This is a genomic window from Cryptosporangium arvum DSM 44712, from assembly GCF_000585375.1.
Classification (GTDB): Bacteria; Actinomycetota; Actinomycetes; order Mycobacteriales; family Cryptosporangiaceae; genus Cryptosporangium; species Cryptosporangium arvum.
Window position 1 is genome coordinate 1883187 of record NZ_KK073874.1, and the last position, 227718, is coordinate 2110904.

The 227718-nt window shown below is 71.9% G+C and carries 205 protein-coding genes, 1 tRNA gene, 1 other RNA gene and 6 pseudogenes (2 of these 213 running past the window's edge); 121 read left to right on the forward strand and 92 right to left on the reverse strand.

The features are described from left to right. A protein-coding gene (locus tag CRYAR_RS08775) for an isocitrate lyase/PEP mutase family protein (RefSeq protein ID WP_035849725.1) crosses the window boundary here: on the reverse strand, nt 1-350 show its 5' end (the start). 481 nt of this gene lie to the left of the window's left edge; the window shows 350 of its 831 coding nt (coding positions 1-350); the start codon lies at nt 348-350; its stop codon lies off the left edge, out of view. Nucleotides 351-424: 74 nt separating this feature from the next. Here CRYAR_RS08775 and CRYAR_RS08780 point away from each other — a divergent pair, with 74 nt between their 5' ends. Continuing rightward, the gene (locus CRYAR_RS08780) at nt 425-1660 is read left to right on the forward strand and encodes an AGE family epimerase/isomerase (RefSeq protein WP_425389388.1); all 1236 of its coding nucleotides are present in this window, start codon (nt 425-427) and stop codon (nt 1658-1660) included. On the opposite strand, the gene CRYAR_RS08785 is transcribed toward CRYAR_RS08780, so the two are convergent. The 6 genes from CRYAR_RS08785 to CRYAR_RS08810 form a co-directional block, all read right to left on the reverse strand. Next, the gene (locus tag CRYAR_RS08785) at nt 1650-3641 is read right to left on the reverse strand and encodes a hypothetical protein (protein WP_035849727.1); all 1992 of its coding nucleotides are present in this window, start codon (nt 3639-3641) and stop codon (nt 1650-1652) included. The two genes, CRYAR_RS08780 and CRYAR_RS08785, sit on opposite strands and share 11 nt — an antisense overlap. Beyond that, nucleotides 3638-7552, reverse strand: coding sequence for a vWA domain-containing protein (locus CRYAR_RS08790; protein ID WP_211247346.1), 3915 nt, complete (start codon nt 7550-7552; stop codon nt 3638-3640). The genes CRYAR_RS08785 and CRYAR_RS08790 overlap by 4 nt, the downstream gene beginning before the upstream one ends. Nucleotides 7553-7703: 151 nt before the next feature. After that, a complete protein-coding gene (locus CRYAR_RS08795) occupies nt 7704-8837 on the reverse strand; it encodes an ATP-binding protein (protein WP_035849730.1) in 1134 nt (377 codons plus the stop codon). Next, nucleotides 8834-10921 (reverse strand): hypothetical protein, encoded by a 2088-nt coding sequence (locus tag CRYAR_RS08800; RefSeq protein WP_157017510.1) that lies wholly within the window; start codon nt 10919-10921, stop codon nt 8834-8836. Before CRYAR_RS08800 ends, CRYAR_RS08795 begins: the two co-directional genes overlap by 4 nt. Next, complete coding sequence (locus CRYAR_RS08805) at nt 10891-13665, reverse strand: hypothetical protein (protein WP_051569946.1); 2775 nt, start codon at nt 13663-13665, stop codon at nt 10891-10893. The genes CRYAR_RS08800 and CRYAR_RS08805 overlap by 31 nt, the downstream gene beginning before the upstream one ends. Then, entirely contained in the window at nt 13662-14513 is an 852-nt protein-coding gene (locus tag CRYAR_RS08810) for a DUF4132 domain-containing protein (RefSeq protein WP_035849734.1), read from the reverse strand. Before CRYAR_RS08810 ends, CRYAR_RS08805 begins: the two co-directional genes overlap by 4 nt. A gap of 233 nt (nt 14514-14746) precedes the next feature. Between CRYAR_RS08810 and CRYAR_RS08815 the strand changes: the two genes are divergently transcribed. Then, nucleotides 14747-15556, forward strand: a complete 810-nt coding sequence (locus tag CRYAR_RS08815; protein WP_035849736.1) for a helix-turn-helix transcriptional regulator — start codon at nt 14747-14749, stop codon at nt 15554-15556. 13 nt (nt 15557-15569) lie between these two features. Continuing rightward, the gene (locus CRYAR_RS08820) at nt 15570-16358 is read left to right on the forward strand and encodes an SAM-dependent methyltransferase (protein WP_035849739.1); all 789 of its coding nucleotides are present in this window, start codon (nt 15570-15572) and stop codon (nt 16356-16358) included. On the opposite strand, the gene CRYAR_RS08825 is transcribed toward CRYAR_RS08820, so the two are convergent. Further along, nucleotides 16346-17203, reverse strand: a complete 858-nt coding sequence (locus CRYAR_RS08825; RefSeq protein WP_035849740.1) for a 3-hydroxybutyryl-CoA dehydrogenase — start codon at nt 17201-17203, stop codon at nt 16346-16348. The two genes, CRYAR_RS08820 and CRYAR_RS08825, sit on opposite strands and share 13 nt — an antisense overlap. Before the next feature lie 168 nt (nt 17204-17371). Here CRYAR_RS08825 and CRYAR_RS08830 point away from each other — a divergent pair, with 168 nt between their 5' ends. Beyond that, a complete protein-coding gene (locus CRYAR_RS08830) occupies nt 17372-22798 on the forward strand; it encodes a protein kinase domain-containing protein (RefSeq protein ID WP_169745013.1) in 5427 nt (1808 codons plus the stop codon). An 18-nt stretch (nt 22799-22816) separates the two neighbouring features. On the opposite strand, the gene CRYAR_RS08835 is transcribed toward CRYAR_RS08830, so the two are convergent. Continuing rightward, complete coding sequence (locus CRYAR_RS08835; RefSeq protein ID WP_035849743.1) at nt 22817-23143, reverse strand: three-helix bundle dimerization domain-containing protein; 327 nt, start codon at nt 23141-23143, stop codon at nt 22817-22819. Nucleotides 23144-23186: 43 nt separating this feature from the next. Continuing rightward, nucleotides 23187-24629 (reverse strand): glycosyl hydrolase family 28 protein, encoded by a 1443-nt coding sequence (locus CRYAR_RS08840; RefSeq protein WP_035849744.1) that lies wholly within the window; start codon nt 24627-24629, stop codon nt 23187-23189. 439 nt (nt 24630-25068) lie between these two features. On the opposite strand from CRYAR_RS08840, the gene CRYAR_RS08845 reads away from it, so the two are divergent. The 14 genes from CRYAR_RS08845 (at nt 25069) to CRYAR_RS42880 (ending at nt 40945) form a co-directional block, all read left to right on the forward strand. Further along, complete coding sequence (locus CRYAR_RS08845) at nt 25069-25671, forward strand: hypothetical protein (protein WP_051569947.1); 603 nt, start codon at nt 25069-25071, stop codon at nt 25669-25671. Beyond that, entirely contained in the window at nt 25668-26333 is a 666-nt protein-coding gene (locus tag CRYAR_RS08850; protein ID WP_035849747.1) for an SAF domain-containing protein, read from the forward strand. The genes CRYAR_RS08845 and CRYAR_RS08850 overlap by 4 nt, the downstream gene beginning before the upstream one ends. Further along, on the forward strand, nt 26333-27151 hold the full coding sequence (locus CRYAR_RS08855; protein ID WP_035849749.1) for a CpaE/TadZ family protein: 819 nt from the start codon (nt 26333-26335) through the stop codon (nt 27149-27151). Before CRYAR_RS08850 ends, CRYAR_RS08855 begins: the two co-directional genes overlap by 1 nt. A gap of 1687 nt (nt 27152-28838) precedes the next feature. Beyond that, nucleotides 28839-30344: a TadA family conjugal transfer-associated ATPase gene (locus tag CRYAR_RS08865; protein ID WP_084700261.1), complete on the forward strand. Its 1506-nt coding sequence runs from the start codon at nt 28839-28841 to the stop codon at nt 30342-30344. Next, complete coding sequence (locus tag CRYAR_RS08870) at nt 30341-31237, forward strand: type II secretion system F family protein (protein WP_035849753.1); 897 nt, start codon at nt 30341-30343, stop codon at nt 31235-31237. The genes CRYAR_RS08865 and CRYAR_RS08870 overlap by 4 nt, the downstream gene beginning before the upstream one ends. Continuing rightward, entirely contained in the window at nt 31237-32091 is an 855-nt protein-coding gene (locus tag CRYAR_RS08875) for a type II secretion system F family protein (protein ID WP_425389389.1), read from the forward strand. Before CRYAR_RS08870 ends, CRYAR_RS08875 begins: the two co-directional genes overlap by 1 nt. A 9-nt stretch (nt 32092-32100) precedes the next feature. Then, the gene (locus CRYAR_RS47965; RefSeq protein ID WP_169745014.1) at nt 32101-32277 is read left to right on the forward strand and encodes a hypothetical protein; all 177 of its coding nucleotides are present in this window, start codon (nt 32101-32103) and stop codon (nt 32275-32277) included. A gap of 72 nt (nt 32278-32349) precedes the next feature. Beyond that, nucleotides 32350-32709: a TadE family protein gene (locus CRYAR_RS08880; protein ID WP_211247347.1), complete on the forward strand. Its 360-nt coding sequence runs from the start codon at nt 32350-32352 to the stop codon at nt 32707-32709. After that, a complete protein-coding gene (locus CRYAR_RS08885) occupies nt 32706-33137 on the forward strand; it encodes a TadE family protein (protein ID WP_035849759.1) in 432 nt (143 codons plus the stop codon). The genes CRYAR_RS08880 and CRYAR_RS08885 overlap by 4 nt, the downstream gene beginning before the upstream one ends. Further along, nucleotides 33134-33532: a hypothetical protein gene (locus CRYAR_RS08890; RefSeq protein ID WP_211247348.1), complete on the forward strand. Its 399-nt coding sequence runs from the start codon at nt 33134-33136 to the stop codon at nt 33530-33532. Before CRYAR_RS08885 ends, CRYAR_RS08890 begins: the two co-directional genes overlap by 4 nt. A 2509-nt stretch (nt 33533-36041) precedes the next feature. Next, on the forward strand, nt 36042-36845 hold the full coding sequence (locus CRYAR_RS49475; protein WP_035849762.1) for a hypothetical protein: 804 nt from the start codon (nt 36042-36044) through the stop codon (nt 36843-36845). Between the two features lie 34 nt (nt 36846-36879). Further along, on the forward strand, nt 36880-37269 hold the full coding sequence (locus CRYAR_RS08900) for a PPOX class F420-dependent oxidoreductase (RefSeq protein ID WP_035849764.1): 390 nt from the start codon (nt 36880-36882) through the stop codon (nt 37267-37269). Nucleotides 37270-37373: 104 nt separating this feature from the next. After that, a complete protein-coding gene (locus tag CRYAR_RS08905; protein ID WP_035849768.1) occupies nt 37374-38354 on the forward strand; it encodes an ROK family protein in 981 nt (326 codons plus the stop codon). Nucleotides 38355-38677: 323 nt separating this feature from the next. Beyond that, entirely contained in the window at nt 38678-40945 is a 2268-nt protein-coding gene (locus CRYAR_RS42880) for a bifunctional diguanylate cyclase/phosphohydrolase (protein ID WP_051569948.1), read from the forward strand. On the opposite strand, the gene CRYAR_RS08915 is transcribed toward CRYAR_RS42880, so the two are convergent. Beyond that, nucleotides 40934-41488: a VanZ family protein gene (locus CRYAR_RS08915; RefSeq protein WP_084700265.1), complete on the reverse strand. Its 555-nt coding sequence runs from the start codon at nt 41486-41488 to the stop codon at nt 40934-40936. The genes CRYAR_RS42880 and CRYAR_RS08915 overlap by 12 nt on opposite strands. Before the next feature lie 69 nt (nt 41489-41557). On the opposite strand from CRYAR_RS08915, the gene CRYAR_RS08920 reads away from it, so the two are divergent. Beyond that, nucleotides 41558-42538 carry a pirin family protein gene (locus CRYAR_RS08920; RefSeq protein WP_035849770.1) on the forward strand — a complete coding sequence of 327 codons (981 nt, stop codon included), beginning with the start codon at nt 41558-41560 and terminating at the stop codon, nt 42536-42538. Nucleotides 42539-42597: 59 nt separating this feature from the next. Here the strand turns inward: CRYAR_RS08920 and CRYAR_RS08925 are convergent, their stop codons facing one another. From CRYAR_RS08925 to CRYAR_RS08950, 6 genes are all read right to left on the reverse strand, one after another. Then, on the reverse strand, nt 42598-43851 hold the full coding sequence (locus CRYAR_RS08925) for a cation:proton antiporter (RefSeq protein WP_035849772.1): 1254 nt from the start codon (nt 43849-43851) through the stop codon (nt 42598-42600). Then, a complete protein-coding gene (gene secD, locus CRYAR_RS08930) occupies nt 43851-46316 on the reverse strand; it encodes a protein translocase subunit SecD (RefSeq protein WP_035849775.1) in 2466 nt (821 codons plus the stop codon). The genes CRYAR_RS08925 and secD overlap by 1 nt, the downstream gene beginning before the upstream one ends. A 66-nt stretch (nt 46317-46382) precedes the next feature. Continuing rightward, nucleotides 46383-46838 (reverse strand): hypothetical protein, encoded by a 456-nt coding sequence (locus CRYAR_RS08935; protein ID WP_035849778.1) that lies wholly within the window; start codon nt 46836-46838, stop codon nt 46383-46385. A gap of 56 nt (nt 46839-46894) precedes the next feature. After that, the gene (locus tag CRYAR_RS08940) at nt 46895-48865 is read right to left on the reverse strand and encodes a SpoIIE family protein phosphatase (RefSeq protein WP_035849779.1); all 1971 of its coding nucleotides are present in this window, start codon (nt 48863-48865) and stop codon (nt 46895-46897) included. A gap of 47 nt (nt 48866-48912) precedes the next feature. Beyond that, nucleotides 48913-50112, reverse strand: coding sequence for a phosphoglycerate dehydrogenase (serA, locus tag CRYAR_RS08945; protein WP_035849782.1), 1200 nt, complete (start codon nt 50110-50112; stop codon nt 48913-48915). 10 nt (nt 50113-50122) lie between these two features. Then, nucleotides 50123-50500 carry an STAS domain-containing protein gene (locus CRYAR_RS08950; protein ID WP_035849785.1) on the reverse strand — a complete coding sequence of 126 codons (378 nt, stop codon included), beginning with the start codon at nt 50498-50500 and terminating at the stop codon, nt 50123-50125. Nucleotides 50501-50742: 242 nt separating this feature from the next. On the opposite strand from CRYAR_RS08950, the gene CRYAR_RS08955 reads away from it, so the two are divergent. The 3 genes from CRYAR_RS08955 (at nt 50743) to CRYAR_RS08965 (ending at nt 53886) form a co-directional block, all read left to right on the forward strand. Then, nucleotides 50743-50997 carry a DUF6158 family protein gene (locus CRYAR_RS08955; protein WP_051569949.1) on the forward strand — a complete coding sequence of 85 codons (255 nt, stop codon included), beginning with the start codon at nt 50743-50745 and terminating at the stop codon, nt 50995-50997. A gap of 9 nt (nt 50998-51006) precedes the next feature. Next, a complete protein-coding gene (locus CRYAR_RS08960) occupies nt 51007-51954 on the forward strand; it encodes an aldo/keto reductase (RefSeq protein WP_035849788.1) in 948 nt (315 codons plus the stop codon). A gap of 123 nt (nt 51955-52077) precedes the next feature. Then, nucleotides 52078-53886: a bifunctional 3'-5' exonuclease/DNA polymerase gene (locus CRYAR_RS08965; protein ID WP_063725685.1), complete on the forward strand. Its 1809-nt coding sequence runs from the start codon at nt 52078-52080 to the stop codon at nt 53884-53886. A 46-nt stretch (nt 53887-53932) separates the two neighbouring features. Here CRYAR_RS08965 and CRYAR_RS08970 read toward each other — a convergent pair whose 3' ends face one another. From CRYAR_RS08970 to CRYAR_RS08995, 6 genes are all read right to left on the reverse strand, one after another. Then, nucleotides 53933-54274 (reverse strand): DUF3817 domain-containing protein, encoded by a 342-nt coding sequence (locus CRYAR_RS08970; RefSeq protein ID WP_211247350.1) that lies wholly within the window; start codon nt 54272-54274, stop codon nt 53933-53935. Further along, on the reverse strand, nt 54271-54450 hold the full coding sequence (locus CRYAR_RS08975) for a hypothetical protein (protein WP_035849794.1): 180 nt from the start codon (nt 54448-54450) through the stop codon (nt 54271-54273). The genes CRYAR_RS08970 and CRYAR_RS08975 overlap by 4 nt, the downstream gene beginning before the upstream one ends. A 1174-nt stretch (nt 54451-55624) precedes the next feature. Continuing rightward, nucleotides 55625-56044, reverse strand: a complete 420-nt coding sequence (locus CRYAR_RS08980; RefSeq protein ID WP_051569950.1) for an STAS domain-containing protein — start codon at nt 56042-56044, stop codon at nt 55625-55627. After that, the gene (locus CRYAR_RS08985) at nt 56031-56714 is read right to left on the reverse strand and encodes a lysophospholipid acyltransferase family protein (RefSeq protein WP_035849796.1); all 684 of its coding nucleotides are present in this window, start codon (nt 56712-56714) and stop codon (nt 56031-56033) included. The genes CRYAR_RS08980 and CRYAR_RS08985 overlap by 14 nt, the downstream gene beginning before the upstream one ends. Nucleotides 56715-56825: 111 nt before the next feature. Beyond that, nucleotides 56826-57998: an XdhC family protein gene (locus CRYAR_RS08990; RefSeq protein WP_035849799.1), complete on the reverse strand. Its 1173-nt coding sequence runs from the start codon at nt 57996-57998 to the stop codon at nt 56826-56828. A gap of 45 nt (nt 57999-58043) precedes the next feature. Further along, nucleotides 58044-58259, reverse strand: a complete 216-nt coding sequence (locus CRYAR_RS08995) for a hypothetical protein (protein ID WP_035849801.1) — start codon at nt 58257-58259, stop codon at nt 58044-58046. A 101-nt stretch (nt 58260-58360) separates the two neighbouring features. On the opposite strand from CRYAR_RS08995, the gene CRYAR_RS09000 reads away from it, so the two are divergent. Then, nucleotides 58361-58738, forward strand: a complete 378-nt coding sequence (locus CRYAR_RS09000) for a DoxX family protein (RefSeq protein ID WP_051569951.1) — start codon at nt 58361-58363, stop codon at nt 58736-58738. On the opposite strand, the gene CRYAR_RS09005 is transcribed toward CRYAR_RS09000, so the two are convergent. Then, nucleotides 58715-59755, reverse strand: a complete 1041-nt coding sequence (locus CRYAR_RS09005; RefSeq protein ID WP_035849805.1) for a PHP domain-containing protein — start codon at nt 59753-59755, stop codon at nt 58715-58717. The genes CRYAR_RS09000 and CRYAR_RS09005 overlap by 24 nt on opposite strands. A gap of 33 nt (nt 59756-59788) precedes the next feature. On the opposite strand from CRYAR_RS09005, the gene CRYAR_RS09010 reads away from it, so the two are divergent. Continuing rightward, nucleotides 59789-60568, forward strand: a complete 780-nt coding sequence (locus tag CRYAR_RS09010; RefSeq protein WP_035849806.1) for an HAD-IIA family hydrolase — start codon at nt 59789-59791, stop codon at nt 60566-60568. A gap of 21 nt (nt 60569-60589) precedes the next feature. Further along, nucleotides 60590-61384 (forward strand): TetR/AcrR family transcriptional regulator, encoded by a 795-nt coding sequence (locus CRYAR_RS49480; RefSeq protein WP_035849809.1) that lies wholly within the window; start codon nt 60590-60592, stop codon nt 61382-61384. 41 nt (nt 61385-61425) lie between these two features. Here the strand turns inward: CRYAR_RS49480 and CRYAR_RS44535 are convergent. Together CRYAR_RS44535 and CRYAR_RS09025 are read right to left on the reverse strand one after the other, a co-directional pair. Beyond that, nucleotides 61426-62478: pseudogene (locus CRYAR_RS44535) on the reverse strand (phosphatase PAP2 family protein); the annotation flags it as partial. 138 nt (nt 62479-62616) lie between these two features. Then, nucleotides 62617-63615 carry a LacI family DNA-binding transcriptional regulator gene (locus CRYAR_RS09025; protein ID WP_035849811.1) on the reverse strand — a complete coding sequence of 333 codons (999 nt, stop codon included), beginning with the start codon at nt 63613-63615 and terminating at the stop codon, nt 62617-62619. Between the two features lie 222 nt (nt 63616-63837). On the opposite strand from CRYAR_RS09025, the gene CRYAR_RS09030 reads away from it, so the two are divergent. From CRYAR_RS09030 to CRYAR_RS09070, 9 genes are all read left to right on the forward strand, one after another. Beyond that, nucleotides 63838-65355, forward strand: coding sequence for a sugar ABC transporter ATP-binding protein (locus CRYAR_RS09030; RefSeq protein WP_035849813.1), 1518 nt, complete (start codon nt 63838-63840; stop codon nt 65353-65355). After that, the gene (locus tag CRYAR_RS09035; protein WP_063725687.1) at nt 65352-66638 is read left to right on the forward strand and encodes an ABC transporter permease; all 1287 of its coding nucleotides are present in this window, start codon (nt 65352-65354) and stop codon (nt 66636-66638) included. Before CRYAR_RS09030 ends, CRYAR_RS09035 begins: the two co-directional genes overlap by 4 nt. Next, on the forward strand, nt 66635-67663 hold the full coding sequence (locus tag CRYAR_RS09040) for an ABC transporter permease (RefSeq protein ID WP_051569952.1): 1029 nt from the start codon (nt 66635-66637) through the stop codon (nt 67661-67663). Before CRYAR_RS09035 ends, CRYAR_RS09040 begins: the two co-directional genes overlap by 4 nt. 28 nt (nt 67664-67691) lie before the next feature. Beyond that, the gene (gene rhaS / locus CRYAR_RS09045) at nt 67692-68765 is read left to right on the forward strand and encodes a rhamnose ABC transporter substrate-binding protein (protein ID WP_035849816.1); all 1074 of its coding nucleotides are present in this window, start codon (nt 67692-67694) and stop codon (nt 68763-68765) included. Between the two features lie 75 nt (nt 68766-68840). Then, nucleotides 68841-69161, forward strand: a complete 321-nt coding sequence (locus CRYAR_RS09050; protein WP_035849819.1) for an L-rhamnose mutarotase — start codon at nt 68841-68843, stop codon at nt 69159-69161. 12 nt (nt 69162-69173) lie between these two features. Beyond that, nucleotides 69174-70343 carry an L-rhamnose isomerase gene (gene rhaI, locus CRYAR_RS09055; protein ID WP_035849822.1) on the forward strand — a complete coding sequence of 390 codons (1170 nt, stop codon included), beginning with the start codon at nt 69174-69176 and terminating at the stop codon, nt 70341-70343. Further along, the gene (locus tag CRYAR_RS09060; RefSeq protein ID WP_157017518.1) at nt 70331-72373 is read left to right on the forward strand and encodes a bifunctional aldolase/short-chain dehydrogenase; all 2043 of its coding nucleotides are present in this window, start codon (nt 70331-70333) and stop codon (nt 72371-72373) included. The genes rhaI and CRYAR_RS09060 overlap by 13 nt, the downstream gene beginning before the upstream one ends. An 11-nt stretch (nt 72374-72384) precedes the next feature. Continuing rightward, nucleotides 72385-73845 (forward strand): rhamnulokinase, encoded by a 1461-nt coding sequence (locus tag CRYAR_RS09065; RefSeq protein WP_211247351.1) that lies wholly within the window; start codon nt 72385-72387, stop codon nt 73843-73845. Continuing rightward, nucleotides 73842-74681: a metallophosphoesterase family protein gene (locus CRYAR_RS09070; protein WP_063725688.1), complete on the forward strand. Its 840-nt coding sequence runs from the start codon at nt 73842-73844 to the stop codon at nt 74679-74681. The genes CRYAR_RS09065 and CRYAR_RS09070 overlap by 4 nt, the downstream gene beginning before the upstream one ends. Here the strand turns inward: CRYAR_RS09070 and CRYAR_RS09075 are convergent. The 6 genes from CRYAR_RS09075 to CRYAR_RS47975 form a co-directional block, all read right to left on the reverse strand. Beyond that, nucleotides 74678-76645, reverse strand: a complete 1968-nt coding sequence (locus CRYAR_RS09075) for a glycoside hydrolase family 31 protein (RefSeq protein WP_035849829.1) — start codon at nt 76643-76645, stop codon at nt 74678-74680. The two genes, CRYAR_RS09070 and CRYAR_RS09075, sit on opposite strands and share 4 nt — an antisense overlap. Nucleotides 76646-76655: 10 nt before the next feature. After that, nucleotides 76656-77456 carry a carbohydrate ABC transporter permease gene (locus CRYAR_RS09080; protein ID WP_035849831.1) on the reverse strand — a complete coding sequence of 267 codons (801 nt, stop codon included), beginning with the start codon at nt 77454-77456 and terminating at the stop codon, nt 76656-76658. After that, nucleotides 77453-78322, reverse strand: coding sequence for a carbohydrate ABC transporter permease (locus tag CRYAR_RS09085; RefSeq protein ID WP_035849833.1), 870 nt, complete (start codon nt 78320-78322; stop codon nt 77453-77455). The genes CRYAR_RS09080 and CRYAR_RS09085 overlap by 4 nt, the downstream gene beginning before the upstream one ends. Then, a complete protein-coding gene (locus CRYAR_RS09090) occupies nt 78315-79520 on the reverse strand; it encodes a sugar ABC transporter substrate-binding protein (RefSeq protein WP_211247352.1) in 1206 nt (401 codons plus the stop codon). Before CRYAR_RS09090 ends, CRYAR_RS09085 begins: the two co-directional genes overlap by 8 nt. A gap of 101 nt (nt 79521-79621) precedes the next feature. Continuing rightward, nucleotides 79622-80638, reverse strand: a complete 1017-nt coding sequence (locus CRYAR_RS09095) for a LacI family DNA-binding transcriptional regulator (RefSeq protein WP_035849838.1) — start codon at nt 80636-80638, stop codon at nt 79622-79624. 80 nt (nt 80639-80718) lie between these two features. After that, nucleotides 80719-80901: a hypothetical protein gene (locus CRYAR_RS47975; protein WP_169745015.1), complete on the reverse strand. Its 183-nt coding sequence runs from the start codon at nt 80899-80901 to the stop codon at nt 80719-80721. A 330-nt stretch (nt 80902-81231) separates the two neighbouring features. On the opposite strand from CRYAR_RS47975, the gene CRYAR_RS09105 reads away from it, so the two are divergent. From CRYAR_RS09105 to CRYAR_RS09120, 4 genes are all read left to right on the forward strand, one after another. After that, complete coding sequence (locus CRYAR_RS09105) at nt 81232-81999, forward strand: hypothetical protein (protein ID WP_157017520.1); 768 nt, start codon at nt 81232-81234, stop codon at nt 81997-81999. A 32-nt stretch (nt 82000-82031) separates the two neighbouring features. After that, nucleotides 82032-82904, forward strand: a complete 873-nt coding sequence (locus tag CRYAR_RS09110; protein ID WP_051569953.1) for a potassium channel family protein — start codon at nt 82032-82034, stop codon at nt 82902-82904. Nucleotides 82905-83015: 111 nt separating this feature from the next. Continuing rightward, nucleotides 83016-83507: a DUF3145 domain-containing protein gene (locus CRYAR_RS09115; RefSeq protein ID WP_035849844.1), complete on the forward strand. Its 492-nt coding sequence runs from the start codon at nt 83016-83018 to the stop codon at nt 83505-83507. A 13-nt stretch (nt 83508-83520) separates the two neighbouring features. Further along, nucleotides 83521-85263, forward strand: coding sequence for a glycoside hydrolase family 3 protein (locus tag CRYAR_RS09120; protein WP_211247353.1), 1743 nt, complete (start codon nt 83521-83523; stop codon nt 85261-85263). A gap of 92 nt (nt 85264-85355) precedes the next feature. On the opposite strand, the gene CRYAR_RS09125 is transcribed toward CRYAR_RS09120, so the two are convergent. From CRYAR_RS09125 to CRYAR_RS09145, 5 genes and pseudogenes are all read right to left on the reverse strand, one after another. Next, complete coding sequence (locus tag CRYAR_RS09125) at nt 85356-86648, reverse strand: beta-ketoacyl-[acyl-carrier-protein] synthase family protein (RefSeq protein ID WP_084700273.1); 1293 nt, start codon at nt 86646-86648, stop codon at nt 85356-85358. 4 nt (nt 86649-86652) lie between these two features. Next, entirely contained in the window at nt 86653-86898 is a 246-nt protein-coding gene (locus CRYAR_RS09130) for an acyl carrier protein (RefSeq protein WP_035849846.1), read from the reverse strand. Nucleotides 86899-86930: 32 nt separating this feature from the next. Beyond that, the gene (locus CRYAR_RS09135) at nt 86931-87890 is read right to left on the reverse strand and encodes a beta-ketoacyl-ACP synthase III (RefSeq protein ID WP_035849847.1); all 960 of its coding nucleotides are present in this window, start codon (nt 87888-87890) and stop codon (nt 86931-86933) included. Nucleotides 87891-87895: 5 nt separating this feature from the next. Then, nucleotides 87896-88816, reverse strand: a pseudogene (locus CRYAR_RS09140) (ACP S-malonyltransferase); the annotation flags it as partial. A gap of 152 nt (nt 88817-88968) precedes the next feature. Continuing rightward, the gene (locus CRYAR_RS09145; RefSeq protein WP_035861456.1) at nt 88969-90135 is read right to left on the reverse strand and encodes a PucR family transcriptional regulator; all 1167 of its coding nucleotides are present in this window, start codon (nt 90133-90135) and stop codon (nt 88969-88971) included. A 76-nt stretch (nt 90136-90211) separates the two neighbouring features. On the opposite strand from CRYAR_RS09145, the gene CRYAR_RS09150 reads away from it, so the two are divergent. The 6 genes from CRYAR_RS09150 to CRYAR_RS09175 all read left to right on the forward strand — a co-directional run bounded on the left by CRYAR_RS09150 (nt 90212) and on the right by CRYAR_RS09175 (nt 94850). Then, the gene (locus tag CRYAR_RS09150; protein WP_035849851.1) at nt 90212-90619 is read left to right on the forward strand and encodes a MarR family winged helix-turn-helix transcriptional regulator; all 408 of its coding nucleotides are present in this window, start codon (nt 90212-90214) and stop codon (nt 90617-90619) included. A gap of 78 nt (nt 90620-90697) precedes the next feature. Next, a complete protein-coding gene (locus CRYAR_RS09155; RefSeq protein ID WP_035849853.1) occupies nt 90698-91945 on the forward strand; it encodes an MFS transporter in 1248 nt (415 codons plus the stop codon). A 52-nt stretch (nt 91946-91997) separates the two neighbouring features. Next, nucleotides 91998-92771 carry an alpha/beta hydrolase family protein gene (locus tag CRYAR_RS09160; RefSeq protein ID WP_063725689.1) on the forward strand — a complete coding sequence of 258 codons (774 nt, stop codon included), beginning with the start codon at nt 91998-92000 and terminating at the stop codon, nt 92769-92771. A gap of 93 nt (nt 92772-92864) precedes the next feature. Next, the gene (locus CRYAR_RS09165) at nt 92865-93368 is read left to right on the forward strand and encodes a PAS domain-containing protein (protein WP_342673858.1); all 504 of its coding nucleotides are present in this window, start codon (nt 92865-92867) and stop codon (nt 93366-93368) included. A 5-nt stretch (nt 93369-93373) separates the two neighbouring features. Continuing rightward, nucleotides 93374-94291: a methyl-accepting chemotaxis protein gene (locus CRYAR_RS09170; protein WP_211247355.1), complete on the forward strand. Its 918-nt coding sequence runs from the start codon at nt 93374-93376 to the stop codon at nt 94289-94291. A 115-nt stretch (nt 94292-94406) separates the two neighbouring features. Further along, the gene (locus CRYAR_RS09175) at nt 94407-94850 is read left to right on the forward strand and encodes a hypothetical protein (protein ID WP_035849856.1); all 444 of its coding nucleotides are present in this window, start codon (nt 94407-94409) and stop codon (nt 94848-94850) included. A 132-nt stretch (nt 94851-94982) separates the two neighbouring features. Here CRYAR_RS09175 and CRYAR_RS09180 read toward each other — a convergent pair whose 3' ends face one another. Genes CRYAR_RS09180 through CRYAR_RS09190 form a run of 3 tightly spaced genes read right to left on the reverse strand, consistent with a single transcriptional unit; the run spans nt 94983 to nt 97525 of the window. Further along, nucleotides 94983-95855, reverse strand: coding sequence for an LLM class F420-dependent oxidoreductase (locus CRYAR_RS09180; protein ID WP_035849859.1), 873 nt, complete (start codon nt 95853-95855; stop codon nt 94983-94985). Nucleotides 95856-95872: 17 nt separating this feature from the next. Then, nucleotides 95873-97174, reverse strand: coding sequence for a TIGR04013 family B12-binding domain/radical SAM domain-containing protein (locus CRYAR_RS09185; protein ID WP_035849861.1), 1302 nt, complete (start codon nt 97172-97174; stop codon nt 95873-95875). A gap of 39 nt (nt 97175-97213) precedes the next feature. After that, nucleotides 97214-97525 (reverse strand): hypothetical protein, encoded by a 312-nt coding sequence (locus CRYAR_RS09190; protein ID WP_035849864.1) that lies wholly within the window; start codon nt 97523-97525, stop codon nt 97214-97216. A gap of 170 nt (nt 97526-97695) precedes the next feature. On the opposite strand from CRYAR_RS09190, the gene CRYAR_RS09195 reads away from it, so the two are divergent. From CRYAR_RS09195 to CRYAR_RS42885, 3 genes are all read left to right on the forward strand, one after another. Continuing rightward, nucleotides 97696-98772, forward strand: a complete 1077-nt coding sequence (locus CRYAR_RS09195) for a sensor histidine kinase (RefSeq protein ID WP_051569956.1) — start codon at nt 97696-97698, stop codon at nt 98770-98772. Next, nucleotides 98765-99418 carry a response regulator gene (locus tag CRYAR_RS09200; protein WP_035849866.1) on the forward strand — a complete coding sequence of 218 codons (654 nt, stop codon included), beginning with the start codon at nt 98765-98767 and terminating at the stop codon, nt 99416-99418. The genes CRYAR_RS09195 and CRYAR_RS09200 overlap by 8 nt, the downstream gene beginning before the upstream one ends. 72 nt (nt 99419-99490) lie before the next feature. Continuing rightward, nucleotides 99491-100603 (forward strand): glycosyltransferase 87 family protein, encoded by a 1113-nt coding sequence (locus CRYAR_RS42885; protein WP_051569957.1) that lies wholly within the window; start codon nt 99491-99493, stop codon nt 100601-100603. Here CRYAR_RS42885 and aceE read toward each other — a convergent pair. Beyond that, entirely contained in the window at nt 100600-103341 is a 2742-nt protein-coding gene (gene aceE, locus CRYAR_RS09210) for a pyruvate dehydrogenase (acetyl-transferring), homodimeric type (protein WP_035849868.1), read from the reverse strand. The two genes, CRYAR_RS42885 and aceE, sit on opposite strands and share 4 nt — an antisense overlap. A gap of 221 nt (nt 103342-103562) precedes the next feature. Here aceE and CRYAR_RS09215 point away from each other — a divergent pair, with 221 nt between their 5' ends. The 6 genes from CRYAR_RS09215 (at nt 103563) to CRYAR_RS46910 (ending at nt 107079) form a co-directional block, all read left to right on the forward strand. Continuing rightward, on the forward strand, nt 103563-103967 hold the full coding sequence (locus CRYAR_RS09215; RefSeq protein ID WP_035849870.1) for a YjbQ family protein: 405 nt from the start codon (nt 103563-103565) through the stop codon (nt 103965-103967). A 149-nt stretch (nt 103968-104116) separates the two neighbouring features. Next, the gene (locus CRYAR_RS09220; protein ID WP_035849872.1) at nt 104117-104554 is read left to right on the forward strand and encodes a DUF3052 domain-containing protein; all 438 of its coding nucleotides are present in this window, start codon (nt 104117-104119) and stop codon (nt 104552-104554) included. 77 nt (nt 104555-104631) lie between these two features. Then, the gene (locus CRYAR_RS09225; protein ID WP_035849874.1) at nt 104632-105096 is read left to right on the forward strand and encodes a peroxiredoxin; all 465 of its coding nucleotides are present in this window, start codon (nt 104632-104634) and stop codon (nt 105094-105096) included. Between the two features lie 27 nt (nt 105097-105123). Beyond that, nucleotides 105124-105195: transfer RNA gene (locus tag CRYAR_RS09230), tRNA-Val, on the forward strand. Between the two features lie 713 nt (nt 105196-105908). Further along, nucleotides 105909-106943, forward strand: a complete 1035-nt coding sequence (locus tag CRYAR_RS09235) for a hypothetical protein (RefSeq protein ID WP_051569958.1) — start codon at nt 105909-105911, stop codon at nt 106941-106943. Beyond that, nucleotides 106936-107079 (forward strand): hypothetical protein, encoded by a 144-nt coding sequence (locus CRYAR_RS46910; protein ID WP_157017524.1) that lies wholly within the window; start codon nt 106936-106938, stop codon nt 107077-107079. Before CRYAR_RS09235 ends, CRYAR_RS46910 begins: the two co-directional genes overlap by 8 nt. A gap of 197 nt (nt 107080-107276) precedes the next feature. On the opposite strand, the gene CRYAR_RS09240 is transcribed toward CRYAR_RS46910, so the two are convergent. Continuing rightward, a complete protein-coding gene (locus CRYAR_RS09240) occupies nt 107277-108236 on the reverse strand; it encodes an Lrp/AsnC family transcriptional regulator (protein ID WP_035849876.1) in 960 nt (319 codons plus the stop codon). 83 nt (nt 108237-108319) lie between these two features. Here CRYAR_RS09240 and CRYAR_RS09245 point away from each other — a divergent pair, with 83 nt between their 5' ends. Genes CRYAR_RS09245 through CRYAR_RS09255 form a run of 3 tightly spaced genes read left to right on the forward strand, consistent with a single transcriptional unit; the run spans nt 108320 to nt 110663 of the window. Continuing rightward, complete coding sequence (locus CRYAR_RS09245) at nt 108320-109828, forward strand: MFS transporter (RefSeq protein ID WP_051569959.1); 1509 nt, start codon at nt 108320-108322, stop codon at nt 109826-109828. After that, a complete protein-coding gene (locus CRYAR_RS09250; RefSeq protein ID WP_035849878.1) occupies nt 109761-110150 on the forward strand; it encodes an NUDIX hydrolase in 390 nt (129 codons plus the stop codon). Before CRYAR_RS09245 ends, CRYAR_RS09250 begins: the two co-directional genes overlap by 68 nt. Nucleotides 110151-110210: 60 nt before the next feature. After that, nucleotides 110211-110663, forward strand: coding sequence for a transcriptional repressor (locus tag CRYAR_RS09255; protein ID WP_035861482.1), 453 nt, complete (start codon nt 110211-110213; stop codon nt 110661-110663). On the opposite strand, the gene CRYAR_RS09260 is transcribed toward CRYAR_RS09255, so the two are convergent. Further along, nucleotides 110622-111542, reverse strand: a complete 921-nt coding sequence (locus CRYAR_RS09260; RefSeq protein WP_035849880.1) for an NAD-dependent epimerase/dehydratase family protein — start codon at nt 111540-111542, stop codon at nt 110622-110624. The two genes, CRYAR_RS09255 and CRYAR_RS09260, sit on opposite strands and share 42 nt — an antisense overlap. Before the next feature lie 298 nt (nt 111543-111840). Between CRYAR_RS09260 and CRYAR_RS09265 the strand changes: the two genes are divergently transcribed. Genes CRYAR_RS09265 through CRYAR_RS09295 form a run of 7 tightly spaced genes read left to right on the forward strand, consistent with a single transcriptional unit; the run spans nt 111841 to nt 121969 of the window. Further along, the gene (locus CRYAR_RS09265; protein ID WP_211247357.1) at nt 111841-114420 is read left to right on the forward strand and encodes a carboxylate--amine ligase/circularly permuted type 2 ATP-grasp protein; all 2580 of its coding nucleotides are present in this window, start codon (nt 111841-111843) and stop codon (nt 114418-114420) included. A gap of 22 nt (nt 114421-114442) precedes the next feature. Further along, nucleotides 114443-116218 (forward strand): N-acetylglutaminylglutamine amidotransferase, encoded by a 1776-nt coding sequence (locus CRYAR_RS09270; RefSeq protein WP_035849881.1) that lies wholly within the window; start codon nt 114443-114445, stop codon nt 116216-116218. Further along, the gene (locus CRYAR_RS09275) at nt 116215-118026 is read left to right on the forward strand and encodes a S9 family peptidase (protein WP_035849882.1); all 1812 of its coding nucleotides are present in this window, start codon (nt 116215-116217) and stop codon (nt 118024-118026) included. Before CRYAR_RS09270 ends, CRYAR_RS09275 begins: the two co-directional genes overlap by 4 nt. 32 nt (nt 118027-118058) lie before the next feature. Continuing rightward, nucleotides 118059-119183 (forward strand): aminoglycoside phosphotransferase family protein, encoded by a 1125-nt coding sequence (locus tag CRYAR_RS09280; RefSeq protein ID WP_157017526.1) that lies wholly within the window; start codon nt 118059-118061, stop codon nt 119181-119183. 1 nt (nt 119184) lies between these two features. Next, nucleotides 119185-120021: a Nif3-like dinuclear metal center hexameric protein gene (locus tag CRYAR_RS09285; protein WP_051569961.1), complete on the forward strand. Its 837-nt coding sequence runs from the start codon at nt 119185-119187 to the stop codon at nt 120019-120021. Continuing rightward, the gene (locus CRYAR_RS09290) at nt 120018-120758 is read left to right on the forward strand and encodes a zinc ribbon domain-containing protein (protein WP_035849884.1); all 741 of its coding nucleotides are present in this window, start codon (nt 120018-120020) and stop codon (nt 120756-120758) included. The genes CRYAR_RS09285 and CRYAR_RS09290 overlap by 4 nt, the downstream gene beginning before the upstream one ends. Then, the gene (locus tag CRYAR_RS09295) at nt 120755-121969 is read left to right on the forward strand and encodes a bifunctional RNase H/acid phosphatase (protein ID WP_035849885.1); all 1215 of its coding nucleotides are present in this window, start codon (nt 120755-120757) and stop codon (nt 121967-121969) included. Before CRYAR_RS09290 ends, CRYAR_RS09295 begins: the two co-directional genes overlap by 4 nt. On the opposite strand, the gene CRYAR_RS46915 is transcribed toward CRYAR_RS09295, so the two are convergent. After that, complete coding sequence (locus CRYAR_RS46915) at nt 121966-122118, reverse strand: hypothetical protein (RefSeq protein WP_157017528.1); 153 nt, start codon at nt 122116-122118, stop codon at nt 121966-121968. The genes CRYAR_RS09295 and CRYAR_RS46915 overlap by 4 nt on opposite strands. Nucleotides 122119-122206: 88 nt before the next feature. On the opposite strand from CRYAR_RS46915, the gene CRYAR_RS09300 reads away from it, so the two are divergent. Beyond that, complete coding sequence (locus CRYAR_RS09300; protein ID WP_035849886.1) at nt 122207-122434, forward strand: DUF3311 domain-containing protein; 228 nt, start codon at nt 122207-122209, stop codon at nt 122432-122434. Between the two features lie 3 nt (nt 122435-122437). Next, the gene (gene mctP, locus CRYAR_RS09305; protein WP_035849888.1) at nt 122438-124081 is read left to right on the forward strand and encodes a monocarboxylate uptake permease MctP; all 1644 of its coding nucleotides are present in this window, start codon (nt 122438-122440) and stop codon (nt 124079-124081) included. A gap of 17 nt (nt 124082-124098) precedes the next feature. On the opposite strand, the gene CRYAR_RS09310 is transcribed toward mctP, so the two are convergent. Next, nucleotides 124099-124848: a sulfite exporter TauE/SafE family protein gene (locus tag CRYAR_RS09310; protein WP_035849890.1), complete on the reverse strand. Its 750-nt coding sequence runs from the start codon at nt 124846-124848 to the stop codon at nt 124099-124101. A 44-nt stretch (nt 124849-124892) separates the two neighbouring features. On the opposite strand from CRYAR_RS09310, the gene rnpB reads away from it, so the two are divergent. The 4 genes and pseudogenes from rnpB to CRYAR_RS09320 all read left to right on the forward strand — a co-directional run bounded on the left by rnpB (nt 124893) and on the right by CRYAR_RS09320 (nt 128897). Beyond that, an RNA gene (gene rnpB, locus CRYAR_RS44460) (RNase P RNA component class A) lies at nt 124893-125300 on the forward strand. Between the two features lie 1726 nt (nt 125301-127026). After that, nucleotides 127027-127431: pseudogene (locus CRYAR_RS50630) on the forward strand (replication initiator); the annotation flags it as partial. Between the two features lie 44 nt (nt 127432-127475). Then, nucleotides 127476-127668, forward strand: a pseudogene (locus tag CRYAR_RS50635) (helix-turn-helix transcriptional regulator). Continuing rightward, nucleotides 127665-128897 (forward strand): tyrosine-type recombinase/integrase, encoded by a 1233-nt coding sequence (locus CRYAR_RS09320; RefSeq protein WP_483778245.1) that lies wholly within the window; start codon nt 127665-127667, stop codon nt 128895-128897. Before CRYAR_RS50635 ends, CRYAR_RS09320 begins: the two are co-directional and overlap by 4 nt. Nucleotides 128898-130278: 1381 nt before the next feature. Here CRYAR_RS09320 and CRYAR_RS09330 read toward each other — a convergent pair. Next, the gene (locus CRYAR_RS09330) at nt 130279-130779 is read right to left on the reverse strand and encodes a hypothetical protein (RefSeq protein WP_035849898.1); all 501 of its coding nucleotides are present in this window, start codon (nt 130777-130779) and stop codon (nt 130279-130281) included. 16 nt (nt 130780-130795) lie between these two features. After that, on the reverse strand, nt 130796-131716 hold the full coding sequence (locus CRYAR_RS09335) for a hypothetical protein (RefSeq protein ID WP_157017532.1): 921 nt from the start codon (nt 131714-131716) through the stop codon (nt 130796-130798). 136 nt (nt 131717-131852) lie between these two features. Here CRYAR_RS09335 and CRYAR_RS09340 point away from each other — a divergent pair, with 136 nt between their 5' ends. The 4 genes from CRYAR_RS09340 (at nt 131853) to CRYAR_RS09355 (ending at nt 135328) form a co-directional block, all read left to right on the forward strand. Beyond that, a complete protein-coding gene (locus CRYAR_RS09340) occupies nt 131853-132845 on the forward strand; it encodes a sensor histidine kinase (RefSeq protein ID WP_035849899.1) in 993 nt (330 codons plus the stop codon). Beyond that, nucleotides 132842-133468, forward strand: coding sequence for a response regulator transcription factor (locus CRYAR_RS09345; protein WP_211247358.1), 627 nt, complete (start codon nt 132842-132844; stop codon nt 133466-133468). Before CRYAR_RS09340 ends, CRYAR_RS09345 begins: the two co-directional genes overlap by 4 nt. Nucleotides 133469-133545: 77 nt before the next feature. Further along, a complete protein-coding gene (locus CRYAR_RS09350; protein ID WP_035849901.1) occupies nt 133546-133932 on the forward strand; it encodes an ACT domain-containing protein in 387 nt (128 codons plus the stop codon). A gap of 16 nt (nt 133933-133948) precedes the next feature. Further along, nucleotides 133949-135328 carry a tetratricopeptide repeat protein gene (locus CRYAR_RS09355; protein ID WP_035849903.1) on the forward strand — a complete coding sequence of 460 codons (1380 nt, stop codon included), beginning with the start codon at nt 133949-133951 and terminating at the stop codon, nt 135326-135328. Here CRYAR_RS09355 and CRYAR_RS09360 read toward each other — a convergent pair. Beyond that, nucleotides 135310-135981, reverse strand: a complete 672-nt coding sequence (locus tag CRYAR_RS09360; protein ID WP_035849904.1) for an SDR family oxidoreductase — start codon at nt 135979-135981, stop codon at nt 135310-135312. The genes CRYAR_RS09355 and CRYAR_RS09360 overlap by 19 nt on opposite strands. Nucleotides 135982-136035: 54 nt before the next feature. On the opposite strand from CRYAR_RS09360, the gene CRYAR_RS09365 reads away from it, so the two are divergent. The 3 genes from CRYAR_RS09365 to CRYAR_RS09375 all read left to right on the forward strand — a co-directional run bounded on the left by CRYAR_RS09365 (nt 136036) and on the right by CRYAR_RS09375 (nt 137349). Continuing rightward, the gene (locus tag CRYAR_RS09365) at nt 136036-136635 is read left to right on the forward strand and encodes a TetR family transcriptional regulator (RefSeq protein WP_035849906.1); all 600 of its coding nucleotides are present in this window, start codon (nt 136036-136038) and stop codon (nt 136633-136635) included. A gap of 30 nt (nt 136636-136665) precedes the next feature. Further along, entirely contained in the window at nt 136666-136851 is a 186-nt protein-coding gene (locus CRYAR_RS09370) for a hypothetical protein (protein ID WP_035861493.1), read from the forward strand. A 93-nt stretch (nt 136852-136944) separates the two neighbouring features. Then, nucleotides 136945-137349 (forward strand): DUF1707 SHOCT-like domain-containing protein, encoded by a 405-nt coding sequence (locus CRYAR_RS09375; RefSeq protein ID WP_035849908.1) that lies wholly within the window; start codon nt 136945-136947, stop codon nt 137347-137349. Nucleotides 137350-137351: 2 nt separating this feature from the next. Here CRYAR_RS09375 and panB read toward each other — a convergent pair whose 3' ends face one another. Next, complete coding sequence (panB, locus tag CRYAR_RS09380; protein ID WP_211247945.1) at nt 137352-138185, reverse strand: 3-methyl-2-oxobutanoate hydroxymethyltransferase; 834 nt, start codon at nt 138183-138185, stop codon at nt 137352-137354. A gap of 253 nt (nt 138186-138438) precedes the next feature. On the opposite strand from panB, the gene CRYAR_RS09385 reads away from it, so the two are divergent. The 4 genes from CRYAR_RS09385 to CRYAR_RS09400 are packed head-to-tail and all read left to right on the forward strand — an operon-like array spanning nt 138439 to nt 145418. After that, nucleotides 138439-139791, forward strand: coding sequence for a glutamine synthetase family protein (locus tag CRYAR_RS09385; RefSeq protein ID WP_035849913.1), 1353 nt, complete (start codon nt 138439-138441; stop codon nt 139789-139791). Nucleotides 139792-139814: 23 nt separating this feature from the next. Continuing rightward, entirely contained in the window at nt 139815-140573 is a 759-nt protein-coding gene (locus tag CRYAR_RS09390; protein ID WP_211247359.1) for a type 1 glutamine amidotransferase, read from the forward strand. Further along, on the forward strand, nt 140570-143668 hold the full coding sequence (locus CRYAR_RS09395; RefSeq protein WP_035849916.1) for a bifunctional [glutamine synthetase] adenylyltransferase/[glutamine synthetase]-adenylyl-L-tyrosine phosphorylase: 3099 nt from the start codon (nt 140570-140572) through the stop codon (nt 143666-143668). The genes CRYAR_RS09390 and CRYAR_RS09395 overlap by 4 nt, the downstream gene beginning before the upstream one ends. Next, nucleotides 143661-145418, forward strand: a complete 1758-nt coding sequence (locus CRYAR_RS09400; RefSeq protein WP_157017534.1) for a hypothetical protein — start codon at nt 143661-143663, stop codon at nt 145416-145418. Before CRYAR_RS09395 ends, CRYAR_RS09400 begins: the two co-directional genes overlap by 8 nt. Here the strand turns inward: CRYAR_RS09400 and CRYAR_RS09405 are convergent. Beyond that, nucleotides 145407-146555 (reverse strand): helix-turn-helix domain-containing protein, encoded by a 1149-nt coding sequence (locus CRYAR_RS09405; RefSeq protein ID WP_035849918.1) that lies wholly within the window; start codon nt 146553-146555, stop codon nt 145407-145409. The two genes, CRYAR_RS09400 and CRYAR_RS09405, sit on opposite strands and share 12 nt — an antisense overlap. Before the next feature lie 202 nt (nt 146556-146757). On the opposite strand from CRYAR_RS09405, the gene CRYAR_RS09410 reads away from it, so the two are divergent. After that, a complete protein-coding gene (locus CRYAR_RS09410; RefSeq protein ID WP_035849921.1) occupies nt 146758-147039 on the forward strand; it encodes a hypothetical protein in 282 nt (93 codons plus the stop codon). A 180-nt stretch (nt 147040-147219) separates the two neighbouring features. Further along, nucleotides 147220-148008: a putative protein N(5)-glutamine methyltransferase gene (locus CRYAR_RS09415; RefSeq protein WP_035849924.1), complete on the forward strand. Its 789-nt coding sequence runs from the start codon at nt 147220-147222 to the stop codon at nt 148006-148008. A gap of 64 nt (nt 148009-148072) precedes the next feature. On the opposite strand, the gene glnA is transcribed toward CRYAR_RS09415, so the two are convergent. Then, on the reverse strand, nt 148073-149494 hold the full coding sequence (gene glnA, locus CRYAR_RS09420; protein WP_035849926.1) for a type I glutamate--ammonia ligase: 1422 nt from the start codon (nt 149492-149494) through the stop codon (nt 148073-148075). Between the two features lie 199 nt (nt 149495-149693). Here glnA and CRYAR_RS09425 point away from each other — a divergent pair, with 199 nt between their 5' ends. After that, on the forward strand, nt 149694-150071 hold the full coding sequence (locus CRYAR_RS09425; RefSeq protein ID WP_051569964.1) for an RDD family protein: 378 nt from the start codon (nt 149694-149696) through the stop codon (nt 150069-150071). Here CRYAR_RS09425 and CRYAR_RS09430 read toward each other — a convergent pair. From CRYAR_RS09430 to CRYAR_RS42890, 6 genes are all read right to left on the reverse strand, one after another. Then, on the reverse strand, nt 150068-150784 hold the full coding sequence (locus CRYAR_RS09430; RefSeq protein WP_035849929.1) for a DUF4191 domain-containing protein: 717 nt from the start codon (nt 150782-150784) through the stop codon (nt 150068-150070). The genes CRYAR_RS09425 and CRYAR_RS09430 overlap by 4 nt on opposite strands. A gap of 47 nt (nt 150785-150831) precedes the next feature. After that, nucleotides 150832-151029: a hypothetical protein gene (locus CRYAR_RS09435; protein WP_035849931.1), complete on the reverse strand. Its 198-nt coding sequence runs from the start codon at nt 151027-151029 to the stop codon at nt 150832-150834. A 94-nt stretch (nt 151030-151123) separates the two neighbouring features. Next, nucleotides 151124-152068: a lipoyl synthase gene (gene lipA / locus CRYAR_RS09440; protein ID WP_035849934.1), complete on the reverse strand. Its 945-nt coding sequence runs from the start codon at nt 152066-152068 to the stop codon at nt 151124-151126. 47 nt (nt 152069-152115) lie between these two features. Next, entirely contained in the window at nt 152116-152538 is a 423-nt protein-coding gene (locus tag CRYAR_RS09445) for a PPOX class F420-dependent oxidoreductase (protein WP_245620423.1), read from the reverse strand. Between the two features lie 89 nt (nt 152539-152627). Further along, nucleotides 152628-153284 (reverse strand): lipoyl(octanoyl) transferase LipB, encoded by a 657-nt coding sequence (lipB, locus tag CRYAR_RS09450; RefSeq protein WP_035849937.1) that lies wholly within the window; start codon nt 153282-153284, stop codon nt 152628-152630. A 9-nt stretch (nt 153285-153293) separates the two neighbouring features. After that, nucleotides 153294-154127: a HEAT repeat domain-containing protein gene (locus CRYAR_RS42890; RefSeq protein ID WP_051569966.1), complete on the reverse strand. Its 834-nt coding sequence runs from the start codon at nt 154125-154127 to the stop codon at nt 153294-153296. Between the two features lie 221 nt (nt 154128-154348). Between CRYAR_RS42890 and CRYAR_RS09460 the strand changes: the two genes are divergently transcribed. Then, nucleotides 154349-154858 (forward strand): hypothetical protein, encoded by a 510-nt coding sequence (locus tag CRYAR_RS09460; RefSeq protein WP_157017536.1) that lies wholly within the window; start codon nt 154349-154351, stop codon nt 154856-154858. Here the strand turns inward: CRYAR_RS09460 and CRYAR_RS09465 are convergent. The 3 genes from CRYAR_RS09465 to lpdA form a co-directional block, all read right to left on the reverse strand. After that, nucleotides 154843-155736: a TIGR01777 family oxidoreductase gene (locus tag CRYAR_RS09465; protein ID WP_035849941.1), complete on the reverse strand. Its 894-nt coding sequence runs from the start codon at nt 155734-155736 to the stop codon at nt 154843-154845. The two genes, CRYAR_RS09460 and CRYAR_RS09465, sit on opposite strands and share 16 nt — an antisense overlap. A gap of 301 nt (nt 155737-156037) precedes the next feature. Further along, nucleotides 156038-157867 carry a 2-oxoglutarate dehydrogenase, E2 component, dihydrolipoamide succinyltransferase gene (gene sucB / locus CRYAR_RS09470; protein WP_035849943.1) on the reverse strand — a complete coding sequence of 610 codons (1830 nt, stop codon included), beginning with the start codon at nt 157865-157867 and terminating at the stop codon, nt 156038-156040. A 45-nt stretch (nt 157868-157912) separates the two neighbouring features. After that, entirely contained in the window at nt 157913-159292 is a 1380-nt protein-coding gene (lpdA, locus tag CRYAR_RS09475; protein WP_035849945.1) for a dihydrolipoyl dehydrogenase, read from the reverse strand. Between the two features lie 133 nt (nt 159293-159425). Here lpdA and CRYAR_RS09480 point away from each other — a divergent pair, with 133 nt between their 5' ends. Then, nucleotides 159426-159749 carry a hypothetical protein gene (locus tag CRYAR_RS09480; RefSeq protein ID WP_035849948.1) on the forward strand — a complete coding sequence of 108 codons (324 nt, stop codon included), beginning with the start codon at nt 159426-159428 and terminating at the stop codon, nt 159747-159749. Between the two features lie 137 nt (nt 159750-159886). Here CRYAR_RS09480 and CRYAR_RS09485 read toward each other — a convergent pair whose 3' ends face one another. Beyond that, entirely contained in the window at nt 159887-161428 is a 1542-nt protein-coding gene (locus CRYAR_RS09485) for a leucyl aminopeptidase (protein WP_035849951.1), read from the reverse strand. A 91-nt stretch (nt 161429-161519) separates the two neighbouring features. Here CRYAR_RS09485 and gcvT point away from each other — a divergent pair, with 91 nt between their 5' ends. Beyond that, the gene (gene gcvT, locus CRYAR_RS09490) at nt 161520-162656 is read left to right on the forward strand and encodes a glycine cleavage system aminomethyltransferase GcvT (RefSeq protein ID WP_051569968.1); all 1137 of its coding nucleotides are present in this window, start codon (nt 161520-161522) and stop codon (nt 162654-162656) included. 304 nt (nt 162657-162960) lie between these two features. After that, entirely contained in the window at nt 162961-164643 is a 1683-nt protein-coding gene (locus CRYAR_RS42895) for a hypothetical protein (RefSeq protein ID WP_157017538.1), read from the forward strand. A gap of 38 nt (nt 164644-164681) precedes the next feature. Here the strand turns inward: CRYAR_RS42895 and CRYAR_RS09500 are convergent, their stop codons facing one another. From CRYAR_RS09500 to CRYAR_RS09510, 3 genes are read right to left on the reverse strand one after another with little or no spacing between them, the layout of a single operon-like run. Further along, entirely contained in the window at nt 164682-165416 is a 735-nt protein-coding gene (locus tag CRYAR_RS09500) for an adenosylcobinamide-GDP ribazoletransferase (protein ID WP_157017540.1), read from the reverse strand. 55 nt (nt 165417-165471) lie between these two features. Then, on the reverse strand, nt 165472-166623 hold the full coding sequence (locus CRYAR_RS09505; protein WP_084700283.1) for a nicotinate-nucleotide--dimethylbenzimidazole phosphoribosyltransferase: 1152 nt from the start codon (nt 166621-166623) through the stop codon (nt 165472-165474). Next, nucleotides 166620-167186: a bifunctional adenosylcobinamide kinase/adenosylcobinamide-phosphate guanylyltransferase gene (locus tag CRYAR_RS09510; RefSeq protein ID WP_035849955.1), complete on the reverse strand. Its 567-nt coding sequence runs from the start codon at nt 167184-167186 to the stop codon at nt 166620-166622. The genes CRYAR_RS09505 and CRYAR_RS09510 overlap by 4 nt, the downstream gene beginning before the upstream one ends. Nucleotides 167187-167211: 25 nt before the next feature. On the opposite strand from CRYAR_RS09510, the gene CRYAR_RS09515 reads away from it, so the two are divergent. After that, nucleotides 167212-167400, forward strand: coding sequence for a hypothetical protein (locus CRYAR_RS09515; RefSeq protein ID WP_035849958.1), 189 nt, complete (start codon nt 167212-167214; stop codon nt 167398-167400). Between the two features lie 3 nt (nt 167401-167403). On the opposite strand, the gene CRYAR_RS09520 is transcribed toward CRYAR_RS09515, so the two are convergent. Further along, on the reverse strand, nt 167404-168402 hold the full coding sequence (locus CRYAR_RS09520) for an aldo/keto reductase family protein (protein WP_035849960.1): 999 nt from the start codon (nt 168400-168402) through the stop codon (nt 167404-167406). A 110-nt stretch (nt 168403-168512) separates the two neighbouring features. Here CRYAR_RS09520 and CRYAR_RS09525 point away from each other — a divergent pair, with 110 nt between their 5' ends. The 3 genes from CRYAR_RS09525 to CRYAR_RS09535 are packed head-to-tail and all read left to right on the forward strand — an operon-like array spanning nt 168513 to nt 171029. Beyond that, nucleotides 168513-169292 (forward strand): ABC transporter permease, encoded by a 780-nt coding sequence (locus CRYAR_RS09525; protein ID WP_063725690.1) that lies wholly within the window; start codon nt 168513-168515, stop codon nt 169290-169292. After that, nucleotides 169285-170082 (forward strand): ABC transporter permease, encoded by a 798-nt coding sequence (locus CRYAR_RS09530; RefSeq protein WP_035849962.1) that lies wholly within the window; start codon nt 169285-169287, stop codon nt 170080-170082. The genes CRYAR_RS09525 and CRYAR_RS09530 overlap by 8 nt, the downstream gene beginning before the upstream one ends. Next, the gene (locus tag CRYAR_RS09535; protein WP_035849965.1) at nt 170079-171029 is read left to right on the forward strand and encodes an ABC transporter ATP-binding protein; all 951 of its coding nucleotides are present in this window, start codon (nt 170079-170081) and stop codon (nt 171027-171029) included. Before CRYAR_RS09530 ends, CRYAR_RS09535 begins: the two co-directional genes overlap by 4 nt. On the opposite strand, the gene CRYAR_RS09540 is transcribed toward CRYAR_RS09535, so the two are convergent. Together CRYAR_RS09540 and nadA are read right to left on the reverse strand one after the other, a co-directional pair. After that, a complete protein-coding gene (locus CRYAR_RS09540) occupies nt 171007-171612 on the reverse strand; it encodes a DUF3043 domain-containing protein (RefSeq protein ID WP_035849968.1) in 606 nt (201 codons plus the stop codon). The genes CRYAR_RS09535 and CRYAR_RS09540 overlap by 23 nt on opposite strands. A gap of 29 nt (nt 171613-171641) precedes the next feature. Continuing rightward, entirely contained in the window at nt 171642-172844 is a 1203-nt protein-coding gene (nadA, locus tag CRYAR_RS09545) for a quinolinate synthase NadA (RefSeq protein ID WP_211247361.1), read from the reverse strand. Between the two features lie 124 nt (nt 172845-172968). On the opposite strand from nadA, the gene CRYAR_RS09550 reads away from it, so the two are divergent. The 3 genes from CRYAR_RS09550 (at nt 172969) to CRYAR_RS09560 (ending at nt 175644) form a co-directional block, all read left to right on the forward strand. Further along, a complete protein-coding gene (locus tag CRYAR_RS09550) occupies nt 172969-174099 on the forward strand; it encodes a glycerate kinase family protein (RefSeq protein ID WP_035861523.1) in 1131 nt (376 codons plus the stop codon). Between the two features lie 80 nt (nt 174100-174179). After that, on the forward strand, nt 174180-174542 hold the full coding sequence (locus CRYAR_RS09555; RefSeq protein ID WP_035849970.1) for a HesB/IscA family protein: 363 nt from the start codon (nt 174180-174182) through the stop codon (nt 174540-174542). Nucleotides 174543-174672: 130 nt separating this feature from the next. Continuing rightward, complete coding sequence (locus CRYAR_RS09560; RefSeq protein ID WP_035849971.1) at nt 174673-175644, forward strand: carbohydrate kinase family protein; 972 nt, start codon at nt 174673-174675, stop codon at nt 175642-175644. 73 nt (nt 175645-175717) lie between these two features. On the opposite strand, the gene CRYAR_RS09565 is transcribed toward CRYAR_RS09560, so the two are convergent. Together CRYAR_RS09565 and CRYAR_RS09570 are read right to left on the reverse strand one after the other, a co-directional pair. Further along, on the reverse strand, nt 175718-175936 hold the full coding sequence (locus CRYAR_RS09565) for a sulfurtransferase TusA family protein (protein WP_035849973.1): 219 nt from the start codon (nt 175934-175936) through the stop codon (nt 175718-175720). Then, nucleotides 175933-177117, reverse strand: coding sequence for a cysteine desulfurase family protein (locus CRYAR_RS09570; protein ID WP_281174560.1), 1185 nt, complete (start codon nt 177115-177117; stop codon nt 175933-175935). The genes CRYAR_RS09565 and CRYAR_RS09570 overlap by 4 nt, the downstream gene beginning before the upstream one ends. A 135-nt stretch (nt 177118-177252) precedes the next feature. Here CRYAR_RS09570 and ctaC point away from each other — a divergent pair, with 135 nt between their 5' ends. Beyond that, nucleotides 177253-178152: an aa3-type cytochrome oxidase subunit II gene (gene ctaC, locus CRYAR_RS09575; protein WP_051569971.1), complete on the forward strand. Its 900-nt coding sequence runs from the start codon at nt 177253-177255 to the stop codon at nt 178150-178152. An 11-nt stretch (nt 178153-178163) separates the two neighbouring features. After that, nucleotides 178164-178580 (forward strand): cytochrome c oxidase subunit 4, encoded by a 417-nt coding sequence (locus tag CRYAR_RS09580; protein WP_035849974.1) that lies wholly within the window; start codon nt 178164-178166, stop codon nt 178578-178580. 172 nt (nt 178581-178752) lie between these two features. Here the strand turns inward: CRYAR_RS09580 and CRYAR_RS09585 are convergent, their stop codons facing one another. From CRYAR_RS09585 to CRYAR_RS09600, 4 genes are all read right to left on the reverse strand, one after another. Further along, nucleotides 178753-179520 carry a nucleotidyltransferase domain-containing protein gene (locus CRYAR_RS09585; protein WP_157017544.1) on the reverse strand — a complete coding sequence of 256 codons (768 nt, stop codon included), beginning with the start codon at nt 179518-179520 and terminating at the stop codon, nt 178753-178755. Between the two features lie 173 nt (nt 179521-179693). Then, entirely contained in the window at nt 179694-180725 is a 1032-nt protein-coding gene (gene trpD / locus CRYAR_RS09590) for an anthranilate phosphoribosyltransferase (protein ID WP_035849978.1), read from the reverse strand. After that, complete coding sequence (locus CRYAR_RS09595; protein ID WP_035849980.1) at nt 180722-181132, reverse strand: hypothetical protein; 411 nt, start codon at nt 181130-181132, stop codon at nt 180722-180724. Before CRYAR_RS09595 ends, trpD begins: the two co-directional genes overlap by 4 nt. Before the next feature lie 49 nt (nt 181133-181181). Further along, nucleotides 181182-182150, reverse strand: coding sequence for a cytochrome c oxidase assembly protein (locus tag CRYAR_RS09600; RefSeq protein WP_211247363.1), 969 nt, complete (start codon nt 182148-182150; stop codon nt 181182-181184). A gap of 83 nt (nt 182151-182233) precedes the next feature. Between CRYAR_RS09600 and ctaE the strand changes: the two genes are divergently transcribed. The 4 genes from ctaE to qcrB all read left to right on the forward strand — a co-directional run bounded on the left by ctaE (nt 182234) and on the right by qcrB (nt 186438). Continuing rightward, on the forward strand, nt 182234-182842 hold the full coding sequence (gene ctaE / locus CRYAR_RS09605) for an aa3-type cytochrome oxidase subunit III (RefSeq protein WP_084700287.1): 609 nt from the start codon (nt 182234-182236) through the stop codon (nt 182840-182842). Nucleotides 182843-182966: 124 nt separating this feature from the next. Next, entirely contained in the window at nt 182967-183761 is a 795-nt protein-coding gene (gene qcrC, locus CRYAR_RS09610; RefSeq protein WP_035849981.1) for a cytochrome bc1 complex diheme cytochrome c subunit, read from the forward strand. Further along, a complete protein-coding gene (qcrA, locus tag CRYAR_RS09615; RefSeq protein ID WP_035849983.1) occupies nt 183758-184822 on the forward strand; it encodes a cytochrome bc1 complex Rieske iron-sulfur subunit in 1065 nt (354 codons plus the stop codon). The genes qcrC and qcrA overlap by 4 nt, the downstream gene beginning before the upstream one ends. Continuing rightward, nucleotides 184822-186438 (forward strand): cytochrome bc1 complex cytochrome b subunit, encoded by a 1617-nt coding sequence (gene qcrB / locus CRYAR_RS09620; protein ID WP_035849985.1) that lies wholly within the window; start codon nt 184822-184824, stop codon nt 186436-186438. The genes qcrA and qcrB overlap by 1 nt, the downstream gene beginning before the upstream one ends. Nucleotides 186439-186525: 87 nt before the next feature. On the opposite strand, the gene CRYAR_RS09625 is transcribed toward qcrB, so the two are convergent. From CRYAR_RS09625 to CRYAR_RS09640, 4 genes are all read right to left on the reverse strand, one after another. Then, nucleotides 186526-186813 (reverse strand): Lrp/AsnC family transcriptional regulator, encoded by a 288-nt coding sequence (locus CRYAR_RS09625; protein WP_035849987.1) that lies wholly within the window; start codon nt 186811-186813, stop codon nt 186526-186528. 64 nt (nt 186814-186877) lie between these two features. After that, nucleotides 186878-187708 carry a sugar phosphate nucleotidyltransferase gene (locus tag CRYAR_RS09630; RefSeq protein WP_035849989.1) on the reverse strand — a complete coding sequence of 277 codons (831 nt, stop codon included), beginning with the start codon at nt 187706-187708 and terminating at the stop codon, nt 186878-186880. After that, entirely contained in the window at nt 187705-189318 is a 1614-nt protein-coding gene (locus CRYAR_RS47980; protein WP_169744967.1) for an NUDIX hydrolase, read from the reverse strand. Before CRYAR_RS47980 ends, CRYAR_RS09630 begins: the two co-directional genes overlap by 4 nt. Beyond that, on the reverse strand, nt 189296-191278 hold the full coding sequence (locus CRYAR_RS09640) for a DEDD exonuclease domain-containing protein (RefSeq protein ID WP_063725692.1): 1983 nt from the start codon (nt 191276-191278) through the stop codon (nt 189296-189298). Before CRYAR_RS09640 ends, CRYAR_RS47980 begins: the two co-directional genes overlap by 23 nt. A 130-nt stretch (nt 191279-191408) precedes the next feature. Here CRYAR_RS09640 and CRYAR_RS09645 point away from each other — a divergent pair, with 130 nt between their 5' ends. The 5 genes and pseudogenes from CRYAR_RS09645 (at nt 191409) to CRYAR_RS09660 (ending at nt 196270) form a co-directional block, all read left to right on the forward strand. Further along, nucleotides 191409-192797: an NYN domain-containing protein gene (locus CRYAR_RS09645; protein ID WP_035849991.1), complete on the forward strand. Its 1389-nt coding sequence runs from the start codon at nt 191409-191411 to the stop codon at nt 192795-192797. A gap of 71 nt (nt 192798-192868) precedes the next feature. Continuing rightward, a complete protein-coding gene (locus tag CRYAR_RS45100; RefSeq protein WP_211247364.1) occupies nt 192869-193144 on the forward strand; it encodes a hypothetical protein in 276 nt (91 codons plus the stop codon). Between the two features lie 926 nt (nt 193145-194070). Next, a pseudogene (locus CRYAR_RS51230) lies at nt 194071-194394 on the forward strand (M48 family peptidase); the annotation flags it as partial. Between the two features lie 165 nt (nt 194395-194559). After that, nucleotides 194560-195123, forward strand: a pseudogene (locus CRYAR_RS51235) (M48 family metalloprotease); the annotation flags it as partial. A gap of 28 nt (nt 195124-195151) precedes the next feature. After that, a complete protein-coding gene (locus CRYAR_RS09660) occupies nt 195152-196270 on the forward strand; it encodes a glycosyltransferase family 4 protein (protein WP_035849996.1) in 1119 nt (372 codons plus the stop codon). 51 nt (nt 196271-196321) lie between these two features. Here the strand turns inward: CRYAR_RS09660 and CRYAR_RS09665 are convergent, their stop codons facing one another. From CRYAR_RS09665 to CRYAR_RS09675, 3 genes are all read right to left on the reverse strand, one after another. After that, the gene (locus CRYAR_RS09665) at nt 196322-197017 is read right to left on the reverse strand and encodes a response regulator transcription factor (protein ID WP_051569974.1); all 696 of its coding nucleotides are present in this window, start codon (nt 197015-197017) and stop codon (nt 196322-196324) included. 158 nt (nt 197018-197175) lie between these two features. Next, on the reverse strand, nt 197176-198729 hold the full coding sequence (locus tag CRYAR_RS09670) for a sensor histidine kinase (RefSeq protein WP_211247365.1): 1554 nt from the start codon (nt 198727-198729) through the stop codon (nt 197176-197178). 130 nt (nt 198730-198859) lie between these two features. Next, nucleotides 198860-200647, reverse strand: coding sequence for an AMP-dependent synthetase/ligase (locus tag CRYAR_RS09675; protein WP_035861540.1), 1788 nt, complete (start codon nt 200645-200647; stop codon nt 198860-198862). Between the two features lie 97 nt (nt 200648-200744). On the opposite strand from CRYAR_RS09675, the gene CRYAR_RS09680 reads away from it, so the two are divergent. The 6 genes from CRYAR_RS09680 to CRYAR_RS09705 all read left to right on the forward strand — a co-directional run bounded on the left by CRYAR_RS09680 (nt 200745) and on the right by CRYAR_RS09705 (nt 205120). Beyond that, nucleotides 200745-201554 (forward strand): metallophosphoesterase family protein, encoded by an 810-nt coding sequence (locus tag CRYAR_RS09680; RefSeq protein ID WP_035850002.1) that lies wholly within the window; start codon nt 200745-200747, stop codon nt 201552-201554. 9 nt (nt 201555-201563) lie between these two features. Further along, nucleotides 201564-202007 (forward strand): SRPBCC family protein, encoded by a 444-nt coding sequence (locus tag CRYAR_RS09685; RefSeq protein ID WP_035850003.1) that lies wholly within the window; start codon nt 201564-201566, stop codon nt 202005-202007. After that, nucleotides 201998-203146 carry an ArsA family ATPase gene (locus CRYAR_RS09690; protein ID WP_035850005.1) on the forward strand — a complete coding sequence of 383 codons (1149 nt, stop codon included), beginning with the start codon at nt 201998-202000 and terminating at the stop codon, nt 203144-203146. Before CRYAR_RS09685 ends, CRYAR_RS09690 begins: the two co-directional genes overlap by 10 nt. After that, nucleotides 203143-203403 (forward strand): hypothetical protein, encoded by a 261-nt coding sequence (locus tag CRYAR_RS09695; RefSeq protein ID WP_035850006.1) that lies wholly within the window; start codon nt 203143-203145, stop codon nt 203401-203403. Before CRYAR_RS09690 ends, CRYAR_RS09695 begins: the two co-directional genes overlap by 4 nt. A gap of 107 nt (nt 203404-203510) precedes the next feature. After that, a complete protein-coding gene (locus CRYAR_RS09700) occupies nt 203511-204455 on the forward strand; it encodes an ROK family glucokinase (protein ID WP_035850007.1) in 945 nt (314 codons plus the stop codon). Further along, the gene (locus CRYAR_RS09705) at nt 204452-205120 is read left to right on the forward strand and encodes an endonuclease/exonuclease/phosphatase family protein (RefSeq protein WP_035850009.1); all 669 of its coding nucleotides are present in this window, start codon (nt 204452-204454) and stop codon (nt 205118-205120) included. The genes CRYAR_RS09700 and CRYAR_RS09705 overlap by 4 nt, the downstream gene beginning before the upstream one ends. Here the strand turns inward: CRYAR_RS09705 and CRYAR_RS09710 are convergent. The 3 genes from CRYAR_RS09710 to CRYAR_RS09725 form a co-directional block, all read right to left on the reverse strand. Next, nucleotides 205110-205331 carry a hypothetical protein gene (locus CRYAR_RS09710; protein WP_157017546.1) on the reverse strand — a complete coding sequence of 74 codons (222 nt, stop codon included), beginning with the start codon at nt 205329-205331 and terminating at the stop codon, nt 205110-205112. The genes CRYAR_RS09705 and CRYAR_RS09710 overlap by 11 nt on opposite strands. Nucleotides 205332-205413: 82 nt before the next feature. Continuing rightward, the gene (locus CRYAR_RS42905; RefSeq protein ID WP_051569976.1) at nt 205414-206487 is read right to left on the reverse strand and encodes a hypothetical protein; all 1074 of its coding nucleotides are present in this window, start codon (nt 206485-206487) and stop codon (nt 205414-205416) included. Next, a complete protein-coding gene (locus CRYAR_RS09725; protein ID WP_035850011.1) occupies nt 206484-207263 on the reverse strand; it encodes an alpha/beta hydrolase in 780 nt (259 codons plus the stop codon). Before CRYAR_RS09725 ends, CRYAR_RS42905 begins: the two co-directional genes overlap by 4 nt. A gap of 200 nt (nt 207264-207463) precedes the next feature. Here CRYAR_RS09725 and CRYAR_RS09730 point away from each other — a divergent pair, with 200 nt between their 5' ends. The 3 genes from CRYAR_RS09730 to CRYAR_RS09740 are packed head-to-tail and all read left to right on the forward strand — an operon-like array spanning nt 207464 to nt 209946. Then, on the forward strand, nt 207464-208174 hold the full coding sequence (locus CRYAR_RS09730) for a lysophospholipid acyltransferase family protein (RefSeq protein WP_035850013.1): 711 nt from the start codon (nt 207464-207466) through the stop codon (nt 208172-208174). After that, on the forward strand, nt 208164-209309 hold the full coding sequence (macS, locus tag CRYAR_RS09735) for a MacS family sensor histidine kinase (protein WP_051569977.1): 1146 nt from the start codon (nt 208164-208166) through the stop codon (nt 209307-209309). Before CRYAR_RS09730 ends, macS begins: the two co-directional genes overlap by 11 nt. Beyond that, a complete protein-coding gene (locus CRYAR_RS09740) occupies nt 209296-209946 on the forward strand; it encodes a response regulator transcription factor (RefSeq protein WP_035850014.1) in 651 nt (216 codons plus the stop codon). Before macS ends, CRYAR_RS09740 begins: the two co-directional genes overlap by 14 nt. On the opposite strand, the gene CRYAR_RS09745 is transcribed toward CRYAR_RS09740, so the two are convergent. Both CRYAR_RS09745 and CRYAR_RS09750 read right to left on the reverse strand, forming a co-directional pair. Then, nucleotides 209910-213590, reverse strand: a complete 3681-nt coding sequence (locus CRYAR_RS09745; RefSeq protein ID WP_342673860.1) for an AAA family ATPase — start codon at nt 213588-213590, stop codon at nt 209910-209912. The two genes, CRYAR_RS09740 and CRYAR_RS09745, sit on opposite strands and share 37 nt — an antisense overlap. 398 nt (nt 213591-213988) lie before the next feature. Next, a complete protein-coding gene (locus CRYAR_RS09750) occupies nt 213989-214678 on the reverse strand; it encodes a Crp/Fnr family transcriptional regulator (protein ID WP_035850016.1) in 690 nt (229 codons plus the stop codon). A gap of 246 nt (nt 214679-214924) precedes the next feature. On the opposite strand from CRYAR_RS09750, the gene uvrC reads away from it, so the two are divergent. From uvrC to whiA, 4 genes are all read left to right on the forward strand, one after another. Then, nucleotides 214925-217015, forward strand: a complete 2091-nt coding sequence (gene uvrC, locus CRYAR_RS09755; protein WP_084700293.1) for an excinuclease ABC subunit UvrC — start codon at nt 214925-214927, stop codon at nt 217013-217015. Next, entirely contained in the window at nt 217012-217938 is a 927-nt protein-coding gene (rapZ, locus tag CRYAR_RS09760) for an RNase adapter RapZ (RefSeq protein WP_035850018.1), read from the forward strand. Before uvrC ends, rapZ begins: the two co-directional genes overlap by 4 nt. A gap of 160 nt (nt 217939-218098) precedes the next feature. After that, entirely contained in the window at nt 218099-219040 is a 942-nt protein-coding gene (locus CRYAR_RS09765) for a gluconeogenesis factor YvcK family protein (protein WP_211247366.1), read from the forward strand. Nucleotides 219041-219106: 66 nt separating this feature from the next. Beyond that, nucleotides 219107-220087, forward strand: coding sequence for a DNA-binding protein WhiA (whiA, locus tag CRYAR_RS09770; RefSeq protein ID WP_035850020.1), 981 nt, complete (start codon nt 219107-219109; stop codon nt 220085-220087). 59 nt (nt 220088-220146) lie between these two features. On the opposite strand, the gene CRYAR_RS09775 is transcribed toward whiA, so the two are convergent. From CRYAR_RS09775 to CRYAR_RS09805, 7 genes are all read right to left on the reverse strand, one after another. Then, complete coding sequence (locus CRYAR_RS09775; RefSeq protein WP_035850022.1) at nt 220147-220455, reverse strand: SCO4225 family membrane protein; 309 nt, start codon at nt 220453-220455, stop codon at nt 220147-220149. Between the two features lie 47 nt (nt 220456-220502). Then, nucleotides 220503-221351, reverse strand: a complete 849-nt coding sequence (locus CRYAR_RS09780) for an STM4011 family radical SAM protein (RefSeq protein ID WP_035850024.1) — start codon at nt 221349-221351, stop codon at nt 220503-220505. Next, entirely contained in the window at nt 221351-222658 is a 1308-nt protein-coding gene (locus CRYAR_RS09785; protein WP_035850026.1) for an STM4012 family radical SAM protein, read from the reverse strand. The genes CRYAR_RS09780 and CRYAR_RS09785 overlap by 1 nt, the downstream gene beginning before the upstream one ends. After that, nucleotides 222655-223446, reverse strand: coding sequence for an STM4013/SEN3800 family hydrolase (locus tag CRYAR_RS09790; protein ID WP_035850028.1), 792 nt, complete (start codon nt 223444-223446; stop codon nt 222655-222657). The genes CRYAR_RS09785 and CRYAR_RS09790 overlap by 4 nt, the downstream gene beginning before the upstream one ends. Continuing rightward, entirely contained in the window at nt 223443-224528 is a 1086-nt protein-coding gene (locus tag CRYAR_RS09795; RefSeq protein WP_035850030.1) for an STM4014 family protein, read from the reverse strand. Before CRYAR_RS09795 ends, CRYAR_RS09790 begins: the two co-directional genes overlap by 4 nt. Next, nucleotides 224525-225031 (reverse strand): hypothetical protein, encoded by a 507-nt coding sequence (locus CRYAR_RS09800; protein WP_035850032.1) that lies wholly within the window; start codon nt 225029-225031, stop codon nt 224525-224527. Before CRYAR_RS09800 ends, CRYAR_RS09795 begins: the two co-directional genes overlap by 4 nt. An 80-nt stretch (nt 225032-225111) precedes the next feature. Then, nucleotides 225112-226014, reverse strand: a complete 903-nt coding sequence (locus tag CRYAR_RS09805) for an STM4015 family protein (RefSeq protein ID WP_035850034.1) — start codon at nt 226012-226014, stop codon at nt 225112-225114. Nucleotides 226015-226202: 188 nt separating this feature from the next. Between CRYAR_RS09805 and CRYAR_RS09810 the strand changes: the two genes are divergently transcribed. The 3 genes in view from CRYAR_RS09810 to CRYAR_RS42910 are tightly spaced (at most 51 nt apart) and all read left to right on the forward strand, a layout consistent with a single transcriptional unit that may run on beyond the window. Continuing rightward, nucleotides 226203-226703: an NADPH-dependent FMN reductase gene (locus CRYAR_RS09810; protein WP_035850036.1), complete on the forward strand. Its 501-nt coding sequence runs from the start codon at nt 226203-226205 to the stop codon at nt 226701-226703. Continuing rightward, nucleotides 226700-227188: a flavin reductase family protein gene (locus CRYAR_RS09815; protein ID WP_035850038.1), complete on the forward strand. Its 489-nt coding sequence runs from the start codon at nt 226700-226702 to the stop codon at nt 227186-227188. The genes CRYAR_RS09810 and CRYAR_RS09815 overlap by 4 nt, the downstream gene beginning before the upstream one ends. A 51-nt stretch (nt 227189-227239) precedes the next feature. Beyond that, nucleotides 227240-227718, forward strand: the start of a protein-coding gene (locus CRYAR_RS42910; protein WP_084700295.1) for an Hsp70 family protein. The gene runs 1831 nt beyond the window's last position; only the first 479 of its 2310 coding nucleotides appear in the window; the start codon lies at nt 227240-227242; the stop codon falls past the right edge of the window.

Sequence of the window (227718 nt, forward strand, 5' to 3'; positions counted from 1 at the left end):
GAGAGGCCGGCCAGCCCCGTGACGAGCGCCGCCGTCACCGCGTCGGCCACCGCGTCGGGTGCGTCGGCGAAGCCGTTCTCGAAGTCGGCCGCGACCGGCAGCTCGGTGGCCGCGGACAACGCGGCGGCGTGCGCGAGCGCTTCGTCGCGGGTGACCTCGCCGTCGAGCCGCCCGAGCGTGGCCGCGTGCCCGCTGCTCGTGGTCGCCAGCGCCTTGAACCCGAGCGACGTGAACAGGACCGCGGACCCGACGTCCCACGGATTCGGGAACAGCAACGGACGCTCGGCGCGGTGCAGTTCGAGGAAGTGCCGCGCCTTCGCGGCCTGGGTCGTCGGCGTCTGCTCAGTCATGCGAAGAACCTAGCGTCCGGACCGTGTGCGAGGCTTTCGGCGGAACGCTGACCTCGAAGAAGGGTGGTCCGGGAGTGGCCGAGCAGATTCGGGCGGCGCGGCCCGGTGGCGAGAGCGGTATCGACTCCGCTGAGCACCGTGCCTGGCTGGACGCCGAGCGCGACCGTTTGTTCGACTTCGCCGAGCGGTCGAAGCACCCGCTGGGCTTCGGGTGGCTCACCGACGACGGGGCGCTCGACGCGGACCACCCGCTCGAGCTGTGGATCACCTGCCGGATGACGCACGTGTTCGCCTTGGCGACGCTGCTCGGCCGGCCGGGAGCCGCGGAGCTCACCGATCACGGCGTCCGCGCTTTGACCGAGAACTTCCGCGACCGCGAGCACGACGGCTGGTTCGCGTCGATCTCGGCCGACGGCCCGGTGGACGACAGCAAGGCCGCGTATCCGCACTCGTTCGTGATCCTCGCCGCCTCGTCCGCGGCGGCGGCTGGACGGCCCGGTGCCGAGGCCCTGCTCACCGACGCGCTGGCCGTCAACGAGCAGTGGTTCTGGCGGGAGGACGACGGCATGGTCGTCGACTCCTGGAATCGGGACTTCTCGGCGCTCGACCCGTACCGCGGCGTCAACGCCAACATGCACACGGTCGAGGCCTACCTCGCGGCCGCCGACGTCACCGGTGACCTGGTGTGGCAGGCCCGGGCCGACCGGATCACCCGGCGCGTGCTGGAGTGGGCGTCCGGGAACGAGTGGCGTATCCCCGAGCACTTCGACGAGGCCTGGAACCCGCTGCTCGAATACCACCGCGACCAGCCCCGCCATCAGTTCCAGCCGTACGGCGCCACGATCGGGCACGGCCTGGAGTGGGCGCGTCTCGTGCTGCACCTGGCCGCCGCTTCCTCGGCCGACGATCTGCGCGCGGGCGCGGTCTCGTTGTTCGACCGTGCGGTCGCCGACGGATGGGCCACCGACGGGGCGGACGGGTTCGTCTACACCACCGACTGGTCGGGCCGGCCGGTCGTCCGTGACCGGTTGCACTGGGTGGTCAACGAGGCCACGAATGCCGCCGCCGCGCTGTGGATCGCCACCGGGGACACCCGGTACGCGGCGCCGTACCAGCAGTGGTGGGACTACGCCGAGCAGTACCTCATCGACCGGCGGAACGGCTCCTGGCGGCACGAGCTGGACGAGCACAACGCCCCGTCCACGTCGGTGTGGAGCGGGAAGCCGGACGCGTACCACGCGGTGCAGGCGACGGTGATCCCCCAGCTGCCGCTGGCACCGTCGATGGCGACGGCGTTGGCTAGGGGCTGAGTCTCTCCTCCTCGGGGGACCAGGCAGCTCGGCTGAGGGCCCAGGCCGCCGTCTGTTCGTAGACGGCGGCCGCGAGCCAGGCGAGGACGAAGCGCCGGCCGTCGTCGTCGGCGAGGCGGCCGAAGACGTCACGCCGGCCCGGACGGGCGGCGGCCTCGAGCGCGGCGAGGAGGTCCGCTCCGGTGTCCCAGCGGGCCCGGCGCAGCAATCGCTGGTCGGGCCGGGCGAACGCGTGGACCGCGCGCCCTCCGTCGACGGCGCGATCGAGGTGGCGGCGCAGGAGCTCGAGCGCGTGGTCGTGACGGGCCGGTGAGCGCTCGGTGGGTTCAATGCCCGGTGCGCTGCGGTCCCCGGTGATCATGCTGGAGTGGAGCCGGTCGTAGCCGAGGTCGGCGTGGCCGGCCCATTCCGGCGGCAGGCGTAGGGCGGGGGGCTGGTCTTCGGTCGGGTCGGGGGGCTGGTCGCCTCCGGTCGGGTCGGAAGGCTGGTCTCCGGTCGGGTCGGAAGGCTGGTCTCCGGTCCGGTCGGGGGCCAGGGCGAGGAGCTGGACGTGGCCGGGACGGGTGGGGTCGGGGCGGCCGATCACGAGGAGCGGGACGCCGGCGGCGGTGCCGAGAACGCGCAGGTTGTCGCGGTAGGCCAGGGCCGGGTGGTCGAGTGCCGCGACGAGGGTGACCAGCCGACCGTCGGCGGTCACCGCGACGACTCCGCCGTCGCCGGGAGCGACCGGTTCGACCCGGAGGAACAGCAGGTCGTCACCGGTGGGCCGGTCCTGCACGGGCAGCGGCAACGCGGCGAAGGCCCGGTCCAGCTGCGACTCGACCGGGACGTCCCAGAGCGGAGCGAGCGGACTCTCCGTCCAGGGGGCCCCGCCGGCCCGGACCGCACGCACGTCCCGGCCGGCGCCGAGTTGCCGTGACGCGCTGGCCGTCGCGCCGGTGACCATCAGCCCGGTGCGGGCGAGCTCCCGATGGCTCAGCACGCCCTCGCCCACCGGGATCGCGGCATCCACAGTGGTCGCCGCGCGCTCGGCGCCGCCGGGGTAGATGTCGGCGACCAGCCAGAGGGTGCCGTCGCGGTCGGCGGCGTAGGTGGCGGTTCCGGCGTGCCCCGAACGGGCCAGTACCGGCACCGTGCAGAGCCCGTGGAGGCGCAGGCTGCCCCGGGGCGTGTACTCGCGGCGGGCGGTGCCCAGCAGGGCGGGGAGCTCTCCGGCGGGGGTCGCCGGGTCACGCAGACGGTGGGCGAGGAGCAGCAGTTCGCGCAGGTCGTCGGCGAGGGTCGCCAGGCGGTAGTGCGGCGCGGCGGTGCGGGCGTCGTGCAGGTGCGCGGCCACCTGACGTGCTCCGGCGGCCAGGTGGTGGAGCCCGTGGGCGCGGGCCTCGTGGGCGGCTCGGAGCAGCGCGGCTCGGAGCACGGCGCCACTGCCCGTGGTCCCGGCCGCGAGCACCGCTCCGGCGGCCTCCCACACCCCGTACACCGCCATGGTCTGCGCCTCGGTCAGCGACCGGGCGTGCGTTCCAGGCGGCGCCGGGGCACTCGCATCGGACCGGGTCGGGCCGACGGCGCCGGTTCGGGCGGGATCGGGCGAGGTGTCGTCGGCGTGGAGGGTGGGTGAGCCCGTCGTCGTCGCGTCCGGACCGGCGCTGGGTTCGTTCGGAGCCGGGGATTCGGGCCGGGACTCGTCGTCGTCATCGGTGGCGGGGGCGGCGGCCAGGGTGGCGGCTCGGTGCAGGCAGGCGGGGGCCAGGAGACAACTGCAGCGGGCGTCGTCGGAAGCCCGGACGGCCCCGTCCACCGTGCGGAGCGTGACCACCGTCGCGTCGTCGATCCGCACCGTCCACTCCGGCCCGTCGACGCTGATCGCGTACCCCGCGACCTTCGCGACCGCGCCGTCGAGCCGCTTCCGGAGCCGCCCGGGCAGCGCGTCGACCGCGTCCGCGAGAACCACCCCGTCGACCGGCGGCAACACGACGCTCATCGCACGTGCTCCCCGACCCATCGCGCGAGCTCCACCGGGCTCAGCGCCGCGACCGGCATCCCCGCCGCGACCAGCCGCTGCGCGATCGGCACCGAGTACCGCGGCTTCCCGGCGTCGTCCAGACTGGCGCAGCCGAGCAACGTGCACCCGGACTCGGCGAGCGCGCGCACCTCGGCCAGCAGACCTCCCACGCCGTACCCCTCCTCGAAGTCGCTGACGACGGCGACGAGCGTGCGGCTGGGCACCGTGACCAGCGAGCGGGCGTGCCGCAGCCCGGCCGCGATGTGCGTACCGCCGCCGACACGCACCTCCAGCAGCAGTCCGAGCGGGTCGTCCACCCGATCGGACAAGTCGATGACCTCGGTGGAGAACGCCACGAAGTGCGTAGTCAGCGCGGGAACACCGGCCAGCACCGACGCGGTGAGCGCCGACCACACCACCGAGGCCTCCATCGACCCCGACACGTCGACGACAAGCACCAGACGCCAGTCGACGCTGCGCCGCGCGCGGGTGCGGAAGACCGGACGCTCCGGGACGAGCGTGACGCGACCGTCCGGCGAGCGGTGGGTGGTCGCGAGGTTGGCGCGCAGCGTCCGCGCCAGGTCGAGCGGGCCGCCGGGGCGGTAGGTGGGCCGCGGCGACGCCAGGCCGGTGAGCGCGGGGCGGATACGGGTGGCGAGCTGTGCGGTGAGCTCGGCCACCAGCCGGGCCACCAACGGCCGCAGCCGGGCGAGGGTGGCCTCAGGTACGCCGCCGACTAGCGAGAGCACGGTCTGCAGCAGCTCGACCGACGGCCGGGCGGACGCCGGGTCGAGTTCGAGCGCCGCGTCGGTGCGTCCCGCTTCGACGGCCCGGCCGAGCACCTCCTCGCGGACGCCCGGACCGAACAGGGCGGCGAGCTCGTCCGACCACTCCCGCGCGGTCGGATAGGACGCGCCCCGGCCGGCACGGGCGTCGGCGTCGTCCTGGGCACCTTCGCCGCGACCGGCTCCGTAGAGCTCGTCGAGCGCGGCCGCGTACCGCCGGCCCTGAGGGTTCTGCACGCCGGGCCGCCCGAGAATCAATCGCCACCGGTCGACGATCGCGAGCTCACCCGGCGCTCGCCCCGGCCGGGTGTCGTTGGTGGTCGTGGTGTCGTTGGTGGTCGCTGTGTTTCCGGTGGTCGCGGTGTCCCCGGTGGTCGCGGGGCCGGGGGTGGCAGCAGTCGGCAGGGGGAGGCCGAGGCGGATCAGGGCTTCCCGGGCGGACCGGTCGGCCAGCAGGTGGTGGAGGAGCGACCGAGGGTCGGCGACGTCGCCGATGTCGGCCCGGGGGTCGCCGAGGCGATCGGTGACGGTGGTGAGGAGGCGGTCGCGGGCGGCCGGGCTGAGCACCGTGAAACCGCCGCGCAGCGCCGGGAGACGCACCAGGAACTCCTGGTCGGCAAGGGATTCGACCCGTTCGAAGAGACCTTCGAACACCGCGCCGCCGGTCTCCAGCAACGGGCCGGACGCCGCCAGCAGCCCGGTGAGCCGACCCTGGAGCGCGCGCCGTCGGTCCGGGTCGGTGGCACCGTCGACCCAGGACGCCAGCCGCCGGCCGAGCCACTCGGGCGATTCGACGCCGAGCAGCACCCGGGTGGCGCTCGCCGCGGCGGCGATCAGCGGCGCACCGTCCGCGGACAGCCGCTCCAGCGCGTCGACCAGCCGGAGCCCGAAGTCGTTCCGCTGGGCCAGCGCGGCCAGCGCGTGGGCGTCCGCGACGTCGGTGGAGCCGGCCAGACCGTCGAGCTGCCGGACGGCGGCGGCCTCGATGTCGGCGGCCACCGCGACGAGGTCGCCGAGCTGCGGCCGGACCGCGTCGGGCAACCCCGGGACGTGCCCGAGCCGCACCCGGTCGAGGGCCGCCAGCGCGCTCAGCAGCTCCGGCAGCGTGCCGGTCGCCGGGGCGATCGCGGCCAGCGCGGTCAGGTACTGCGCCGCCGCGCGGACGAGCCCACACTCGGCCGCGACCACGAACAGCTCGACCGCTTCACCCGCGGTGGGTCCGCCCGCGTCGACGTGCCGACGTCGACGAGCGCGGAGCGCACCCTCGGCGGCTTGCGCCAGCGTGACGCCGTGGATGCCGGCCACGTCCAGGGCGGCCTCGGTGGAAGGGGTCCAGCCGACCTGCCAGCGAGTGGTCAGCCCATCGCCGCCGCCGACGCCGGTGACCTCGGTCGTCGAGGCGTACGACACGCGACAGACGCCGAGGCGCCGCAGCGTCACCTCGCGGCGACGGTCCAGATCGGAGCGCAACGGGTCCAGCCGGAGGTCGCGGGTGGGCTCGCCCGCGCCCGGCAGGCGGAGGGCGGCGAGGTCACGCTCGACCGCGGTGCGCAGACCGGACCGGGGGGCGGCCGGTGCGACGCGGCCTCGTCGGTCGCCGACCAGGACGTGCTCCATCGCGGCGGCGACGACGCGACCCCGGCCGAGAAGTTCGCCCTGGGACAGGACGCTCTGAACGGCCTCGACGAGTTCGCTGCGGCCCGGGGCGGGAAGGCCGCGGAGGTCGGCCAGCCCGGCGGCCAGGCGGACGGCCTCCCCGGCCTCACCCGGTCCGGCCGGGTGCCCGGACGCACGGATCTGCGCGGTGATGCCCACCAGCGCCGCGACGGCAGCGTCCCGTATCGCGTCGGCGTCTCCGCCTGCGGTGAGGACGCTCTGCTGCCACTGCGGGTCACGGATGCCGGCAGGGTAGCCGGACCGCTCGTCGAGCAGCGCGAACGTGTACGGCACGAGCGACGTGACGATCTCTGCCCGCCTACCCGATCCCGATCCCGGTGCAGTCGTGCCGGTGAGAGCACCCGCTTCTCCGCCTGCGGCGGTGGTGCCTGCGGCGGTGGTAGCCCCTCCGGCTCCGGCGGCCGTGTCCTCGGCTGCAGCGGTGCCTGCGGTGCCTGCGGTGCCTGTGGTGGCTGTGGTGGCTGCGGCGACTGTGTCTCCAGCGGTGGCGGTGGCGCCTTCAGATGCGGTAGTGCCCCCAGCGGTGGCAGGGCCTCCAGGCGCGGTGGTCCCTCCGAGTGCGGCGGTGGCCTCAGCTGCCGCAGATGTTCGCCCAGCTGCGCCGGTAGGGGCGGCCGTTCCTCCGGCGGGAACGGTGGGGTGTGTGGGAGCCTGCGCCGTCAGGGCGGGGGCGTGGAACGCGCCGATCACCGCGGCCACCCGGCCTTCGTGACCGTTGGCACGAGCGGCCGCTACGGCGTCGGTGACGTTCTGGCGCATGCAGGCTTCGCGTCGGAGGTCGACCGGGTCGATGCCGCCGTCGTGGAGCGCGTCGGTGCGGAGGGCCCAGCCCACCAGAAGGGCCGCACGCCGGACCGCCTCGGGAGTCGAGCCCGGGGCACGGGCCTCGACGGCTCGGTCCCACAGGTCGTCGTCGACGCGTCCGGTGTTCCCCGCCCGCAGCGCCTCCGCCATCGACGGCCACGCCACCCCACCCGCCGCAGGACCCCCACCGCCCGCGCCAGGCCCGGTCGCGCCAGGCCCGGCCGCGTCAGTCCTGCCCGCGCCAGGCCCGGCCGGACCCTCCGCGCCAAACCCCTCCAGCCCTTCCGCGTCGGGCTCGATCGCGCCGCGGCTGGTCCAGGCCCGGTCGGACAGGGGGAGGTCACACGGGACTACCGGGACACCACGCTCGGCTGCCCAGCGGATCGCGGCCAGCTCTGGGGAGAAGTCGGCGAACGGGTAGAAGGCCAGTGTGCCGTCCGCGCCGTCGCTGCCGGCCAGGGCGACGGGGGCGACGGTCTGCGGGTCGGCCAGCCACGGTAGCCACGGTGCGAACTCGGCCGGCAGTTCCACCAGCACGACATCCGGCTGTGCCTCGTCGAGCAGCGCGGGCACGACCGCGGCCAGCGCCGGTGAATGGTGCCGCACCCCGATGAGAAAAGGCACCCCCCGACCGGCAAGCTCCTCGACCACCACCGCCGGATCAACCACGCCAACCGAAGCCGCCGAAGCGGCCACCCCCGCCGAAGCGGCCACCCCCTCCGAAACGATGGGCCCCGGAGAGACAGCCGGCCCCGCCAGGGAAGGCGAGCCCTCCTCAGCTGATGGCATGCCGCAGTTCCCACAGTTGACGCCACAGGCGGGAGCCGTCCTCGGCCCGGCGGCGGACGGAGCCGTCCCAGTAGCCGAGCAGCGTGGCCGCGTCGGCCGGGTCGTCCTTCGCGGCCACGCCGCGCAGATGGCCCGGCAGGAGTGAGAGCACGTCCCGGTCGCCCGGGAAGTACGCCGCCGCGAGAGCCAGCGACGTCGCCACCGCCACCGCCTCCGCGGTGCTCATCACCGTCGACGGGCGCTGGACCTCCCAGCCCTCCACCGACTCGCCGTTGCGGAGGTCGCGGAACGCGGTGACCAGTGCTTCCAGTACCGCGTCGTCGACGGCGAACGCGGCGCCCGACCGCGCGACCGACGTCGTCGCCCGGCGCTTCACCAGAGCGATCTCGTCGGCGAGCGTCGGGATCGGGCCGACGGTCTCCACGTTGAAGCGCCGCTTGAGCGCGGCGGACATCTCCGAGACGCCCCGGTCGCGGATGTTCGCGGTGGCGATCACCGTGAAACCGGGCGCGGCCGGCGCGGTGGCGTACGGGGTGCCGGTCAGCTCCGGCACCGCGATCCGCCGGTCGGAGAGGATCGAGACCAGAGCGTCCTGCACTTCGGGCAGGCACCGGGTGAGCTCCTCGACCCGCCCGACGGCACCGGTGCGCATCGCCGAGAGCACGGGCGAGGGCACGAGCGCTTCCGGCGACGGCCCGTTGGCCAGCAGCAACGCGTAGTTCCAGCCGTACCGGAAGTGGTCCTCGGTGGTGCCGGCCGTGCCCTGGACGACCAGCTCGCTGGTGCCACTCACCGCCGCCGCGAGCAGCTCGGAGAGCATCGACTTGGCGGTGCCCGGCTCGCCGACGAGCAGCAGGCCGCGTTCACCGGCGAGCGTCACCACGCACCGCTCCACCAGCGCCCGGTCCCCGACGAACTTCGGGCTGACGACGAGCCGCTCCGTGCCCGCCCGGAGTTCCTGCCCGTCGCTGCCCAGCACGAACGTCACGACCGCGCGTGGTGTCAGCCGCCAGCCCGGCGGCCGGGGGCCGGTGTCGAAGCGCGCCAGGAACTCGAGTTCCCCGGCGTACGTCGCCTCGGCCGGATCGACCTGGCGGGTAGGGACGGTGTCGATGCTCATCGGCGCCTTCCGGTGCGTAGTTCGTCGAAGCGGGGCTCGTCGCCGCTGCGCACCCGCGCCCACGCGGCGGCGAACAGCTCGGGGATCGGCGTGAGCGGCACCAGGGTTCCTTGGCCCGGGTCGCTGTAGAGCGGCAGTTTCCACGTCTCCACCGGCGGCAGCGGAGCCTTCAGAGCCAGCCAGCCGCCGGGCAGGAACAGCGTGCGGCCCGCCCGTGCCCGTTTGGCCTCGGTGACCAGCGGCGTGGCCGCCAGCTCGGCCCTGGCCTTCTTCAACCGGGCCGGTTTCCACCCGGTCCACCGGGCGACGTTCTTGTCGGTCGGGTCGGGCAGCGCCAGCAGCTGGAGGTAGACGGTGGCCGCGTCGGCGCCCAGCGAGAGGACCGACGCCGCTTCGGCGATGAGCTCGGCCGGCGGCACGTGTGGCGCACCGGCGGCCGGGTCGACCGCCGCCGCGCCCTCCAGCAGCCGGGGCAGCCAGTCGGAGAGCAGGGCGCGGAGCGCACCGATCTCCACCGGCTCGCTCCCCACCGCTTCGAACGCCCGCAGCGCCGGATCGTCGGGCCCGGAGAGCAGCCCGGGACGAACCCGGACCCGCCGCCCGTCGGCCAGGTCGGGCGTCACGAACGGCCCGAGCTCGACCCGGTCCTCGGCCGGCGTGCTCTTGTCGACCGGTGTGGCGCCGAGGTGGTGGGCCAGAGCCGCCCACTCCTCCTCGTCGAGGTACCGCAGCGCCACCTCGTACTCCGGTTCGGCGAGCCGGGCCCGGTACGTCCGGAGCGCCCCCGGGAGCGCCTGCCGGAAGTCGTCGTCGGCCGGCAGGTGGTACGCCAGCCAGGGCAGGTACGACGCCAGCGCCCGGACGACGTCGTCGGGGTCGGGGTCACGGATGTCGAGCGCGCGGTAATCGATCCGCCCGGACGCGTCCCGCGGTGCCGGTGCCAGCCAGCGGCAGCTCCCGGCCGACCGGATCGCGTTGAGCATCGTCAGCGCGCGGGGCTGCCACGACAGTTTCGCCTGGTGGGCGGCGATGAGCACGGTGTCGGACACGGGTGCGCGCCGGCCCTGCGCCCGGTACCAGTCGGCGATCCCGTCGAAGGCGGGGCCGTCGTCGAAGATCCGCCGGGGATCGGCGGGCAGCAGGGTGCCCACCAGGGCCGCGCGTTGCTCGCGGCTCCCGTACTCCCAGCTGTCGTCGACGACATCGAGCGCGGCTGGGGGAACGCCGATCTCGGTGGCGGCGTCGCGCACCGGGACGCCGGGCTTGACCAGGCCGTAGAGCAGCAGCAGAGCCTCGGAGCGCCCGAGCCCCGCGGCCTGTGACAGCCGGTCGACCAGCTCCGGACGCCACTCGATCGGCCCCCGCTCCCGAGCCGCCGCGACGAAGGACCGCACCACCTCCTCGTCGAAGCCGGCCAGCAGCGGGAACCAGAGCGGGTCGGCCAGCCCCGGAATCGCCCCGAACTCACCGTCGGGCTGGAACTCCAGCAGGTCGAGGGTCCACACCGGAGGGGTGCCGTGCGCCTCGTCGTCGTTGAGGCGCAGGACGAAGCCGTTGCCGACCTTCCGCAGCCGCTCGGGGCCCGGATCGGTGTCGGACGCGCCGTGGATGCGGCGCAACGCGCTTCCGGGAGCCAGCAGACCGCTCCCGGCGAGGAGCTCGGCGAAGTCAAGCAACGCGTCGCGTTCGGCACGGGCCACCGACAACGAGAGCGACCGGTAGAGCGGTGACACCGACCGGTAGAGCGCGGCCGGGAACACCTGCAGGGCGTGGAACCAGTCGTGGTCGCCGCTGAGGCTGCCGGACGGGGGTTCGACCCCGCCGACGAGTGCGCGGGCCACCGTGGTGAAGAGGCGCGTGGCCTCGTCCCCGCGGTCGTAGCACCGCGGGATCAGCAGCGTCAGCCCGTCCATCAGCGGACCGCCGGCCGGCCCGGCCAGACGTTCCGGGGCGACCGGCGCCGCGACCACGACCGACGCGAGGCCCGCGCTCATCTCGGCCAGCAGCGCGGCCCGCTCCGCCGCCTTGGCGACCACACCCACCAGCCCGGCGATCAGCTCCGGATGCGTGACCTCGGGCAACACGGCCGCCACCGCCGCGCGGAGCTCCGACCCCGCGGCCCCGAAAGGCGCCGCCCCGGCCCCGGCCGCCCCATCCAGGCCGCCCCGGCCGCCCCGGCCGCCACCGCGCGCCGCGCGGAGCCGTCCTCACCCGCGTCCGCGGCCACCGCAGCGGCGTGGTCACGCGACGCGGCCGCCAGCAGCGTCGCGGCCTGCTCGTCGGTGACCGCACGCAGCGCCGCCGACCCGACGAGATCACGCGGACGCAGATGGTGCCAGCCGGCCGCCCGGGGCACCAGCGGAGTACCCGCCGCGAACGTGTCGCGCCGCGCGCCGACACCCACCTGCGACACCACGAACCCGTCCTCGCCGACGACCGTCAGCGTGTTCTCCCGCCACCGCTCCCGCCGGAGCAGGCCGAAGACCGCGTCGGAGCCCGGGAACCGGATCGCGTTGACGAGCGTGCCCTCGTCGCCGACCGCCAGCCTGACCGTGCGCCCGTCGATGCCGGTACCGACCGACACCCCGTCGGCCGCCGTCCGCACCCGCCAACCGACCAGCCCGTCCACCTGGCCCAGCGGCGAGGAGCCGCCGGCCGGGGCCAACGGCCCGCCGACCGGGGCCAACGGCCGCAGCATGCTGCTCGACACGTCGATCGGCTCCCCGTCGACCGCGCCGGCCTCGAAGAACGCCGGCATCGACGCGCGGCCCCGCTCACCGGTGGCCGGGTCGTACTCGACGAGGGTTTCCTCGTCGGCGGCCCAGTAGGACACGCCGTCGCTGAAGACCCGGTCGTAGCGGTGGTGCGACCGGTCGCCCACCCGCAACGGCCGGCCACCGCTGGTGCGGCCACCGCCGGGCAGCGGCAGCGACTGGTCGTTCTGGTGCCAGGCGTCGAACGGCAGCTCGGTCAGCACGTCCGACGGAGTGCCGCTCCAGTACGCCGAGCGGTTCGGCCCGGTGTCCCAGGAGACCAGCAACTGGCCGTCGACGTAGCGGAACGCCGTCAGCCACAGGTAGCCCCGCTCGTCCTTGGGGATGCGCAGGTGGTGGCTCGACACCACGCCGGAGCCGTCGAGCACCGCGGCCTGCAGACCGTGCCGCAGGATCAGGTGGGGCCACTGGACGACCTGGGTGACCTGCTGCTCCTCGTCGTCGGCGCGCGGGGCCGGCACCGAGGAGGCCACGTACTCCTCCAGCGCGGGCCAGCCGAACTCGTCGACCAGGCCCGACCGGAGCGTGCGGCCGAGCACCGGCGCCAAATCGTGCGCCCGGATCCGCTCGGCGGCGGCCGGGTTGAGCGCGAGCAGCCGGCCGTCCACGACCTTGTCGAGCCGCTCGAGCTGGGCCTCCAGCGTCGGCAGACCCTGGCGCACGATCTGCTCGGCGAGATCGTCGAGGAAGTGGGCGACCGCGACACGCAGACCCGACGCGGCGAGCACCGCCTCGACCCGCGCCGGGGACGGACGCCGGGGCAGCGCGCCCTCCACCGCCGTGACCAGCGCGGGCAGGAACCGCGGGTCGGCGGCGAACGCGGCCAGGTCGCGGCGGCCGTCGTTGTCGTCGTCGAGCCACTGGTCGACGCTGACCTGGAACTCGTCGCTCGGATCGGCCACCGCCAGCCCCAGCGCGAGCGCGGTGTCGTAGAGGTCCAGATCGGACTGCCAGTCGAGCTCGATGCGCAGCGCGACGCCGTCGGCACGCAGCCGCGACGCGGCCCGCTCGAGCAGCGCGCAGAGCGCGGTGGAGCGCCGGGAGGCCCGCCAGTAGCGTGAATCCCGGTGTTTGGCCGCGCGTTCGAACCAGCCGGCGACGCCGTCGGTGGGCTCGGCCGCCGCGTCGACGGTTCCGGCCGCGGCCGTCAGCGCCTCGGTGGCGCCGGCCGCCTCGAGCAGTTCCAGCCACTCCGTGGTGCCCAGGTTCTCGGGGAAGAACGTGAGCAGCCGGCCGCGGACCGCGGGCTCGCCGGCCCCGAGCCGGACCAGCGCCGCGCGATAGGCCTTCCAGAACGGCTCCGGGGCTTTCTGCAGCGTCGGTGCCGACAGGAGTTCACGCAGCACGTCGGCGTCGGCTTCGGCCTGGTCGAGACCGGCGGCCTTAGCGAGGCGACGCAGATCGGCGGCCATGCCGGCGTAGGGGGCCAGCCCGCCGAGCGTCCGCTCCACGCACAGACGCCGGAACCGCGAGTAGGCCTCGGCCGGCTCGCTGCGGGCCGCCAACGCCCGCGCGTGCGCGGTGAGCGCTTTGACGGTGAGCGCCCCGGCCAGCGCGAACTCCAGGAACACCGCGTGTTCGCGCTCCTCGTCGACGGCCAGCGCGTAGGTCTGCTCGGCCTCGCGGGCCTTGCCGAACATCATCGCGCCGTAGCTCGGGCTGTCGGCGGCGAGGAACGCCCGCCCGGCCTCCTCGTAGTACGTCGGCAGGAAGTGCGGAACGGCCGCGCCCAGCCGGCGCCCCAGTTCGTCGAAGCCTTCCTTCGCCGGCCCGACGCGTGATTTCGCCGTGCGCGCGAGCCGTTCGATCTCCTTCACCAGCGCGAGCGCGTGATGCCCGTTGGCGGGGTCGTTGACCAGGGCCCAGGCCGGGAAGCCGAGCGCCTGGCGCGCCACCGTGCCCACCTCGGCGGAGCGCAGCGGCGCGGAGAAGCCGAGGAACTCCATCGAGAGGTCTTCGGCCTCGGCCAGGGTGGCCGGCACGAGCCGGACGACCGTGCGCCCGCCGAGCACGGGGTGCTGGTACGAGCGGGCGAGCTGGACGTCGACGCTCACGCCGCCTCCTCCTTCTCCACGACGCGGCCGGCGTACAGGGTGGCGGCCATCCGGTGCCCCTCCGACCAGGCCACCGGGCCGACCTCGCCGAGCGGCAGCGCGACCCCGTCCGGCCGGGTGAAGATCAGGTCACCGGTTTCGGTCTCGTAGTAGGGGTCCTCGGCGCCGACCCACGAGCGGGCTTCGACCACCGAGTCGTTCTCGAACACGCGGCAGACCGCGTAGCCGCCGCGGACCCGAAAACCGGCCTGCGCGGCCCTGGCCGTGAGGTGGCGCAGCTCCGCGTACCGGCCGCCGGCGTAGGCGGAGATGCGGGTGGCCGCCGGATCGACCTCGGCCGGGCGGGCCCAGACCTCTCGGAACAGCTGGTCGATCGATTGCGTGAACTCGAGGTCGGCCGCGAACTCGCGCAGATCGTCGATGTCGTCGAGCAGGACGGGGTGGGGGATCAGCAGCTGATCGGCGTCGAGGCGGACGGTGTCACCGTCGAGGTCGACGATGCCGACGCCTTTCTCGCCCGCGTCGCGCAGGAAACCCACCTGGGCGCCGTCGGGGGTGGTGACGACGAGGTTGCGGGCGGCGGCCGCCCAGACGTCGTCGGCCCAGACCTCGGCCAGCAGCACGGCGGGAACCGGGAGCGAGCGGACCATCCACCGCTCGACGTCGGCCCGGCACTGGGCTTCGTGCCGTTTCAGCCACTCGGTCAGCTGCCGGAGACCGACCGTGACCGGATCCTCCCGGATCGCCTTCGGAACCGAGCGCAGCGTCTTGCCCGCCGCGTTCCGGCACACGAGCGTGTCGCCGTCGAGCGTCACCTCGTACCCGCCCGAGACCGCTAACCAGCCCATCCAGTCACCCCTCCACTCGGAATGCGCTGGAGGCTAGCGACGTGGTCCGACAGTTCTTGCGGCGACCACGACAACGTCCCAGAAAGGCCGGTTCCCCGACCCGTCGGGTGGTCGGGGAACCGGCGCTCGGCCGGGCCGACGAGCGTGCGCGCTCTGTCTACCCTGGACCGCGACGTTAGCCCGATCGAGGGCGTTCAGCCTGGTGGCGTTCCTGCTAGGCAACGGGGTGGGAGATGGACACACGCGGACTCGGCGCGTTCCTGCGGGCCCAGCGTGCCCGGCTGCAGCCGTCGGACGTCGGGCTGCCGGCCGGTGACGGCCGCCGACGGACACCGGGGCTGCGGCGGGAGGAGGTCGCGGAGCTCTCCGGCGTCTCCAGCACCTGGTACACGTGGCTCGAGCAGGGCCGCCCGATCGTGGCGTCCGGTCAGGTCATCGACGCGCTGGCCCGTGCGCTGCAGCTCGACCCCGACCGGCACCGCCACCTGCGCGCGCTGGCCGGGCTGGCCCCGCCCCGCACGTACACCTCCGGCCGGGAGGCCACGCCGCGGCTGCAGCACCTGGTCGACAACGCGGCCCCGAACCCGGCCGTCGTCTACGACCGGTACTTCGACTACGTCGTCTGGAACGACGTGTACGCGCGGGTCCGGCACGATCCGGCGACGCAGCCGCCGAACCGGCGCAACGCGGTGTGGATGATGTTCACCGACCCGGCCAACCGGGCCCGGCAGCAGTGCTGGGCGCCGGCCGCCCGCGCGCTCCTCAGCCGGTTCCGCACCTCGGCGGGGCAACGCCCGGAGGATCCGCGGTTCGCCGAACTCGTCGACGCGCTGCTCGAGGCGAGCCCGGAGTTCCGCGAGTGGTGGCCCGACTACCTGGTGCGCGACTTCCGGCCGACGGTTCTCGAACTCGACCACCCGGACGCGGGCCGGTTGGTGCTCGACCTGTACCAACTCCGCCCGGTGGAGTTCCCCGACCTGCTGCTCATCGTGCAGATTCCTGCCACTTCGGACGATCGGCAGCGAATCGAACGGTTGCTCTGAGAGCCTGGGACGCATGTCCGTTCCTGATGCGGCGCGGGCTCTCGGTGGTACCGAGCAGCCGAACGCGGCCCGGATGTACGACTACTTCCTCGGCGGTTCCCACAACTTCGCGGCCGACAGAGCCGCCGCCGACGGGCTTCTCTCGGTGGCCCCCGACGCCCGTGACAACGCCCGGGAGAACCGGGCCTTCCTGCGCCGCGTGATCGGCTACCTGCTCGACCAGGGTGTGCGCCAGTTCCTCGACCTCGGCTCCGGCATCCCGACCGCGGGCAACGTCCACGAGATCGCCCACGCGCGTGATCCGCGGGCCCGGGTGGTCTACGTCGACGTCGAGCCGATCGCCGTGGAGACCAGCCGCCGCCTGCTGGCCGACAACCCGAACGCGGAGATCGTCCACGCCGACCTGCGCGAGCCGGGAGCCGTGCGCGGCCGGGCGACGTTGCTCGACCCGGCCGAGCCGATCGCGGTGCTGGCGATCTCGGTGCTGCACTTCGTGCCGGACGCCGACGACCCGCGCACGATCCTCGGCGAGTACCTGGAGCCCCTCGCGTCCGGCAGCTACCTCGCGCTCTCGCACGTCGTCGTCGACGAGGCCCCGCCGCCGGAGTCGGAGGACGGGCTCGCGGTCTACGCCCGCACCGCCACCCCCGTCACCCTGCGGGACTCCAGACAGGTGACCGCGTTCTTCCACGGCCACCCGCTGGTCGAGCCCGGCCTGGTTCCGGTCTCCCACTGGCGGGCCGACGGCCCGGCGGAGCCCAGCGCCATCCACGGCGCGGCCGCGAAGGTTCAGTACGAGTAGAACCCGCGGCCGGACTTCTTGCCCAGCAGTCCGGCGTCGACCATGCGCAGCAGCAGCGGCGGCGGGGAGTACAGCGGCTCTTTGAACTCCTCGTACATCGACTCGGCGACCGACTTGGTGGTGTCCAGACCGATCAGGTCGATCAGGCGCAGCGGCCCCATCGGGTGGTTCGCGCCGAGCACCATGCCGTTGTCGATGTCGTCGGCCGACGCGAAGCCGGACTCGAACATCCGGATCGCCGAGAGGAGGTACGGGATGAGCAGCGCGTTCACCACGAACCCGGCTCGGTCCTGGGACCGGACGACGGTCTTGCCGAGCCGGTCGGTGGCCAGCTCCTCCACCCGCTCCCGCGTCTCGTCCGACGACAGCAGCGACGGGATGATCTCGACCAGTTTGAGCACCGGCGCCGGGTTGAAGAAGTGCACGCCGATGACCTGCGTCGGACGGGCGGTGGCCATCGCCAGCTTCATGATCGGGATCGACGAGGTGTTCGACGCGAAGATCGCGTCGGGCCGGGTCACGATCTTGTCGAGCTGGGCGAAGACGTCGAGCTTCAGCGCCTCGACCTCGGCGACGGCCTCGACCACGAGGTCGCGGTCGGCCAGGTCGTCGAGCGTGGTCGTGAACCGGATCCGCCCCACCGCGGCGTCCCGGTCCGCGGCCGAAATCTTGCCCGCTTTGACACCTCGATCGAATGAGTGCCCGATTCGGCGCTGTCCCGCCTCCAGTGCCCCGGCGTCGACCTCCACGACCGTGACGTCGAGGCCGGCGCGTGCGCTAACCTCCGCGATACCCGAACCCATCAGGCCGGCACCGACGACGCCCACCCGCTCGATCGTGCTCATGTCTGCTCCTTCGTGTTGTCTCAAGACCTATCACGGCTATGCGGTAACACCGTCATCAACTCGTTGGGCCGTGTACTCTCGTAACTCGCCGCTACTGATGCCGCACCGCTGCGGAATCGGGATCCTGCGGCACCGGCACGGCGACGAGTGGGGCCGATGGGTGGGTTCGTGAGCGTGCCCGACGTGATCGGTGATCGGTCCACGGGCTCGCGGGCGTCCGAAGGCGCACCGCGTATACCCGGCCTTGTCCTTCTCGGCGAAATCGGTCGGGGCAACGACACCGTCGTCTACCGCGCGCGACGCGACGGGCCGGACGTCGAATCGATCCAGCAGTACGCGGTCAAGGTCCTCGGCCTCGCCGCGAGCGTCGGCGACGAGGCGCGGCACAAGTTCCGCCGCGAAGCCGCCGTGCTGGCCTGCGTCGACCACCCGGGCGTCGTCCGGGTGCACGCCGTCGGCGAGGTCGACGGCCGCCCCTACCTGGTGATGGAGCTGGTCGAGGGCCGCTCGCTGGCCGAGGTGCTGCACGGAGGGCAGCTCGACCAGGCGTCCGCCGCGGTGCTGGGCGCCGCGGTCGCCGACGCGCTCGCCGCCGCGCACCGGGTCGGGCTGGTCCACCGGGACGTCAAGCCGCACAACATCATGGTGCGCTCCGACGGGCGCCCGATGCTCATCGACTTCGGCCTCATCGACTTCGGCCCCGCCGCGGCCGGCGGCGACGCGCCGGGCCTGGGCATCCGCCCGTCGGGGGCGATCGCCGGCACGCTCACCTACACCTCGCCGGAACAGTGCGGGCTGCTGCACCGCCCGGTCGACGGCCGGTCCGACCTGTACTCGCTCGGCGTCGTGCTCTACGAGTGCGTCACCGGCCGCCCGCCGTTCCTCGCCCCCGACATCGGCGAGCTGATGCACCTGCACGCCACCACGGCTCCGCCGGACCCGCGCATGTTCCGGACCGATCTGTCCGGCGGGTTCGTCTCCGTGCTCGGCCGCCTGCTGGCCAAGGACCCCGACGACCGTTACCCGGGTGCGCTCGCCGTCGCCGACGACCTGCGTCGCCTGCTGCCCGACGCGGCGCCCCCGTCGGCCGGCGTGGTGCCGTCCGGTATCGACGCGCGCTCGCCGCTGCCGCTCGTCGGCCGGGAGCGCGAACTCGCCGCCCTGCTCGGCTACTGGCGGCGGACGGCCGCAGGCACCGCGTCGCTCGTGGTGCTCGAAGGCGCGCCCGGCATCGGCAAGTCCCGGCTGGCCGAGCAGCTCGTCGTCGAGGTGCGGGCACGGGCCAGCGGCCGCCCGGGCCCGGTGATCCTCACCGCGAGGGCCACCGACGGCGCGGCGCCGCTCGCCGGGCTGCGCACCGCGATCGACCAGTACGTCCGCACCGTCGAGCGATTACCCGACGGTGCGCGGGCCGAGGCCCACCACTGGCTGACCACGGCGGCCGCCCCGGTGGCGACGCTGCTGCAGCCGCTGTCCCCGGCGCTGGCCGGGATGCTCGGGCTGCCCGCACCGGTGGCCGACGACTCCGGGCAGCACCAGTTCCCGGCGGCGGTCGCGACGTTCCTCAGCGAGCTCGCCCGGTGCGCCGGTGGGCTGCTCATCCGGGTCGAGGACGCCCACGTGCTGGACTCCGCCAGCGCCCGGGTGCTCGCCCAGATCCTCGCCGAGCGCGCGGGCAACCCGGTGATGGTCCTGGCGACCTCCCGCGGCGTGGCCAACGCGACCAGCCTGATCGCGTCGGCGGAGATGCAGACGCTCGTCGACGAACGCATCCTGCTCGGGCCGCTGCACCCCACCGCCGTCGCCGAACTCGTCGAGCGGCTGTCCGGCCGGATGGACCTCGGCCGGGAGTTCGCCGAGCGCATCGCCACCGCGACCGACGGCAACCCGCTGGCGGTACTGCAGTACTTCCGGGCCGCGGTCGAGGGCGGTCTGATCCGGCCGTCCTGGGGGCGCTGGATCGTCGATCTGGACGGTCTGGCCAGCGTTCGCCTGCCCACCGACGTCGTCGCGTTCCTGATCGGACGCCTCGAACAGCTCAGCGCGCCGGTCCGCGCGATCCTGGTCGTTGCCGCCGCGCTCGGGGTCCGGTTCGACCCCGGCATGCTCAGCGCGGTCAGCGGAGCGTCGGCCGAGGACGTGCGCGTCACGCTGGACGAGGCCGGGCGGCTGCGGGTCGTGGAACGGCGCGGCGGCGGCGACTACGGCTTCGTGCACTCCGGTATCCGGCGCGCGCTGCTGCGCGGCGGCGATCGGATGTACCTGCGCGCGGTGCACCAGGCCGCCGCCGAACTGCTCACCCCGCGGGACTTCACCGGCCCGGTCGACCCCGGCCGCATCTACGCGGTGGCCCGCCACCGGATGAACGGCCAGGTCGAACGCAACCCCGGCGCGGTGGTCCAGGCCTGTGCCGACGCGGCTCGCCAGGCGCTCGCCGACTACTCGCCGATCGACGCGGTGGGCTACGCCGACGAAGCCGAACGGGTCGCCACGACCTACCGCCTGCCGCTCCCGTACCGCTTCGACGAGCTGATCGGCCTCGCGCTGCACCAGAGCGGCCGGTACGCCGAGGCGCTGGACCGGCTCGGGTCGGCGATCGACCGCGCCGACGACCCGCTGGACCGCGGCCGCCTGCTCGTCGACGTCGGGCAGGTGCACCTGAGCCGGTGGGACCCGACCGCGGCCGACCACGCGTTCAGCTGGGCACTGTCGGTACTGGGCCACCCGCTGCCGCGCAACCGCACCTCGCTCGCGCTCTCCAGCGGCCTGTCGGCGCTCGTCGCCGTCACCCGGATGCGCGGCGGACGCACCACCGGCACCACCACCGGACCGGAGCGGGAACGCAACCGCCTGGTCGCCAAGGCGCTGGTCGGGCTCGCCCACAGCGCCCAGTTCGGGATGCGCCCGCGCCAGGTGCCCACCTACGCGCTGCGGGCACTGCTGCCGGTCGCCCGGATCGGGCCGACCCCGGAGTACGTCGGGGTGTTCGGGCTGCTCGGGATGGCGAGCGCCGCGACCGGACGCCGCCGCATCGCGCGCCGGCTGTTCGCTCGCGCCCACCAGGCCGCCGACGCGCTCGGCCAGCCGCAGCTGACCGCGCAGACCGCGCTGCAGGAGCAGGACGCCCGGTACCTGATCGGCGACAACGCGCCCGACCGCGCCGCCGCGCTGCTCGGCGAACGCGGCCAGTGGCTCGACCTGTTCCTCTACCTCAACGGCACCGCGGTGTTCTGCTGGCAACGCCTCGTCCGCGGCGACGTGGTGACCGCGCTCGCCGCCTACCGCGGCGGAGCCCAGCGCCTGACGCTCAGCGACGAGGACGACCCCGCGTTCGCGCTCGTCGGGGCGGCGGTCACCGCGGCGTGCGGCCGGCTGACCGACGCCCACGAGCAACTCGCCCAGCTCCGCGAGCTGGTCGCCGCCCGCGAAGGCGACGTGTCCGGACTGCGGGTCAACACCGCGATGACCGAGACCCAGGTCGCGGTGGAGTCCGGCGACCTCGGCGAACGCTTCGACGCGACGCTCGACTGGTTCGCGCGGATGGGGCTCGAGCCCGGCGCGCTCCTGCCGATCCAGCGGACGGTCTACGTGTACCAGGCGTACGGACGGCTCGAGCAGTGTCGGCGTGACCGGCACCGCCGCCGCGCCGAAGGTGGCGAGGCGCAGGGCGTCGGAATGCGCGACGAGAAGCTCGACGCGGCGCGGCGGGCCGTGGCGGACCTGGCCGCCGCCGCACGGGGGCGCAGTTTGCAGGCACACGCCCTGGTGGCCAAGGCCGAACTCATCCGGCTGGAGGGCAATCCGGCCGGCGCGCTGGAGGCCGCGCTGGCCGCGGCCGGTCCGATCCGGACGGCCTCCTCGGCGCTGGCCGAGTACGAGGCGGCGCGGGTGCGCGCGCGGGCGCTGCTGGCGCTCGGCGATCCTGGCGCGGCCCGGCGCGCCGCCCGCGACGCGATCGACCTGGCGACCGAACACGGCTGGCCGCACCGGTCGGACTGGGTGCGGCTCGAGTTCGAGCTGGTCGGCGAGTCGCCGGTGGGCACGTACGACCCCGACTGGGACATCTCGCGCTCGGCCGCCGACCGCGAGCGGCTGGCCGCGTTGGAGCAGGTCAGCAAAGCCGCCGCCGGTGAGCTGGACCTGCTGGGGCTGGCCCGGGTCGGTCTGGACGAGTCGATCAAGATCCTGCGGGCCGAACGGGGCCTGCTGTTCCTGATGGACGACGAGACCGGGCGGCTGGAGCTGTGGCTGGGGCGCAACGCGCGCAAGGAGGACCTGATCCAGCCGGGCGGGTACGCGACGACGCTCGTCGATCGGGTGCGGATGACCCGCCACGAACTCGTGATCACCGGCCCGGAGGACGGCGCGGCGCTGGGCTCCGGGAGCGTGCTCGAGTACGGGCTGCGCAGCGTGGTGGTGGCCCCGCTGGAACTCGACGGCCACCTGCTGGGTGTGGTGTACCTGGACAGCCGGGTCGCGACCGGGGTGTTCCGGCCGAAGGACGCGGCGATCCTGACCGCGATCTGTACGCACGTGGCGGCGGCGCTGGAGACGGCCAGGGCGGCCGAGTTCGCGGCCGGCGTCCGCGCCGTGCAGCAGGAACAGAAGACCGCTGACCTGCTGCGGATCGCGATGACGAGCGTGTCGGGCACGCTCGACCCGGCGATGGTGCTGATGCGCATCCACAACGCGCTGCGTGCGATGCTGCCCGGCGACGTGTCCTGGCTGGTGGAACGGGACGCCGACGGCACGCTGCGGCTCTCCGGCGAGGCCGGGTTCGAGCAGGTCAAGCCGGAGACGCTGAAGCTGCTGCTGACCGTCGACAGCCCGCTGGTCGTGCCGATCGACGGGCCGTCGAGCCTGCTCGTGGTGCCGTTGACGATCGCGGAGAACCCCCCGGCGCGGATCGGTGTGGTGCTGCTGGCCGCCGACGGCGAGGACGCGTTCCGCGACAGCCACCTCGGGCTGGCCGAGGCGCTGGCCACGCACGGCATGACCGCGTACCAGAACGCGCTGCTCTTCCAGGAGGTCACCCGGCTCGCGACGCTCGACGGGTTGACCGGCGTGGCCAACCGGCGCCACTTCTACGAGGAGGCCGGTGCGATCGTCGAGGCGGGCGGGCCCACCGCCGCGATCATGGTCGACATCGACCACTTCAAGCAGGTCAACGACGGGCACGGGCACGGCGTGGGCGACCAGGTGATCGCCGAGGTCGCGGCGCGGCTCAAGCGGGTGCTCGACTCCGGCGGCTGGCTCGGCACCGGCCTCGCGGAGAGTGGACCGGCCGGGACGGCGGCCGCGCTCGGCCGGTACGGCGGCGAGGAGTTCGCGGTGGTGCTGGGCGGCGCGGCGGCCGAGCGGGCGGCCCGGGTGGCGAGCGGTCTGCACGCCGCGGTCCGTGAGCAGCCGGTGGAGACCGACACCGGTCCGCTGCCGATCACGGTGAGCGTCGGGGTCTACAGCGCGGCGGGCACGGACCTGTCGGCGTTGCTCGGCTCCGCCGACGAGGCGTTGTACGCGGCCAAGCGGGGCGGACGGGACCGGGTGGTAGTCGGCAACCGCACGCTTCCGGCGGACGCCCAGGACAGCGCCTGAGCGTCCGCCTGCGCTCGGTCAGGTCGGGCCGACCGGACGGCCCAGATCGGTGTCCGTCTCCGGGTTCGAGGCGCCGGCGCGGAGCTGCGGTCCGCCCTCGCCGGGTTCGTCGACGAGCGGCGCGGGCCGGCCGACCTCCTCGGCCAGCCGGTCGCCGACCTCGTGCTCGGTGAGGGCAGGCAGCATCGTGTCGACCTTCGCGTCGGCGGCCAGTTCGGTGTAGGTCTCGTGGACCTCCTGCTCGATCTTCTCCCGGGGCACCTCCCCGTCGTAGCGCTCGTCGAACCGGTCGGTGATCCGGTCGAGAACGCGGTCGGTGTCGTCGAACGGATTTGGTGTCGTCATGGGTCTGCGCGTACCCGTGCCACGCGACGTCTCGGTGAACATCTCACGGCCGGAAGGTGACCCGGGTGGCGTACTGATTCGTGACGAAGGTCAGCTGGGAGGCTCGCGTGACCAGGGTCGACCCGCCGTTGAACCGCAAACCGCGGAAGGCGACGTCGTCGAGCGCGCCGTTCGGGTTGCCGGTGATCACCGTCGGGAGCGCCCGGGGCGCGCCCGCGAACGTCACGTCGGTGACGTCCACGCCGGTCAGTGACCCGGGCCCGGTGACCTCGAAGCCCAGGTACCGCTCCTGGCACTCCTCGACCCGGACGTCGGTGTAGTTGACGTCACGCACGTCGCCCTCGTCGCGCACGAAGATCGAGATCGCGTCCCGGGCGTACGGGTCGCTGCGCGCCAGCTTGTGGATGATGTCGACGTTCTCGTAGAAGACGCCGCTTATCGACGCGCCGCTCTCGCGTCCGATCTCCAGGCCGTTGCCGGCGCGTCCGTTGAACACCACCGAGTCGTGGACGTAGATCTGGCTGGTCGGGCCCATCCAGGTGTCGTCGGACATGCTGCTCTTGATCGCGATGCCGTCGTCGTAGCTGCGGACGAACGCCCCGTCGACCTCGACGTTGCTGGACGCGACGACGTCGATGCCGTCGGGCGTGCCGGTGTCGTCGTCGTCCCGCCAGTTGATCACCTTGATGTTGCGCAGCGTGACCTGCTGGGACTTGCGGGCCACGACGCCCCAGTGCTTCTGGCCGAGGAAGATCGGGCCGTCGATCGTCACCCCGGTGGAGTTGTTGATCCGCAGCGGCCGGCCGTGGTCGACGACGGCGGTGGAGTCGACGATGCCCCGGCCGGTGACCGCGGTGCCATCGGCGCCGGCGCCGCCCTCGCTGTCCGAGCCGATCCGGATCTTGCCGCGCAGGATCGCGCCACCGGCGAGGTAGAGACGGGTTCCGGGCGCCACCGAGTAGGTCCCGGCGACACCGGTGGAGCCGGGGACGATCTGCCCGGAGGAGTTGACCGTCCAGTAGCCGGGGCCGACGTACTTCGTGGTGGCCGTGTCGCCGGTCGGCGGATTGGTCTCCAGTGGGTTCGCGAACAGGAACAGCGGCGGGTACCCGTCGGTGTCCGGATCGATCTCGAAGCTGTAGGAGCCGGCCACCGGGATCGTGAAGCGGAACGTCCGCGCGGCCACCCGGGTGACCCCGACCGCGGCGTCCCGCGGGCGCAGGACCGGCGTCCGGGAATCCTTACTGGTCGTGACCGTCACGGTGACCGGCCCGCCGCCGAACGAGAAGTTCGTGAAGGCGCCCAGACCGGTGGGGTGGACGAAGGATGGCCGCCCCGCGACCTGGACCGAGTACTGGCCGGTCCCTGGGGCGCCGGATGGTGCGGGGTAGGTGACGACCGTGGCGGCGCTCGCCGGCAGGGGACCGATGGCCATCGCGCCGGCCAGCAGAGCCACCGCGACGATGATGCGTCGTAAGTAGTTCATGCCTCTGGGAAACGACGGGCGTGACGCGGGGTGATGGCGTTGCCGGTTCGGCCACTGAGGACTGGCCGGAGCGCCCATCTCGCGGGTGGGCCTGAGTATCCGGATGCGAACGGCGTCGCGGTCGCCGGGGGAGCCTGATCCACCGAAGGGTTTATCCGCGCGTCGCCTGTCCAGTTTGAGTCGCTGTATGTCTACTGCGCACTTCGTCGATCGGGTGCCAAGAATGTCATCGGCGGGGCTGAACCATCCTCCGCGTATTTCCGTGGTGACGATGCGCTATGAGTCACGCGGCGTACTTACCCGGGGTGAGAGGGGCGTTCCGATGCGTGCGGGTTTGGCTCTGGCCGTGCTCGTTGCGGCTTTGGCCTTCGGTGTACCCGCGGCGGCCGAGCCTCCTCCGTCCGGCGGGGCCACGTGCCCGCCGGGTGAGGACTGCTCGGTGAGCGCCGAGCGGCCCGGGGGGACACGTCCGCGGCCGCGCCCGCCGGCGCCGGAGAACCCGGGGCCGCGCGGCCCGGTCGAGCGTGCCTGCAACAACCCCGCGTTCTGCCCGCCCGCCGAAGGGCCGCCGCCCGAGGCCGAGACCGCCCAGCAGGTGGCGCTGCGCGAGTTCGCGAAGATCCCGATCAAGGGCCCGCAGATCGGGATCGCCCCGAACCCCGACGGCTCCGGCCTGGTGGGGCTGCCGGTCTGGCTCTGGACCGCGGTGACACCGCAGACGTGGGGCCCGTTCACCGCCACCGCCGCGGTACCCGGTCTGACGGTCACGGCCACCGCCGTCGCCACCCGCATCACCTGGAACATGGGCGACGGCAAACAGGTCGTCTGTGACAACCCGGGCACGCCGTACCTCGCGTCGTACGGCAACAAGGCCTCCCCGAACTGCGGCTACCGCTACTCGCGGGCCGGCACGTACCAGGTCACCGGAACGACCAACTGGGTCGTCGACTGGACCGGCGGCGGCCAGACCGGCCAGATCCCGCAGACCCGCCAGACCACGACCACGATCCGGATCGACGAACTACAGGTGGTGACGCAGTGAGCCACACCGCGACGCAGACTCCGGTCACGTCCGGGCCGGTGCCGGCGCCCCGGGTGGTGGGCCAGCGGCGGGTACGCACGGGGCACCTCGGGCTCGCCGTGGCGCTCGTCGCGATCGGCGGGTTGCTGGCGGCGTTCGCGTTCTACGCCGCCACCCGCACGGGCGACTTCCTGGCCGTCGCACGTCCGGTCGCGGCCGGCGCGACGATCACCGAGGCCGACCTCGCGGTCGTCCAGGTGAACAGCGCCGCCGGGCTGACTCCGCTGGCGGCGTCGCAGCGCGGGTCGGTCGTGGGCAAGCGGGCCAAGGTCTCGCTGGTGCCCGGCACGCTGCTCACCGCCGACCAGCTCACCGACACCGAGCTGGTCGGGCCGGGCCAGCAGCAGGTGGGCGTCGGGTTGAAACCGGAACAGATGCCGGCGTCGCAGCTGCGGCCCGGCGACAAGGTGCGGCTGGTGGCGCTGGCGGCGCCGAACTCCTCGTCGACCGAGGAATCGTCGTCGCCGGAGGTGTTCACGGCCACCGTCGTCGGTGCTTCGCCGCGGCGGGAGAACCAGGAGCGCACGGTCGTCTACGTCGCGGTGTCGGAGAGCGACGCCGCGCGGGTGGTCGAGTTGGCCGGGGCCGAGCGACTGGGCGTCGTGCTCACCGGGACGCGGTGATGGCGCTCATCGCGCTCGCCTCCGCGAAGGGCTCGCCGGGCGTCACGACGGCCGGGCTGGCCTGCGTGTTCTCCTGGGCCGCGCGGACGGTACTGGCCGAGTGCGATCCGTCCGGCGGATCGGTGCTGGCCGGTTACCTGCAGGGCCAGATCGACGGTGGCCGTGGCCTGATGCCGCTGGCCGTGGCCGATCTGCGTCACTCCGGGGCCAACGACCGGCTGGAGAGCGAATTCTGGGCCCAGCTCGTCGACCTCGCGCCGCCCGCGCGGCAGCGTCTGCTGCTGGCCGGGCTGACCGACCCGGCCCAGTCCGGCACGTTGGCGCCGCTGTGGAACCGGTTCGCCGGGTTCTTCGCCCGGTTGGAATTCAGTGACCCCTCGTTCGACGTGATCGTCGACTGCGGCCGGCTGGCCGCACCGGCCACGCCGTGGCCACTGCTCTGGGCCGCCGACGCCGTGCTGCTCGTCGTGCGCCCGACGCTGCCCTCGGTGTCGGCGGCGATGCCGACGCTGTCCGCGATCCGGGCCCAGCTCAACGAGCGGACGGCGAGCCTGTCGTCGCTCGGGCTGGTGGTGACCGGGGCCGGACCGTACTCGGCGTCGGAGGTGTCGAACCAGCTCGGCGCGCCCGTGGTGGCGACGTTGCCGGACGACCGGCGGACCGCCGACGTGCTCGCGTTCGGCGGGGACGTGCGTTTCTCGCGCCCGTTGCTGCGGGCGGCGGCCGGGGCGGAGACGCGGGTGCGCGCGTTGATCGCGGACCACCGCGAGCAGGTGCCACGCCGGGCGGTTCGGAGGGCGGTGGGGACGGGTGGCTGACGCCGATGAGGGTTCGTCGGGTGCGGCGCCGGTGGATCCGCTGGCGGTGCCGATAGGGGAGTACGACGCTCCGCCGCCGGCAACCGGCTTTCCCCGTCCGCCGGATTTCGGTCGTGGGTCGGAGTCTGGTCGTGGGTCGGAATTTGGTCGTGGGTCGGAGTCTGGTCGTGGGTCGGAATTTGGTCGTGGGTCGGACTCTTCTCGCGGGTCGGAGGGTAGGCCGGTCTCCGGTGGACCGGTGCGGGTATCGCCCGGCACCACGGTGTTCCCGCCGTCCTCGGAGAGGCCGCCGTTCGGTGGCTCGCAGTACCCGGATGCCGGTGTGTCCGGTGGTCTTCCGGGGTCTGGTGGTGCTCCGGGGTCCGGTGATGCTTCTGGGGGAGCGGCGGCGTTCGGCGGATCTATGCCGGGCCGCCCGCGTTCGGGTGGGCCGTTTTCAGGTGAGCCGTTCTTCGGTGGGCCGGTTTCGGGCGGGCCGGTTTCGGGCGGGCCGGTTTCGGGCGGGCCGGTTTCGGGTGGGCTGCGTTCAGGTGGGCTGCGTTCAGGTGGGCCGGGGTCGGGTGAGTCGCGTTCGAGTGGGCTGTTTTCAGGTGAGCCGGGGTTGGGCGAGCCAGGTGTAAGTGGGCCGGGTTCGGGTGTACGTGGGCCGGGTTCGGGTTGGTCGGGATTGGGTGGTCCGGGTGAAAGTGGGCCCGCTTTAGGTGGGCCGGGTTCGGGTGGGGCGGAGACCGGATCGCCGTTGAGTGCGCCGGGTTCAGGTGAGGCGGAGAGCGGGCCGCCGTTGGGTGGGCCTCCGTGGGACGGATCGTTGTTGGGTCGGCCACCGGCGGGAGGATCGCCGGTGAGTGGGCCGGTCGGGTATGCGGGGGCGGCTCGTGTGGGGTCGGTGGCTGCGGGGTTCCCGGCGCCGCCCTCACCACCCATGTCGCCTTCGCCACCCTCGTCACCGCTGTCGTCCTCGCCACCCTTGTCACCGCTGTCGTCCTCGTTACCTCTGTCGTCCTCGCCACCTCTATCGCCTTCGCCGCCCTCGTCGCCGGCGGGGCCTTCGGCAACGGGGATGCCTTCGAGTGCGTTGCGCTCGGCGCTGCCGCCGGTGCCTCGCCGTCCGTCCGAAGCCTTTCGGGTGGACCGCGACTCCGCCTCGCGCGGTGCGCCGGAAGCAGCCAACCCGGAAATCGCGCCGCCGCATGAGGGCGAGGTGCCCGGCACGCTCGCACCACACGCCGATGGGCTGCGCGGGGATGGGCTGCGCGGCGATGCGCCCCGCGGGGATGGGCTGCGCGGCGATGGGTCGCGCGCGGATGGGTCGCACCGGGATGGGCCGCACCGGGATGGGCCGCACCGGGATGGGCCGCACCGGGATGGGCCGCACCGGGATGGGTCGCACCGGGATGGGCCGCACCGGGATGGGCCGGACTGGGATGGGGCGGGCCGGGATGGGGCGCGGGGGGATTGGTTCGGCGGGGGCGGGACGCGGGTGGGTGGAGCGGTGGAGGCCGGGCCCGCTCGAGTCCCGGCGCGTGCGGCTGACGTCGGAGGCGGTCACGGGAGTGGAGGGGGACCGGGGTTCGGAGGCGCGCCGGCCGCTGGGAGCGCGCCGGGGTTGGGGAGCGGGCCGGGGTTGGGGAGCGGGACGGGGTTCGGGGGTGGGCCGGGGCTCGGAGGCGGGCCGGGGGAGTCCGAGGTGGTGTTCCTGCCGCCCTCGGTGATCGAACCCTCGCCGCGGCGGCTGCCGCCGCCCCCGGCTCACCTGCAAGGTGGCCCTCGCCACGCGGCCCCGATCAGCGCGGTCGACTACGCCGCGGTGCGGTTGCTGGGGCGTCAGATCAGCGAACGTCTCTCGACGTGGCTGCGTAACCACCCCGACGCCGCCGAGGACGACCGTCGTCGTGAGCGTGACCGGGTCGCCGGCCAGCAGGTCGTCGAGTGGGTCGACGCCCAGCGGCGCGCGGGGGTGCCCCTCGGAGCCGCCGACGAACGGGCCCTGCTCGACGCGGTGATCGCCGACCTCGTCGGCCTCGGGCGTCTGCAGGCCCTGCTCGCCGACCCGACGATCGAGGAAGTCCACATCCTCGGCTGCGACCGCGTCCGCATCACCCGCCGCTCCGGCGCGGTGGAGTCCGGCCACCCGATCGCCGAGTCCGACGACGAGATGGTCGAGATCCTGCAGACCGCGGCCCGCCGCGCCGGTTCGACCGAGCGCTCGCTCTCCACCTCCCGCCCGGTGCTGGACCTCCAGCTCCCCGACGGGTCCCGCCTCGCCGCCGTCTACCAGGTCTCGCACCGCCCCTACGCGGTGATCCGGCGCCACTCCACGTTGGACGTGACGCTGCCGGACCTGGCCGGCGGGCGCGGTGACCTCTCGGAGATGATCGACCCGCTGATGGGCGAGTTCCTGTCCGCGGCGATGCGCGCGGGCCTGAACATCATGGTCGCGGGCCTGGCCGGGGCGGGAAAGACGACGCTGCTGCGTGCGCTGGCGGCCGAGATCCCGCGGCAGGAGGCGTTCGTCGTCCTCGAGGAGTCGCGCGAACTGGGCCTGCACGCCTCTCCGCGGCATCCCTGGGCGATGAGTTTCGAGGCCCGCGAGGGCCACGGCGAGCGGGACTTCTCGGGGCGTCCGGCCGGTGAGGTGACGATCGCCGACCTGATCCCGCTGTCGCTGCGCCTGGGTGTGCTGCGGGTGATCGTCGGCGAGGTCCGTTCCCGCGAGATCGTGCCGATGCTGCAGGCGATGACCACCAGCCGCGGGTCGATGTGCACGATCCACGCCCGTACCCCACAGGCGGTCACCGAGCGGATCATCGAGCTCTCGCTCTCGCACGGCAAGGACATGACCGTCGAGCTGGCCCGGCGCATGGCCGGCAACGCGCTCGACCTCGTCGTCTACGTCACCGTGCAGGACGAGACGCCGATCGGTGGCCGCAAGCACCGGTTCGTCTCGCACATCGAGGAGATCGACGGCGTCTCCGGCGACCGTGTCGCGACCACGACCGTGTTCGGGCCGGGCGCGGACGGCCGGGGCGTCCCCAAACACCTGCCGGGCCGCACCCGCGATCAACTCCTGCGCGTCGGGTACGACGCCCGCGCGCTGGCCGGCTGGATCGAAGCCGGGCACGGCGCGTGGCGTCAGCCACTGGACAGCCTGCTCAACCGGGTTCCGACGACCACGGCGGGGGTGATGGTGTGAACCTGCGCCTGATCGCCGGTATCGGCGGCGCGCTCGTGGTCGGCGGGGTCGTGCTCGGCGTGTTCGCACTGATCGGCACCGCGAGGCCGGCGCGCCCGACGTCGGCATCGGTGTTGTGGTGGAGGCGGGTGTGGAACGGCGAGGGGCTGAACGCGCACGACCGGCGGATCCGCCGGGCCTTGCTGCTCGGCTCGCTGGCCGCGGGTGTGCTCGGGTGGCTGTTCACCCGGATGCCGATCGCCGGGTTGCTGGCAGCGGTGGCCGTGCCCGGCGTGCCGTGGCTGTTCACGGTGGGCAACAGCGAGAAGCGGGCGATCCAGCGGATCGAAGCGGTCGGCGAGTGGGCGCGGCGGCTCAAGGACATCTCCGCGACCGGCGTCGGGTTGCAGCAGGCGATCGTGTCGTCCACCGCGACCGCGCCCGCTGCCATCTCGACGGAGATCAGCACGCTCGCCGCTCGGCTGCAGGCCGGGTGGAACGGCCGGATCGCGATGCTCCGATTCGCCGACGAGATCGCCGACCCGGTGTGCGACCAGGTGGTGGCCGCGCTGATCCTGCACCTGTCCGACCGGGGCGAGCACCTCGGTGACGTCCTCAACTCGATCGCGTCCGCGGCGGCGGCCGAAGTGGCGACGCGTCGCGAGGTGGAGGCGAAGCGGACGCAGCCCCGGTTCGCGGTTCGCTTCCTCACCGGTCTGACCGTGCTCGTGCTGGTCTACGGGGCGAGCCGGCCGGACTACATGGCGCCTTACGGCACCACCACCGGGCAACTCGTGATGGCCGGGCTCGGCGGCGTCTTCATCGCGCTGCTGGCGTGGGTGCGTGCGATGAGCCTGCCGCCGCGGGCGCCCCGGTTCCTGTCGGTGCCCGCGTCCCCGGAGGTCGAGTCATGATCGCGGCCTGGCAGTTACCGGCCGCCGTGCTCGGCGGCGCGGCCATCGGGGGCGGCGCGTTCCTGCTGGTACGGGAGGCGCTGCCGGCCGTGCCCGCGCTCGGTCCCGCGCTGCGTCGGCTGCATGCCTCGCCGAGCGTCGCTCCGGTCTCGTCGCCGTCGTTGCTGTCGGGAGTGGCGCGCCGGATCCGCGTTCCCTCGCGTGACCTGGCGTTGCTCGGGCGGACACGGGAGCAGTACCTGCTGTCGCTGCTGCTCTCGGCGCTGATCGGGCTCGCGACGCCGCCCGTCGCCGGGTTCATCTTCGCCGCGGCGGGTATCCGGCTGCCGGTCGCGATCCCGGTGGCGGCGGGGCTGGTGTTCGCGGTCCTGTTCGTGGTGGTCGCCCACCGGGACGTGGTCGAAAAGGCCGCGAGCGCGCGCGCCGAGTTCGTCCGGGCCGTGTGCACCTATCTGGACCTGGTCGCGCTGCAGCTCGCGGCCGCCCACGGGCCGGTGCAGGCGCTGGAGCAGGCCGCCACGGTGTGCGACGGCTGGGTCTTCCAGCGGATCCGCGAGGCCCTGGTGCGGGCGCAGCTGCAGATGCGCTTCCCGTGGGCCGAGCTGCGCCTGATGAGCCAGGAGATCGGCGTCGCCGAGCTGGGCGACGTCGGCGCGATCATGCAGTCGTCCGGCACCGAAGGTGCCCAGGTGCAACACACACTGCGCGAGCAGGCCGACTCGCTGCGCGACCAGATCCGCACCACCGACCTGGCGCGAGCCGAGTCGATCACGTCCCGGCTCGACATCCCGGGCGCGGCGCTGGTGTTCGTGCTCGTCCTCTTCGTGCTCTATCCGTTCATGACCCGTATCTGAGGGAGTCGCATGATCAAGCTGTACGTGACGCTGTGTCTACGGGTGCAGGAGCTGACGCGCGACCGTGACCGCGGCGACGGGCCGGTGCCGACGTCGATCATCATCGCCGGGCTCGCGGTGCTGGCGGCCGCGGTGGTGGCGTGGGCCACGACGAAGGCCAACAACGCGATGAACTCGGCTCCGTAAATGGCCGGTCGCGTCCGGGGGCGTCTCCGGGTGGGACGGGGGCGGCCCCGGGGGGAGCGGGGGTCGTCGCCGGTGGAGCTGGCGATCCTGGCGCCGGCCGTGTTGCTGGCGTTGTTCGCGTCGATCCAGGTCGCGGCGGTGTTCATGGCGCGTTCGGTCGCGCTCTCCGCGGCGCAGGAGGCGGCGACCGCCGAACGCGTGGCCGGGGCTCCCGCGGGCGCCGGTGAGGACCGCGGTCAGCGTTTCCTGTCCCGGGCGGGTGACTGGCTCGACGCCGGTCAGGTCGACGTGCGCCGCGACGGCGAGCAGGTGACGACGACGGTCACCGGCGAGGCGATCTCGCTGATCCCGGGCTTCAGCTTCACGGTGACGGAGACGGCGCGCGGTGAGGTCGAGCGCTTCACGACCGACGACGGAGGTGCGGCGCCGTGAGTACCCGCCCGGAGGGCGAGCACGGATCGATCGCGGTGGAGTTCGCGATCCTGGTGCCGGCGTTCCTGCTGCTGATCGCGGTGGCGGCGGTGATCGGCCGGCAGACGGTCGCCCAGACCGCGATCGAAGGCGCGGCCCACGACGCGGCCCGCGCGGCGTCGATCTCGCGGACCGCGGACACCGCTCAGAACCGGGGGAACGACGCAGCGAAGAGCGTCCTCGACGCGCAGGGGCTGCACTGCGATCCGGTGACGATCACGGTCGACACCAGCCAGTTCGCCCGCCCGGTCGGGCAGGCGGCCGCCGTCACCGCGACCGTGTCCTGCTCGGTGGCGTTCTCCGACATCGCGATCCCCGGCATGCCCGGCAACCGGACTGTGTCGGCCACCTTCACCAGCCCGCTCGACGTGTACCGGAGCCGATCGTGAGCGACGACCGGGGGAGGGTGAGCGTCTTCCTGGCGATCGCGCTCGCCGGGGTGCTGATTCTGATCGGAATGGTCGCCGACGGCGGGGCACGGCTACGCGCGATGCAGCGTGCGGACAACGTCGCCGCCGAAGCGGCCCGCGCCGCCGGGCAGGGCATCGACGGTGGCACGGCGATCCCGGGCGGCGAGAAGCAGCTCGATCCCGAGCTGGCCGGCCAGGCCGCGCGGGAGTACCTCGCGGCCGCCGGTGTGCCGGGCACGGCCGTGGTGGGCGAGGACGGGAAGTCCGTCACCGTCGAAGTCACGATCACGCGGGACACCGCGATGCTCAGCCTGATCGGGATCAACACGATCCAGGTCACCGGCCGGGCCACGGCTGTCCTGCGCACCGAGTGAATCCCAGGAGGCGTCGATGAGCTCCACGTCCACGGCCCGGCGTCCTGGTCGGGCGAGCGGCCCCAGCCGGGCGCGGCAGGTGATGTCCGGGCTGGTGGCGCTGGCCGTGCTGGCCGGGGCACTCGTCGGCGTGCCGGTGTTGCTCGCGGTGCTCGGCGGGAACCCGCTGCCCGACCACGTGCCGTCGCTGACCGAGGCCGGTCAGGCACTGACGTCACCCGACGACGGGACGCTGTTCCTGCGCGCGCTGGCTGTGGTGGGCTGGGCGGGATGGGCCACGTTCGCACTGTCGGTGCTGGTGGAGGTGCCCGCGGCGGTACGGCGCCGGCCCGCGCCCCGGTTACCGGGACTGCGGACACAACAACGGATCGCGGCGACGCTGATCGCGGCGGTGGCGCTGATCGGGAGCTCGTCGGCGGTTGCCGGTGCGGCGACGGTGCCGATGTCGGCGGGGGCCGTGTCGGTGGCGACTGCTCCGGTCGGGGTCGCTCCGGTGGCCGCCGCGCCGGTGGGGGCCTCACCGGTGGGCGCCGCTCCGGTGGCGAGCCCTCCGGGCGGGGCCGCTCCGGTGGCGAGCAGTTACGCCGGGACCGCTCCTTGGTCATCGGCGGCTCCGCGCGACACGGGCGATGCATCGAGCGGAACCGGTCTCCGCGATGCCTCCCCACGGGACGTCGCCTCGGCTGACCGGAGCAGTGCTCCTCGGCCGGAGGAGAGGGCGTGGGGTGTCGCCGCACCCGTTGCCTCGGGGGAGTCGCCCGGAGGTGGAGAGGCGGTGCCACCGTTGCCAGTGCGAACCGTGGTGTTCGTGGGGGAGAACGGTGGAGGGCCGGGGAGTGCGGTTCGACCCGTTGCGGCCGGGGGGAGCACGTACGTCGTCGCGCCGGGGGACCGGCTGGCCGACGTGGCCGCTCGGTTCCTCGGCGATCCGGATCGGTACCCCGAACTGGCCGGTGCGAGTGGATTGTCGGATGCGGACCTGATCCGGCCGGGGCTGCGGATCGTGTTGCCGGCCGAGGCACGCGACCGGGGTGCGTCGCAGTACGCGGCCGGACCGGTGCAGAAGGCGGGGGACAGCTACGTGGTGGCGCCCGGCGATCAGTTGTCCGACGTGGCCGAGCGGTTCCTCGGCGATCCGGATCGGTATCCGGAGCTCGCTACCGGCAGTGGGCTCGCGGATCCGGACGAGATCCGTCCCGGACAGCGGGTCCAGCTACCTCCCGGCGTACACGACCGAGGCTCCGACGCCCACGCCACCGGCCGAGTCGAGGCCGCCGCCCCCGCGGACCCGGCTCCGGGTGCGCCGGCTCCGGGTGCGCCGGCTCCGGGCGTGCCGGCTCCGGGAAACCCGGCCCCGACCCCGGGCAAACCTGTCCCGGCCCCTTCGACTCCGGCCCCGCGTGGTCCGGGCCCGGCCAGCCCGGCTCCGTCTGCTCCCGCGCCGGGTAACTCTGCGCCGGGTAACTCTGCGCCGGGTAACTCTGCGCCGGGTAACTCTGCGCCGGGCGGCTCCGCGCCGACCGCGCCGGCACCGCGTACCCGGGCGCCGGGGCAGGGGGCACCGGGTACGGCTGCGCCGACCGCACCGTCTGCGCCTGCGCCCAGTGCAGGTGCGCCGTCCAGGCCTGCCCCCGGACCGGGTGCACCGGGTACGGCGGCGCCCAGTGCTCCCGCTCCGCGTACGCCTGCTCCCGGCACACCCGCGCCGTCCAGGCCTGCCCCCGGACCGGGTGCGCCGGGTACGGCGGCGCCCAGTGCCCCCGCTCCGCGTACACCTGCTCCCGGGACACCTGCGCCGTCCGCGCCCACGCCTGGACCCGGCGCGTCGAGCACAACCACGCCGAATCCGCAGCGGCCAGGTCTGCCCGGGCCCGGCGAGGGCGCACCAGGCACAGCCGCCCCGTCCAACCCCGCCCCGTCCAACCCCGCCCCGTCCAACCCCGCCCCGTCCAACCCCGCCCCGTCCAACCCCGCCCCGTCCAAACCGAGCGCGCCAGCCCCCCGCACACCAGCCGCGAGCACACCCGCCCCGGGCAAGTCGGCACCAGCCCAACCCGCCCCAACCAATCCAGCCCTCACCAATCCAGCCCCCACCAAACCCAGGCCCGACGCCAGCTCCCTCACCCCGGCACCCGGTGGTGTCCCCCAAGACGACGACGCCACTCGAACCCAACCCACCTCGCACAGCGAGGAGCTCTCCCCCCTCCTGCCCATCGGCGTCCCGCTCGCCGGAGCCGGCCTCCTCGCCGCGCTCCTCCTCGCCCGCACCCGACGCCAGGAAGCCGTCGTCGGCCGCCACCGCCGCCACCGCGGCACCAGAGCCACCACCACCCCCAAAGGAACCCCCAAGACCATCCCCACGATCGCCCGCGACGGGTTCGTCGCCGCGCCGCCCCGGCCGCGCACCTCGCTCGCACCTCCACCCGCCGCCGAGCCCGACGCCAACCAGCGCCTCGACGCCGCCCTCCGCGCCCTCTCCACGGCCCTGGCCGACCGCGACGCCGACGCGATGCCCGACGTCGTCGGCGCGTGGGTCGGGCGCGGTGTCGTCCGGCTCGTTCTCGACCGGCCGTGCCCGAACCCGCCCGCCCCCTGGACCGGCGGCGAGCTGTCCTGGGAACTCCCGGCCGACGCCGAACTCCCCGACCCCGCCGGCATCCCCGCGCCGCTCCCGATGCTCGTCACCGTCGGCAGCCGCGGGTCGAGCTCACTGCTGCTCGACGTCGAGCGGCTCGGGGTCGTCACGCTCACCGGCGACACCTGGCGCGCGGACGACCTGCTCCGGCACGTCGGTGCCGAGCTCGCGGGCAACCCGTGGAGCGACGACCTGGAGATCCTCGTCGCCGGCCTCGACCGGGAGCAGGCCGACAACCTCGCGATGATCGGCGACGGCCGGATCGAGCCGGTCGCCAGCATCGCCGACGGGATCAGTCGGATGCGTCGCCGGGTGTCGCAGGCGCTGGGGGTGGAGCCCGACGTTCCGGGTCGTCACGCCGCGAAAGACGACGCCGAGGACGACGAGTGGGTGCCGACCGTGCTGCTCGCGGCCGACCCCGACCTGGAGGAAACGATCGCACTCGGCGAGTTGGACGCCGAACTGGCCACCACCGGCCGGTGCGGGGTCGGTGTGGTCGCGTCGATCCGGGGTGATCTCGGGCGATGGCCACTCGACATCACCGGGGAGGGCGCGATGTCGGCGGCGTTCCTCGGCTTCCGCGAACCGGAGCTGCTCGCGGCGCGACTCTCGCCCTCGCGGCTGGGGAGCCTCGCCGAGCTGTTCGTCGACTCCGCGCTCGTCCCGAAGCACCCTTGACCTCAAGCGAGCTTCAGCATGCACGATCGTCGGCATGATCTTTGACGACGCGGAACGCGAGTACCTGGCCGGCCAACGACTCGGCCGGCTGGCGACGGTGGACGCCGACGGCCGGCCGCAGAACAACCCGGTCGCGTTCACGGTCGACGACGACACCGGTGCGATCGACATCAGCGGTTACGACATGGGTGCGAGCCGGAAGTTCCGGAACCTGCGGCACAACAGCGGGGTCGCGTTCGTGGTGGACGACATCGCGTCGGTGCACCCGTGGCGGGTCCGGGGCGTCGAGATCCGAGGCGACGCCGAGGCGCTCACCGGTCAGCCGCCCGCGAACTCGTACGTCAGCGGCGAGATCATCCGCATCCATCCGCGCTGGATCCTGAGTTGGGGCCTCGGCGAGCAGAGAGGGTCCCGCCGGGTCTGACGGGCCGCGCGTTCGGCATGCTGGAACCACCCCGGCGTGTCCGGGTGGCCGCCGCCGGGTGAACCCGTGAAGGTGGCGGGTGACGGCGCGAACGAGGGAGACGCATGGGTCTGGTCGTTGGAGTCGACGTCGGCGGAGCCCGCATCGCGGCCGGCCTGGTCGACCCCGAGGGCCGGGTGCTGATCCGCCAGACCGTGCCCACTCCGCCGCGCCCCGCCGATCTGGTGCCCTGCGTCCAGGCGTTGGTGAATGCCTTTCGGGGCGGTTACACGCTCACGGCGGTCGGCCTGGGAGTCGCGGGCTTCGTGGACCGGGACCGCTCGACGGTGCTGTTCTCGTCGCTGGCCGGCTGGGCCGACCTGCCGATCGGGGCCGAGCTCGAGCGGTCGCTCGCGATACCGGTCGCGGTCGAGAACTCCGGCAGCGCGGCGGCCTGGGCCGAGATCCGCTTCGGCGCCGGGGTGGGGGAGACCAGCCTGGTCAGCTGCGTGATCGGTACCGGGCTCGGCGGCGGGTTCGTGGTCGACGGGCGTCCGTACCGCGGCCGGTTCGGGGTCGCGGCGGAGTACGGGCACATTCCGGTCGTGCCCGGGGGCCTGCTCTGCGGCTGCGGGAACCGGGGGTGCTGGCAGATGTACGCGTCCGGGGCGGCGCTGGCGCGGGAGGCCCGGCAGCTCGCGAAGTCCGGGGCCGGTAGCGTCGAGCCGCTGCTGGCGAAGAGCGGCGGGGACGCCGACGAGATCGGCTACCGGGTAGTGGTGGCGGCGGCGCGGGAGGGCGATCCGACCGCCGTCGAGATGGTGGAGAAGCTGGGACGCTGGCTCGGGACCGGGATCGCCACGGTGGCCTCGGTGCTCGATCCGGGCCGCGTGGTGATCGGCGGGGGACTGGTCGCGGCGCTGGCCGGCGTGGCCGCACCGCCCGACAGCGAAAGCCTCGAACTGCTGCTCGAACCCGCGCGCGACGAGTTCCGGCGCAGCCTCCCGGGCCGTGGGTACCGGCAGGAGGCCAGCATCGAACCCGCACGCCTAGGCTCCGACGCCGGCTTGATCGGCGCCGCCGACCTCGCCCGCACCCGGCGCTGAGACGCCGCCGGTCTCGCCCGCACCCGGCGCTGAGACGCCGCCGGAGACAAGCCGCCCCACCGTCCGATTCGGTCCGACGACCGGCTTCCTAGTCCGCTCGGGTACGACCGAATGGTGCCTCCATGTCCCCCATTAGGCCCTCAGGTCGGGGGCACTTCGTCGCAGAGCGGATTTGGGGGCTCTACGGGGCGGTACGGATGCCCGCGCATCTGCCATGGTGTAGCCGTGTTCGGGTGCTCTCGCGGACGACAGTCCGTTCTCGACGGTCGCGTCGATGCGCGTCGCTGCCGTCAGGGCATTTCCGCCGTAACGCTCGGGAAGTCGTGACTTTCTCGCCAGGCTCCGGCAACAAACGTGCGGTCAACCATGACGGCGCGCTCCCCGGTGCTGCCGAGGATCGGGAAGAGGCCCGGCGGCGTGCCGCCGCGTTCTCCGCCCACCGCCGGGCGGTCTGCCGCGACGAGCTGTGCCGGGCGTCCGCCGCCTGCGGTTTGGTCTGGCTCGTCGTCTACCAGGTGCTTGCCGTGTTCGCCTCCGATTCGTGGGCCGCGCCGCTGGTCACCGACGCGCTCTACTTGTTACCGATCGGCGCGGCCGCGGTCGCCGGGGTGTTCGCCGTCCGGGCCAGCAGCGGCCGGCTGCGGAGGATCTGGGCCTGGCTCGCCGTCTCCCACGTCTGCTGGCTGATCGGTGAGGTGATCTGGAGCGTCTGGGGCGTGTGGCTCTCCGACGACCGGCTCGCCGCGGCCGTCGACACGGACAAGTCGATACCGCTGTCCGACGTCGCCTACACGGTTTCCTACGCCGCGCTGGTGCCGGCCGCGTGGATCGGTTTCGTGGAGACCAGGAGGCTCTGGCGCGCGCGAGCCCTTCTCGACGCGGCCCTGGTCGTCCTCGCCGTCGGTTCGATCGGGTGGCGTCTGCTCAGCGGCTCCGATCCGGTGAACCCCGACGTCCTCGTCGACCTCGCGTACCCCGCCGTCGGCCTGCTCTTCGTCCTCGCGCTGATCGGCGCCGGCCTGTCCGGGCACCGCGGTGTCCCGTGTTCGATCCTGCTCACGCTCGTCGGGTTCGGGATCGGCATCGTCGCCGACGCCGGCTACGCGTTCGCCGACGCCGGCAACTCGTTCAGCGACACGAGCCCGCTGAACCTCGGTTGGCAGGCGCAGGCCGTCTTCCTCACCCTCGGAGGTGTGGCCGCCATCCGGCATCCGGACGTGGAACCACCCGTCGAACGGTTCGACCACGATCGCGCCTTCGGTGCGGTCCTCATCTCCGGGCTCGTCGTCGCGCTGCTCGTCGGTGTGGACCAGATCCGCAACCAGAAGGTCGACACGGTCTGGCTCGGCGTCACCGCGTTGGTTCTCGCCGGTCTGCTCGCGCGGCAGGCGCTGACGACGCGCGAACGCACCCGCCTCGCCAAAGAACTCGACGAGGCGCTCCAGGAGCAGCGGCGCACCGCGGTCACCGACGGGCTCACCGGCCTCTACAACCGTCCGTTCTTCCAGGCGCTGCTGGGTGTGGAGGCGCGGCGGGCGCTGCACGGCAACGGGCGGGCCGCGCTGATCCTCGTCCGCCTCGACTCGTTCGCCGGCATCGGCGAGCAGCACGACTGGGCCGCCGGTGACACGGTGCTGGTGCAGGTCGCCGACCGGCTCCGGATCGCCGCCCGCCCCGGCGACGTGCTGGCCCGCTACGGCGTCGAAGAGTTCGCCTGTCTGTTGCCGCAGACCGACGAGGAAGCGGCGATGGAGGTCGCGGAGCGGTTCCGGCAGGCGCTGCGACGGACGTCGATCGTCGTCGGGAGCGGCGCGTCGGTGGCCGTGACCGCCTCGTTCGGCGTCGCCACCGCCACCGGGCAGACGGCGCTGGCCGAGGACGACGACGAGCCGATGCTCGACATGGACCGGCTGGTGCGCGACGCCGACCGGGCCCTCAACGACGCCAACGAACGGGGCGGTGACCGCGTCGTCGTGGCCGGGCGGGCCGATCGCCGGACGCTCGCCGACGACGTCGACGTCCCGCCCGAGCTGGCCTGGCTCGCCGACCGGGTCGATCGGGTGCTCAGCGACCACGAGCACAGCACCGCGGTGGCGCGCTGGTGCCTGCTGGTCGGCGGGTACCTCGCGCTCGACCACATCGAGTTGCGTCAGGTCGTCGCGGCCGGGCGGTTGCACGACATCGGGAAGTTCGGCGTCGGCGCGGCGATCCTGCGCAAGACCGATCCGCTCACCGACGCCGAATGGGGAGCGCTGCGCTGTCACCCCGAGGAAGGGGCGCGGCTGCTGCGCGGGGTCGGCGGGCACGCGGCGCTCGCCCCGCTGGTCGCGGCTCACCACGAGCGGTGGGACGGGCTCGGGTATCCGGAGGGCATCAAAGGTGAGGACATCCCGCTCGGCGCGCGGATCATCGCGGTCTGCGACAGCTGGGCGGCGATGCGCGTCGACCGTCCCTACGCACCGGCCCTGAACACCCGCGCGGCCCGCGACGAGATCGAACGCGCCCGCGGCACCCAGTTCGACCCGATAGTCGTCGACGCCTTCCTTGCCCTCCTGGACCAGGACCTGATCGACGACCCGCTACCTCTGTGAGCTCCAGGTCCGAGCAACTACGCGCGCCTGGCGGCGCTTCACAAGCACGAGCGCTACGCGGACGCCGAGAGCGGCGGAAGTGGCGCCGGCCGTATTGAGCAGGACGTCGTCGACGCTCGTCACGCGGCCGATCGACAGTGCGTACTGCGTGAGCTCCACCACCACCGAAGCCGCGCCGGCCAGGGCGGCCACCGTCCGCACCCGGAGCGGCCATCGCAAAGGCGCGCAGGCGCCGAACGCCGCGAACACCAGCAGGTTGCCGCCGATCTGCTCGACCGCGACCGCCGGCGCACCACCCAGCTGGTCGATCAGCCCGACCAGCGGCACGGCCTCGACCGACCGTCCCGAGCCGCGCGGCGTCAGGATCATCCACAGCCAGGGTGCGGTGCCCACCACCATCCCCACCTCGGCGAACGAGTGCTGCCACCGGTGCGGCCCGCCCCGCCACCGCGCGAGCGCGACGACCGCCCCGGCCGCCGGGATCAGCGCGAGGAGAGCCACGGCCACGACGCCACCCCAGGCCGACCCGATCACGCGTCGCATCGTGCCACAGCGGGAATGGTTGACACGTCATCTAGATTGAAGGTGGGAAACAACCGAGGGAGGCTCCCGATGCCCGCAGTCACCGTCGAGAACCCGCTGGTCCTGCCGAGGATCGCGCCGATCGACCCCGCCGCAGACCGCCCGCGACTCGTCACGAGCGTGACCACCGCACCGCAGGGCTACGAGGGTGAAGGTTTCCCGGTCCGGCGGGCCTTCGCCGGGGTGGACCTCCGCGCGCTCGACCCGTTCATCCACATGGACCAGATGGGTGAGGTCGAATACGGCGCCGGTGAGCCGAAAGGCACGCCGTGGCACCCGCACCGGGGGTTCGAGACCGTCACGTACATGATCGACGGCGAGATGGCCCACCAGGACTCGAACGGCGGCGGCGGGCTGATCACCAACGGCGACACGCAGTGGATGACCGCTGGTGGGGGCATCCTGCACATCGAAACGCCCCCGGAACACATCGTAGCCAGCGGGGGGTTGTTCCACGGGCTGCAGCTGTGGGTGAACCTGCCCCGCACGCTGAAGTTCGCGCCGCCGCGGTACCAGGACATTCGTGGTAACAAGGTCGCGCTGCTCAGCAGCGACGACGGCGGTGCGCTGCTGCGGGTGATCGCCGGTGAACTCGACGGGCACGCGGGGCCCGGCAGCACCCATACGCCGATCACGATCGTGCACGCGACGCTGAGCCCGGGTGCGGCGGTCACCGTGCCGTGGCGGCCGGACTTCAACGCGCTGGTGTACGTGCTCGGTGGCGACGGCACGGTCGGGGCCAAGCAGCGCCCGATCCGCACCGGGCAGCTCGCGGTGCTCGAGGACGGCGACTCGATCACCCTCACCGCCGACGCGAAGCAGGACTCGCGGCACCCGAACCTCGACGTCGTGCTGCTCGGCGGTCAGCCGATCCGGGAGCCGGTCGCGATGTCCGGGCCGTTCGTGATGAACACCAGGGCCGAGGTCGTGCAGGCCTTCGAGGACTTCCGCGCCGGTCGCCTCGGCAGCATCCCCGCCGCCCACGGCGACGTCTCCGGCGAGACGGAGTAACCCACCGCAGGCCACGGGGCCCGGATCGCACCAGGCGATCCGGGCCCCGCGCCGTCCACCTACCGAGAAGCGCTAGCCGCGTCCTCGGCCGCCGCGGTGGGATCGGCCCCGGCGCGATCGTCCGGAGCCGGTCCCTCCGCGGCCGGGAGGACTCGGACCGGGACGAGGCGCGACAACCACTCCGTCCGCACCACCGCCAGCGGCCCGATGATCGCCAGCACCAGCACGTACCCGGCCGCGAACGCCGCCACCCTGGCGTCGAGCCCCGCGCCGATCGCCAGCGTGCCCAGCACGATCGAGAACTCGCCCCGGGTCAGCACGGTGACGGCCACGTTCGTGCCGGCCCGCCGGTCGAACCCGTACAGCCGCGCCGCTCCGAGCCCGGCGATCGCGTTCAGCACGATCGTGAGCACCACCGCGATCGCGATCGGCCCCGCCACCGACACCACGTCGCCGGGATCGATCGTCAACCCGAACGTGAAGAAGAAGATCGCGGCGAACGCGTCACGCAACGGGTGCACCAGCGTGGTGACGCGCTCGGCGTGCGGCGTCGACCCGATCACCAGGCCGATCATGAACGCGCCGATCGCGTCGGACACACCGAGCTCCTCGGCGGCCCCCGCGACCACGACCGCGAGCCCCACGAACATCACGACGAGCAGCTCGTCGGCACGGACGTCGAGCAGACGCGAAACCAGCCGCGAGCCCCACCGGGCCAGCCCGAACAGCACGACGAGGAACACGAACGCGATCCCGAACTCCACGAACGCCGCGCCCAGGCTCGCGGCGTCGCCCAGAACGGGCTGCAGCGCCGCCAGGTAGAAAGCCAGAAACACGTCCTCGACCACGATGATGCCGAGGATCAGCCGCGACTCCGGATTGCGTAGCCGGCCGAGTTCGATGAGCAGTTTGGACACGATCGCCGACGACGAAATACCGACGACGCCGGCCAGCACGAACGCCTCACGCGTTCCCCAGCCCAGCGCGAACCCGAACGCCAGGCCGCCGCCGATGTTCAGCACCAGATACCCGATCCCGGCCGCGACGAGCCGGCGCCCGCCGTTGATCAGGTCGTCCAGGTGGAATTCCAGCCCCAGATAGAAGAGCAGGAACACCAGGCCGAGTTTGGACAGCAGCTCGAAATAACTCGGGTCGGAAACGAGCGCGAGCCCGGGTGTGTGCGGGCCGAGCAGAACCCCGGCCAGGATGAACAGCGGAATCGTCGGCAGGCCGATCTTGGCCCCGAGCCGGGCGAGGATCCCGGCGGCCAGGAACGCGCCGCCGAGCGCGAGCAGGATCTCTCCGATGTGCATCAGACCACCGCGCCGGACCCGGCCTTCACCGGCTGCTTCTTCGCGGACGAATTGTTTCCGCGAATGCGTCCCGGCCACCGCTTCTCCAGCACCACCGCGAGCGGCGTGGCGGTCACCGCCGACGACAGCGTGCCGACGACCACACCGGCCAGCAGCGCGATCGCGAAGTCGGTGAGCGAGTCACCACCCAGGAACGCCAGCGAGCCGAGAATGAACAGCGCACCGAGACCGGTGTTCACGGTGCGGGGCACGGTCTGCAGCACGGCCTCGTTGGCCACGTCCGCGAACGGCGTCTTGCGGTTGGCGCCGCGCCAGCGCTCCCGCACCCGGTCGAAAATGACCACGGAGTCGTTCACCGAATAGCCGATGACCGTGAGCAGCGCCGCGAGGAACACACCGTCCAGGCTCTTTCCGAGCCACGCGAACAAACCCACCACGATGACGACGTCGTGCAGCAGCGCGAGCACCGAGGAGATCGCGAACGTCCACCGGAATCGCAGCACGAGATACGCGGCTTGCGCGAGCAGTGCCACGGCCAGCCCGATCAGGGCCTTGGTCCGCAGTTCGTCGCCGAGTGACGGCCCGATCTGCTCGTCACGGATGCGCTCCACTGATCCGCCGGACGCGTCGGCGAGCGCGGTGCGGATCGACTGCTCCTCGTCGTCGGTGATCTTCTCGGTACGCACGCTGACGTCGGAATCGCCGGACTCGACGACCACCGCACGCGGGAAACCCGCTTCCGCGACGGCCTGACGCGCGTCGCCGATCGCTATCGACTGTGTCGTCGTGTACTCCATCAACCGGCCGCCGGTGAATTCGACGCCGAGGTTCAGCCCGCGAATCCCGATCCCCGCGAACGCGAGCACGACCAGGACGGCCGAGACCGACAGGAACACCTTCCGGTGCCGCATCAGGTTGAAATTGCGACTGGTGATCCACCGCTGCACCCGGCCCGGTCCGGACAGTCCCGTCCAGCTCGGGTGCTGCCTGACCCATTTCGACGAGACGAGCAGCTCCATCAGCACGCGGGTGAACAGCAGCGCGCTGACCATGGAGGCGAGCACACCGAGCGACAACGTCACGCCGAATCCACGGACCGGCCCCGACGCCAGGAAGAACAGCAGCCCGGCGGCGAGGAGCGTGGTGATGTTCGAGTCGGCGATCGCCGAGAACGCGTTCTTGAAGCCGCTGCTCACCGCGGCCGGCAGTCCCCGCTTGGACACTCCGCCGGCGAAATCCTCCCGTGAGCGCTCGAAGATCAGCACGCACCCGTCGATCGCCATCCCGATCGCGAGGACGAAGCCCGCGAGGCCCGGGAGCGTCAGCGTCGCGCCGAGCGCGGTGAGCGCGCCGTAGGAGAGCGCGCCGTAGCCGGCCAGCGCGATCGCGGCGACGAGCCCGGAGAGCCGGTAGACCAGCAGCAGGAAGCCGATGGTCAGCGCGACGCCGAGGACGGCGGCCTCGGCGCTCGCGCGGATCGCGGTGGCGCCGAGCGTCGGGCCGACCGTGCGCTGTTCGACGGTCTCGACCGGAACCGGGAGGGCGCCGGCCTTGACCAGCAGGGCCAGGTCGTTGGCCTCGGCCTTGGAGAACTGACCGGTGATCTGGGTGGAGCCGCCGGTGATGCCGACGTTGCAGCGCACGTCCTCGCCGACCTGGGGTGCGGAGACGATCTCCTGGTCGAGCACGATCGCGACGCGGCGGGTGGGGTCACCGGACGGCGAGCACGCGGCCTTGCCGGTGACGGTCTCCCAGGCCTGCTCGCCGGCGCCGCGGAAGTCGACGGTGACGAACCAGCCGAGGCCGCTCGTCGCGTCGAAGTTCGCCGCCGCGCTGGCGATGCCCTCGCCGGTCAGGGCAGCGGCGCCGAGCTTCAGCGGTACCCCGGAGTCGTCGGGGAGCGTGATCTCCTTCCCGGGATCGGCCGGGGGCGCCTTCACGTCCGGCGTCGCCGCCGGGGCACTCGGCGCGCCGGTGCCCGGGGTGGCCGGGCTCGGGGTGGGGCTGCCGCTGGGCGCGGCCGGCGAACTCGGCGCGGTGGTGCTGCCGGGGCTGGTGCTGCCGGGGCTGGGGGTGCCGGGCGTGGCGCCGGGCGTGGGGACGGCGGATTCGTCGAACCCGAGCACCGGGCGCACGGTGAGCTGGGCGGTACGGCCGATGACCGCGGCGGCCTCGGCCGGGTCCTGGACGCCCGGGAGTTCGACGATGATCCGGTTCTCGCCGGATCGGGTGATCGTGGGTTCGGTGACGCCGAGCGCGTCGATGCGTCGGCGCAGCACCTCCACCGTGCGGTCGGTGGCTTCGGCGTCGGCTTTCGTGGTCGAGGTGTCGCTGGTCTCCAGCACGATCTGGGTGCCGCCACGCAGGTCGAGCCCCAGCCGCGGGCTGGACGTGACGGTCAGGTAGATCGAGACGGCGACGATGGCGCACGCAAAAACCGCGCGCGCCAGGGTGGCGCGTGTCATGGATGGTCCTTCGGACGAGGGCGGGAACCGGCGCGCGCGCAGCTCAGGCGTCGCGGGCCGGACGGCTCAGAGTCGTCCGGAGAAGGGTGGGGCGCGGGTGTCGGGAAGGCCGGCCGGAGCCGGTGGGGCCCGGCTGGGTGCGCTGGTCAGAGTTCGACCGGCGAGGAGGGTCGGCTCGATCAGGCCGAGCCGGGTGTCGGTGATCGCGACCGGCAACACGTCGGTCTGGCCGCGGTGCACCGCCGCCTGGACGGGCTTCGAGTTCTCGGGCGGATTGTTCGGGCGGACCCGGTTCGCCGCCCCGCTGACCGCCCCGTGCCCCACGGCACGCGCGGTCGCGGGCGTCGGCGTCGCGCCGTACCCGACCGAACTGCCGCTGTTCGCCGCCCCGGGAGCCGCGCCGAACGCGGGTGCGGCCGCGCCGCCCAACCCGACCGCCGCGAGCACCGCCGCACACAGCGCCAGCGCGAACCGGGCTCCGGCCCGCCGCGCACGACGAAGCGGTCGCGGGGCGTGCGTCATCGGTCGAGGGCGTCCTCTCACAGCTGGCGGTGTCCCCACCTTACGTGAGGAATCGGTCAATCGGTGTCCACGTGACGCTGGAGCGCCAGCACGCACACGTCGTCCTCCAGGGTTTCCGCCGCCGTCATACCGACGGTGACCTGGTCGATCACCGTCTGGGCCGACACGGCGGCGCCGCCCGCGACGATCCGCGACAGCATTCCGATCAGCTTCTCCTGACCCCGGTCGAGGTCGGTGTTGCGCCGTTCGATCAGCCCGTCGGTGTACGACAGCAGCGTGCTGCCCTCGGGCATCATCACCGTGTGGGTGGAGTAGGTGCGGCCGACCGACGCGCCGAGGATGGGATCCGCGCTCTTCAACACGCTCACCTCGGGCACCGCCAGCAGCGGGAACGGGTGCCCGGCGTTGGACCAGTCGAGCTGGCCGGTGCCCGGGTCGTACAGGAAGACCACGGCGCTGACGAGCGTCCCGCTCGGGTACGCGACCACCATCAGCCGGTTGAGCCGGCTGAGCACCGAACCCGGGTCCGGGTGTTCGAGCATGTAACCGCGGTTGACCGCCCTGACCTGCCCCATGATCGCCGCGGCCTGCTGGTCGTGCCCGACGACGTCACCGATAGACAGCGCGATCCGGCCGTCGGGCAGCCCGAACGCGTCGTACCAGTCACCGCCGATGTCGATTCGGTCGGCCACCGCGAGGTAGTCGGCCTTCATGTCCCCGCCGGGCACGTCCGGCAGTTCGGCCGGCAGCATCGCGCGCTGGAACAGCTCCAGCAGCAGCCGCTCGGCCTCGATCTCCTCGCGGGCGTCGGCGACGTCCCGCTGGGCGGCGACCAGCTCGCCCTGGGTCGCCTCCAGCTCGTCCTCGGCGGCTTTGGCGTCGGTCACGTCCTGAGCGACCCCCCAGAGCCCGACGACGGCGGCGTCCGGATCGTCGTCGGCGCGGACGGCCTCGGCGTGCACGAGCACCTCACGGACCGCGCCGTCGGTGCGGACCATCCGGGTTTCGAGCGTGAACGGCCGACCCGTGGCCAGCGCCCGGCTCTGCACGGCGAGCACCCGCTCGAGCTCGTCGGGGTGGATGTGCGCGACGGCGTCCTCGTCGGTGGCCGGCGGTGCGTCCCGCCCCATCAGCGCGCACAGTTCCGCCGACCACACGTACCGGGGTTCGGAGAGGCTGATCTCGAAGCCGGCCAGCTGCGCGATGCGCTGCGACTCCAGCAGCCGGTGCGTGACCCTGGCGGTGACCTGGAGCTGTTCGGCCTCGCGTTCGAGCTGCTCGAGCCGATTGCGTTCGGTGACGTCGGTGAGCACCACCCCGACGCCGGTGATCACACCCTCGGCGTCGCCGGGCAGCCGGACCGGGAACGCGTCGACCATGAGTTGATGCGCCGGGCCCGACCGCGCCGTGGCCTCCAGCGGTTCGTGGCGTACCACCGCACCGGACGTGACCACCGCACGCAGCCGCGCGACCAGCTCGTCCGGCGCGTCACGCAGCACGTCGGTGAGCGACCGGCCGAGGTGCTCGGCGGCCGGACGCCCCGTCAGCCCGGCCAGGGCCGAGTTCGCCTGCACGAACCGCAGGTCCCGATCGAGCAGCGCGATGCCCGCCGGAGCCGCCTCCACCAGCGGGCCCAGGAGCGCGGTGGCGCGGCGGGCGGCGTCGCTCAACAGGTTGTCGACCCACGCCACCGCCGCGACGGTCAGCCCGAGGAAGACCACCGCCCACGCCCACCGGCCGTCCGGCTGCGGCGTCGCCTCCCGCACCACGAACGTGGTGGCGAGCGCGGCCGTGGCGACGACGGCCGCGAGCACGCCGGGCCCCCGGCCTCCGATCACCGTCGCGCCGATCACCGCGAACAGGAGCAGGAACGCCGGCATCACGTCGCCGGTGGGCGTGCCGAGGATGACCACACCGGCGGCGCACGGCAGCAGAGCAGCGACCGGCCACCGGCTGCGACCGGCGATCCAGATCCGTCGTCGGCCCTGCACCGTGCGCCGCAGCAGGGCCCGCCTAGCGCGCTTCACCCCTGTCGCTCCGTCCGCGAAGGCTCCCGTCCGTCGAGACCGGTGCGTCAGCCTAGCTGGCGCAGGCACACCGTTTCCGGCATCGACTCGAGCGCCGCGAGCACGTCGTCGGAGAGCACACCGGGGATGTCGGTGACGACGTAGCCCAGCTCGCCGCGCGTGTTCAGCAGCTGACCCTCGATGTTGACGCCGTGCTCGGCCAGGATCCGGTTGACGGTGGCCAGCACACCCGGCGTGTTGCGGTGCAGGTGCGCGAGCCGGTGGGTGCCCGGCGTCTGGTCGAGGTTGAGCGGCGGCAGGTTGACGCTCAGCGTCGTGCTGCCGGTCTCCAGGAAGCTGCGCAGCTTGCCGGCGACGAACCGGCCGATGTCCTCCTGCGCTTCCTCGGTGGAGCCGCCGATGTGCGGGGTCAGGATGACGTTCGGCAGGCCACGCAGCTCGGAGTGGAACTCGTCGCCGCGCTTCTTGGGCTCCTCCGGGAACACGTCGACGGCGGCGCCGGCCAGGTGCCCGCTGACCATGTGCGCACGCAGCGCCTCCATGTCGACGAGGAAGCCGCGGGACAGGTTGAGGAAGATCGCGCCCGGGCGCATCCGCGCGAACTGCGCCTCGCCGAACAGCCCGGCGTTGCCCGACCGGCCGTCCACGTGCAGCGTGACGACGTCGGCCCAGTCGAGCAGGTCGTCGAGGCTGGTGTAGCGGCGGGCGTTGCCCAGCGCGAGCTTGTCGGCGGTGTCGAAGAACCCGACCGACATGCCCAGCGCCTCGGCGACGACCGAGAGCTGGCTGCCGATGTTGCCGTAACCGACGATGCCCAGACGGCGTCCGCGCACCTCGTGGCTACCTTCGGCCGACTTGTCCCAGACGCCCTCGTGCAGCGAGTTGTTCTTCTCGGTCAGACGCCGGGTGAGGGCGATGATCTCGGCCAGCGCGAGCTCGACCACGCTACGGGTGTTGGAGAACGGAGCGTTGAAGACCGCGACACCGCGACCGGCCGCGGAGACCAGGTCGATCTGGTTGGTGCCGATGCAGAACGCGCCGATCGCCAGCAGGTCGGGTGCCTTCTCGAGAACCTGCTCGGTGACCTGCGTCTTCGAGCGGATACCGAGCAGGTGGACGCCGGACAGCGCGTCGATCAGCTCCGACTCGTCGAGGGCGCCGGACCGGACGTCGACCTCGACGCCGGCCGCACCGAGGATCGCCTCGGCGTGGGGGTGCAGGTTCTCCAGCAGCAGGGCCTTGAGCATGGCCCTATTGTCACTCGCCCGGGCGCTGACCCGAAATCCCGCCCTCTTCGAGCGCGAAGAGAAGGTCGAGACCGACGGTGACCATCGCCTTGCGCACCATCGGCGGAACGTTGTGCAACGTCGTCAAACGGCCTTGTTCGGCGGTCAGGTGGTGCAGCCGGACGAGAAAGCTCAGGGCCTGCGAGCCGATGAACGTCACACCGCCGAGGTCGACGACGGCGTCGGCGGGCTGGGCTTCACCGACGGTGGCGAGCGCCTGATCGAGCGACTCGATCACCAGGAGGTCGATCTCGCCGTTGAGCGTGATCGTGACGAGGCCGGGCGCGACCGCGCATCTGACCCGGGCCTCCGGGGCGTGCCAGCCGTTACGAGAAGTGCGATTGTCCATACGGGGGTCCTCCTGCGGCGGACGCGGTGACGTGGACACCGCGGACCGACGCGTCGCTCAACGCGTGGAGGCCGTCTGCTCGACCCTGGAGTCACACGGGGGCGTGACTCGCGGTCATCTTAGTGGCGGCCACGCTGCACGACGTGACCGGCCTCGCCACCGGGGGACTTTGTGCGAGATCACAACGCGTAGCCGCCGACGCCACGGGTACGTCGTCAGGCACTCGAGCTCGGGGAGAAACGATGACGATCAGCGGAGAAGCGCGAAGCGCGGGCGCCACCGGCGTAGGACCAGGTCAACTGGCCGACGAGGACCTGCTGCGTGAGTTGCTGCGCCTGCACGAGATGCGCCACGAGACGCTCCGTCACGGTTCGGACGACGCGCTCGACGCGCACACCGCGCGGACCGGGGAACTGGAGGCCGAGTACCTCCGCCGCTTCCCGCAGCGCGAGGTGGACCCCGGGCGACTCCGTTCGGGGGCGCGCTCGCGGACCTAGCATCCGGGTATGCGCTATCTACCGCTGGGGAATTCCGGCCTGCTGGTGTCCGCGGTCGGGCTCGGCTGCAACAACTTCGGCGGCCGGCTCGACGTCGACCGCACGCGCGCGGTGGTCGACGCGGCCCTCGACACCGGGATCACGCTGCTCGACACCGCGGACACCTACGGGGGTGGTGGAGCGTCGGAGTCGGTCCTGGGCGAGGTGCTCGCCGGCCGCCGCGACGAGGTCGTGCTCGCGACGAAGTTCGGCCACCGGCGCACCGACCTGGGGTACGGGGCCGCCGCCGGAGCCAAGGGTGGGCGCGCCTACGTCCGGCGTGCGGTCGAGGAGTCGCTGCGGCGGCTGCGCACCGACCACATCGACCTGCTGCAACTGCACACGCCCGACCCGGTGACGCCGATCAGCGAGACGCTCTCCGCTCTCGACGAGCTGGTGCGTGACGGGAAGGTCCGTTACCTCGGTCACTCGAACTTCGCCGGCTGGCAGCTGGCCGAGGCCGCGCACGTCGCCCGCGAACTGGGCACGGTGCCGTTCGTCTCGGCGCAGAACCACTGGTCGCTGCTGGAACGCGACGTCGAGCGCGAGCTGGTGCCGGCGGCCAGGCACTACGGCGTCGGCGTGCTGCCGTACTTCCCGCTGGCCAACGGGCTGCTGACCGGCAAGGTGCGCCGGGGGCAGCCGGTGCCGGAGAACTCGCGGCTGGCCGGGCGGGACGGGTACGTCACCGAGGAGAAGCTCGACCGGGTCGAGGCGCTCGTGAAGTGGGGCGACGAGGCCGGGCGGTCGCTGCTCGAGATCGCGATCGGTGGGCTCGCCGCACAGCCCGGCTGCGGCTCGGTGATCGCCGGCGCGACCAGCCCTGAGCAGGTACGGGCGAACGCGGCGGCGGGGGAGTGGGTCCCGTCGGCGGCGGAACTGACCGCCCTCGACGAGCTCGTGCCACCGCCGGCCTGAGCCTGGTTCCCGGCGGCCGGCGCGGGCCTGGTTCCTGGCGGCCGGCGTGGGCCTGGTTCCTGGCGGCCGGCGTGGGCCGCGACGGAATTGTCGGGGGGTCGGGGCATCATCGGCGCTGTGGTGATGGGGTTGGTTCCGGCGTGGGGCGGTGGCGGCTGGCTGGCGGAGATCGATGCCGCCGGCCAGGTCACCGGCCCCGTACGGTGGTGCGCCGACGGGGCCGCGCTGGCCCGGGCGGTCGCCGAACGAGAAGCCGCGGAGAAGCCGCGCTGGCTCTGGCCCACCGCCACGGCCGTCTACCCGGCGCTGCTGGCGGCCGGCGTCCGGGTCGAGCGGTGCCACGACGTCGAACTGGTCGAGTCGCTTCTGGTCGGCTACGAGGGGCACTGGGGGGAACCCCGGTCGCTGGCCGCCGCGCTGGCCCGGGCCCGGGGCCTGCCGGTGCCCCCCGACCGGCCGCCGCGCCCGCGCGACACCCAGCCGGTGCTGTTCGCCGCCGACGTCGAGGCGACCGTCGAGACCACCGAATCCCTCGACGTGCTGGCCGAGGTCTACCGCGCCCAGCTGCGCCGGATCGCCGCGGTGGAGCACCCCGACCGGTTCCGGCTCCTCGTCGCGGCCGAGTCCGCCGGTGCGCTGGCCGCGGCCGAGATGGGGCACGACGGCCTGCCCTGGTCGGCCGAGCGGCACGACGCGCTGCTGGAGTCGATGCTCGGGGCGCGGCCGCTCCCCGGTGATCTCCCGGCGCGCCTGCACGAGCTCGCGGCCGACGTGCGTGCCGCGTTCGGCGGGATGAAGGTCAACCCCGATGCCCCGGCCGACGTCGTGCGCGCGTTCGGGCGGGTCGGTATCCAGATCCCGTCGACCCGCTCCTGGGTGCTCAAGCGGGTCGAGCATCCGGCCGTCGCGCCGATCCTCGCGTACAAGGAACTGTCCCGGATCTTCGCCGCCCATGGCTGGAGCTGGCAGGACACCTGGGTATCGGGCGGGCGGATGCGGCCGGAGTACGTAGCCGGTGGCGTGGTCTCGGGGCGGTGGGCCACGCGCGGCGGCGCGGCGCTCCAGCTGCCGAAGGCCGTGCGTCAGGCCGTGGTGGCCGATCCGGGCCACGTGTTCGTCGCCGCCGACGCCTCGGCGCTGGAGCCGCGGGTGCTCGCGGCGATGTCCGGCGATCGGCGGCTGGCCGAGTTCGCCGCCGCCGGAGATCTATACACCGCGCTGGCCGCGGACGCGTTCGACAACGACAGGGCCAGGGCGAAACTCGGGATGCTCGGCGCGCTCTACGGGCAGACGAGCGGGGAGGGTGGCCGCTTGGCGCACGTGCTGCGCCGGCGTTTTCCCGACGCGCTGGCCGCGGTCGACTCCGCCGCCCGAGCCGGCGAGGAGGGTCGGCTGGTGCGTTCCCGGCTCGGGCGCACCTGCCCGCCGCCGGGCCGGTCCTGGCTCTCCGACCCCGGCGGCGAGGGTTCCCCCACCGGTGAGGCCCCGGCGCTCGACGCCATCGGTGGCCGGTCCGGCGGGGGCGGCACGGACGGAGCGGGAGGCGGGGCCGGGGGCCATGGCGACGGGGCGAGTGGTGACGGGGGCTTCGGAGACGCCGGGGAGGGTGAACCGGGGGCGGCGGATCAGGCGCGGCGCGCCGCTCGGGGGCGGTTCACGCGGAATTTCCTCGTGCAGGCCACAGCCGCGGAGTGGGCGCTGATCTGGCTGGTCGGGCTACGGCGGCGGCTGGGTCCGACCGAGGCCGCCGGCGCCCGGCTGGTGTTCTTCGTGCACGACGAGGTCGTCGTGCACTGCCCGGAGCCGATGGCCGACGAGGTCCGCACGGCCGTGCTGGCCGCCGCCGACGAGGCCCGCCGGCTGCTGTTCGGCGAGACGCCGGTGCGCTTCCCGCTCGACGTGGCGGTCGTCCGCTCCTACGCGGACGCGTGAACCGGCCGTGCGGTCCGGGGCGGAGGCGTGAATGGGCCGCGCGGTGCTAGGCGGAGGCGGGAACGCCGTCGCGTGGCTCGAGTCGGGCGACCGCCTGGCGGTGCACCCGGCGCTCGATGACGAACGAGAGGAACGGGATCGTGCCGGCGAGCATCACGCCGATGATCTTCAGCGCCGGCCAGCGCAGCCGCATCGCCAGATCGAGCGTCACGCCGAGGTACACCATGTAGAGGAAGCCGTGGATCGGGCTGACGATCGAGCTCACCTCGGGGGTGTCGCCGAAGTACTTCAGCGGCATCGCCACCAGCACGAGCACCAGCAGTCCCACACCCACGACGTACGCGGCGATCCGGAAGCGGGTCAGGGCCGCTTTCACTCCAGGATTCACGGAGAGGTCTCCTCGGTCTTCGGGGCACGGTTCGATGGGGGGTTCAGCGAAGCGAGATATGCGTTGTAGGCGGCCAGCTGCTCGTCCGCGGGGTCGGCGTTCTCCACCGCCGCCGGCCGGTAGTGCCGCCGCACCCGGACCATCCGCGGCGCTCCCTCGGTTCCGGAGCCGTCCACACCGGCACCCGCCCCAGGACCGCCCGCCCCCACAGCCACGCCCATGCCACCAAGATCCGCGCCGCTTCCGGTCGCGCTGTCCGTGCCGCTCAGGGTCGCACCGTCCGTGCCGCTCCCGGTCGCACCGTCCGTGCCGCTTCCGGTCGCACCGTCCGTGCCGCTTCCGGTCGCACCGTCCGTGCCGCTTCCGGTCGCGCCGTTCAGGGGCGCACCGGCCGCGCCACTCGCACGAACAGCGCTTTCGCCGCTCGTGGTGCCTTCGCCGCCCGCGTTAGCAGCACTCCTGGGGCTCGCGGTAGCAGCACTTTCGCTGCACGAGACAGGAGCGCTCGCGGCAGCATCGCTCTTGCTGCTCGCGGCCGCAGCGTTCGCGCCGCTCACATGATCAGCGCGCCCGCCGCTCCCGGTGACAGCGCCTCCGCCGGTGGCAGTAGCAGCGCCTCCGCCGGTGGCAGTAGCAGCGCCTTCGCCGCTCGCGGTGGCAGCGCCTCCGCCGGTCGCGATAGCAGTACTCCCAGGGGTCGCGGCAGCAGCGCTTTCGCTGTTGACGGGCCTAGCGCTCGCGGCGTTCACATGATCAGCGCCTTCACCGCTCGCGGTGGCAGCGCCTTCGCCGCTCGTGGCAGCGGTACTCCCAGGGCTCGCGGCAGCAGGACCTTCGCCGCTCGCGGGCGCAGCGCTCGTGCCGCTCACGTTCACCGCGCCAGCCCGTGCCGCGCCACCGTCCGTCGACCCACCGCCCACGTTCGCCGTTGTCGTGCCTGCGCCGCTTCGCTCCGTGCTGGACCCGTCGGCCGCGCGGGCGCCGACAGCACGGGCGCCGACAGCACGGGCGCCGACAGCACGGGAGTCGACCGCGCGAGCGCCACCAGCGCGGGCGCCACCGCTCCGGGCGCCACCGCGCCGGGCGCCGACCGCGCGGGGAGCCTCGGTCGGGGGGTGTAGTTCGAGGCGGAGCATGCGATACCACGCGTACCCGACAAAGGCCGCGAATGCCGGCCACTGCAGTGCGTATCCCAGGTTCTGGGCGGTGCCGCTGAGTGAATGCGCGCGCCCCCACTGCCACCAGGCGAGCCCGAGACAGATCCCGATCAGCACGATCGCCACGGCGTGGCGCACCAGCCACCGCCGGGAGAGAAGAAGCGACCGCACAACCCGAAGGCTACTCGAATGCCTACGCGAGGTCGAAGAGTGCGTCCACCCCGGTGATCTCCAGTATCCGGGTGGCCGTCGGCGACGGGCGCGACACCTGGAACTTGCCGCCGGCGTTGCGGGCCTCGTGCCACAGCGTCACCAGCACGCCCAGCCCGGTCGAGTCGAGGAACGTCACCTCGGCCAGGTCGACGGTGAGCGTGGGGGCGGAGTGCGCCTGCCGGAGCGCGGACGTCGCGGCCGAGCGGAGCCGACCGGCGGTGTCGAGATCGAGCGCGCCGCTCGCGCGCAGAACGGTCTCGCTCCCGACCTGTTCGATCGTGAGCGACCACGGCGTGCTGTCCAGCGTCGGCTCCTTCCGGACAGAGACGGCGACACCGACTCTAACGGCGTCCCTTCCGTGCCGGTCGTAGAGCGACCGCGGTCGGTCAGGTATCGGCATCGGGGTCCGCGTTCCGTTTCGGAGCGTAATGGGGGACGTACTCCTGGCCCGACAGCTCGCCGATGGCGGCCACGATCTGGTCGGTAACCGCCCGCCGGGCCCTCGCCTTCCCGGCCTGCCCCTTGAAGTCCTCGAACGTCATCGGCGGCCCGAACCGGATTCCGACCTTCACCGGCCGCGGAACCCGGCTGCCGGGCGGGAGCGCGCGCTCGGTGTTGAGCATCGCGACCGGCACGACCGGTACGTCGGCGGTCAGCGCGAGCCACGCCACCCCGGTGCGGCCCCGGTACAGCCGCGCGTCGGGGGAGCGCGTGCCCTCCGGGTAGATGCCGAACAGGCCACCGGCCTTCAGGACGCCGAGGCTCGCGTCCAGCGCTTCCTGCGCGGCCCGGTTGTTGCCCCGGTTCACCGGCAGCTGCCCGGAGTTGCGCATGAACCGGGCGGTCAGCCGGTCGATCGGGCGGGTGCCGGTGAAGTACTCCTGCTTCGCCACGAAAATGACGTCCCGGTCGAGGACGAGGGGCAGGAACACCGAGTCCATGATCGAGAGATGGTTCGAGGCGAGGATGGCCGCCCCGCTCTCCGGGACGTACTGCCGTCCTTCGACCCACGGACGAAACGCGAGGTGGAGGATGGGGCCACCGACCTTCTTACTCAGGTCGTACGCCATGGGGAGCTCCTCCTCTGGCACCGCAGTGATTCCGGGTAACCCTACGGCTCCGAGCTTGGGGGCATGGTGGCCGGGCGTCGCCCAACATCGGAAAATAGTGACCCTTGGCACTTAGAAAGTAACGGAGAGTTCCTCTTCGTCCCGGTGGAGAAGGTCCGTATCGCGGTGAATCGCCGCGTTCAACGTGGACAGCCGCGCCCCCGATCCGCCCCACCGGCCGGCGACGATCTCGGCCGCGATGCTCACCGCGGTCTCCTCGGGCGTGCGCGCTCCCAGATCGAGCCCGATCGGCGACGCCAGGCGAGCGGACTCCTCGGCGGTGAGCCCGGCCTCGCGGAGGCGCTGCAACCGGTCCTCGTGGGTACGTCGTGACCCCATCGCGCCGACGTAAGCGGCGGGTATCCGCAGTGCCACCTCGAGTACCGGGACGTCGAACTTCGGATCGTGGGTGAGCACGCACAGCACGGCCCGCTCGTCCACGCGCCCGGCGTCCGCCTCGGCCCGCAGGTACCGGTGCGGCCACTCGACGACCACCTCGTCGGCGTCCGGGAAGCGCTTGGCGGTGGCGAACACCGGCCGGGCGTCGCAGACCGTCACCCGGTAGCCGAGGAACGCGCCGATCCGGGCCAGCGCGGCGGCGAAGTCGATCGCCCCGAACACGATCATCCGGGGCCGCGGAGCGAACGAGGACACGAACAGGGTCAGATCGTCGCCGCGGCGCTCGCCGTCGTGACCGTAGTGGACGGTGGTGGTGCGACCGGTCGCGAGCAGGCCGCGGACGTCGTCGGTGACCGCCTCGTCGAGCCGGGCGGAGCCGAGCGAACCGGCGACCCGGTCGGGCCAGACCACCAGCCGGTGGCCCACCCGGTCGTCACCGGTCGGCGCCGCCGCGCTGGCGACGCACGTCACCACCGCGACCGGCGCACCGTCGCGGACCGAGGCCACCACGTCGCCGAACTCCGGGTACGACTCCCTGTCGATCCGCTCGACCCAGATGTCGAGGATGCCGCCGCAGGTCAGGCCGACCGCGAACGCGTCGTCGTCGGAGACGCCGTAGCGCTCCAGGCCGGGCGAGCCGGTGGCGATCGCCTCCTGGGCGCGCTCGTAGACCGCGCCCTCCACACAACCGCCGGAGACGCTGCCCACCGCGGTGCCGTCGGGGCCGACGAGCATCGACGCACCCGCCGGTCGGGGCGCGCTCTTCCAGGTGGCCACGACCGTGCCGACGCCTACCGACTTACCGGCGTCCCACCAGCCGAACAGATCGTCGAGTACCTCACGCATACGCCATCACCCCGACACCACTATTACCCGTTCCGGGGGCAGAAGCTACGCGGCGTTCACGTTGTAGACGAAGCCGTAGAACACGCCGCCGAGGATCAGCGCTCCGATGCCGATGAAAAACACCCGGTTCCGGAAGGACATCCCTTTCATCCACTTGCGCTGGAACCAGTTGAGCAGCAGCCCGGCGAGGATGACGAACACGATGATGACGATGGCGCGAGGGTTGTTCTCCAAGCCGCCGGCGTCCTGACCGAGCTGCACGCGACTCCTCCCAGTGACGAGATGCTTCCTCAAAGTTACTTCGGGATCGAGGGCCCCGGGTCCACTCGCGCAGGGTAGTGGGGATGAACGAACATGAGCCCATGGCATCCCGCTGGAAGAAGGCGTCCCCGGTCCTGCTCGCCGGTGGGCTCGCGACGATCGGCGTGCTCCACTTCGTCGCGCCGAAGCCGTTCACGCGCATCGTCCCGAGGGCCCTGCCCAACCCGGAGGCGCTGGTGGCCATCAGCGGCGCGGCCGAGCTGGCGTGCGCCGCGCTGGTGGCGATCCCCAGGACCCGGCGGTTCGGGGCGCTCGCGTCCGCCGCGTTGTTCGTCGGGGTCTACCCGGCCAACGTGCAGATGGCGGTCGACGCCAGCAGAACGTCGAACGCGACGTACAAGGCGATCGCCTACGGCCGCCTGCCGATGCAGTTCCCGCTCATCGCGTGGGCGCTCTCAGTGGCCCGTCCACGCGAGTAGGTCCTCGGCCGACCAGGTGTTGATCACCCGGGCGGGGTCGACGCCGCACTGGGCCGCCCGGGCGCACCCGTAGGGCTGCCAGTCGAGCTGGCCCGGTGCGTGCGCGTCGGTGTCGATCGCGAAGTGGCACCCGGCCTCGACGGCCAGCCGGAGCAGGCGCTTCGGCGGGTCGAGCCGTTCCGGCCGCGAGTTGATCTCCACCGCGACGCCGCGCTCGGCGCACGCGGCGAACACCGCGTCGGCGTCGAACTGGCTCTCGGGGCGTTTGCCCTGACCGGTGGATTCGCGGCCGGTCACCAGGCGCCCGGTGCAGTGCCCGAGCACGTCGGTGTGCGGGTTCCCGATCGCGGCCAGCATGCGCTTGGTCATCGTGTCGGCCGGGTCACGCAGCTTCGAGTGCACGCTGGCCACGACGACGTCGAGCCGGGCCAGCAGCTCGTCGGACTGGTCGAGCGACCCGTCGTCGAGGATGTCGACCTCGATGCCGGTGAGGATGCGGAACGGTGCGAGCTCCCGGTTCAGCTCGGCCACCACGTCGAGCTGCTCGCGCAGCCGCGCGGCCGACAGGCCGTTGGCGACGGTCAGCCGCGGCGAGTGATCGGTGAGGACGACGTACTGGTGGCCGATGCTGCGCGCCGCCTCGGCCATCTCCCGGATCGGCGAACCGCCGTCGGACCAGTCGGAGTGCGTGTGGCAGTCACCACGCAGCAGCGCGCGCAGCTCGGCCCCGGCCTCGTCGACCGAGGTGCCCGCGGTGGCCTCCAGCCGGCGCAGGTACACCGGCTCCTCGCCGGCCAGCGACTCGGCCACGCACCGCGCGGTGACGTCGCCGATGCCTGGCAGCTTCTTGAGCGTCCCGGCGGTGGCGCGCTCGCTCAACTCGTCCGCGTCGAGCTTCTCCACGGCCGCGGCGGCCGAGCGGAACGCCCGGACCCGGTAGGTGGCTTCGTGTGCGCGTTCCAGCAGGAACGCGATGCGCCGCAGGTCGGCGACCGGGTCACGAGTGGCGTCCGTCACGAGCTCACCGTACCTGTGTGAAACCCTTGCACCATGACCTCGCGCAAGAGCATCGACTGCTGGCTGATGGACATGGACGGCGTCCTGGTGCACGAGGGCGTCCCGGTGCCCGGTGCGCCGGAGTTCCTCGGGAAACTGGTCGAGAAGGGCCGTCCGCACCTGGTGCTGACGAACAACTCGATCTACACGCCGCGTGACCTCTCGGCGCGGCTGCAGCGGGCCGGTATCAACGTGCCGGCGGAGTCGATCTGGACCTCGGCGCTGGCCACCGCGAAGTTCCTGGAGGACCAGCGTCCGGGCGGCACGGCGCACGTGGTCGGAGAGGCCGGTCTCACGACCGCGCTGCACGAGATCGGGTACGTCCTCACCGACGCCGACCCCGACTACGTCGTGCTGGGGGAGACCCGGAACTACAGCTTCGAGGCGATCACGACCGCGATCCGGCTGATCGACCGGGGTGCGCGGTTCATCGCGACGAACCCCGACCCGACCGGACCGTCGCACGAGGGCGCGCTCCCGGCCACCGGGGCGGTCGCCGCGCTGATCAGCAAGGCCACCGGCGTCGAGCCGTACTTCGTCGGCAAGCCGAACCCGCTGATGATGCGCTCGGCGCTCAACGCGGTCGACGGGCACAGCGAGAGCACGGTGATGATCGGCGACCGGATGGACACCGACGTCATCGCCGGCATGGAGGCCGGGCTGGAGACCGTTCTCGTGCTGACCGGCGTCACCCGGGCCGAGGACGTGAACCGGTTCCCCTTCCGCCCCTCCCGCATCCTGAACTCGGTCGCGGATCTCGTCGACGAGGTCTGAGCCGAGCGCGCCCATGGCACCATGAGTGACGAGATGGAGCGGCGCGGCGAAGGCTCGGAACGGCGGCTGGCGACCCGTCCGGCCGGTGATCGTCGCGTCGCGCGGCGGCTGGCCAACCGCCAGGTCGTGGAGGACGCCGCGCTGCGACTGTTCGCGCGGAACGGGTTCGAGGCCACCACCGTCGACGAGATCGCCGCCGCGGCCGGCGTCAGCGTGCGATCGTTCCACCACCACTTCCCGACGAAGCGCGACGTGCTGGTGGGGGACCTGAGCGGGCCGTCGGAGCGGCTGGCCGCGGCGCTGGCCGAGCAGCCAGAGGGGGCGCATCCGCTGGTGGCGTTCCGGGCCGCGTTGCGCACGGTCGGGCTGCAGAAGGACGCCGGTCATCGCGAGCGGATTCTGCTGCGGGCCCGCATCCTGCGTGCCGAGCCGCACCTGGTGCCGATCGCGCACGAGTTGTTCCGCGGGTTCGGCCGGATCCTGGCCGAGGACGTCGCGCGGCGGTCCGGGCTCGACCCGGAGCGGGACGCGTACCCGCGGCTGGTCGCCGCGGTGGCGGTGGCCGCGCTCGGCGCGACGATGCTGTCGCTGGCGCCGGAGCGCTGCGATCAGGGTGCGCTCGAGGAGGCCATCGACAGCGCGTTCGACTGCGTCCTGGCCGGGCTGCCGGCCCCGTGCGCCGCGAGCACCGCCCCGCCCGTCCGGGTCGCCGACTCCGCGCCGCCCGAGCCTCCCGCGCCCGCCGCCTCGAGCGGGTCGCCGGCCGCGTCGGCCGCGGGTGCGGACGGGAAGATGTGCAGGCCCAGCAGTACGTAGCGGGCCAGGCCGGCCACCGCGGACGCGGCGAGCATCACGGTCAGTTCGAGGGTGGCGCTCGCGTGCGGCACGGTCAGGTCGAGGACGAGCAGCGATCCGGTCGTGGCCACGTAGGAGATCAGCACGGTGCCGGCCGCGGCCACCCGGGGCAGGAGGCCGCCGCGGTCGCTGCGGAACACCCAGGAGCGGTTCGCCTCGTTGGAGGCCAGCGTGGAGATGATCGCGGCCACGGTGTTCGCGGCGGCCGAGGGCATGAGTGCGAGCAGCGGCACGAAGATCACGACCGAGAGCAGCGTCGACGCCCCGCCGACGACGACGAACCGCATCATCGGCCACGCGTGCTCGCGTGCCACCGACACTGTCCGCGCCGCCGCCGCGGCCACCGCCCCCACCGGGACGGTGAAAGCCCGGGAGCGGGTGATCGCCAGCGCCAGGACCAGCAGGGCACACCCGACGACGGCGTCGAGCCAGTAGTGGTTCCCGGTCACGATCACGACGGCGACCGTGGTCACCGGGTGCAGCACCGCGAGCCACCGCCACGGGCCGCGCGCCACCCGGACGACCGCGAGCGCGACCAGCACCGCCCACGCCACGTGCAGCGACGGCATCGCGGCGAACTGGTTGGCCACCCCGGTGCCGACCGGCCCGTACACGGACTGCCCGTACACGTGCGCGGTGTCGACGATGCCGTGGCCGGCCAGCATCCGCGGCGGCGCCAGCGGGTAGAGGACGTGCCCGACCAGCGCGAACCCGGTCAGCCAGGCGAGCGTCCGGCGGAACCACGGGTACCGCTCGGGGTGCCAGACGAACAGCCACACCAGCGCGGCCACGGTCGCGGGGAAGTGCACCCCGGCGTAGTAGGAGTCGAAGAACTCGACGAGCGCCTGCCAGTGCAGCGCGGCCTGCTGGACGCTGTGCTCACTCGGTAGGTGCAGCCACCGCTCGAACGACCACACCGACTCGGCGTGGTCGAAGGCGGGGCCGGTGAGACGCGCGGCCACCACCCGCCCGCCCGCGTACGCGAGATAGAGCGCGGCGATCAACGGCACCTCGCGTAACGCGCGCTGCACCACGTCATTTCGCACCCGGCCCACCTCCTTCGCATGGGAGACTACTGCGCAATGCAAAGTAGTCTCCAGAGCGAAGCAGCTGGACCGGCATCATTGCTGGTCACAAAGTTACGGTCGCACTTATTTTCAGATTCTGCAAAGTTGCTTAGTACATGTTGTTCGTCACAGGGCCGGCTTGGGCGGCCCGCTCGACGCCCGAACCACGAGTTCGGGGGAGAACCGCACCTGGCGGTGCACGTGCGGCCCCGCCGCGTCGGCCTCCGCGACCAGCAGCTCCGCCGCCGTGCGCCCCAGCAGATGCCGGGGCTGACGCACCGAGCTGAGCGGCACCGCGGCCGCGGCGGCGAATTCGATGTCGTCGTAACCGACGATCGAGATGTCACCCGGGACCGACAGCCCACGGGCCACCATCACCTGCAGGACGCCCAGGGCCAGCAGGTCGTTGGCGCAGAACACCGCCGTCGGAGGGGTGCGCAGCCCGAGTAGCCGCTCGCCGGCGTCCCGGCCGGAGGCGACGTTCAACGCCGTCCCGGCGAGAATCTCCAGCTCGCCGCCCGCGATCGCGCCCCGGTACCGGTCGGCGCACTGCGCGAGGCTCATCGGCCCGCTCACGTAGGCGATGCGCTCGTGGCCGAGGTCGCGCAGGTGGGCCGCGGCCAGTTCGCCGCCGAGGACGTCGTCCACCGCGACCGAGCAGTAGTCGCCCTCGCCGGCGTGCCGATCGAGCAGCACCACCGGGACACCGCGCCGGCGCAGCCGGGACAGGCGGTCGCCGTCGACGTCGACCGGCGTGATCAGTACGCCCTGGACGCGCTGCTCCTCGAGCAGATCGAGGTAGGCCTGCTCCTTGTCGCGCCGCTCGTCGGAGTTGCAGAGGATGACCGCGAGCCCGGCGTCGTTCGCGGCGTCCTCCACGCCGCGGGCGACGTCGGTGAAGAACGGGTTGGTGACGTCGAGGACCACCAGGCCCAGCGTGCGGCTGCGCCCGGCGCGCAGATGGCGGGCCGACTCGTTCCGGACGAACCCGAGGTCGTCGATCGCCCGGCGGACGCGTTCGCGGGTCGCCGGGGCCACCGCGTCGGGGCGGTTGAGCACGTTGGAGACGGTCCCGACCGACACGCCGGCTCGCTCCGCGACCTCGCGGATGCTCGTCGTCCCCATCTGGCGCCTCCCGTGGTGATCTGCGCGAGCGTACTGGCTGCCAGGGGGTTTTTGAAACGTCTCAACCACTTTCTGCCACCGACGCCGGAAGCGGCGCCGAGTCACGGGAATGTCACGCAGGCGAAACCATTGACACGTGACGGCGCTCACTCATACGGTCATCGCCACCGCATTGAAACGATTCATTTCCGTGACGAAGAGACCTGCAACGGAGCGTGTCCCGTGACCAACAGCGAGCCCGCCCGGCCGCTGCTCTCCCTGGAGGGGGTGGGCAAGACGTTCGGGGCGTTGCGTGCGCTCGACGGCGTCTCGCTCGACCTCCACCCCGGCGAGGTGCACGCCCTCATGGGGGAGAACGGTGCCGGCAAGTCCACTCTGGTCCGCATCCTCGCGGGCGTGCACAAGCCCGACGCCGGCGTGGTCCGCCTCGACGGCGAGGACGTGACGTTCGCCGACCCGGCCGCCGCGCGTGACGCCGGCATCGCGGTGATCTACCAGGAGCCGACGCTCTTCGGCGATCTCTCGGTGACCGAGAACGTCTTCATGGGCCGCCAGCCGCTCGGCCGTTTCCGCGCGATCGACCGCAAGGCGATGCGCACCCAGGTGGAGGCGCTGTTCGCCCGCCTCGGGGTCGCGCTCGACCCGGACCGCCCGGCCAGCGGCCTCTCGATCGCCGACCAGCAGCTGGTCGAGATCGCGAAGGCGCTCTCGCTGAACGCGCGGGTCATCATCATGGACGAGCCGACCGCTGCGCTCTCGTCCCGCGAGGTCGAGCGGCTGTTCACGGTCGCGCGCACGCTCCGGGAGAGCGGCTCGGCGCTGGTCTTCATCTCGCACCGCCTCGACGAGGTCTACGCGCTCTGCGACCGGGTCACGGTGCTGCGTGACGGCAAGTTCGTCTCCTCCGACCCGCTGGCCGACGTCACCGAGGACGAGCTCGTCCGCCGGATGGTCGGGCGGGACCTGGACGCGCTGTTCCCGAAGCTCGACACGACGCCCGGCGAGGTCGCGCTCAAGGTCGAGCGCCTCACCCGTGAGGGCGTCTTCACCGACGTGTCGTTCGAGGTGCGCGCGGGCGAGATCGTCGCGCTGGCCGGGCTGGTCGGCTCCGGCCGCAGCGAGGTCGCCCGGTGCGTGTTCGGCATCGACGGCTACGACGCCGGCTCGGTCACGGTCCGGGGCAGCGCGCTCAAGCCCGGGCGGCCGGCCAAAGCCATCGACGCCGGCCTCGCGCTCGTCCCGGAGGACCGCCGCCAACAGGGCCTGGTCATGGAGCTCTCGATCGAGCGCAACGCCACGATGACGCAGCTGGGCGGGCTCGCGCGCTTCGGTCTGCTCGGCGGCCGCGCGGAGCGGGCCCGCGCCAAGGAGTGGGCCACCCGCCTCCAGCTCAAGTACCGCAGGCTCTCCGACGCCGTCGGGGTGCTCTCCGGCGGCAACCAGCAGAAGGTCGTCCTGGCCAAGTGGCTGGCGACCGCTCCGAAGGTGCTGATCGTCGACGAGCCCACCCGGGGCATCGACGTCGGCACCAAGGCGGAGGTCCACCGGCTGCTCTCCCAGCTGGCGTCCGAGGGGGTCGCGGTGCTGATGATCTCCTCCGAGCTCCCGGAGGTGCTCGGGATGGCCGACCGGGTGCTGGTCATGCGTGAAGGCCGGCTCGCCGCCGAGCTCGACCGCACCGAGGCCACCGAGGAGACCGTGCTCTCCGCCGCCGTCGGCCGTCCGGGGCGTGCGGCATGAGCGCGCCGATCGTGGCCGGTGGGCCGGGCGGCACCGGCGGCGCGGGCCCGGGCCTGCCCGCCGTCGCGGAGAAGCAACGGTCGGCGGCCGCGCTGCTGGGGCGGCTCGCTCGCGCTCGTGAGCTGGGCCTCGTCGTCGCGCTGTTCCTGCTCTTCGGCGTCACCGCGATCGTCAACCCGCGGTTCATCGGGGTGCAGAGCTTCAAGGACATCCTGCTCAACACCGCGATCGTCGGGTTACTGGCGGTGGGCCAGACGCTCGTCGTCGTCACCCGCAACATCGACCTGTCGGTCGGCTCGGTGCTGGGCCTCTCGGCGTTCGTCACCGGTCTGCTGTTCGCCGACCACCAGGTGCCGATCGTCGTCGCGTTCCTCGTCGGCACGCTGATCGGCGCGGTGTGCGGGGTCATCAACGGGGTGCTGGTGGCGGTCTGCCGGATCCCCGCGCTGGTGGTGACGCTCGGCACGATGTACGTGTTCCGCGGGGCCGACTACTGGCTCGCCGAGGGGCGGCAGGTCAACGCCGCCGACATGCCGTCGGCGTTCCTGAAGATCGGCAGCGGCTCGGTGCTCGGGATCCCGATCCTGCCGCTGATCGCGCTGGTGCTGCTCGCTCTCGCCGCCTGGGGAATGCGTAACCTGCGCTCCGGTCGCGAGCTGTACGCGATCGGGTCCAACCCGGACGCCGCCCGGCTGGCGGGCATTCCCGTCGGCCGGCGCCTGTTCGTCGCGTTCGTGCTGACCGGGACGCTGTCCGGCATCGCCGGTGTGCTCTGGGCCGCGCGGTACGGAACGGTCGACGCCACCGCGGCGACCGGGTTCGAGCTGAACGTCGTCGCGGCGGTCGTCGTCGGCGGGGTGGCGATCTTCGGTGGCAGCGGCACCGTCGTGGGTGCCGCGCTCGGTGCACTGCTGCTGTCGACGATCGGCAGCGCGCTCGTCGTGCTGAAGGTCGAGGCGCTCTGGGAGCGGGCCATCGACGGTGCGCTGCTGCTCCTCGCGATCACCCTCGACCGGGTGCTTGCCCTCCGCGCCGAACGCGCCCTCCGCGCGTCGGCCAGCCGCGGCGCGACGACGCTCCCGGCCGACGGCGCTACCGGTACACCTACCCGTGACGGCGCTGCCGCCGCGCCCAGCTCTGACGGCGCTGCCGCCGCGCCCAGCCCCGACGGCGCCGGTGGTGCGCCGCCTGGTGCGGGTGCGAAGGGGCCGGGCGCCACGCCCGCCGACGGGGCCCCCGCGGGCGAGGCCGCCGCTGACGTCGCCCAGGGAGGCACACGATGAGCACCACGGTTCTGCCTCCGCCGGAGACGAGTTCGCCGGCCTCCTTCGCGGAGCACTCGCCGCTGCGCCGGCTGCTCTCGTGGGAGGGCGCGATCACCGCGCTGCTGATCTTCGCGGTGCTGGTCGCCGGCTTCGGCGTGGACGGGTTCGCCGACTCGTTCAACCTCGCGAACGCGCAGCTCGACATCGTCGAGATCGCGATCCTGTCGTTGACCCTGACGCTGCTCGTCGTGATCGGGGAGATCGACCTCTCGATCGCCTCGAACCTCGGCATGTGCAGCGCGCTGATGGGCGTGCTCTGGAACGCCGGGCTGTCGATCGAGACGATCATCCCGCTGACGATCGTGGTCGGCGCGATCGCCGGTGCGCTCAACGGCTTCCTGGTGACGGTCGTCGGCCTGCCGAGCCTCGCGGTGACGATCGGCACGCTCGCGCTCTACCGCGGTATGGCCTACGTGCTGCTCGGCGACAAAGCCGTCGCGGACTTCCCGGTCAGCTACACGTCCTGGCCCGGCAAGACTTTCGCCGACCTGATCCCGTACCCGACGATCCTGGTGATCGTGCTGGCGATCGTCGTCGGCGTGATCCTGCACGCGACGCCGATCGGCCGCTCGCTCTACGCGATCGGCTCCAACAAGGAGGCGGCCCGCTTCGCCGGCATCCGGGTCAAGCGGATCACGTTCTGGCTGTTCGTGGCGTCGGGCGCGTTCGCCGGCCTGGCCGCGGTCATCTACACGTTCCGGTTCTCCAGCGCCCGCGCCGACAACGCGAACGGGCTGGAGCTCACGGTCGTCGCCGCCGTCCTGCTCGGTGGGGTCTCGATCTTCGGCGGACGCGGCACGCTGCCCGGCGTCCTCGTGGCGGTTCTGCTGGTGGGGGTGCTGCGCAACGCGCTGATCCTCGACGACGTCTCGACCGAGACGCTGATGCTCGTCACCGGTGGGCTGCTGATCTTCTCCGTGCTCGCGCCGAACGCCGTCACCTGGGCCCGCGAGCGCCTGCGACTGCGAAAACTTTCCTCCTAACCCCCCCACCACCCGAAAGGGACCGACAATGATGTTGCTCCGTGCACGGAGAAGCGTTGCGTTCTCCGCCGCGCTGGTCGCGGTGACGCTCGCCGCGGCCGCCTGCGGTGGCACCACCAAGGACTCCACCGACAACGCGTCGGCGGGCCCGGCCTCGTCCGCTTCGGCGAACCCGGACGCTCCTCTCAAGGAGGGGCTGAAGATCGCGTTCCTGCCCAAGCAGGTGAACAACCCCTACTTCACGGTGTCCGACAAGGGCGGCGAGAAGGCGGTCACCGAGTTCAAGGGCACGTACAAGGAGGTCGGTCCCTCCGACGCGAGCGCCTCCTCGCAGGTCCAGTACATCAACACGCTGACCCAGCAGGGCCAGGACGGCATCTGCGTCTCGGCCAACGACGCCAACGCGATCGTCCCGGCGCTGACCCAGGCCCGTCAGCGCGGGGTCAAGGTCGTCACGTTCGACTCGGACGCCGCGGTCGCCGGCCGGGACGCGTTCGTGAACCAGGCCGACCCGGAGGCGCTCGGCCGCACCGAGGTGCAGCTCCTGGCCAAGCAGATCGGCGAGAAGGGCAAGATCGCGATCCTGTCCGCCACGCCGAACGCCACGAACCAGAACGCCTGGATCGAGTTCATGAAGGACGAACTCAAGAAGTACCCGGGCATGCAGCTGGTGAAGGTCGCCTACGGCAACGACGACGACCAGAAGTCGTTCCAGGAGACGCAGGGTCTGCTCCAGGCGTACCCCGACCTCAAGGGCATCATCTCGCCGACCACGGTGGGCATCGCCGCGGCCGCTCGCTACCTGTCGAGCTCGCCGTACAAGGGCAAGGTGCAGCTGACCGGTCTCGGCACGCCGAACCAGATGCGTCAGTACGTCAAGGACGGCACGGTCAAGGAGTTCGAGCTCTGGGACCCGGCCAAGCTCGGCTACCTGTGCGCGTACACCGCGGCCGCGCTGGCCTCCGGGCAGATCACCGGCGCGGAAGGCGAGAAGTTCAAGGCCGGTGAGCTGGGCGAGTACACGCTCGGCAAGGACGGAGCCATCCTCCTCGGCCCGCCCCAGGTCTTCGACACCAAAAACATCGACCAGTTCAACTTCTAGTGGGCGGCCCGCTGAGGGCCACGCTGCCCGGCAGCGAGGCCCTCAGCGGGCTCCAGGTTCATACGAAGGACAAAAATGCAGCGGGTTTGTCTTTTGGGCCGGGTTGATCCGTCACGGCTCGATGAGTATCGGGAGCGGCACGCTGCGGTGTGGCCGGAGATGCTTGCCGCTTTGACCAGGCACGGCTGGACGAACTACTCGCTGTTCCTGAAGGACGACGGTCTTCTGATCGGCTACCTGGAGACCGAGGACTACGCCGCGGGCCTGGCCGGGATGGCCGGCGAAGAAGTGAACGCCCGCTGGCAGGCGGAAATGGGGCCGTTCTTCGTCGGCCTCGGCGATCGCCGCCCGGACGAGGGCTTCCTGATCGTCCCCGAAGTGTTCCACCTCGACTGAAAGAACGGCGCCATGTCCCGAGTGACCGACGTACTCAACCGCCAGCACATCGAGCTGCCCTCGTGGGCGTTCGCCAACTCCGGGACCCGGTTCAAGGTTTTTCCCCAGGCCGGCGTCCCGCGCGACCCGTACGAGAAGGTCGCCGACGCCGCCCAGGTGCACAAGTACACCGGCGCCGCTCCGACGGTCGCGCTGCACATCCCGTGGGACAAGACCGACGACTACGCCGACCTGGCCCGCTTCGCCCAGGAGCAGGGCGTCACGCTGGGCACGATCAACTCGAACGTGTTCCAGGACAACGACTACATGCTCGGCAGCGTGACCAACCCGGACGCCGGCGTTCGCCGGAAGGCCACCGACCACCTGCTCGAGTGCATCGACATCATGGACCGGACCGGGTCGCGCGACCTGAAGCTCTGGTTCTCCGACGGCATCAACTACCCGGGTCAGGACGACATCCGCGAGCGCCAGGACCGCTTGGCCGCGGCGCTGGCCGAGGTCTACGCCCGGCTCGGTGACCACCAGCGGATGCTGCTGGAGTACAAGCTGTTCGAGCCCGCGTTCTACGCCACCGACGTGCCGGACTGGGGCACCGCCTATGCGCACACGCTGACGCTCGGCGAGAAGGCCGTCGTCTGCGTCGACACCGGACACCACGCGCCGAGCACGAACATCGAGTTCATCGTCGCGGTGCTGCTGCGGGCCGGGAAGCTCGGCGCGTTCGACTTCAACTCCCGCTTCTACGCCGACGACGACCTGATGGTCGGTGCCGCGGACCCGTTCCAGCTGTTCCGCATCCTGTTCGAGGTGCTGCGCGGAGGCGGCTTCGACCGCGATCCCGGCGCGATGGACGAGATCGCTTTCATGCTCGACCAGTGCCACAACATCGAGCCGAAGATCCCCGGTCAGATCCGCTCGGTGATGAACGTGCAGGAAGCGACGGCCAAGGCGCTGCTCGTCGACCGCGAGGCGCTGGCCGCTGCGCAGGCCGAAGGCGACGTGCTCGGCGCGAACGCCGTGTTCATGGACGCCTACAACACCGACGTGCGCCCGCTGCTGGCCTCGCTGCGGGAGGAGAAGGGGCTCGACCCCGACCCGATGGGCGCCTACCGGCGCTCCGGGTACGCCGAGAAGATCGTCGCCGAGCGCATCGGCGGAACCCAAGCGGGATGGGGAGCATGAACGAGACAGTCGCGGCGCTGCTGGCACGGTCCAACCGGCTGGGCGCCGATCCGCGGAACACCAACTACGCCGGGGGGAACACGTCGGCCAAGGGCACCGACGTCGACCCGGTCACCGGTGGCCCGGTGGAGCTGCTGTGGGTGAAGGGCTCGGGCGGTGACCTGGGCACGCTGACGGAGTCGGGGCTGGCCGCGCTGCGCCTCGATCGGCTGAGGAGCCTGGTCGACGTCTACCCGGGCGTGGACCGCGAGGACGAGATGGTCGCCGCGTTCGACTACTGCCTGCACGGGCGGGGCGGGGCGGCGCCGTCGATCGACACCGCGATGCACGGCCTGGTCGACGCCGCGCACGTCGATCACCTGCACCCCGACTCGGGGATCGCGATCGCGACCGCGGCGGACGGGGAGAAGCTGACCGCGGAGATCTTCGGCGGGAAGGTCGCCTGGGTGCCGTGGCGGCGTCCGGGTTTCCAGCTGGGGTTGGACATCGCGGCGATCAAGGCCGGGAACCCCGGTGTGATCGGCACGGTCCTGGGTGGGCACGGCATCACCGCGTGGGGCGCCACCAGCGAAGAGGCCGAAGCCAACTCGCGGTGGATCATCGAGACCGCGGCGGCCTACATCGCCGCGCAGGGAGCGGCGGAGCCTTTCGGCCCGGTCGTCGCAGGCTTCGAGCCGCTCGACCCGGAAGAGCGCCACGCCAAGGCCGCCGCGCTCGCGCCGGTGGTCCGTGGCCTGGCGTCGACGGACAAGCCGCAGGTGGGGCACTACACCGACACCGACGTGGTGCTGGAGTTCCTGTCCCGGGAGAAGCTGGCGCCGCTGGCCGCGCTGGGCACGTCCTGCCCGGACCACTTCCTGCGCACGAAGGTCCGCCCACTGGTGGTCGACCTGCCCGCCAGTGCCACGGTCGAGGAGATCACGGCCCGGCTCACCGAGCTGCACGCCGAGTACCGCGCCGCCTACCAGGCCTACTACGACCGGTACCGGGTCGAGGACAGCCCGGCGATCCGCGGCGCCGACCCGGCGATCGTGCTGGTCCCCGGCGTGGGCATGTTCAGCTTCGGGGCGAACAAACAGACCGCGCGGGTGGCGGGGGAGTTCTACGTCAACGCGATCAACGTGATGCGTGGCGCCGAGGCGATCTCCACGTACGCCCCGATCGACGAGTCGGAGAAGTTCCGCATCGAGTACTGGCTGCTCGAGGAGGCCAAGCTCCGGCGGGCGCCGAAGCCCAAGGCGCTGGTCGGCCGGGTCGCGCTGGTCACCGGCGCGGCGTCGGGCATCGGCAAGGCGATCGCGGCCCGGTTCGCGGCCGAGGGTGCCTGCGTGGTCATCGCCGACCTGGACGCGACGAAGGCCGCCGCGGCCGCCGAGGAACTCGGCACCACCGATGTCGCGATCGGCGTCGCCGCGAACGTCACCGACGCGGCCGGCGTGCAGGCCGCCTTCGACGCGGCGGCGCTCGCGTTCGGCGGCGTCGACCTCGTCGTCAACAACGCCGGCCTCTCGATCTCCAAGCCGCTCGCCGAGACCACCGAGGCCGACTGGGACCTGCTCCACGACGTCCTGGCCAAGGGCTCGTTCCTGGTCGCTCAGCAGGCGGCCCGGGTGATGACGGCCCAGGGCATGGGCGGCGACATCATCTACATCTCGTCCAAGAACTCGGTGTTCGCCGGGCCGAACAACGTCGCGTACTCCGCGGCCAAGGCCGACCAGGCCCACCAGGTCCGGCTGCTGGCCGCCGAGCTCGGAGCGCACGGCATCCGCGTCAACGGCATCAACCCCGACGGGGTCGTCCGCGGCTCCGGCATCTTCGCCGGTGGCTGGGGGGCCAAGCGCGCCGCGGTCTACGGCGTGCCGGAGGAGGAGCTGGGCCAGTACTACGCCCAGCGCACGCTGCTCAAGCGCGAAGTCCTGCCCGAGCACGTCGCCAACGCGGCGTTCGCGCTCGTCGGCGGCGAGCTGACCCACACGACCGGGCTCCACGTCCCGGTCGACGCCGGCGTCGCGGCTGCCTTCTTGAGGTGACCGGGTCTGCGATGAACGTCGATGGCATTTCCTCGTTCGCTGCGGTCGACCTCGGCGCGTCCTCCGGGCGCGTCGTGGCCGGCCGGGTCGGCCCGGACACCCTGGAGCTCACCGAGGCGCACCGGTTCGTCAACGAGCCGGTGCGCCTGGCCGGCACGCTCCACTGGAACGTGACCGGCCTCTACGCCGAGATCCTGCGCGGTCTCCGCTTCCTCGGTCGCGACCACGCCGTGCCCCGGTCGATCGGCGTCGACTCCTGGGCGGTCGACTACGGTCTGCTCGACGCCGAGGGCGCGTTGCTCGGCGCGCCCGTGCACTACCGCGACGAGCGCACCGAGGGGGTGGCCGCCGCGGTCGCGGCCGAGATCGGGGCGGCGTCGCTCTACCGGCGGACCGGCCTGCAGACCCTGCCGTTCAACACCGTGTACCAGCTGGTCGCGGGTCGGAAGAGCGCGGCGTACCAGGCGGCGGGCGCGCTCCTGCTCATCCCGGACCTGATCGGCTACTGGCTCACCGGGGCGCAGGGCGCCGAGGTCACGAACGCCTCGACGACCCAGCTGCTCGACGTCCACCGCCGCAGTTGGGACGTGGAGCTGGCCACGGACCTGCGCCTGCGCCCGGAGCTGCTGCCGCCGCTGCGGCAGCCCGGCGACCGGCTCGGCGGGCTGCGCGAGGACGTCGCGGCCGAGGTCGGGTTCGACGCTCCGGTGGTGGCGGTCGCGTCGCACGACACCGCGTCGGCGGTGATCGGGGTGCCCGCGGTGGGGGACCGGTTCGCGTACATCTCGTGCGGCACCTGGGGCCTGGCCGGGCTGGAGCTCGACCGGCCGGTGCTCTCCGAGGCGAGCCGCGAAGCCAACTTCACCAACGAGGCCGGCATCGACGGCACGGTCCGCTACCTGCGCAACGTGATGGGGCTGTGGTTGCTGCAGGAGTCGGTGCGGTGGTGGGAACGCTCCGGATCGGGCTCCGACCTGCCGACACTCCTGGCCGACGCCGCCGAGGTGCCCGCCGGTCGCACGGTGATCGACGTCGACGACGCCCGGTTCCTGCCCCCGGGCGACATGCCGTCGCGGATCGCGGCCTTCGCGAGGGAGACGGGCCAGCCGGTCCCGGCGACGCGCGGCGAGGTCGTGCGGTGCATCCTCGACAGCTTGGCGCTGGCCTTCCGGCGCACCATCCACCAGGCGTCGTCGTTGGCGTCGCACGACGTGGACGTGGTGCACCTCGTGGGCGGGGGAGCGCGTAACGCGCTGCTGTGCCGGCTGACCGCGGACGCGACCGGGTTGCCGGTGGTCGCGGGCCCGGTGGAGGCCACCGCGCTGGGCAACGTGCTGGTGCAGGCGCGCGCCGCAGGCGTGGTGGGTGACCTCGGAGAGGCCCGCGCGCTCCTGGCCGCGACCCAGCCGACCGTGCGCTACGACCCTCGTCCCGGCATCGACTGGGACACCCTCGCCGCTCGGCTAGCCTGAAGAGGGTGGGCAACCTCCTCGCGGTCAGCGATCTGCACGTCGGGTACAAGGAAAATCGCGACGTGGTGCGGTCGCTCCGGCCGCTCGCGGAGGACGACTGGCTGATCGTGGCGGGTGACGTCGCGGAGCGGCTCGAGCACGTCGCCTGGACCCTGAAGGTGCTGACGCTCTCGTTCGCGAAAGTGATCTGGGTGCCGGGCAACCACGAGCTCTGGACGTCGCCGAAGGACCCGGGCTCCCCGCGCGGTGCCCTGAAGTACGACATGCTCGTCGAAGCGTGCCGCGCGCTGGGGGTGACCACCCCGGAAGACCCGTACCCGACGTTCGACGGCGGCGCCGAGCCGGTGACGATCGCCCCGTTGTTCACGTTCTACGACTACTCGTTCCGCCCGGAGGGTCAGACGCAGGAGCAGGCCCTCGCGCAGGCCTACGACGTCGGCGTCGTCTGCACCGACGAGGCGGTCCTGCACCCCGACCCGTACGGGACCCGGGGTGACTGGTGCCGGGCGCGGGTCGAGTCGACGGCCGCCCGGCTCGACGCCGAGCTGCCGCCCGACCAGCGGACCGTGCTGATCTCGCACTGGCCACTGCACCCGGCGCCGACCAAGCGCCTGCGCTACCCGGAGTTCGCCCAGTGGTGCGGGACGACGCTGACCTCGGACTGGCACCTGCGGTACCGGGCGGCGGTCGCGGTCTACGGCCACCTGCACATTCCGCTGAGCGACGTCGTCGACGGCGTTCCGTTCGAGGAGGTGTCCCTCGGCTACCCGCGCGAGTGGCGTCCCCGCTCGCGCCCCCACGGCCTGCCGAGGGTCGTCCTCCCCGCCGCCGGCTAGCCCGCCACCGGTACGTCGGCGCCGTCGCGCAGGTAGACCGGGATCTGCTCGAGCGGGGCGTCGGCCTCGATCGTCGTGCCGCCCTCGAACACCTCACCCGAGAACGCGTGGGTCCACCGGGCGCCGGCCGGCAGGTACACCGGCCGGGAGCGGGCGCCCGCCTCCAGCACCGGCGCGACGAGCACGTCCGGGCCGAACATCAGCTGGTCGTCGACCTCCCACGCCCGGGCGTCGTCGGGGAAGTCGACGAAGAGCGGACGCATTGCCGGAAGCCCCTCGGACGAGGCCCGATCCAGCTGGGCGTGCAGGTACGGGCGCAGCCGCTCCCGCATGAACATCACGTCCTTGATGATCGGGAAAGCGGTGTCCCCGAACTCCCACACCTCGTTCGGGCCGCCGGTCATGTCCCAGCCGGTCGACATCCGGGGTTCGCGGTTGCCGTGCAGCCGGAACAGCGGGCAGAACGCGCCGTACTGGAACCAGCGGACCATGAGCTCCCGGTACGCCTCGTCGGACGCGTCACCGCCGTGGAAACCGCCGATGTCGGTGGTCCACCACGGGATTCCGGCGATCGCGATCGACAGCCCGGCACGCACCTGGCGGCGCAGCGCGTCCCAGGTCGCGGGGATGTCACCCGACCACACCGCGGCGGCGTACTTCTGCGAGCCGGCCCAGGCCGAGCGGCAGAGCAGCACGGTCTCCGGGTCGTCGGTCGCGGCCATCCCGTCGTAGAACATCCGCGCGGTGTCCCGCGGATACACGTTCACCACCTCCGCGCCCGGGCCCGCGTGCAGCGAGAGGTTCGCCGGATGGCCCGGGTTCAGCTCCGGCTCGCACGCGTCCAGCCACCACACGCGGACGCCGAGGTCGAAGTAGTTCTTCTTCGCCACCGACCACAGGAACTCGCGGGTCGCCGGGTTCGTCGGGTCGTGGAACGTGATCGGCATCGGCACCGGCATGCCCTTGTCCCGGATCGTGGCGTGGAACTCCGCGCCCTGATCGGTGCCGATGAGCATTCCCTCGTCGCGCAGCTTCGGATAGTTCTCCGACAGCGGCGAGATCGTCGGCCAGATCGACACCATCAGCCGGACCCCGAGCTCGTCGAGTTCGGACATCATCGCCGCCGGGTCCGGGTACTCCTCCGGGTCGAACTTGTAGTCGCCCATCGCCGTCCAGTGGAAGAAGTCGCTGACGATCACCTCCAGCGGCAGCCCCCGGCGCTTGTGTTCGCGCGCGACCTCGAGGAGCTCTTCCTGGTTGCGGTAGCGCAGCTTGCACTGCCAGAACCCCGACGCCCACGACGGCAGCTTCGGCGCGTGGCCGGTGGCGTCGGCGTACCGGGACAGGATCGAGGCCGGGGAACCCACCGTGATCCAGTAGTCGATGGCCCGCGCCTGGGTCGCCGTCCACCGGGTCACGTTGTCGGCGAACTCCACCCGCCCGACCGCCGGGTTGTTCCAGAGGAAACCGTAGCCGCGGTTGCTCAGCACGAACGGGATCGACACCTCGGCGTTGCGCTGCACCAGGTCGAGCGCGAGTCCCTTGTGGTCGAGCCGGCCGTGGGTGCGCTGCCCCATCCCGTAGAGCCGCTCGCCGGGGTAGGCCTTGAACTGCTGGTGCAGCTCGCCGGCGCCCGACCGGTTGCCGTAGTGCACCCGCGCGCCCGGCCACCAGAAGTGTTCGCGCTCCTCGGCGAGCAGTTCCTCGCCGGTCGAGGTCCGCACGAAACGCACGAGCGGGAACGGGTACCCGTCGTCCTCCGGCAGCTCGACGAGGACGGTCAGCTCGCCGTTGACCAGCTTCCCGTCCTCGACGGTGACCGGGCCGGATTCCGGGCGGTCCTGCAGCGCCCCGACGTCGGACGCCGGGATCTGCTCGCGCGCGGACCGGACCCGCACGCTGTCGGTTCCCCATGGCTCGATCCGGAGTACTTCGTGTTGAAAGCGGACTTCCAAGGCGTCCATGGCTTATCTCCTACTTGAGCGAGCCGGCGGTGGTACCGGCGGCGACGTACCGCTGCGCGACCACGAGCAGCACGACCGCGGGGATCGACGCGAGGACCGCGGTGGCCATCACCGAACTCCAGTCCTTCACGAAACTTCCGACGTACGTGTACAGACCGAGCGTCACCGGCCGGACGTCCTCGGTCGTGGTGAGCGTGAGGGCGAACAGGAAGTCGCCCCAGGTGAACAGGAACGTGAAGAGCGCACCGGTGACCAGCGCGTTGCGGCTCATCGGCAGCACGATCGACCGGAACGTCCGCACCGGACCGGCGCCGTCGACCCACGCGGCCTCGATCACCTCGCGCGGCAGCGCGCCCATGAACGCGCGCAGGATGAGCATCGCGAACGGGATACCGGCGGTGGAGTCCGCGAGGATCAGGCCGAGGTACGAGTTCAGCAGGCCCAGGTCGTTGTACGCGGTGTAGAGCGCGTTGGCGACGACGATGCCCGGCACCATCTGGCTGAGCAGCACACCGAGCAGCACGACCCCGGCCCCGCGGACGCGGAAGTGGGCCAGCGCGTAGGCCGCCGGTGTCGCGATCAGCAGGCTGAGCACGACGCTGCCCACCGAGATGATCAGGCTGGTCATCAAGTGACCGCCCTGGTCACGGAACGCTTTGGTGTAGCCGGAGAAGTCGAGCTCCACCGGCACCCACGGTGTGAACGCCGCCCCGCTCGACGGCTGCAGCGAGACGTTGACCATCCAGTAGATCGGGAACAGCACCACGGCCAGGATGAGCACCCCGCCGGCCGTCCAGCCCCAGCCCTTCATGCTTCCCTCCGGGCCGAGCGCAGGTAGACGAACGCGAACACCAGCGAGATCACGATCAGGATGTTGCCCAGCGCCGCTCCCTGGCCGAAGTCGAACTCGACGAACGACAGCTGGTAGGACTGCGTGGCAAGCGTCTGGGTGGCGTTCGCCGGGCCACCCCGGGTGAGGCCGAGGATCAGGTCGAGCACCTTGATCGTGTAGACCAGCCCGAGCACCAGGACGACGTTCACCACCGGTCTCAGCAGCGGCCAGGTGACGTACCGGAACGCCCGCCAGCCGGTGGCCCCGTCGAGCGCCGCCGCCTCGTAGAGATCGGGCGGGATGTCCTGCAGCCCGCCGTACAGGATCGTCGTGTTGAACGGGATCCCGATCCAGATGTTGACGATGATGCACGCGATCAGCGCGAGCGACGTGCTCGTCAACCAGCCCGGGCTACCGGGGATCACCCGGTTCAGCGCCCCGTTGTCCTGATCGAGGATCCAGCGCCAGATGGCGCTCGCCACGATCAGCGGGATCAGCCAGGGCAGCAGGATCAGTGACCGCAGCAGCCCCGACAGCGGGAACCGCCGCCGGAAGTACAGCGCGATCCCCAGGCCGAGCACGAACTGCCCGGCGATCGAGGCCACCGTGAACACGGCGGTGTTGAGCAGCGCCTTGCCGAAGACCGACGAGCCGATCACCGCGCTGTAGTTCGCGAACCCCACCCACGGTGCCTCGCCGGTGTAGAACGTCGAGGTCGTGTACTCCTGGAAGCCCATCGTGAGGTTCTTGACGATCGGGTACCCGAAGAACAGCACGAGGTAGGCCACCGCCGGCACCAGGAACAGGATTTCCAGTGCCCGGTGCCGGCGACGTGAATCAACCATTCTGTGCGTCCTGCAGCGCCTTCTGCGGTGTCGCGCCGCCGGTCAGCGCGGCCTGGACGGCGGTGTAGATCTTCGTCGCGGCCTTCGGCCAGTCCGCGCCGAGCTCACCGGTGCGGGCGCGGGCGTCCTTCACCAGCGTGCTGAACGCCTTCATGCTCGGCACCTCGGTGACGAACTTGTCCTGCAGCGACGTCTTCGTCGGGACCGTCTGCCGCTCCTTGGCCAGCAGCAGCTGGTTCTCGTCGCTGTTGAGGCACTCGACGATCTTCGCGGCGTTCTTCTGCTTGTCCTTGTTGCCGGTGTTCGGGATCGTCCAGGTCTCGCCGCCGAGCGGGGCGACCGCGGTGCCACCGGCCTTCGGCGCCGGGATCGGCACCACGTCGTAGTGCAGCTTCGTGTCCTCGTTGAGCACCGGGAACTGCCAGGGGCCGTTGACCATCATCGCGGCGTTCCCGGCCTTGAACTGGTCGTTGACGTCGGCCTGGGTCCAGTTCAGCACCGACTTGGAGGCGGACCCGTCCTTGACCAGGTCGACCCAGAGCTGCAGGGCCGCCGCGGTCTCGGGCGTGGCGATGTTCTTCTCGTCCCCGCCGTTCGACCACATGAACGGCAGGAACTGCCAGGTGCCCTCGTAGTTGGCGGGCGCGGAGAACCCGATGCCGTACTGCTTGCCCTTGGTGAGCTTCTTGGCCGCGGCACGCAGCTCTTCCCAGGTCGTCGGCGGCTGCACGCCGGCCGCGGCCAGGATGTCCTTGTTGTAGAACAGCCCGATCGTGTTCGTGACCGGCTGCAGGCCGTAGAGCTTGTCCTTGTAGGTCGAGGCCGCGACGACGCCCGGCACGTAGCCGTCGGCCTTCAGGTCGTAGTCGCTGAGCGGGGAGAGCGCACCGGTCGCCGCGATCTGCTGCAGGTCGGGGTTGTCGAGCATCAGGACGTCCGGCAGCGTCCGGGAGGAGCTCTGCTGCAGCACCTTCTGGATGAGCGTGTCGCCGGGCACGGCCTCGCGCTGGATCGTCACCTTGTTCTCGGCGGCGCAGGCGTTCAGCACCTTGGTGTAAACGGCTTTGTCGGGTTCGTTGTTGTAGTAGTCGAGGACGCGTAACTTCGTCGGGTCTCCGCCCGAGTCGCTCCCTCCGCCGCCGCACCCGGCGAGTGCGAGCGGGAGCGCCAGAGCCAGTGCGGCTGCGGCGCGAACCATCGATCGACGCTGATCCATGAGCTGGGGTCCTTCCGAGATGGGGGTTGATCGTCGATACGTATCGATGAACGGCACGTGGAGTGCCCCGACCGGGGGAAGAGCTACGGGCCGGGCAGTACCGTCTGTCGTCGGGTGAGTTGCGGGGTGATCAAGTCGATCAGGGGCGGTGCGGTCCGGTCCTCGAGCAGGCGGAACAGTGTCTGCATCGCCCGCCGGGAGACGTCCCGCGGTTCCAGCGAGACGTTCGTGACCGGCGGCTCGCCCTCGGCGGCCGCGGCGTCGGTGAGCAGGCCGATCACCGACAGGTCCCGTCCGGGCACCAGACCGCGGGCGTTGAGCGCGTGCAGCAGCGGCTGAACGGTGTTCGACGCCGGCACGACGACGCCCAGCCGCCGGGCGTCGATCGCGGCCAGCCGTGCCGCGGCGTCCCCCGCGGCTTCCCGGCCCCATTCGACCGGCGCGATGATCTCCAGCGGCAGGCCGTGGCCCGCGGCCGCCGACCGGGCGGCGTCGGCGAAGCGCCGGACGTAGTTGAGGTCGCGGAGCACGATGTCGGCCGGGTGACCGATCAGCGCCAGCCGATCGTGGCCGGTCGCGGCGAGCTCGCCGACCGCGAGCCGGGCGGCTTCGGCGAAGTCGAGATCGACGCAGTGCATGCCGTGCGGGTCGGCCGGGACGCCGATCAGGATCACCGGCGTGCGGACGTTCGCCGCCACCGCGAGCCGGTCGTCGACGGTCTGCAGGTCCATCAGGATGATCGCGTCGCACAGCGACCGGCCGGCCAGCCGCCGGATGCCGGCCGAGCCCTCGTCCGCGGTCACGAGCAGCACGTCGTGGTCGCGGGCGCGGGCGGCACCCGCGATCGTCTCGATGAACGGCAGCAGGCCGGTGGTGTCGACGCCCACCCCGAACGGCACCACCAGCCCGACGACCTTCGTCCGCTGGCTGGCGAGGGCGCGGGCACCGGCGTTCGGCTCGTAGGTGAGGCGGTCGATCGCGTCGAGTACGCGGCGCCGGGTCTCCTCGGAGATCGGGCGCTTGCCGCTCATCACGTAGGAGACCGTGCTCTGCGAGACACCGGCGAGGCGGGCGACGTCCTTGCTCGTGAACGTGGCCACCGCGCCCTCCCACCTGTATCGATGCGTATCGATGGCGGCGAGGTTAAGCGCTCCCGCGGCGTCCGCGCAAGGGTCGAGTTTCAGGACCGCTCGTCCGGGCGCCCGACGATACGGACGACGCGGACGATCGGACCGACCTCCAAGGTGGCCACGTTGCCCCACTCGACGACCAGATCACCGTCGGCGGTGGAGTACTGGAGACGCCCGCCGCGGTGGAGATCCTGACCGAACCGGCGCAGCGCGTCCTGGGGCGAACGCGCCACCACTCGAACAATTCGGGCAGTACCGTCAATCGCGACCCGTACCCAGAATTCACGCGCCGGTTCCGGACTGTTTTCTGACGGGCGTTCGCGCTGCATAGGGGCACAGTATCGAACTCTCGTTCGAAAGTTCGTGCGGGTGGTACCGGCGCGCCCGCCGGGATGATCGAGGTGTCTGAGTAGGTCGGGACACCGAGTAATCAGACGGGGTCGCGAGCCGATTCACTCACGTTCCTTCGGGAGGTGATCCCTACTTACTTGGCGTCAGCCCGTGCTTTTCTGACAACTACTCTTCAGAATTGAATATGCACCCTCAGCGACGAGGGTCGGGGCGTGGAAGTTCTACTGGTCCGTGGCGACGGGATCGGAGACAAAGTCATGGGTCGTTACGTCAAGAAGCGCGGGGACGACGCGGAGACGCAGTACTGGTACCCGGGCGAGAAGGTCGACTGGATGCAGGGCGCGATCGCCATCGGCGGCGGCGTGATCGCGGGGGTGGCGATCCGGCTCGTCACCGACAGCACCATGTGGGGTGCCGCGGTCGGGTTCTCGGTGACCGCCGGGCTCGCCGGCATGTACCTCGGCCGACGCGACGCCCGGGCGCTCGCCGTGACCGACACGACCCGATTGTCGGGCTTGGTGCTGATCGGGATGGCGTTCCTCCGTGCCCTGGCCAAGGGGTCGGGTGCGGCGCTGGCCGCGATCGTCATCTCCAGGGCGGCGACGCCGGGGATCTGGACCGAGTGGCTCCTGCCGCTGGTGCCGGCGGTGATCGGCGCGGTGGCCCACCACCTCGGCATGTTCTACGAGAACCTGGAGAAGGCGTCGCAGGTCCAGGTCAAGGCGTCGGAGTCGGAGCTGGCGAAGTTCGCGGCCGAGATGCGCAAGGCCAAGGAGACCCAGGCCGCCGCTCCGCCGGTCGAGACCCCGACCGAGGCGCTGCCGCCGGTTCCCGAGCGTCAGGACATCCCGGCCGCGTCCCTGCCCGGCGAGGTCGACGACAAGCCGCGGTGGCCGCAGCGGGCCGGCACGGAGAGCACCGGGTTCCACTCGGAGAGCGGCGCGGTGTTTTCCCGGCGTCGGCCCGCCGACGCACGCTAGTTTTTGCTCGAAAGTTTTTGCACACTCGGTGAATGCGCTGGTGGGGTGCCCGTGACGGCTGGCTGACGAGAGCCCGCCGCGACGGCGCCTACCAGCGCTTCGTCGATCGCACCGACGACGTGATGCTCGGGCTCTCGGTGGTGTTCGTCGTCGTGCTGGTCTGGCCGGTGCTCGACCAAGGCCTCTCGGCGTCGGCGCGGGAGTGGTTCCACTGGGCCGACGTCACGATCTGGGTCATTTTTGTCGTCGAGTACACGACCCGCTTCGTCCTGGCGCCCGAACGCGCGCGATTCGTCCGGGATCATCTGCCTGACCTCGTCGTCGTCCTCATTCCGCCGCTGCGTGGTCTGCGCATCGTCGCGGTGCTGCCGCGGCTGCTGGGGCTCGTCAGCATGGTCGGGCGTCTCTCTCGGCAGAGCCTGGCCGTGCGGACCGGCACCTACACCGCGATCCTGGCGATCGGCGTGCTGTTCGCGGGGGCGGTGACCGTCTACGGCGCCGAGCGCGACCACCCCGACGCGAACATCCGCACGTTCCCGGACGCCGTCTGGTGGGCGATGACCACGATGACGACCGTCGGGTACGGGGACCGGTTCCCGGTGACCGCTCAGGGCCGGGCGATGGCCGCCGTCCTGATGCTGGCCGGCATCGCGATCCTCGGCATCGTGACTGCGAGCATCGCGGCCTGGTTCATCGGGCAGTTCACGGCGGTCGCCTCCGCGGTCGAGGAGGAGGTCGATCGGGACGTCGAGATCCTCTCCGCGGTGAGAGAACTGTCTCAGCGGTTGGAGCGTTTAGAGAGTCGACTTGACGACGTGGTGGGTCGGGTTGACGACACGCGACACGCCGAAAAGGGCAGAACCGGTACAGAACCGGCTCTGACACGCGATGATCTAGGCATCTGACCGGGCAGAACGGCTTGGCACGACACCCGCCCCGAGGGCATCATGAGTGTCGACCTATCGATGGACGAGAGCGTTGGGGAAGGCGTACCTCGTTCCTTCGGGAGGTCTCCGGTGTCAGCACGTGGCGTTTTGTACGTCCACTCCTGCCCGCCTGCGGTGTGCCCGCATGTGGAGTGGGCTGTCGCACGGGTCCTTGGCGTGCCCGTGAATCTCAAGTGGACGGCACAACACGCCGATCCTACGACCCTGCGTACCGAGTCCCAGTGGACCGGTAGCCCGGGGACGGCGGGTGAGATCGCCACGGCGCTGCGCGCTTGGCCGATGACTCGTTTCGAGATCACCGAGGAACCCAGCCCCGGCGTCGACGGGGAGCGCATCATGCACGTCCCCGGGCGGGGGGTGCACCGCAGCACGATGAGCGCCAACGGCGACATCATGGTGTCCGAGGACCGCCTGCGCAGCCTGCTGGCCACCGCGGCCGGCCCGGACGCGCTCGCGCACGGCCTGGAGAAGCTCCTGGCCGCCGAGTGGGACATCGAACTCGAGCCGTACCGGCACGCGGGAGACGGCGCCCCGGTCACCTGGCTGCACCGGACAGGCTGAGTACGGTGGGGCAGTGGCCCGTCACGCTCGGATTGCCCCCAGCCGGTTCGACCGTCCCGGGGGTGGATCCCGGCGACCGCTGTTCCTCGCGATCGCCGGGGTCGTCGTCATCGGGCTCGTGGTCGGCGGCGTGTGGGTGACGCGTGAGCGGCCGTCGTCGCCGTCACCGGACGGCACCTCGGCGCCCGCCCCGTCGGGAGACACCGCCGCCCAGGCGCGGGCCATCGCCTCGAAGCTCGAGGACGTCGACTTAGTCGGGCAGATGCTCATGCCGTTCGTCTACGGCGACGACCCGGACGAGGTCAGCGCCTCCACGCGCGAGCTGAACCAGGCCCGCACCGGAGCCGGGACACCCGCCGAGATCATCACGAAGTACCGGCTCGGCGGCGTGATCCTGGTCCGCAGGGCCTCCGACGACCCGACGGCGCCCACGAACCCCGCGTCGAACATCGGCTCGCCGGCCCAGGTACGCAAACTCACCGACGGGCTGCAGAAGACCGCCGCCGAGCTGCCCGCCGGCGTCCCGCTGATGATCGGCGTCGACCAGGAGCACGGCACCGTGACCCGGATCCGCGACGGGGTCACCCGGCTGCCCACCGCGATGGCGTTCGGCGCCGCCGACGACCCGGCGCTGACCGAGCAGGCCGCCGCCGTGTCCGGCTCGGAACTCGCGGCGCTCGGCATCGACGTCGACTTCGCGCCGGACGCGGACGTGATCGGCGGTCCGGGCAACACGGTGATCGGTTCCCGGTCGTTCGGCGCCGACCCGGGGCTGGTGAGCCGCCACGTCGTGGCCTCCGTTCGCGGGTACCAGAAGGCGGGCGTGGCCACCGCGCTCAAGCACTTCCCCGGCCACGGCCACACCGACGTCGACAGCCACGAGGCGATCCCGGTGCTGGGGCAGGACCGGTCCGCGCTCGACCAGGACGACCTGGCGCCGTTCAAGGCCGGTATCGACGCCGGGAGCCGGATCGTGATGTCCGGCCACCTGGACGTCGAGGCGATCGATCCCGGCACCCCCGCCTCGCTGAGCCACAAGGTGCTCACCGACCTGCTCCGCGGCGAACTGGGGTTCACCGGGATGGTGGTCACCGACGGGTTGGACATGAAGGCGCTCACCGACAGGTACCCGGCCGGTGAGGTGGCCGTGCGTGCGGTGCTGGCCGGCAACGACCTGCTGCTGCTCCCGCCCGACGTGAAGGGGGCCCAGCAGGCGCTGCTGGGGGCGCTGAAGTCCGGGCGGCTGCCCCGGGAGCGGGCGGTGGAGGCCGTGACGCGTGTCCTCACGGTCAAGCTCGCGTCGCGGCCGGCCGCGCCGGGGCTGGACTCGCTGAAGTCGGCCCAGCACGTGTCGGCGGTGGAGCGGGCCTCGGCGGCCGCGATCACCGTGCTGCGCGGCAAGTGCTCCGGGCCGCTGGTGCGAGGCCCGGTGACGATCACGGGCGGGTCGTCCGAGGCCCGGGCGTTCCTGACCGCGGCGTTGGACCGGGTCGGGGTGAAGATCGGCGCCGGTGGGGACTCGATCCACCTGGCGGGATACCTGGACACGGCCGCGGACCTCCGCCCCGCGTCGGTGACGGTGGCCACGGACACGCCGTACGTGCTGGCGTCGGCGAAGTCCCCGACGCTGCTGGCCACGTACGGGACCGTGGAGTCCTCGATGAAGGCGCTGGCGAACGTCCTGGTGGGCCGGGCCAAGGCTCCAGGAAAAGCACCCGTACCCGTGAGTGGCCTCCCCCGCTCGGCCTGCTCGTAAGACCGTCCTCGGCGCGGACCCGCCCCGCTGTGACCCCGGAAACACGTCGGGCCCGATCCCCACGAGGAGGACCGGGCCCGAGCGGGCAGAACTCAGAGCTCGCGGAACGCCAGCGCCACGTTGTGGCCGCCGAAGCCGAACGAGTCGTTGATCGCCGCGGTGATCTTCATCTTCCGCGCCGTGTTCGCGGCGATGTCCAGGCACACGCCGTCGTCCGGGTTCTCCAGGTTGATGGTCGGCGGTACGACGCCGTCCCGGATCGCCAGCACGGTCGCGATCGCCTCCACCGCTCCGGCCGCGCCGAGCAGGTGCCCGGTCATCGACTTGGTCGCGGTGACGACCGGGTGGTCGCCGATCGCCTTCTGCAGCGCGATCAGCTCACCCATGTCGCCGGCGGGCGTCGACGTGGAGTGGCCGTTGACGTGCTGGATGTCGGCGCCGGTGAGGCCACCGTCGGCCAGGGCCTCCGCGACGGCCCGGGCCTGACCCGACCCCGAGGGGTCCGGCTGCACGATGTCGTACCCGTCGGCCGTGATGCCGGCGCCGGCCAGTACCGCGTACCCGGAGCGGCCCCGGGCCCGGGCGTGTTCGGCCCGCTCGAGCACGACCATGCCGCCGCCCTCACCCAGGACGAACCCGTCCCGGGCCTTGTCGAACGGACGCGAGGCGCGCTCGGGTTCGTCGTTGCGCGTCGACATCGCGCGCATGGCGCCGAAGCCGGCCATCGGCAGCGGGTGGATGCAGGCTTCCGCGCCACCGGCCAGCACGACGTCCGCCTTGCCGGTGCGGATCAGCTCCAGGCCGATGGCGATCGCCTCGGCGCCGGTCGCACACGCGGAGACCGGTGCGCGCACGGCGGCCTTCGCGCCGACCTCGAGCCCGACCACAGCAGCGGGCCCGTTCGGCATCAGCATCGGGATGGTGAGCGGGGAGACCCGACGGGGGCCCTTTTCACGCAGCACGTCCCACTGGCCGAGCAGCGTCAGCGCGCCGCCGATACCGGAGCCGACCACGACGGCCAACCGCTCCGGGTCGACGTCGGGGGAACCCGCGTCGGACCAGGCCTCGCGCGCGGCCACGACGGCCACCTGCTGCACGCGGTCCATGCGGCGCGCCTTGACGCGCTCGATGATCTCGGTGGGCTCGACCGCCAGCTTGGCGGCGATCCGCACCGGTAGGTCGGTGGCCCAGTCGTCGGTCAGGGCCGCGACGCCGGACTTGCCGTCCAGCATCGCCTGCCAGGTGGTGGAGACGTCGCCACCGAGCGGGGTGGTGGCACCCAGCCCGGTGACGAGCACCTCGACGTTCGCCCCGGCGCCGGTGGGCGCCGAGGCGGCGGAAACCGCCTGAGCGGCGGAGACCTCAGCGGAGGGGCGCTCGGTCATTCGATCAGGCCTGCGCCTGGGAGATGTAAGCCACCGCGTCGCCGACGGTCTTCAGACCCTGGACGTCGTCGTCCGGGATCTTGACGCCGAACTTCTCCTCCGCGGCCACCACGACCTCGACCATGGACAGCGAGTCCACGTCCAGGTCGTCGGTGAACGACTTGTCGTCGGCGACGTCGTCCTTCTGGACGTCGGCGATCTCCTCGAGGATCTCAGCCAGACCGGCGCGGATCTCGTCGTTGCTGCTCACTGTTGACGCATTCCTCTCTGTGGTGAGACGGCTCAGGGGATGGTAATGACCTGGCCGGCGTACGTGAGACCCCCACCGAAGCCGAACAGCAGGGCCGGGCCGCCGGAGGGCAGCTCACCCCGCTCGACCAGCTTGGAGAGGGCCAGTGGGATCGAGGCCGACGACGTGTTGCCGGACTCGACGATGTCCCGGGCGATCACCGCGTTCGTCGCCCCGAGGCGCTTGGCGATGTGATCGATGATGCGGACGTTGGCCTGGTGCGGAACGAACGCTACCAACTCGGTCGGGTCGATGCCCGCGCGCTCGCAGGCCAGCCGGGCGAACGGGGCCAGCGCGGTGGTGGCCCAGCGGAAGACCGCCTGGCCCTCCTGCCGGATGTAACCCCCGTCGTCGATGTGGAGCACGTCACCGCGCGGACCGTCACTGCCCCAGTACACCGGGCCGATGCCGTTCTGCTCGGCCGCGGTGACCACCGCGGCCCCCGCGCCGTCGGCGAACAGGATGCACGTGGTGCGGTCGGCGAAGTCGATCACGTCGGTGAGCTTCTCGGCGCCGATCACCAGCGCGGTCTTCGCCGCACCGGAGACGATCGCGTGCTGCGCGGTGGCCAGCCCGTAGCTGAAGCCCGAGCAGGCCGTGTTGACGTCGAACGCGCCGGGCGCGTTGATGCCCAGCCGCGCGGCGACCTGGCTGGCGACGTTCGGCAGCATCGTCGGCGGGGAGAGCGTCGCGACGATGACGAGGTCGACGTCGCCGGCCTCGATGCCCGCGTTGGCCAGCGCCTTGCCGGCCGCGGCCACCGACATGTCGAGCGCGGTCTCGCCGTCGGCCGCGAACCGGCGGGCCTTGATGCCGACCCGGTCCTGGATCCAGGCGTCGTTGGTCTCGACGCCGAACTGGGTGGTCAGGTCGTCGTTGGTGACGATGCGGGCGGGTTGGTAGTGACCGAGGCCGACGATGCGAGCGCCGGATCCTTCGGTGTAGCGGCTCATCGGGAGGCCTCCGAACTGTGCGCGGCGATCAGCTCGGCGGCAGCCGGCAGGTCGTCGGGTGTGTTGACGGTGACGACCTGGACGCCCTTCATCGCGCGCTTGGCCAGCCCGGCGAGCGTACCGGCCGGGGCGAGTTCGATCGCCGCGGTGACCCCGAGCTCCAGCAGGGTGGCCTGGCAGGAGTCCCACCGCACCGGCGAGGTGACCTGCCGGACGATCCGGTCCCAGGCGTCCGCGCCGGAGTCGACGGCGGTGCCGTCGGAGTTCGAGAGAAGCGTGCGCTGCGGTTCGGCCACCGAGACGTCGAGCGCCCCGAGAGCGTCCCGCGCGGGGCCCATGAACGGCGTGTGGAACGCCCCCGCCACCTGGAGCGCGATCACGCGCGCCCGGGCCGGCGGGTCGTCGGACAGCTTCGCCAGGGCCGGCAGCGGCCCGGCGGCGACGATCTGACCGGCACCGTTGCGGTTCGCGGGGTACAGGCCGAGTGAGTCCAGGCGCTCCAGCACCTCGGCCTCGACGCCGCCGAGGACCGCGCTCATACCGGTGGGTTCCAGCGCGCACGCGGCGGCCATCTCCCGTCCGCGCGCGGCGGCCAGCGACACCGCGTCCGACGGCGTGAGCACACCGGCAAGCGCGGCGGCCGTCAGCTCACCGATGCTGTGACCGGCCACGACCGACGCGCGTTCGATCGGGAGGAAAGCCGCGACGGCGAGGCCGGCGGCGACCAGAAGGGGCTGGGTCTTGGACGTGTCCCGGATCTCGTCCGCATCAGCTTCGGTTCCGAGGCGCACCAGGTCCAGACCGGTGGCGGCCGAGTGGTCACCGAGCACAGCGGTGGCCCGGTCGGCGCCGTCCCAACCGGTGAGCCACGGGGTGAGGAAACCTGGCTTCTGCGAGCCCTGTCCGGGGGCGAGTAGGGCGAGCACGTAAGAAGCCTCGCAACTGAACCGGTTCTTTCGCGGTAGGGCGAGCGACTAACTCCTACGCAGGTTTTTGGAGGAAACCTCCAAAGGATGACCGGTACGCGCGACGCGCGTCACTCGCTGAGCTCTTTTCCACCCCAAGTCGGTCGAAGGACTCAGTGCCCGTGCATGCGTCCGATCGCGAGGGCGAGCCGCAGGCTGAACGCCTCGCGCGGGTTCGTCGGTGCCAGGCCGGTGATCTCGGAGATCCGACGCAGACGGTAACGCACGGTGTTGGGGTGGACGAACAACATCCGGGCAGTGCCTTCGAGGGTGCCGCCGCTGTCGAGGTACACCGAGAGCGTCTCGACGAGAGTCGGCCCGGCCGCGTCGAGCGGCTTGTAGACGTCGGACACCAACCGGCGCCGGGCCTCGGTGTCCCCGGCGAGCACCCGCTCGGGCAGCAGGTCGGCGGCGGCGACCGGGCGGGGTGCCGCCGGCCAGGCCGCGACGGCCCGCCAGCCCGCCTCCGCCGCGCGTGCCGATTCCGGCGCTCCGGAGAGCGTCGGCACCGCGTGGCCGACCACCACCGGCCCCGGCCCGAACTCCGCGAGCAGCATCTGGGTGGCCCGCACCGGGTCGTCGGCACCACCCAGCACCGCGACCAGCCGTTGCCCCTGGACGCCGGCCAGCACGTCCAGCCCGGCCCGGCGGCCGATGTGCACGAGGCTGTCGACGATCTGGTCGGAGTCGGCCACGGTGGCCGACCCGGGCGCGGTGCCGATCACCACCGAGACGGGGGAGAGGTCGGTCCAGCCCAGTGCGGCCGCCCGGCTGGCCAGCGCGTCGGCCGGGTCGCCGCGCAGCAGGGCGTCGACCAGGAGGGCCTGCAGGCGCAGGTCCCACGCCCCGCGGGTCTCGGCCGCCCTGGCGTAGACCTCGGCCGTCGCGAACGCGACCTCGCGCGAGTACCGCAGGATCGCTTCCCGCAGCTCGGACTCCTCGCCCGGCGCGGCCAGCTCGCCGGCCTGCTCCTCGGCCACCTCGACGGTGATCTTCACCATCGCCAGCGCCTGCTGCAGCGTCACCGAGCGGGCCATCTCGCGCGGTGCGGCGCCGAACACGTCGCCGGTGACCTTGGGCCGGCTGATCGGGCTGCGCATCCACTGCACCAGCGAGCCGATGCCGGCCTGTACGACGAGCGTCACCCAGGAGCGCTGGTCGGCCGGGAGTGCGCGGAACCAGGGGAGCGTGTCGTCCATGCGTGCCACGCTCCGCGTCGCCAGCGCACCGGAGGCCCGTTCGATCCGGCGGAGCGTCGCGGCGAGTGGAGCGGAGGTCACGGGCGAAGCGTCCCACGTCGACGCCGGGAGTGACATAACTAGTTATATAGCGCAACTATGTAGTAGTGTCGACGGCGTGCTAGGCGAAGAGCTGTACGTCCGGATCGCCCGGCTGCACCGGTTGATCGCCACCGACGTCGTCGCCGGGCCGAGCGTCGCCCAGGCGCGGACGCTCGGGCGGCTGCTGGCCGACGGTCCGCAGCGCGTCAGCGCGCTCGCGGCGGCCGAACGGACCGCGCAGCCGTCGATGACCGCGCTCGTCGACCGCATGGAGAAGGCCGGCTGGGTCACGCGCGCCCCCGACCCGACCGACGGCCGCGCGGTCACCGTGACCGTCACCGAACGCGGCGCCGCCGAGGTCGCCGCGGTGCGCGTGGCCTCCGGCCGGGCGCTGGACGAGCGCCTGGCCCTGCTCTCCGAGACCGACCGCACGGCCCTCCGGGCCGCACTACCCGCGCTCGACGTCCTGTTGGCGACCGACTGACCCTGACGACTTCGTCATCGACGCCGAGCGGCGAACCGCGGCGAGGCGGCTGACGTGACACGAACCGAGGGAGACGACATGACCGACCTCGCCCACCGGGAAGAGGCGCCGGCCGCCGCGCCGAGCATCCTCCGGCAGCCCATGGCGGTGTGGGCGGTGGCGTTCGCCTCGGTGATCGCGTTCATGGGGATCGGGCTGGTGGACCCGATCCTGCCGGCGATCGCCCGCGACCTGGACGCCACCCCGAGCCAGACCTCGCTGCTGTTCACCAGCTACATGGCCGTGACCGGCGTCGCGATGCTGATCACCGGCGTGGTCTCGAGCCGGATCGGGCCGCGATGGACGTTGCTCTCGGGGCTCGCGGTGATCGTCGTGTTCGCGGCGCTGGCCGGGGCGTCCGACTCGATCGGCGCGATCGTCGGGTTCCGGGCCGGTTGGGGCCTGGGTAACGCGCTGTTCATCGCGACCGCGCTCGCGACCGTCGTCGGGGCCGCGAGCGGTGGCGTGGCCAGCGCGATCATCCTCTACGAGGCCGCGCTCGGGCTCGGCATCGCGACCGGGCCGCTGCTCGGTGGTGTGCTCGGGGGCATCAGCTGGCGTGGGCCGTTCTACGGTGTCGCGGTGCTGATGGCGGTCGCGTTCGTCGCGATCCTGGCGCTGTTGCCGCCGATCCCGAAGGCCACCCGCACCACGTCGGTGCTCGACCCGTTCCGGGCGCTGCGCCACCGCGGCCTGCTGACCCTCGGGCTGACCGCGCTGCTCTACAACTTCGGGTTCTTCACGCTGCTGGCCTACACCCCGTTCCCGCTCGGCCTGGACGCGCACGGCCTCGGCCTGGTGTTCTTCGGCTGGGGCCTGTGCCTGGCGTTCACGTCGGTGTTCGTCGCGCCGCGGCTGCAGCGGGTCTTCGGCACGCTGCCGACGATGTACGTGAACCTCGCCGCGCTGTCGCTGCTGCTGGTCGTGATGGGGCTCGGGGTCTCCTCGCCCACCACGCTCGTCGTCTGCGTCGTCGCGGCCGGCCTGCTGCTCGGCATCAACAACACGCTGATCACCGAGTGCGTGATGGAGGCCGCGCCGGTCGAGCGCGGGGTGGCGTCGGCGGCGTACAGCTTCGTGCGGTTCATCGGCGGTGCGATCGCGCCGTACCTGGCGACGAAGCTCGCCGAGGAGGTCAACGCCCAGATCCCGTTCTACGTCGGGGCGCTCGGGGTGGGGCTGGCGGTCGTGGTGCTCCGGCTCGGCCGCGGGTACCTGCGTCACGTCGACCGCCACGAGCCCGCCCCGGCGTCCGCGGCGGTCGTGACCGCCGCCGACGCCGACTGATCCCCGGGCACCCGGTGGCCGGGCGCGGCCGGGGGCGGGTTACAAACGGGGCATGAGCGAACCGTTGCCGGAGGGTGGCCGCCCGGGTCGGCCGGTGGCCTACGGACCCGGGCCGGAGCAGGTGGCCGAGTTCTACGAGGTGCCCGACCCGGCCGCGGTGGTGCTGTTCCTGCACGGCGGCTACTGGCGTGCCCGGTACGACCGGTCGCACGCGCGTCCGCTCGCGACCGCGCTCGCCGACGCCGGTTACGCGGTCCTCCTGGCCGAGTACCGCCGCGTGGGGCAGCCGGGTGGCGGCTACCCCGGCACGCTGGAGGACGTCGCCACGCTCGTCGACACGCTCCCGGCCGCGGTCGCGCCGGGCCGGCCGCTGATCCTCGCCGGACACTCGGCCGGCGGCCAGCTGGCCCTCTGGGCCGCCGCCCGCCGGTCTCTTCCCCCGGGAGCCCCCGGCGCGCCACTCGCTCCGGTCGCGATCGCGGGGGTGGTGGCGCTGGCGCCGGTCGCCGATCTGCGCGTGGGGGCGGAGCTGGGGCTGGGGGACGGGGCGATCGAGGACTTTCTCGGCGGTTCGCCGGGTTCGGTGCCCGAACGGTACGCGATCGCGGACCCCACCGGCCTGCCCCGGCCGGCCGTCCCGGTGACGATCCTGCACGGCGAGGCCGACGACGTCGTCACCCCGGACGTCTCGCGCAACTACGCCGCCGACGGCCGGGCCGACCTGATCCTCATCCCCGGCGCGGACCACTTCGGCGTCATCACGCCGGGCTCGCGCGAATGGCCACGAGTGCTCACTGCGCTAAGTGCGCAGATATATCCCTTTTGATCCAGTAATATCCCCTCGCTGGCAAGGCCAAGGGGGATGGCAGTGGCGGAGCGAACACGCAAGGCGGTCGTACCGAGCGGGGTCGAGCGCACGATGGCCGAGGACGAGCTGATCGTGAGCAAGACCGACGCCAGAGGGATCATGACCTACGTCAACGACGTGTTCCTTCGGGTCTCGGCGTACCCGGAGAGCGAAGTGCTGGGGCAGCCGCACAACATGATCCGGCACCCCGACATGCCGCGCTGCGTCTTCAAGCTGCTCTGGGACACGATCAAGTCCGGGCAGGAGATCTTCGCCTACGTCGTGAACCTGGCCGGCGACGGCGCGCACTACTGGGTGCTCGCCCACGTCACGCCGTCGTTCGGGCCGGGCGGCCAGATCATCGGCTACCACTCCAACCGGCGGACGCCCGACCGCGCCGGCATGGACGTGATCCGCCCGCTCTACGGCCAGCTGGCCGCCGAGGAGCGCCGGCACGCCAAGTCGTCCGACGCGCTGGCGGCCTCCGCCGCGATGCTCGCCCGCAAAGCCGAGGAGCACGGCGGGTACGAGCGCTTCGTCTGGTCGCTCGAGTCGGCGCGGGCGGGTGCCCGGTGAAGAACGTGGACGGACAGTCGGAGGTCGAAATCTACCGCGGCGCGCTGCGTGCGCTGGCCGTCGCGTGCGAGGCCACCGGCAAGGGCGACTTCGAGGTGCGGGTGCCGCAGCTGCCGGGTGAGGACCGCTACCCGGACGTCGCCACGATCCGGCACAGCCTCAACCATCTGCTCGACATGACCGACGCGTTCATCCGCGAGGCCGCAGCCTCGCTCGCCTCGGCCACCGAGGGCCGGTTCCACCGGAAGTTCCTCGAGCGCGGCATGCAGGGCACGTTCCGCTCCGGGGCCCGGTCGATAAACGTGGCCCGCGAGGCCATGCAGGCCAGCGCTCGGCGGGTCGAGGAGGTGACGGAACACCAGCTCGCGCTCGCGGCCGATTTTGAGAACGCCGTGCTCTCGGTCTCCGAAACCGTGGCCGCGGCCTCCACCGAGCTCGGTGCGTCGGCGCAGACGCTGGCCGGCGCGACCAGCAAGGCCGTCGAGTCCACCGACCAGGCCACCGCCACGATCCAGACGATGAGCGAGGCGTCGGCGCAGATCGAGCAGATCGTCCAGATCATCACGAAGATCTCGGCGCAGACGCGGCTGCTGGCGCTCAACGCGACGATCGAGGCGGCCAGGGCCGGGGAGGCCGGCAAGGGCTTCGGCGTCGTCGCCACCGAGGTCAAGCAGCTCGCCGACGAGACCTCGCGCGCCAGCGAGCGCATTCTCGAGCAGGTCACGGATGCGAGCTCGCGCACCGACGACGCGGTCGCCGCGATCCGCAGCGTCACCGCGTCGGTCTCGGAGATGGACCAGATGGCCGCCGGTATCGCCGAGGCGGTCGAGGGCGGAGGCGTCGGGTCCGGCGGCTTGTCCCAGATGGCCGAGACGCTCAGCAGCGAGGTCACGAAGTTCCTGGGAGTGCTGCGCCAGGCGTGACACGACGCAATCACGGGTGTGTCACATTCGTGTAATTACGTCACCGAAGTTCTAATCTGTGCGCATGGCGAAGCATCGTGCGATTTGTCCGTCTCTGGTTACTGTCGCGTCTCTCTTGACCCTGTTGCTCGGGGCCGCGGTGATGGCCGAGGTCGCGGTCGCCGCGGTGCCGGGCGTGCTGATCTGGCAGCTGGCCGTGGCCTGGGTGGCCTGCTCCGTCGCCCTCGGCCTGCGTGAAGGTCGCTCCTGGGCGCTCTACGCCACCGCGATCCTGGCCGTGGCGAGTCCCGGCCTCGCGATCGCCGCCGCCGACGTGGTCGGCCCGGTTGCCGCGGCGCCGTTCCTCCTGGCGCCCGCCGCCGTCGCGCTGCTCGTTCCCGAGCGGTCGGCGCGCTGGCTGCGGCGCCGCCGGCCGGCCTCGGCTCCCACCGGGCGCATCATGGTCAGCACCCCGGTGACCGGGAGCACGACCCGGACGTCGGCGGCGCTGGCGGTGCAGAGCGACTACGCGCTCGTCGGTGCGGTGCCGGCCCAGGGTTCGGCCGGCGCCTCGGTGTAGGGCTCGCACCGGGTGGCCGTGCGAGCGGCCGACGTCCGGAGCGCAGGGGCTCCCTGGGGCTGAGGGCCGGTCGGTGACCGGTCGGGGAGCACGGGCCGGGCAGCGCGCCGCGCTGCCCGGCCGTTGGCGTCGTCAGATGTCGCGCAGCCGCGGGAGAACCCGCTCGCACACCTCGGTGGCCCAGCTCGGCGGGTCGTCGACACCCCGGTTGCCGACCCACACCTGCTCGACGCCGATCTTCGCGTACTGCTCCATCGTGCGCAGGAACGTGTCGGTGTCCCCGAGCGCGTCGAGGCCGGTGATTATCGTCTTCTCGATCTCCGCCGGGTCGCGGCCCACGTCCGCGCAGTGCTGGTTCAGCACCTCGATCTTGTGCGCCACGGTCTCGACGTCCGGCGCGAACAGGTTGCACAGATCGCCGTACTGCGCGACCAGCCGGAGCGTCTTCTTCTCGCCGGAACCGCCGATCATCACCGGCGGACCGGGCTGCTGGATGGGTCGCGGCACGCAGAGCGTCTCCGCGAGCCGGTAGTGCCTGCCCTCGAACGGGCCGTCGTCGTCGCTGAACATCTGCCGGGAGATCCGCACCGTCTCCTCCAGCCGCTCGAACCGCTCGGCCAGCGGCGGGAACGGGACGCCCAGCGCGTGGTGCTCCTTCTCGTACCAGGCGGCGCCGACTCCGAACATCGCCCGCCCCTCGGAGAGCACGTCGAGCGTCGCGACGGTCTTGGCCAGCAGGCCGGGATGGCGGTAGGTGACGCCGGTGACCAGCAGGCCGAGCTTGATCCGGCGGGTGATCCCGGCCAGGAAGCCCAGGCCCGTGTAGCCCTCGAGCATCGGCTCGGTGGCGGGCGCGACGGTCTCCATCTGGAACCAGTGGTCCATCAACGTGAAGGTGGTCGCGCCGCCCTCGTCGGCGGCACGAGCGGTCGCTGCGAGCAGCGGCGCGATCGCGGTGTTCCCGCCCGGAAAGGAGAAGTTCGGGTAGTGGATCGCAAGTTTCACCGACCAACCGTAAGACGTCAGCCGGTGGTGCGCCTGCGGGGCGCGCGGCGCGGATAGGCCTTCGCCGTCTCGGCCAGCCGCGACGCGTGCTCGGCCTGGCGCCGCCAGTGGCCGTAGAGCGCGCCGCTCGCCGCCAGCTGGTCGAACGTCGAGATCGTGTCGGCCGACACGAACGCCGGCTCGGCGTCGCGCCAGGGCGTGCCGGGCAGCGGCATGAACGTGTGGGCGTGCACGCGCCCGCCGAGGGCCGCCACGGCTTCGGCCAGCCGCAGCGAGGCCTCCGCGTCCTCGGCGTCCTCGCCCGGCATCCCGAACAGGAAGTCGACGTTGGGCCGGAAGCCCTCCGCGGCGGCGATCCGCACCGCGTCCAGCACCGGACCGGCGCCGTGGCCGCGCCGGGACGCCGCGAGCATCCGGTCGGAGCCCGACTGGGCGCCGATGATGATGTTGTCGTTCGACACGTACCTGCGCAGCATCCGCATCGCGCCCGGCGTGACGTGCTCGGGCCGCACCTCGGAGGGGAACGACCCGAAGAACAGCCGGCCGTGCGGCGGCAGCTCGGCCCGTACCGTGCCGAGCAGCTCCTCCACCGCGTCGAGGTCGGGCTCCTCGGTCTGGGTGCCGTAGGACAGCGACGTCGGCGTCGTGAAACGCACGTCCTTCAGGCCGTCGGCGACCATCGCACGCACGTGCCAGCGGACGTTCTCGACGCTGCGGTGCCGGAAGCGCGCGGAGAACATGAACGGGGTCTGGCAGAACTTGCAGGCGTAGATGCAGCCGCGGGTGAGCTCGATCGGACCGTACTTGTGGTACTTCAGCGAGAACGAGCCGAACGCGTCGAGCTCCCGGGTGATCGCCGGGCCGGTACGCAGGGCCACGCCGTCGGAGTCCCGGACGGCCAGCCCGCGGACGCCGGTCAGCGGAGCCCCCGTGCCGACCGCGTCGACGAGCCGGACGATCGTCGTCTCCCCCTCGCCGATCGCGGCGACGTCCCAGCCCGCGTCGAGCACCTGCTGCGGTTCGGCGGTGGCGTGCACCCCGCCGGCCACGTGCAGCACGCGCTCGTCGTCCACCAGGGCGCGGACGGCGGCGAGCTCGACGGCGAGCGCGTCGGCGTCGGGGGAGTAGAAGGACCAGAGCACCAGCACGCGGTCGGCTTCGTCCAGTGCGGAGCCGACCGCGGCCGCGGTCTGTTCCGGGGAGGTCGCGAACGCGACCGTGAACGGGGTCTCCGGAGGTTCGGCCTCCAGCGCCCCGAGCAGGGCGTGGTGGCCGTAGGTCACGGCCTTGCGGTACCGGAGGACGACGGCGACGCTCACGCCGCCATTCTGGCAGCGGCGGCGCCCGCGGGCCGTGCCCTACCGGATCGTGGGCGGGGCGGCTCCGGGCCGCTGGGTCGGGACGACGACGCCCGGCGGCGGGCCCGGGGGAGCGTCGGCGGCCGACGGCGGGCGTTCCGGGGCCACGTTCCACGACACGGTCACCGAGACCGGGGCGCGGGCGCCGACGGTCGGCGTGTCGTAGTGGACGTCGACCCGATCGGGCCGTCCCGGGGTGCCGTCGCAGATGCGCTCGGCCAGCCACGTCCCGGAGTAGGTCCGGTCGGGGCCGCCGGTCGGGGAGTGGATGACGACGGCGGTGCCGTCGGGGAGTCGGATTTCGGAGGGCATGGGGGAGGGTCTCCCTCAGTTGTACTGAATGGAGTAAGAAGGCTGATCAGGATTGTCACCGGGTGGTAGCTCATGGTTACCCGTTCGGTCGGGAGGCTGAAACGGATCAGCCCGGGGGCGTACGCCCGGAGGCCACTGTGCTGCCGGGCGGCCCTGGTTACCGTGAGCGGATGCGGCGGCTGCGCGTTCTTCCGGTGATCGTCGTCGTACTGCTCTGCGCGCTGTTCGTCGCCGCTTACGGCAACCGCGGCGGTCCCGGTGTAGTGGTGCCGCTGTTCGTCGTGCTGGCCTGGCCGGTCCTGTGGTCGGCCCGACCGGTCCTCGGGCTGGGGCTCGTGCTCCTGCTCACCGCGCTGCTCACCCCGCTCTACGACCCCGAGACGGTCGGGCCGGTCGGCTGCGCGGCGGTCCTCGTCGCGGTGGGCCGGCTGGCCACCGTCCGGCCGTGGCGGGTGTCGCTGCCGGGCGCCGGGGTCGCGTTCGCGGTGCTCGCGCTGCTCGGAGCGGCGTTCTACGTGGAGAGCGGCGGGGCGTTCACCACCGCGCTCGTGCTCGCGCTGGCGGTCGGGTGCGTGTGGGCGGTGGGCAACACGATCCGGCAGGGCCGGGAGAACGCGGGCGCGCGGCGTCGGGAGGAGACCGAGCTCGCGGTCGCGGCCGAGCGGTTGCGGATCGCGCGGGAGCTGCACGACCTGGTCGCGCACAGCATGGGCGTGATCGCGTTCCAGGCCGGCGCCGGGCGGCGGGTGATCGAGACCCAGCCGCGCGAGGCGCGCAACGCGCTGGACGCGATCGAGACGACGTCCCGCGAGGCGCTGGCCGAGCTGCGCCGGACGCTGGCCGCGCTCCGGCGCTCGGAACCGGCCGGCGCACCGACGATCCCGACGCCCCGGCTGGCCGACCTCGACCGGCTGGCCGCCTCCGTGCGCGTCGAGGTCACCCGCACCGGCGCGGTCCGGGAGCTCCCGGCCAACCTCGAACTCTCGGCGTACCGGATCGTGCAGGAGTCGGTGACGAACGTGGTTCGCCACGCCGGCACCGACGCCTGCTGGGTACGGCTGGACTACCGGGGCTCCGAACTGGGGGTCGAGGTGCTGGATTCCGGCTCCGGAACCGGCCCTCCGGGCACCGGGTACGGCATCGTCGGCATGCGCGAGCGGGTGACGCTGCTGAACGGGACGTTCGCCGCCGGACCTCGCCCGGAGGGTGGCTTCCGGGTGGCGGCGACAATCCCCCTTCATGATTAGTGTCGTCCTGGCTGACGATCAGCCGCTGATCCGGTCCGCGCTGCGTGTGCTGCTGGCCGAGACGGCCGACCTCGAGCTGGTGGGGGAGGCCTCGACCGGCACCGAGGCGGTCGCGCTCGCGCGCGAGCACCGGCCCGACGTCGTCGTGATGGACCTGCGGATGCCGGAGCTGGACGGGATCGCCGCCACCGCGAAGATCGCCGAGACGCTGCCGGACACCCGCGTCGTGGTGCTGACGACGTTCGACGACGACGAGTACCTCTACGGGGCGCTGCGTGCCGGGGCCAGCGGGTTCCTGGTCAAGGACATGGGACTCGACGACATCCTGGCCGCGATCCGGGTGGTCGCGGGCGGGGACGCGCTCATCGCGCCGAGCGTCACCCGGCGGCTCGTCGACACGCTGGCGGGACGCACGCCGGCGCCGGCGGCCCGTCCCTCGATCGCCGGGGTCACCGACCGGGAACGCGAGGTCCTGACGCTCGTCGGGCGCGGGCTGTCGAACGCCGAGATCGCGGCCGAGCTGTTCATCAGCATCGCCACGGCGAAGGCACACGTGGCCCGGTTGCTGACGAAACTGGACGCCCGGGACCGGGTGCAGCTGGTGATCCTGGCCTACCAGTTCGGGTTGGTCAGCCCGGAGGATTAGGCCTGCTGACCAGGTCGTCTGTCGTCCACGGACCGATGTGGACGACCGGGGTTCCGGGCGACCGTTCCGGGCATGAAGCTGCCCGATCGTTTCCGGTTACCCAGTGTGTTCGGGGTTCAGGTTCTGCTCGTCGTGGTGTTCGCGGTGCTGTGGAATCCGCTGGACTTCTTCATCTACCGGCTCGGTGGTCAGGTCGTCGGGGACGGTGCCCGGCTCTACCTGGAGCAGCAGGCCGCGCACTGGTTCACGTACACGCCGTTCGCAGCCGTGTTGTTCGAGCCGCTGTCGTGGGTGCCCCTGGTGCCGGCCCGGGTGCTCTGGGAGCTGGTGTCGGTCGGGGCGTTCGCCGTGGCCTGCCGTCAGTTCGTCCCGTGGCGGTGGGTGGTGCCCGGGCTGATGCTGGAACCGGTCTGGCACTCGCTGTTCCTGGGCCAGATCAACCTGCTCCTCCTCGCGCTGGTCGCGATCGACTTCCGGCGGGTCGCGGCGGGCAAGCCGGCGGGGATCGGCATCGGGATCGCGGCGGCGGTCAAGCTCACGCCGGGCATCTTCGTCGTGCTGCTGCTGGCCGCCGGGCGGGTGCGTGCGGCGGTCGTCGCCGGGGTCACGTTCGGGGCCGCGACGCTCGGCGCGTGGATCGTCGCGCCCGAGGCCTCGCTCGTGTACTGGCGCGACACGTTCTACGACAGCACCCGCGTCGGCGTCCCGTACGTCAGCAACCAGTCGCCGTACGGCGCGCTGACGCGTCTGCTGGGCGACGTCGGCAGCTGGTATCACGTCCTCCCGGCGGTGCTGTCGGCGGTGGGCATCGCGGTGGCGGTGCGGTACGCCCGGCGCGACGACTGGCTGGGGGCGTTCGCGGTGGCCGGGCTTACCGGCCTGCTGGTGTCGCCGATCTCGTGGAGCCACCACTGGGTGTGGGCGCTGCCGGCGCTGGCGGTGCTGTGGCGGGACGGCTACCGCCGGGCGTTCCTGGCCACCGGAGCGGTGCTGGCGCTCTCACCGATGTGGGCGACGCAGTTCGTCGACCACCCCAACGACGTCTGGGTGCTGCTGCCGGTCCGGAACGCCTACCTGCTGCTCGGGCTGGCCCTGCTGACCCACTTCGCGGTCCGGACAGCAAAACGCTCCGGCACCGCCGAAGCGGTACCGGAGCGTGTTCTGGCGACGCGGGACGCGCGTTAGGACGCCCCGCCCGTCTCGCCGGGCGGGGCCGCCGTGACGTCGTCGATGCGGTACTTCGCCAGCGCGTCCGACGCCACCGAGGCCTCGATCTCGCCCCGCTTGGCCAGCGCCCGCAGCGTCGCCACCGCGATCGACTCCGCGTCGACCTTGAAGTGGCGACGAAGCGCGTGCCGGGTGTCGGACGCACCGAAGCCGTCGGTGCCCAGCGAGGTGTAGTCGCCGGGAACCCAGCGCGAGATCTGGTCCGGTACCGCGCGCATCCAGTCGCTGGACGCCACGACCGGACCCTGCGCCTCGGCCAGCTGGGCGGTGACCCACGGGGTCCGCGCCTCGCCGTCGGGGTGCAGCAACGCCTCTTCCTCGGCCTCGACGGCGTCCCGGCGCAGCTCCGTCCAGGACGTGACCGACCACACGTCGGCCGCGACGTTCCAGTCCTCGGCGAGCAGCTGCTGGGCCTTGAGCGCCCACGGCAGCGCGACCCCGGAGGCGAGCAACTGCGCCTTCGGAGCGCCCTCGGTGGTCAGCGTGGCCGGCGCGTACCGGTACAGGCCGCGGAGGATGCCCTCCTCGTCCACGTGGTCCGGCATCGCCGGCATCACCATCGGCTCGTTGTAGACGGTGAAGTAGTAGAAGATGTTCTCCGGGTTCTCCCCGTACATCCGGCGCAGGCCGTCCTCGGTGATCACCGCGACCTCGTAGGCGTACGCCGGGTCGTACGCGACGACGGCCGGGTTCGTCGAGGCCAGCAGCAGCGAGTGGCCGTCCTCGTGCTGGAGGCCCTCACCGTTGAGCGTGGTGCGCCCGGCGGTGGCCCCGAGCACGAACCCGCGGCCCAGCTGGTCGGCGACGGCCCAGAAGCCGTCGCCGGTGCGCTGGAACCCGAACATCGAGTAGAAGATGTAGATCGGGATCATCGGCTCGCCCTGCGTGGCGTACGACGTCGCCACCGCGGTGAACGACGCCACCGATCCGGCCTCGTTGATGCCCTCGTGCAGGATCTGGCCCTGCTGGGACTCCTTGTAGGCCAGCATCAGCTCGCGGTCGACCGACGTGTACTGCTGGCCGTGCGGCGAGTAGATCTTCGCCGTCGGGAACAGCGAGTCCATGCCGAACGTCCGCGCTTCGTCGGGAATGATCGGCACGAAGCGGTCGCCGATGTTCTTGTCCTTCATCAGGTCTTTCAGCAACCGGACGAAGGCCATCGTGGTGGCGATCTTCTGCTTGCCGGAGCCCTTCTTCAGCTGGGCGTACATCTCCTTGCCCGGCAGGGCCAGCGGCTTGCTGCGGTCGACGCGCTTCGGGATCGCGCCACCGAGCTGGCGGCGACGCTCCATCAGGTACTGGTACTCGTCCGAGTCCTTACCGGGGTGGTAGTACGGCGGCAGGTACTTGTCGAGCTTCTCGTCCGGGATCTCCAGGAAGAGCCGGTCCCGGAACTCCTTCAGGTCGTCCTCGGTCAGCTTCTTCATCTGGTGGGTGGCGTTGCGGGCCTCGAAGTGGCTGCCCAGCGTCCAGCCCTTGATCGTCTTGGCGAGGATCACGGTCGGCTGCCCGGTGTGCTCGGTGGCCGACTTGTAGGCCGCGTAGAGCTTCCGGTAGTCGTGGCCACCGCGCTTGAGGTTCCAGATCTCGTCGTCGCTCAGGTGCTCGACCATCTTGCGGGTGCGCGGGTCGCGCCCGAAGAAGTGCTCGCGGACGAACGCGCCGGACTCGGCCTTGTAGGTCTGGTAGTCGCCGTCGGGCGTGGTGTTCATCAGGTTGACGAGCGCGCCGTCGGTGTCGGCGGCCAGCAGCGGGTCCCACTCGCGGCCCCAGACGACCTTGATCACGTTCCAGCCGGCGCCGCGGAAGAACGCCTCGAGCTCCTGCATGACCTTGCCGTTGCCGCGGACCGGCCCGTCGAGGCGCTGCAGGTTGCAGTTGATGACGAACGTCAGGTTGTCGAGCTCCTCGCGGGCGGCGACGCCGATCGCGCCGAGCGACTCGACCTCGTCCATCTCACCGTCGCCGAGGAACGCCCAGACGTGCTGCTGGCTGGTGTCCTTGATGCCGCGCGAGTGCAGGTACCGGTTGAACCGGGCCTGGTAGATCGCGTTGATCGGGCCCAGACCCATGGAGACGGTCGGGAACTCCCAGAAGTCAGGCATCAGGCGTGGGTGGGGGTAGCTGGAGAGACCCCCACCGGAGTGCGAGAACTCCTGGCGGAACCCGTCCATCTGGTGCTCGTTCAGCCGACCCTCGAGGAAGGCCCGCGCGTACATACCGGGGGAGGCGTGCCCCTGGAAGTAGATCTGGTCGCCGCCGCCCGGGTCGTCGTGGCCGCGGAAGAAGTGGTTGAAGCCCACCTCGTAGAGGCTCGCGCTCGACGCGTAGGTGGAGATGTGCCCGCCGACGCCGATGCCGGGGCGCTGGGCCCGGTGCACCATGATCGCGGCGTTCCAGCGCATGTAGGCCCGCAGCCGGCGCTCGATGTGCTCGTCACCGGGGAACCAGGGCTCGCGCTCCGGCGGGATCGTGTTGATGTAGTCGGTGCTGCGCAGCGCCGGGACACCGACCTGCTTTTCCCGAGCCCGCTCCAGCAGACGCAGCATGATGTACCGGGCACGCTGACGGCCCGCGTTGTCGATCACTGCGTCCAGCGATTCGAGCCACTCGGACGTCTCTCCGGGATCGATGTCCGGGAGCTGACTAGGTAGCCCGTCGCTGATCACCGGGAGCCGTTCGCGTGAGTTCGCCACGTCGATCCTTCACACTCGTCGGTGGGTGGGGTCCGGTCGATCACGGTCGGCGACCGCCCGAGGCCTCTTCGCTTTACCGATCCATCCTGCCCCGTAGGCGCGGAGATGGTTAGCTCCGGGGGACCGTTACCGGCCGGTAGTGTGTGCCCCACCCGTAGGGTGACATCTTCGCAGACCCACCCGATGCGCCAGGCGAGCACGCGACGGGCAGGATAGAACACGTGGACAGCGAGATCATCACCGTCCGTACCGGATCGTCACCGGTCGTTCAGGACCTGACCGACCGCGCCGCGGACTTCGTCCGCTCGCGCGGCGACGGGCTGCTGCACGCCTTCGTGCCGCACGCCACCGCCGGGCTGGCCGTGCTGGAGACCGGCGCGGGCAGCGACGACGACCTGCTGGCGGCGCTGGAGGACCTGTTGCCGGCCGACGACCGCTGGAGGCACCGCCACGGCAGCCCCGGGCACGGCCGCAGCCACGTCATGCCGGCCCTGATCCCCCCGTACGCCACGCTGCCGGTACTGGGGGGCCGGCTGGCGCTGGGAACGTGGCAGAGCCTGTGTCTGGTCGATCTCAATGTCGACAACCACGACCGGCAGGTACGGTTTTCGTTTCTCGGCGGTTGACCTGCGGGTAAGTACTGGTCCGTCAGGTACTGGTGGGTGCGACGCGCGCGGACTTATCGCTGGCAACACTTGCGCTGCGTTGGATGTATGTGTGGACTACCGAACTAGGCGGCGACGCGCCGCCATCAGCAGGAGGAGGGAACCGAAGAGTGAGCGCGACCGCGGGTCACGCCGACGGCGTCAAGAGCCCGGCCGACCGGCTCGGCATCCAGCCGGGGCAGGTGGTCATGGAGATCGGATTCGACGACGATTGCGCCGACGAACTGCGTGACGCCGTTGCCGAACGGGTGGGCGACGATCTGGTCGACGAAGACTCCGATGAGGTCGTCGACGTCGTGATGCTCTGGTGGCGGGAGGACGACGGTGACCTGTTCGATGCACTTGTCAACGCGTTGAGCCCGCTGACCGACAACGGCGTCGTCTGGCTGTTGACACCCAAGGCCGGCCGGCCCGGACACGTGGAGCCGAGCGACATCAGCGAGGTGGCCCCCACCGCGGGTCTGCAGCAGACGTCGAGCATCAGCGCCGCGCAGGACTGGTCCGGCGCGCGTCTGGTCGCGCCGAAGGCGGCGCGCTCCAAGCGCTGACCCCGACCATCCGCTGACACCGGCAGCGCGCTTTCCCGCGCTCCCGGTGCCGCTGCCGTGCTCTGGAAGGACTCACCATGCCGGTGGAAGTCGGCGACATCGCTCCGGAGTTCACGCTGCCGGACCAGAACCACCAGCTGGTGTCACTGGCCGACTTCCAGGGCTCCCGGAACGTGCTCGTCGTGTTCTACCCGCTGGCGTTCTCCCGGGTGTGCTCCGGCGAGCTCGCCGCGATCCGCGAGGACCTGCCGCGCCTCCAGAACGACACCGTGCAGGTGCTGACGATCAGCGTCGACTCGTTCTTCGTCCACAAGGTGTGGGCCGAGCAGGAGGGCTTCGATTTCCCGCTGCTCTCGGATTTCTGGCCCCACGGCGCGGTCGCGCAGAGCTACGGCGTCTTCGACGAGCAGAAGGGCACCGCGCGCCGCGGCACGTTCCTCGTCGACGCCGACGGCATCGTCCGCTGGAAGGTCGTCACCGGAATCGGCGTGGCCCGCTCGGCCGACGACTACGCCGGCGCCGTAGCGGCACTGGCCCCGTGAGCGGCCTCCGCTACCCTCGTTGATGCAGGGCGCATAGCTCAGTGGAAGAGCACTCGCCTTACAAGCGAGGGGTCGGGGGTTCGAAACCCTCTGCGCCCACTTGCACGGCCCGCTCAGAACGGCGCAGCGCCGCCCTGAGCGGGCTCCACCGCCGTTGTTTGGTTAAAGGCCAGTAGGGTTCCGGCTCCTTTGACGCGGCGGGCCAGGAGGCCGATCCGCCGCTGTCGGCGTCGCAGGCCGCACGGCCCGTTGGCTCGGCCGAGCCGAGCAGAACGCGACCTGGCTGGGCGCGTGGGCGCTCCCGGCCATCCGGCCCTCGACAGAGCTGACCTGAAGCCGTCGGACGGGCAGCCGCAGAGCGGGTACGCGCGGCCGGACGGGAGGACGGTTGGGCGTCCCGCGACTTGCGCGCAGGAACTCGTCGGCAATCCGGCAGCCGCCGACAAGCAGCGCCAGACCACGCGCTGATGCGCATCGACCGTTATGCCGAGCGTGCCCACGAGGACGGGGCCGCGCTCAGGAGGTAACCCGATCACCTCCTGGAGCGCCTGAGACTCGCGCAAAGAACCGCCGAGCGGCGGGCGGAGCCCGGGCGTCGCTCCCGCCGCTGCGCCGCCCGGCCGCCCTACTCGCTAGGTAACCTGGATCTCGTCTCGCATCGATCTCGCATGGTCTCGCACTCCGGCCTCGCATCGATTTCGTAGCGGAATAGCATTACCCCGCCTGAAGAAGCACTGATCGTCGACTTGTAGTCCCTCGTCGATCGCGGGTAGGGAACTAGTCACCGAACCAATCCGTGTAACGTCGCGCCCATGACCGACCCGTTCGCCGACCTCGAAAACGAGGTGGCACTCGACCGCGTGGGTACGCGCGGAGCGCTGCTGGACAGGGCACTCCGCGGGTACGTGCCACTCCGGAAGGAATTCGTCCAGCTCCACGACAAAGCCGACGACGGGACGCGCGGCTCGGTCCTCGGTCAGTTGCTCGCCGACCGACAGGAGCGGGCGCTCGACGCGCTCCTGTTGCTCCACGCGCTGTGGCCGGCCATCGACGGTGACGCCGAACCCCTCCCGATGTCGCAGTGGGCGTTGATGCTGACCACCGACCACGGAGGCGAGTGCACGCCCAACGCCGCGTCGAAAGCGTTCACCGAGTTGGAGAAGCGCGGGCTGGTGAGACGCGAGTCGGTCGGGCGGGGTACGAGGATCACGCCGTGTCGGGAAGACGGAAGTGGCGACGACTGGGAGAACCCCGGGACAAACCCCTCGGACCGGTACTTCACCGTGCCGCACCTCTACTGGATCGACCCGATCGTCGACGGCTCGACGCCCGCAGACGCGCTCCGGTTGCCGGGCAAGGCGATGTTGCTGATCGCGTTGAAGGAAACGCAAGATCCGGGCAAGCCCGGACGCTTCTCGGTAGCCGCCGCCCGCGGTGAGGAGTGGTACGGCATCTCTGAGCGGAGCGTCGAACGTGGATACGGCGAACTCCGTAAGGCCAAACTGCTGGCCGAGCGCACGCAACGGGTCCGGAACCCCAAAGCATCCAACGGAATCCAGACGATCTGCTGGCGCGCGCCCACGCAGGGCTTCTCCACCGACGACCGGGCAAAGCTCCAGGCCGAGGCCGTGAGCAAGGCCCGCGCGAAGATCACGGCCCGGGCCAAGAGCGGGCCGGTGAAGCCCACGCCCGAGCCCGATGCGAAGCCCAAGCCCAAGCCCAAGCCCACGCGCAAGGGGAAGCCCAACCTCCAGCGCATTCGACCGGTCAGGCGGTCACGCCGCACCGCTCCTGATCCGGGCACCGCCGCAGCGGCAAACCACCGAGAGGAGGAGGTGAATGGCTGATCCGGAAGGCCAGTGGAAAACAGTACGGGCCGCCATCCGAGGATGGGGCCCGACCCTGCGCCTGATCACGATCATGACAGCGCCAACTGTCGCGACCGTGGCGGTCCTGGTGCTCTACCAGGCTCTTTGGTTCTGACAACCACACTGTAGGCCGAGGTGCCGTCCGGCAACAAGAAGCTGGACGGCACCTCGCTGGTGCACGCGGACCGCGCCGCCTCCTGCCGGCGGGACCGAGACGCGATGCACCGCCACGGGGCACCCTGCTGAATGGCGCGACCGAGGAGCAAGTGACTCTGCTCGGTCGCATGGACGATGCGGCTACCGCGCCGACCATTACGGCACCAGGAGAGTTCCGGCTCCCTTGAGGCGGCGGACCACCGGGGCGGTTTCGGTGCGGTGGACGCCGGGGAGGGCGCCTATTCCGTCGGCCAGGTAGTCGTAGAGGCCGTCCAGGTCGCGGCAGACCACGGCGGCGGCGATGTTCGAGGGGCCGGTCACCGCGGCGGCGTAGGCGATCTGGGGGTGCTCGGCGAGGGCGCGGCCGACAGCGTTCAGGGCCGACGCGTCGACGGTGAGCCAGAGCGCCGCCTCGGCGGTGAAGCCGAGCGTTGCGGGCTCGACGTCGACGTCGAAGTAGAGGACTCCGCCGTGCTGCAGGGCCTCGAGGCGACGGCGGACCGTGGACTCCGACCAGCCGGTCGCGGCCGCGAGGGCGGGGAAGCTCGCGCGCCCGTCCTTGGCCAGCTCGGCGAGCAGCTGGTTGTCGGCCGTGGTGGCGCGCACCGGATCGCCGCCGGTGGCCGCCGGGGGAGTCAGGGCGGCGACCTGCGCCGCGTCCAGCGCCGCGGTGCGCCCCGGCCACCCGCTCGTGCCCGCCACCGACCGCAGCATGCAGTGCGCGGACACCGCCGCGACCCCCGACGTCCGGGGCAGCTTCTGCAGTAGGAGTTCGCCTTCGTCCTGCTGGCGGCGCGTCCGCGTGATGCAGTTGATCTCGGTGCCGCCGGACAGGATCAGTACCCACGAGGTGTCCGCCCGCTGGGCGAGCGCGGACGCCACCGGCATCGCGGCGTCCGGCGCGCACCGCATCCGGACCAGCCAGTCGACGTGCCCGAGCGCGGCCGCGTGCGGTAATCCGACCACGCGCAGCACCCCGTTCGAGCGCAGCCGTTCGTACCGCCGCGCGAGCGTGCGATCGGTGGTGCCGAGCACGGCCGCGATCCGGCTGAACGGCGCCCGCCCGTCGATCTGCAGTGCGTGCGCCAACTGGCGGTCCAGCTCGTCCAAATCCATCAACAGACCGTAGCAAGTGTCAGATACCGCCGGAATCAAAATCGCGAACGACAAGAACCGCCACTTGCCTCCACGCTCGGCCCATGCGCAAATGGCTACCGCTGACCGCGGTCTCCCTGAGCACGTTCATGCTCCTCGTCGACCTCACGATCGTCAGCGTGGCGGCGCCGGCCCTCGCCGACGAACTGCACTCCTCGTTCGCCGCGCTCCAGTGGACGGTGGACCTGTACGTCCTGGTGCTCGCCGCCTTCCTGATGGCGGCCGGTTCGCTCGCCGACCGGCTCGGCCACCGCCGGGTGTTCGTCACCGGCCTGATCGTCTTCGCGGTGGCCTCGCTGGCCTGCGGCGCGGCACCGAACATCGAGTTCCTGATCGCCGCCCGGGGCGTCCAGGGCCTCGGCGCGGCCGCGATGTACGGCACGAACGCCTCGATCCTCGGGCTGGCCTACTCCGGGCGGGACCGTTCGGTCGCGTTCGGGATCTGGGGCGCGGCCAACGGGGCGGCCGCGGCGGCCGGCCCGCTCCTCGGTGGGGTGCTCACCGAACACGTGGGCTGGCGGTCGATCTTCCTGGTGAACCTGCCGGTCGCCGTCGCGGCCCTGCTGCTGGCCCGCCGCAGCGTTCCGGGGGACCGGCAGGCCGCGGGCGCCCGCCTCGACCTGCCGGGCGTGTGCGCGTTCACCGCGGCCGCCGCGCTGCTCGTCTACGGCCTGATCCGCGCCGGCGACGCCGGCTGGACCGACGGCGGCACGATCGCCGTGCTCGCGGCGGCCGTGGTGGTGACGGTCGTGTTCCTCGTCCTGGAGAAGATCAACGACGACGCGATGCTGGACCTGACGCTCTTCCGGCGGCCCGCGTTCTCGGTGGCCGTGTTCGCGGCCGCCGGCCTCACCGCGTCGGCGTTCGCCAACCTGATCTTCGCGTCGATCTGGGCGCAGTCGGTGCTGGGACTCAGCGCGATGGACACCGGGCTGGTGCTCGCGCCGATGGCGGTCGTCGGGTTCGTCGTGGCCGGCGGCGGGGGACGGCTGCTCCACGGGGTGCCGGCCCGGTACTCGATCGGGATCGGGCTGCTGCTGGTCGGGGCGGGGAACGCGCTCTGCCTGCTGGTCGGGCCGTCCTCGAGTTGGGGCGCGCTGATCCCCGGGCTGGCCGTGACCGGTATCGGCGTCGGGCTGAGCACCCCCGTGCTGGCGTCGGCGGCGCTGGCCGCGGTGCCGCCGCAGCGGGCGGGGATGGCGAGCGGGGCGTCGAACACCGCCCGGCAGATCGGGTACGCGGTCGCCCTGCCGATCTTCGCGACGCTGGTGACCGGCGCGGCCGACGACGTCCTCGGCGACCGCGCGGCGGCGAAAGCGCTGACCGGCGGCGGGTACGCCGAACTCGTCGGCCGGATCCCGGAGGCGGTGCTGCGTACCGCCTACGCCGACGGCCTGGACCGCGTGTTCCTGACGAGCGCGATCGTCGCCGTGGTGAGTGGCGCGGCCGTACTGGTCCTCCTCGGGAGGCGCTACCCTCTCGGCGATGATCGACAAGATCGCGTGGATTCATCTCCGGGACGGCCGGATTCTGAGCACCCGGTCGCACGGTAAGGACGTCTGGTATCTCCCGGGCGGGAAGCGCGAGGCGGGCGAGTCCGACCTCGACACGCTCGTCCGGGAGATCGACGAGGAGCTCTCGGTGCGCATCGACCGGGCGAGCGCCCGGCACCTGGGCACGTTCGAGGCCCCGGCACACGGCCACCCCGTCGACGTCCGGATGACGTGCTACACGGCCGACCACTCCGGGGAGTTCGTCGCCGCGAACGAGATCGCCGAGATCGGCTGGCTCACGATGGCCGATCTCGGCCGCATCTCACCGGTCGACCGGCTGATCTTCGAGCACCTGCACGACGCCGGCCTGCTGGATCCGTAAAAAGTCGGGCCGGCGAGGAATGGACGAGTTCCAGGCAGGTATTCCGCGTCCGTGTCCAGGATCGACGAGAACCGCGAGCGCCTGCGTTCGGCGGGGCTGCGCGTCACCAACCCGCGGCTCGCCGTGCTCACGGAGCTGACCCGCGGTGGTCATCCCACCGTCGATTCCCTGGCCGACGCCGTGCGCGCCCGCCTCGGTGCGGTCTCGACCCAGGCGGTCTACGACGTGCTCGGAGTGCTCGTGGAGAGCGGGTTGGCCCGGGTGATCGAGCCCGCCGGGAGCGCGCGGCGCTACGAGGCCCGGGTGGCCGACAACCACCACCACCTGGTCTGCCGCGGGTGCGGGCAGGTCGAGGACGTCGACTGCGCGACCGGCGAGGCACCCTGCCTGGTCCCGGCGGACACCTACGGCTTCACCCTGGAGGAGGCCGAGGTCACCTGGTGGGGCACCTGCTCGGCCTGCGCGTCGCCGTCAGCACGGAGCCAGCGCGGAGTGCCACAGATCGTGGAGTGACGACTCCAGCGTGCGCCGCGGGGACCAGCCGAGATCCTCGACGGCCCGGGTGATGTCGGCGTGTTGCCACGGCAGTGCGGTCTCGCGGGAGGCGCCGCCACCGTCGGTGCGCAGGCCGCCGGTGAAGCCGGCCAGCGCGAGCAGAGCGCTCACCATGTCGCGGGTGGGCGTCGCGACGCCGCTGCCGACGTTGAGCACCGAGGGCAGCGCGGCGCGTCCCCGGGGCCGCAACGCCACCGCCACGACCGCCTCGGCCACGTCGCGGATGTCGACGAAGTCACGGACGTCGTCGAGCGGGCCGGTCGTGACCCCGCCCGCGCCCTCGGCCTCGATCTGACGTAGCTGCCCGACGAGCCGGCCGGCCAGCGTCGAGACCGGTGCGTCCGGTCCGATCGGGGTCGTCACGCGCAGCGTCACCGCGTCCACCCCGGCCGCGGCGGCCGTGCGGACGAGGTGCGTCGCGGCGAGTTTGGTGAGCCCGTACGGCGTCACCGGACGTTCCGGTGAGTCCTCCCGGGCGGCCGCACCGGCCGGGATCCGCCCGTACTCGGCCACCGACCCGAGGTGCACGAGACGCAGCGGACGGCCGGCCGTCAGCACGGCGTCGACCAGGTTGCCGACCGCGACCAGGTTGTTCGCGGCCAGCGACGACGCCTCCCCGGCCGTCGACCCGGCGCAGTTGACGACGACGTCCGGTGCGGCGTCGCGGAGCGTGTGCGCGACCGCGACGGGGCTCTCGGCGAGGTCGAGCCGCACGTCGGCGTCGACGTCACCGCGCCTGGTCACGGTGGTGACCTCGACCTCCGGCTCCGACGCGAGCCGCGCCCCGACGTGTGCACCGACAAAACCGTCCGCTCCCAGCAACATCACCCGTGTCATGAGCCCCACCCCCACGGACTTGAATGCCCCCAAAACAGAAAATCCACGCACGCGGAGAGTGACTCGTGCCGCAGCGGAACACGGTTCGCAGTGGTCCGCCGGGGGCACCATGAGACCTGGTTCTCGAAATGTGCGGGACGAAACGGGCGAGAGTGAGGGTCCATGTGTTGCGGGGAATTTACCGGCACCTCACGGCTCAGGTACGCAAGCCGGAAACCATCGGTTCTCGCAGATCCAGCCGCCGCACGGCGGCACGCGCGAAGGTGGTGGGTAGGTGAGCGGAGAACGTGACGCCGTGGTGACTCGTGACTTGGCGGACGCGGCGGCGGTCCCGGCACCGGAACTGCTGAACCTCGGCGTCGAGGAGGAGTTCCACGTCGTCGACCTGGACAGCCGCGAGCTCGTACCGCGCGCACCGGAGATCCTCGACCACCTCCCGGCCGCCTCGTTCTCGCCGGAGCTGCACCGCTCCGTGCTGGAGACCAACACCAAGGTGCACATCGGCCTCGAGCGCCTGCGCGACGAACTGATCGCGCTGCGGCGGCAGGCCTGCCAGGTCGCCGACGCGCTCGGCCTGGGCATCGTCGCGGCCGGCACGGTCCCGCTGGTGGACGTCGAGGAGCTCGCCGTCACCCCGAACGCGCGGTTCGAACGCATGCTCGACGACTACCAGCTCCTCGCGCGCGAACAGCTGATCTGCGGCGCCCAGGTGCACGTCGGCATCCCCGACCGGGACGTGGCGGTCGCGGTCGCCCAGCGCGTCTCCCAGTACCTGCCTGCGCTGCTGGCGATCTCCGCGAGCTCCCCGTTCTGGATGGGGGAGGACACCGGCTACTCGAGCATCCGGTCGCTGCTCTGGCAGCGGTGGCCGACGGCCGGGGCCAGCGGGCTGGTCGAGACGGCCGAGGACCACGACTCGCTGGTGGCCGAGCTGATCGCCTCCGGCACGATCACCGACCCCGGGATGATCTATTTCGACGTGCGGCCCTCGGCGCACGTGCCCACGATCGAGCTCCGGGTCACCGACGCCTGCCCGTCCGTCGACACCGTCGTGCTGCTGGCCGGGCTGTTCCGGGCCCTGGTGCGGCGCGAGCGCGACGCGGTGGCCAACCGCTATCCGCTGACGCGCATCCGCGGTCCGCTGCAGCGCGCGGCGATGTGGCGCGCGGCCCGCTCGGGTCTGGAGGGCGACCTCGTCGACCTCTCCGGCTTCGCGCGCCCGGTGCCGGCCGGTGAGGCGATCAGGAGCCTGGTCGGCTCGCTGCGCCCCCAGCTGGAAGCCGCCGGCGACTGGGAGTACGTGTCGGCGCTGGCCGGCCAGGCGCTCGCCCGCGGCAGCGCGGCCGACCGTCAGCGGCGCGTGTTCGCCCGCCGCGGCCGCCTCGCCGACGTCGTCGACATGCTGCTGGCCGAGACCCGCGCCGGTGGCGCGGTGACCGTGGGCGGGTTCGGGGGCCAGGAGGCACTGCTCGCCGGCTACCAGCAGGAACAGGCCCGCGGTGACGAGGTCATCGCGTCCGACGGAAGCGTGGTGCCGGTCTACGAACCGATGCTGCAGCTGCTCGAACGGCTCGGGGCAGGCGGCATCCGGGACCGGGAGAAGGAGCGCGACGCCGAGCAGCGTTCGCACCGGATGACGTTCCGGGTCGCCGGGGAGACCACCGCCCGGCTGTTCCCGCTCGACGTCATCCCGCGGATCGTGTCCGGCGAGGACTGGGAGGCGCTCGGCCGGGGCCTGGTGCAGCGGGCCCGGGCGCTCGACGCGTTCCTCAAGGACGTCTACGCCGACCGGGAGGTCGTCGAGGACGGCGTCATCCCGGCCTGGGTCGTCGACGGCGCCCCCGGGCTGCTGCCGCTGGCCGCGCTGATCCGGCAGCCGGTGCGCGCCCACATCGCCGGCATGGACCTGGTGCACGACGCCGCGGGCAACTGGAGCGTCCTGGAGGACAACCTCCGGGTGCCCTCCGGCCTGGGGTACTCGGTGGCCAACCGGCGCCTGACCGATCACATCTGGCCCGACCTGCCGCGCCCGGCCGGCCTGCACTCGGTGGAGACGCTCCCGGCGTTACTGCGCTCGACGCTGGAGGCGGCCGCGCCGCCGCGGACGTCCACCAGCCCGCAGATCGTCGTGCTGAGCCAGGGCCCGGTCGACTCGGCCTGGTTCGAGCACCAGCTCCTGGCCGAGGAGATGGGCGTGCCGGTCGTGCGCACCACCGACCTGGTCGTCGACGACCGCACGGTCTACCTGCACCGGCACGGCACCCGTCGCCGAGTCGACGTGATCTACCTGCGGCTGGACGAGGACACGCTGGTGCACGCGCCGGCCGGTGACGGGCGGCCGCTCGGACCGCCGCTGCTGTCCGCGGTCGGGGCCGGCACCGTGACGCTCGCGAACGCGCCCGGCAACGGGGTCGGCGACGACAAGGCGATCTACGCGTACGTGCCCGACTTCATCGAGTACTACCTCGGTGAGAAGCCGATCCTCGCGCACGTGCCCACGTACCTCTGCGGTGATGCGGAGCAGCGCGACGAGGTGCTCCGCCGGCTCGGCGAGCTGGTGGTGAAGCCGGTCGACGGGTACGGCGGCGAAGGGGTGCTGATCGGCCCGCGCGCGACCGAGGAGGAGCTCGACGCGGTCCGGCGACAGATCAAGGCCGCTCCGCACCGCTGGATCGCGCAGGAAACCATGCACCTGTCCACGCACCCCGTCTTCGACGGTAACCGGCTCACGCCCCGCCACGTCGACCTGCGGGCCTTCGTCTTCATGGGGGAGAACCCGACCGTGGCTCCGGCCGCGCTGACCCGGGTGGCCCCGGAAGGCAGCCTGGTCGTCAACTCCTCGCGCGGCGGCGGTGCCAAGGACACCTGGATTTTGTAGTCGAAGTTAAGGAGAGAACTCGATGTGCGGATTCGGCGGAGAGTTTCGTCTCGACGGGAGGGCCGCGGACGTCGACGCGGTCGCCCGGATGGTGCCGAGCCTGATCGACCGGGGGCCGGACAGCGGCGGGTACTGGTCCAAGGGGCCACTCGCCCTGGCACATCGCCGCCTGCAGATCATCGACCTGTCCGAAGCCGGCGCGCAGCCGATGGTCGACGAGGAACTCGGGCTGGTGCTCGTGTTCAACGGGATCATCTACAACTATCGCGAGCTGCGTGACGAGCTGAAGGCCGCCGGATACCGGTTCTTCTCGACGTCGGACACCGAGGTCGTCCTCAAGGCCTATCACCGCTGGGGCGAGCGCTGCGTCGAGAAGTTCCTCGGCATGTTCGCGTTCGTGATCAGCGACTGGGAGAGCGGCCGGCTGGTGATGGCCAGGGACCGGCTCGGCATCAAGCCGCTGTACCTGTCCGAGACCAACGGCCGGCTGCGCTTCGCGTCGACGTTACCGGCGCTGGTGGCGGCCGGTGACCTGGACACCTCGGTCGACCCGGTCGCGCTGCACCACTACCTGACGTTCCACTCGGTGGTGCCGGCGCCACGCACGATCCTCAACGGGGTGCGCAAGCTGCCGCCGGCGACGATCCGGGTGATCGAGCCGGACGGCACCACCGACGAGATCCTCTACTGGAAGCCCGAGCACACCCGGGGAACGGAGCTCACGGACGACGAGTGGCGCGAACGGACGCTCGCGGCGCTGCGGCTCGCGGTGGAGCGGCGCATGGTCGCCGACGTGCCGGTGGGCGTGCTGCTCTCCGGCGGGCTCGACTCCAGCTTCGTCGTCGCGCTGCTGGCCGAGTCGGGCCAGACCGGCCTGCAGACGTTCAGCATCGGGTTCGAGGACGCCGGCGGCGAGAGCGGCAACGAGTTCGTCTACTCCGATCTGATCGCCGAGCGGTTCGGCACCGACCACCACCAGATCCGGATCGAGACCCGGAACATGGTGCCGGCCGTCGACGCGGCGATCGGGGCCATGAGCGAGCCGATGGTCAGCCACGACTGCGTCGCGTTCTACCTGCTGTCCGAGCAGGTCGCCAAGCACGTGAAGGTGGTCCAGTCCGGCCAGGGCGCGGACGAGGTCTTCGCTGGTTACGACTGGTACCCGCCGCTCTCCGACGTGCCCCGCCGGGACGCGCTGGACGCGTACCGGAACGTGTTCTTCGACCGGGGCCACGACGCGCTCAACGATCTGCTCCAGCCCGACTGGCGCCTCGCGACCGACGTCAGCAAGGCGTTCGTGCAGGCGCATTTCGCAGTTCCGGGGGCGGAAGAGACGATTGATGCCGCGTTACGCCTCGACAGCCAGATCATGTTGGTGGACGATCCGGTCAAGCGGGTCGACAACATGACCATGGCGTGGGGGCTCGAGGCCCGGGTACCGTTCCTGGACCACGAGCTGGTGGAGTTGGCGGCGGCGTGTCCGCCCCGGCTCAAGCTCGCGTCCGGCGGCAAGGGCATCCTCAAGGCCGCGGCGCGAGGGGTAGTACCGGACGAAGTCATCGACCGGACCAAGGGGTATTTTCCCGTACCGGCGATCCGGCACCTGTCCGGGCCGCTGCTGGAGCAGGTCGCCGACGCTCTGACGTCGGACGCCGCCCGGCAGCGGGGAATTTTCGACCGCGGGCAGGTGAGCGCCCTGCTCGACAAACCGAACGAGACCCGGACGACGCTCGGGTCCAACGCGCTCTGGCAGCTGGGGTTGCTGGAGATGTGGTTGCAGACGAAGGGAGTTGGATGACCACTGGTATCGACGACGGGGCTCTTCCGGCTGCTGCGCCGTACGCTGCGGATCCCGCAGCCGCGCCGGCCAGCTGGGGGCCGTCGCTCTCCCCGTCCGGCGACACGATCGCGTACGTGTCGGACCGGAGCGGAGAGCCGAGGCTCTGGACGAGTCCCGTCGGCGGTGGGGATCCGGTCCTGATCGAGACCGGACCCGAGCCAGTGGAGCAGGTGCGGTGGTCACCGCGGGGCGACTGGATCGCCGTGCTGATCGCCCCCGGTGGGTCCGACCGGACGGAGATCTGGGTGATCCGTCCGGACGGCACCGACCTGCACCAGATCGGCGGGTTCGGCCGCACGAACGGGTGGTTCGGCCACTGGAGCCACGACGGTGCGTCGCTGGCCGTGGCCGAGGCCGACGCGATCGGCTGGAGTGCCGCGCACCTGATCGACCCGTCCACCGGGTGGCGGGTCACGGTCGGCGAGGCCGACCTCCGCGCCGCGGTCGACGTGAGCCGCGACGGCCGTTCCGCGCTGGTGCGCTGCGGGCCGCGGAGCGCACGCTGGCTCGAGATCGTCGACGTGGAGTCCGGTTCGTCGCACCGGCTGTACCCGGGAGAGGGTGAGGGCTCGACCGACGTCGGACATTTCGCTGCTGACCTGGTCTACGTGCGCACCGACGTCGGGCGCTCGCTGCCGGCGCTGGTAGCGGTGCCGCTGGGCACCGACGGCGTTCCCCGGGTGGTCGCGTCGCGTGACGACGCCGAGCTGGAGTACTTCACGCTCAGCGAGGACGGCACGCTGGCCGCGCTGCTCTGGAACGTGTTCGGGGGCCGCAGCGAGGTCTCGCTGCTCGACCTGCGTACCGGGGAGCAGCGGGCCGTCACCGACCTGCCCGGGGACGTGGTCGGCCACCTGTCGCTGTCCGGGGACGCCTCGACGCTCGCGCTCACCGCGGAGGGCCCGTCGCTGCCGCCGACGATCTGGACGGTCGAGGTGTCGTCCGGCGCGGCGAAGCCGGTGACGTATCCACCGCCGCTGCCGGCGGCGTCGATCGCGCCGGAGTTGCACCGGTTCGAGGCGCACGACGGTCTGGAGCTGACCGGGTGGCTGTACCCCGGTTCCGGGGCTCCCGGGCCCACCGTCATCCACTTCCACGGCGGTCCCGAGGCGCAGGAGCGGCCGGTCTACAACCCGCTCTTCCGCGAGCTGGTGTCGCGGGGGATCACCGTGTTCGCGCCGAACGTCCGCGGGTCGTCCGGGTTCGGGCGGGCGTTCGTGAACGCCGACAACGTCGAGAAGCGCCACGACGGCATCGAGGACGTCCGGTCCTGCGCGCGGTACCTGCTCGACGCCGGGATCGCCGCGCCGGGACGGCTGGGCGTGTTCGGGCGTTCCTACGGCGGCTACCTCACGCTGGTGGCGCTGACCTGGTTCCCCGACCTGTTCGCGGTCGGGGTCGACACCTGCGGGATGTCGGACCTGCAGACGTTCTACGAGCGCACCGAGCCGTGGGTGGCGGCCGCCGCGGTGAGCAAGTACGGCCATCCCGAGGACGACCGCGAGCTGCTCCGCGAGCTTTCGCCGATCCACCGCATCGACCGCCTCACCGCGCCGCTGCTGGTGGTGCACGGCACGAACGACACGAACGTGCCGCTCTACGAGGCCGAGCAGGCGGTGGCGGCCCTGGAGGCGCGGAACGCGCCGGTGCAGTACCTGCGCTTCGAGGACGAAGGCCACGTCCTGCTGAAGAAGCCGAACCGGGTGGTGTACGTGCACAAGGTCGCGGACTTCCTGAGTACGCACCTGACGCCTCGCCCGGCCTGAATTCGGTTGGGTCGGGCTGGGACCCTCGACCGGTGGCTCGGACATTCAGCGCGGTGGTGACGCTCGGGAGCGAGCGCCTCGGGGAAGTGGGGCCGTTCGCGGTCTCGCCGGAGTGGTGGGCCGAGGTGGGGCCGGTGGTGGCCGGCCTGGAGGAGGTCCTGGGCGTTCCGGTCACCGTGCTGCGCCTGCTCGACGTCGTCGGCGGGGACGGGGCCCGGGACGGGCACGTGCGCTACCAGGTGGAGGCCTCGGCCCGGCCGGCGATCGCGCTGCGGCCGACCGCGTTCCCCGTCGCCGACGAACCGCTGCGGCTCCCGTGGGCCACCGCGGCGGGGGTCGCGGAGCTACTCGGCTGGGCCTCCTCGCACGTGCGGCTGACCGGGCGGCCGGTCCAGCACAAGACATGGAACCTCGCCGGGCTGTGGCGGCTGCCGGTGGCCGGTGGCCACGCCTGGCTCAAGGCGACCCCGCCGTTCGCCGCCGACGAGGCCGCGGCGATCGCGGTGCTGGCCTCCGTGGACCCGGACCTGGTGCCCGGCGTGCTGGCCTCCGCCCCGGGCCGGGTGCTGCTCGCCGACGTCCCGGGTGAGGACCTGTGGCAGGCGACCGACGCCCAGGTGGAGACCACCGTCCGCCGGTTCGTGGCGGCCCAGGCCGCGGTCACCGTCCGCGGCGGGTTGCGCGTCCGCACGTCCGAGGTGCTCGCGGCGCAGGTGGAGGCCGTGCTCGGGCGGCTCGACCTCACCGACGAGGAGCGGAAGCGGGTACGGGCGCTGGCGCCCCGGTGGAGCGCGCTGGACGGGTGCGGGCTGCCCGACACGTTCGTGCACGGCGACTTCCACCCCGGGAACTGGCGCGGGACCCGGATCCTGGACTTCGCCGACGCGTGCTGGGGCAACCCGGTCCAGGACGGGCTGCGGGCGATCGACTACCTGCCGCCGGAGCGGCGGGACACCGCGCGGCGCGTCTGGGTCTCGGCCTGGGAGCAGGCCGCGCCGGGATCGCGGCCGGCCGAGGCGCTGCGCCTCGCCGAACCCCTGGCCCACCTCGCCTACGCGGTCCGGTACCAGGAGTTCCTCGACAACATCGAGCCCTCCGAGCGGATCTACCACGCCGGTGACCCCGAGGCGGTGATCCGGCACGCACTAGCCTGCTGACGTGGTCACCATCAGCGACGTCACGACCGTGTTCGACCGGCTCTACCCGCCGGAACTCGCCGAGAGCTGGGACGCGGTCGGGCTGGTGTGCGGTGACCCGTCGGCCGGTGTGCGCAAGGTCTACTTCTGCGTCGACGTCGTCGCGGCGACCGTCGACGAGGCGCTGGAGTGGGGCGCCGACCTGCTCGTCGCGCACCACCCGCTGCTGCTGCGCGGCGTCACCGCGATCCCGGCGTCGACGCCCAAGGGGCGCACGCTGCACCGCCTGATCCGGGCCGGTGCCGGCCTGTTCGTCGCCCACACGAACGCCGACTCCGCCGACCCCGGCGTCTCCGACGCGCTCGCCGCCCGCTTCGACCTGCGTGACCTGCGCCCGCTGCACCCGCGCCCGGACGCCGCGAACCTCGGTATCGGGCGGATCGGCACGCTACCGGAGCCGCTGACCGCCGCGGACCTCACCGCGCTGGCCGCGCGCGTGCTGCCGGCGACGCCGGGCGGGGTCCGCCTGGCCGGCGATCCCGGTCGCGTCGTGCGCACGGTGGCCGTCAGCGGCGGTGCCGGCGATTCCTACCTGGGCGACGCCACCGGTGCGGGCGTCGACGCGTTCCTCACCGCCGACCTGCGCCACCACCCGGCCTCCGAGCACGCCGAGTCCGGCGGTCCCGCGCTGCTCGACGCCGCCCACTGGGCCACCGAGCAGCCCTGGCTGGCCCAGGCGGCCGCCGCCCTCGTTTCGTCGGTCGGGCCCGCTACGGTGGAGACCTTCGTATCCGACCTCGTCACCGATCCGTGGACCCGTGCCGTGGTGCCGGATCACCCACGAGAAGGAGCATCGTGAAGGCCCCTGCCGCAGATCAGCTCCGCCTGCTCGACCTGCAGGCGGTCGACCTCTCGATCGACCAGCTCGCGCACAAGAAGCGCACGCTGCCCGAACACGCCGAGATCGAGAAGACCGCCGCGTCGCTGGCCGAGCTGCGCGACGAGCTGGCCGGTGCCGAGTCGGTGGTGGAAGGGCTCGACCGGAAGATCCGCGGGCTGGAGAACGAGGTCGAGCAGGTCCGCGCACGGGCCGAGCGCGACACGCAGCGGATGCAGTCGGGCGCGGTCGGGGCGAAGGAGCTGGAGCGGCTGCAGCACGAGGTCGATTCGCTGGGCGCCCGCCAGTCCGCTTTGGAGGACGACGAGTTGGTGCTGATGGAAGAGCGCGAGAACGCCGACTCGGTCCGCTCCGGCGTGCAGGACCGGTTCGACGCCGCGAACGAGGGTCTGGCCGCGCTGGAGGTCCGGCGCGACGCGATCGAGAACGAGATCGACGCCGACGTCGCCGCGCGCACCGCCGAGCGGGAGCCGATCGCCGCCTCGATCCCCGAGGACCTGCGTGCGCTCTACGAGAAGCTCCGCGCGTCCAGCGGGGGCATCGGCGCCGCCGCGCTGCGGGCCCGGCGCTGCGGCGGGTGCCGCATCGAGTTGTATGGCACGGCCCTGCAGGAAGCCCGCGCGGCCGACGAGGACGAGGTGCTGCGCTGCGAGGAGTGCCGCCGCATCCTGGTGCGGACGGGGGAGTCCGGGCTGTGAGTCCGCGCCACGTCGTCGTCGAGGCCGACGGGGGGTCCCGGGGCAACCCGGGGGTCGCCGGGTACGGCGCGGTCGTGCTCGACGCCGGCACCGGCGCGCTGCTGGCCGAGCGGGCCGCGGGGCTCGGCGTCACGACGAACAACGTCGCGGAGTACTCGGGGCTGATCGCCGGGCTCGAGGCCGCGCGGGAGCTCGGGGCGGAGCAGGTCGACGTCCGGATGGACTCCAAGCTGGTCATCGAGCAGTGCTCGGGGCGCTGGCAGGTCAAGCAGCCGCACCTGAAGCCGCTCGTCGCCCGGGCCACCGAGCTGCTGCGTTCGTTCCCGCAGACCACGCTCACCTGGATTCCCCGGGCGCAGAACGGTGCCGCCGACGCGTTGGCCAACGCCGCCATGGACGGCGAAATCATCGAGGCCAACTACACCGGTGACGACGTCGAGGCGGCGCCCGCGCTCGACGGCGAAACGGCGCCGGGTACCGGCTCGGTCGCGACCGCACCGGCGGAGGCGTCGGCGATCGGTGCCGCACCGGACATGCGAGCGGTGGCGACTCGGGCGGCGTCGGCAAAAGCGCCGGGATGGAGCCGGGGGCCGCAACGCACGGCCACCACGACGGTGCTGGTCCGGCACGCGTCCTCGGTGCTCTCGCCGGAGAAACGGTTCTCCGGGCGGGGCGACGTCGAGCTGTCGGAGGACGGGGTCGCGCAGGCGGAGCGGGTGGCGGCCAGACTCGGGGCGCGCGAAGGGCTCGACCTGGTGGTCAGCTCGCCGCTGCGCCGGGCGCGGCACACCGCCGAGCTGATCGCGAAGGCCGCCGGGCTCGACGTGATCGTCGACGAGGACCTGGTCGAGACGGACTTCGGAGCCTGGGAAGGCCTGACGTTCGCGGAGATCCACGCCGCCGATCCCGAGGCGTTGAGTGCGTGGCTGGGGTCCGACGGGGTCGCGCCGCCGGGCGGGGAGAGTTTCGCCGCGGTCGCCGAGCGGGTGACCAGGGCACGCGACCGTCTGCTCGCCGAGCACGAGGGCAAGACGCTCGTCGTGGTGTCGCACGTGACGCCGCTGAAGACGCTGCTGCGGTTCGCGCTCGAAGCGCCGCCGATCATGCTGTACCGCCTGCAACTCGACGTCACCGGCGTCTCCGAGGTGGACTGGTACGCCGACGGCCCGGCCAGCGTGCGCCTGGTGAACGACACCCACCACCTCACCTAGAACATGGCGACACCCGCCCCGCACTCGTCGTCGTGGTCCGGTGTCCCGCCGCTGGCCGCGACGGCGCCCCACACCTCAGCCTCGCGGCGCAGGAGCAGCGAACCGGCGCCGACCGCCGGGCGCGCCGCGTAGGCCGTTGAGCGCGGCATCGGTTCCTCGGGCGAGGTCTGCGGGCTAGTGTCTTGTGGCCTGTGTCACTTGCAGCTCGTCACAGCGCGCACGTGAGGAGACCGCCACATGTCCACTACAGAGGAACGGCCCCCGGAGCCACCGGCCCGGTCCGACCGTAACCACTGGTACTGGCTGTTGTTGATACCGATCATCGTTCCGCTGATCCCCATGCTCTACAACGGGACGGATCCCACCCTCTGGGGTATTCCGCGGTTCTATTGGTTGCAGCTGCTGTTCGTGGTGCTGAGCGTCATCGTGACGCTCGTCGTCTACCGCCAGACGCGGGGGCGGTGAACCATGGACGTCAAAGTCACCGAGCTGGTCATTTTCTGCATTCTGTTCGCGCTCGTCAGCGTGCTGGGCTTCGTCGCGTCACGCTGGCGCCGGCCCGAGAGCATGGAACACCTCGACGAGTGGGGGCTCGGCGGCCGCAACTTCGGCGGCTGGATCACCTGGTTCCTGCTCGGCGGTGACCTCTACACCGCGTACACGTTCGTGGCGGTGCCCGCGCTGATGTACGGCGCCGGCGCGCTGGGCTTCTACGCGCTGCCGTACACGGTCGTGCTGTACCCGATCGTGCTGTTGCCGCTGGTGCGGCTGTGGTCGGTGTCGCACGTCCACGGGTTCGTGACCCCGGCCGACTTCGTCCGCGCCCGGTTCGGCTCGTCCACGCTGGCGCTGCTGGTCGCGATCACCGGCTTCGTCGCGACGATGCCGTACATCGCGCTGCAGCTGGTCGGCATCGAGGCCGTGCTCAAGGCGATGGGCGTGGAAGGCAAGTGGCCGATCACGATCGCGTTCCTGATCCTGGCCATCTACACCTACAACTCGGGGCTGCGGGCACCGGCGCTCATCGCGTTCGTCAAGGACACGTTGATCTACCTGACGGTCATCGTCGCGGTGATCGTGATCCCGGCGAAGCTCGGCGGCTGGGACGCGATCTTCGAGGCCGCGGGGGCGAAATTCAGCGCGCCGGCCGCGCAGGCGGCGGGTTCCGGGCTGTTGCTCAACGCCAACAACCAGCTGAACTACATCACGCTGGCGTTCGGGTCGGCGTTGGCGCTGTTCCTGTACCCGCACTCGCTGACGGGGGTGCTGGCGGCCCGGTCACGGGACACGGTGAAGCGCAACATGGCGGCGCTGCCGGCGTACTCGTTCGTTCTGGGGCTCCTGGCGCTGCTCGGGTTGATGGCCATCGCGGCGAAGATCGTGCCGGTCGGGGCGGATCCCGAGGCCGGCGTCGCGGGTGACCGGAACACGGTCGTGCCGCTGCTGTTCGACTGGGCGTTCCCCTCGTGGTTCACCGGGATCGCGCACGCCGCGGTCGGGATCGGTGCGCTGGTGCCGGCGGCGGTCATGTCGATCGCGGCCGCGAACCTGTTCACGCGCAACATCTACACCGAGTACATCCGCCCGTCGGCCTCCCCGGCCGAGGAGGCGCGGGTGTCGAAGCTGGCGTCGCTCGCGGTGAAGTTCGTCGCCGTGATCCTGGTGCTCGGCCTGGACACCCAGTACTCGATCGACCTGCAGCTCATCGGCGGTGTGATCATCCTGCAGACGCTGCCCGCGGTGGCGCTGGGCGTGTTCACCCGCTGGTTCCACAAGTGGGGTCTGGTCGCGGGCTGGGCCGCCGGCATGGCGGCGGGCTTCTGGATGCTCTGGACGATCCCGAACCCGGCGACGAAGCGGGAACACTTCGGCGGCTCGGCGTTCAAGCTCTCCGAACTGGGCCTCGACACCAAGTGGACGATCTACACCGGGTTCCTCGCGGTGGCGGTGAACCTGATCGTCGCGATGCTGGTGACGTGGGGCCTGCGTGCGGGCAAGGTGCCGGACGGCGAGGACCTCACCAAGCCGTCGGACTACACCGCCGAGCAGGGTGACCCGAAGGTGCACGACATTCCGGAGCTGGTGGCGGACGGCAAGACGTCGTCCACCTGAGCTCGGCTCGTGCTGCTCTACCAGATCGCCCGGTAGAGCAGCACGAGGCCGATCACCGTGCCGAAGACGACGACCGTGATTTTCAGGGCCTGCGCCGAGAGTTTCTTGGCGAGCTTCGCACCGAGGTAGCCGCCGACGATGGTGGCGGGCGCGGTGACCGCGACCCCGAGCCAGCTCACCGGGCCGAACAGCGCGTAGACCGCGACGGTGACGAGCCCGACCGTCGCGCTGAGCACGTTCTTCAGCGCGTTCACCCGCTGCAGCGTCTCGTCGATCACGAGGGCCAGCACCGCGACCAGGACGACGCCGAGCGCCGCGCCGAAGTAGCCGCCGTACGCGGAGCCGACGAACGTGAGGCCCACCATCGTCGTGGTCCGGCCGCGCCGGGCCAGGCCTTTCAGCTGGTCCTGGAACGCGAGCACCGCGGTGGCCCCGAGTACCAGGAACGGGACGATGTACTCGAAAATGTCACCCGGTGTGATCAGCAACAGCACACAGCCGATACCGGCGCCGACGACCGCGATCGGGACGAGCGTCCACGCCCGCCGCTTCTGGCCGGCGAGTTCCCGCCGGCTGCCGTAGACGCTGGACAGGTACCCCGGCGCGACGCTCACCGAGTTCGTGACGTTCGCCGAGACCGGCGGCAGACCGGCCGCGAGCAGGGCCGGGAACGTCAGCAGGGACCCGCCCCCGGCGATTCCGTTGACGATCCCGGCCGCCAGACCGGCGACCACGAGCAGCCCGATGGCGGGCAGCGACAGGTGCATCACTGTGTTCTTTCCATGTTGCGTATCATCATGCGCGCGGCGGACGAGTCGGCCGGGCGGTCGCGTCAGCGTCTCTTCGGAGACACTGCCGAGGAACGTCCGGGCTCCACAGGGCAGGGTGGTTGTTAACGGCAACCCGGGGTGACCCGCGGGACAGTGCCACAGAAAACAAACCGCCGGTCGCTTCACGCGGTCGGTAAGGGTGAAACGGTGGTGTAAGAGACCACCAGCGCCCCGGGTGACCGGGGCGGCTCGGTAAACCCCACCCGGAGCAAGGTCAAGAGGAGCGACTCCGGTCGCTCTGCGTGAACGTTCGAGGGCGGCTCGCCCGAGTTCACGGGTAGACCGCTAGAGCCTGTCGGCAACGGCAGGCCGAGATGGATGACCGCCGGCCGGAGCAATGCCGCAAGGCGCTCCGGCCACAGGACCCGGCGTACAGGCCGACTCGTCCGCCGCCCCTCTGGTCGAGGGGCGGCTTGGGGCTCTGACCTCCCGGTTCGTTGGGTGGACGTCGGTCGACATTGGTCGGCTCCGGCCGTCATCTGACGCCCTGGGCGCGCCCTGACGCCCTGTAGACGCCCTGAGATTCGCCCTTCGTGCATCCCGTCTGCCGTCGACCCACCGCTCGCGGGAGCGGGCCGGCAGTGGGGCCGCCGCGTGCCTTCGCGTCGCCCGCTGTGCGTCGAGAGGATGGCGGCCCCGGTGACGGTCTGCTCGGCTTGCCCTGGGTCGACGGTAGGCGGGATGCCTCATCCCCGGAGCCTGAGCGCCTGCTTGTCGATTTGAGCGCGCCGGTACGGCGGGTGGATCGCCGGCGGTGGTCAGCCGTCGCACGTCGTGTGCGACGCCGTGGCGGCGCGGCCGGTGACCGGCCGGAGGCCGCATGCTCCGGCCGCGAAACGCCGACGGCGTCGACAGACGGAGAGGAGGCGCGCTGGCCGGGCCGCAGGCCCGGCCCTTGATCCTAAAGAGCACAATCCGGCAGTTAGGCATCGTCGAACTGGGCGCTCTAGGGATTGCAGTCGGCTAAGGTTCGGGACCGTGGGGGACGTGCTTGCGCTGGCTAAGCCGCTCAGCGACCTTACTTGGGTCGACTGGATAACCTTCGCGGGTTTGCCGTTGGCGCTGATTGGCCTCGCCATAACCTGGTGGCAGGCGAAGTCGGCAACTGACGCCTCCAAGGCGGCGACGAAGGCCGTCAGAAGTACAGAGAGACAGCTGAGAGCGAACCGACTAATGGGGGTAGCACCTCAGCTGAGGTGGATTTCAGCGGAACTTGAGATGGCGGTAGAGGCTGGCGACGGATTGCTGGTCCGTCGATTTTTGCGTAACTGGCGTCAGCAAGGGGCTAACGCTGCTGGCTTGCTACAGGCGAGCGACGACGTCCCAGAGGAAGTGGTGCAGCGGCTGCGGAAGAGCATAGGTCTCGCCTCGACAGCTGGCGAAAGTATCCTAGCGGGAAAGCAGCCGATCGCGGATTCGTGCAAAAGAGCGCGAGTCGCTATTGCGGACTGCTGTGACGCGATTGAGCTTTGGATCGGCGAATACGCCTCCCGTACTGCCGAATAAGGCGAAAGGCATAAGATGCGTGAAGAAGTTCGGGACAAGATGATTTCTCTCGCTCGAGCACTATTGTCTCAAACTAATAAAGGTGCGCTTAATTGGGAGGAAACGGATAACGAGGATACCTTTCTGTATCCGGGTGGCAATTCAAGTTTGACCATTAGTATGGTCCGAACTCGCCGAGACGAGGAGCGTTATCGCCTCACATTGAGCAATTCTAGGGGTACGCCGGTCGAGGCGCTAGAGTCCGCCTATGACAGTATAGGTATGCAGGAGCACCCTTATACTCCGATCCTGCGGGACCTATTCGACGCGGCGCGCGGCAATGCTTTGCAGGTGGAAACAGTCTTGGACGAGGCTCTTCGCGAAGTGCTAGGTGAAACTCCCTAAGCCTAATCGAGGCAACTATTTTGTCATTCTTTGGTAAAGTGGCGGCCTTCTGTCATAGTACTAATCAGGAGGTCGCCGCACCTCGACCCCTCGCCGGGTAGTGACGTGACTCTAAGAATCTCACGCAGCCTACGTGGAGTTAGATAGTCGACGCCACGTCGGGCGGCGGAGACCGACGCTCAGAAAGCGCACGTCGACCGGCTCGCCGCCGCGCTTCGCTACGAACCGTGCTCGGAACGGTGCGCGAACTGGCTGCTCTACGGCGTCCAGCCCCGGAACGCGAAAGCCGGTCTGGTTCCCGGTCGGTGTTCCGGCAAAGCCCACCGCCGGGAAACGCTCGGCTTCGTCGGCCGGCGGGTGCTGGTCTCCCGGAAGTGGTCCGGCAAGACGCTCACCGACCACCGCGCCGACCGCAAAGCCCACGTGCTCCGCGTCCTCGGCGCTGTCGGCAAACAGGTCGAGAACGCCGACGGCTACGTCTGGGAACGTGCCCGACCCACTGATGACGACTGCCCACCGGTCGCATCCCTGCTGATGCGCACGCTCACTGACCGCCTCCGCTGGAGACAGGAGTACGCCCACGCCCAAGAAGCCCTCGCCGACTTTTCGGCAATCGCCCACGCCGCCTGACCGGGGAGACGACGCCATGACGACGAAGGCCACTGTTTTCAGCCATCACCGATGCCCCGTCGCTCTCCGACCGGCTCTGGACCGTCCAGGACGTCTCCCCACTACCTTGGCGTACCGGTCGAGACGCTCTACCGCTGGCGCAAGCACCGGACCGGCCCACCGGCCGCGAGGGTCGGCCGGCACCTCCGCTACGAACCGGCGGACGTCCGTGCCTGGGTGAAAGCGCAGGTCGCCTGATGGCCCACATCGAAGATCGCTGGTTCACACCGCAACACGACGACGACGGCAAGCTCGTGCTGAACGCGCGAGGCAAACCGGTCATGGCGCGGACGACGCTGTACGGCACCGGGCTGCGGTATCGAGTTTGCTACATCGGTCCGGACGGGCGCGAGCGCAAGAAGTCGTTTCCCGACCGGGCCAAGCAGGCGGCCGAAGCGTTCATGGCCACCGTCGAAGCGGACAAGCACCGGGGAACGTTCATCGACCCGGCGGCCGGTTGCATGCTGTTCGGCGAGTTCGCCGAGACGTGGTTACGGACCCGGACCTACGACAAGTCGACGATGGAGAGCCTCGAAGTACGGGTGCGGAAGCACATCCTGCCGTTCTTCGGTTCCCGGCCGCTGTCGTCGATCAAGCCCAGCGCGGTCGCGGAGTGGGATAGCGAGCTGGCCGGCGTCCTCGCGCAAGACACGCGGTCGGTCGCGTTCGCCTACCTGCGCATGATCTTGACGGCGGCCGTCGACGACGAGCGGATCGCCAAGAATCCGTGCTCGGCGAAGTCCGTGAAGCAGCCTCGGCCGGTCGAGCGTCGGGTGATCCCGTGGACGTACGACGACGTTTCGGCAATCCGCGCGAACCTGCTTCCGCGCTACCGGCCGGTCGTCGACCTCGGCGGCGGGTGCGGCATGCGACAGGGCGAAATCTTCGGGCTCGGCGTCGACGACCTGGACCTCGTCGGCGGGTGGGTGCACGTCCGGCGACAGGTGAAGCGGGTCTACTCGCGGCTCGTGTTCGGGCTCCCGAAGAACGACAAGGATCGCCGGGTGCCGCTGCCCGCGTCGATCGCAGCGGCGCTCCGGGCGCATCTCGCCGAGTTCCCGACGGTGAGCGTCACGCTGCCGTGGGAGGACCCGTTCGGAGACGAGCGCGTGACCGTGCCGTTGGTCTTCGTCACGTCGCGGCGGGGTGCGATCAATCGGAGCCACTTCAACAGCAAGGTCTGGCATCCGGCGCTCGCGGCCGTCGGCATCCCGCATACCCGGGCGACCGGTGTGCACGCGCTGCGGCACTTCTACGCCTCGACGCTGCTCGACGCGGGGGAGAACGTCCGGGCACTGGCGACCTACCTCGGCCACGCCGACCCGGGCTTCACCCTCCGGATCTACACGCACCTCATGCCGTCGAGCGAGGAGCGGACCCGAACCGCGATCGATTCCCTGTTCGGCGTTCCGCTGCGGGCTGCGTGAGAATGCGCAGACACAGGAATCACTGTGGCCACGCCACTACTCGACCGTTTCGTTTTGCGTTGACGTCGGCCAAATTGTGGCGAGACCAGCTCATACTTGGCGCATGGCGCGCCCGTCGTGGAGTCCGCGCCGACCAAGAGGTCGGCGCCCCGTGTGGTGGGTGCTCATTCCTACGCTTGTTAGCTTGACGGCTTCACCGGCTAGCGGTTGGGACAGCCCGCCGAGCGCAGCGCAGGCAACGCTTCTTCTCGTCACCGCTGGCTCCGCCGCCATCGCCGCCTGGTTCGCCTTGCCTGCGTCGCATATTAAAAAAACGTGAACCCATTCATTCATGTTCGTCATTCGCTGGCCGCAGCGCGGTGAGGCCCGGCTCAGGGAGCCGGGTGCGGACGCCCTAGCGGCGCCCTGACGGATGAGGAGATGACGAAACGGCTGGTCAGGGCGTCGTCCCAGACAGACCCCGGTGTACAGGCCGACTCGTCCGCCGCCCTGGCCGGTCAGAAATGGTCGGAGCGGTCGGCCGTCCAGTGGTACTCCCCGTCGAGGTCGAGGCCCGACAGGTCGGGTTCGCGCTGGCCGACGACCGAGATTCCTCACTTCCTCGGTGATGTGGACCAGGAGCAGGCGCACGCCGCCCTCCTGGGTACCCACGGCGGTATACAGCGCTCGCGCGGCGGCGGCAGACGATCGCACGTAGCTGGCGACGGCATCAGCTGGGGCGACGATGACCACGGGGGGCTTCAGTGATCGGCTGTGAAGCGTGCCGAGGAAGATCTTTCCCGGCTGACGGACGAGAGCGGCCGACGAATGCACTACCTCCAACTCTGGTACGACTAGCCGCCGCCAAGCGTGTGCCTTGCCCCCCGTGCAGCGCCACTCGGCCGTGAACGATCCGCTTCGTGGCTGATCGGCCGATAGGGCGGTCATGCAGGTAGTCATTCGATGGATCGCACGTCATACCGTGCTGCTCGGGCTATTCTTTGCGATCGCCGTCATCGCCGGGTAGCGAGACGCCATCGGGCGTGTGGATGCCGGGACCGCTGTGCGTTGGGCGCGGACGGCATACGCCTCGTCCCTGCGCGCTGCTGGAACGCGACGACGACTGAGTCCCTGCAGCGAAGCTATCTAGGATTTTGAGGACGGCGCTCGACTTTCCTTCTTCGAAGGGAGCCGACGATCACCGCGTTGACTGTCGCTGCCAGGGCGAATATGCCAACTACTCCGACGCGTGTTGCCCATTCGTGAAGAAGAGGAGCGACTGGGCGCGAGTCCTGAACTGCACCAGCCGCTACCACCAGGGCGGCGACAACAACCACGTAGCCCGCGCCGACGAGGACGTACCTCTTGTCCCGGGACCGACCGCATGGCGTCACGATCGGGCCTACCAGCACCAACTCGTGAAGTCGGCGGTCAACCCACCCTCGTCGGCCATTCTGAGCACGCTGATGGCCACGATCAGGCCCGGCAGCCCCAGCGCGCCGCCGATCAGGCCGGCCAGGGCCAGCGACGAGCCGCGGCGCCGCCGGCGTTCGCAGCGCCGGAAGGCGATCGGGCCCAGCACCACCGCGGCTACCGAGCACGTCGCCAGGACGAGTCCCGGGGTCAGCCCGGGCTGGATGAACGCGAAGCCGATGCCGTACATGTCCAGGTACGGCAACCCGCCCAGGAACCCGAGCAGACCGAGGACGAAGGCCACCACCGCGAGACGCTCCCGCGGCGACGAAACCACACCCTCGGTCATCGGACCCCCCGCCGAACAGATCGGCGGGGGCGCGACGCGGTTGAGGACGACCCCGGAATCAACGAACGCCCCGGAATCAACGACCACCCCGCCCTCTTCCGGGCCACGATCGGCGAGCGCACCGGCCGGAGCGGCGATCACACCGGGTGAGGAGCGTTCAATCCGCGCGATTCGTCGAGACCGCGCCGACGGTCGTGCGATTCGTCGACGATTCCGAGTCTCGGCGGCGTTCCGCGTAGGCGTACGTCGCCACGCCCAGCGCCAACCCCCACGGCAGCCATAGCAAACCCGGCGCCGCGGTCGCCGACACCGAGCCGCCCTCCACCGCGAACCGGATGACCACCAACCCCGCGATCGTCACCGCAGCGGACACCACCGAGGCCGGGACCACCGCCAGCCACACCGGCACGCTCCGCCCGCCGCGCAACGGCACCCAGCGGGGAAACCTCTCGCCCCACCGCATGATCAGACCCAGGGTCAGCAGCACACCCACCACGTCGGGGATCACCAGCATCCAGGCCGCCGCCGCGGGGAGGCCTTTGGCGGCGACGTCAGCGGCCAGATCGTCGACGAACCGCTGGGACACCCCCAGGGGGAGGCCGAGGTTCCAGGCCGCGCGCTGCAGGGCGTAGGGGAGGGGTGCGAGCACCGCGACGAGCGTCGCCCAGCGGCCGATCGTCAGCCAGCGCCCCGCGTCGACGGCCGCCGGTCGTAGCAGCACGACCGCGGAGCGGGCGAGCAGACCCGCACCCAGCACGCACAGGGCCTGGTTGAGCACCGGCCGGTCGACCAGGCCGAAGAAGCCGCTGAAGCTGTACGCGAGGTTCTGCAGCAGGCGGACGTCCGGCACGACGGCGAGCAACGCCGCCGCGCACACCAGGAGTACGACCCCGGGTGCGCGGCCGGGGCGGCGCATCGCCCACACCGCGGTGGCCGCGGCGATCAGCGCGCCGCACCCCAGCGCCACGCCGGTCGGGACCGGGTGCGCGGAGGCGAGCAGACTGCCCATCTCGCGGCCCCGCGAATCGCCGTCGCCGAACGGGAAGCCCGGTGCGCCGAGCGCCCACGCGAGCGACATCAGACCATAAGCGACACACCAGACGGCGGTCGGAACGAGGATCACCATGCCCTCGACGGTGCGACTTCCCGGCCGTCCCCGCCCATCTCCCGATCGGCAGACGCGAACTGTCGGTGCCCCCCTCTATCGTGAATGGATGACCAGGTCACGGGCGATCGGCAGCGCGGTGGTGGCGCTCGCCGCACTGGCGCTGGCGCTCGTCGTCTCACCGGAGTTCCGCCCCGCGCGGGACACACCGACGGTCGTCGGTGTGGTCGTGCTCGCGGTGCTGGTGGGGGCGTGGCCGAACACCCGCTGGTGGATCGGCCCGGCGGCGGCGTCCGTGGTGGTCGCCACGGCGGCCGGGGTCGCGAGCTGGCTCCCGAACCCGACGATCGGCGGGGGCATCTGGTCGCTGGAACTCACCGCGGTGCTGATGGTCCTGCTCGCGTTGCTCTGCCGCTGGAGCCCTCCGGCCTGGGTGGTGGCCGTCGCGCCGGCGGGGGTCTTCGTCGAGTCCACGTTGATCCTGCAGACCACCGGCGCGCCGGTGATGACCGGCTGGGAAGCCGTCGGCGCGTGCGTGTTCTGGTCGTTGGCGGGCCTGGTCGGCACGGGTTCAGGCCTTTACCTGCGTCAGTTGGACGGCCGGCGAGCGGCCGCCGTCACGAACGCGCGGCGGGTCCAGCGGGTGCGGCTGGCCGCGGATCTGCACGACGGTGTCGCGCACGACGTGAGCGCGATGGTGCTCCAGGCGCAGGCGGCGAAGGTCCTGCTCGGGGAGCGAGCGGGCGACGTGGCGAGCGTCCTCGACCGGATCGAGGCCGACGGCACCCGGGCACTCGCCTCGATGCAGCGTTCGATCCACGTCTTACGGGAGGGCGAGGCCGACCGGCCGATTCCGCAGCCCGAGCTCCCGGTCGTGCAGCGGGTGATCGCCGAGGCGCTCCGCAACGCCGAGAAACACGGCGACGGCGGCGGCGTGACGCTCGTGATCACGAACCCGCTTCCGTCCACCCGAAGACCGCGCGGCCCGGGGCTCCGGTACGGCCTGGCCGGTCTCGCCGACGAGGTCGAAGCGGCCGGCGGCACGTTCAGCGCGGGCCCCGACGGCGACCGCTGGACCGTGCGCCTGGAGCTGCCGTCGTGATCCGGGTACTGATCGCCGACGACCAGGAAGCGGTTCGGTTCAGCTTCCGGACGATTCTGAACGCCGCGCCGGGCATGCGCGTCGTCGCGGAGGCGGAGAACGGCACGCGCGCGTTGGAGCTGGCCGACGAGTACAAGCCCGACGTCGCGCTGGTCGACATCCGCATGCCGGGCCTGGACGGGCTGGAGCTGACCAAGGTGCTCTCGCCGACGATCAAGGTGGTCGTGGTGACCACCTACGACCTGGACGCCTACGTGCACACGGCGCTGCGCAACGGGGCCTGCGGGTTCCTGCTGAAGCACTCCGGCGCCGCGCTGCTGGCCGCGGCGGTCCGGGCCGCGGCCGCGGGCGACGCGCTGATCAGTCCGGAGATCACCGTGCGGCTGCTGCGCGAGCTCAGCCCACGCACGGCGGACGCCAACCCGCTCACCGACCGGGAGCTCGACATCGTCGCGCTCGTCGCCGACGGCAAGACGAACGCCGAGATCGGCGCCGACCTCTACATCACCGCCGGCACCGTGAAGACCCACCTCGCGCACATCCAGCAGAAGCTCGACGTCCCGAACCGGGTGGGCATCGCCGCCTGGGCCTGGGAAACCGGCCACCGCCGCCCCACCCGCTGATCCCCGCCCCGGACACGGCGTGGTCACGGCCGTGGTGACGGCGGGCGCGGTCGACCCGGTCGTTCTACGCTCGACGAATGTCGACGTTCGTACCCCAGAAACTCCATCTTCGACCAGATCTGTTTGCCATCGAGCGTCACGACAGCGAGGACATCGTCGGTTCCGCCGACTGGGTCGCGCTGGTCCGCGCTCCGCAGGGTCTCACCGTGATCCGCACGGTCGCCGACGCCGCCGACGGCTGGCGTGCGTTCCAGGGCCAGTCGTCGCACGAGCTCGACGTGCCGGGGATGCTGCTCAGCATCCTCGCGCCGCTCGGGGAGGCCGGGCTCCCGGTGTTCGCCGCATCCACCTACGACGCCGACCTGGTGCTCGTCCCCGCGTCCCACGCCGAGAAGGCCGCCACCGTGCTGAGCACCGCCGGCCACGAAGTCCACGAAGACCGCGACCACCACGAGAGCCTCTAGGACACGGAGTACGACGATGGGCGTCGACCAGCACGGCCTGCCGACGACCGTGGCGAACCGCGCCGCGCTCGACCACTACGACCGTGCGGTCGACGAACTGCTGCACTTCCGCGCCGAGGTCGTCGCCGAGTCCGGCGCGGCGCTCGACGAGGACCCCACGTTCCCGATGGCGGTCGCGTTGCGGGCCTACCTCGGCCTGCTCACGACCGACCACGACGACGCCGTCGCGGCCCGTGCGTACCTCGCGACCTACCGACCGGGTGAAACGCACCCGAGAGAACGAGCCCACCTGCACGCGGCGAACCAGCTCGCGGGCGGTGACTTCCACGCCGCCGGCCGCACGCTCCGCGACCTCACGGTCGAGTACCCGCGGGACGCCCTCGCGCTCGCCGTCGGCCATCAGATCGATTTTTTCACCGGTGACGCCGTCAGCCTGCGTGACCGGATCGGCGGGGCGCTCTCCGCCTGGCATCCCGACGACCGCCACTACCCGAACGTGCTCGGCATGTACGCGTTCGGCCTCGAGGAAGCGGGGCACTACGACCGTTCCGAGGACGTCGGGCGGGAGGCCGTCGACCGCGACCCCCGGGACGTCTGGGGCATCCACGCGGTGGCGCACACCTACGAGATGCAGGGGCGCTTCGGCGACGGCCTCCGCTACCTCGACGACCGGCTCGACGACTGGTCGAAGGACACGTTCTTCAACGTCCACAACTGGTGGCACTACGGGCTGTACGCGCTGGAGAAAGGCGACAACGCCCGCGCGCTCGAGATCTACGACACCGTGCTGTACGACCCCGACGGCATCTCGCTGCAGCTGCTGGACGCCGCCGCGCTGCTCTGGCGCTTCGCGCTGGCCGGCGATCGGCAGACCGCACGGTTCGCCGCTCTCGTGGAACCGTGGCAGCGCCGGGCCGAGCACCCGTTCTACGCGTTCAACGACGCCCACGCCGTGATGGCTTACGTCGGCGCGGGGCGGTTCGACCTGGCCGAGGCGTTGATCCGCAGCCGCACGGAGTGGATCGACACCGAACAGCAAGGCTCGAACCACGCGATGACCGCCCGCGTCGGGCTACCCGTCTGCCGGGCGCTCCTCGCGTTCGGGCAGGCCCGCTACGAGCAGACCGTGGACCTGCTCTACCCGATCCGCGATCACGTCAACGAGTTCGGCGGCAGCCACGCGCAGCGGGACGCGGTCTACAAGACCCTGGTGGAGGCCGCGCTGCGCGCGAAGAAGCTGCCGCTGGCCCGCACGTTGATCAGCGAACGCCTGAACGTGCGCCCGTGCAGCCCGTACAACTGGCTCAAGCAGGCCGAACTGGCCCGCGCGCTCGGCGAGGACGCGGCCGCGACCGCCGCGCAGGCCCGGGCGAGCGCCTACCAGGGAACGACCTGATCGGTGTAGTCCACGAAGTGGAAGCCGCCGCTTCCGGCGCGCTTCTCGACCGTGTCGACGACCGGCGGCACCGCTTCGGCGACCGTGCGCACCGCGCCCGGCCCGCCCAGCTCGGTGCGCACGTGGCCGGGGTTGACCAGGAGCAGCGTGCGCCCGTCGCCCTCGTGTCGCACCGCGTAGCAGCGCATCAGCTGGTTCAGCGCGGACTTGCTCGCCCGGTAGACGTCGTACCCGGCGTTGTCGTTGAGCGTGATGCTGCCCTGCCGCGACGACATCACCGCGATCGTCCCGGTCGGCGGCACCAGGTCGCCGAGCGCCTCGATCGCGCGCATCGGGCTCAGCACGTTCGTCACCATCACGTCGACGAACTCCTCGGTGGAGACCGATGCGGCCGGTGCGTCGGTGCTCGCGACGCCGGCGTTGACGAACAGGAGGTCGATCGTCTGCCCGTCGAGTCGCCTGCGCAGGGCGTCGAGTTGGTCCGGGCTGGTGATGTCGAGGGTTTCCACGGTGACGTCGAGGTCGGCGAGGGCGTCGGGGGAGCCGTTGCGGACGGTTCCGATGACGTTCCAGCCGCGGGCCCGGAACTCGGCGGCCATCCCGAGGCCCAGGCCGCGGGACGCTCCGAGGATCAGCACGGTTGAGTTGCTCATGGCGCCAGTATAGCCAACGCCAACGTTGGAGTTGGGAGCGCTAAGCTGAGAGACATGCCCCGGGACGTCGAAGCCACCAAACGACGGATCCGCGACGCCGCGCTGCGGGAGTTCGCCGAGCACGGGCTGCACGGCACCACCGTCGAGCGCATCGCGGTGCGAGCCAAGGCCAACAAGGAGCGGATCTACAGCTACTTCGGCGACAAGAACGCGCTGTTCCTGAGCGTCATCGCCGAGGAGTTGGACAAGGTCGCCGCCGCGATCCCGGTCCGCGTCGAGCGCACCGAGGACTTCGGCGAGATGGCCGGTCGCACGTTCGACTACCTGCGTGAGGACCCGGGGCTGCAGCGGCTGATGCTCTGGGAAGGGCTGGCGGACACCGGAGCGGTCGCCGACGAGGCCAACCGCGGGCTCCACTACCGGGAGAAGACCGAGGCGATCCGGGTCGCCCAGCAACGCGGCCTGCTGGACGACACCCTCGAGCCGCACCACCTGATGTTCTTCCTGCTGGCGCTGGCGAACTGGTGGTTCGCGGCCCCGCAGATGGCGCGCATGCTCACCGGCGGCCCGATCGACGAGGACGAGTGGGCCGGCCGGCGCCGCGCGGTGGTCGCGGCGGCCAACCGTTTGTGCCGCCCCGACGTCGGGAAATAGGCGTTCGGACCGAGAGGACAGGTGATCGCGATGGCCGAGGAAACCCGGTACTGGTGGAACCTCAAGCACAAGCGCGTCGAAACCGACGACGACCGGGGCAAGGCGGCTGACCGCCTCGGCCCGTACTCGTCTCGGGAAGCCGCGGAGAAGGCCCTGGACACCGTCGCCGCACGGAACGCGGCCGCGGACGCCGAAGACCGGCGCTGGAACGACTGATCGCTCGAACTCCCGGGGTACCGTCGAGATGAACCGTTTCGACCGGCGGCGAGATCGCTCGGCGAGGGTTCGCCGAGTACCCCGGGAGGCAGCATGGACTTCGATCGTCCACCGGTTCGCGCTTCGGACAAAGACCGCGAGCGTGTCGTCGAACTGCTGCGGCAGCACACATCCGAGGGCCGGCTGACGATCGAGGAGTACGAGCAGCGCGTCGAGACGGCGTACGCGACCAAGACCGTCGCCGAACTGCGTCCGTTACTGGCGGACCTGCCGGTGCCGCTCGACGAGGTGCTCCCGGCGGCGGCCGTGGTGAAACCGGCCCGCGCGCCGGAGCACTCCGACGGTTGGGTGCGCTACGCGATGATCGCCGCGGCGGTCTTCCTGATGCTCGGTGCGCTGGTGGCCGCGAGCCGGGGAGTCTTCGCGGTCTGGCCGCTGCTCCTGATCGGCATCTTCGTGTTCGGTGGCGGCAGCGGAGGCCGCCGCCGCCACCACTGAACTCAGTGGAAAGTGTGTTCCTCGGCCGGGAACTTGCCTTCCCGGACGTCCTCGGCGAACCGGCGGGCCGCGTCGTCGAGGATCGCGTTCATGTCCGCGTACTGCTTGACGAACCGCGGCAGCTTGCCGGTGCGCAGGCCCGCCATGTCCTGCCAGACCAGCACCTGCGCGTCGGTGTAACCGCCGGCTCCGATGCCGACCGTCGGTACCCGGATCGCGTCGGTGACCCGCTTGGCGACGTCCGAGGTGACCATCTCCAGCACCACCGCGATCGCACCGGCCTCGGCGAGCGTGACCGCGTCCTCGACGATGCGGTCGGCGTCGTCACCGCGGCCCTGTACGCGGTAGCCCGACAGCAGGTTCTCGTGCTGCGGGGTGAAGCCGACGTGCGCGAACACCGGGATGCCGGCCCCGGTCAGCGCGTCGACCTGTGGCGCGACCCGCGCGCCACCCTCGAGCTTGACCGCGTGCGCGCGGCCTTCCTTCAGGAACCGGACGCCGGTCGCGAGCGCCTGCGCGGGCCCGGACTCGAACGACCCGAACGGGAAGTCGGCCACCACCATCGCCCGCGAAGCCGCGCCGCTCACGGCCCGGACCAGCGGAATCAATTCGTCGACGGTGACCGGCAGCGAAGTCTCGTTGCCGAACACGTTGTTCGACGCCGAGTCGCCGACCAGCAGGACCGGGATACCGGCCCGGTCGAACAGGGCGGCGGTGTACTGGTCGTAGGACGTGAGCATCGCCCACCGCTCACCGCGTTCCTTCGCGGCGACCAGGTCACGGGCACGGACTCGGCGGTGCGAGGGACCGCCGTACAACGACGTCTCTTCGGACATCATCGTCCCCTTTCCTCCTCGAGGCCCGCCTGCGCGGGTCCCCGGGTACGCCTTCATCGTCGCACCGGATCCGCCCGCACGCGCGTGGGGTTCGTCACGGTCGGAGTGCCCCCTTGTGATGTGATATCAGCGTCATCCAGGGCCAGATCCGGCGATTCCCCACAGGGTGCCCCAACCCCGTAACGTCGTCGTAACAAGGCCCCGGGAGACTCCGGGCAGCAGTCCGAGTGCACTGAAACGAGGGGAACGCGTCGTGGACCGTCAGCAGGATTTTGTGCTGCGCACGCTGGAAGAGCGAGACATTCGCTTCGTCCGGCTGTGGTTCACCGACGTGCTCGGGACGCTGAAGAGCGTCTCGGTCGCGCCGGCGGAGCTCGAGGCGGCGTTCGAAGAGGGCATCGGCTTCGACGGCTCGGCGATCGAGGGCTTCACCCGGGTCTACGAGGCCGACATGGTCGCGATGCCCGACCCGTCGACGTTCCAGGTCTTCCCGTTCGAGGGTGCCGGGTCCGGCGAGAGCGCCCGGATGTTCTGCGACATCCAGATGCCCGACGGGTCGCCGTCCTGGGCCGACCCGCGCCACGTGCTGCGTCGCGCCCTGCGCAAGGCCGCCGACAAGGGGTTCACGTTCTACACGCACCCCGAGATCGAGTTCTTCCTGCTGGCCGACCACCCCACCGACGGTCGCCGGCCCACGCCGGTCGACTCCGGCGGCTACTTCGACCACACCACGCACGCCACCGCGCGTGACTTCCGTCGGCAGGCCGTGCTGGCGCTGGAGCGCATCGGCATCTCGGTGGAGTTCAGCCACCACGAGACCGCGCCCGGTCAGCAGGAGATCGACCTGCGCTACGCCGACGCGCTGGCCACCGCCGACAACATCATGACGTTCCGGCACGTCATCAAGGAGGTCGCGCTCTTCCAGGGCGTCTCCGCGACGTTCATGCCCAAGCCGTTCACCGACCTGGCCGGCAACGGCATGCACACCCACCTGTCGCTGTTCGAGGGCGAGCGCAACGCGTTCCACGACCCGGGCGACCCGATGACGCTGTCGAAGACCGCCAAGGCGTTCATCGCCGGCATGCTCTTCCACGCGCGGGAGTACACCGCCGTCACCAACCAGTGGGTGAACTCGTACAAGCGGCTGTTCGGCGCTCCGCAGCACAACGTCGTCAACGAGGCGCCCAGCGCGATCAGCTGGGGGCACCTGAACCGGTCGGCGCTGGTGCGGGTGCCGCGCTACGGCAAGCCGCACTCGGCTCGCGTCGAGATCCGGTCGGTCGACGCGGCCTGCAACCCGTACCTGACGTTCGCGGTGCTGCTGGCGGCCGGTCTCAAGGGCATCGAAGAGGGCTACGAGCTGCCTCCGGGGGCCGAGGACGACGTGTGGTCGCTCTCGCCGGAGGAGCGGCGTGCGCTGGGGTACGAGGACCTGCCGCACAACCTCTCCGAGGCGCTCGGCTACATGGAGAAGAGCGAGCTGGTCGCCGAGACGCTCGGCGAGCAGATCTTCGACTTCTTCTTGAAGAACAAGCGCGCCGAGTGGGACGACTATCGCCGCCAGGTCACCGCGTACGAGCGGCGTCGGTACCTGCCATTCTTGTGAGCGGCAGTCGATAGCCTGCAGGGGTGAGCAACCCACGCCTGCTGGTCGTCCGGAACGATGCCGAGGACGACGCCCGTCGACTCGGGGACTGGTTGGTCGAGGCAGGCGCCGATCTGCACGTCGTCAACGCCGACGCCGGTGACGCGCTGCCGGCCGACCTGACCGGGTACGACGGTGTGGTCGTGCTGGGCGGCGCCCAGGCGGCCCACGGCGAACCGGCGTCGCCCTGGTTCCCGGCGTTGAAGGCGCTGCTGCGCGAAGCGGTGCACGAGCGGGTGGCCACCCTGGGCGTCTGCCTGGGTGGCCAGCTGCTCGCCGACGCGCTGGGCGGACGGGTGGAGCCGGCCGCCAACGGGCCGGAGATCGGGGCGTTCCTGGTGGCCAAGCGGGACGTCGCCGACACCGACCCGCTGTTCGCGATGCTGCCGTTCACGCCGGACGTGTACCAGTGGCACGTCGACGAGATCACGGTCCTTCCGCCCGGCGCGGTGCTGCTCGCGTCATCGCCCCGGGTGCCTCACCAGGCCTTCCGGATCGGTCCGAAGGCCTGGGGAATCCAGTTCCACATCGAGTGCGACCAGGCGATGCTGGCGTCGTGGGCGGCCGGGGACGACGGTTCGCTCGAACGCGCCGGGCTGGACGCGGCGACCGTACTGGCCCGGTGCGCGGCGGTGGAGACCGACGTCGAAGAGGTGTGGCGTCCGTTCGCGGCCCGGTTCGTGGCGGTCGCCGCCGGTCGCGGCGCCGGCCCCGGCGTACCCCTCCCGGTGGTGGAGGCATGACCCGTCCCGTTCCCGTCGGCACCAGCCGGCTGGCCCGCCTCGGGTTCCGCGATCCCAGCCGCGCCGCGGACCTCCTCGGGCCCGACGGGCTCGGCTGGTGGAGCCCGGAGGCGTCCGCCCCCGCCGGTCCCGACGGCGAACTGCTGATCACCGAGCTCGCCGCGGCGGCCGACCCCGACCTCGCGGTGCTCACGCTGCACCGGCTCAACGCCGCCCAGAAGGAACCGGCCGCGCTCGCCGCCTCGCTCCGCGAGGACGTCGGCTTCCGCCACCGGCTGTTCGGCGTCCTCGGCGCGTCGGCCGCGCTCGGGGATCACCTCTGTGCTTTTCCCGACGAGTGGCGCGCGCTGGTGACCGGCGTGTGGGAACCCTCGCCCCCGTCCCCGGAGCTGCTCCGCGAGATCCTGCTGGACGCGGTGGGCGCGCCGATCGACGCCGGGGAAACCTGGGGGAGCGCTGGGGTGAAAGCGCGGGGTTCCGGGCCCGACGTCGTCGCCGATCTGCGGCTGGTCTATCGCCGGTGCCTGCTGCGTACCGTGGCCCGCGACCTCAGCGACGCCGGGCCCACCGGCCGCTCCGACGTCGCGATGATCGCCACCGAGCTCGCCGACCTGGCCGAGGCCACGGTGCGGGCCGCGCTCGCGGTGTCCGCGGCCGCCCTGCCCGACGGCGCTCCGGCGGTGCGGCTGGGCGTCATCGGCATGGGTAAGTGCGGCGGCCGGGAACTCAACTACCTCAGCGACGTCGACGTGGTGTTCGTGGCCGAGCCGGGCGCGCCCGGCGAGGAGTTTCCCGGCACCGAGAACCCGGGTCCCGCGCTGCGTGCCGCGACGTCGCTGGCCAGCGGCATGATCCGGATCTGCCAGGAGGTCGCGTGGCAGGTCGACGCCGCGCTGCGTCCGGAGGGCAAGGACGGACCGCTGGTCCGGACGCTCGCGTCGCACGCCGCGTACTACAAGCAGTGGGCCCGCACCTGGGAGTTCCAGGCGCTGATCAAGGCCCGCCCGATCGCCGGCGACCTCGACCTCGGCATGGCCTGGATGGGTGAGGTCACGCCGCTGGTGTGGGGCACCACCACCGGTAAGTCACGCCGGGACGGCGCCGCCGGGCGCGAGGGCGCGGTCGCCGAGATCCGGGCGATGCGTCAGCGGGTCGAGCAGTCGCTGCCGGCCAAGGAGGCGGCCCGGGAGATCAAGCTCGGCCCCGGCGGCCTGCGTGACATCGAGTTCGCCGTGCAGCTGCTGCAGCTCGTCCACGGCCGGGGCGACGCGACACTGCGCAGCGGCAACACGCTCGACGCACTGCGGGCCCTGATCGACGGCGGGTACGTCGGCCGGCTCGACGGCGAGGCGTTCGACTCGTCCTACCGGTTCCTGCGCACGGTCGAGCACCGGCTGCAGCTGCAGCGGCTGCGCCGCACCCACAGCCTGCCCACCGACCACGACGAGCTGCGTTGGCTGGCCGCGATGCTGGGGCACCGGGGCGGCGGCGACCCGGTCGAGGCGTTCCACGCCGAGTGGGCCCGGCACTCCCGCGAGGTGCGTCGGCTGCACGAGAAGCTGTTCTACCGCCCGCTGCTCGAGGCGGTCGCCACCGTCTCCAACGAAGACCTGCGGATGCTGCCGGAGTCGGCCCAGGCGCGGTTGGAGGCGCTCGGCTTCACCGACCCGTCCGGAGCGCTGCGTCACGTCCAGGCGCTGACGCAGGGCGTCTCCCGGCGCGCGCACATCCAGCGGGCACTGCTCCCGGCGATGCTGGGGCTGTTCGCCGACGCGCCCGACCCCGACGCCGGCCTGCTCGCCTACCGGCAGGTGTCCGACCGGCTCGGCACCACGCCGTGGTTCCTCCGGCTGGTGCGCGACGAGGGGCTGGTCGCCGAACGGCTGCCGACGCTGCTCGGCACCAGCGTCTACGTCGCCGACCTGCTCACCCACGACCCGGAAGGGTTGCGGCTGCTCGCCGAGGACAGCGAGCTGCGGCCCCGCTCCCGGGAGGTGCTGCACGGCGCGCTGCGTGCGGCCGCCACCCGCCACGCGGACGCGGAGTCGTCGGTGGTGGCGGCCCGCGCGCTGCGCCGCCGGGAACTGCTGCGTACCGCGTTCGCGGACCTGCTCGGTTTCGACGACGTCGAGACCGTCGGCCGCGCGCTCACCGACGTGTGCGACGCCGTGCTGGTGGCCGCGCTGGGCGTCGCCGAGCGGGTGGTGAGCGAGCAGCGCCAGGGCGAGCTGCCGATGCGGATGGCGATCATCGGCATGGGCCGGCTCGGCGGGTCGGAGATGTCGTACTCCTCCGACGCCGACGTGATGTTCGTGCACGAACCGCTGGCCGGCGCGTCCGAGCACGACGCCACCGTGGCGGCGCGCGCGGTGGCCGAGGAACTGCGTCGGCTGCTGTCGATGCCGGCGCCCGACCCGCCGGTGGGCATCGACGCGAACCTGCGCCCCGAGGGCCGCCAGGGGCCGCTCGTGCGGTCGCTCGGGTCGTACGCGGAGTACTACCGGCGCTGGTCGAAGCCGTGGGAGTGGCAGGCGCTGCTCCGGGCCCGGCCGGTGGCCGGTGACGAGGACCTGGGTCGCCGGTTCGTCGAGCTGATCGACCCGCTGCGCTACCCGGCCGAGGGCCTGGACACGGCCGCGGTCACCGAGATCCGCCGGATCAAGGCCCGGGTCGACGTCGAGCGGCTGCCACGCGGCGCCGACCCGGCGACGCACACCAAGCTGGGACGCGGTGGCCTCGCGGACGTCGAGTGGACCGTGCAGCTGCTGCAGCTGCGCTCCGCGGCGCAGGTGCCGGGGCTGCGGACGACGCAGACGATCGCGGCGCTGGGCGCGGCCCGGGACGCGTCGCTGATCAGCGAGGTCGACCACGACGCGCTGGTCGCCGCGTGGGAGCTGGCCGCGCAGGTGCGCAACGGGCTGATGCTGGTGCGTGGCCGCCCGTCGGACCAGCTGCCGCGGCACGGCCGGGAGCTGACCGGGGTGGCCCGCGCGGTCGGCTGGTCGTCGGACGACGACACCGGCGAGTTCCTCGACGACTACCTGCGGACCATGCGGCACGGACGGCAGGCGGTGGAGCGAGTGTTCTATGCCTGACACGGTGTCGTCCCCGTCGAACACGGCGTCCTCCCCGTCGAAAGGGTCGACGACCGGCGGGGTGAGCGTGCGGCTGCCGGTGGGCTCGGAGCCGCCGCGCTCCGGACGACGCTGGGACGGGCTGCTCACGCGGCTCCTCCCGGAGTCGCACCGGATGCCGGTCACCGTCACGTTCCTGACCTCACTGCTGCTCGCGGTCGGGTTCCTCTCGCTGCCGCTGGCCGGCACCGATCTCTCCGCGCAGGTGGCCCGCGGCCACTTCTTCGACGAGCACGGCTGGGTACCGATCGACTTCCGCTGGTACGGCGGGGTCTATCCGTTCGGGTACAGCGCGTTCACCGGCCCGGCGAACGCCGTGTTCGGCTCGCGTGGCGTCGGCGCGATCTCGGTCGTGGTCTCCGCGGTGGCGTTCGCCTGGCTGCTGGCCCAGGTCGGGGCCCGCCGACCTCTCACCGCCGGTGTGCTCGGCGCGATCACCGGCGTGTTCAACCTGGTCAGCGGCCGGACGACGTTCGCGATGGGCATCGCGCTCGGCATGCTGGCGCTGTGCGTCGTCGCCGCGTCCGCGCACCGCTACCGCCCGCCGCTCGACGATTCGGCGCACTGGATGCGGGCGTTGCTCCAGCCCCGCGCCAGCTGGTGGGAGATGGTGCTGGCCGCGACGCTGGCGGCGCTGAGCACCGCGGCGAGCCCGGTGGCCGGCCTGTTCGTCGGGTTGTGCGGCACCGCGCTGCTCTTGTCCGGCGTGGTGGCCGAAGGGCTCGTGCTGGGCCTCGGCGCCGGTGTCGCGATGGTCGTACCGACGTTCATCTTCCACGACGGCGGCGTCCAGCCGTTCAGCGAAGAGTCGATGAAGGTGTGCGTGGCCGCGTGCCTCGCGGTCGTGCTGCTGGTGCCGCGCCGGGGATACCAGGCGGTGCGGATCGCCGCGGTGCTCTCCGCGGTGGGCGCCGCGCTCACGTACTACACGCACAACCCCGTCGGCAGCAACGTCGTCCGGCTCTCGATGCTGTTCGCGGCGCCGGTCGTGGTCGCGATCTCGACGTTCGACCGGCGGCTGCTCGTCGGCGTCGTCGCGCTGCTGTGCTGGTGGCAGCCGCCGCTGATCGGGGGTGACCTGGCCTACGCCGGGGCCCGGGAGGCGACGAAGCTCTACTACCAGCCGCTGATGGACCAGCTGGAACGCCGCGGGCCGGTCGGCCGGGTGGAGGTGGTCCCGCTCCGGGACCACTGGGAGTCGACGTACGTCGCGGACGTCGTCCCGATCGCGCGTGGCTGGGAGCGGCAGGTCGACGTCGACCGCAATCCGCTGTTCTACGACGACACGCTCGCGCCCGACACGTACCTCTCCTGGCTCTACGAGAACGCGGTCAGCTACGTCGCCGTGCCACGCGGCGACACCCGGCTCGACCCCGCCGGGCGGGAAGAGGCGGCGCTGATCGAGGCGAACCTCTCCTACCTGCGCAAGGAGTGGGAGAACACCGACTGGTCGCTCTACCGGGTGGTCGGCGGCCCGTCCGTGGTGGCGTACCCGGCCCAGCTGGAGTCCAGCGGCGCGACCGGGGTGCGCTTCAGCAGCCCGGTGGCGACCGACCTGACCGTGCGCGTGCGCTGGTCGCCGTGGCTGGTGCTGCGCGGCCCGGAGGGGTGCATCGAGCCCGACGGGACGTGGGTGAAGGTGCGGTTGACGCGGGCGGGCAGCTACTTCCTCACCGGGTCGTTCGACCAGCCGTGGCGTTCACGCTGCTGAGCTGACGCCGGCCGCGTCGGCCAGGGCCAGCACCGACGCGGACCCGGTGGCCTCTCCGATCGCGCGGCACTCGGTGGCCGCGCGCTGCGCCCCAGCGGCGTCGCCGAGGAGGGTGCGGGCCCGGACGAGCCGGCCCAGCACGAGGCCGCGGTCGCGGCGGTAGGCCGGCGCGAGGAGCGTCAGCGCCGTGCGGAGCGGGCGCACCGCGTCGGCGGGGGCGTGCAGCAGGAGCGCGCACTCGCCGCGCGCGGCCAGCACCCAGGCCCTGGTGCAGTGCCCGCCGTAGCCGGTGCGGCCGTCACCGGCGCTCTCCCGCGCGTCGGCGAGCAGCGTGGCCCGGGTGAGCAGCGCGTCGCACCCGGCCCGGTCACCGCGGAGCGCGACGACGCGGGCGCACTGCACGTGCAGCGCCGCGGCCAGCGGACGCTGGGCGTCGGTGCCCTGGCGGAGCGCGGCCCGGGCGAGCGCGAGGGCCCGGTGCGGGTCGTCGCGCTCGGCGAGCCGGCTCTGGCGGTGCAGCGCCCACGCCAGGGAGGCCCGGTCGCCGCTCTCGTGGGCGCGTTCGACGGCCCGGCCGGCCCACGTCGTCGCGTCGGCCGGGAGCCCGGTGTCCTGGTACAGCCAGGACGCGGTGATCGCGTACCGGGCGGACAGGCAGAGCCGCGCGGTGCGGGCCGGGCCGCCGGCCTCCAGCGCCGCCAGGACCCGCAGCGCCGCGCGGACGTCGGGCAGCGCGGCGCGGGGCCCGAACAGGTTGTCGGTGCGGACGAGCAGGTGCCACTGCCGCCGGAGGTGCTCGATCGTCTCCTGGGGAGGAACCCCGGCGAGCCGGTACTCGAGCGCCGGGACACGTGGGTCGGGGTGCGTGCCGGCCTGTGAGGCAGAGTGCGCGCCGGCCTGTGGGCCAGGGTGCGTGCCGATCGCGGCGCGGGCGGCGGTGATCGTGCCGGCGGCGGCGAGGACGTCGTCGCACCGGCGGTAGAAGTCGGCCGACCGGACGTCACCGGTCTCGGCGTTGGCGATCGTCGAGCGGCTGTAGCCCACCCGGTGAGCCAGTTCGCGCTGGGTGAGCCCGGCGCGGGTGCGGTGGTGCCGCAGCAGCGCGCCCAGCGACGTGGGGTGGTCGGTGCCAGTCACACGCGTACTCCTTCCGAACCGGACGCGAGCCCCGGACCGTGTCGGTGGGCGGCCCGGGGAGTGTCCGGACCGTGTCCGGCGATGTCCGGCCGTCCGTCCGGTGTCCGGCATCTTAGAAGCGCCGTCGGACATTTCGCCGGACCGACTTTGCTGCCCTCACGAACGCCGGAACCACTGGCGCGCGAGGGGGAGGAGATCTCCGATGTCCGCGCACGACCCCTGCTTCGACCCACCGTCCCGGCCGGGTGCCGCGGCCGGCGGCACCTCGCCGTGGCGCGTCTGGCCGCTCGGGCGCAACCGGTGGCTCCTGCTCCGCGAGGACGACCCGATCGCCGAACTCGGCGTGCTCGGCACCGCCGAGTGGTGGGTCCGCCCGATCGGTGACGACCTGCCCTGGGCCGAGACGTACGGCGGCCGGAGCGCCGCGAGCCGCGCGGTGATCGTGTGGTGGCTGCACACCCACCCGTTCGGGGCGGACGAGTGAGCGCCGAATCCCGCTCGCACGGCCACCGCGGCGCCGGTACGGTGGCGTCGTCCGGGTCCGGACCCATCCGAGGAGGTGAGACCGATTCACGTCAGGCGCGATCGGGCACTCCCCTCCGGTTGCCGGGCCGCTCATCCGCGGTAGGCGGCCCCGGGAGTGCCTTCACCGAAAGGCCTCCCCATGTCAGGTCCCTCTTCCCCGCTCTCCGAACGGGCCATCGCCGGCCGCTTACGTGCCGCCGGGTGCGTCTTCGCCGAGGACGAAGCCCAGCTGCTGATCGCCGCGTCGCCGTCCCCGGCGGAGCTCCTCACGATGGTCGACCGGCGTGTGGCCGGTCTGCCGCTCGAGCACGTCCTGGGCTGGGCCGAGTTCTGCGGTCTGCGGATCGCGGTCGACCCCGGGGTCTTCGTGCCCCGCCACCGCACCGAGCTGCTCGTCCGGCAGGCGGCCCGGCTGGCCCCACCGGCGCCGACCGTCGTCGACCTGTGTTGCGGGTCCGGCGCACTGGGCGCCGCCCTGGCCATCCGCCTGCCCGACGTCGACCTCCACGCCGTCGACATCGACCCGGCCGCCGTGCGTTCCGCCCGGCGCAACGTCCGTGGTCGGGTATACCAGGGCGACCTGTTCGCACCGCTGCCGACGACGCTCCGCGGCCGGGTCGACGTCGTGCTCGCCAACGCCCCGTACGTCCCCACCGAAGCGATCCGCCTGCTGCCACCGGAGGCCCGGATCCACGAGCCCCAGGTGGCCCTGGACGGGGGAGCGGACGGCTTGGACGTCCTGCGCCGTGTCGTCGCCGGGGCGCCCGGGTGGCTGGCCCCCTGCGGCCACCTCCTGATGGAGACGAGCGGCCACCAAGCGGAGGCGTTGGCGTCGTGCGGCGCGGCCGCGGGCCTGGAGTGCCGAGTGGTCTCCAGCGACGAGGTCACGATCGTCGTCGCCGAAACGCCGAAGGCCGCCTCCCGATAGGGGAGGCGGCCCGGCGACGGACTGACGGTGGTGCGCCGGCCGCTAGGAGCGGCACACCGATGGATCAGATGTCGTAGTACAGCGCGAACTCGTGCGGGGTCGGGCGCAGGCGCACCGGGTCGACCTCGTTGGCTCGCTTGTACTCGATCCAGGTCGAGATCAGGTCCGGGGTGAAGACGCCGCCCTCGAGCAGGTAGTCGTGGTCCACCTCGAGGCGGTCGAGCACCTCGGGGAGCGAACCGGGGACCTGCGAAACCTCGGCCAGCTCGTCCGGCGGGAGCTCGTAGAGGTCCTTGTCGACCGGCGTCGGCGGCTCGATCTTGTTCTTGATGCCGTCGAGGCCGGCCATCAGCATCGCGGAGAACGCGAGGTACGGGTTGGCCGACGGGTCGGGCACGCGGAACTCGATGCGCTTGGCCTTCGGGCTGCTCACGATCGGGATACGCGTGCAGGCCGAGCGGTTGCGCTGCGAGTACACCAGGTTGACCGGGGCCTCGTAGCCCGGCACGAGGCGCCGGTACGAGTTGACGGTGGGGTTGGTGAACGCGAGCAGCGACGGGGCGTGCTTGAGCAGACCACCGATGTACCAGCGCGCGGTGTCCGAGAGACCGGCGTAGCCGACCTCGTCGTACATGAGCGGGTTGCCGTCCTTCCACAGGCTCTGGTGGGTGTGCATACCCGAGCCGTTGTCACCGAAGAGCGGCTTCGGCATGAAGGTGACGGTCTTGCCGGCGGCCCACGCGGTGTTCTTGATGATGTACTTGAACAGCATCAGGTTGTCCGCGGAGTGCAGCAGCGTCGAGAACTTGTAGTTGATCTCGGCCTGACCGGCGGTGCCGACCTCGTGGTGGCCACGCTCGACGCTGATGCCAACCTGCTGGAGGTTGTTCACCATGCTGTCGCGCAGGTCCGCGAAGTGGTCGATCGGGGGAACCGGGAAGTACCCACCCTTGTAGTTGGTCTTGTAGCCCCGGTTGCCGCCCTCTTCCTCGCGGCCGCTGTTCCAGGCGCCCTCGACCGAGTCGACGTAGTAGTACGAGCTGTGCTGGTTGGTGTCGAAGCGGATCGAGTCGAAGATGTAGAACTCCGCCTCGGCACCGAAGTACGCGGTGTCGGCGATGCCGCTGCTGGCCAGGTACTGCTCGGCCTTCTTCGCGATGTTGCGCGGGTCGCGGGAGTAGGCCTCACGGGTGAACGGGTCGGCGATGAAGAAGTTCAGCGCGACGGTCTTGTTCACCCGGAACGGGTCGACGAATGCCGTCGACACGTCCGGAAGCAGCAGCATGTCCGACTCGTGGATCTGCTGGAAGCCTCGGATGGACGACCCGTCGAACGCCAGCCCCTCTTCGAGGATGTCGGTGTCGAACGACTCGACCGGGATCGTGAAGTGCTGCATCACACCCGGCAGGTCACAGAAACGGACGTCGACGAAGCGAACGCTCTCGTCCTGGATGAACCGGATCAGTTCGTCGGGCTGGGAAAACATCCATCCTCCGTCAGTGTGGGTCGCTGGCCACAACGTAGGAAGCGCCGGTTGCCTGCCAATGTCCCATCAGTTTCGCCGATGTTAACCAGGGTGACGAGACGAAGGCGGAGGCGCCCATTACCGGACAGCTTAGGACGAAGCCTACGGGCGGCGTAAGTCACGTTCCCGCCGGCCCACCCCGGGCCGTTAGGGTCGGCATGTGAGCTCTACCGCCGTCGGTCCTCCGTCAACCGCATCGTTCGGACGCCGCGCCGCGGCTTTCCTTGTGGACGGCGTCCTCTGCGCGATGGTGGCCGGGTTGTTCACCTACCCCGCCCCGCCCGGCGGCTGGAGCACGGCGGTGTTCCTGGTGGCCTACACGGCGTTCATCGGGCTGTTCGGTGAGTCTCCGGGCATGCGGCTGCTCAAGATCCACTGCCAGGGAATCGCCGACGGCCGCCCGATCGGGCTGGGCCGCGCTCTGCTCCGCACGGTCCTGATCATCCTGCTGATCCCGGCCCTGCTCATCACGAGCGACGGCCGCCGCTGGCACGACAAGGTGACCGGCTCCCTCGTCGTGCCGAACAACCGGGGTTAACGCCCCCGGTACATCTGCTGCTTGGCGCCCTTCATGGCGCGGGCCGACTTCGGCATCGGGCCCTTCGGGATGGGCGGGCGGGCGCCGCCGAGGCCCTGGAGGCGCTGCGCGATCTGACCGACCTGGCCCGGCGTCAGGCTCTTGGGCATCTTCTGCAGGTGCGACTGCAGCTTGCGGATCGAGACCTTGCCTTCGTCCTCACCGACCAGCACGTCGTGGATCGGCACGTCGGTGAGCACCCGGCTGACGCGCTTGCGCTCGGTGCTGACCAGCTGCTTCACCCGGTGGCTGGCGCCCTCGCCGAGCAGGATCACGCCGGGACGGCCGACCACCCGGTGGACGACGTCCTGCTGCTGGCTGACCTGCACGGCCGGCGTGAACTTCCAGTTGCGCTGGTTGCGGTTGCCCGGCATCGACTCCAGCACCGCCAGCGCGGCCCCGGGCTGCCCCTCGACCTGCGCGTACGTCGCCTTCTGCACCCGGCGGCTGAAGACGATGAGCGTCGCGAGAACGGCGATCAGGACCGCGAGCGGCACGATGACCCACAGCCCGGTGAGCCAGGCGACGCCGATACCGACGAGGAGCGGCACCAGGAACGCCGCGAGCATCAGCGGGACGATCAGACGATCGTGCCCCCGAACGAACTTGAACACCTGGAAGATCTGTCGGACCCGCTGGCGGAAGCCGACTTTTTCGGGGGTGGCGGAGGTCATGCTCCAAGTCTAGAGCGCGCTGTGACCGCGCAATATGGCGAGCCCGATCAGATGTGCTGGTTGGCCCGGCGGGCGATCGCGGGCGGGACCGCGAACGCGGCAGCCGCCTCCCGGCGGTCACGGGCCCGACGGTTGTCTTCGCTCATCGCTGCCCAGGCGTTACGACGCGCGGTGCGCTGGCCCCCCTCGGGGAGAAGCGCGATCGCCGACGTGACCAGCTGGCGCAGTGGCTGAACGGTGGTCACAGCAACCTCCTGCTTACTGAAAGTAACTTCACGTGTACGTTCGGCAGGACACATCATGCCGGACGCTCGTGTCCGACGTGTGTCCACCGCATATCTAGACCGCGGCGGTCGCCGTCGCGCGTGCTTCGATCGCCTGCTGGTAGAGCCGGCCGGCGCGGTACGACGAGCGCACCAGCGGCCCGGAGAGCACGCCCGCGAAGCCGATCTCCTCGGCCTGCTCCTGGAACGCGACGAACTCCTCCGGCTTGACCCAGCGCGAGACCGGGTGGTGGCGGGGCGACGGCCGCAGGTACTGCGTGATCGTCACCAGGTCGCAACCGGCGCCGTGCAGATCACGCAGCGCCTCGGTGACCTCCTCGGGCTCCTCGCCCATGCCGAGGATCAGGTTGGACTTGGTGACCAGGCCGGCCGCCCGCGCCTGGCGGATGACGTCCAGCGACCGCTCGTACCGGAACCCGGGACGGATCCGCTTGAAGATCCGCGGAACGGTCTCGATGTTGTGCGCGAACACCTCGGGCGCGGACGCGAAGACCTCGCCGAGCAGCTCCGGGACCGCGTTGAAGTCGGGAGCGAGCAGCTCGACGCCGGTTCCCGGGTTCAGCTCGTGGATCTGCCGGACGGTCTCGGCGTAGAGCCAGGCACCACCGTCGGGCAGGTCGTCGCGGGCGACGCCGGTGACGGTGGAGTAGCGCAGGCCCATCGCCTGGACGCTCTCGGCCACCCGGCGGGGCTCGTCCCGGTCGAGCGCCTTCGGCTTGCCGGTGTCGATCTGGCAGAAGTCACAGCGCCGGGTGCACTGGTCGCCACCGATCAGGAACGTGGCCTCGCGGTCTTCCCAGCACTCGTAGATGTTCGGACAGCCGGCCTCTTCGCAGACCGTGTGCAGGCCCTCGCGCTTCACCAGACCCTTGAGGTCGGTGTACTCGGGGCCCATCTTCGCCGTTACGCGGATCCATGGTGGCTTGCGCTCGATCGGGGTCTCCGCGTTGCGGGCCTCCAACCGGAGCAGTTTGCGTCCTTCGGGCTGCACCGTCGTCACAGCAGCAAAGCCTACGCCGGTTTGAGTACCGAACGACGTGGCGCCGCTCACGCCTGATCGAGCGTGATCTCCAGCCCGATCTGGCCGCGCCGCCCGACGCCGATCAGCCGCCCGATCGCGGCGCCGAGCGCGGAGATCCGGAACTGCCAGCCGTACTTCGCCTTCAACGCGGCGTCCAGGGTGCGCTTCTCGTCACGGCGCATGATGCGCACGTGCGCGGGCGCCGGGTCGCCGAGCAATGACCCTCCCTGGTCGCAGGGGGCGACCGTGGCCACGGGGGCGTTGCGCAGACGCTTGACCTTGCCGGACTCCGCGCCGGTCCACACCAGCAGCCGGCCGCCGAACGGTGCCGCCCACACCGTGGTGGGTACGGCGGTGCCGTCTCTGCGGAACGTGGTCAGGCTCACGTACGGCTCGGCCGCCAGCGCGGCGAACGTATCGGAAGCGGGTCTTTCGTCCGTGTGAGACACCAGGCCACCTCCGGTGAAACGGATACGGTCGGGTTTGCCTACCACGAAACCGGCGATGTCGTCCGGCCGCTACCCGGGAACCGGTGTGGTCAAACCCGGTCGGGGCCACCGGCGAGCGACGGGAGCCGCGGCTCCACGAGCGCGATCGCGTCCGCCACGGTCACGGTGCGGCCGAGCTCGGCCGAGAGCGACGTGACCCCGGCGTCCTGGATGCCGCAGGGCACGATGTTGCCGAACCCGCGCAGCTCGGAGTTGCAGTTCAGCGCGAACCCGTGCATCGCCACCCGGCGGCTGACCCGCACGCCGATCGCGGCGATCTTGCGTTCCGGCCCGCGGTCGTCGGCCGGGATCCAGACGCCGGTGCGCCCATCGACGCGGGTGGTGGCCAGGCCGAACTCCGCGCAGACCTCGATCAGCATCGCCTCGATGCGCCGCACGTACGCGACGACGTCGAGCGGGCGGGGCAGCTGGACGATCGGGTAGCCGACCAGCTGGCCGGGGCCGTGCCAGGTGATCTTGCCGCCGCGGTCGACGTCGACGACCGGGGTGCCGTCGAACGGGCGCTCGGAGGCCTCGGTGCGCCGCCCGGCGGTGTAGACGTCATAGTGCTCGAGCAGCAGCACGGTGTCGGGGATCTCGTCGGCGACGCGCAGCGCGTGCAGCCGGCGCTGCTCTTCCCAGACCTCGCGGTACTCGTTCAGACCCGGCAGAAGTCGCACGTCGGTGGGGGCCGTAGCGAGCGTCATGCTCGAAGCCTACGCCCGCAGCACCCCCGACCAGCCGTGCGTGCGGGCGAGCGCGCCGAGCGTGGAGTCGTCGAGCACGTCCAGCGCGTGCTGGTCGCTGCCGAGGCACCTGGCGACCGCCGACGCCAGCTCGGTGGCCCGGTACGGCGCCAGCTCCAGCAGATCGAGGGCGATGCGCCACCAGCCGGGATCGGCGTCGACCGCGAGCGGACCGCCGGAGCGGTACCAGGCGGCCAGCCCGTCGATCAGGTCGGCGCCGAGCCCGTCGGGGTCGGTGAGCCGGGCCACCGCGGCCACCGTGCGGGCCGCACCGCCGTCCCACCCGTCCAGGTGGCGGATCACGAGCGGGTGCAGCGACGAGTCGCCCAGGGCGCCGGCCGCCTCCACCTCGAGCAGCCACACGTCCGACCGGCACAGCGCCGCCCGGACCGCGGGCAGCGCGCGCGGATCACGCCGCCGTGCCAGCCCGATCAGCGCCTCGCGCCTGGCCTCACCGTGCCGGTCGGTGAGCCGGGCGGCCAGCGCCTCCCGCACCGTCGTGCCGTCGACCTCGTCCATCTGGGTGCCCAGCCCGAAACAGGCCCAGTTGCGGACGTCGCCGTGGGGGTCGGCCGTGAGGCTGATCAACGCGTCGACCGCGAACGGCGCGAACGGGACGTTGATCTCCATCGCCGCGAGGTGCGGCAACGCGCGGGCCACCGCCGTGCGCACAGCCGGCGCATCGTGCTCGACGAGCCCGAGAACGGGCCCGAACGCCGCGACCTCTCCGGCGGCGGCGTCGACGGCGCCCGCCAGATCGTCCGGCTCCGAGGTCGGGTCCCCGGCGAGTGTGGTGAGGTCCATGCGATCACCGTCCCCCGAACGCGAACGCCTTACACCGGAACGATCGCACCGCCCCGTCGAGAAGAGACTACGGCGCGCCGTCGAGGATTCGCCCGTGGTTGTGGACAACCGCGGGCCCGCTGCGACCGATGCGGCCGGTGGTGAAACAGTCCCTCACTGCCCGAAATATGCCTGTGGACGCCCAGCGCGGCGACGCCGCAACCGGCCTACCGTTCGGCGCCATGGACGCAACCCCACGATTACGGGTCGGCGAGGTAGTGGCGGTGTTCGCGCCCCTCGCCGAAGCCCTCGCGCCCGGGGAGCGGGCGGGTCAGCTCGCCGTTCTCGCCGTGCGCTCCCTGCTGGGCCTGCCCGCCGCGCCGCCGACCGATCGCCGGGCCGGGCCGGGGCCTGGCTTCACCGCCGGACTGGGGTCTGTCGCCGCCGCCGCCGGTCCGGGGCTTGGCTTCGCCGCCGCCGGGCTGGGGTCCGTCGCCGCCGCCGGAACTGGGTCTGGCCCCACCGCCGGGCCGGAGCCTGGTTTCGGCGCCGGGCCGGAGTCCGGTTTCAGCGCCGGGCCGGAGCCCGGTCTTCCCGTCGGGTGGCCGGAACGGCTGGTCGCGTACGGGGTGCCGGCCGGGCTGGTGGCGGTGCTGGCGGCGGCCGTCGCCGAGCGGATCCCCACCGCTCGTGAGGTCGCCGCCGCCCTCCGGGAGACGTGCGACCCGATCCCGATTCAGCTCAACGAGTAGCGCAGAGCGGAGGCCAGCGTGGCGTCGGTGAACTCGAAGCCGTGGTCGAGCAGCACGCCCGGGACGGCGCGTTTGCTCGACAGGATGCCGTTGTCGGCGAAGTCGCCGAGCGCGAGGCGCAGCGCGAACGGCGGCACCGGCGCCAGCGCCGGCCGGTGCACCTGCCGGGCGAACTCGGCCGTGAACTCGGCGTTCGTCACCAACTCCGGGCCGACCAGGTTCACCGGTCCGGCCACGGCGTCGGCGGTGAGCAGGAACCGGATCGCGGCCACCTCGTCGCGCAGCGAGATCCACGGCCACCACTGCCGCCCCGACCCGAGGCGCCCGCCGAGGCCGGCCTTGAACAGCGGCTTCAAGCGGCCCATCAGCCCGCCGGAGGGGCCCATGACGAGCCCGGAGCGCAGGTGCGTCACCCGGATACCGGCGTTCTCGGCCGGGCCGGTGGCGGCCTCCCAGACCCGGCACAGATCGGCGAGGAAACCCGTGCCGAACGGCTCGTCCTCGCGCACCTCGCGGTCGCCGGTGTCCCCGTACGCGTCGATGCCCGACGCGGAGATCAGCACCTTCGGCGGCTTCTCGGCCTGCGCGGCCGCGGTCGCGATCGTGCGGGTGCTGTCGACCCGGCTGTCGATGAGCGTCGCCTTGTACCGCGAGGTCCACCGCCGGTCGCCGACGCCGGCCCCGGAGAGGTGCACGATCGCGTCGGCGCCGGAGAGCGCCGCCGGGTCGAGGCGCCCGGCCGCCGGGTCCCATCGCAGCTGGTCGGGCCCGGTCGGCTCGCGGCGCACCAGCCGGATCACCTCGTGCCCGTCCCGGCGCAGGTCGTCGACCAGCGACGTCCCGATCAGCCCACTGGCTCCGCTCACCACGATCCTCATGCCGCGATCCTCTCGCGAGGCTCGGCCGGCCGCGACTCGACACGACCCACGCCGACCCGGCTGGCTCGGCGAGCCCGGCCCGTTCGGCTGGCTCGGTGCGTTCGGCTGGCTCGGTGCGTTCGGCTGGCTCGGTGCGTTCGGCTGGCTCGGTGCGCCCGGTCCGCCCGGCCTGCCCGACGCTCCCAGCCTGCCCGGCCTGCCCGGCGAGGGGGCCGTCGACGCGGACGGCCCGCCCCGGGCGGGGCGGGCCGTCGGAACGGAGCGGACCGGTTCAGGCGAGGCCGGGTCGGGCCAGGCTGGATCAGGCCAGGCCGAGTTCGCCTTCGAACGCACCGGCCTCGAGGCGCTGCTTGATCGCGCCCAGGAAGCGGGCGGCGTCGGCGCCGTCCACGATCCGGTGGTCGTAGGAGAGCGCCAGGTAGATCATCGACCGCGGCGCGATGACCTCGCCGAGGTTCGGGTCGTTGATCACCACGGCACGCTTCACGACCGCGCCCGTGCCGAGGATGCCGGAGTTGGGCTGGAAGATGATCGGGGTGTCGAACAGGGCACCCACGCTGCCGGTGTTGGTCAGCGTGAACGTCGCCCCGGCCAGCTCGTCCGGAGTCACCTTGTTGTTGCGGGTGCGGTCGGCCAGGTCGGCGATCTTCCGGGCCATGCCGGCCAGGTTCAGGTCACCGGCGTCACGCACGGTCGCCACCAGCAGGCCGCGCTCGGTGTCGACCGCGATGCCCAGGTGCTCGGCCGCCGGGTAGGTGACCGTGCCCTCCTCCATGTTGAGCACCGAGTTGAGCTGCGGGTACTGCTGCAGGGCTTCGACGGCCGCGACCGCGAAGAACGGCAGGAACGTGAGCTTCACGCCGTGCCGGGCCTGGAAGTCGGTCTTGGCCCGCTGGCGCAGCTGCGCGATCTTCGTGACGTCGACCTCGATGACCTGCGTGAGCTGGGCCGCGACCTGCAGCGACTCCACCATCCGCTGCGCGATGACCTTGCGCAGGCGGGTCAGCTTCTCGGTGCGGCCACGCAGCGGCGACGGCTGGGCCGGTGCCTTCGGAGCGGCCGCGGCGGCCGGGGCGGCGGCAGGTGCCGCGGCCGGAGCCGGAGCGGCGGCGGCGGCCTTCTTCGCCTCGGCCGCGTCCAGGACGTCCTGCTTACGGATCCGGCCACCAACCCCGGTGCCCTTGACGCTGCTCAGGTCGATGCTGTGCTCGGCGGCGAGCTTGCGCACCAGCGGCGTCACGTAGGCACCCTGGCCGTTGTCGGACGACGAGGCCTCGGTGGCCGGCGCCGGGGCGGAGGCGGGCGCGGCGTCCTGCGGCGGCGTCGACTCGACGGCGGCGCGGGCCGGCTCCTCGGACTCCTCGGCCGGCGGGTTCGGCGGCTGGGCGGCCTGGGGCTCGGGCTTCGGCTCCGACTTGGGTTCCTCGGCCTTCGGCTTGGGTTCCTCGGCCTTCGGCTTGGGCTGCGACGGCTCGGACTTCGCGGGCGCGGAGTCGGCCGAACCGATCACGCCGAGCTCGCCGCCGACCTCGACGGTGGCGTCCTCGTCCGCGGTGATCGAGAGCAGGGTTCCGGCGACGGGCGACGGGATCTCGGTGTCGACCTTGTCGGTGGAGACCTCGAGCAGCGGCTCGTCGACGGCGACCGAGTCACCGACCTGCTTGAGCCAACGGGTGACCGTGCCCTCGGTGACCGACTCGCCCAGCGCGGGCATCTTCACCGACGTGCCGTCGCCACCACTCGGCGCGGCCTCGGCCTGCGGAGCCGGAGCGTCCTCGGCGGCCTCGGTGGACGGGGCCTCGGCGACCGGAGCCTCCTCGGGCTCCTGCGCGGCGGGCTCCTCGGCGGCGGGCTCCTCGGCCGGGGCCGGCTCGCCGGAACCGGCGTCCTCACCGGCGTCACCGATGACGCCGAGCTCGCCGCCGACCTCGACGGTGGCGTCCTCGTCCGCGGTGATCGAGAGCAGGGTTCCGGCGACGGGCGACGGGATCTCGGTGTCGACCTTGTCGGTGGAGACCTCGAGCAGCGGCTCGTCGACGGCGACCGAGTCACCGACCTGCTTGAGCCAACGGGTCACGGTGCCCTCGGTGACCGACTCGCCGAGTGCGGGCATCGATACGGAAGTCGGCATGGTCTGTGCGGCTCCTCAAACTATTTGATCGTTGGCACGGGCGCGTCACCCGTGTACGTGCAATGGCTTCCCCGCAAGCGCGAGGTGAGCCTCACCGAGCGCTTCGGACTGAGTGGGATGTGGATGCAGGAGCGGCGCGACATCCTCGGGAAATGCCTCCCAGTTGTAGATCAGCTGGGCCTCGGCGACCAGTTCACCCATCCGGCTGCCGACCAGATGGACACCGAGAACCGGACCGTCCTTGGCGCGCAACACGGTTACCGCGCCGGAGGCCCGCAGAATCGTAGCCTTGCCGTTGCCGGCGAGGTCGTACTGGACTTCGTCGATGTCGTACCCCCGGGCGCGGGCTTCAGCCGTGGTCAAGCCGACCGAGGCCACCTCGGGCTCGGAGTACGTCACGCGGGGCACGCCCGCGTAGTCGATCGGCACCACCGGGAGTCCGGCCACCCGCTCGGCCACCAGAATGCCCTCGGCGAACCCGACGTGCGCGAGCTGCGGGGTGGCGATCAGGTCGCCGACCGCGGAGATCGTCGGCACGTTCGTCGAGCACAGCGGGTCGACGACGACGTGGCCACGCTCCAGCGCGACGCCGGCCTCCTCGTAGCCCAGACCGGCCGAGACCGGCGCGCGGCCGACCGCGACCAGCAGCACCTCGGCGTCGAGCACGGAGTCGTCGGACAGCCGCACCCGCACACCGGCGTCGGTGGGTTCGGCCGAGGCGAACCGCACCCCGGTGCGGAACCCGATGCCCCGGCGGCGGAACGCCCGCTCCAGCCGGGCCGACGAGGACTCCTCCTCGGCGGGCAGCAGCCGGGGGAGCGCCTCGACGATCGTCACGTCGACGCCGAGCGAGCGCCAGGCGCTGGCGAACTCCACCCCGATCACGCCCCCGCCGAGCACCACCGCGCTGGCCGGCAGCTGCTCGAGGCGGAGCGCGTGGTCGCTGGTGAGCACCCGGCGGCCGTCGACCTCGAGGCCGGGCAGCGTGCTCGGCGCGGAGCCGGTGGCCAGCACCACGTGCCGGCCCTCGTACGTCTCGCCGTCGACCTCGACCGTCGTCGGCGACGTCAGCCGGCCGCGCCCGTTCACCACCGTGACGCCGCGGCTCTTCACCAGGCCGGTGAGGCCCCGGAACATCTTGGTCACCACGCCGTCCTGGTAGGCCAGCACGGCGGGCAGATCGACACCGCGGAACTCGGCCCGGATGCCGAACCGCGCGGCCTCACGGGTGGTGTCGGCCACCTCGCCGGCGTGCAGCAGGGCCTTGGTGGGGATGCAGCCCCGATGCAGGCACGTTCCGCCGAGCTTGTCCTGCTCGATCAGCACCACCGACAGGCCCAGCTCAGCTGCCCGGAGCGCGCAGGAGTAACCGCCGCTGCCCCCGCCGAGGACGACGAGGTCGTGTGCTGGCCCTCCGCCCACCATTTCTCCCGTGGCTCCCGAGCTTTTGACTCTTGGCCCCAATCCTGTCACTACGCGATCGCGGGCCGCTCCTCGGGGCGCGTTACCTCCGCAGGTCGTGCCGGTTAACTACACTCGGGGGCAGGGAGGTGCCCCCGTGAGTTTCTTACGACGGAAGAAAACCCGGCCGGGGACGCCGCGCGGTGCGCAGCGTGAAGACATCGCGCATCTGGAGGAGTTCGCCAGGACCCGGCGCGGGGTAGAGGCGTACGTCGAACCGCAGACCAACGTGACCGCGATGACGGTCATCCTCATCGCGACCGACGGCGAATGGACCCGGCGGCGCATCGGAAGCCCCGACGACGCCCGCAAGCTGGGTCAACGCCTCGGCATGCCGGTCTACGACGTCGCCGCGGTCGGATATCCCAACCGCATGCGCGAATGGTCCCGCAAGAAAGCGGCCGGCCCAGACCAAACCTGACGCTGGAGGGCGGCCCGCCCAGAACAAGCCTGACGCTGGAGGGCGGCCCGTCCAGAACAAGCCTGACGCTGGAGGGCGGCCCGTCCAGAACAAGCCAGGCTTGCCCTGGACGGGCTCCAGGTTCAGGCAAAAGCCGCCTAGCCGTTCTTGGCGATGTCTTCGACGACCTCGACGAGCGTGCGGAGGGGTACGCCGGTGGCGCCCTTCGGGGTGTAGCCGTGGGGGGTCTTCGTGTTGTACGACGGGCCCGCGATGTCGATGTGGGCCCACTCGACCTCGTCCGGCACGAAGCGGGACAGGAACGAGCCACCCTGGAGCATGTGGCCGGCGCGGTCGAAGCCGGCGTTGATCTGCGTCACGTCGGCGATCGCCGAGTCCATGCCCGAGCGCACCTCGTCGGGCAGCGGCATCGGCCACATCGGCTCGCCGGTGCGCGTTCCGGCGTCCTTGATGCGTGCCAGCAGCTCGGTGGAGCCCATCAAGCCGGAGATCCGCTCGCCGAGCGAGACGACCTGGCCGCCGGTGAGCGTCGAGGTCTCCAGCAGGTAGTCCGGCTCGTCCTCGACGGCACGCACGATCGCGTCGGCCAGGATCATGCGGCCCTCGGCGTCGGTGTTGAGCACCTCGACCTTCTTGCCGCCGTACATCGTCACGACGTCACCGGGTCGGTAGGCCGAGCCGGACGGCATGTTCTCGGCCATCGGCACGTACGCGGTGACCTTCACCGCCGGCCGCAGCCGCGCGATCGCGGTCATCGCGGCGACCACGCAGGCCGCGCCGGACATGTCGCTCTTCATGTCCTGCATGTTCTGCGCCGGCTTGATCGAGATGCCGCCGGTGTCGAACGTGATGCCCTTGCCGACCAGCGCGACGTGCTTGTCGTACGCCGCGGGGGTGTAGGCGATGCGGACGAGCTGCGGACCGGCTTCCGACCCGAGCCCGACGGCGAGGATTCCGCCGTACCCGCCCGCCTTCAGCGCGTCGGTGTCGAGGACCTCCACCTCCAGGCCGGCGTCGGCCGCCGCTTCGGCCGCCTGCGCGGCGAACGCCGGCGGGCGCAGGTCGTTGGGTGGGGTGTTGATCCAGTTCCGGGCCGTGCGGACCGCGTCGGTGAGGGCTTTGACCCGGTCGGTCTCGCCCTGCAGCTCGATCTCGCCGCGGCCGGTCGCGTCCGCGAGCAGCACGATCTCCCGGACCGGCGGGCGGTAGCTCGGCGCGAGCTCGCTCTTGTAGCCGACGAAGTCGTACGCGCCGAGCGTGGCGCCCTCGAGCACCGGCCGGGTGAGCGACGGGTCGGCGTCGACGAGCGCGAGGCCGACCCGGTCGGTGCCGGTCAGCGCGCGGATCGCCGCGCCGGCGGCGCGCCGGTAGTTCTCGTGCGGGTCGGGGGCGCCGGGCTTGCGCTCGACCGGGCCGAGCCCGACCGCGGCCACGATCGGCGCTGTGGTGGCGCCGAGCGTCGCGACCTTCACGACCTCGCCGGCCACGCCGTTCGCGCCCAGGCGCGCGAGCACGTCGAGCAGGCGTCCCCCGAGCGCGGCGTCGACCGCCGCCGCCCCGGGGCCGAGACCCAGCTGCTCACCGTCGCGATGGACGCCGATGACCACGGCGTCGACCTCGGCGTCGACGGCGCTTGCGGCGGACACGGTCAGGACAGCTGCCTCGGTGGGTCGCGTCATTCTCGCTCCAGAGTCTGGTTAGGTGCCTCGGCGATGCTACGGCGCGACACCCGGGCCGACTGCGATCGACCCTGACGGTACGTTCGCCAGCATGACCAGCAGCGACCCGAGTAGCCATCTCGCCGCGCCCGAATCGCCCCTGCGCCGCTCGCCGTTGCACGACCGGCACGTCGCGCTCGGCGCCAAGTTTGCCGAGTTCGGCGGCTGGGAGATGCCGCTTCAGTACTCCGGCGTCATCGACGAGCACACGGCGGTACGCACCGGCGTGGGCGTGTTCGACGTCTCGCACCTCGGCAAGGCGCTCGTCGCCGGGCCGGGTGCCGCGGACTTCGTGAACGCGACCCTGAGCAACGACCTGGGACGGATCGGACCGGGCAAAGCGCAGTACACGCTCTGCTGCGACGAGTCCGGGGGTGTCGTCGACGACCTGATCGCGTACTACTTCGCCGAGGACCGGGTGTTCCTGGTACCGAACGCGTCGAACACCGCCGAGGTGGTGCGGCGCCTGGCCGCGGCGGCGCCGAGCACCGTGCAGGTCACCGACAAGCACACCGACTACGCCGTGCTCGCCGTGCAGGGCCCACGCTCGGCCGAGTTGCTGGCGGCGATCGGGCTGCCCGCCGACCACGACTACATGGGGTTCGTGGAGGCCGAGCACGAAGGCGTACCGGTGATCGTCTGCCGCACCGGCTACACCGGCGAACACGGGTACGAACTGTTGCCGAAGTCGGAGTTCGCCGAGCCGCTGTGGGACGCGCTGCTCGGCGCCGGAGAGGCGCTGGGGGTACGCCCCGCCGGGCTGGGCGCACGCGACACGCTGCGGACCGAGATGGGTTACCCGCTGCACGGGCAGGACCTGTCGCTGGAGATCAGCCCGCTGCAGGCCCGCAGCGGCTGGGCGGTCGGCTGGAAGAAGCCGGCGTTCTGGGGCCGCGACGCGCTGCTCGCGGAGAAGGAAGCCGGGCCGGCGCGTCGGCTGGCCGGCCTGGAGGCGCTCGACCGGGGGATCCCGCGGGTCGGGATGGCCGTCCTGGACGCCGACGGCGGTCGGATCGGCACCGTGACGAGCGGCACGTTCTCGCCCACCCGGAAGGTGGGGATCGGGCTCGCCCTGCTCGACACCGCCGCCGGGGTGGCGGTGGGCGACGAGGTGACGATCGACGTGCGCGGGCGGCGCTCGCGGGTACGGGTGGTGGATCCGCCGTTCGTGCCGTCGCACGTGAGGTGACGGGCACGTGAGGTGACGGGCACGTGAGGTGACGGGCACGTGAGGTGACGGGCACGTGAGGTGGCTCGCACGTGAGGTGAGTCGCACGTGAGGTGACCTGCGGTATTCGAATGCTCACGTCCGCGGGTGCCATGATGTGTGTTCGCGAGGGGATCATCGGGTAGGTCGTCTGGGGCCGCGTCGGACGTGTGTGCCGACGTAGCCTGGATCTCCGAGACCACCGACCTCGACCTGTCGAAGGCGCATGACTGAGCCGAACATTCCCGCCCGTCCCGATCCACTCAGCCGTGAGAAGGCTCCGGACGTGAGTTCCGCGTCCGCTTCGTCGGCCTCGTCGCCTCCCGGCGGGGCCAGACGCGGTGATGCGGAGCCGTCGACGGCGTCGGGCGTTCCGGCGCTCGAGGAGCCGACGACCCGGGGGATCGACTCGCTCGAGCTCCCGCCGTTGCCGCCGCTCGCGTCGTCGGACTCGGCGCCCGTCGGGCACTCGCTGAAGACGCCAGGCGCGGCGTCTCCGGCGGCGACCCCCACGGCCGACGAGCCGCTCCCGAGCGCCGCCCCGTCGGCAAAGCCCGTCTCCCCAGCAAGGCCGACGTCCGAAGCGAAGCCGACGACCGAAGCGAAGCCGACGTCCGAGCCGAAGCCGACGTCCGAGCCGGAGTCCGCGACCGAGGCGAAGCCCGCTACCGGGCCGAAGCCCACGTCCGAGGCGAAGCCGGCACCGGAGGCGAAGCCCGAACCGGCGGTGAACGGCGTGCGGAGCGCGGTTCCGCGACCGGCGTCGGGCGCTCCGGGCGTCGGGCACTCCCCGCGGCCGGGCGGGTCGGCGTCGGTACCGGCCTTCAACGACTCGGGCTTCCGGACCGCGGCGGCCGCCGCCACCGGCGGGGCGCTCTCGACCGGCTACCGCGGCTACGCGGCGCACGCCACCCCCACGAGCAGCCTCTCGACACCGGCTTCCCAGGTGCCCCCGGCGCTACGCGGCCCGGAGGCCCCCGAAGAAAAAGACGACAAGAAGAAGGGCTTCCTCGGCATCTCCGGGGGCCAGGTCCTCGCGGGCGCGATGGCCGCGTCCACCTCGGCGGTCGCGGCCTCGTACCTCGGCGTGGCCGGCACCGTGCTCGGCGCCGGTCTCGGCAGCGTGATCGCGACCGTGAGCACCGCCGTCTACCAGAAGTCGATCCAGCGCTCGGGCAAGGTGCTGCAGACCGTCGTCACGACGACGGTCGGCGGCCAGCAGGTGCCGGTCGACGAGGTCCTGCATGAGGGCCGGGACTCCTCGACGGTCGCGCCCGATCCGAGCCTGCCCGGCGTCGAACAGGTCGGGCGCGGACTACCGGACCCGAGCCTCACCCCCGCTCCGCACCACGCCGAAACGCACGTGATGAGCGCGGTGCCCGACGACGCCACCCGCCCGTTCGGAGTTCCGCCGGAGCCGCAGGGGCCGCTGTACGGGTCGGCTCCGGTGCCGCCGCCGTCCCGGCCGGACGACTCGGGCACCGTCTACGGCGGCGGCCCACCGTGGTACTCCGAGTTGCCGTGGAAACGCATCGCGCTGACCAGCGCCGCGCTGTTCGTCCTGGTGATGGGTGTGATCACCACGGTCGAGATGATCGAGGGCCGCTCGCTGGCCAACACGGTCAAGGGCGAGGAAGGCCGGGGCACCACGATCACCCAGCCCTTCCAGCAGAAGAACGACGAGCCGGACACCTCGCCCACCCCGTCGCCGAGCGAGAGCGGCTCGGAGAGCGCGACGCCGAGCGAGTCGCCGAGCGAGGACCTGTCGCCGTCGGACGAGGACAGCGAGTCGCCGAGCGGCGAGCCGACGGAGTCGACGGATTCGACCCCGAGCGACGCCCCGAACGACGAGTCGTCGCCGCAGCCGGACCCGATCCAGACCCAGGGCACCGACCTGACGTCGTCGGCGCCGGGCGCGCCGATGACCGACGCGGCCACCACGGTTCCGAGCGCCAGCCCCCTCGGCTGAGCGGACAGCGCCCGGCCCGGATCTCCGGGCCGGGCGTTTCAGCGCGTCAGGGGCAGCGAGACCGACCAGGGCTGGATGACCAGCACCACCAGCGCGGCGGTGGTGGCGACCTCACAGGCGGCGCCGAGAACGTCGCCGGTGACGCCCCCGAAGCGGCGGACGCAGTGGCGGACGAGCGCCCAGGCCACCACGAGCCCGGCCGCCACGGCGAGCGGGCCGCGCCAGAACGTGGGGCCACCGACGCCGGTGGCGACGGCCGCGACGACGACCATGGCCCCGGTGGTCAGCGCCAGCGCGACCGGGGAGACCGTGCCGGCGACGAGTGCCCCCAGCCCGTTCGGCCGGGCCGGCGGGGTGCCGACGCGGCAGGCCCAGGTCACCGCGGTGCGGCCGGTCGCCGAGGCCACCGCCGGCAGCAGGAGCAGCGGCAGCACTGCGCGGGTGCCGGTGACCGCGGCCAGGCACGCCACCTGGGCGACGGCGACGAGGATCAGCGTGATCACGCCGAACGGGCCGATGTCGGGGGCCTTCATGACCGCCAGCGCGCGCTGCGGTTCGCCGTAGGAGCCGAGTCCGTCGGCGGTGTCGGCGAGGCCGTCGAGGTGCAGCCCACGGGTGACGAGCGCCAGCGTGCCGACGCCGAGCACGCCCGCCGCCAGCGGCGGGATGCCGACGAGCGCCGCGATCAGCAGGACGACACCGGCGGCCAGGCCCACGCCGGCGCCGACGAGAGGGGCGAGGAGCATCGCGCCGCCCGCGGTCTCCCTGTCCATCCGGCCGGCGCGTACGGGAGCGACGGTGAGTAGCGAGACCGCGAGTCGTAGGGCGTCACCCACCGCTGGGCGCCGCCTGGTCGTCCACGACCTCGGGCGGGCGGGCACCGGCGTCGTAACCGCCGACGCCACCGATCTCGTCGCCGGGGTCGACGGTCACCTCGACCTCGTCCGGGCTCTCCACGACCGGGTGCGGTGCGGCCCGGACCAGCTCCATCGCGGCGGTGAGCACCGGCAGCGCGAGCAGTGCGCCGCTGCCGTCGCCGAGGCGGACGCCGAGATCCACCGCCGGTTCGAGCCCCAGCGAGGAGAACGCCTGCTTCTCCCCGGCGCGCCCGGAGGCGTGCGGGGCGCACCACCAGCGCGGCGCCTCGAACGCGAGTGCGCGCGCGACCAGGGCGGCGGCCGCGACGCCGACGCCGTCGAGCAGCGCCGGTGTGCGCCGGGCCGCGGTGCGGACCAGGAACCCGGCCGCGGCGGCCAGGTCGGCGCCACCGCCGGTCGCGAGCAGGCGCCGGGTGGCGAGGGTGGCCGCGGCCTGGGAGACGCGACGCATGCCGTCGCGGATCGCGGCGCACCGTTCGATCCAGAGCGCGTCGGGCATGTGCGCGTCGTACCCGAGCGCGCGGACCGGCTCGACCACGCAGAGCGAGCCGATGATGACGGTGGCCGGGACCAGGGCCGACGCGGTGAGCACGACCGGGATCACCAGGTCGGCGCCGGAGTCGACCTCCTCGTCGGCGACGCGGGCGCCGAGGTCGAGCGCGGCTTCGACCTCGTCGGGCGTCAGCGGGTCCTCGCGGTTGAGCGCCGGGCTGCCGGCCCGCACGCGCCGGGCCGAGACGTCCCCGGGCAGCGGATCGCCGGCCAGCCCGGCGTCGACGACCCGGATCGAGACGTCGGCGCGGTGCGCCAGCAGCGCCAGCGCACCCTCGCCGGCCAGCAACGCCGTGGCCTCGGCGGCGCCGTCGGTCACGCCGTGGTCGGCGGCGAACGCGATCAGGCGGACCCGGCGGAACGGCGTGTCCACCGACCGCACCGAACCGGCCCAGTGCGCCAGCCCGGTCAGCGCGCCGGTGGCCGTGCCCCAACCGGCCAGCCGCGCCTGGGCCGCCTCGCCGTCGGCCCACTCGGGCGCCACGGGCGTGAGGCTCTCCAGCAACGAAGATTCCGGCGGTGGCGCGCTCTCGGCGTCCGGATCAGTCACGTCAGGAGGCTATCCGCCCCGTCCGGCAACCGGACGGCCCGCCCGGCCACGATCAGCACCGCGTGTTCGCAGATCGCGGCCAGCCGCTGGTTCAGCGTGCCCTGCGCGTCGACGAAAACGCGCCCGGAGCGGGTGGCCGGCACGATCGTCCAGCCCACCTCCGGGCTGACCAGCACCAGGTCGGCCGGGCAGGCGACGACGGCGGAGAGCAGCGCGGACACGTCGGGCGCGATCGCGTCCCACGGGTCGTCCGCCTCCCACGCCGACGCCGCGTCGAACGCGCCGACCAGCCAGCTCCCGACGTCGTCCACCAGCGCCGCCGCGCCGGGCGGGAGCGTTCCCAGCGCGGACGGCAGCGCGGCCGGGCCGCCGCCCACCTCCACCGTCACCCACGAGCCCTGGCGCCGCTCCCGGTGCGCGCGGACCCGGGCCGCCCAGTCGGCGTCGCCGGGCCGGTCCGGGGCGGTCGCCAGGTAGCTCACCGGCCCGGAGCCGCGCGCGGCCAGGCGTTCGGCCCACGCGGACTTACCGGAGCGGATCCCTCCGAGTACCAACGTGTGCATCGTGGAGTCCTTGTAGGTTCGGAGGATGACATGGCAGTGGCGGTATGCGGGCAGCGGTGACCAGGGTCAGGCCTCGGAGGAGTTCCCGAGCCAGTCCGACGCCGAGAGCTGGCTCGGCGAACAGTGGCGTGAGCTCCTGGCCACCGGGATCGACGAGGTCACCCTCGAGGAGAACGGCCGCGTCGAGTACGCGATGCCGCTGACCGCCGAGTAGCGGTCAGGGCCGGGTACGGGGGGAGCGGGTCAGCGCGGGATCCCGCTCCACCACCGGTTCGAGCGCGGCGTCGATCGCCGCCAGGAGGTCGGCGTCGAGCTTCACCCCGGACGCCGCGACGTTCTCGGTGACCTGCTCGGGCCGGGACGCGCCGATGATCGCCGCCGACACGTTCGGGTTCTGGAGCACCCAGGCCACGGCCAGCTGGGCGAGCGTCAGCCCGGCCTGGTCGGCCAGCGGCGCCAGCAACTGCACCCGGGTCAGCACGTCCTCGCTCATCCACCGCTGGACGAAGTCCGCGCCGCCCTTCTCGTCGGTGGCGCGGGAGCCGGACGGGGCCGGCTGACCCGGCCGGTACTTGCCGGTGAGCACCCCCTGGGCGATCGGCGAGAAACAGATCTGGCCCAGCCCGGCCTCGACGCTGGCCGGCACGACCTCGGCCTCGATCACCCGCCAGAGCATGCTGTACTGCGGCTGGTTGGAGATCAGCGGGACGTGCAGCTCACGGGCCAGTTCGGCGGCGCGGGCGATCTCCTCCGCGCGCCACTCGGAGACACCGATGTAGAGCGCCTTGCCCGCGCGGACGACGTCGGCGAAGGCCAGCATCGTCTCCTCGAGCGGGGTCTCGTAGTCGTACCGGTGGGCCTGGTAGAGGTCCACGTAGTCGGTGTTCAGCCGACGCAGTGAGCCGTCGATGCCCTCGAGGATGTGCTTGCGGGAGAGCCCGCGTGCGTTCCGGCCCTTGCCGACCGCGAAGTAGACCTTCGTGAACAGCTCGTAGTCGGCGCGCCGGACGCCGTCCAGCGCCTTCGCCAGCACCGTCTCGGCGCGTGTACCCGCGTACACGTCCGCGGTGTCGAACGTCGTTATTCCTTGCTCGAGGGCGGTGCGGACGCACGCGATCGCGGCGTCCTCCTCGACCTGCGAACCGTGCGTGATCCAGTTGCCGTAGGCGATCTCGGAGATGTAGAGCCCGGAACGACCGAGTGTGCGGAATTCCATAACTCCGACCGTAGTACTACTCTGGACGATCGCCGGCCGGCGGCGGGCACCCGTTCGAGGTGCGCGGCGTGGTGGCTCATCCGAGCACATCACCCGAGGGGAGAGCCGCGGTGCCGGCGTTTGCCGCCCTGGTCAGGGCAGGTTTCCGACGTCATTCCACGTATCGGCGAGCCACGCTCGCGTCCGCGTTCACGAACTCGGTGTTCGGGTTCCTCAAGACCTACGTGCTGCTGGCCGTGGCCGCGAACGGTGCCGTCGCCGGGTACGACGCCGCGGCGCTCGCGATGTTCGCCTGGGCGGGGCAGGGGCTGATCGGTGTCGTCCAGGTGTTCCAGTGGAACGAGCTGGCCGACCGCATCCGCACCGGGGACATCGTCGCCGACCTGCTGCGGCCGGTGGATCCCCTGGTGTCGTTCCTCGCGGTCGACCTCGGCCGCGCGCTCCACGCGCTGGCGGTGCGGCTGACCGTGCCGCTCGCCGTCGGGGCGCTCTTCTTCCCGCTGCGCTGGCCCGAGCACCGCACCACCTGGCTCTGGGTGGTGCTCTCGGTCGTGCTCGCCACCGTGACCAGCTTCGCGACCCGGTACCTGATCAACCTGCTGGCGTTCTGGTGGCTGGACGCGCGCGGGCCGGGCACGTTGTGGCTGGTCGGCGGCACGTTGTTCACGGGTCTGGCGGTGCCGATCCCGTTCTTCCCGGGGTGGGCGCAGACGGTGCTGTGGTGCACGCCGTTCCCGTGGATGCTGCAGGCGCCGCTCGACGTGCTGCTGGAGCGGGGGAGCGCGGTCACGCTCGTCGCCGGTGGTGCGCTCGCCGCCGGGCTGACGCTCGCGGCGGCGGCGTCGGCCCAGCGGGTGGCCGTGCGCCGGTTGGTGGTGCAGGGTGGCTGAGAACCCGTACGTCCGGTTGTTCCTGGCCCAGATCCGCGGCCAGACGCAGTACCGGCTCTCGTTCGCCGTCGACCTGGTCCTCAACGCCGGGATCACGACGATCGACGTGCTGGTGCTGCTGACCGTGTTCCGGGTGACGCCGACGCTGGCCGGGTTCGGCATCGGCGCGGTGCTGCTGATGACCGGACTGGCCCAGCTGGCGTTCCAGCTCGCGGACGTCGCGGTCGGCAACCTCGAGCGCGTGCCGCAGTACCTGCGTACCGGGCTGCTCGACGCGGTGCTGCTGCGCCCGCTCTCGACGTTCGGGCAACTGATCGTGCTCGACTTCTCGATCCGGCGGGCCGGCCGGATCGTGCAGGGGCTCGCGACCTACGGGATCGCGCTCCGGGTGGCCGGCATCGAGTGGACGCCGGCGCGCGTGCTGCTCGCCGTCGTCGCCCCGCTCGCCGGAGCGGTCTGTTACGCAGCGATCTTCACGGCCGGTGCCGCGTCGATGTTCTGGCTGGTGGACGGAGGAGAAGTGGTGAACGCGGTGACGTACGGAGGTCGCGACTTCGCGAGTTATCCGACCGCGATGTACGGCGCGTGGTTCGGCAAGCTGTTCGGTTTCGGGCTGGGCCTGGCGTCGGTCGGTTACCTGCCCGCGCTCGCGCTACTCGGGCGCCCCGACCCGCTGGGCACCCCCGCCTGGTCGCACTGGGCCACGCCGGCCGTCAGCGTTCTGTGGGCGCTCGCGGCCGCCGGGATCTGGCGTGTCGGGGTACGCCGCTACCAGAGCACCGGCTCATGAGCGTCGTGGTGGTGGACGGGCTCCGCAAAGACTTCACGGTGTGGGCCAAGAAGGGCCGGCTGCGCCGCGAGCGTCGCTCGGTCCCGGCCGTGGACGGCGTCGATCTGCGGATCGAGCCCGGCGAGATGGTGGGCTACCTCGGGCCGAACGGCGCCGGGAAATCCACCACGCTCAAGATGTTCACCGGCATCCTGACGCCGTCGAGCGGAACCGTGCGGGTGTGCGGCCTCGACCCGGTACCCGAACGGGCCCGGTTGGCCCGCCGGATCGGGGCGGTGTTCGGGCAGCGCAGCCAGCTGTGGTGGGATCTGCCGCTGGCCGAGTCGTTCACGCTGCTCCGGTCGGTGTATCGCGTGGCCCCCACCGACCACGCGAAGCGGCTGGCCGAGTGCCGCGAACTGCTCGACCTCGACGAGTTCCTGGCTACCCCGGTCCGCCAGCTCTCCCTGGGCCAGCGGATGCGCGGCGAACTCACCGCGGCCCTGCTGCACGACCCGGAACTGCTCTTCCTCGACGAACCGACGATCGGCCTGGACGTCGTCAGCAAAGAAGCGGTGCGTGGTTTCCTGGCCGAGCTGAACCAGCGGTACGGCACCACGCTGGTGCTCACCACGCACGACCTGGCCGACATCGAGCGGCTCTGCGGGCGGCTCGTCGTCGTGGACCACGGCCGGATCGTGCACGACGGAACGCTCGCGGCCCTGCACGAGCGCTACGGCTCCCGCCGCCGGCTCGTCGTCGAACTCGACGAGCCGCACCAGCCCCTGGACGTGCCCGGGGCCACCACCGAGTCCGTCGAAGCCGACGGGCGACGCCAGACGCTCGCGCTGGACGGCCCGCTCCCGGCCGTGGTGGCCGCCGTCGCCGCGGCGGCCCCGCTGCGTGACCTGAGAGTGCTCGAGCCCGCGATCGAGGAGGTGGTTACTAGACTTTTTCGCCGATCTTGACCTGCGGCCCCGGCGTGCGCATGCGGCGGAACTGCACCGACCGCATCACGCCGTAGAACGTCAGGCCGCCCATCTTGTCGGGCGCGTTCGGGAACCGCTCCCGGACGTTCTTCCGGATCAGGCGCGAGATCAGGAACACGTCGGCCAGGATCGCGACGATCAGCAGCAGCCAGAGGATGTTGGCCCCGAACCGCACGGCCGAGGGCCACTGCGGCTGCGAGAACAGCAGCACGGCCAGCGCACCGACCAGGAAGTACGACCCGACGTTGCGGCGCGCGTCGACCAGGTCGCGCACGAGCCGCCGCACCGGTCCCTTGTCGCGGGGGCTGAGGTACTTCTCCTCGCCCCGGCGCATGCCCTCGTAGGCCTTGGAGCGCTCCTCGCGCATCTTGGCCCGCATGGCCTTCTTGTCGGTGGGCCCGGCGGCGGCCGTCACGTTGCGGGGCCGGCTGTTCGCGGTGCGCTTCGGCGTCGGCCGGCCCTTACCGGGGGTGTAAGCCTTACCCGAGGGCTCGGACACCGGCTCGACCGTCTCCGGAACTTCGTCGGAAACGGGGGTGGACTTGCGACGGAGAAGGCTCACCTGACCAGCGTATCGGCCCGGTCAGCCGATCACCCCGGCAGCGCCAGCATCTGATCGAGCGCAACTCGGGCGAAGTGGGCCGTTTCGGAATCCACGGTGATCCGGTTGACGACCTCGCCCCGCGCCAGCGACTCCAGCGACCACACCAGGTGCGGCAGATCGATGCGGTTCATCGTCGAGCAGAAGCACACCGTGCGGTCGAGGAACACGATCGTCTTGTCCGGGTGGGCGAGCGCGAGCCGGCGCACCAGGTTCAGCTCGGTGCCGATCGCCCACGACGAACCGGCGGGCGCGGCGTCGAGCATCTTGATGATGTACTCGGTCGAGCCGACGTAGTCGGCGGCGGTCACGACCTCGTGGCGGCACTCGGGGTGCACCAGAACGTTGACTCCCGGGATCCGGTCGCGGACGTCGAGCACCGAGTCGAGGCTGAAGCGCCCGTGCACCGAGCAGTGCCCGCGCCAGAGGATCATCGACGCGTCACGCAGCTGCTGCGGGGTGAGGCCGCCGCCGGGCTTGTGCGGGTCGAACAGCACGCAGTCGTCGAGGCTCTGGCCGAGCTCGAGTACCGCGGTGTTGCGGCCGAGGTGCTGGTCGGGCAGGAACAGCACCTTCTCGCCCTGGGTGAAAGCCCAGTCCAGGGCCTTCTTGGCGTTCGAAGACGTACAGATCGTGCCGCCGTGGCGTCCGGTGAACGCCTTGATCGCGGCCGAGGAGTTCATGTAGCTGACCGGCACCGTGGCGTCGGCGACGCCGGCGTCCTTCAGCACCTCCCAGGCCTCGTGGACCTGCTGGTCTCCTGCCATGTCGGCCATCGAGCACCCGGCCGCCAGGTCCGGCAGGATCACCTGCTGGTCGGGGCGGGTGAGGATGTCGGCCGACTCGGCCATGAAGTGCACACCGCAGAAGACGATGTACTCGGCGTCCGGACGCGCGGCGGCGTCCCGGGCGAGCTTGAACGAGTCGCCGGTGACGTCGGCGAACTGGATGACCTCGTCGCGCTGGTAGTGGTGGCCGAGGACGAACGCACGGTCGCCGAGCTGCTCCCGGGCCTTCGTCGCGCGTTCGACCAGTCCCGGGTCGGAGGCGGCCGGTAGGTCGCCCGGGCAGTCGACGCCCCGCTCGGAGTCGGGGTCGGTGCCCCGGCCGAGCAGGAGCAACGCGGCGGCGGTGGGGGAGGGCTCCGCGAAGCCCTGAGCGGTCAGGGCCGGTAGCCCGAGGTCGGTGCTCACGCTCACTCCGATCGACGCGTATTACCGCGGGGTTAATCATCGTGTCACGCGGTCGCGTTTCGGCCAGTGGTGCTGATCACTTCGAGCACAACTGGCCGGCCGCGCGGTACGGCACCATGTGCGCATGCGCGTACTCGTGGCTCCGGACAGTTTCGGCGGGACGTTGTCGGCCGGTGAGGCCGCGGCCGCGATCGCGGCCGGTTGGGCGCGGGAAGCGCCCGACGACACCGTGGTGACCCGCCCGCTGTCCGACGGCGGCCCGGGCCTGGTCGAGGTGATTCGCGCCACGCTCGGCGGCGAGCTGGTGCCGGTGGCGGCGCGCGGGCCGCGCCTGGAGCCGCTCGACGCCTCGTTCCTGCTGCTCGACGGCGTCGCCTACCTGGAGTGCGCGACGGTGGCCGGCCTTCAGCTGGTGCCCGAGCCGGAGCGCGACCCGAAGGTCACCACCACCTACGGCCTCGGGCTCCTGCTGGCCGCCGCGGTGGAGGCCGGTGCTCGCACCGCCGTGATCGGGCTCGGGGGGAGCGTCACCAACGACGGGGGAGCGGGGCTGCTGGCCGCGCTCGGGGCCGGTCCGGTGGGTGTCTCCGGTACCGCGCTGCCGCCCGGGGGCGCGGCGCTGCGGGTCTGCGAGGGCCTGGCCGGCGTCCCGGCGCTGCGCGGAGTGGAGATCGTCGCGGCGACCGACGTCGACAACCCGCTGACCGGCATTCACGGCGCGTCGGCGGTGTACGGGCCGCAGAAGGGAGCGTCGGACAACGACGTCCAGATCCTGGACGCGGCGCTGGAGCACTGGGCGACGGTCCTGGAGCGGGACCTCCCCGGCTGCCCACCGGGCGTCGGCCTTCTTCCGGGCGCGGGCGCGGCGGGTGGCCTCGGGGTGGCGTTGCTCGCGCTCGGCGGGCGGCGGGAGGCGGGGATCGGGCTGGTGCGGCGGCTGATCGGCTTCGACACCGCGGTCGCCGACGCCGACCTGGTCGTCACCGGTGAGGGCTCGTTCGACTACCAGTCGTTGCGCGGGAAGGTCGTCGCCGGGGTCGCGTCGGCCGCGGCGGAGCACGGCGCGCCGTGCGTCGTCCTGGCCGGGCGGGTGGCGGTCGGCCGGCAGGAGGCCGCGGCGGCCCACGTCGACGAGACGCGGTCGCTCGTCGACCACGCCGGCCTGGACCGCGCGATGAACGACGCGGCCGAGGTGTTGAGCGATTTGGCCGCGCGCACCGCCCGTGACTGGAGCCGGGCCCGGCCGGTTCGCTGAATCTTGTGCAACCATGGGAATGGACGCCGGGACCCCCTTGGTTGTCCCGGTAGTTGACCAGCGACACAACGGGAGCGATTGTGACCGTCTCCGACACCCACGAGCACGCCTCGACCACCGACGGGGTCGTCCTCACCGACGGCGCCGCCAGCAAGGTCAAGGCCCTGCTCGACCAGGAGGGCCGGGACGACCTGCGCCTGCGCATCGCCGTCCAGCCCGGCGGTTGTTCCGGCCTCCGGTACCAGCTTTTCTTCGACGAGCGCTCGCTCGACGGTGACACGATTCTCGACTTCAGTGGTGTCGAGGTCGCGGTGGACCGGATGAGCAAGCCCTACCTGGGCGGGGCGACGATCGACTTCGTCGACACGATCGAGAAGCAGGGCTTCACGATCGACAACCCCAACGCGACCGGGTCCTGCGCCTGCGGCGACTCGTTCCACTGAGTATCTAGCTTTTCGCGGCGGCGCTCACCAGTGGTGGGCGCCGTTTCGTGTGCATTAGGCTGTTCGCCGTTTGCGTTTTCCGGGTAATCCCGGTGCCCTCGCTGTTTACCCCGGATGGAGACAACCCCGGATGAAAATCGCCGTCACCGGGTCGATCGCGACCGATCATCTGATGCACTTCCCGGGTCGGTTCGCCACCCAGCTGATGCCCGATCAGCTCGACCGCGTCTCGCTGTCTTTCCTGGTCGACGACCTGGTCGTCCGGCGGGGCGGGGTGGCTGCCAACATCGCGTTCGGGATGGGGCAGCTCGGGCTGCGCGGCATCCTGGTCGGCGCGGTCGGCAACGACTTCGCCGACTACCGCTCCTGGCTGGAGCGCCACGGTGTCGACTGCGACTCCGTGCACGTCTCCGAGTACGCGCACACGTCTCGCTTCGTCTGCACCACCGACGACGACATGTGCCAGATCGCGTCGTTCTACGCGGGCGCGATGAGCGAGGCACGCAACATCGAGCTCGGGCCGATCGACGAGCGCGTCGGAGGGCTCGACCTGGTGCTGATCGGCGCCAACGACCCGGAGGCCATGGTCCGCCACACGGCCGAGTGCCGGCAGCGGGGGCTGCGCTTCGCCGCCGACCCGTCGCAGCAGCTCGCCCGCATGACCGGCGACCAGACGCGTCAGCTCATCGACGGCGCCGCGTTCCTGTTCACCAACGAGTACGAGAAGACGCTCCTGGAGAACAAGACCGGTTACTCCGAGGACGAGCTGCTCGACCGGGTCGAGATCCGGGTCACCACGCTCGGCAAGGACGGCGTCGAGATCGTCGGCCGGGGCATCGAGCGGATCCACGTGGAGTGCGCCACCGAGGCGGCGAAGGCCGACCCGACCGGCGTCGGCGACGGGTTCCGCGCCGGGTTCCTCACCGCGCTGTCGTGGGGGCTGGAGCTGCGGCGGGCGGCCGAGGTGGGCAACCTGCTCGCCACCTACGTGCTCGAGACCGTCGGTACGCAGGAGTACTCGGTCGACACGACCGAGTTCGTTAAGCGCCTCGGCGGCGACTACGGCGACCTCGCCGCCGAGCAGGTCGCCTCGTACCTCTAGTCGGCGGCCCGCTGAGAACGACGCTGCCGAGCGGGCAGCGTCGCCCTCAGCGGGCTCCAGGTCAGAGCAACAACTACTGCACCCGGCGGACGTCGTGAGCCGTGCCGTCGGAGCCCAGGTACTCGTGCGACTTCAAGCGGCACCAGGCCGGGACGTCGTTCCGGGCGGCCGGATCGTCGGCGAGGACACGGACGACCCCGCCGACCTCCACCTCGCCGATGCGCCTGGCCAGGTGGATCACCGGGAGCGGGCAGCGCAGGCCCAGGCAGTCGAGAATGAGATCCGGCGTCACAGCCCGGTCACCCCCGCGGTGGCGCGCAGCTCGGCGACGATCGCCGGCAGTTCGGTGAGGAACCGCTCCACCTCGGCCCCGGTGGTGCCGGAGTGCAGCGACACCCGCACGTTGCCGTGGCTGAGCACGCCCATCGCCTCGAGCACGTGCGACGGGGAGAGCGTCGAGGACGTGCACGACGACCCGGACGACACCGCGAACCCCCGCGCGTCCAGCGCGTGCAGCAGCGCCTCACCGTCCACGTAGAGGCACGAGAACGTGACCAGGTTCGGCAGCCGGTCGACCGGGTCACCCACCACCTCGACGTCCGGCACGGTGGCCGCCACCCGTTCCCGGATGCGATCGACGAGCGGGCCGAGCCGTGCGGCCTCGGCGGCGGCGTCGGCGTGGACCGCGCGCAGCGAGGCGGCGGCCGCGACGATCGCCGGCAGGTTCGACGCCCCCGCGAAACGGCCGCGCTCCCGTTCGTCGGCGGGGTACGGCGTGGTCCAGCGCGTGCCGGTACGCACGACGAGGACGCCCACCCCGGCCGGGCCGCCCCACTTCCGCGCGCTCCCGGACATCAACGACCAGCCGCCCGGCACCGGCGCCCGGCCCAGCGTCTGAGCGGCGTCCACGAAGAGGGGAACGCCCGCCGAGGCGCACGCCGCCGCGACCTCGGAGACCGGTTGCGCGGTGCCGACCTCGTGGTTCGCGCTCATCAGCGCGGCCAGCGCGACCCCGGGCGCGCGGACCGCTTCGGCGAAGGCCGACGTGGACACTCGGCCCGCGCGGTCCACTCCCACCGGTACGGACGTACCGGTCGTTCCCGCGGCCTGCTGGGCCGCGTCGTGCTGTTCGGCCGCGTGGAGCACGGCCGAGTGCTCGACCGCCGAGTGGACGAACACCGAGCCGGCCCGGCGCCGCCCGGCCAGCCCGCCGAGCACGGCGAGGTGAGCGGCCACCGTGCCGTTCGCGCAGAACGTGACCTCGTCCGGGCGCGCGCCGATCACCTCGGCGACCACGGCCCTGGCGGCGTCGAGCAGTTGCCCGGCCCGCCTGGCCTCGGTGTACAGGCGGGCCGGATCGGCCCAGCCGTCCTCGAGCGCGGCCGCGAGCGCCTGTTTGGCCACCGGGTGGAGAGGCACGGCCGTGGCAGCGTCGAAGTACGTCCGTATTGGTGGTACCGGCTGGTCGGACACGGATCGAAACGCTACCCCCGGCGCGTCGGCGACCCCTGCGGGTCCGCGTCTCGGGGGTCCAGTAGTCTACGTTCGGTCGAAGGGATTGAGACCCGACTCAAGCAGGTCGTCGGGCGCCGATGAGGAGGGCGACTGGTGGGGGCAAACCCGTCAGCGAGTGCCGAGCGTCGTAGTCGGCGTTCTCGGGCCGGGCGCATCGTCGCTGTCACCGGCATTGCCGGGGCGTCGGCGCTGCTGCTGTCCGGCTGCTCCACCGAGGAAGTGCTCCGGTTCGGGTGGCCCAAGGGCATCACCCCACAGGCCGAGCAGATGATGGACCTCTGGACCGGCTCGGTCATCGCCGCGCTCGCCGTCGGAGTGTTCGTCTGGGGCCTGATCTTCTGGGCGGTCATCCGCTACCGCAAGAAGAGCGACGAACTGCCGGTGCAGACGCGGTTCAACCTGCCGATCGAGATCCTGTACACGGCGGTCCCGTTCCTGATCATCGCGGTGCTCTTCTACTACACCGCGATCGTCCAGACGTACGTGGACAAGCAGAAGGCCAACCCGGACGTCACGGTCTCGGTCGTCGCTTTCAAGTGGAACTGGCAGTTCCTCTACCCGGAGGAGCTCGACACCGATCGGCAGCCGATCGGCACCGTCGGGTCCACCGAGGAGATCCCGGTGCTGGTCGTGCCGACCGGCCAGCGGATCCGGTTCGTCGAGACGTCGAACGACGTCATCCACTCCTTCTGGGTGCCGGCGCTGCTGTTCAAGCGCGACGTGGTCCCGGGGCGGACGAACTCGTTCGAAGCGACGATCAACTCCGGTGAAGAGGGTGCGTACGTCGGCCGGTGCGCCGAGCTGTGCGGCACCTACCACGCCAACATGAACTTCGAGCTCCGGGCGGTCACGCCGGAGAAGTTCGACCAGTTCATCGAAGCGAAGAAGACCGGGGCGTCGACCCACGACGCGTTGCAGCAGATCGGTGAGTCGCCCGTCGCCACCACGACGACGCCGTTCAACACCGACCGCACCGCGCGTCAGCCGAGCTAGGAGAAGCGGCAATGAAGAGCGAATCCAGGATCTTCAACCTGCTCGCCCTGTTCCTGTTCGCGATGGCGGCGGTGTACGGCGTCTGGACGTCGAAGATCGACGAGGGCACCGAGTGGGTCGGCGTGGTCGCGCTGATCCTGTCGGGTCTGCTGTGCGGCATGTGTGGTCAGTTCTTCTCGCTCGTCGCCCGGCGCATCGAGCCCCGGCCGGAGGACCGGTCGGACGCGGAGATCTCCGAGGGCGCCGGTGACCTGGGCTTCTTCAGCCCGGGCAGCTACTGGCCGTTCGGCATCGCGGTGGCCGCGAGCATCGCCGGCCTGGGTGTCGCGTACTGGTTCCCGTGGCTGATCGCCCTCGGCGTCATCGCGGTCCTGTTCGCCGTGACGGGCCTGCTTTTCGAGTACTACACCCGCACGGGCGAGCACTGATCGAGCGCTAGCGAGAAAGCCGGCCCCCCCGCAGGGGGGCCGGCTTTTTTTGTTCGAACGTGGAGCCCGCTCAGGGCGACGCGGGCAGCCGAGCGCGCCGACGACGTGACCTTTGGCCTGCTGTCCGGCGTCGGCGCGCTCGCCTGTCAGCGTCGTCCTGAGCGGGCCGCCCTCAGGCAGCGTGTTGGGCGGCCCAGGCGAGTTCGGCGGCGGAGCGGACGACCGCTTGCTGGTCGGGGGTGAGGTAGGGCTCGACGACCGGAGCGAGCTGGGCGTAGAGGCCCAGTGCGGCTCGGCAGGAGTCGGGGAGCTGCTCGCCCCGCAGCCCCAGGGCGGCGTCCTGCGAGCGGCGCCACGACGGCCCCATGGCGTCGGCGACCAGGTCGAACAGCCGGTGCTCGCTGTCGTACAGGATCCGGTGGTGCACGGCGGCGACCACGGGTAAGCGGGTGGCCAGGCGGTTGCGCGTCACGGCGGCGGACGTGCGCCGCCCCGCGGCCAGCGAACCCACCAGGCGTTGCACGACCTCGGCCCGCCCGGTCATCTGCCCGGCGATCCAGGCCCGGCGGGGCCCCTCGATGTCCGACCAGCGCCACGCCCCGGCCTCGGCGACGAGTTCGTTCGCGGTGCCCTCGGCGTCGTGCAGGATCACCGCGCCGCGCCAGCCGGGAACCGTGCTCCCGGCGAGCTTGGGATCGGCGAACGAGACCCGCACCGCATCTCCGGTACGCCAGGACACCGACATGAGCAGGCCACCGAGCTGCCGGTGGGTGTACTCCGGCCCGCTCCCCAGCGCCACCAGATCGACGTCGCTGTGCTCGTGGGCATCGCCGCGGCTCTGGCTACCGAGCAGCACGACGCCGGAGGTTCCGGCAGCAACGAGCTCTGCGACGGTCGCCGCCACCGCGGCGGCAACCCGCGGGGGGAGAGGGGGCGGCACGGGCTAAGTGTCCCATCGGGTCCGGTCTGACGGAACGTTTCGTCAGCATTTCTTCACGCACTGTTGTCTCGTGGCCGTGTGCTGTTCGCACGCGGCTCACCTGCGGCAACGGTAAACCGAGCCGGTTGCCGCAGCGAGCGCGTGCAAACGTTGTGTTGGTCACGCGAGGGCGCTCAGCCCTGGGTGGCGACGGCGATCCAGCGGTCCAGCGCGGTGCCGGCGGAGCCGGAGTCGATCGACGTGGCGGCCTTCTCCAGACCGGCCCGCAGCGAGGCCTCCAGGCCCCCGGAGAAGCCGTCGTAGGCCGCGATACCGGCGGCGGCGTTGAGGACGACAGCGTCGCGTACCGGGCCGCGGTCGCCGGCCAGGACGGATCGGGCGACCTTCGCGTTGAACGCCGCGTCGGCGCCCCGGAGGTCCTCCCGGGCGGCCCGTGGGATCCCGAGGTCGGCGGCGTCCAGCACGGTCTCGGTGACCGAACCGTCGGCGACGACCCAGAGCCGGGTCGGCGCGGTGGTGGTGAACTCGTCCAGGCCGTCCTCGCCCCGCATCACCACGGCGGAGGCGCCCCGCTGCGCGAAGACCTCGGCCATCACCGGAGCCATCCGCAGGTTCGCGCAGCCCACCGCGCTGGCCCGGACCCGGCCGGGGTTGGTGAGCGGCCCGAGGAAGTTGAAGAACGTCGGGACGCCCATCTCTTTCCGCGGGACGCCGGCGTGGCGCATCCCGGGGTGGTAGATCGGCGCGAAGCAGAACGCGATCCCGGCCTCGCGGACGCACACCGACGCCAGCTCAGGCGTCATCGAGATCGGGACGCCGAGGTACTCCAGCAGGTCGGCGGCGCCGGTGCTGCTGGAAGCGGCCCGGTTGCCGTGCTTCACGACGGGAATGCCGGCGCCGGCCACCACGATCGCGGCCATCGTCGAGATGTTGACGGTGTGGGCCTGGTCCCCGCCGGTACCGACGATGTCGACCGCGTCCGGCGAGACGTCGATCGGCGTCGCGGCCGCGAGCATTCCCGCGACCAGCCCGCTGATCTCCGCCGCGGTCTCACCCTTCGAGCGCAGCGCCATCGCGAACGCGGCGATCTGGACCGGGGTGGCGTCGCCGGCCATGATCCTGGACATCGCCCAGCTGGTCTGCTCGGGCGCCAGCGCCTCGCGGGCCAGCAGCGTGTTGAGCAGCGAAGGCCAGGTGTGGTTCATCGTGCGACGACGCCCAGCTGTGTGCGCAACACGTCGGCGACGGTGGTGGCCGCGGAGACCGGGTCGAGCGGGTGGGAGAGCACCGCGTCGGCCTCCGACCAGGTCGCGAGCCAGCGGTCGACCTTGCGCGCCAGCACGATACCCACCGGCGGGCAGTCGTCGATCTCGTGCTTGAGCTGGCGGGAGATGCCCATGCCCCCGGTCGGCCACGCCTCGGCGTCGAGCAGGAGGAGGTCGAGCCCACCGGCGTCGGCCAGGCGGACGACCTCGTCGCCCCTGCTCGCCTCGACCCAGGTGATCGGACCGATGTCGGCCGCGGGCCGGCGCCCGACGGCCATCCGGATCCGCTCCCGGACGGCCGCGTCGTCGCTGTAGACGAGAACGGTGGCGGGCGAGGCGTTCGTCATGGTGGGGCTCCCGACGGGCGACGGCTGCGGGGGACGTTGTGAGCGGATCCTAGCGCTGGTCGGTGACCGGCCTGCCCGCCAGCCGGGCGAGGTGCGCGTTGTACGCCTCCAGCGCGTTGTCCTCACCCGTGGTGCGGTCGAGCTGGCGGTCGATGCGTGCCGCGGTGCGCTCGTCCGAGCGGATCCACTGGGTGACGAACGCGGCCAGCATGAGCAGGCTGATCAGGTCGCCGGAGGCCCACAGCAGGCCACCGCCGACCTGCTGATCCATCTCGGGGGAGATCCAGCTCAGGTTCAGGCCCTCGTAGTACGCGGTGGCGATCCGGCCGGCCATCTGCATGATGATCACGCCGAGCACCGCGTGCAGCGGCATCGAGATGATCATCATCAGCGCCCGCGCGGGGTAGGGCCACCGGCCGGGCAGCGGGTCCAGGCCGATCAGCGGCCAGAAGAACAGCGAACCGACGACCATGAAGTGCACGTGCGTGAACTCGTGCAGCCAGGTGCTGGTCAGCGTCGCCGGGTACCAGCCGGAGAGGTACAGCGCGTACGGCGTCGCGATGAAGAACGTGAACGCGATCAGCGGGTGGCTGATGAGCCGGAAGTAGCGGCTGTGGAGGAACTTGAGCAGCCAGCTCTTCGGCTTCGCCGGGAGCGTGCGCAGGGCCAGCGTCACCGGCGCGCCGAGCGCCATCAGGATCGGCCCCACCATGCTCAGCAGCATGTGCTGGATCATGTGCGCGCTGAACAGCGTGTCGTCGTAGGTGCCGAGCCCGGAGAGCGTCGCGACCGCGACGATGCCCAGCCCGCCGGGGACGAACGCGAGTGTTCGTCCGATCGGCCAGCGGTCGCCGCGGGCCCGCAACTTGTGGACGCCGTAGAGGTACAGGCCGGCGGCGGCGACGAGCGCGATCGCCATCCACTGGTCGAGGTTGGCGGCAGTGAACAGCGTTGCCGGAGTAAACGGCGCTAGCTCGGAGCTGGCCGAAATGCTGGTCAGAGCAGTGGGGGCCGACACGTCATCCACCTTAGGCCGGAATCTACGACACGACGTAGGCACCCGGTGCGTGCGCTGGGATTCGTGCGGGACATAATGCTCCCGTGACGACGGCCACGACCAGTATCGAGAAGAGCCAGATCCACTCGCTGACGCGCCCGAACATGGTCAGCGTCGGAACGATCGTGTGGCTCTCCAGCGAGCTCATGTTCTTCGCGGCTTTGTTCGCGATGTACTTCTCGATCCGAGCTTCCGGCCCGGGTCAGCGTCTCTGGGCTGAGGAGACGGAGCACCTCAACGTCCCGTACGCCTTGGTGTTCACGACGATCCTGGTGCTGTCCTCCGTGACGTGCCAGATCGGTGTGTTCCGCGCCGAGGTCGGCGACGTCTACGGGCTTCGGCGCTGGTTCGCGCTGACGTTCGTGATGGGGCTGATCTTCGTTCTCGGCCAGGCCTACGAGTACCAGCACCTGGTGCACGAGGGCGTGACGATCCCCGCCAACGGCTACGGGACGATGTTCTACCTGACCACCGGGTTCCACGGTCTGCACGTGATCGGTGGCCTGATCGCCTTCCTGCTGATGATGGGCCGCAGCACGCTCGGCCCGTTCACGCCGGCCCAGGCGACCAGCGCGATCGTCGTCTCCTACTACTGGCACTTCGTCGACGTGGTGTGGATCGGTCTGTTCGCGACGATCTACTTCGTCAAATGACCCCGTCAGTCACGACTGGTTCCCCGAACGACAAGGTGGATTCAATGACCGAGCGCTTGCGCGAGGTCCGGTCAGCAGAGTCGCCGTGCGGTCATGGCGGCTCCGAGCGCAGCGAGGTGCTGGCATGACCGCCTCCGATGCCGCCCGTCGTGGTGGCCGGAACCGCAATCGAGCGGGGCGCCTGGGTCGCGCCGTCATGCTCGTGGTGGCGCTCGGTCTGATCGGCGGGGCGTACGCCACGTTCGCGCCGACCGGGCAGGCCGACGAGACCTCCAGTTCGATCGCGGTCCGCGAAGGGCAGAAGCTCTACAACGAGAGCTGCATCACCTGCCACGGACAGAACGCCCAGGGTGTCAAGGACCGTGGCCCCAGCCTGATCGGCGTCGGTTCCGCCTCGGTCGATTTCCAGGTCTCCACCGGACGCATGCCGGCCGCGCGCCAGGAGGCGCAGGTCGCCCGCAAGCAGCCGGCCTTCAACGACGAGCAGACCGACCAGCTCGCCGCGTACATCCAGTCGATCGGTGGCGGTCCGGAGATCCCGGACGGCAACCTGCGCGGCGACGAGGCGCTCGGTGGCGAGCTGTTCCGGGTGAACTGCTCCTCCTGCCACGCGTTCTCGTCGAACGGTGGCGCTCTCTCCTCCGGCAAGTACGCGCCGTCGCTGGAGCCCTCGAGTGACCGGGACATCTACGCGGCCATGCTGACCGGCCCGCAGAACATGCCGGTCTTCGGCGACAACCAGCTCACGCCGGACGAGAAGAAGGCGATCATCGCCTACGTCCAGACGCAGAAGACGGACGCCGACCCGGGTGGCTGGGGAATCGGCCGCACCGGCCCCGTGCCGGAGATGGTCGTGATTTTCGCGATTGGCATCGTGGTGTGTCTCTTCGGGGCGCTGTGGATTGCGGGTAAGTCATGAGTGAGTCTCACGGGAGCGGCACCGAGGTCGAGTTCGACCCGACCGACCCGAAGCACAGCCAGTTCGACCTGGTGCGTGAAGGTGCCCGGCGGGACGGCGTCGAGATCGTCCACTACCAGCCGCGGTTCGCGGTCGCCGGCACCAAGCGCGAGAAGCGCGTCGAGCGGACGATCGCGTTCCTGCTCGCGCTGACCGGCCTCTCCGCGCTGGCGTTCGTCGTCATCTACGTGGCCTGGCCGTACGAGTACGAGCAGGGCTACCACGCCGACAAGCTGTACACGCCGCTGCTGGGCTTCACGATGGGCGTCGCGCTGTTCTCGCTGGGCGCCGCGATCATCGTGTGGGTCAAGAAACTGATGCCGGAAGAGGTCTCGGTCCAGGACCGGCACGACAACAACCCGAATCTCGACGAGCGGGCGCTGACCGCCGCGACGATCATGAACATGGTCGACGAGACCGGCATCAAGCGTCGTCCGCTGCTCAAGGGCGCGCTCGCCCTCGGGGCGGCGCCGCTGGGCATCATGGCGATCATGCCGCTCGGCGCCCTGATCAAGGACCCGCACCCGGACGGCGAGACCTCGCCGCTCTGGACCACCGGGTTCAAGGAGGGCGTCCGGCTGGTCCGTGACGACGGCACCCCGATCCGTCCGGGCGAGGTCTCGGCCGGCGGTCTGGAGACGGTGTTCCCGGGCATCCCGCACGGCACCGGCCTCCAGTACGCCGACTCGCCGACGCTGCTCATCCACCTCCGGGAGGAGGACGCGGCGGAGTTCAAGCCGCGTAAGGGCTACGAGAACGCGCACTACGGCAACTACTTCGCCTACTCGAAGATCTGCACCCACGCCGGTTGCCCGGCGAGCCTCTTCGAGCAGCAGACGAACCGGCTGCTGTGCCCGTGCCACCAGTCGCAGTTCGACGTCAAGGACAGCTGCCGGCCGATTTTCGGTCCCGCCACCAGGCGGTTGCCGCAGCTTCCGATTACCGTGGATGAAGAGGGCTACTTCGTCGCGCAGAGCGACTTCAAGGAAGCCATCGGACCGGCCTTCTGGGAGCGTCCGTAATGCCTTTGCTGCCGAAGATCAAACCTGCGGCCGTCGGAACTTGGGCTGACGACCGGCTCGAAGCGTCGACGCCGATGCGTCGCGTGTTCAACAAGGTCTTCCCGGACCACTGGTCGTTCATGCTGGGCGAGATCGCGCTCTACTCGTTCATCGTCCTGCTGCTGAGCGGCACGTTCCTGACGCTGTTCTTCACCCCGTCGCCGACCGAGGTCGTCTACGACGGCGTGTACACGCGGCTGCAGGGCGTCGAGATGTCGAAGGCGTACGACTCGGCGCTGAACATCTCGTTCGAGGTCCGTGGCGGTCTGGTCATGCGCCAGATCCACCACTGGTCCGCGCTGATGTTCGTCGCCGCGATGCTCGTCCACATGTTCCGCACGTTCTTCACCGGTGCGTTCCGCCGCCCGCGTGAGCTGAACTGGGTCATCGGCGTGACGCTGTTCGTCCTGGGCATGTTCGAGGGCTTCCTCGGCTACTCGCTCCCGGACGACGCGCTCTCCGGCACCGGCCTGCGGATCGCGTCGGCGATCATCTACTCGATCCCGGTCGTCGGTACGTGGGTGTCGTTCGCGCTGTTCGGCGGCGAGTTCCCGGGTGAGTTCATCCTGGAGCGCTTCTACATCATCCACGTGCTGCTCCTGCCGGCGGCGATCCTCGGTCTGATCGCCGCGCACATGGGCCTGCTCGTCAAGCAGAAGCACACCCAGTTCCCCGGCCCGGGCCGTACCGAGCAGAACGTGGTCGGTCACCGGATGTTCCCCGGGTTCGCGGCGAAGGCCGGCGGCTTCTTCATGCTGGTGTTCGGCGTCATCGCCGGGCTCGGCGGCCTGGTGCAGATCAACCCGATCTGGCTGTTCGGCCCCTACGAGGCGGCGGTGGTCTCGGCCGGTTCGCAGCCCGACTTCTACATGATGTGGCTCGACGGCGCGGTGCGGTTGATGCCGGCCTGGGAGTTCCGCAGCTTCGGCTACACGATTCCCGCGATGTTCTGGCCATCCGTGGTGCTGGCCGGCGTGATGTTCACGCTCGCCGGCGCCTATCCCTGGCTGGAACAGAAGTACGGCAAGGACCGATCCCATCACAACCTGCTCCAGCGGCCGCGGGACGCGCCTGCCCGCACCGGCCTGGGCATGATGGCGATCAGCTTCTTCATCGTGCTGCTGCTCTCGGGCGGCAACGACATCATCGCCGACAAGTTCGACATCAGCCTCAACGCGACGACCTGGGCGGGCCGGATCGGTCTGTTCATCGTCCCGCCGCTGGCCTACTTCTTCACCTACCGCATCTGCCTCGGTCTGCAGCAGCACGACCGTGAGGTGCTGGCGCACGGTGTGGAGAGCGGCATGATCCGGCGCCTGCCGTCGGGCCAGTTCATCGAGGTGCACCAGCCGCTCGGCGAGGCCGACGAGCACGGCCACACGCACCTGGAGTACGTCGGCGCCGCGGTGCCGAAGAAGATGAACAAGCTGGGTGCCGGTGGGCGCGCGGTCCGGGGCTTCTTCATCCCGGTCGAGCGGCCGCAGGAGGTCGAGAAGACCGCGGTCGGCACGGGCACCGACGGCAAGAAGCCGTCGGAGCTGAGCGGAGCCTCGGCCTCGGACTCCGGGAACTACTGACCGGTCAGCACGAAGGCCCCGCCGATCCGAGGATCGGCGGGGCCTTCGTCGTCTGTGCCTTCGGCTTCGGCTTTTCGGCCGGTGGGGTCAGTCGGCGTCCTCGAGGCCGATCGAGAACGCGGCGTCGAGGTCGTGGCGCGAGTAGGCGCGGAACGCGATGTGCGTCTCGGTGTCGACGATGCCGGGCACCTTGTTGATGCGACCGGCGATGACCTCGGCGATGTCGTCGAACTGATGCACCCGCACGATGGCGATCAGGTCCACGTTCCCGGCGGTGGAGTACACCTCACTGACGCCGGGGAGATCGGCGAGGGTCTGGGCGACCTCGGGGATCGAGTCGGTCTCGCAGCTGATCATCACGATCGACGTGATCACGGTGGACGCTCCTCGGACTCCTCCGCGGTCCGTCCCGCGGTGCGGCCAGCCTAACCACCGTGGTTCAGGCGGGAACGGTGAGCCCGTCTCCGGCGCGAACGACGTCGGTGAGCGTTTCGTGCTTTTCGACGCGCGCACCGGGCCAGACCACGCACCGGGTGATCCGCCCCTCGACGACGGCTCCGGCACCGACGACCGAGTCGGTGACCTCACCGGTGACGACAGCGCTCGGATCGATGCCGGCGGGATCGCTCGCGTCGGCGGTGCGGGCGTGCAGGTTGGCAGTCAGGTAATCGGTGGGCGTGCCGCAGTCGACGAACGTGCCCACGAACGGGGTGAGTTCGAGGTGGCCCTCGGCCCGGGCGGCGCGCCAGACGACCTCGTAGAGGCCGGTCGGCTCCGGACGCAGGCGGGCCGCCTCCGTGGCGGGAAGCAGCGAGATCCCGGCGAACCGCCACTCGTCGAAGTCGCGCCGCCGCTCGCCGGCCTCGACGACGAGCAGCCGGGGCCGCTCACCCGACCAGCCGCCGAGAAACTCCCCGGGAAGCGGCCCGGCCAGATAGGCATCGGCGTTGATCACCAGGACGTCGCGCCCGCTCACCCAGTCGCGCAACGCGGCGATCGCCCCGGCGGTGCCGAGCGCCTCGGGCTGCTCGACCGAACCGGTCGCCCGCCCGGCCACCGCGGCGACCACCTGGTCAGCGTGATGATGGGCGTTCACGGCGACGAGATCGGGCCCGCTGAGCCCGAGGGTCTCGAGTTGGTTGAGTGCCCGGTCGAGCAGGGTGACGTTGCCGACCGGACACAGCGCCTTGGGCAGCAGGTCGGTGAGCGGCCTGAGCCGAGTACCCGCCCCAGCGGCCAGCACGACCGCACAGAGCCCGCGCGCGGTCACGCCGGTTCTTCGTCGTAGGGGGCAGCGTGTTGGCCGGGGCTGGCGTGTTGGTCGGGGCTGGCGTGTTGGTCGGCGTCGGTGTGCTTCTTGGGGCCGGTGTGTGTGCCGGGGGCAGCGTGTTTGTGGAGGGCAGCGTTTTTGTTGGGGGCAGCGTGCGGGGCGGCTTCGGGGTCGCCGAAGACCTCACCGGGCTCAGCCAGGACAGCATCTGTGCGCTCAGCACCGCCGTCGAGCACCGCACCCATGACCGTGGCCGGCGCCGAGGTGGCCCCCGGAGCTGCCACGTCGGCGGCGGACCCGTCCGCGGTCCCGGTGTCGGTGCTCGTCCAGCTGTCCTGCGCCGCGTTGTTCGGGGTCGGGGTGTTTGGGGTCAGAGTGTTCAGGGTCGAGGTGTCCGGGGCCGGGGTGTCCGGAGTTGAGGTGTCCGGAGTTGAGGTGTCCGGAGTTGAGGTGTCCGGAGTTGAGGTGTCCGGAGTTGAGGTGTCCGGAGTTGAGGTGTCCGGGGCCCGGGTGTCCGGGGTCGCTCGTTCCGGCGTGCCAGCCGCCGGAGCGGTAGCGATTCCCGTCTCGCTGGGCGGCACCAGTGTGGCCGTGGCGGCGGTCGAGGCGCTGAGTTCCGCGGCCTCCGAGGCTGGGACCGTTGCCTCGGTGCGGGTGCCCATCTCGCTGGCCTGTGCCGACGTGGTCGAACCGCTGGCCGAGGTGCTGCGTTCCGCGGCGGTCGGAGCGGCGGTCGGAGCGGCGGTCGGAGCGGCGGTCGGAGCGGCGGTCGGAGCGGCGGCTTCGGTGTCAGAGTCCGTGTCGCTGCGTCGCTCAGGGGTGGCAGGGGCGGTCAGTGTGCTGCTCGCGGTTGCCGCCGCCGCTGCCTTGCTGCTGCCTTCTGTCTCGCTGGCCCGCACCAGCTCAGTCGGGGCGGCGTCCGGGGTGCCGCCCTCCGCCGGGTACGCCTCCGAGTCGCTGCGTGCGTCTCCTTCGCCGTCCCCCGCCGAGGAGGCAGCATCGGTGGCCGAGGGAGTGGACTCCACCGGAAGATTCGCCGTGTCAGCGGTGGTGCTCGTGCCAGCGGTGGCGCTCATCCCAGCCGTGGTGCTTGTGTCAGCGGTGGGGCTCATCCCAGCCGTGGTGCTGGCGATGGAACCCCTGGCCTTATCGGTGCTGGGACTGGCGCCGGAACTCGTGCTGGAGCCGGAGCCGGGGAGTGCTTCGGGCGCCGGGGCGGGAGCGCCGGGGGTCGCGTCGGGGGAGACCAGGCCGGCTCGGCCCAGCAGGCGGAACGTCGGCCCGGTCAGCGGAGGCAGGGCGTCGAGCGCGTACCAGCGGGCCTCGCCGATCTCGACCTCGTCGACGGTCAGCACGACGTCGTCCGCGTCGACGGTGGCGGTGAAGATCAGGTCGACCTGCTGGACCCACGGGTTGACGTGGGCGTTCGGCACGATCGGCGTCACCGTGTCGGGGTCGAGCGACACCCCGATCTCCTCACGCACCTCACGGACCGCGGCGTCCCGCGGATGTTCACGCCGGTCGAGGAGGCCACCCGGCAACGACCAGCCGGTCGCGGGGGGCTGGCGGACCAGCAGCAGGCGGTCGTCATGGTCGCGGAGGAGCACCACCGAGCCGAGGGTGTAGTTCGGTGTCGCCAGCCGGACCACGTTGCGGCGCACTCGCAGCGGGAGGCGCCGGAACACCCCGATCGCCGTGCGGTGTGCCGCCGCCCGGACCGTGCGGAATCGACTCGGGTTCGCGGGCGCCATGAGTGGACAGGTTAGAGCTCCCCGGTGCGGCCAGCGTGACGGGCACCGCCGGACGCGATTCCGGGCGCAGACGGCGCCGGTCGCCGAACGGATCGGCGCCGTGCCGCCCGGCCTCCATGCGGCCGACCAACTGGGCCCAGCGCCCGGCCCCCCGCGCCGGCGAGGACCAGACCGTGTCGACCTTCACCAACCTCGTCTCCGGACGTTCCACCCAGGCCAGCACCCGCTCGATCTCCTCCAGATGGAGACCTTCGGAGGCCGGATCGCGCTCCACGGTCTCGGCTGCGGCGACGAGCTGATCGACGACCGGCATCGGCGGCACACCACGCGCGGCCACCCCGGCCGCGGCCAGCCGGCCGTGCCGCACCACGGAGATCTCCCAGCCGCCGGCCCCGTCGGCGCGCGCGGCGACCAACTCGGGCACGACGCTTATCGCCCGGGTGCGTTGCGACCGGATGACAGCGCGCAGGAGCGCCGACAACCGGTTCCTGGCTACCGCGGCCTCCTCGTAGCGCTGCCGGTCCGCCAGCGACTCGATGCGGCTCAGCAATCGCTCGACCAGTCGCGACGGATCGCCCTGGACCGCCTCCCGGAACGCGGCGGCGTGGCGTCCGTACGCCTCCACCGAGACGCGGTGCTCGCAGGGCGCCTCGCACTTGCGGATCTCGGCCAGCGCGCAGGCCGGGCTGGTCTTGCGCGTGGACAGCACGCCACCGCACTGACGCAGCGGCAGGACGTCGTACACCGCGGTGGCCGCGGCCTCCGCCGAACGCCGGGACGAGAACGGCCCGAGGTACGCCGTGCCGTCGTCACGGGCCTGACGCACCACCGACAGGCGGGGGTAGGCGTCGGTCGTCAGACGCAGCCACAGACGCCGCTCGGGATGCTTGGACCGCCGGTTGTACGGCGGCTTGTGCGCCGCGATCAGACGTAGTTCGCGCACTTCGGCCTCGAGCGAGTGCGCGCAGACGATGGCCTCGATGCGTTCGGCTGCATTGATCATCTCGGCCATCCGCGACCGCTGCTCGGACGAGACGAAGTACTGGCGCACCCGCGACCGCAGATCTTTGCTGGTGCCGACGTAGAGCGGCCGGTCGCGCGCGTCGCGGAACAGGTACACGCCCGGCGCGTTGGGCACGCCGACCGCCAGATGTCGCTTGCGACGCTGGGCCTCGGACACCTGCGTCGTGAACGTCTCGAGCTCTTCGAGGGTCTGGATGCCGAGGTTGCCGAGCCGCTCCATCAGGCTGTGCAGAACGTGCACAGTGGCCTGCGCGTCGGCCAGCGCGCGGTGGACCGGTGTGGTGGGGGAGCGGAAGAACGCCGCGAGCGTGCTGAGCTTGCAGTTGCGTACCTCGTCGCGGCTGAGTGCCCGGCGCGCCAGCACGGCGGTGTCGACCTTCCGGAAACCCGGCCACACCATGCCGTGGGCCTCGCAGGCGGCCTTCAGATGGCTCAGGTCGAAGGGTGCGTTGTGCGCGACCAGCACGGTGCCGCGCGCGAACTCCAGAAAGGCCGGCAGTACCTCCGGGATCGGTGGCGCCGCGGCCACCATCGCGTCGGTGATGCCGGTGAGCACCGTGATGAACGGCGGAATGCCGATCCCCGGGTCGACGAGCGTCTGGAACTCGCCGAGCACCTCACCGCCGCGGACCTTGACCGCACCGATCTCGGTGATGGCCGAACCGCCGGGAGCGCCGCCGGTGGTCTCGAGGTCCACCACGACGAACGTGGTGTCCCGCAGCGGCTGGCCGAGTTCGTCGAACGTCGACTGAACCCAGCCCTTGGGGGTTGTGGTCGACGAGCCGTGCTGTTGCATGGGCTGACCGTAGGGGGAGGGTGGGACAAAAACTCGAACGAGCCGGGTTCACCTGGTCAGACGTGGTCCGTCGTGCGGCCGACGGCGATCAGGAGTGGAAGACTGGAACCATGTCCACCTTGCGGCCACTGTGACCGGCGATCACCACAGAGAGGACGGCGTCACCGACGCCGCGATCGGCGCTGCCCAAACCGGCGTCGAGCCGACTCAGCCCGACGTCGAGCCCACTCTGCCGGATGCGGTCCGCGCCCGCGTGACGGCGCTCGCCGTCGACCTCTTTCCCTCCCTCGGCCCCGACGTCCTGCCCGCGGCGCTGCGCCGGTTCGCGCAGTTCACCCCGGCTCGGCGGGCCCGGCTGGCCGGTCCGACCGTGGTCGCGCAGCTCGCGGCCGACGCCGAGTTCCGCCAGCGGCTGGCGGAGCGGGCCGTCGAGGCGGCCGGGCCGCTGGGAGCCGCCGTAGCCGCAGGCACCCCGCCCGGCGCCGCCGACCCCGTCGAGGTCGCCGCACTGGCCTACCTGGCCCGCCCACCGCACTGGACGACGCTCGTCGAGTCGGCGTCGGCGACCGTCGTGGCCGCGGCCGAATCCGAGCAGGTGCTGGCCGCGTCCCGGCAGGTCGAACGCCTCACCGAGCAGCTCGAGCGGGCCCGGGCCAACGCCAAGGCCGACGCCGAGAAGCTGCGCTCGGACCTGGCGACCGTCCGCGGCGAGGCCGACGAGCTGCGGGTACGCGTGCGCGAGCTCACCAAGGCCCTGCGCGACTCCGAGCAGGACGTCCGCCGCCTCACCGACGCGGTGTCCACCGAGAAAGGCCGGGTCGCCGCCGCGTCCAGCGCCTCCGACGCCGAGATCCGGCGGCTCCGCGGGCGGCTCGCCGACGCCGAGCGCGAGCTGGAGGCGGCCAAGTCGTCCAGCCGCGCCGGCCGGGTCACCGACGACATGCGGCTCTGGCTGCTGCTGGAGACGCTCGGCAACGCCGCTCAGGGGCTCCGTCGCGAGCTCGCGCTCGGTCCCCCTGGCGTGCTGCCCGGTGACGTCGTCGCGGCCGACGTGGAGGCCACGGCCGGTACGAAGACGAAGGCCGGCAGCCAGCTCTGGGCCGCCGACGACCCGGCCCGGCTCGACCAGCTGCTCGCGCTGCCCCGCGTCCACCTGGTGATCGACGGCTACAACGTGACGAAGACCGGGTTCCCGGAGGCCGCGCTCGAGCAGCAACGCACGCGCCTGGTAGCGAGCCTGGCCGGGCTCGCCGCGCAAACGAACGCCGAGATCACGGTCGTGTTCGACGGGGCGGGCCGGCTCGCGATCGCGCCCGGGAGCCCGCGCGGGGTGCGGGTCATCTTCAGCCCGGCGGGGGAGACCGCCGACGAGGTGATCCGGCGGCTGGTGCGCACCGAACCGCAGGGACGGCCGGTCGTCGTCGTGTCGTCGGACAAAGAAGTGGCCGACGGTATCCGCCGGGCCGGTGCCTATGCGGTGCCGTCCGTAGTCCTGGTGAAGCGTCTCGACCGGGCTTGACTCAGTTTTGTCGTACCCCCTGCCTACCGTGCGTGGTGGAAGGAACAGATGCACGGAAGGAGGCGACGACGATGCTCATCGATTGCGACGCGTGTGGCGTCCGTGGCTCAGGCTGCGCCGACTGCGTGATCACCGCGCTGGTCGGGGCCCCGCCGCCCGGTGTCGAACTGACCGAGATGCCGAACGGCGTCGAACTGGACGACGTGGAGGAGAACGCACTGCGGGCCCTGGTCTCCGCGGGCCTCGACCCCGAGTTCGTGTCGATCACCGCGACCGAGCCCGCCCACGACCTGCGCCACCACACCGACTGGCTCGGAGGCAGCCACACCGACCGCCAGGCCGGCTGACGCCGGAGCCCCACCGGCGGCCGGGCGCGCACGCCCATAGGCCGGCCGGACCACAGCGGGAGGCCCGCTGACCCTCGGGCACCAGGCCGACCAGGCCTTCGCCAGAGGCCGGCCAGGCCTTCGCCAGAGGCCGGCCAGGCCGTTGCCGGGAGGCCAGCGAGGGCTCCCGGAGGGCCAGCGAGGGCTTCCGGAAGGTCGGCCGGGCCGTTGCCGGGAGGCCAGCGAGAGCTCCTGGAAGGCCAGTGAGGGCTCCCGGAAAGGCCAGCCGGACTGTTGCCGGGAGGCGAGGCGGGCTGTCGGTAGGAGCCAGCCGGGCTGTTGCCGGGAGGCGAGGCGGGCTGTCGGTAGGAGCCAGCCGGACTGTTGCCGGGAGGCCGGCCGGGAACTGGTGGAGGCCAGCTCGGGACTGCCAGGGGCCGGGAGGCCAGCCGGGACTCGGGCGGGAGACCAACCGCACCGCCGCCGGGAAACCAACACAACCGCCGGCAGAAACACAGCACAACCGCCGGCAGAAACACAGCACAACCCCCGGCCGTCCAGCAGCGGGCGGCTGGGATGATCGACGAGTGTCCAGCCGAACCGTCGCCCTGATCGCGTTCCTGGTCCTCGGCGCCGCCGTGGTGCTGGCAGCGGGCCTACTCACGCCCTGGCGCACCACCCCCGCCGAAAGAACCCCCGCCGAAAAGAGCCCCGCCGAAAAGGCCCCCGGAAAAACCACCCCCGCCGGAGAAACCAGCGGCAAGGCCGACCCCGCCCGAAAAACCACCCCTGCCGGGAAAGCCACAGAAGCCACAGACCCCGCCCCGCCCCGCCCCGACGCGGCCACCGACTTCACCGAAGCCGAAATCAGCCGCGGTAGCGCCTTCCGCGCCGCGTTGCGGCCCTGGTCCCTGGCCCGGCTCGCGCTCGGGCTCGTCATCGCGCTGGTGCTCGGCCTCACCCCGCTCGGTGCCCGGCTGATCGGTGCGGTCGCTCGTCCGCTCGGTGGCTCCTGGTGGAGCGAGGCCCTGCTCGGCGGCGTCGTGCTCGGTCTGGTGGCGACCGTGATCACGCTGCCGCTCGCGGCCCGGTCGGAGGTGCTGCTGCGCCGGTACGGCCTGTCCACGCAGAACTGGGGCGGTTGGCTCGCCGACCAGGCCAAGGGCTGGGCGATCTCCGCGGTGCTCACGGCCGTGCTCACGCTGATGCTGTTCGCGCTCGTGCGGGCCACGCCGAACTGGTGGTGGACGTGGGCCGCGGCCGGTGCGGCGGCGTTCGTGTTCGCGGCCTCGTTCGCGTTCCCGGTGCTCATCGAGCCGTTGTTCAACAAGTTCACGCCGATGCCCGATTCGCCGCTGCGCACGAGCCTCGTGCAGCTCGCCGAGCGCGATCACGAACCGGTGAAGGACGTCCTCGTCGCGGACGCGTCGCGCCGCACGACCGCGCTCAACGCGTACGTGTCGGGGTACGGGGCGAGCCGCCGGATCGTCGTCTACGACACGCTGCTCGAGCAGGCTCCGCCCGAGCAGGTCGAGTCGGTCGTGGCGCACGAGCTCGGCCACGCGGTCGACGGCGACGTGGTCACCGGCACGGTGCTGGGGGCGCTCGGCGCGGCGGCGGCGGTGTGCGGGCTGGCCGTGCTCGGCGGCTCCACGGCCCTGTTGCGCCGCGCCGGGGTCGAGAGCCTCACCGATCCGCGTTCGATCGCGCTGCTGCTGGCGATCGCCGCGCTGGCCGGCGTGTTCGCCACCCCGGTGCAGGGCCTGGTGTCACGCAAGATCGAAGCGCGCGCCGACGAGCACGCGCTGGCCCTCACCCGGGATCCGGAGGCGTTCGTGGCGATGCAACGCGGGCTGGCCCTGCAGAACCGGGCCGACCTGCGTCCGAACCGGTTCTTCCAGGTCTGGTTCGGCACCCATCCGACCACTGTGGAACGCATCGCCGCCGCCCGGGCGTTCGCCGCCCGCGAGAACCTCCCCATCCCGGCGCCGTCCCGATGAGAGACCCGATGACAGCGGAAACACCCCGATGAAGACCTTGCTCGTCACGAACGACTTCCCGCCGCGCCCCGGCGGCATCCAGACCTTCGTGCACCAGCTCGCCGTGCGTCAGCCGCCCGGCGAACTCGTCGTCTACGCCTCGCGCTGGAAGGGCGCCGAGGAGTTCGACGCCGAGCAACCGTTCCCGGTCGTGCGCCACCCCACGTCGTTGCTGGTGCCGACGCCGGCGGCCGCGCGCCGCGTCGTCCGCACCGCGAAGGAGCACGGCTGCGAGACGGTCTGGTACGGCGCCGCCGCCCCGCTCGGCCTGCTCGCGCACACGCTCAGGAAGAACGCCGGCGTCACCCGCCAGGTCGCCCAGACCCACGGCCACGAAGCCGGCTGGGCGCAGTTGCCCGCCGCCCGTCAGCTGCTCACCCGAATCGCCGACGGCGTCGACGTCATCACGTATCTCGGCGCGTACACCCGGGGCAAGCTCGAGGGCCCGGTCAGGAACAAGGCCGAGCTCGTGCACCTGCCGCCGGGCGTCGACACGAGCATGTTCCACCCCGGCGTGGACGGTTCGGCGGTCCGGGAACGCTACGGGCTCACCGACCGGCCGACGATCGTCTGCGTCTCCCGTCTCGTCCCGCGCAAGGGCCAGGACCAGCTGATCCGGGCGCTCCCCGCGATCCGCGCGACGATCCCGGACGCGGCGCTCCTGCTCGTCAGCGGCGGCCCGTACCGGGAGACGCTGGAGAAGCTCGTCCGGGAGCGCGACCTGGAGAACGACGTGAAGTTCACCGGCTCGGTGCCGTGGGAGGAGCTCCCGGCGCACTACGCCGCCGGCGACGTGTTCGCGATGCCGTGCCGCACCCGGCGCCGGGGGCTCGACGTCGAAGGGCTCGGCATCGTGTACCTGGAGGCATCGGCCACCGGTCTGCCGGTCGTCGCCGGTGACTCCGGGGGAGCGCCGGACGCCGTGCTCGAAGGCGAGACCGGCTACGTGGTCGGCGGCCGGGACCTCGACGCCTTGGTGGCACGCACGACCGAGTTGCTCGGAGACGCGGCGAGGGCGCAGGCCATGGGCAAGGCCGGCCGGGAATGGGTCGAGCGCGACTGGCAGTGGGACGACCTCGCGGCCCGGATGACCACCCTGCTCAACTGAAAGAACCGTTCTCCCCGCCGGAACGCCGCAGCGGGGAGAACGGTTGACTACTCAGAGACCAGGGGTGTTCGGAGCTTCCAGCAGGCCGAGACGCAACGCCGTCATCAGCGCCTGCGCGCGGTTTCCCGCTCCGAGCTTCTCGTAGAGCTTCGAAATGTGGGTCTTCGCGGTGGACTCGCTGACGTAGAGCTGCTTCGCGATACCCGCGACGCTCATCCCGTCGGCCAGCAGCCGCAGCACTTGGCTCTCGCGCGGCGACAGGTGCGGACCGCTCGGCGTGAGCCGCCGCTTCATCGCGCTGGCCAGGTCGGACGCGGTGAACGCGTTGGGCGAAGAGGCGGCGTGCCGCGCGGACGCGACCACCTCGTCGGCGGGGGCGTTCTTCGGGACGAACGCCGAAGCGCCGGCCTCGAGCGCGCCGAACAGCTGGTCGTCACCGGCGTACATGGTGAGGACCACGATGCCGATGTCGGCCCGGGACGAACGGAGTGCCTTGGTGGCCTCCAGCCCGCTGCCGTCGGGCAGTCGCAGATCCATGATCACGACGTCGGGCTTGAGCTCGGCGGCTTTGCGGAGCGCGTCGGCGACCGACCCCGCCTCCCCGACGACCTCGAAACCCGGGTCGCGCTCGAACGCGTGGCGGAGCCCTTGCCGAATCAAGTCGTGGTCGTCGACGAGGAGAACAGTCGTTACCCCGCCGCTGGCCTCGCCCCCCGGCGGGCTGGGGAAGGACCTGTTGTCAGTCACTGTCTGGCCGCACCTCCTGCAGCGTCACGTTATACGATCCGTCGCCTAAAGTTCTCATATCAGGGTCTCTGTAGGTGATGGCCAGCAAGAATGCATTCCGTCCCGCCACAGTGGACGGCGGAGCCCGGGAAAACGGTCGTTGATGTGAATTATGCCATTTAGCTGGCCGTTCCTTGTCGGGATTTCCCGCCCAAGACAACACGCACCGTGGTCCCTTTGGGGGCACGGGGCACGATTTCCAACTCGGCCCGGACGCGATTGGCGCGTTCGGCCATGATCGTCATTCCGTAGCGGCCCTCCGGCCGGTCCCGGCCGAGCCCCTTTCCGTCGTCGCTCACCTCGACCTGGGCGAACGGCGGATCCACCTCGCACGTGACCCACAGGTTGGCCGCACCGGCGTGCTTGCGTGCGTTCGTCACCGCCTCCTGTGCGATACGCAGCAGCTCGGATTCGACCGCGGCCGGCAGCCGGGCCGTCGACTCGTCGAGCGAGAGGTGCACCCGCAGGCCGGCGGACGACCCGATCGTCCGGGCGTAGTCGGCGATCGCGCTGCCCAGGCCGCCGTGCCGGTCGACGTCGCTGCGCAGCTCGAAGAGGCTCAGCCGCAGCTCGGTGATGACCCGGGTGACCTCGGCCCGCAGCAGCCGCAGCGTGCTCTCCGCCGCCTCGCTCTCCGCGGGCAGGTCGGCGATCGCGTTGTCGATCCCGTAGCCCACCATCACGAGTTCCTGAGCGACGCCGTCGTGGATCTCCCGGGCCAGGCGCTGCCGCTCCTCGACCGTCGCCAGCCCGCGCACCTCGTCGAAGAGCAGCGCGGTCTCCAGCCGCAGCGCGGCGTTGCCGACGACCTCGACGGCCTCGGCGACCGCGGCCGGCGGGTAGGCGCCGGTGCGGTCGGACTCCAGCACGACCAGCCCCACCGTGCGCACCCCGGTGATCATCGGCAGCACCAGCACCGACACCGGCGTGCCCGGCCCCGCCCGGTCCAGCGTGCGGTTGGACACCTGCGGCTGCTGGCTCGCCCAGGTGTCGGCGAGCGGGGTCTCGGCGTCGAACGACGTCTCCCAGGCGACGCGCCCGGGCGCACGCTGGGTCAGCACCTCGAGCCGGCCGCCGCCGCTGCCGGTCAGCACCGCGCTGCGATCCGTGGCGGCGACCTGGTTGAGCTCCTCGAGGAGCCGGTCGCCGAGGCTGCCGGGGTCGAGACCGCCCGGCAGTTGTCGCGCGATCGTGCGGAGCTGGGTGAGCAGCCGGGCGGCCTGGACGAACTCGGGCTCGACGGCGTCGCTGCGGCTGCGGACCAGGCGCTGCACGGCGAGGCCGAGGACACCGGCGACCCCGGCCAGCACGGTCCACTCGAGGGCCGCCAGCCCGTACGAGGACGAACCCAGCTGGTCCTGCAGTGCGCCGGCCACCACGAGCGCCACCGCGGTCACACCGACGAGCGCGCCGAGTTCGGCCCGGCCCGCGACCGCCCCGACCGCGAACGCCGGCGCGGCCAGGTAGGCCAGCACGAACGCCGGGTGGACGAAGGCCTCCTCGGCCGGCGGCGTGGCGGCCGCCATCGCGACCACGATCACCTCGGCCAGCCAGCCGATCCGCGCCGGCCAGGCCCGCTCGGGGGCCACCAGGCCGGGCGCGGCGGCGAGCGCGAACAACGCGCACCAGAGCAGCGTCGGCGCGATCGAGCCGGTGCTCGCCAGCGACAGCACGATCACCAGCGTCAGCAGGCAACCGCGGATCAGACGGGTCAGCGCGACGGTCTCCAGCAGGGCCGACGCCGGGGGCAGCCCGCGCAGCCAGGCCGGCCCGCTGCGTACCGGGGTGCCCCGGACGACCCGGTCAGGTGTAGATAGCGGCGATCTCGTCGGCGTACTCCTTCTCCACGACGGAGCGCTTCAGCTTCATGCTCGGCGTCAGCTCGCCCGTCTCTTCGGTGAAGTCGCGAGGCAGAATACGGAAAACCTTGACCTGCTCGGCGCGCGACACGGCCTGGTTGGCGTCGTCCACCGCGGCCTGGATCTCCGCCCGCAGTTCGGGGTCCTCCGCGAGATCGCCCACGGTAGCGTCCGCGGGCTTTCCCTGCTTGTCCTTCCACGGCCCGAACGCGTCCGGGTCGACGGTCACGACCGCGCCGATGAACGGCTTGCCGTCGCCGACGACCATCGCCTGGCTGACCAGCGCGTGCGCCCGGATGCGGTCCTCGAGCACGGCCGGGGCGACGTTCTTGCCGGCGGCGGTGACGATCAGCTCCTTCTTGCGCCCGGTGATCGTGAGGAAGCCCTCGTCGTCCAGGGTGCCGAGGTCGCCGGTGTGGAAGAAGCCGTTCTTGAGCGCTTCCGCGGTGGCGTCGGGGTTGTGCCAGTACTCGGAGAACACGTGGTCGCCGGCGATCAGCACCTCGCCGTCGTCGGCGATGCGCACGGTCATGCCGGGCAGCGGGCGCCCGACGGTGCCGAGCTTCACCGCGTCGTCGACGTTGGCCGCGGTGGCCGGCGAGGTCTCGGTGAGCCCGTACCCCTCGGAGACCCAGAGCCCGATGCCCCGGAAGAAGTGCGCGAGCCGGGGCCCGAGGGGCGCGCCGCCGGAGATCGCGTGGGTGCAGGAACCTCCGAGCGCGGCGCGCAGCTTCGCGTAGACGAGCTTGTCGAAGACCGCGTGCTGGGCGCGCAGCAACAGGCCGGGACCGCCGGAGTCCAGCGCTTCGCTGTACGCCACCGCCACCCGGTCGGCCCGGTCGAAGATCGCGCCCTTGCCTTCCTTGTGCGCCTTCTGCTTCGCGCCGTTGTAGACCTTCTCGAACACCCGCGGGACCGCCAGGACGAACGTCGGGCGGAACGTCTGCAGGTCGTTCATCAGGTTCTTGATGTCGGGCGCGTGGCCGAGCGTCGCCCGCGACTGCACCGCGCCCAGCTGGATCAGCCGCGCGAACGCGTGCGCCAGCGGGAGGAACAGCAGCGTGGACGCGCCCTCGTTGAACATGCTCGGCAGCATCGGCAGCGCGTTGCCGACCTCGAACAGCAGGTTCTTGTGGGTGAGCACGCAGCCTTTGGGGCGGCCGGTGGTGCCCGAGGTGTAGATGATCGTCGCGGTGTCGGCGGGGCCGAGGGCGGCCCGCCGCTCGTCGACGTCGGCAGAAGGAACGGACGCTCCACCGGACGTCAGCAGCTCCACCGCCGACGCGTCGATCTGCCAGACCTGGCGCAGGGAGGGCAGCGACCCGCGGACGGCCTCGACCTGCGACTGGTGGTCGGAGGACTCGACGAAGACGCCGACCGCGCCCGAGTCGCCGAGGATCCACTGCACCTGCTCGGCCGACGACGTCTCGTAGATCGGGACGGTGACGGCGCCCGCGGCCCAGATCGCGTAGTCGACGAGCGTCCACTCGTAGCGGGTGCGTGCCATCAGGCCGATCCGGTCACCCGGCTGGATACCCGAGGCGATCAGCCCCTTCGCGACGCCGACGACCTCGTCCCGGAACGTGGCGGCGGTGACATCCGTCCAGCCGCCCCCGGAGGGCCTACGGAACGTGACCTTGTCCGGCACCTCCTCGGCGGCACTCCAGACCGGATCGGTCAGATTTGCCCCGTCCGGGACGGTGTAGACGGCGGGCTGAGCGAACTCACGCACCACGGCCTCCCCTTCCTGTGTCGCGTTCCCATCAACGGTATCCGACCGTGGTACGGGTCACGGTGGTCCCCTTCGCGTCCGGTGGCATGCTTCGGGAGTGCCCCGCCTCCACGTGGTCTCCGACGTCCACGGCCGCGCCGACGCGCTGGCTACCGCCGGTGACGGCGCCGACGGACTCCTCGTTCTCGGCGACCTGCTGCTCTACCTCGACTACGCCGACCCGTCCCAGGGCATCCTCGCCGACCTGCTCGGCGCGCAGGCCGGGGCCGAGTTCGCGGCGTTGCGCAAGGAGCACCGCTTCGGCGACCTGCGCTCGATCGGCGCGCAGCTGTCCCAGGTCGACGACCTGCCGGGCGCGGTGACCGAGGCGGCCCGCCAGCAGTACGCCGAGCTGTTCGGGATCATGCCGACGCCCGCGTACTGCACGTACGGCAACGTCGACATGCCGGCGCTCTGGCCGGAGTTCGTCGACGACAAGCACCGCATGTTCGACGCCGAGGTGGTGGAGATCGGCGGCTGGCGTTTCGGTTTCGTGGGTGGATGGCCCCGCAAGCTCCTGCCGGCGGCGCAACCGGTGACCCGCGCACCGCGGATCCCGCCGATTCCGTTCGGCGCCGACTTCTCCCCGGAGGAGTTCGCCGCGAAAGTGGAATCGCTCGGCCCGGTCGACGTCCTCTGCTCGCACGTGCCACCGGCCGTCCCGGAACTGCGCTGGGACACCGTCACCCGGCGGCCGGAGGTGGCCTCCGAAGCACTGCTCGAGGCGATCCACACCCACCAGCCGCGGTACGCGCTCTTCGGCCACGTCCACCAGCCGCTCCAGCGGCGGCTGCGGATCGGGCGCACGGAGTGCGTCAACGTGGGTCACTTCCGGGCGACCGGACAACCGTTCGTGCTGGAGTGGTAAGCAGAACACATGGCGGACTCCTCCCAGCAGTCGATCACGATCCCCGCGCCGGTCGGCACGATCGCGGCGGTCATCAGTGACTTCGCGTCCTACCCCGAGTGGGTCGACGCGGTGAAGAGCGTGGAGATCGTCAGCGAGTACGAGGACGGCTACACCCACCAGGCGAAATTCGTTCTCGACGCGGGACCGGTCAAAGACGAGTACACGCTGGAATACGCGTACGCCGAGGACCTCACCCGGATCGAGTGGACGCTCGTCGAAAGCACGATGATGAAAGTCCAGGACGGTAGCTACGACCTGGTCGACAACGGCGACGGCACCACGGAAGTCACCTACACGCTGACCGTGGACATCAACCTGCCGATGCTCGGGATGTTCAAGCGCAAAGCCGAGAAGATGATCATGGACACCGCGCTCAAGGATTTGAAGAAGCGCGTGGAATCGTGCGCGTAGTTCTTTTCACCGGTAAGGGCGGAGTCGGGAAGACCACCTCCGCGGCCGCCACCGCCGTGCTGGCGGCCCGGGCCGGTGCCACGCTCGTCGTCTCCACCGATCCCGCGCACTCGCTGGCCGACGCGCTCGGGCTCCCGGTCGGCGCCGAGCCGACGCCGGTCGCCGACGGTCTGCACGCCCAGCAGGTCGACCCGCAGGCACGCTACGAGCAGTACTGGGGCACGCTGCGCGGCTACCTCACCACGGTGCTCCGCCACGGGGGCCTGTCCGGCGTCGCCGCCGAGGAGATCGTCGTCCCGCCCGGGCTGGACGACCTGTTCGCGCTGTTCGCCGTGCGCGACGAGGCCCGGTCCGGGCGGTGGGACACGGTCGTCGTCGACTGTGCCCCGACCGCGGAGACGCTCCGGCTGCTCACGCTGCCCGACGTGCTCGGCTGGTACACCGATCGGCTGGCGCCGCTGCACCGCCGGTTGTCCGGCGTCGCGCGTCCGGTGCTCGGCCGGGAACTGCAGAACCTCCTTCCCGACGACGCCGTGGTGAGCGCCGTCCAGAAGCTGCGGACGGCGCTCGCGGACGTCCGTGACCTGCTCACCGACCCGCAGACGAGCGCGGTGCGGCTCGTCCTCACGCCGGAGGCCGTGGTGCTCGCCGAAGCGCGACGCACGTTCACGGCGCTGGCGCTCCACGGGTTCGTGGTGGACGGCGCCGTGGTGAACCGGGTGATCCCCGACGGTGACGACCCCTGGCGGGCCGGGTGGGCCGCCGCGCAGCGTGCCCAGCTGGCCGAAGCGCGGGAGAGCTTCGCCGGTGTGCCGCTCCGGACCGCGCCCTACCTGCCGGGCGAGCCGGTGGGGGTGCCCGCGCTGACCGAGCTCGCGGAAGCGCTGTACGGCGACGACGACCCGGTGGCCGCGGTGCCGGTCGAACCACCGCTGCGGCTCGACGGCGACGCCGTGCTCTCGGTGGCGCTGCCGCTCGCCGACCGGTCCGAGATCGCCCTGTCCCGCGTCGCCGACGACCTGATCCTCACGGTCGCCGGGCGGCGCCGGCTGCTGGCGCTGCCGACCGTGCTGCGCCACCGCGCGGTGGCCGGGGCCCGGCTGCAGGACGGCCGGCTGGAAGTGAGGTTCGAAGGATGACTACTCCTCCGCCCGGCCCGCTGGTCGACGAAGCGGTCAGGTTCGCCGAGGCGCTGCTGCACCGCGTGCGCGGGGACGGCGCCCCCGACCTGCCGCCGGAACTCGTCGCCCGGTTCAGCGGCGCGGTCGCCGACGTGGCCGTCGCCGGCGCCGGATTGTTGCAGGTCGTCGCGGAGGTCGCGCGGGAGTGGGGCGCGTCGGCCGGGGCCGAGGAGCCCGACGAAGAACCCCCGGTGGAACGAATCGACATCAGCTGAAGTTTGGGACGCCACGGCGGAGCGATGATTACCCGTCGAGCGGCGTGCCATACGCTGCGCAGAAGCGTGACGCTGACCGGAAGGTGCGTAGGTGTGGTGAGGGGCGCGTGAGCCTGACCGTCGGAGTCGACGTCGGAGGAACCAAGGTATTGGCCGGAGTGGTGACTCCGGATGGGGAAGTGCTCGCCACGGTGCGGCGGCCCACCCCGAGCCAGGACGTCAACGACACGGCCCGGGTCATCGCCGAGGTCGTGCGTGAGCTCGACGAGGACTTCTCGATCGAGGCGGTCGGCGTCGGCGCGGCGGGCTGGATCGATGCATCCCGTTCGGTCGTGCTGCACGCACCGAACCTCGCCTGGCGTCGGGAGCCGCTGCGCGACCGGATCCAGGAGCGGGTCGACCTGCCGGTCGTCGTCGAGAACGACGCGAACGCGGCGGCCTGGGCCGAGTACCGGTTCGGCGCCGGCCAGGACCAGCACCATCTGATCCTGATCACGGTCGGCACCGGGATCGGCGGTGGCGCGGTCGTCAACGGTGAGATTTACCGTGGGCACTTCGGGATGGCGGCCGAGTACGGGCACACCCGCGCCGTGCCGGACGGGCACCCGTGCGGCTGCGGCGCGAGCGGGTGCTGGGAGCAGTACGCGAGCGGCAAGGCGCTGGTGCGGTTCGCCAAGCAGCGGGCCCGCGAGGACGCCTCGGCGGCGCGCGTGCTGCTGGAGATGGCCGGTGGCCACGCCGACCACATCGACGGACCGATGGTGACCAGGGCCGCGCAGGCCGGCGACGCCGCGGCGCTGGCGTCGTTCACCGAGCTCGGCGACTGGCTCGGCTGGGGCATGGCCGACCTGGTGTCCGGCTGGGACCCGCAGTGCATCATCCTCGGCGGCGGTGTCGCCGAGGCCGGTGACCTGCTGTCGGTGCCGGCCCGGGAGACCTACGCCAAGGTGACGGCTCTGCGCGGACGCACCGAGGTGGCCGAGGTGCGCATCGCCGGGCTCGGCAACAAGGCCGGTCTGATCGGTGCGGCGGATCTCGCTCGCATCCGGTGACGACCTGGCTGCGGCTGCTCGACTGGAACGTCCGCGGCCTGCGTGACGACGTCGACGCCCTGGTGCGTACCGTCCGGGGCGTCGCGCCGCACGTCGTGGTGCTGCAGGAAGCGCCCAGGGTGGTGCGCTGGCGGGCCCGGGCGGCGTCGCTGGCCCGCCGCTGCGGCCTGGTCGTCGTCCAGGGTGGGGCGTCCGGCAACCTGGTGTTGTCCTCGCTGGCGGTGACCGTGCGCGACGCCGGGGTCCTGCGGCTGCCGCTCACCCGGTTCCAGCACCCGCGGGCGGCCGTGGTCGTGCGTGGCTCCCTGGCCGGAGCGCCGTTCACGGTGGCCGGAGTCCACCTCGGACTCACCGAGCCCGAGCGGGTCGGGCACGTGCCGGTCCTGCTGGGTGCGCTGGCCGGGAACGAACCGGTGGTGCTCGCGGGCGACGTCAACGAGACCGGCGACGGACCGGCCTGGAGTGCGTTGGCCGAGCGGCTGACCGACGCCGGGGCCGCCGATCCGACGCCGACCTTCAGCACCCGGTCGCCGCGGCGCCGGATCGACGGCATCTTCGTCTCGCCCGGCGTCCCGGTGCGCGACTACCGGGTACTGACCACGCCGGACGTCGCGCTGGCCAGCGACCACCGCCCGGTGATGGCCGAGATCGGGCTCACGCGCTGAGACGTGCGGCGGCGAGCCACCGCTCGAGCGGCAACGAGGTGCCGCGGCACACCGACCGACCGGCGTAGAGCAGAACGGCGTCGGTCGCCTCGGCGAGCTTGGCGATCTCCGTGCGTGCCAGCAGCGCCTCGCGCTCGGGCTCCTCGAACCACTCCGGGTCGTGCCCGGTCAGCGCGCACCAGAGGGCGAGCACCTGTTCGTGACGGGCCATCGTCACCACCTCCCACCGCACACGGTGGGGGATGCGCGCTACGCGCTGTGGACCACCGTGTGACCGTGCGGGAAATTCGTGATCACACCACGGCTCCGTCGTCCGGGTCGTCGTCGTTCCACCCGTCACGCAGACGCCAGACCAGCGCACCGGCCCCACCGAGGATGCCGCAGAGCGAGAGCAGCAGCCGGACGTGTTCGCTGAGTCCGAGGGTGTCGGAGCGGAACAGCAGCACCAGGCCGGCCGCGATCGCCAGGAGCGCGCCGATGACCGGCGCGGACATCCGGGGGAGCGGCGGCGGTGGCGGCGGCTCGTACCCTTCGTCCTCGTCGACCGGGAAGTCGCTCGGCGGAGCGTCGGTGCCGGTCAGGCGGTCGCGCCCGAGCGGGCGCCCGGCGACGTCACCGGACGCCGGCCTCTCGGGGCCGGGTCGTTCGGTGGACGGCGTGTCGGTGGACGGCGCACCCGTGGCGGGGGCGTCGGTGGACGGGGTGTCGGTGGACGGGGCGTCGTCGGTCGGCCCGGCCGGCTCGTCCGGGCGGACCGGCTGGTCGGCCGTGCCCGGCGTCCGCACCGGCAGCGGGTCGGCGGTGGGGTCGGTGAGCGCCGGAACGGCCGCGGTGCCGTCGACGATGGCCCCGCCGCTGGAGGCGCCGCTCCCGGAGTTCCCGCTGCCCGGAGTCGGGCTCTCGGCGGTGCCGTCGGCGGCTCCGCTCTCGGGGGGCTCGATCAGCGCACGGCGGCGCGGCCGGTCGGGTGCGGCCGTCGCGTCGTACCCGGCGATGATCCGTTCCCACTCGACGTCGACGTCGATCTCGATCGGGCGGGAAGCGCCGGTCTCCGGAGCGCCGGAGCGGGCGCTCTCCTCGGACTGGAGTGCGTCCTCCTGCACGGCTTCGAGCAGGCCGCGGGCCTCCTCGAGCCGGTCGCGGTCGACCCACAGCCGGTCGGTGGGCCTGGCCGGCAGCGACGTCGACCGGACGACCGGGTTCAGATCGGCGCTCGGCGCCAGGTACGCGGCGATCCCGATGACGCCGAGGACGTCGAGCAGGTGTTCGCCGATCCGCGGATCGACGTCGGCGAGCGCGACGAACTCGGTCGCGTCCAGGCCGTTGTCCCGCCGTCCCCGGTACGGGCGCCCCGAGGTTCCGGTCATCGGTGGCCCGCCGGGGACAGCAGTGACGCGACGAACTCCGCACTTCCCGCGAAGATCGTCGGTGCATCGTTGTCGAGCGTCGCCACGTGGTAACTCTCCCGCAATACGACTTCGGACTTCACGGCGGACGAGACGCCCGCCAGCAACGCCTCGCCGCTCGCGGGCTCGACGACGTGGTCCTCCGCGCTGCGGTACAGCCGGACCGGCACCGTCACGCGCCCCAGATCGGCCCGGACGACCTTCCAGAGCTGCGACAACGACGCGGCGGCCTTGAGCGGCAGCCGGTCGTAGGCGAGTTCGTGCGCGCCGGGCTTCTTGATGTCGTCGCTGATCCCCGGGAACGAACCCAGCACCCGGCTGACGACCGGCAGGAGCGCGGCGTCCTTGCGCAGGGTGAGGTAGGAGGGGTTGACGAGCAGCAGGCCGGCCGGTTCGGTGGCCTTCCCGGCGTGGACCTCGGCCAGCCGGGTCACCAGCGTGCCGCCCATCGACAGGCCGCCGGCGACGACCGGCACGCCCCGGCTGTGCAGCGACAGGTACTCGTCCTCGACCGCTTTGTACCAGTCGTGCCAGGTGGTGCGGTTCATGTCCGGCCAGCGGGTGCCGTGGCCGGGCAGTAGCGGGCAGCTCACGGTGTAACCGGCGGCGTGCAGCGCCTCGCCCCACGGGCGGATCGACTGCGGGGTCCCGGTGAAGCCGTGGCTCAGCAGGACGGCCGCGGGTGCATCGGGCCCAGCGTCGAGGAGGAATGGTTCTGCACCGGGCAGCACGGACATTCCCACCTCCCCAGGGACTCAGCTCGGCAGCCCCGTGCGGAGGGCGCGAGCGTCGGCTCCATCGTGACACGAGGCGGCGTCATCGGCCCCGCGTTCGGAGCACCTCGGCCAGATCGAGCGTGGTGAACGCCACTGTCGGGTAGACCGACGACGAGGGCGGTGAGGGTACGCTCGACCGGCACGGGCCACGAGGAGGAACGGTGTTTTACTGGGTGTGCAAATACATCCTGATTGGTCCGTTTCTCCGGCTGTTTTTCCGGCCGGTGCTGGAGGGTGTCGAGAACATCCCCGCTTCCGGGCCGGTCATTCTCGCGAGCAACCATCTTTCGTTCAGCGACTCGTTCTTTCTTCCGCTGATGTGTCCGCGCCGAATCGTCTTCCTGGCGAAATCGGAATACTTCACCGGTAAGGGGCCCAAAGGCCTGTTCTCCCGGCTGTTCTTCAGCGCGGCCGGCTGCGTCCCGATCGACCGCACCTCCGGGTCGGCGGCCGAGGCCGCGCTCGTCACCGGAGCGCGCGTGCTCGGTGAGGGGCAGCCGCTGGGCATCTACCCGGAGGGCACCCGTTCCCCCGACGGCAAGCTGTACCGGGGCAAGACCGGCGTGGCCCGGCTCGCGCTGCAGACCGGGGTGCCGGTGGTGCCGGTCGCGATGCTCAACACCCACCACGTGCAGCCGATCGGCCGGCTCGTGCCGAAGGTGATGCGGGTCCGGATGCGCGTCGGCAAGCCGCTGGACTTCTCCCGCTACGCGGGGATGGCCGGGAACCGGTTCGTCGAACGGTCGGTGACCGACCAGATCATGTACGACCTGATGCAGCTGTCCGGCCAGCAGTACAGCGACGTCTACGCCGCGTCGGTGAAGAACGGCTCGGACGCGACGCGCCGGGCACAAGAGCCCGTTGCCGCCTAGTCCGACCACGGGTGACCGGCGGCCGGCCGGGTTCACCGTCGAGGTCACCGGCTGGCGGGCGCTGGCCGCGTTCCGATTCCTGACGCTCGTCTACGCAGTCGCGTTGAACCTGGACGACCTGGGCCGGGTCGACAGCCCCGCCTGGTGCGTGGCCACGCTCGCGGTGATGGGGGCGTGGAGCGTCGCCTCCTCGTACTGCTACGCCCGTCCGCGCCTGCGTACACCGGTGCTGTTCGTCGTCGACCTGGCCGTCACGCTCGCCACCGTGCTGGCGACCCGGCTGGTCGAGACGCCGGAGCGGATCGCCGGCGGCGAGTTCACCGTGCCGACGGTGTGGGCCTCGACCGCGGTGATGGCCTGGGCGCTGCGCTGGGAGATCGTCGGGGGCCTGCTGGCGACGCTGGGTCTGGGGGCCGCGAACGTCGTGGTGGTCAGCGGCCAGCCCACCCGCGGGACCGTGCACAACATGATCCTGGTGCTGCTGGCCGCGATCGTCATCGGCTACGTCGCCGAGGTGCTCCGCCAGGTCGACCGGCTCATGGTCGACGCCTGGCAGGAGCAGGGCGCGGTCGCCGAGCGGGATCGGCTGGCCCGGCAGATCCACGACGGTGTGCTGCAGGTGCTGGCGCTGGTGAAGCGGCGCGGATCCACGCTCGACGGCGAGGGCCGGGAGCTGGCCGAACTCGCCGGGGAGCAGGAGTCCGCCCTCCGCGCGTTGATGACGAGCGGCTCGGCCGCCCCGTCCGACGGGGTGGTGGACCTGTCCGCGCTGCTGGCGCCACTCGCGGCGTCGCCGGGAATCGAACTGGTGGCGCCGGCCGAGCCGGTGCTGCTCCCGGCGGGCGCGGGCGCGGAGGTCGCGGCCGCGGTCGCCGCGGCCCTGCACAACGTGTCCGAACACGCGCCCGGCGCGCACGCCTGGGTCGTGGTCGAGGAGGAGCGGGACGCGGTGCTGGTCACGGTCCGGGACGACGGTCCGGGCATCCCGCCGGAGCGGCTGGCCGAGGCGGCGGCCGAGGGCCGGCTCGGTGTGGTTCAGTCGATCCGCGGCCGGATCCGGGAGCTCGGCGGCACGGTCGTGATCACCAGCGCGCCCGACGAGGGAACCGAGGTGGAGCTGAATGTCCCCCGTTAGGGTCATGGTCGTCGACGACCACCCGATGTGGCGCGACGCGGTGGCGCGCGACCTCGGCGACGCCGGGTTCGACGTGGTCGCGACCGCGGGGGACGGCGCGGCGGCGGTGCGGATCGCGGCGGCGAGCCGGCCCCAGGTCGTCGTCATGGATCTGCAGTTGCCCGAGCTCTCCGGGGTCGAGGCCACCGCGCGCATCCTGGCCGCCGACCCGTCCTGCCGGGTGCTCGTCCTCTCGGCCAGCGCGGAGCGGCCGGACGTGCTGGACGCGATCCGGGCCGGCGCCACCGGCTACCTGGTGAAGTCGGCCGGGGCCACCGAGCTGATCGAGGCCGTCACCCGCACCTCACGGGGCGAGGCGGCGTTCACCGCCGGGCTGGCCGGGCTGGTGCTCGGGGAGTACCGGCGGCTCGCCGCGGGGCCCGAGCCCGCCGACGGGCCGGCGCTGACGACCCGGGAGACCGAGGTGTTGCGGCTGGTGGCCCGGGGGCTCACCGCCAAGCAGGTCGCGACAAGGCTGAGCCTGTCGATCCGGACGGTGCAGAACCACCTGCAGAACGTCATGGACAAACTGCAGGTGCACAACCGGGCCGGGCTGGTGCGCTACGCGATCGAGGCCGGGCTGGACGAGGAATCCTGACCGGCCAGCGGCCCGGGGTCGTCCGGCACGTCGGTGGTGTCTAACGGATCCGTGGTGGCGAACCTCAGCAGCAGACGGGCCCGGTTACGCAGCCCGAACGTGGTCAGGCGGGTGGTGAGCTCCGGTACCGGTGCGACCTCGCCGGCCCGGGCCGCGCGCAGCGACCAGGCCGTGGCCAGCGCCGCGTCGGTGGCGTCGCCCATCCGTTCGTAGACCGACGCCGCGACCGCGTGGTGCAGGGCCGCAGTGCCGTGGTCGCCGTTGCGGGCCGCCTGGGCGCCGTTGACGACCGAGCGGGCGGCCCGGACCCAGAGCGTCTCGCGCGGCGCGCCGTCGAGCACACCCTTCAGCCATCCGGCGGACTCCTCGCCCTGCAGACCGCACCTGACGCCGGTGAGCACCGCGGCGTGCGCGGCGGCGGCCAGCCACTCGCGCGGCGCCAGCGCCTCGGCCGAGTGCTCGGCCTCCAACCGGCGCAGCGCGACCGTCGCCTGCTCGGCCGAGCCGTTGACCGCGCGGTAGAGCGCGGCGTGGGCGAGCGCGTTGGCCATGGCCAGGCGGCTCCCGTGCCGGGCGGCGGTGACGACGATCGCCTCGGGGTTGAAGCCGGTGTCCTCGCCGCGCAGCGCACGCAGCCAGGCCGCGAGCGTGCGCAGGTGCGACCATTCGGCGTCGAGGGCCTCGTCGCCGGTGAACGCGGCATCGGCCGAGGCCAGCGTGGCGTCCCAGTCGCCGTCGAAGTAGGCACGCATCGGCGTGTGGCCGGGGTGCGGAGCGCCGCGGAAGTTCAGCGTCGTGGCCGCGGCCTCGTCCAGCAGCGCGAAGCTGCGGGCGATCTCGCCCTCCTCCTGCAGCGCGCTGGCCAGGTTCTCCGACGCCCGGCGCAGCGAGCGCAGGTGGTCGGTGCGGCTGCGGTCGACCGCGCGCTCGAGCAGCGTCAGACCGGACAGGTCGCCGGCCAGGTATCGGGCGGCGCCCTCGGTGATCTGCGCGTTGACCTCGAGCTCGGGCAGGCCGAGACGGCGGGCCAGGTCACCGGCGGTCTTGGCCGCGGTGGTGGCCTCGTCGACCTCGTAGCTCATCATCCGCAGCCGGGCCAGTTCGGCGTGGGCGGCCGCGCGCACAGGGCTCTCGTCGCCGGCGCCGTAGGGTGCCAGCGCCCGGTCGAGGTGGGCCAGCGCGGCGGTGCGGTCACCGCGGGCCCAGGCGACCTGGCTGAGCAGCGTCCGCGCGCTCGCGGCGGCGTCGCGGGCCCCGAGCACCTCGAGCTGGCTGGCGCACCGGGCGACGTCGGCGGCGCCGTGGAATTCGTCGGGGGACGCGGTGAACCGCAGCCTCCACCGCAGTACCAGCGCGGACAGCCGGGACACCTCGTCGTCCCTGGCGGCCGGGTGCTCCAAAGCCGCCAGCTCCTCGAGCGTCAGCGTGTTCTGGTCGTCCCAGAGCGCGAGCGCCTTGTCGAGCAGGTCGACGGCGGTGGGCGCGGCGTGCAGGCTGGCCGCGCGTTCGGCCGCCGCCACCAGCGCGGTGCGGGCCGGCGGCAGGAACGGACGGACGTCCATGTGCAGCGTGCGGGCCAGTTCCAGCGCGGCGACCCGGTGGTGCGCGACCGCGTCGACGGCCTCGGTGGTGCGGCCGGTGACGTGCGACTGCAGCCAGCGGGCGGCTCGCTGGTGACGCACGACGCGCAGCGCGCGGGGCTGACGGCGGTAGGCCATGTCGCGCACGACCGCGTGCGAGAACGCCAGCGCGGGCTCGCCGGCCAGCACGTGCCCGGTGGCCGGCCGGATGAACGCCTTCGCGCGCAGCTCGGCCAGCAGCGCCTCGACCTCGTCGCGGGCCAGCTCGGCGACCGTGGCCACCGCACCGGGCCAGAACACCTCGCCGATGACCGCCGCGGCCTGCAGCGCGCGCTGGCTGCGGGGCCCGAGCAGGTCGACGCGGCTGGCGACCACCGACAGCACGGAGTCGGGCAGCGGGAGCGCCCCCTCGGCGTCGTCGCTCTGCTGGTCGGCGAGCATCCGGACGTACTCGTGGGCGTAGAGCGGGGTGCCCGCGGCGAGCACGGTGAGGTGCTCGAGAGCCTCCTCGGGGATCGGCGAGTCGACCGACAGCGCGCGGAAGAGCGTCAGCGTGTCGTGCGCGTCGAGCGGCGGGAGCTCCACCAGCGCGTGCCGGGGGTGCGTCGCGTCGTACCAGGGCACGTGGCGGGAGGCGAGCAGCTCGGGCCGGGCCGTGCCGAGCACCAGCAGCGGCCCGTCGACGGTGTCGACGAGCTGCCGGAGGAAGTCGAGCAGGGGTGGTTCGGCGAGCGCGAGGTCCTCGATGACGATGACCAGCGGGCGGCGCGCGGCGAGCCGGGCGAAGAACATGCGCCAGGCGGCCTGGGCCTCGTCGGCCTCGACCGGGGGAGCGGCGTAGCCGACGAGCGGGGCGAGCGCGTCGACCACGCTGCTGCGCTCGGCCGTGGTGAGCAGGCCGTGCAGCGAGTCGACGACCTTGCGGCGGGCGGTGTCGGCGCTGTCGGACTCGAGTACCCCCGCGTACGCGGTGACGACCTCGGCGACGGCCGCGAACGGGCCGCCCTCGCCGCCGGCCAGGCAGCGCCCGCCGACCCAGCGGACCCCGACGGGCATGGCCTGCTCGGCGTGGCGGTTGAGTTCGCGCACCAGGCGGCTCTTGCCGACGCCGGCCGGCCCGACGACGGTGACCAGGCGAGGCGCCCGGTCGTCGACGGTGGCGCGCAGCAGCCCGGCGAGGTGGTCGAGGTAGGGGCCGCGGCCGACGAACGGGCCGTGGTCGCGGTGACGGTCCCAGCGGCGCTGGACCAGGCGCAGCGGACGCCAGACCGGGACCGGCCCGGCCTTGCCCTTGACCATCACCGGGGGCATCTCGGTGTACTCGACGTACTCGCGGCTGGCGCGCCAGGTGGCCGAGGAGACGACGATGCCACCGACCGGGGCGTGCGACTGCAGCCGGGAGGCGAGGTTGACCACGTCGCCGGCGACCAGGGCCTGACCGCCGTCCCGGATCGCGTCCAGATCGACGACGACCTCGCCGGTGGCGATGCCGACGCGGGCGCGCAGCGGGCCGGACGGGCCGATGATCCGCCCGTCCAGGTCGGCCTGCAGTTCCAGGCCGACGCGGACCGCGCGGACGGCGTCGTCCTCCTGGGTGACCGGTGCGCCGAACACGGCCATCACCGCGTCGCCGATGTACTTCTCCACGACGCCGGCGCGGCGGCGGATCGCGCGCGCGACGGTGTCGAAGTAGCGTTGCTGGAGCGCGCGCAGGTCCTCGGGGTCGAGCCGTTCGCCGAGGTTGGTGAAGCCGGTGAGGTCGACGAAGAGGATCGTGACGACCCGCCGCTCCTCCCGGGACGCGACGCCGGGCACGGGCAGGCCGCGGGCGGCCGGGTCGAGATCGGCGGCGCAGTGCGGGCAGGTCTCGGCGGTCAGCTCGACGCCGGCGGTGCAACTGGGGCACTTGCGGAGCAGGGCGGAGCCGCAGCGGCCGCAGAAACGGTCGCCGGGCCGGCCCACGGCGGCGCAGCGTGCGCAGTGCGTGTCGATGGGTCCTTCACCCCCGCGTGCAAGGTCTTCCAGTACACCAAATCTGTCAGCGGTCGTGTATTTGCTGTGAATCGTCTCAGTGGCCTCGTCCGGGGACCACCCATCCGGACAAGAATCATCCGGTCGGAGCCTTTCTCAGTCGTCTTCCGGACGCTCCGCTGACACGTCGGGGTGGGGCGCGACTACCGTGTGTCGCGACTTGAGCGGTGGGGTCCGGTGCGTCCGGCGAACCATGCCGGATGGAGGGGAATTCCCGCAATGCCCGGAATGTCGAGTATGGTCACCGTGACGCTGAAGACGCCATGGACCGACTCCGCGGGAATCGGTCACCCCGAGGGTTCGACGGTCCGGGTTCCCGAGACGGTGCTCGACGAGTTGGTGTCCACGGGGGTCATCGTCACAGATGCCACTGAGACATGGGTCACCTGCGACTAAATAAGTCACTCAACGTGACATTTTGACGTCGAGACTCACGTCATGCCGGCGCGGCGGCGCAGTGCGGGGATGTCGGTGACGACGATCTTGCGACCCTCGGTGTGCAGCCAACCCCGCGTCGCGAACGTACCGAGGGCCTGGTTGACGCTCTGCCGGGAGCCGCCGGCCATCTCCGCCAGCTGGGTCTGGTTCAGGTCGATCGTCACGACCGGTGACCGGTTGTCGCCGACCAGGCGGATCAGCGTCTTCGCGACCCGGCCCGGCAGGTCCAGGAAGATGTGGTCGGACGTCTGATCGGTCAGCCGCCGGATGAGCCCGCCGAACGAGCGCATCACCCCGTCGAGGATCGGCGGCTGGGTGCGCACGAGCTCCAGGAACGCACCGCGGGAGAGCGCGAGGACGTGCGTCTCCTCCAACGCTTCCGCCGACGCCGAGCGACTGCCGCCGTCGAGCAGCGCCAACTCGCCCAGCACGCCGGGCGGGCGCACCACGTAGAGCAGCGCGCGGTCACCGGTGGGAGCGGTGCGGAACACCGAGACGGCGCCACGGCGGACCATGATCAGCGAGTCGCCGGGGTCCTTCTCCAGGAACAGGAGTTGTCCGCGCCGGTAGCTGCGCGGCACCGCGGCCGCGGCCACCCGGCTGCGCACGGCGGGCGCGAGGCCGGCGAAGAGATCGACCCCGGCCAGCGGGTCGTCGGCCTGCGGAGTGCCCGGCGCGGTCATCGCGGCCCCTTCGTTCGGGTCGGTACGGTCACGGTGTCCACCGCCGTGGCCGGCCTCGTCCCGGTCGTCGTTCCCCCGGCCTGCATCGTCCCGGTCGCCTCGTTCCGTGGTCGCGTCGTCCTCTGGCGAACCATGATGCCGTGTCGTGTCGGATGTCTGACAGCGGGATCGGCCGAAAGGCGATATGTAGCGTGGTCGCCGGTTCGCGCGCAAGGATTGTCGGAGGGCACGACTAGGCTTTCCAGCGTGCCCGACCCGTCCACGTACCGCCCATCTCCGGGATCGATCCCGGAGTCGCCTGGTGTCTACCGTTTCCGGGATTCTCGGGGCACGGTGATCTATGTCGGTAAAGCGAAGAACCTCCGCAACCGTCTGAACTCGTACTTCGCCGATCCGGCCGGCCTCCACCCGCGTACCTATCAGATGGTGACGTCCGCGGCCAACGTCGACTGGGTCGTCGTCACCACCGAGGTGGAGGCGTTGCAGCTGGAGTACTCCTGGATCAAGGAGTACGACCCGCGCTTCAACGTCCGCTACCGCGACGACAAGAGCTACCCGAGCCTCGCGGTGACGCTCTACGAGGAGTATCCCCAGCTCCGGGTGATGCGTGGCCCGAAGAAGAAGGGCGTGCGGTACTTCGGGCCGTACGCGCACGCGTGGGCGATCCGCGAAACCCTCGACCTGCTGCTCCGGGTGTTCCCGGCGCGCACCTGCTCCAGCGGCGTCTTCAAGCGCGCGGGGCAGATCGGGCGGCCCTGCCTGCTCGGCTACATCGACAAGTGCTCGGCGCCGTGCGTCGACCGGGTGTCGGCCGAGGAGCACCGGGCGATCGTCGAGGATTTCTGCGACTTCATGGCCGGCAAGACCGACCAGATGCTGCGCAGGCTCGAGCGGGAGATGCAGCGCGCCAGCGACGAGCTCGAGTTCGAGCGGGCGGCCCGGCTGCGCGACGACATCGGGGCGCTACGCCGGGCGATGGAGAAGCAGGCCGTCGTCTTCGGCGACGGCACCGACGCCGACGTGATCGCGTTCGCCGACGACGGCCTGGAAGCCGCCGTGCAGGTGTTCCACGTCCGGGGCGGGCGGGTCCGCGGCCAGCGCGGCTGGGTCGTCGAGAAGGTCGAGGACCTCGGCGTCGGCGACCTCGTCGAACAGTTCTGCCTGCAGATCTACGGCAGCGAGGACGCGAGCGAGGTGGTGCCGCGCGAGGTGCTGGTACCGGAGCTACCCACCGACGCGGCCGTGCTCGAGGAACTGCTCTCGGAGCTGCGGGGCAGCCGGGTCGCGCTCCGGGTTCCCCAGCGGGGCGACAAGAAGACGCTGATGGAGACGGTCAAGCGCAACGCCGAGCAGGCGTTCAACCAGCACAAGCTCAAGCGCGCGAGCGATCTCACCGCCCGGTCGAAGGCGCTGCAGGAGATCCAGGACGCGCTCCTGCTCGACGAGGCGCCGCTGCGCATCGAGTGTTACGACATCTCGCACGTGAGCGGCACCGACATCGTCGGCAGCATGGTCGTGTTCGAGGACGGCCTGGCCCGCAAGTCGGAGTACCGGCGGTTCGCGGTGCGCTCCGGGCCCGACGGGCCGCCGGACGACACGGCGTCGCTGGCCCAGGTGCTGCGCCGGCGCTTCAACCGCTACCTGGACGCCCACGTCGAGACCGGCGATCTGCCGGAGGAGTCCGACTCGGGGGCGGAGGCTCCGGCCGACCGGGGGGTGCCGGTGGGCATCGATCCGGCCACCGGGCGGCCGCGGAAGTTCGCCTACCCGCCGAACCTCGTCGTGGTCGACGGTGGTGCGCCCCAGGTGGCGGCGGCCGCGCGGGTGCTCGCCGAGCTCGGCATCGAGGACGTCGCGCTCTGCGGGCTCGCCAAGCGCCTGGAGGAGGTCTGGTTGCCCGGCGACGACTTCCCGCTCGTCCTTCCGCGCACCAGCGAGGGTCTCTACCTGCTCCAGCGCGTCCGGGACGAGGCGCACCGGTTCGCGATCACCTATCACCGGCAGAAGCGCTCGAAGCGGATGACCGAGTCGGCGCTCGACGACGTCCCCGGGCTGGGCGAAGCCCGGCGCAAGGCGTTGCTGCGCCAGTTCGGGTCCCTGAAGCGGCTGCGGCAGGCATCGGCCGACGAACTCGTGAGCGTGCCCGGCATCGGCCGCCGCACGGCCGAGGCGATCGTGGCCGCGCTGGCCGGTGACGCCGCGGTCCCGGCGGCCCGATCGGCCCCGGAAGCCACCAAAGGCACCGAAAAGTCTGGTGTGCGGGCTGCGGGGACTAGCGTCGACGCAGCAGAATCAGGAGTAACACCCATGCGAGCGGGGAGACACGAGAACCGATGACGATCGGGGAGCGGTCGCCGGGCGCCGACGATCTCGGAAACCTGGACGGGATCGCCGCCGCGCGAGCCGAGATGGACCTCGTCGTGGTCACCGGCTTGTCCGGGGCCGGCCGCAGCACGGTCGCCCGTGCGCTGGAGAACGTCGGCTACTACGTCGTGGACAATTTGCCGCAGACGCTCATGGTCACGATGGCCGAGCTCGCGTTCGCCTCCGGCGGCGCGGGCCGGCGCACCGCGATGACGCTCGACGTCCGCAGCCGGGCGTTCTCCACCGACCTGCTCGGGGCGGTGGCCGACCTGCGTACCCGGGGCTTCCATCCCCGGGTGGTGTTCGTGGACGCGTCCGACGACGTGCTGATCCGGCGGTTCGAGAGCGTCCGCCGGGCCCACCCGCTGCAGGGGGAGGGCCGGCTCGCCGACGGGATCGCCGCCGAACGGGTGCTGCTCGCCAACGCGCGCGAACTCGCCGATGTGATCATCGACACCAGCCTGCTCAACGGCAACCAGCTCCGCGGGCGCATCGAAGAGTTGTTCGTCACTCCCGAGCGCACCCTCCACGTCACGACGCTGTCGTTCGGCTTCAAGTACGGGCTGCCCGCCGACGCCGACCTGGTCATCGACATGCGATGGCTGCCGAACCCGCACTGGGTACCGGAGTTGCGGCCGTTCAGCGGCAAGGACCAGGCCGTCAGCGACTACGTGATGGCGCAGCCCGGTGCGGTCGAGTTCCTCGATCAGTACGCGGCCGTCGTCGCGATGGCCACCGACGGTTACAAGCGCGAGGGCAAGCGGTACCTGACCATCGCCGTCGGCTGTACGGGCGGTAAGCACCGAAGTGTCGCCAGCGCGCTCGCGTTGGCGTCGCGGTTGGAAGCCCGGGGTATCCCCACCACCGTGAGCCACCGGGACCTGGGCCGGGAGTGACGGCCGGCGCGGAGCACGGTACCGTCCGCCTCCGCTACGCGTTGTCGATGAAAGGCGCAGCGCGGGGCACTAACGCCGCGAATCACGTCCTAACGGGCGTGGTGCGGTGTATCGACGGCAACCGGCAGAGGGGCGGACGGGGAATGGGACGGCGAGAGGCGTGATCGGTTCGGACACCGAGCGGCCTCCCCGGGTAGTGGCGTTCGGCGGCGGGCATGGGTTGTTCGCGTCGCTCAAGGCGCTCTGTCTGCTCGGGATCGAACCGACGGCCGTGGTGACCGTCGCCGACGACGGCGGCTCCAGCGGCCGGCTGCGGCGCGAATTCGGCGGCATTCCGCCCGGTGACCTGCGCCAGGCGCTCGTCGCGCTGGCGAACCCCGGCGATCCGGTCACCGCCGCGGTGTTCCAGCACCGCTTTCCCGGCAAAGGTGAGCTCGGCGGGCACGCGATCGGCAACCTGATCATCTCCGGGCTCACCGACATCCTCGGTGGCACCGTGGAGGCGCTCGAGCACGCGTCACGCGTGCTCGGATGCCGGGGCCGGGTGCTGCCGATGGCCGCGGAACCGCTGGACATCGAGGCCGACGTCGCCGGAGCGCTGGGCAACGTCGTCACCGTCCACGGTCAGCACGAGGTCGCCAGCACCAAGGGGCAGGTCCGCCGCGTCCGGGTGACACCGGCCGACGCGCCGGCGTGCGCGGAGGCGGTCGAGGCCGTGAAGATGGCCGACGCCCTGGTGCTGGGCCCCGGCTCGTGGTTCACGAGTGTTCTGCCGCACTTCCTGGTGCCCGAACTGGCCGACGCGATCGTCAGCTCGGCGGCCCGGCGGATCGTCGTGCTGAACCTCAGCACCGACGGTGAAACGAAGGGAATGCCGTTCGACGGCCACCTTCATGCGCTGGCCGAACACGCTCCGGCATTGAAAGTGGACGTCGTGCTCGCAGATCCACACATCGTCGGGGACCACACCGGTCTGTCGCGTGCGGCAGAATCTCTAGGGGGACGACTGGTTGTGGCGCCGGTAGCGGCGTCCGACGGAAGTCCGCGGCACGATCAGCAGGCTCTCGCCAACGCACTCCGCGGAGTGCTGGGCACCGGCTGAGACCGGTCGGCTGGGGCCGCCGTGCGTGTCGCAACGGGGGCAGAGCGAGACGACTGGAGCAGCGCGATGGCGATGACGGCCGCGGTCAAGGACGAGTTGAGCCGGGTCGTGGTCACGAAACCCTGTTGTCGCAAATCCGAGATGGCGGCGCTGTTGCGCTTCGCCGGCGGGCTGCACATCGTCGCCGGCCGGGTGGTGGTGGAGGCCGAGCTCGACACCGGCAACGTCGCCCGGCGGCTGCGGCAGAGCATCGCCGAGGTCTACGGCCACGGCAGCGAGGTGCACGTGCTCACCGCAGGCGGGCTGCGCAAGACCAGCCGCTACATCGTGCGGGTGGTGCGTGAGGGGGATTCGCTGGCCCGTCAGACCGGCCTCCTCGACGTCCGGGGGCGGCCGGTGCGCGGGTTGCCGCCGCAGGTCGTGTCCGCGGCGGCGTGCTGCTCGGAGGCGGCGTGGCGGGGTGCGTTCCTCGCGCACGGTTCGCTCACCGAGCCCGGCCGCTCGGCCGCGCTCGAGATCACCTGCCCCGGGCCGGAGGCGGCACTGGCGCTCGTCGGGGCGGCCCGGCGCATCGGGGTGACGGCCAAGGCCCGCGAGGTGCGTGGCGTCGACCGGGTCGTCGTGCGCGACGGCGACGCGATCGGTGCGCTGCTGACCCGCATCGGTGCCCACGCCAGCGTGCTGGCCTGGGAGGAGCGGCGGATGCGTCGCGAGGTGCGGGCCACCGCCAACCGGCTGGCCAACTTCGACGACGCGAACCTGCGCCGGTCGGCCCGCGCCGCGGTCGCCGCCGGTGCGCGGGTGGAGCGGGCGATGGAGATCCTCAGCGGCGACGCGCCGGAGCACTTGCTCGCAGCCGGCCGGCTGCGCCTGGCGCACGGCCAGGCGTCGCTGGAGGAACTCGGTTCGCTGGCCGACCCGCCGCTGACCAAGGACGCGGTGGCGGGCCGCATAAGGCGTCTGCTCGCGCTCGCCGACAAGCGCGCCCACGACACCGGAATCCCCGACACCGAGGCCAGCGTCACGCCGGAGATGCTCGCACCCTGACCCGTCCACCCGGGCCGGGTCGCTGCGGGTGGGGTGCAGAGGGGTTCAGTGGGCGGGGTTCAGTGGGCGGGGCGGCGGCGGGAGCGGCGGTAGAGGGCGACCATGCCGCCGATGAACGCGGCGTTCGCGACGGCCGCGACGGCGCACACGGCGTAGAACACGACCGGCCCGAGCGCCGAGTCGGGCGTGATCGCCAGGAGCGGCAACGAGAACGGCATCGTCACGAAGACCAGCCAGACGCCGGCCAGATTGGCGTCCGGCTGGTCCCAGGTGGCGAGGCTGAACGTGACCACCGCGGCGACGACCGCGACGCCGATCAGGTAGGCGCGGGAGAACCAGTTACCGAAGGCGAGCTGAAGGATTCGCATGCGTTTACTTTCGCCGGTGCGGAGCGGCCCCGCGTGAGTGCTTGTACCTAGAAGCCCATGGGTATTCGTTCCAGCACCCCGCCGGCGAAGACGTCGTACAGCGGCAGGGTCTCCAGGTGCACGTAGCCGATGTGGCAGTCGCACGTCGCCAGCGGACAGCTCCGCGGCCGCAACGCCCGCCGGTACGACCCGTCGTAGAGGTTGCCGAGCGGTTCGTCCACGAAGTGGCAGCGGCGCACGCTCCCGTCGCCCCGCACCGACAGCACGGTGTCGCCGGTGCGGCACGGCTGCCCGGCCGACAGGTGCGGCCGCGCGCTGTAGGAGAACAGCGGGTCGATCGCCGCCCAGGCCCGCTCCTCGCCCGGCGTGTACACGTGCCCCTCGGCGGCGTTCACCCACAGGTAGACGTCGTCGGGCAGGGCGGTGCGCAACCAGCCCGCGTCCTCGTAGTGCGCGGGCAGCCCGACGATGCCGACCGAGAACCGGACACCCCGCGAGTGCAGCGTCGAGCAGCGCGCCAGGAACCTTCCCCGGCTGATCTGGGTGGGGTGGTAGGTGACCCAGAGCGCGAGCCGGTCGAGGTTGGCGTCGGCCATCCACCCGAACGTGGCCGCCAGGTTGGTCTGGATCGCCACCCGGCCGACGTGCGGCAGCCGGGACAGGTCGGCCAGCGCCCGCCGGTACCAGGAGCGGGTCAGCCCTTCGCCCCAGGGCGTGAACAGCACCGAGATCCGGTCGTCGTCGGGGTTGCGGGTCACCCAGTCGGTGAAGCGTTCGAGCGCGGCCCGGTCGGCCGCCAGCGTCGCCGGGCTGTCGCGCCGCTTGGCGAACGGGCAGTACGCGCAGTCGTAGTTGCAGCTCGCGAGCGGACCGCGGTACAGAATCGACAGGTCCATCAGCGCGTCACGTGTTCCCTCATGGCGCTGCGCACCGCATCCGAGACGAGCCACGGCCCGATCGCGTCGGCGCGCTCCATCCCCGCCGCGGTCAGCGCGACCAGGTCGGCGCCGTGCTCGAGCCACCCTCGTTCGGCCAGCTCACCGAGTTCGGGGAAGTCGGCGCCGAGCGGGGTGCCGAACCGCGTCGCGTAGTCGGCCGGAGCGAGACCCTCGGAGCGCAGCAGCGACTTCACCAGCCAGCGGCGTCGCTGCTCGGCCTCGTCGAGGTGGTACCCGACCTCGGCGTGGTCGAAGTCGGACGCCGGGCGGCGGACGTAGTCGTCGATGATCGCCCGCACCTGGCCGACCCCGACCGCGTAGTCGAACGAGTAGTGGAGGTCGGTGGTGTACGAGCGGGCGCCGCAGCCGAGGCCCACCATGCCGTCGTCCTGGCAGCGGTAGTCGCTGCTGTCGTCCGCGGACGGAACCCGCCGGAAGTGCCGCAGCGAGAGCTGGTGGTAGCCGGCGGCGATCAATCGGTCGCGGCCCTGCCGGTACAGCGCGAGCCGCTGGGCGTCCCAGGCCGGGTCGCTCCCGTCGGCGTCGCGCCGCCCCAGGCCGGTGAGCGGCCGGACGTAGAGCGGGTAGAGGAACACCTCTTCCGGCGCCCACCGCAACGCCGTGGTCAGCGAGTACTCCCAGCTCTGCGCCGTCTGCCCGGCGATGCCGTAGATCAGGTCGACGTTGAGTTCCGGGATGCCGGCGGCCCGGATCGTGTCGAGCGCACGGTCGACCTCGGCGCGTTTCTGCGGGCGTCCGGCCGCGTGGGCCTCCGCGTCGAGGAAGCTCTGCACGCCGATGCTCACCCGGGTGGTGCCGCGCTCGCTGAGCACCGCCAGCCGGTCCGGCGTCGCGGTGGCCGGTGACGTCTCGACGGCGGTGGGGGCCGCGCCGCGGCCGAAGGTGTCCAGGACGTCGAACAGCCCGGTCAGTTCGGACGCGGTGAGGTAGGTGGGGGTGCCCCCACCGACCGCGGTGCGCGCGACCGTCACCGGCCCCAGCGCGTCCGCGACCCGCCGGGCCTGGACGCGCAGCTGCGCGAGGTACGCGCTGACCTGTTCGGCCGGCGGGTTGGCGCGGGTGAAGAGGTTGCAGAACCCGCAGCGCATCTCGCAGAACGGGAGGTGGGCGTAGAGGAACAGCGTGTCGGTGGGTTCGGCCGACCAGACCTCGCGCAGCGCCGGGCGGGGGCGGAGCGGCCGGTAGGCGGTCTTGTGCGGGTAGGCGTAGAGGTAGCCCTGGTACGGGGAGCCGTCGAGCGTCACGGGAACACCACCTCCGCGTAGGGCACGGTCCACACCACGTCGTGCGCGACGCGGTGCCCGACGTGGCCGTCCTCGCCGTAGGCCGTGCCGTGGTCGGAGGTCAGGATCGCCGCGCAGGGGCGCCCGCGCCCGGTGACCGCGGCGATCAGCCGGGGCAGGTGCGCGTCGACGTACTCCAGCGCGGCGGCGTGGCTCTCCCGGGAGTCGTGCTCGGCGCCCGGCCGGTAGTGCCGGTTCGGCTGGTGCAGCGCGGCGACGTTGACGAAGAGGAACAGCGGGCGGGCGGGGTCGAGCCCGGCGATCACCGATTCGATCCGGTCGAGCTGGGCCTCGAAACACGCGGGGTTCGTGACGCCGAACGCGGGCTCCCAGTGCGACTCGGCGAACAGGCCGGGGAGCACCCGGCCGAGCGCCGAGACCGGGTTGAAGAAGCCGACACCGCCGACGCAGACCGTGTGGTAGCCGGTCTCCCGGAGGGCGGTGACCACGTCGGGTGCGTCGAAGACCCAGGTGTCGTCGGTGGTGGATTCGCTGCCCGGGAACGCGGCGGCGAACCGCCGGGGATGCGGGCCCGGGGTGACCGGGGTGGGGAGGAAACCGGCGAAGAACGCCTGGTGGGCCGCGTAGGTGAAGCTCGCCGGGGTGTGGCGGCGTTCCCACTGCCCGCCGGGGAGCACCCGCGCGAGGTTGGGGGTGCGCCCGGCCGCGGCGAGTTCGGCCGCGACGTCGTGGCGCAGGGTGTCGAACGTGACGAAGAGCAGGTCGTGGCGGCCGACGAGGTGTTTCATACCCGTGCTCCCAATGCCTCGAGCTGCGCCTCGTACGTGGTGCGCCCGTGGGCGTCGAGGACGCCGGGCAGCAGGTCGCCGAACGCGTTGACCTCGGCGACCGCGTGGGTGCGCCGGTCCACCCCGATCATCAGGTCGACGCCGACGTGCGGGCTGCCCGGGAATCCGGCCGCGGCCCGCACGCACGTGGCCAGCGCGGACTCGTAGGCCTCGGCGCCGATCCGGGCGCGGACCGCGCGGACGTCGCCGCGGGCGTTGCCGAGGTGCAGGTTCGTCATCGGGGTGCGGCTGGTGCGCACCACGACGTGGCCAGGAACCCCGTCGACGACAAGCACCCGCAGGTCGAACACGCGGCCATCGAGGCTCGCTTTCGGAAACCAGCGTTCGACGTGCAGGCCGTCGGGAGCCAGCCGGTCGACGATCGCCGCGACCTCGCGCTCGGACGTGTACCGGCGGACCCGCAGCGAGTTGAAGAGCGCTCGGTCGGTCAGCTCGACCGAGGTGACCGCGAGCGCCCGCCGGTCACCGGCGTGCAGGGCGACGACCCCGGACGCCGACGACCCGTGCGCGGGCTTCACGAACACCCGGGCCCATCCCGCGGCCCGCATGCCCGCCCGCAGTTCCTCGTACCCCCCGATCCCGGCGCCGGTGAACTCCGCTGCCGCCGGGGCAGCCGGCGGGAGGGCCTGCGGAACGGGAACGGCGGCGGCGGCCAGGCGGGCGTGGGCCAGGCGCTTGTCGAACATGACCGCGATGTCGCCCGGGTCGTGGAGCAGGCGCGCGCCGGACGCCCCCGCGGCGGCCACCACCCGCTCCAGCGCCGCCCGGAACCCCCGGTACCAGGCCGCGCCGCCGACGATCTCGCCGAACTGCGCCGGCTGGGCGGCCCCGCGCAGCCGCCGGTCGACCTCGGCGTCCTCACCCGGTGAGTCGATTCGCACCAGCGCACCGGACGGGAACGTCACCGGGCCGCCCGCGACCGCACGCCACGGCAGCACCTCGACGTCGTGCCCGGCCGCACGCGCCGCCGCGGTGAACATCGTGGCGCGCCGGCTGCCCGGGTTGCCGACCAGCGCGATCATTCGCCGACCGCGACGTATCGTTCGTCGTCGGCTTCGCCGAACCGCGACTCGGACGCGTCGATCCGCGCGTCGGGAAGCGCACCGCCCAGCCGCTCACCGGTGAGGATCGGCGTGGCGACCGCCCGGGTGACCTCGGCGGGCAGGCCGCCGTTCCCGAACACGCGCTCGCGGAGCGCGGTGTGCTTCACCGGCTGCGTCTCCAGGTTCTGCGACCCGCGGACGCGGAGAGCCCGCAGGCCGGGCAGCCGGCTCGCCGACGCGGCGATCTCCGTGACCGGAAGCGCGGATTCGGCCGGGTCACCCCAGTTGTCGATCACCAACGCCCGCACCGGCGCCCGGTCGATCAGGTCCGAGATCCGACCGGGCATCGTCCGCACGCCCTCGTCGTAGCCGGGGGAGACGCGCCACGCGGCCCCCTCGATGCCGGCGCGGACGCCGTCCTCCACGTTCACGACCGGGGGGCCGTGGAAGCGGGTGAGCTCGTCGTCGCTCGGGATGGTCACCGACAGGCTCCTCAGTGGATGTCCGGGCTGAACCGCGGCGGACGGTCGACACGTTCGACGAACACCACCGGAAACTCTGTTCACTCGCCGACCGCGACGTACCGGTAGCGCTCACCGAGCTGCGAATCCTCGGTGTCGAGCACGACGCCCGGCAGCGCGGCGGCCAGCTCGCCGAGCACCTCCTCGCTGACCAGGTGGTGGTGCAGATCGAGCCGCTCGAGTCCGCTCAGCTGCCCACCGGTCAGCAGCGCACGCGCCCCGGTGTCGCTCAGCAGCCCCAGCGACAGGTCGAGCGTCGTCAGCCGCGGAACGATCGGAGCCCGGGCGAGCGCGGCCGCGACGTCGTCGGCGATCTCGGCGTTGCGCAGCCCCAGGTGACGCAGCGCGGGAAGACGCTCACCGGACAGGATCCCGGCGAGGTCCTCGGCGGTCGCGTCGCCGCCGTAGTTCGGGGTGCCGAGCCACAGCTCCAGGTGACGCAGCGCCGGGAAATCGCCCGCGCCGACGTCACGGACCACCGCGGCCGGCAGCCCACCGGACTCGAACGCGAGCTCCCGCAACGTCTCGTGCCGCACCGTCCCCAGCCGCAGTCCTTCGCTGCCCCGGATGCGCAGTACCTCCAGCGAACCGAACGCCTCGAACAGCGGCGCGACGTCGCCCAGCCGGATCCAGGAGATCTCGCACTCCTCGAACGTCATCTCGCCCAGGAACAGGGCGCGCAGCCCGCTCAGCCGAGGTGCCGCCGCGACCAGCGCGTCGATCGGCGCGGGGTTCTCGTAGCAGTCACCCCAATCGCCGACCAGCAGCGCCTCGACCGGCGTGCTGTCGATCAGCTCGTCCAGCCGGCGGGCGAACTCGCCCCGCTCGGCCTCGAGACCCGGAGAGATCCGCCAGGCCGCCGGTCCGCCGACCGGCTCCCCGTCGGCGGGCCACTCCCGCACCGGCAGCCCCGCGAACGTGCTCACGTTCTCGTTGATCGTCACGGGCGGGACGCTAGCAATGCCGACCGACAGTCCGTTGCCGCTGTCCACAGGCCCGATCTGTCGTCGAAACTGTCGAATGCCCTTAACCAACGGCGGGAGCGATTGGGATTGTGTGATGCAGGGCGCAACGTTGTCTCTGGACGTCGGGCCGGTTCTGGCGGACGGTGTTGAGGAGCGAGGGAGATCTCATGAACGTGGCAGTGGTGGCCGGCAACCCCAAGCCGCAGTCGCGCACCCTCGACGCCGCGACGCGAGTGGCCCGTGAGCTCACCGGCCAGGAACCCGGGTCCGTCGTGGACGTCATCACGCTCGGCGCCGGCCTGCTCGGGTGGGGTGACGCCGGCGTGGCCGCCGCGGTCGAGTCGGTTCGCTCGGCCGACGTCGCGGTGTTCGCCAGCCCCACGTTCAAGGCGAGCTACACCGGCGTCCTCAAGCTGTTCCTCGACCAGTTCGCCACCGCCGAGGGCCTGGCCGGCGTGGTCGCCGTCCCGGTGATGCTCGGTGCCGGGCCCGGCCACGCGATGGCACCGGACCTGCTGCTCAAGCCGGTGCTCGTGGAGTTGGGAGCGTCCTGCCCGACGCCGGGTCTCTACCTGATCGATTCCACCTACACCGACAGTTCGGCGATCGCCGACTACGCGAAGCGCTGGTCGGGCGCGGTGGCCGGAACCGCGTCCGGGCTGCGATGAGGGCGGTCGCGGGCGCGGCGCCCCGGGAACTGCGTGACGTCTACGGGGCGTTCCCCAGTGGCGTCGTCGGGCTCTGCGCGCTCGTCGACGGGGTTCCGGTCGGGATGGCCGCCAGCAGCTTCGTCGCGGTGTCGCTCGAGCCGCCGCTGGTGGCGGTGTGCGTCCAGAAGACGTCGACGACCTGGCCGCGGCTGCGTGACCGCCCGCGCGTCGGGGTGAGCGTCCTGGGGGAGTCGCACGACCTGGCCGCCAAGCGCCTGGCGGCGAAGACCGGTGACCGGTTCGAGGGCCTGTCGATCGGCACCACCGACGGCGGCGCCGTGCTCATCGAGGGCGCGAGCGCCTGGCTGGAGTGCACGGTCGACCGTGAGGTCCCGGCCGGTGACCACGACATCGTCCTTCTGCGCATCGAGTCGTTCGAGTACGAACCGACGGTCGCGCCGCTGGTGTTCCACTCCAGCGGCTTCCGGCGCCTCTCGGCCTAGGTCACGTCCGTCAGATGACTCGGGGCTAGATCTGTCACCTACTGTTGCGGCGTGGTTGTGGACTCCTTTCGGCTCGGCATCGACTTCGGAACGTCAAGCACCGTCGCGGCGCTGGCCGGGCCGGACGGCCGGGTGCGTCCGCTGCTGTTCGACTCCTCGCCGCTGCTCTCGTCCGCGGTGTTCCTCGGCCCCGACGGGGCGCCGCTGACCGGCGCGGACGCCGAGCGGGCCGGGTTGGCCTACGCGTCGGGCCTTGAGCCGAACCCCAAGCGCCGCATCGACGACGGGACGCTCTGGCTGGGGGAGCGCGAGGTCCGCGTCGTCGATCTGATCGGCGTCGTGCTGCGCCGGGTCGCGGAGGAGGCCTACCGGGTCACCGGACGGTCACCGAGCGGGGTCGTGATCACCCACCCGGCGGCCTGGCGGCAGTCCCGGCTGGGGTCGCTGGCCTCCGCGGCGTCCGCGGCCGGGCTCGGCGACGTGCGGTTCGTGCCCGAACCGGTGGCGGCGGCCGCGTACTTCGTCCGGGT

What these genes read in the sequence shown, in the direction of transcription:
- CRYAR_RS08785 (WP_035849727.1), bottom strand. Translation starts at nt 3,641, where the DNA reads ATGAGCGTCGTGTTGCCGCCGGTCGACGGGGTGGTTCTCGCGGACGCG.
- CRYAR_RS08795 (WP_035849730.1), bottom strand. Translation starts at nt 8,837, where the DNA reads ATGAGCATCGACACCGTCCCTACCCGCCAGGTCGATCCGGCCGAGGCG.
- CRYAR_RS08810 (WP_035849734.1), bottom strand. Translation starts at nt 14,513, where the DNA reads ATGGGCTGGTTAGCGGTCTCGGGCGGGTACGAGGTGACGCTCGACGGC.
- CRYAR_RS08815 (WP_035849736.1), top strand. Translation starts at nt 14,747, where the DNA reads ATGGACACACGCGGACTCGGCGCGTTCCTGCGGGCCCAGCGTGCCCGG.
- CRYAR_RS08820 (WP_035849739.1), top strand. Translation starts at nt 15,570, where the DNA reads ATGTCCGTTCCTGATGCGGCGCGGGCTCTCGGTGGTACCGAGCAGCCG.
- CRYAR_RS08825 (WP_035849740.1), bottom strand. Translation starts at nt 17,203, where the DNA reads ATGAGCACGATCGAGCGGGTGGGCGTCGTCGGTGCCGGCCTGATGGGT.
- CRYAR_RS08835 (WP_035849743.1), bottom strand. Translation starts at nt 23,143, where the DNA reads ATGACGACACCAAATCCGTTCGACGACACCGACCGCGTTCTCGACCGG.
- CRYAR_RS08840 (WP_035849744.1), bottom strand. Translation starts at nt 24,629, where the DNA reads ATGAACTACTTACGACGCATCATCGTCGCGGTGGCTCTGCTGGCCGGC.
- CRYAR_RS08855 (WP_035849749.1), top strand. Translation starts at nt 26,333, where the DNA reads ATGGCGCTCATCGCGCTCGCCTCCGCGAAGGGCTCGCCGGGCGTCACG.
- CRYAR_RS47965 (WP_169745014.1), top strand. Translation starts at nt 32,101, where the DNA reads ATGATCAAGCTGTACGTGACGCTGTGTCTACGGGTGCAGGAGCTGACG.
- CRYAR_RS49475 (WP_035849762.1), top strand. Translation starts at nt 36,042, where the DNA reads ATGCCCGACGTCGTCGGCGCGTGGGTCGGGCGCGGTGTCGTCCGGCTC.
- CRYAR_RS08900 (WP_035849764.1), top strand. Translation starts at nt 36,880, where the DNA reads ATGATCTTTGACGACGCGGAACGCGAGTACCTGGCCGGCCAACGACTC.
- CRYAR_RS08905 (WP_035849768.1), top strand. Translation starts at nt 37,374, where the DNA reads ATGGGTCTGGTCGTTGGAGTCGACGTCGGCGGAGCCCGCATCGCGGCC.
- CRYAR_RS08915 (WP_084700265.1), bottom strand. Translation starts at nt 41,488, where the DNA reads ATGCGACGCGTGATCGGGTCGGCCTGGGGTGGCGTCGTGGCCGTGGCT.
- CRYAR_RS08920 (WP_035849770.1), top strand. Translation starts at nt 41,558, where the DNA reads ATGCCCGCAGTCACCGTCGAGAACCCGCTGGTCCTGCCGAGGATCGCG.
- CRYAR_RS08925 (WP_035849772.1), bottom strand. Translation starts at nt 43,851, where the DNA reads ATGCACATCGGAGAGATCCTGCTCGCGCTCGGCGGCGCGTTCCTGGCC.
- secD (WP_035849775.1), bottom strand. Translation starts at nt 46,316, where the DNA reads ATGACACGCGCCACCCTGGCGCGCGCGGTTTTTGCGTGCGCCATCGTC.
- CRYAR_RS08935 (WP_035849778.1), bottom strand. Translation starts at nt 46,838, where the DNA reads ATGACGCACGCCCCGCGACCGCTTCGTCGTGCGCGGCGGGCCGGAGCC.
- serA (WP_035849782.1), bottom strand. Translation starts at nt 50,112, where the DNA reads ATGCTCAAGGCCCTGCTGCTGGAGAACCTGCACCCCCACGCCGAGGCG.
- CRYAR_RS08950 (WP_035849785.1), bottom strand. Translation starts at nt 50,500, where the DNA reads ATGGACAATCGCACTTCTCGTAACGGCTGGCACGCCCCGGAGGCCCGG.
- CRYAR_RS08955 (WP_051569949.1), top strand. Translation starts at nt 50,743, where the DNA reads ATGACGATCAGCGGAGAAGCGCGAAGCGCGGGCGCCACCGGCGTAGGA.
- CRYAR_RS08960 (WP_035849788.1), top strand. Translation starts at nt 51,007, where the DNA reads ATGCGCTATCTACCGCTGGGGAATTCCGGCCTGCTGGTGTCCGCGGTC.
- CRYAR_RS08965 (WP_063725685.1), top strand. Translation starts at nt 52,078, where the DNA reads ATGGGGTTGGTTCCGGCGTGGGGCGGTGGCGGCTGGCTGGCGGAGATC.
- CRYAR_RS08980 (WP_051569950.1), bottom strand. Translation starts at nt 56,044, where the DNA reads ATGCCGATACCTGACCGACCGCGGTCGCTCTACGACCGGCACGGAAGG.
- CRYAR_RS08985 (WP_035849796.1), bottom strand. Translation starts at nt 56,714, where the DNA reads ATGGCGTACGACCTGAGTAAGAAGGTCGGTGGCCCCATCCTCCACCTC.
- CRYAR_RS08990 (WP_035849799.1), bottom strand. Translation starts at nt 57,998, where the DNA reads ATGCGTGAGGTACTCGACGATCTGTTCGGCTGGTGGGACGCCGGTAAG.
- CRYAR_RS09000 (WP_051569951.1), top strand. Translation starts at nt 58,361, where the DNA reads ATGGCATCCCGCTGGAAGAAGGCGTCCCCGGTCCTGCTCGCCGGTGGG.
- CRYAR_RS09010 (WP_035849806.1), top strand. Translation starts at nt 59,789, where the DNA reads ATGACCTCGCGCAAGAGCATCGACTGCTGGCTGATGGACATGGACGGC.
- CRYAR_RS49480 (WP_035849809.1), top strand. Translation starts at nt 60,590, where the DNA reads ATGAGTGACGAGATGGAGCGGCGCGGCGAAGGCTCGGAACGGCGGCTG.
- CRYAR_RS09025 (WP_035849811.1), bottom strand. Translation starts at nt 63,615, where the DNA reads ATGGGGACGACGAGCATCCGCGAGGTCGCGGAGCGAGCCGGCGTGTCG.
- CRYAR_RS09035 (WP_063725687.1), top strand. Translation starts at nt 65,352, where the DNA reads ATGAGCGCGCCGATCGTGGCCGGTGGGCCGGGCGGCACCGGCGGCGCG.
- CRYAR_RS09040 (WP_051569952.1), top strand. Translation starts at nt 66,635, where the DNA reads ATGAGCACCACGGTTCTGCCTCCGCCGGAGACGAGTTCGCCGGCCTCC.
- rhaS (WP_035849816.1), top strand. Translation starts at nt 67,692, where the DNA reads ATGATGTTGCTCCGTGCACGGAGAAGCGTTGCGTTCTCCGCCGCGCTG.
- CRYAR_RS09050 (WP_035849819.1), top strand. Translation starts at nt 68,841, where the DNA reads ATGCAGCGGGTTTGTCTTTTGGGCCGGGTTGATCCGTCACGGCTCGAT.
- rhaI (WP_035849822.1), top strand. Translation starts at nt 69,174, where the DNA reads ATGTCCCGAGTGACCGACGTACTCAACCGCCAGCACATCGAGCTGCCC.
- CRYAR_RS09060 (WP_157017518.1), top strand. Translation starts at nt 70,331, where the DNA reads ATGGGGAGCATGAACGAGACAGTCGCGGCGCTGCTGGCACGGTCCAAC.
- CRYAR_RS09065 (WP_211247351.1), top strand. Translation starts at nt 72,385, where the DNA reads ATGAACGTCGATGGCATTTCCTCGTTCGCTGCGGTCGACCTCGGCGCG.
- CRYAR_RS09075 (WP_035849829.1), bottom strand. Translation starts at nt 76,645, where the DNA reads ATGGACGCCTTGGAAGTCCGCTTTCAACACGAAGTACTCCGGATCGAG.
- CRYAR_RS09080 (WP_035849831.1), bottom strand. Translation starts at nt 77,456, where the DNA reads ATGAAGGGCTGGGGCTGGACGGCCGGCGGGGTGCTCATCCTGGCCGTG.
- CRYAR_RS09085 (WP_035849833.1), bottom strand. Translation starts at nt 78,322, where the DNA reads ATGGTTGATTCACGTCGCCGGCACCGGGCACTGGAAATCCTGTTCCTG.
- CRYAR_RS09090 (WP_211247352.1), bottom strand. Translation starts at nt 79,520, where the DNA reads ATGGTTCGCGCCGCAGCCGCACTGGCTCTGGCGCTCCCGCTCGCACTC.
- CRYAR_RS09110 (WP_051569953.1), top strand. Translation starts at nt 82,032, where the DNA reads ATGCGCTGGTGGGGTGCCCGTGACGGCTGGCTGACGAGAGCCCGCCGC.
- CRYAR_RS09125 (WP_084700273.1), bottom strand. Translation starts at nt 86,648, where the DNA reads ATGACCGAGCGCCCCTCCGCTGAGGTCTCCGCCGCTCAGGCGGTTTCC.
- CRYAR_RS09135 (WP_035849847.1), bottom strand. Translation starts at nt 87,890, where the DNA reads ATGAGCCGCTACACCGAAGGATCCGGCGCTCGCATCGTCGGCCTCGGT.
- CRYAR_RS09155 (WP_035849853.1), top strand. Translation starts at nt 90,698, where the DNA reads ATGACCGACCTCGCCCACCGGGAAGAGGCGCCGGCCGCCGCGCCGAGC.
- CRYAR_RS09160 (WP_063725689.1), top strand. Translation starts at nt 91,998, where the DNA reads ATGAGCGAACCGTTGCCGGAGGGTGGCCGCCCGGGTCGGCCGGTGGCC.
- CRYAR_RS09165 (WP_342673858.1), top strand. Translation starts at nt 92,865, where the DNA reads ATGGCCGAGGACGAGCTGATCGTGAGCAAGACCGACGCCAGAGGGATC.
- CRYAR_RS09190 (WP_035849864.1), bottom strand. Translation starts at nt 97,525, where the DNA reads ATGCCCTCCGAAATCCGACTCCCCGACGGCACCGCCGTCGTCATCCAC.
- CRYAR_RS09195 (WP_051569956.1), top strand. Translation starts at nt 97,696, where the DNA reads ATGCGGCGGCTGCGCGTTCTTCCGGTGATCGTCGTCGTACTGCTCTGC.
- CRYAR_RS09200 (WP_035849866.1), top strand. Translation starts at nt 98,765, where the DNA reads ATGATTAGTGTCGTCCTGGCTGACGATCAGCCGCTGATCCGGTCCGCG.
- CRYAR_RS42885 (WP_051569957.1), top strand. Translation starts at nt 99,491, where the DNA reads ATGAAGCTGCCCGATCGTTTCCGGTTACCCAGTGTGTTCGGGGTTCAG.
- CRYAR_RS09225 (WP_035849874.1), top strand. Translation starts at nt 104,632, where the DNA reads ATGCCGGTGGAAGTCGGCGACATCGCTCCGGAGTTCACGCTGCCGGAC.
- CRYAR_RS09235 (WP_051569958.1), top strand. Translation starts at nt 105,909, where the DNA reads ATGACCGACCCGTTCGCCGACCTCGAAAACGAGGTGGCACTCGACCGC.
- CRYAR_RS46910 (WP_157017524.1), top strand. Translation starts at nt 106,936, where the DNA reads ATGGCTGATCCGGAAGGCCAGTGGAAAACAGTACGGGCCGCCATCCGA.
- CRYAR_RS09240 (WP_035849876.1), bottom strand. Translation starts at nt 108,236, where the DNA reads ATGGATTTGGACGAGCTGGACCGCCAGTTGGCGCACGCACTGCAGATC.
- CRYAR_RS09245 (WP_051569959.1), top strand. Translation starts at nt 108,320, where the DNA reads ATGCGCAAATGGCTACCGCTGACCGCGGTCTCCCTGAGCACGTTCATG.
- CRYAR_RS09250 (WP_035849878.1), top strand. Translation starts at nt 109,761, where the DNA reads ATGATCGACAAGATCGCGTGGATTCATCTCCGGGACGGCCGGATTCTG.
- CRYAR_RS09260 (WP_035849880.1), bottom strand. Translation starts at nt 111,542, where the DNA reads ATGACACGGGTGATGTTGCTGGGAGCGGACGGTTTTGTCGGTGCACAC.
- CRYAR_RS09270 (WP_035849881.1), top strand. Translation starts at nt 114,443, where the DNA reads ATGTGCGGATTCGGCGGAGAGTTTCGTCTCGACGGGAGGGCCGCGGAC.
- CRYAR_RS09275 (WP_035849882.1), top strand. Translation starts at nt 116,215, where the DNA reads ATGACCACTGGTATCGACGACGGGGCTCTTCCGGCTGCTGCGCCGTAC.
- CRYAR_RS46915 (WP_157017528.1), bottom strand. Translation starts at nt 122,118, where the DNA reads ATGCCGCGCTCAACGGCCTACGCGGCGCGCCCGGCGGTCGGCGCCGGT.
- CRYAR_RS09300 (WP_035849886.1), top strand. Translation starts at nt 122,207, where the DNA reads ATGTCCACTACAGAGGAACGGCCCCCGGAGCCACCGGCCCGGTCCGAC.
- mctP (WP_035849888.1), top strand. Translation starts at nt 122,438, where the DNA reads ATGGACGTCAAAGTCACCGAGCTGGTCATTTTCTGCATTCTGTTCGCG.
- CRYAR_RS09310 (WP_035849890.1), bottom strand. Translation starts at nt 124,848, where the DNA reads ATGCACCTGTCGCTGCCCGCCATCGGGCTGCTCGTGGTCGCCGGTCTG.
- CRYAR_RS09335 (WP_157017532.1), bottom strand. Translation starts at nt 131,716, where the DNA reads ATGTCGCTCGCGTGGGCGCTCGGCGCACCGGGCTTCCCGTTCGGCGAC.
- CRYAR_RS09340 (WP_035849899.1), top strand. Translation starts at nt 131,853, where the DNA reads ATGACCAGGTCACGGGCGATCGGCAGCGCGGTGGTGGCGCTCGCCGCA.
- CRYAR_RS09350 (WP_035849901.1), top strand. Translation starts at nt 133,546, where the DNA reads ATGTCGACGTTCGTACCCCAGAAACTCCATCTTCGACCAGATCTGTTT.
- CRYAR_RS09355 (WP_035849903.1), top strand. Translation starts at nt 133,949, where the DNA reads ATGGGCGTCGACCAGCACGGCCTGCCGACGACCGTGGCGAACCGCGCC.
- CRYAR_RS09360 (WP_035849904.1), bottom strand. Translation starts at nt 135,981, where the DNA reads ATGAGCAACTCAACCGTGCTGATCCTCGGAGCGTCCCGCGGCCTGGGC.
- CRYAR_RS09365 (WP_035849906.1), top strand. Translation starts at nt 136,036, where the DNA reads ATGCCCCGGGACGTCGAAGCCACCAAACGACGGATCCGCGACGCCGCG.
- CRYAR_RS09370 (WP_035861493.1), top strand. Translation starts at nt 136,666, where the DNA reads ATGGCCGAGGAAACCCGGTACTGGTGGAACCTCAAGCACAAGCGCGTC.
- CRYAR_RS09375 (WP_035849908.1), top strand. Translation starts at nt 136,945, where the DNA reads ATGGACTTCGATCGTCCACCGGTTCGCGCTTCGGACAAAGACCGCGAG.
- panB (WP_211247945.1), bottom strand. Translation starts at nt 138,185, where the DNA reads ATGTCCGAAGAGACGTCGTTGTACGGCGGTCCCTCGCACCGCCGAGTC.
- CRYAR_RS09395 (WP_035849916.1), top strand. Translation starts at nt 140,570, where the DNA reads ATGACCCGTCCCGTTCCCGTCGGCACCAGCCGGCTGGCCCGCCTCGGG.
- CRYAR_RS09400 (WP_157017534.1), top strand. Translation starts at nt 143,661, where the DNA reads ATGCCTGACACGGTGTCGTCCCCGTCGAACACGGCGTCCTCCCCGTCG.
- CRYAR_RS09410 (WP_035849921.1), top strand. Translation starts at nt 146,758, where the DNA reads ATGTCCGCGCACGACCCCTGCTTCGACCCACCGTCCCGGCCGGGTGCC.
- CRYAR_RS09415 (WP_035849924.1), top strand. Translation starts at nt 147,220, where the DNA reads ATGTCAGGTCCCTCTTCCCCGCTCTCCGAACGGGCCATCGCCGGCCGC.
- glnA (WP_035849926.1), bottom strand. Translation starts at nt 149,494, where the DNA reads ATGTTTTCCCAGCCCGACGAACTGATCCGGTTCATCCAGGACGAGAGC.
- CRYAR_RS09430 (WP_035849929.1), bottom strand. Translation starts at nt 150,784, where the DNA reads ATGACCTCCGCCACCCCCGAAAAAGTCGGCTTCCGCCAGCGGGTCCGA.
- lipB (WP_035849937.1), bottom strand. Translation starts at nt 153,284, where the DNA reads ATGACGCTCGCTACGGCCCCCACCGACGTGCGACTTCTGCCGGGTCTG.
- CRYAR_RS42890 (WP_051569966.1), bottom strand. Translation starts at nt 154,127, where the DNA reads ATGGACCTCACCACACTCGCCGGGGACCCGACCTCGGAGCCGGACGAT.
- CRYAR_RS09460 (WP_157017536.1), top strand. Translation starts at nt 154,349, where the DNA reads ATGGACGCAACCCCACGATTACGGGTCGGCGAGGTAGTGGCGGTGTTC.
- CRYAR_RS09465 (WP_035849941.1), bottom strand. Translation starts at nt 155,736, where the DNA reads ATGAGGATCGTGGTGAGCGGAGCCAGTGGGCTGATCGGGACGTCGCTG.
- sucB (WP_035849943.1), bottom strand. Translation starts at nt 157,867, where the DNA reads ATGCCGACTTCCGTATCGATGCCCGCACTCGGCGAGTCGGTCACCGAG.
- lpdA (WP_035849945.1), bottom strand. Translation starts at nt 159,292, where the DNA reads ATGGTGGGCGGAGGGCCAGCACACGACCTCGTCGTCCTCGGCGGGGGC.
- CRYAR_RS09485 (WP_035849951.1), bottom strand. Translation starts at nt 161,428, where the DNA reads ATGACGCGACCCACCGAGGCAGCTGTCCTGACCGTGTCCGCCGCAAGC.
- gcvT (WP_051569968.1), top strand. Translation starts at nt 161,520, where the DNA reads ATGACCAGCAGCGACCCGAGTAGCCATCTCGCCGCGCCCGAATCGCCC.
- CRYAR_RS09500 (WP_157017540.1), bottom strand. Translation starts at nt 165,416, where the DNA reads ATGGACAGGGAGACCGCGGGCGGCGCGATGCTCCTCGCCCCTCTCGTC.
- CRYAR_RS09510 (WP_035849955.1), bottom strand. Translation starts at nt 167,186, where the DNA reads ATGCACACGTTGGTACTCGGAGGGATCCGCTCCGGTAAGTCCGCGTGG.
- CRYAR_RS09515 (WP_035849958.1), top strand. Translation starts at nt 167,212, where the DNA reads ATGACATGGCAGTGGCGGTATGCGGGCAGCGGTGACCAGGGTCAGGCC.
- CRYAR_RS09520 (WP_035849960.1), bottom strand. Translation starts at nt 168,402, where the DNA reads ATGGAATTCCGCACACTCGGTCGTTCCGGGCTCTACATCTCCGAGATC.
- CRYAR_RS09535 (WP_035849965.1), top strand. Translation starts at nt 170,079, where the DNA reads ATGAGCGTCGTGGTGGTGGACGGGCTCCGCAAAGACTTCACGGTGTGG.
- CRYAR_RS09550 (WP_035861523.1), top strand. Translation starts at nt 172,969, where the DNA reads ATGCGCGTACTCGTGGCTCCGGACAGTTTCGGCGGGACGTTGTCGGCC.
- CRYAR_RS09560 (WP_035849971.1), top strand. Translation starts at nt 174,673, where the DNA reads ATGAAAATCGCCGTCACCGGGTCGATCGCGACCGATCATCTGATGCAC.
- CRYAR_RS09580 (WP_035849974.1), top strand. Translation starts at nt 178,164, where the DNA reads ATGAAGAGCGAATCCAGGATCTTCAACCTGCTCGCCCTGTTCCTGTTC.
- trpD (WP_035849978.1), bottom strand. Translation starts at nt 180,725, where the DNA reads ATGAACCACACCTGGCCTTCGCTGCTCAACACGCTGCTGGCCCGCGAG.
- CRYAR_RS09595 (WP_035849980.1), bottom strand. Translation starts at nt 181,132, where the DNA reads ATGACGAACGCCTCGCCCGCCACCGTTCTCGTCTACAGCGACGACGCG.
- qcrC (WP_035849981.1), top strand. Translation starts at nt 182,967, where the DNA reads ATGACCGCCTCCGATGCCGCCCGTCGTGGTGGCCGGAACCGCAATCGA.
- qcrA (WP_035849983.1), top strand. Translation starts at nt 183,758, where the DNA reads ATGAGTGAGTCTCACGGGAGCGGCACCGAGGTCGAGTTCGACCCGACC.
- qcrB (WP_035849985.1), top strand. Translation starts at nt 184,822, where the DNA reads ATGCCTTTGCTGCCGAAGATCAAACCTGCGGCCGTCGGAACTTGGGCT.
- CRYAR_RS09640 (WP_063725692.1), bottom strand. Translation starts at nt 191,278, where the DNA reads ATGCAACAGCACGGCTCGTCGACCACAACCCCCAAGGGCTGGGTTCAG.
- CRYAR_RS45100 (WP_211247364.1), top strand. Translation starts at nt 192,869, where the DNA reads ATGCTCATCGATTGCGACGCGTGTGGCGTCCGTGGCTCAGGCTGCGCC.
- CRYAR_RS09660 (WP_035849996.1), top strand. Translation starts at nt 195,152, where the DNA reads ATGAAGACCTTGCTCGTCACGAACGACTTCCCGCCGCGCCCCGGCGGC.
- CRYAR_RS09685 (WP_035850003.1), top strand. Translation starts at nt 201,564, where the DNA reads ATGGCGGACTCCTCCCAGCAGTCGATCACGATCCCCGCGCCGGTCGGC.
- CRYAR_RS09695 (WP_035850006.1), top strand. Translation starts at nt 203,143, where the DNA reads ATGACTACTCCTCCGCCCGGCCCGCTGGTCGACGAAGCGGTCAGGTTC.
- CRYAR_RS09710 (WP_157017546.1), bottom strand. Translation starts at nt 205,331, where the DNA reads ATGGCCCGTCACGAACAGGTGCTCGCCCTCTGGTGCGCGCTGACCGGG.
- CRYAR_RS42905 (WP_051569976.1), bottom strand. Translation starts at nt 206,487, where the DNA reads ATGACCGGAACCTCGGGGCGCCCGTACCGGGGACGGCGGGACAACGGC.
- CRYAR_RS09725 (WP_035850011.1), bottom strand. Translation starts at nt 207,263, where the DNA reads ATGTCCGTGCTGCCCGGTGCAGAACCATTCCTCCTCGACGCTGGGCCC.
- CRYAR_RS09740 (WP_035850014.1), top strand. Translation starts at nt 209,296, where the DNA reads ATGTCCCCCGTTAGGGTCATGGTCGTCGACGACCACCCGATGTGGCGC.
- CRYAR_RS09750 (WP_035850016.1), bottom strand. Translation starts at nt 214,678, where the DNA reads ATGACCGCGCCGGGCACTCCGCAGGCCGACGACCCGCTGGCCGGGGTC.
- rapZ (WP_035850018.1), top strand. Translation starts at nt 217,012, where the DNA reads ATGACGATCGGGGAGCGGTCGCCGGGCGCCGACGATCTCGGAAACCTG.
- whiA (WP_035850020.1), top strand. Translation starts at nt 219,107, where the DNA reads ATGGCGATGACGGCCGCGGTCAAGGACGAGTTGAGCCGGGTCGTGGTC.
- CRYAR_RS09775 (WP_035850022.1), bottom strand. Translation starts at nt 220,455, where the DNA reads ATGCGAATCCTTCAGCTCGCCTTCGGTAACTGGTTCTCCCGCGCCTAC.
- CRYAR_RS09780 (WP_035850024.1), bottom strand. Translation starts at nt 221,351, where the DNA reads ATGGACCTGTCGATTCTGTACCGCGGTCCGCTCGCGAGCTGCAACTAC.
- CRYAR_RS09790 (WP_035850028.1), bottom strand. Translation starts at nt 223,446, where the DNA reads ATGAAACACCTCGTCGGCCGCCACGACCTGCTCTTCGTCACGTTCGAC.
- CRYAR_RS09795 (WP_035850030.1), bottom strand. Translation starts at nt 224,528, where the DNA reads ATGATCGCGCTGGTCGGCAACCCGGGCAGCCGGCGCGCCACGATGTTC.
- CRYAR_RS09810 (WP_035850036.1), top strand. Translation starts at nt 226,203, where the DNA reads ATGAACGTGGCAGTGGTGGCCGGCAACCCCAAGCCGCAGTCGCGCACC.
- CRYAR_RS09815 (WP_035850038.1), top strand. Translation starts at nt 226,700, where the DNA reads ATGAGGGCGGTCGCGGGCGCGGCGCCCCGGGAACTGCGTGACGTCTAC.